Source organism: Oceanobacillus sp. B139/18 (genome assembly GCF_055524595.1).
The window spans coordinates 1,095,757-1,326,442 of the sequence record NZ_JBVFXI010000001.1; the positions used below are offsets into that span (position 1 = coordinate 1,095,757).

Here is a 230,686-nt window from a genome sequence, read left to right on the forward strand (position 1 = left end):
ATCGAGAATAATTAATTGCGGATCATTTAAAAGCGCATTGGCAATCCCCAAACGCTGCTTCATCCCTAGTGAATAAGCAGCAACTTTATCCTTTGCTCTCCGTGTCAGCCCGACGAGTTCTAACACTTCATTTATTTTCTCTTTACCAATACCAGGGATTAAATTGACCATCAGTGACAGGTTCTCATACCCGGAAAGATAATCATAAAAGACAGGATTCTCTACAATCGCTCCGATTTGTGAAATTGCCTGTTTAAAATCTCCCCTTAGATTCAAGCCATTAATGACAACCTCTCCCGAATCAGGAAAAATCAAGCCGGTCAACATTCGGATCGTTGTTGTTTTGCCTTGTCCATTTCTGCCCAGAAATCCATATACATCCCCTTTTTTTATATTAAGATTTAAGTTATCAATGATTGTTTTCCCTTGAAATGATTTCGTCAGTTTATGTGTTTCTAATAATGTTTCAGCAGCCATTTTATTATTTCCTTTCTGTTGTTTTATCGTTATATTATCAAGTATAGATGCCAAAAATAAACTGCCGCATTTGAATTAATAAACAAGAGATAACAAATAGATTACATTGTTAAAACTCCAGCAAAAGAAACCTAACTCAGAATGAATACATCTCCTAGGCAGGGAGTGAAATAGAAAATAATAAACCTTTAATTATTTTTTTGCTATCAAGGAGGGTTGCCCAGAAAACAATAACTCAAAAGACTTTCCCCCAAAAACTACACTGCTATCAGGGTTCATTATCCAATCTAAATATTTGACAAAAAATTTTATTTATGCTATAATTTACTTTTATTATCTTTAATTATATAATAGGGTTCCCTTGGCCAGGGGACCCTTTTTTGCGTTCTAAATATCCTTACAGGAAAGGTGATACGTTATGGATTTATCCGATATGTTGAATTCCATCCAATTATCGCAGAATTCTAATGCAGTGATGGAACTTGTTCGTTTAAATGAGAAAACGAAAGAATGGGGCCTGATTCTGACGCCAGACGATGCAAAAACGCTGGTAGTGTCCAGAAATAAAGTGTTGCGGGATCATGCGAGAGTTGAGCTGAGCATCGGCGTGTTAAAAGAGCTAATTGAGGTATTTTCTACTTCTCCTTATATGGATCAAGAACATTATGTTGATACGCTGAACGAACTTCAAGAGATCTTTTATTATCTTAGGAATGAAACCGAAGATAAGTTTAGCGATGCAAAGCTTATTCAACTGATGAATGAGTTTTATAACGGGTCTTGTGCAGGGTCTATCGAATTGTTAAGAAGTAAAATGGAGGAACTTGCAGAGAATTTCAGAAGAAATATAGCACTTCCCAATTCTTTATTCAAAGGGGATGATTAACGCATGGAATCAGATGACAAATCAGCTCGTTTCCGGCATATTTCTAATAGAATAATTGACCGATCGCGGTTAATACGAAATCAATACACCTTGACCCTGCTGCAAGAAGGTCAGCGGTCAGCTATCATCTCCAGTCAAAAAGCTTACCAGATACAAGCAGAGATGATGCAGGTTCTGCAGCAATTGATTCTGCAGCATACTCAAGGCGAAAGTACATCAGTGACAATGGAAACAGCAGAAGGAATCATGACCTCTCTGCTTTATGCTATCGATGCTTACGCCCTTCAATGTAAGCATCCTGAAGAAGCGCTTGCTCATTTAAATATGAAAAACATAAAAGATATACATTCTAAAGGAGTTGAATTACTACGTCACTATTTTGAAGAGACGAAAAAAATATATCAAGAAGTGAAAAAGATAAAATTAGATGTGCCCGTCGATGCTTACAATACGACTATCGATGAATCATTACCTCTATTTTTGCAGCACTATGATATTATTTTTGAAGCTCAAAATACCATGGCGAGCATTGATTATCCTTTAGCCATAGACGATATGCGGCTCCAAGGCGTTTTCTATATAAAACAATATGTAGAACGTTTACGAATGGAGACAGAATTCTGCCATTTTTTTAGTCATCAGGATGTCATGTATATCTTAATAAATTACGGGAAAATAAGCCGATTTCAATATCAAATTGAATTATTCAATATATTTGAGTTAATGATAAACAATGCTGTTTTTTCACTGCTATCTGGGGGAAAAGCGAACCATGCTCGAATTTCGGAAAATCAATTTGAACAAGTAAACCGGATACTAACTACTTCCCCTCCTGAACAAAGGACGCAGCTGATTCATGAAGCAGTGAATCAATTGCAAAAATCTCTGCAAACGGATCAAGCACTTACAGATTACATCAATTTGTACCGGGATGAATTGATGCAAAGGGTGAATCACGCTGCAAAAATCGGCAGCTTCGAAAAACTTATCATCAGAGAAATAAAAGAAACCGAAAAAACAATGGAATTCAAGTTAAATGAGAATGATCGGATGAGTGATATGGACTTACGCAGCCTGGTAGATCGTGTCTTGGAAATTGACAATATTGAAGAAAAAGTACAACTTATCCGGAATAATTTTGTTTCACTGCATGATTATCTGGATCTTCTCCATGCTGAATGTCTGTTTAATGGTGATTATGAAGCGCTTTTTAAAACTTTTGGAGATATCGAGCTAGCTATTTTAGCCAAAATTGTTTTTTATGAGGAGTTTCGGGAAGGTACTCATGAATTCTCCAATATGGTTGCTGACGGCGTTGAAACAGAGAATGAATGGGAAATGTACTATATTGCGTTCTTGCAGCAATTGGATGAAACGCGAATTAGAGTTATTGGAAACCTTATTTATAAAATCGATTATGAGGATATATCATTTGATTAGACAGGAATCATGGAAATGAGCTAGCCTCAGTAATTCACAGGGGCGGCGTCCGTAAATCTCCCTACTATATAAATTTAATTTTAAAACAGAAGATTTACGGACGCTCCTCCTTGAAAAATCATACTTTTGAAAATAGCCATGAAGATTATTTATGTTTTGATAGTCCGTTCTTGTTTCTAACGAGAAACTGGTTTCCTTAATAACAGCGAATACGCCGCCCAATTCCCATTAAAACCCGCTTCATAAAATCCTGCTTTATCGGCAAGCTTTAAAACCTCTTCTCTCCTCTGAAAATGTGGATCAAATATGGTCTCCGCTACCGTCAGGATACCACCTGGCTTTAAAATATTAAAAATTTCTTCCAAAGCTGCTTGCCGATCTGGTATTTCCCCTAAGACATTGACAAGCAAGACATGATCACAAGGTGATTGCCGCAGTTGACCCAAACCAATTTTTCCCTGCACCAATTCAATATTCTTTAAATTTCTTCTTTGCACTTTTTTTTCTACCCTTTGTAACATTTCATCCTGAATATCTAACGCAGCTATTTTTCCGTTGGAGCCAACACGTTCTGCTGCTGGAATCGTCACCCTCCCGGGTCCGCACCCTAAATCAATCACATGCATTCCCGGCTGTATGCCAGATTGCTCAATAATTTTATTCGCTTTATTCGGTTTGGTAAAGGGATTATCCAGTTCCACCAGCCAACGCAGCCAGAATGGACAAGGAATTTCACGTTTTCGCGAAGCAAACCTCCAGGCATAGAAGATGCTAATGCTCATAGGAACCATTGCGAAAATAATCATTTTAAGAAGCATTTTTGTCCAAAGCCCTCCTCTTGATGTAGGCTACATTTCTATCCGTAACATCTTCCTTGTTACTTTTTCTATCCGGCTATCCATCCCCTGTTGATGCGCTAGTTTCCCTAATCGCAATTCATCAACGATTTGCCCATCTTTCATAAATAAGACCCGTTCACTTTTAGCAGCTACCTTCGCATCATGTGTCACCAGCATAATCGTTGTTCCTTCTTGATTAACCTGAAGGAAGTAGTCCATCATTCCCTCCGCAGTCTTTGAGTTTAAAGCCCCTGTTGGTTCATCTCCAAAAATGATTTTCGGTTCATTGATCAAAGCCCGGCAAATTCCTGCCCTTTGCAGCTGCCCTCCAGAAACCTGGTTCGTCATGCGATATGCCAAATCGCCAATCCCGGTATTTTCTAAAAGCTGCTGTGCTTTCTTCGCCAATTCTTTTGTTTTTCTCTTGCTATCTCGCATAGCTGGAAGTACGATATTATCAATAATTGTTAAATTTTTTAAAAATGTCGGCTGTTGGAAGACAAACCCCATTTGCTGGCGGCGGATATCAGCAAGCTCTAATTCTCCACATGCTGGCAGACGTTGATTATTGAATATTATTTCGCCGCTATCAACAGTGTCCATCCCGCTTAAAGCATAGAGAAGCGTTGATTTTCCCGATCCCGACGGTCCCATAATAGAGATGAATTCGCTTTCGTAAATGGTAATGGATACTCCCTGTAAAACGTTGATTTTTTCTTTCTCTATATCAAAAGATTTATGAATTTGTTGCCCATCCAGTATTTTTCTCATCATTTACTCCTTTATATTTTCTGCAATTGGTATTTTACCAGCTTGATTGGTTCCCAATTTTGTTGCCAATAAAGTAACAATAAGCATAAGGGATGAAAACCCCAAATAGATAAACGGATGACTGATAAAGGCAATCGAATCTACACCAAAGGAAGAAATAGCCATCCCTGCGATTGCTTCCCCAAAGGTATTCGCTAAGATACTGCCTCCTGCTACGCCAATTATCAAAATGAAAATTCCGCGAGCTGCATATTGTTTGGTCAAATCCTGATTCGTAAAACCAATTGCTTTTAACGTGGCAATTGCCGAGCGATCCTTAGTAACCACTAATTTCATAAATAACAAGCTTACTAGACCTGTTATGAACAAAGCCACGATTAAGGCAACATTCGCTGCTGTTTTCATCGAATCCATCGTAGAACCAAATACTTGCTGCTTATGGTGATGCGCATCTGTTACGCTGGCAAATGGCAAAAACTGTGACATTTTTTTAGCAGTAACAGCAGCCTGGTTAGCATGATTAAGCTGGATATAATAGTTTAACCACATCGCTGGAGCGGTTTCATCTGAAAAAGCAGCTTTTGCCGTTTTACCTCCATTTAAAATATTGGAGTATATCCCAGAGACGACAAAGCTTTCCAGACCTTCACCGGTAATGATTTCAATCGTATCACCAGCTTGTTTTCCAAACTCCTCTGCATTCAAAGAGGATAATGCAATTTCATTCGGTGCTTCTGGTGCTTTTCCTGCATTGTATTCGATTGGAAACGCAGCATGATCGCCAAGTTCAACGATTATTTTTTCTTCTGTACCATCCTCTTTTACAGCTCGAAAGGATTTGGAGGTAATCTCAACATACTGGTGAATAGAAGCATCATCATTTAAATAATTTACAATCTGTTGTTTATTCTCCTCCATTTCCTCAGATGGATATATACTAACCATCAGGTCCATTTCTCCAAAGCCAAGATATTTTGTGAAAGATGGTGAAGATACGGTATGGTATGTGTTCCAGGGAACAATTATGATAAAACAAGAAAGCAGTAGAACAATCAGCATTGTTGCATAAAGCTTCTTACGGGATAGTACATCCTTTATCCCTAGAAAAACATTGGTAGACATTAGCTTATTTTGACTGAGTAAGAAGTAATTTTTACGGGCAGTGTTTTCCTCCGGACTGCCCGTACGGATTGCTGATGCAGCAGAGATTTTTCTAAAACGTCTCAACAAGAAATAAATGTAACCAATCACCAGCAGGAAAACAAATATACTTCCAAGTATGGCAAGAAAAATACTCCAGCTATCATATTGGCTTTCCCCCATATACAGCCGGATATTCTCTAATAAAGGGTTACTGAAAATAAAAGATACTAACAGCCCAAGCAAGCTCCCTGCCAAAGCAAGAAATGCATATTTAGCAAGATAGATTTTTTTAATATCAGCCAGCCTCAGACCGATTGCTTTCATCGTACCAATCTCCCGATAATCCTCTTCTATCTGGATTAATAGCGTGAAACGAATACACATAAATGCAATGAGTACGATTAGAAAACTAACCAGCAGGATGATTGCAATCATGATTCCATCAGATAAACCGTTAATTACTTTAAACAAAGTACTTGTCAGTGCCGGGCCATTGGCTTCTAATCCTGCATCGGCATATGCTGTTTCAAATTCATTGGTTTTAGATGTATCATGCAGCTGGAATTCAATTAAATATTCCAGCGTTCCTTTTGATACCAGATCTTGATAATCATTTTCGTGCACTAAAAAACGCTTGGAGGAAGCTAAAGGCGAATTCATTTGCGCATCTCTGAGGAATCCGGCAACTTTAAATGCTTTTCCGGCAATCATTGCTTCATCCCCGATTTGAGCTGTTCCATCTGTCATATAGCCGATGGGAACGTATAGCTCTCCCTCTGCCGGATGGATTGGCCTTCCCTCCAAATCAAGCAGAAAATCAAAGGAAGAACTTTGGGTAGTAAAACCATTGTCCTGAACATTATCAATCAGGTTATTTCCACCTACTTGAATACTAGAATTAGTAATATTTAAAAAATCCAACACCTGATATTTTTTTACATTTTCTTGTTCTTCTGCAAAGTTATTTAAACGCTCCTTATCGATATTCCCATTATGCATTTGCAGGAAGTTTGGCACTTGCGCCTGTTTCGTGAGTGTCTCAATCGAGCCGATAAGGTTCAGGCTTAAAATAGCTGCTAAGCAGACAAGTGCTGTTGCCGCAGAGATAAATAACATCATCGTGATACTAATCAGCTTGTTTCTAAAAAGATCATTGCGTATAACTCGAAAATACATACCCTCTCCTCTATTCTTTTGCCAAGATTTTCAGCAGCTTCTCACTGATTGCTCCTTGTTTTGTTCCGAGCAGTCTTTCTGCGTTAAAAGCAAAAGCTGTCATTTTTAGCAATTGTGCTTCTTTCGATAATTCAATGGTTCCATCATCAAAAACAGTAGAAGCATAGACAAGCAGCATCTCCACACTTTCATAAGGGTAGTTTGTATGAAACAGATTTTCTTCTAATCCATCTTGAATAATACTTGTAAAAATCGGTGTGACTTCTGTAATCAACACCTTCTGGATTTTCTGATGCATCAGGGCGTTTTGCGGTTTATGAATCTGTGTCATCAATTCTTCAGAGACTGTGCTGCTTACGTTTAAAGAAGTAATCGCCATAAGTAACCGTTCAATAACCGGCACTTCTTTTCTCCCGGCAATGGATTGAGCCGTTTCAATCACTTTTTTGTTATAACGGTCAATTATTCCATCCATAATCGCTTCTTTGCTTTCAAAATGATGATACAGCGTTCCTCTGGCAATCCCGATGCTCTTCAAAATGTCCTTCGTGCTTGTTCTGTCATAGCCCTGCTCATTAAACAAAGCTTCAGCCACATCCAAAATTTCATTTTTTCTTTCTTCTGCGTTTTTGGCTCTTTTCATTAATCTCCCTCCTTTCATTTTTAGACCGGCAGTCTGTCGGTAATGTGGTGTAATTAAATTATAAGAAATATACCTCAAATACGCTATTGGTCTCTGGTCTGATTTTTGTATATAGAACGAAATTTATTCAGTAGGAATTTTGTTTCCACTGAATGAACCTAAGAAATTCAGGGAGTTGGCTTACCTGATCTTCCGCTTACATAACCTGCTTTATCTAACACTCTATTTGTTGTTACTCTTCCTTCTGACTCGCTCCACTTTTTTTGGATTCGTATCATCAGCTATTTTCTCACTTACGATATCCTCATAATGTTTTACTTTATTTTCAAGAAAGTTTACTCTATCTTTTGCTTCTTCCAGTTGAGAATACGCTATTTCTTTTAAGTTCAAAAATATTGATAACGCTCCTCTATAGTCGAATCTCCTTGAAGACTCAGTGATACATAGCACTTTATTTCTTTAATGGTCATGCCGCATTCCTTTAAGATTTTTATGCCTTTAAGGCAATTCATTGATTCTTGATTAAACAATCTCTGTTTATTTTTATCTCGAGTTAATGATGGAATTAAACCACAATCCGTGTAATAACGAATGGTATGCTCGCTCATTTCCAGAGTCCTGGCAGCTTCTTTTACAGTGTACATTACCATTTCTCCTTTACAAATAAGCATTGACTTCGTGTTACTCTAACCTGATATAGTAATTATACTTTAAATAATAGAGGGAGGAAATATCGATATGAAGACAAGAAAAATTGGAAATCTAGAGGTATCTCCTATTGGTATGGGATGCATGGGTTTTTCCCATGGGTATGGCAGTGTTCCGGATGAGAGCTATGCCATTGAAGCCATTCGGAAAGCTTATGGCTTAGGCTGTACGTTTTTCGACACAGCAGAAGTCTATGGAAAAGAAATGTTTTACCCAGGGCATAATGAACAATTGTTGGGCAAAGCTGTCGAACCTTTTAGAGACAAGGTTATTCTAGCAACAAAATTTCACTTGGGTGCAGAAGAAGCTGAAGGAGCAGCGGATTTGTATAATCCAATTCGCCGTCACCTGGACGCTTCATAAATACCCGAACGTAGTGCCGATTCCAGGATCCAAAAATCAAGATAGAATAATGGAAAACCTTGGAGCGTGGAATGTGCGTTTAACAGAAGAAGAATTTGAATCCATTGAAAATGCTCTTGAAGCGGTTACTATCTATGGACACAGAGGACATGTAGAATCAGAGCAGGCATCTTTCGGAAATAATTGGAAAGATAAAGAATAATATATATACTGTTATGAGGTGATAAACGAACTTCATTCAATAGGAAAAAAGCAAAAATTCCCGTTGAATGAAGTTTCGTTTTTATCAAGTCTTCTAATTTTTTAATGAGAACTTTCTTTAACTTCTCTATTATTTCCTTTTTAACTGTGTCATTATTGCAAAAAACAGCATATACACCAACACCATAACAGCGATTGCAAAATAGCTTAATTGCAATCCGAAAATATCGGAGGCTGCACCACTGCTTATCGGGCCTAGCATCATTCCTACAGAGTAAGCCGTATTGTAAATAGCAAAGGTAACCCCATATGCTTGAGTTTGGCTTTGCTCAGCAATATCAGCAAGTTCAGGAAGCGTCGGCGCAAGAACTGTTCCCATACTGATGCCAATCAACCCTAATGCCGCAACCTGCAGCCACATCGTTGTCGGCATAACAACAAGCGTCAGTGATACTGCAGTAATTGCTAATCCAATCGTAATTGTTTTAGGATGGCCAATCTTTGTTGAAACACTTCCGACAATTGGTGCTGCAAACGCATAAGCGAGGGAGGGAACCCCAAATAATAAACCGATGATTCCTGGAGATGCATCAAAAACATTTTGCAGATGCATTGGAAATGTCGACTCCAGCACGCTTGGAATGGCAGCTCCGATAACAACTGCTCCAACAACCAAAAGCAAGGTTCGGTTTTTCAATAACTGCCATGCTCCTGATGCGTCTTCTTCCTTTCGATGAGGTTCTTCCTTCAATAGAAATATACGCAGCAAACCATCAATAAGGGCAATCCCCGCAGCTGCAAAGAACGGAAGCATATATCCGCCCAGCTGATAGAGCCAGCCTCCGAATGTCGGACCTAGAAGGGTCCCCATTGCTTGACCCGACAGCGCGATTCCCATGACTTTCCCCCGTTCTTTAGATGGGTAGAAATCGGCTAGAAGCGCAAGCCCTGCTGTCCAGGTGGCTGCTGCTGCAATTCCTTGTAAAATGCGGCAAATAAGCAAGAGCCAAAACGTATTTGCAAATGCAAATAACAGGGTTGCAAGCGTAAGCCCTAAAATTCCCCAAAGCATCGGACCACGTCGTCCAACTTTATCGGAGATTACTCCAAAAACGGGAGTAGCGATTAATAGAGCTGCTGCATAACTGCCGAATAAAATACCGATCGCAGTTTGCGATATGCTTAAAGAATCAGCATAATCTGGCAGTATAGGAACAATCATTCCATACAGCAGCATATCGGTGAATATGGCCAGCGTGACGACAAATAAGGCGCTCTTTTGAGCTTTTTTTAAATTTCGTTTTTGATTCATTTTCTTTCCTACTTTCTGTAGATAGCTTTGTTGTTTTCATCAACTGCATATTCCCTTTTGCAATAGATAAATTTCCTCCCGTCTGCGTTTCATCCTCAAGAGGAAAAAGAAGAATCCGTTTTTACCGCCTCATTAACACTCCGCCTCCACCGATAACTGCAGTAAGACATTGCTGTTGTTATGTTACTGCCGCTACCCATTCTTAAATAATGAATATCGTCTCAATCAACTTTGTATAGTCAACGTTGACTATACAGGTATTTTTTTCTCTCTCCTGTAACAGAGAGAGAATTAGTTATTGCTTTGTTCTAAATAAGCCAATGCTTTCCGTACAAAATCCTGTTGCTGGCTGATAATAGCAAACATATTATCAAAAACCATCTGCACCATGGGAGGAATATTACCGTCCAATGCTGCCTCTTTTTCCTTCCAGCCATCCTGCACACTTTGATATTCTTCCTCCAAAAGAACTTGCTGCTCTTTCAAAGCTTGACGTGCTTCCTCTGCAGGCAGCTTATCAAAAAAAGAAATACCTGCATATAAAGAAGAAGGATATTGAACGGATGAGCTGGTTAACGCCTCACGAATCAAATCTTTAAGGTGTTCTTTTCCTTCTACGGTGATTCGATAGGTAAATTTTTGACGGTGACCAGTTTGTTCCACCTTATCAATCGCAATATACCCATCCTTTTCCAATTTTTTAAGCGCATGATAAATCGAGCCAATTAATACACCGCCCCATCTTTCTGCATCTGTCATCCGCAGTGCCTGTTGAATATCATAGCCGGCCATCGGTTTTGCGTCTAACATGCAGAGCACAAGCAATCTTGTCATTAATGTCACACCCTTTACTTAACGTTGAGTATTATATGATGAATATATTAGAATGTCAAATGCTTACGATACAAATGGATAAAATCGAATCTTTCTCTAGCATGTAAGATTACTCTCTTTTCTGCTTTCTATCCGCCTATTTTAAAGCTGAAAATATCCATCAACACCATTTATACTTAAATGCAACGTCTTCATCAGCTATTTTCACAAAATGAAAAGAACCTATACCTGCTAATGTGAACTAATTAACAGATACAGATTCTTTTTCACATTTGTTTTTATTCATTTTCAAGCGATTCCTGAAGCTTCCTTACTTCTTTAAGTTCCAAACCAGTTAATTCAGATATTTCTTTCTCTGAATAATTCCTATCTAGAAGTTTTTTAACAAACTTTCTTTCCGTATCTTCAATGCCTTTTTCGATGCCTTGTTCAATTCCCTGTTCTATGCCCTGTTCAATTCCTTGCTCTATACCCTGTTCTATACCCTGTTCTATACCTTGTTCTATACCTTGTTCTATACCTCGTTCCAACCCTTTTCTGGTTGCTTTTTCCTCGATTTCTCTGTACAGTCTTCCAAATGTCGGCGTGTCTCTTAACTTTTCCAAACCCATGATTTTTTTCTCCTCCTTTTCATTTTGTGCAATGGGCAACGTTTCATACAGTTGTTCCTGCAGTTCCGATGGAATCAGCATCATATAATCAATGAAATACAATAATGCGACGAGGTAATTTGTGTGGTGCGAATATTTTTCAAATGCCAGGCTGATAAGCTGTTGCTTGTAGCAAAACCTTTTTTCATGATCTTCAGCTTCTCTTCCTTTGTTATTGCTGATATATATTCCTGCAAGCACGGCTAAAGCAAATGGATTATCCGATTTTTTCAGTTCTTCCGTATCTTTCCCGTGAAATCGGTAGGTGTTATAGGCATAGGTTAATTCGGTACCATAAAAAGAGTAATAGAATGTATCTTGATGATCTTTCTGACTGGCATCCGTCAATAGAGCGATGGAATAAATCTGGTGAATTGTTTTCGTTTTGTCGTAAATCCGGTAAAAATATTTAAACATGCGTTCTGCAAATTTTTTTTTCCCGACCGCCTGCACTTCGATATGAATGAAGATATATTTTTCCTCTCCATTTTTCAACTGCACTTTAACAATTTTATCTGAATACTTGGTCCCTTTTTTGGATTTCATCACAAGCTGAAAAAGCTCCAGGTTTTTGAAGTCCACTCCCTGCTCAAAATCAATTTCCGGATACAAATCCGGTGCAAAAAAGGCCATAAATTCTTGAAAAAGTTCTTCAATCAAATTCTTCCAAAGCCCATCATAATCGGGATGATTTACGCGATAACTGTTTGTATTTTCTTTGACTGTGTTTAGCATTATTTTATCACATCTCCAAGTAATAATAAATTTGTTTTCATCATAGCGGTTTTGTATGTGGAAGGCAAAACGGTAAAATAGAATTTCTCCTGCAAAAACTGCCTGCGAAATGGGGATTTGTATGCAATGTTTTTCGTTTTTCAATCATCAAATGACATTCATTTTGGATTTTTAATGTTTTTTTGGACAACTGAAAATGGGGGCTGTCTTTTAGATCAAACGTGCTACGATGGAATAAGCAATGATATATTTTAATAAAGAGAAGGTTGTGCTTACCCCCTTTTCTATTGTAGGCAGCTCAACAGCATCAAATATTAGTATACATTTTTAAACCAGTGATGTTCTTGTGATGATATTGCTTATTGAAAAGACTGGAGGGAAAGAAAATGGAAGAAAATAAGTCCATTGCCAATCGAATCATGGTCATTGGCTGTCCTGGCGCAGGTAAATCGACATTATCCGCTCAAATTGCTCAAATAAGAAATATCCCCTTGGTACATTTAGACAGCATTCAATGGATCGACGATAATACCACCGCCCCTCAAGCAACTTTTGATGCTAAACTAAAAGAAGAAATTCAAAAAAAGGAATGGATTATGGACGGGAATTATGCCAGAACGTTAGCCTTGCGAATGGAATGTGCAGATATGGTTATTTGGTTAGATTTCCCCCGCAGCATCTGTTGCTATCGTATACTCAAGCGCTATGTAAAAAACAAAAGAAAGAAAAATCCGCATGGGAATCCAGATAGGCTGGATTTTTCTTTCCTGCGTTTTGTTTGGAATTATAAGAAAGAAAATGATTCTCAGATAAAGTCATTAAAGATTAAATACCAGGAGCAGCTTCATTTCATTCATATTCATTCTGGGCAAGAGCTCAAAGAATTCATGAAAAAAATTAAAAACCTTCCTTAGCAGGAATATACGTATCGATATGAATATTTTTGAAACGAATCTTCATTCGGGGGCGGGGATTTTTATACAGTAATAAAGAGTGGCTCACTAAGACGTTAGCGAACGCCACTCTTTTAATTAAAGGGGATTGGTCTCAATCCCTATAGATGTAAACACGCCTGATTATTGTTTTACGTCATTTTGGTGCTCACGTGTTTTATAGATGATTTTACGAATACTATCCATCGACAGATTATAGATTTGCTCCAATTCCTCAAATGAATAGCCTTCTTCATATAATCGGTAAATCTCTTCATTTCTCTCAGCCAGGGCAAGACGTGATCCATTCGCTTCTCCCCATCCCGCCCGCCGGTTGGTTTGCTTTGGAATATAAACAAGCTCTCCTTGAATATATTTCTGAAGCTCCTTCAACAAATGAGGTGGAAGCACCTCTTTTCCATTTTTATATGACAAGCTGGAACATCCTTTCTATCAAGATGTATGGTCCGGACATGCATTAATTTTTTATTCATCATTAAAAACTCCTTTCATTTGATTTTATTTTACGTAAGCCTTTTCACTTTTAGTATACATTAGTTTAGGAAAGAAAAGGAGACCGCAACATAAATGCGGCCCCGTCTTTTATGATTCCGCTATGCGGAAATCACCTCATGTTTTGTGATCAATTTCAATCAGCCTCCTTTCCGATATTCTATCGGTCCGACACCCTTATTAACTCATATATTGCCCCTTCTGAACAAGGGGGAAAACGATTATAATTATTTTTTACCTCTTTCTCCGATTCGTCATTCTCTGATTTAAACACTCCGCCGCCCCACGTATATCCCATTTAAAGTTATTATCTGCTACACTATAAGTAAAGATAAATTTCTGATTAGCAGTGCTTTAAATTGGGTAAACATAATAAAATCATTCACAAAGACTGCATTATAATGAATAGAGGGAGCGATGGACACAAATGAATAAATGGATGAAGATAGTTGCTGCCTTGACGATGGCAACCTCAATGAACATGGTACTTACACTCACAGCATTTGCTGAAAATGAAATGAGCGATTTACATATTGAAGTAGAATTGCAGGAGGATGGTTCAGGCGTTGTGACAGAACATCGTCAAATGAATATGGATGAAGGTACCGAGCTTTTCATCAATATGGTCAACCTTGACGAGTCAGAGATACTGGATTTTTCAGTTGAAGGGTTTACAAAAGAGCCCGATTGGGACTCTGATGATTCACGGGAAGAAAAGGCAGGAAAATATGGAACAGTATCTACAGATGATGGAGTTGAATTAGTTTGGGGAATTGGGGAATACGGAGAAAATACGTATACAGTAACCTATACATTATCTGATCTTGTACGTAATTTAGAGGATGGTCAGGCTATGCTCTGGAACTTCGATACCTTCTCCGATATTCCTGCGCAAAATTTGACAGTTGAAATCTCTGGATTTCAACCATTTACACAGGAGAACGTTAATTTCTGGGGATTTGGTTTTGATGGAGATATACAGCTGGAAGGCGATCGTATTGTATGGGAGTCAAATGGTGAAGCCGATGGAGATGTAATTGTTTTAACACAATTTCCGGCTGATTTCTTCCAAGCTGAACGAACAGTAGACATGACCTTATCTGAGCAGCAAGAAGAAGCAATGGATGGGTCAACTTATAATTCAAGTGACAATTCTACGCTAATTGTTATCATCGTTAGCTTAGCCGTTGGTTTTTCTTTATTAATCGGTATTGGAACCTTCTTCTTTGTCCGTAAAACAAATCAAGTAAAAAAAGAAGCCGGCGCGATGAAGCCTATCCATAAACGGATAGCGGAAAATAAAGGAAAAACGTATGCAGCCGTGCCTTTCGATGGAGAAGACTATGCAGGTTTAAGCGCCCTTTTAACGCAGATGAACCTTGGATATTTTGAAGATATCTTCCAAGCTTATCTGCTGAAATGGTCTGTGAATGAGAACATCTCGATGGAAGCAGAAGAAGAAAGCAAGGTGTTTGGAAAAAAATATCGAACGACCCTTACCATCAACGATATGGAAAATGAACGTAATAAACATCCGTTAACCTTTAGTGAGCTTACGAACCAAATAGAAGATGAATCCTATGAGGGAACGTATGAAATGGCGTTGTGGACCATGCTCTTGGATGCTGCAGACAGGAATGGCGTCGTCACAGATAATGCCATCCAGAAATGGGGTAAAGAGCATGCGAAGGAAGTCAGCACTGTTGCCGATTATCTCAAAGACTATTCCGAAGCCTATCTGGAGCAGCAAGGATTGTTCTCTTTTGAAGAAATAAAGGTGTTTGGATTTTTACAATCTATTACGGTATCAAGTAAAGAGGGAGAACAACTAGCGGATCGTTTAATTCAGTTTGATAATTATTTGAAGGAATCAGATATCAATCAATTTTCAAATGCTTCCAAGCCACTTTCCTTGAAAGATATGATGCTATGGAGTGCTTTACTAGGTAAAAGCGATAAAGTGTCTAAAAAACTAGAGGATTTAGTCCCTGAAGATAGATACGAAGAGGACCAGGTATACCTGCAATTCTGGTATGGAACTTACTACACCCGTGCAAGCTGGACCACCGGGTTAGCCAGCGGCGGATTTCATTCCAGCACTTCAGCTGCTACTGCGGCAGGCGGCAGCGGTGGTGCCACCGGCGTCGGGGGCGGCGCTGGAGCAGGCGGAGGCGGAGGCGGCGGTGCCCGCTAACCACGTTCTCAAGCTCCTTTAAATTTGAAATATAAGTTTCTATCACTATAAGAAAAAAAGCTCAATTTACTGTTTGAGCTTTTCTTCTTATAGCTCCTTTCCTTCTATTTTGCATTTTCTTTATCCTCCTCGTCTGAATTTTATAAAGTGAATTTATTAAGAAATTTCACAAGCCTTTCATTTACTTTATCAGATTCACGTCCAAGCCATATTAAGTGCCCCCACGTATCAAGTATACATAATTCAGAATCTCGTATTTGTTGATCCGCATAATAAGCATGCTCTAATGGAACAGAGCTGTCATATTCACTATGCATGATAAGCGTTGGACAGGAAATAGCCTGCAGGTTTTTAGAGGTAATTTCCTTTGTTTGAGATAAATCTATTAAAAATCCATAGCCCGATCGTTGGCGTTTGCTCATTCTTTGGATTTCATCGATATCTTTGTCCAACACGCTGTTTTTTATTTCTTTATATGAAAGATTACTAAAGGTAGGTATCATCTGCTTAAACATAAATTCCGGAAAAATATTACTCATATTGGAAACCAATTTCCATGTTACTTTTTCCATAGCAGGACGAAATAAAATCTGTGCTGCCTTATATATTTTATCTTCTGGTGTCAGCCATTCTTTAGTAACAGCGCTTTGTAAAGTTAATGTTTTAACTCTCTCAGGATAGCGAGTTGCAAAATAAAGACCGCTCGGACCGCCAGCTGAGATAGCAAGCAGATGTACTTTGTCAATTTTCAAGTAATCTAATAACTTTACATAATAATCACTGGCTTTGGATAAATTTTCTCCAATTTCTTTTGACGTCATTCCATATCCTGCTCTTGATGGTGTAATTAGCATGAACCCGCTCTTAACCAGCGGCTTATACCCAAATTCCTCATAGCAGTTAGAGTGCCCGCCATGCATTACGAGAATCGGTGTACCCTCCTTTCCAGTAATTGAATATTCGATTGTTTGACCATTTACAAAATAAGTACCGAGTACTCTTTCCATTAATCCCGCCACACCCTTTCACGTATTAGATAGACAAATTCATTCTTTACACAAATAAACCGTCCGTTAGATATATTTTAAAGCTGTTTTATTACAACCAATCATAACAGAAACAAATGAAACCAGGCAGAATTCTAATTGTTTTTTAAATAAAAATTCCATTCGAGATGAAAATTATATTTGATACATGTAGATAGCAATAAGACAAACTAGCGACTTTTTTGATGGGACAAGTAATCGCTGTCCCACTCCCAGTCAGTTACACTACGATAAATTACCGCTATCACAAGAACACTCCCCATCCCCCAGTGAAATCATACTTTATCAAAACTTTATGTTAACTATATGCGCAGCTTATTTTGCTTTGCTATTCTTTAAATTACCGAAAAGGAGCTGAGTACATGGTACAAGAAAATAATGAGAAACCTATTTTAGAAATTAAAAATCTAAGCAAAAAAATTAGCGGGCAAACCGTAATCGATCATATTCATTTTTCGATTCAAAAAGGAGATATCTACGGATTTCTCGGGCCAAACGGTGCTGGTAAAACAACAACATTACGAATGATTACCCGTTTGATATTCCCTGATTCTGGCGACATATTTATCGACGGGCATTCCATAAAGAATGATTCTGTTTTAGCCCTTTCCAGAGTAGGAAGTATTATCGAAAACCCTGCTTTTTATCTTCATCTCACTGCTAAACAGAATTTAAACCTGAGTGCTAAATTAGCTGCCGTCAACGTGCCAAAAACAAGAATCAATGAAGTTTTATCCATTGTTGATTTAAAAGAAGCTATGGATAACAAGGTGAAAACATTTTCTTTAGGAATGAAGCAGCGTCTGGGAATTGCTAATCCCTTATTGTGCTATCCCAGCTTAATAATACTGGATGAGCCAACGAATGGCGTTGATCCAATGGGCCTTCGGGAAATGAAAACATTAATTAAGCATTTGGCAGAAAAAGAGAAGATTACATTTCTGATTTCCAGCCATATGCTGCGGGAAATGGAGGATTTATGTCATAAAGCAGCATTTATTCAAGGTGGGAAAATCGTCGAAGAAGGAGATATCTCCGAATTGTCAGGAGTCTATCAGGTCACTAATTTAGAAGGTTTATTTTTTGCATGTATAAAGGAGAAGTTAACGTAATGAAGAATATATGGACACTGACCTCATTCGAGTTCAAACGTACGCTGACTTCCAAAATGCTGCTTGTCTATACCCTTATTTTTACGGCAATGTATGTTTTAACAGGCATCCTTTTTCATGTTTATGGTGCGGATTCTACCGTAGTTGCTGGGTATGGCCAATCATTCCCTGTGGAAATGCTTCAATCCAGTTTAACATTTACAGCTGTTTTTATAGCGATTTATGTAGGAGAAGTTCTCATACAGGAACGAAATAATGGTACCATCAAATTTGTTTTATTACGTTCTGTTTCCAGATTTCAATATTATCTTTCAAGAATTTTATCCATCCTTTTATTTTCGCTTCTTTTAACATCCATCATGCTTTTTATTGGTTATGTGGTTGGTATTTCTTTCTTTGGATGGGGAGATACGTTTGTTTTTTACTCCGTGGTTACAAGCGGATGGCACGGTGTAGGTGTTACGCTTTTAGCCGGATTAGCTTTTGGTTTTGCTTATTTCATTTTTGGATTAATCGCGTTATTGCTTTCACAGTTTATTCAGCGGATTTCTACGTTAGCAATGCTGATGGGAATATCTACACTCGTCGGACAATATATCATTATTTATGATCAAGTAAAACAATATGCGATTTATGAACACTTATTATTTTTCCACATTAATCTATTTGAAAAGTCCTTTTCCTATAGTGTCACTAGCTTTGGTGTACTTATCGCTTATCTATTGGTGATTGGAACAGCTGGATATTATCTATTTAAAAAGCAAGATCTGTATGTATAAGGGGGACGTATAGGATGCAACAATTAAAGCACGATGTATTTTATATCATCTATAATCGGAAATATCGGTTATTGATATTACTTACCATTTTATTGACAGCAGGATTAACTATTTACACTGCTGTTAATGTAAAGATAGAAGAAGATATTTTAATCCATTCATTTGAAAACTTTAGACAATTCTTTTGGTTACTCTGTGCTTATTTGATAGCCGATTTGCTTTCAACAGATTATCATTCGCAAACATTTAAAAATATTATTCCGAAATCATCCAACCGCAGCGATTACTATTTATCAAAAATAATGACTGCAACAATATTAGGCGTATTTATTTTATTGACACATGTTATAACAAGTTGGATAGTAATCGGTTCGGCTGCAGCAGGAATGGAATTAAATTACTTCAACATCTTCTATCTTTTCTTGGGAGCTTTTCTTTCTCTTTTCCTATTTTCAGCTCTATTGTCTTTTGTCATTACCCTTTCTGGAAAAGAAACAGTCACTATTGGCACGGGACTAGGACTTGTACTCCTGCAAATATTAGTAGAAGGTTTTGATCCAGCTATTTCAGCACATTTTCCAACGATGTATGTAGTCAGCTTAGACGATCTTATTTCAGAAAGCTTGTTAACGGCATTCATTTCGATTGGCAGCTATGTCATATTCACCCTTTTATTATTTATTGGTACAATAAAGATATTCCGTAAACAAGACCTTTTCATTTAGGAGGTACCGATGAATCAGAAAAAAATACTTATTGTTGAAGATGATACTGATTTAGCAAAAATGATAGAGAATTATTTATCCCGGGAAAATTATGATGCAGTAATTTGCAGACAAGGGGATAAGGCTCTAAGCACCATAAAACAATATCGACCGGATATGATTCTATTAGATTTAATGCTGCCTGAAATGGATGGACTGGAAATATTAAAGCAGATAAGAGCCTTCTCTGTATTACCAGTTATTATTATCAGTGCAAAGGAAGCAGAGGTAGACCGGGTGCTTGGTTTAAAAATCGGGGCAGATGATTACATTACGAAACCATTTTCGATTAAAGAACTTGTTGCACGGGTAGAGGCATTATTCAGGCGCTATGATTATACTGCATCCTCCCCTGTTTCAAGTAACATCATCGCATTTGATGATGTCATGATTGACCGGTCTTCGAGAAATGTAACAAAGGATGGAGCGATTGTTAATCTGACCATGAAAGAATTTGATTTGCTGGTATTCTTAGCACAGTCTCCCAATCAGGCTTTCCGTAAAGAACAGCTCTATGACAATGTTTGGGGAATACATGAATATGGAGATATCAACACCGTTACCATTCATGTACAAAAAATCAGAGAAAAGCTGGGGAACAGCAGATACATCACTACTTTACGCGGAATAGGCTACCGTTTCGACGGTGAAATACAATGAAGCAGCGTATTGTAAAAGAACTTATTTGGATGTGTATCGTTACAGCCTGTTTTCCGCTGCTGATTGCTTTTATGATGGTGCAGTCAAATATTATTTTCATTATTATCCTGATAACGACCCTGCCCTTTTTTCTATTCTCTGTTTGGATGATTGCCTATGTGAGAAAACGAATGATCGCTCCTCTCTCCATTTTGGCTGCGGAAGCTCAAAAAATATCTCAAGGGAATTTATCACATCGAATCTCCTACAAAAAAGACGATGAATTTGGACGCTTTATCACTGCTTTTGATCAGATGAGAAACACATTACATCTGCAAGAGCAGCAGCAGCAAACCTTCGAAAAGGAGCGTAAACATTTTATAGACAGTATTTCCCATGATTTAAAAACACCAATCGCTTCGATTTCTGCTTATATTGAAGCATTACAGGATAATATTGCGGAGAGCCCGGAGGAAGAACAGCGATATTTACAGGTCATTCAAAAAAAGATACATGTATTAAGTGACCTTTCCAATCAATTAAACTTAAGCTATGAAACGCCCGAAACGGTTCATTTGGAAACACAACCGATTAACTGCTATGAATGGGCCATGGACTGGCTGGATAATATTCTTGTAGAATGCCAGACAATGGATAGACATGCCCAATTAGAAAATCATATTGACAGTAAGGATGATTCCAGTATCAGTATCGATGTTTATCAATTGGACCGGGCGCTGCAAAATATTCTAAATAATGCCTATCGACATATGAGAGATTTTCTATTGATTAAAATTAGTGTTGACGCTGCCTATTTTAAAATACACATAGTAAATGATGGAGCCCGTCTAAATAAAACGGATATCGATCGCATTTTTGAACGGTTTTATACGGAAGAAGGGCACAATGCTGAGGGGCATCTTGGGTTAGGTCTTTATATAACAGATACGCTGATTCAAGCAATGGATGGGGGGATAACGGCAGCGTTAAAAGGAGATCAAATCCATTTTGACATAGCATTTCCGATTGGAAGGGTTTAATTTGATTAATAATTATTCCTTTTGTGATATAGAGAAAAGCATTCAAAAGATTTTCTTCTGAATGCTTTCCCTTCTTTATTCCTTTTTATTTAATTCAAGAATAATTTATAACTATAAAACATGGATAACACCTGCTCGCCTGTTAAACAATCTAAATTTGTTATTTGAGCATGCTTCAAGGCCTTGTTAAACTGATTTTTTGTAAATAGCTTTTGATATTCTTTATTTACCCATTTATATACAAAATGTTGATACAAATCTTTGTCCCTGGATTGAATTTCAGATTCTTTTCTTGTAAGTTGAATAAAAACAGAATCAACTTTGGGTTTGGGATGAAAATAATCTCTAGGAATTCTTCTTAAAACCTTTATATCAACCTCAGGAAATATGAATAATCCTAAAGCCCTTCGATAATCTGTCAGCCGCTTCGCAAACCCTTCTTCCACAATCAGAAAGCAGAACTCGGCAGCACTTTCAAATACAATCTTTTTTATTATTTTTGTACTTATATTGTAAGGAATATTTCCGTAAATTTTATACGGCTGATTTCCTTTTGGAAACCTATAATTTAATATATTTGCATGGACAACCTGGACATTTTCAGAACGATTGATAGACTTTTGCGTCATAGATACAAATTTAGGATCTATTTCAACAGCAGTAATAAAATCACATATCTTCACAAGCTCTCTTGTGAAATGACCTCTCCCTGAACCAATTTCAATAACGGTATCCTGTTTATTAATATTTGTTCGAGATAATATCTCATGAATATGCTTTTTCGACGTAATAAAATTTTGACTGTCTTTTGGATTTATTCTGTTCATTATAACCCTCTATCCCATTGGTTATAACAAACTTTATTTACTGTTCATTATAACCATTTTGTATTTTTCTTGGTTTATAATGAACGTTTTTAACAACAGCAATGCTGCAAATCCCCATGCCTGCCCTCCTCTATCAATTTTTTAGAAGAACAGACGCTTATCTACAACTGCAATAGATGTAATTCCCATGGCAATTACCTCCAAATATAATTTTACAGATTGATTATAACAAAAGCTGGCAACGAAAAATAGTCTATCTCTAACATTCAGCTGTCGGCAATATTATCCGTACCTCCAAACCGCCATACCTGCTCTGTTTAATCACTGTCTCTCCCCCATGGGAAGAAATAATCTGTTTCACAATCAAGAGCCCTAACCCATGCCTAAGCTCACCAGAACGATTGCTCTCAAGCATATAGTGCGGTGTATTGTTTAAATGTTGAATTTGTTCCTCTGTTGTACCCTTACCATTATCCTCAACCGAAATAATACATTTACTTTCTCTTATAGCAATAGACAGATAAATGGTACAGCCATCCTCATTATGGTTCATACTGTTTTGAATCAGATTGCTTATCGCTCATTTACATCCTCATCCAAATGAAGCATTCCTTCCTCTGCCAGTTTTACAGCAAGGAATCCTGTTAAGAACTTGCTGATAGAACAAGCATTAAATACCGAATCATCATTCACTTTTCTGTTTCCTCCACCTTCCAGCTGGCCTTTATTTTCCGTTCTGTTGATTTGACCGTTTTCAAGCACTGTTATATTCAAGCTAGGAACATGATAAAATTTCATCCGTTCTTCCAGGTCCATGTTTTTCAGCTCCAAATTATCTCCTCCTAACCTAGTAATTTTAATACCTTTATACTAGAGTTTACATTACATGAGTTGTATTTCGCATTTATTTCATCATTTTAAGGATACTTTTGGAATGTTTTATCATGCCTAGTAATCCAATCCCTTTTTTTGCGTCTTTCGTTAATTTCGCCCCAGCTATGTTTTTAATCTTTTCTTCCGCATTAGAATAATTACCAGCATTAAATATCGGTTGCGGATCATATTCAATTGCTAATTGAATCGCTTTGGTTTCCTCTTCTCCAGCTATTTTCTCCGATAAATACAAAGTCATATCTATCCCTGCCGACACACCCGCAGCAGTAATATATTTTTCTTGCTCCACGATTCGTTCTCTAACAGGAACAGCTCCATACTCACTTAGTAGATTGATTGGCTTCCAACGAGAGGTTACTTTTAACCCAGCGAGCAACCCAGCTGCAGCCAACAGCATGGATCCTGTACAAACAGACGTCGTCCAGCTTGTGGTTTTGTCTACTTCCTTTATCTATTTCAACACTCGATTATTTTTCATCTCTTTCATAAATCCAATTGTTGAACCTGGTATTACTAAAATATCCGCACTTTTCATTTCGCCGATACTATATTTCACATTAATATCAACAAAACCTGAATCTGCTTTTATTTCTCCCCTTTTTTCCGCAACAAAATATACTTCTGTATCGTCCATATTCCTTAAAACCTCATAAGGACCTATGGCATCAAGCATGGTTATGCCATCTTACACGTAAATGATTACTTTCATATTTCCCTCCATTTTTATTAAGACTCTATTCTGAAACATAATTCTTTAGGTTTCTGATTAATACATCAGCTATACATCTAATATTCAGACAGCAAATCTATATCGCAGCTAAAAAAGGATATACTTTTATAAAAAGCATATATCCTTTCATTTATGGTTAAATAACTATTAAAAAAGCAGATCTAATTGCAAATAATAAGATTGGAAACAACTATTTTTGACCATGACTCCAGCGTATCGAAATGTTGTTTCAGTTCGGTTTTTGTCATCCATAGCCCTGTAAGCTCCTCTTCCTCTGACTGAATATCTTTATGATTTAACACGATTTCATAAACAATCCCCAGATGGTCACTATCCACACCATCATTCGATTTGATAATACCTTTCATTTCCAGCTTTTTAACCATTTCTGCTTTTATTCCCGCTTCTTCTTCCAATTCGCGCCAAAGCCCATTCTCAATAGAAAGCTGAATATTTCCAGGCACTGCATCTTTTTCTCCAACGTGCCCTCCTAATAGCCCTTTTCTTCCAGCTAATCTGCTTTCTCCGACATTTGCTCCCCGCAAAATAAAGAAATATTCCCCGTTATACCGGACAATAACATAGGGAATTGGATGGCGTTGACTTGGATGGTACTCTAGTAAACTGCGTTCTGCAATTCTATAATCCATGAGAGGCAAATGCTTTGCTTTGCTGAATCCTAATGGAATTCTTTCTAAATCCGTTTCTTTGAAATATAAAATTTTTTCTTTTGTACTCGGTTTATTCTTTTGTAAAACGTCTGATTTTATCTTATTTAAACGTTCCCATTCCTTCGATTCAACAGGATATTGCGATCGTGCAATTAATATTTCTTCCATACTTTTTTCTCTTAGAGAACTTTCATCACTATCTTGAAATAAAGCATCCTCATTCTCTTTTATAAAAGCGTCCGTTGTTTCTTGTTTTATCATAATATCCCCTTTACCTTCATTACGCCCTACTCTCAGTACGCAAATTATTCCACCAGCTTATTCTGAAATGCATAAATCACAGCCTGAGTCCGATCTTGCACCTCTAACTTTCCTAAGATATTGCTGACATGAACCTTTACCGTTTTTAAAGCAATAAATAATTCATCGGCAATTTCCTGGTTTGCTTTTCCTTTTGTCATTAGCAATAGAATTTCCTTTTCCCGCTCTGTTAATTGCTCATGTAAAACTGTCTCCTGCTTTGTGCGCATACGGTTCATAATTTTCCCGGTGACTTCCGGCTCCAGAATAGACTGCCCTTCGTAGGTGGCACGAATCGCTTTGGCAATTTCACTGGCTTTCGATGTTTTCAACATATAGCTTGTAGCTCCCGCTTCCAATGCAGGATACACTTTCTCGTCATCTAAAAAGCTGGTAACGATTATAATCTTCGCCTCAGGCCAGGATTCAATTATTTTCTTCGTTGCTTCGATTCCGTCCATTTCCTTCATCACAAGGTCCATTAAGATAATATCCGGGCGGAGCTCTAATGCCAGTTCAATTGCGCGGGAGCCGTCATCTGCTTCTGCAACTACCTCAATATCCGGCTGTGAAGAAAGATATGCAGATACGCCGATTCGTACCATTTCATGATCATCGACAAATAAAACGTTAATCATTCGTTGTATCCTCCTTTCTTAAAATAGGCACCTTTACTTCCAAACGCGTACCTTCATTTGGGAGACTGATAATTTTTAATGTGCCGCCAACTTCATAAGCACGTTCATGCATGTTCTGCATTCCGTAAGAGCTTGTTTTGACAGCTTCTGTCTGAAATCCAACCCCGTCGTCCACAACACGCATAATAATGTTTTCATCACGTTCCAGTAATAAAACTTGCAGGTTTTCCGCTTTCGCATGACGCAATGTATTGGAGATAGATTCCTGAAAGATGCGGAACAGCTGATCTTCTACCCCTTTATCAACCTGGAATGCTTCTATTTTTGCATCGATTTCTAGAGGTACTTTTTGGGTTAATTCCTTTAAGAGCCCTTCTACCCCTTCCTGCAATGACTTGCCCTTTAATGCAACTGGACGCAGATGTAAAAGAAGCGCACGCATTTCCAGCTGCGATTGGTGAATCATATTTTCCACCATATTTAACTGTTTATTTAATGCCGGATCCTCCGGCGGTCCTGCCTCATTGATTGCCGACATCAGCATTGAAGCTGCAAAAAGCTGCTGACTCACGGAATCATGCAGTTCCCGGGCTAAGCGGTTTCTTTCCTGTTCCACTACTTCCTGCAGGCTTTGTTCCCGTTCAGTTGCTCTTTCCGTTGCAATCTTTTGTACATGTTCGGTTTGTATCCGCAGTTTTTCTTGGACTTGATTCATCCGTTCCGTAATAGACTCCAGCTCTTTAGGCACATCCTCTGTATCAGGATACCTTTCTCCCTTGATAATGCCCGTAAGCATTTTTTCAATTTTTTTCAAATTACCTTTCCAATAATAACCAATAATAGCCCCAACAATAGAACCAAATGTAATCACAAAAGCCAGCACAGTCAAAAGAAAGGAAACATCACCAATTTTCCCTTCCCATAGCGCGCTCCACCCCGCTGATTCATCTACGGTAAATGTAACAAAGGTTGTAACAATCGCGGCAATAGCCAAAACAAAGCTGCAGGCGATAGACAAGAGAACAAAACGGATAATTGTATTCATACGCGCTTCACCTCAATGTCCCCGGAAAATAAAGAGGTTACAATCTTCACTCTTTGATGTGCCGTATTATAATTTTTTGTTTCATAGTGAAGTGATTTGTTCATTAGCCGCCCGTGATACACTCCAAAAATAGATGCTCTACCAAAGATGGAACTATGATGAATACTGACTTCTACTTCATAAGGCACATAAATCTCAATATTCCCTGCGAGATGCCGGATGGAGATGACCGCTGTATCATAAGGAAGGACCGTATTACTTAAATCAATCACACGGTCTCCATATATCCCATGCATATTGACGTCCTTCCATTGATAAGCCGTTTCCTCCGTCCGAAAATCATCAAAAAATCGTTCATCAAATAAACGATCCACCTGCACAAGGGGTTCTTCCTCTGTCAAACTCGATTTATTAGGCAGCTCCGGCTTCTCCTTGCTGGGTTCTTTCGTTGATTTGATATAATTTAAAATAATAATGGCAATAGCAACGACAATTAAAAACCGTACCGCAAGTAAATTAAAAACATTTAGAACGAAGGATATTGCAGCAATTGCAAATACAATCTTCCACCCAAGGGAATGCAGCCTTTTCCAGCTGAAGTAAACAAAGAAACCGGAAATTAATGCCGATATCAGGGCTCCTCCATGGAAGAAGACAATTTCAAAAACAAGAAGAATGGCGACGGTAATCCATATCCAATTTAGGTTTCTTGTGGGAATCTGCTTGAACATCCTTCCATTCTCCTTTCCTTGATTTCATATGTAAAATATACAGGCGCAAGAACAGCCTGCACCTGTATAAGTATACCATGATTTTTCATTTTCCAGCTATCAATTCTAGTTTATTTCTTTTTCGTCCAGTCTCTTTTCAATCGCAGCAATTTTATTATCGAACGTGCTTTGATAGTAGGCACTGTTTACTCTGTACTCCAGGTTTTCGATATATTGCTCCATTTCTTCAAACTTGGAGAAAGGCTTTTCTGGTGACTCATCCACGACACGATTGATTTGGTGATTTGCTTTGGCTATATTTTCCCGGCCCATCAGCTCCATACGGCGCAGATGCATATCCTTCAGGCGATGCTTCATTTCTTCGTATTTCTGCTCCAAATTTTCCAGCTGCGTGATTGCCTCTTCTCTGGACGCTTTCATGCGATCAGCACGATTTTGATATTCTTCATGCTCTTTTAAAGCAAATTCATGCATTTCCTCTTCCTGCGCACGTTCGGCAATTTGTGCTTGTTTTAAGCGCTTATCTGCAAGATCTTGTGCTTTCATATATTCACGAGCAAATTCTTCCTTCAATTTATACTGACGGTCAATCAGCTTTCTTACTTTTTCTTTTTCCTGTTCACTTTGGCGTAAATAATGGTTTAGTGCTGCAATCGGATTTTTTTGTTCCTTTTTGTCCATCATCGTGTGTAAATCTGCAGAAATAGATTCCTTCATTCGTGTAAAAATATTTGTTGACATCATCAATCTCTCCTTTGAATGTTATTCATTTTATTTATTTAACTCTGCCCACTGTTTTTCAAAATTTGTAAATGGGTCATCCTCTTCCTTTATTTCGTGGACAACAGAGCCTTCCGGTGTGTTCCAATTCTTATAGATAAGGTAAAGTGCATAAGCTGCGGCAACACCTAAAACTGCATAAATGTTAGAGAATGTGATGCTTACAACTATCAATCCCAGGATTACCCATCCTACTTTAGCAGCGGTGGAATCTGTGCTGATAAACTTTTTAAAGCATATATAGAACAGCCATACACTTAATGCAAGTAATACCATCGGGCCAAGATTTGCGAGCAGTATCAGTAATGCAAGAAGCCCTCCAATAAACAACATGAATTTTTTCATTCCGTTTTCCTCCTCTTGTTATTGTATCTTTATCTTACCGGGGATTTTGTTTTCTCGTAATGAGCCTGAGCAATATCTTTGTCTAAGCCTTAAGGTCTATCTCCTTCTAAACCTCCTAAGCAGCACAGTTACAAGCCAACAAGCAACAGCTGCTAAAATGCAAAAATGGAATGATACCTCTTCTGACTGAGATACCATTCCATTTCTATTCTGCCTATTCTGTTTTAAATGTAAGTCCTTTGTTCTCCAGCGCCTTTGTCAGAGCCGGCATCGATGCTGGACCAATGCCATGCAGGGCTAGTATTTCTTTCTTGGTATGAGCTGCCAGCTGTTCTTCTGTTGAGATACCTTCATGGATAAGTGCTTTTCCTGCCGGAGCAGAAAGCGTTGCTAGAAAGCCGCTCTTTGGTTTATTTTCTTTGTCACAAGTCAGACAGCTTTCACAATCTGAACTTTTAAAGAAAACATGTCCATTCTTACATACTTTTCTTTGTTTTTGACTAGTCATCTGATTTCCTCATTTCTTATTTTACATTTTAAAGAATAACATTCTAACCCATTAGTTTACATAATATAATTATGGTTATCTAAAGGCGCTTCTCCATGATTATTTCTCCCTCCGGATCATACGCTCCTGTCCGGGCGAATCCGTGCTTTTTATATAATCGTTCTGCTTGGCTATTTCCCGGCACAAAGCTTAAACGTATGATTTCCACATCATAATGCTCATGGATGTACGCTTCAATTAATGGGATGAACTGATTGGCATAGCCCTGTCCCTGATAGCGGTAATCAATCATAAACCTGTCAAACCAAATACTTCTTTTTTCGTCAGAATAAAATCCGACCATAGCATAGCCGGCGGGTTTCTCACCAGCATAGAGCCCAAGCGATGTGGTCAATTGTTCAATAAAACTCTCTGCTAAACAAAAGGACACAGGCTCGATGAATGCTTTTTGATTTTCAGCTGCTTCTAACCCAGCAATTTCTCGCCAATTTTCCTTATTTACTTTTTTGATATAAAGAGACATCCATATGCACCGCTTTTCATTATTTATTCTTATTATAAGATAGTTCCAGTATATATGAAATCCCCCTGACACGATGTATAATTCCATCATCAGGGGGATAGTATCATTATTGTTATTCAGCTAACGCTTCTCTTACCTCCTCACGAAAATCTTCCTCCGTTACTAATTTATCCGTCAATGCCTGCACCTGCATTGCTGCAACCTCCAGTTCTGACAGATTGAGATCATTTGTAAATAAAATCATCTCAAACCGGTTTCCGTCCTCATCTTCTGCGTAAACGGTCTGATTCAAAACAAAAGCAGTGCTTCCGCCTTTTTGCGCTGTACGTATAATGGAGTCATTCTTTAATTCTAAGCTGAAAATAGCATCCAATTCCTCATAAAAAGCTTCCGAATAATGTTCTTTATTATTTAACATCTTCATGATTTGATGATAATCTTCCGCAGTAGCATGCGTCAGCCGGTCGGACCAAACCTTTTGTATCGACATATCATTAAGCGGGGCAGCGGCTTCCTCTTTTTCCGCTTCGTCTAATGGATTCTCCTGCCATTCTTCAAAAAGGTCAACCGCTATTTGCCGGTAGGCATCATCATCCAAATCACGTAATGCTTCCTCTAATTGACCTTCTTCAATCCCCTTATCCTCTATTACTTTTTTGGAAATGATAATACTTGCTGTTAACGGATAGAGAGGCTCGTGATTGTTCAAATTGAGTTCTTCTATCCGATTGTTTACTTCTTCTAACCCTAATCTTTCAATTAAATAATCGGTATTGGCATTGGAACTGAAATCCATCATACCTCGTGCAATTTGTTCCAGGGAAACGTCGCCTTCCTCGTCTTCCAATGTACTTTTCCAGGCATCATGTGCTCCGCCATCTGTATTCGGAAAATAGTATTTATCTACTTCCTCCATCGCTGCCATTTCAGCAGGATCGATATCCCCTTCTTCCGCCTGGCTGGCAAATTCAATCGCAATGATTATTTTAACAACACTGGCAAGCGGCATAGCTAAATCTGTATTGATCTCTGCTAAGGCCTCATCATTCCAGGTGGCTAGAAAAGCAACCCGGTCCGAATCTTTGTTTTCATTGATAAATTCCATCAAAAGTCCTGTTGCGGGATCCAGATTTTCTTTGTTTTCTTCCAAAGCTTCCTCTTGTTTCATATCATTTGAACCGGCTTCCCGCTCTTCTTTCTTATCATTGGAACAAGCTCCGAGGAAAACCAGAAGACCTACAAACAATAAAGTATAAAATTTCTTCATGAAATCCCGCCCTTTCCGATTAATTTCCAGCCACATCCCGTTTTTTAAAGGTGAGCCATCCTGCTGCCATAAATACGATATAATAAACAAGAAGAACAGCAATGGAAAAACCAAGTGATGTTCCTTCAATTATCGGTGTTCCTTCAAAGATTTCTTGAAGGTTTAGATGTGCGGTCAACAGATATTTCGCAATTTCGTATTGGCTTACCATCATCGTAATAATTGGTGCAGCAATATAAATAACAATACTTGCCGCAATAGCCATGGCACTTCCTTTGAATAAAATTGCAATCATAAAGGATAAGGTTGCCACTATAATTAACGGTACAAGCTGAAAGAGGATATCCTTACCAATGGAAGCAATGATAGAGACTTCCGTATAGCCTGAACCCATATTATCTACAATGGTTGGATTCCAAGCATCCACACCGAAAAAAATAAGTCCGATAAGTAATGATAAAACGATTGTGTAGAGGATTAACACAACTGCAAAAAGTAACACCGTAATATATTTTGACGCTAACACAGTCCCTCTTCCCGCTGGTCGGATAAGTAATAATTTAATCGTGCCCCATTTATACTCATTTGAAATAATTTTAGCGGCAACAACAATAATAAAAATCGTGATAAAACTGATATAGGAGATATTTTCCGCCACGAAAGCCCACATATCATAAGCCGGAACCTCTAACCCCATCGACTGATATGCCTGCATGAGTTCCCCTTGGAAGGTTTGATTTATCATCATGCTTTGATCCACTACAAAGTTTGTAATAAGTGCACTGCCAATAAGGAGAATCGCCAGGATAATATACATTGCCCAGGTAGATTTATAATGATGCAGTTTGATAAATTCATTTTTTATAAGCTGGCTTAAATTACTCAATGACATTCTCTCCAATCAAATCGAAAAATTTATCTTCTAACGTGCCTTTGGCAGCTTGAACCTCATATACATTGATATCATGGATTAATAATTCTTTAAGAATCACTGGGATTTGTTCCCGTTTGACCGCCGTTTTTAAGGTAGTTTCATCCACTGCCTCTACAAATAAAGCATCCTCCTCCAAACGATCTAAATGCGCTTTTGCAGTCTGCGCATTACTTACAGAAATGGCGTACTCTGAAATATCACTGTCCTCTGCCTTTCGGTTCTTCTCTACATCCTCTACAGCGATTAAAGCACCATTTTTTATAACACCGATACGATCACACATCAGTTCAATCTCAGACAATAAATGACTGGATACAATCACACTGACTTTTTCTGTCTCTGCCAAAGTACGAATATATTGGCGGATTTCCTTCATTCCAGAGGGATCCAGTCCATTTGTAGGCTCATCTAAAATGAGAATCGATGGTTTATGTAACAAGGCCTGAGCAATCCCCAGCCGCTGCCGCATTCCGAGAGAATACCCGCCAACCCGGTCATTGACCACTTTTTCAAGTCCAACTAATCGAACAACTTCTTCTATCCGCTCTTTTGTCGTACCTGGAATCATCCGGGCGAACTGTTCTAAATTCTTTCTTCCTGTTAAAAAGGGATACATCTCCGGATTTTCCACGATCGCGCCAACCTCTCTGATGGCTTCACTATAATCCGTTTGGATGCTTTTACCGACAATGTGGATATCCCCTTCTGTCAATTTCATCAAACCGACCATCATCCGGATTGTTGTCGTTTTACCGGCTCCATTCGGCCCGACAAAGCCAAACACCTCCCCTTGTTTTATTTGAAAGCTGACATTTTTAATAATTTCTCTATTCTTGATGCGCTTACTCACATTTTTTAATTCCATTGCAATTTCTGTCAATTCTAGTCCTCCTCTTCCAATCTTTCTTCTTAATCAGGTTATACGAAAGAATGGAATAAAAGTTTCAAATTCACCAATATTTTTAAATACTTCGTTTATTAAGGACAATCGTTCGAAAAAATCTTATGGAATGAAGTTTTATTTTATGAATCTACATTTTCCACGTGAAAATGTGTTAGCTCCTATTAAGTTTGTCTAATCTCTTTTTTCTTCCTTGCGTATATTGAATGAGAAAGGAGGGATAAGCTATGTGCGGTCATCACTCATCCAGAAAAAAATGCGAAGATCCTTGTCGCAACACAAGTCGTCGAGGGGGCGACTATCGTCAAAAAGATCATAAATCCAATCATTGTGACAACAGACATCAAAATCGTCACAGATGTGGAAGCAGGCATGAAAATTATTGTCACTGCCGGAAACATCAAGGAAACGAGCAGCATCACAGATGCGGAAACAAGCATGAAAATGGTTGTTGTAACCGGGACGGTCACAGAAACGATCATCACCGATGTCGTGAATCGAATCATTGCGATAATAACAGGAATAAAAGGAAGTTCTGTTTTTGCTGTAACCATTTCTACTAATTAGAGCTTGCGGACAGATAACCCTCACTTTTTAAAAACAGCCCAAGCTATCAGAGGTAGAAATCTGATAGCTTGGGCTGTTCGTTAGAAAATGGTTCTTTTTTATTTTGGAAAACGCAGCTTATCCCTAATACTTTACTTATCTTTCTTTTTTCATGCTGTCAGGGAGCTTGGACAGCTGCTTACGGAATAAATCAATGAAATTTTTTGTTTTCCAGTACAATCACTTTGGCAGTCATGGAATGGCTCATTTTTTTGGTTTCCTCTACTAATCGGTCAATTTTTTCACAACATTGCTTCGCGCCGGCAACCAGTAAAGGTTCGCCTAAGAAATTAATATTTAACCCTCTTGCTAAGAAGCCACCAACAGACATTACAAATGGTACAGTAGGAGAGGTATTAGAAATAATAACCTTTTCACTTAGCTGATTTCTTTCTTGTAACAAAGCAGCAAACTCTTGTATTGCCGGCACAACATATTTACTATTTCTTCTTCCAATAGTGTATACCGGATTATTGTCTTCATCGATACCATGAAAAATAAGCTTACCGAGGTCATGCTTCGTTAATTTATTAAAATACCTGACGCTTTGTATCTCATCCTTGGTCAGCTTTCGATTTGAAGGTAGTTTTTTTAAATGATAGGCTGCTGCAAGTGAAGTGGTGTGCGTGCCTCCATAATCATTGTATATATAAATCAAATTACTTCTCTCCTTTCCGAAATACCACGTAATCAATTGAAATCTTCATGCTTGCTTTTCTAATTTTGTTCTCTCCGTTTTGAAATACTTTCCTGTTATGGATAATCAAGCTTTATTATTATCTAAATCCAAAAAAGAATACATATTACATACCTAAACAAACATTCGAAAAACAAAATGGCTTATTCTCTGGTCATATAAAAAGAGGATGAACGTATAACCATTCACCCCATTAAATAAATGTATTGATTTGCTTAAGATTTCGTATAATTCAAATTCCATATAACACCGGTGTTTAAAAGATTAAGTGGTGTTCTTGGTTTTTCTTAATGAAAGCATTCCTTCTTTTTGATTACGCAATTGATTTTTAAAGATACATATGGATACAAGCACTTACTTAATCATCCCCATTAGTTATTGAAAAAATTCTCAGTATAAAACGGCTGATCACTTTCATTAAAGTCCACGCCAATCCCTAGATGGCTGAAATCCCGATGTAAAATATTTTCTCGATGCCCCTCCGAATTCAATAATCCCTGATGCGCAAAAACACTGCTGAATTGCCCATATGCAAGGTTCTCCCCTGCACTTAAGAATGAAATATCATCTTCCTTCATCCGGTCAAAAGGAGATTGTCCTTCTAAATTAGTATGGCTGAAAAATTGATTTGCGGCCATATCTGTACTATGCTTTCTCGCTGTTTCTCTTACTGCTTCATCCCATTCTAAAATAGACAGCTCATGCTTTACGCGAGTTGCATTGGTCAAATCAAATAATTGATACTCCAAGCCTTCTTTTAGAGCCTCACTGCCAGGTGTATAAAGGGTGCTTTTGGCAGATTCCATATCCTCATCTATTAACTGAATTGCTGTTACTTCTTCTGATTCATGCAGGTCATAAAAAATGGTTGCGTAGGTTCCATCCATATGATATACATCATATTCGCCTTCGCTTTCAATTTTATAATTAAACCAGCCATTGCGGATTATTTCTTCCGGCTCCCCTAATGTCTCGTTTACAAACGACTTGGAATCTCCCAAGGCAATACCCTGCTGAGAGGATAGTAAATCCTGATTGGTAAAGAGTCCACGCACCATGTCTTGTTCATCATAAGCAACCATCATAAAGTTTTGATAGTTTTCATGATAGGTGAACCATTCCACTCCATACTCATTCTCACTTTGCCGCTTAGCTTCACCATACATTTCTTCCACCTGTCCTCTTGTGTCACCTATCTCTACATTGCCAACGGAGAATGATTGTTCCTCCGGAGTAGTGAGCTCCGGTGTTTCTACTTGTTCATACGAGGTGCCTGTTTCAGAATCAGTAAAGGATTGAAAAAAAGAAGTTGCTTCATCTGCTACTTGACGGAAGTAAAAGTCATTATCTATCGCTTCTGAAACAAAATCGCTTGCAGAGGAAAACGTATCACTGACAGCATCGGGGATGACATCGCGGACCGGGTCTTCCCATAAAGGCCTTGTCCAAATGGCTAACAGTATCATAAACAGCAATAATAATAATCGCTTGAAAATAGCTATCCCAACCTTTTTAAATACTTTAATGCAGCAGAAGGATTACCGCTGCTATTCTATTCTTTACGAAATCAACCTTGGCTAACCCTAAAAAAAATAGCCAGCCCGCTGACTTATATGAATTATACTATCTCCAAATTACTTTCAACAAATCTAAACCTTTTTTATTCAGGAAAACGTCAACGTAAATGAAAAAATCCGCTTCTGTATTTATAACAGAAACGGATTTTCTATTCTTCCTACATCAAGGTCCCAAACCACACTGCAAGGAAAGTTCCAATGTAGTTTCCAATAATATAACCCAGTGTCCCAACAATTAATATCGGACCGACTAATTGCCTCCATCCTTTCGCAATCGCAAACGCGGCTGCAGTAGTTGGTCCGCCGATATTTGCATTGCTTGCCAGCAGGATTTCTTCTAAACTCATCCGGAATAGTTTTCCAAAAATAAGAGACAGCGTTAAATTGATTGCTACAATAATAAATGCAAAAACAAGCAATAATGGTGCCGTTTGAACAATTAACGTGATAGAAGCAGGTATTCCGATTACGACAAAAAAGATGTGAATCAGATACGTCCCTATTTCCTGACTGCCATTTAATCCGGAGAAATAATTTGGAAATACTGCTAAAGCGACAAAGGTAAGCGTCGTTAATACTAAATACTGATCTCCGATAATTCCATTCAACAGGTTATTGAAGAAAGAAGCCTCTTCTCCACTTGGAATAATCCCGGCAAAAAATTCGGCAATTTTTAAGGAAACTATAACTAAAAGAAAAGCTGTTCCAATCGAAAGTGCCATGTCCTTCAAAGAAACTTCTTTCCTTTTCCAGAAGCTTTCTGCCAACGTTTTATCATCATCCGATTGATTCTTTTCTACCTCTTCCACATGCGGCGTCGGGTAACGTTTACGGATAAAATGAAGTGCAGGAATCATCATTAGAATAATAAACAGCAGTGCCATCATTAAATTATCCGCAACAACAGCGGCAGAAATAATTTCCCCCGGGGTCTCGAATTTAGCTGCCATAGCAGCAAAGTTCACGCCTCCTCCAATATAGGAAGCACCGAAAATCCCACTCAATTGGTCTAAAAAAGGTATGTGATTCCGTAAAGTAAAAAATGCAATAATCGTTCCTGCAACTGTGCCAATGGAGCTCAATAGGAAAATGAGCAACAATCTGCTGCTTTCCTTCCATATTTTTTTAAGATTAACGTGAAATAACAAAAGCGGTATTGCTAACGGTACAATAACAGACCATACTGCATCATATACCGGCGATTCTGTGGGAATAATTCCAAAGTTGGATAAAGCCATCGCCCCGACTAATGCAATAATGGCCCCAGTCACCTTGGAAGCCCAGCTGTAGCGTTGTTCTAAAAAAATACTGACAGACGCCCAGATAATGATAATCCCCCAAAGCGTAATGCTATCATCTGCTTGAATCAATGTTTCTTTCATCCACTCCCCGCCCCTTCTCTATTTTCGGTTGTATGTATCATATTTTACCACTTCATTTTAAATATTTGTTAGGTATTGTGGAGTGTTTTTTTGAAATTAACCTATCATGATGCAGAAAAATCCCCATCAAAAAAACCTCTCTAACCATTGTCAGAGAGGTTTTCAACAGGATTATTTCACTTGCTCTAATAACGCTAATTTATGGTTTAACGCTTGCAGCTGCTCATCATTTAATGGAAGCAGCGGCAAGCGAACACCGCCGACATGGACACCATTGCGATTTAATGCTGCTTTTACAGGAGCTGGACTCGGTGCTGCAAACATTTCCTGCATGACCGGCAGAATCCGCTGATGTATGGAAGCAGCTTTTTTCACGGCTCCCTGCTCATATGCAGCAATCATTTCCTGCATTTCATTGCCGATAACATGCCCGGAAACCGAAACAATGCCTATAGCTCCAACTGCAAGAGACGGAAGGGTCAAAGCGTCTTCCCCGCTGTATACAGAAAAGCTTGCATCTGTTTGGGCCGCCATTTCAGTTATCTTATCCATATTGCCGCTTGCATCTTTGATCGCCACAATATTATCAACCGCAGCCAAACGAATAACGGTATCTGCCGCCAGATCAACAGAAGTTCTGCCAGGCACATTATATAGCATGACCGGCAGCTGAACGGAATCAGCCACTGTTTTAAAATGCTCATATAAACCGTCCTGAGAAGGTTTATTATAATAAGGCGTTACAAGCATAATCGCATCCACACCAGTTTTTTCAGCTGCTTGTGATAACGCAATAGACCCTTTCGTCTGATTAGAACCGGTGCCCGCAATTACTGAAATTCTTCCATTTACTTTTTGTACCGTATGTGAAAATAATGCCAGTTTTTCTTCATCTGATAAAGTCGGTGACTCTCCAGTTGTTCCAGCTACCACCAATCCGTCTGAACCATTTTCGATAAGATGCTCGATTAACTGATCTAATGCCCCGTAATCAATTTCCTGCTGTTCGTTAAATGGCGTTACCATCGCCGTAACCACTTTTCCAAAATTCATAACAACACACCCTTTATATAATATCAACATTCTTTGATGAAAAATAGACGGATAGCACCGAAGTAAAGTGCCTTAAAAACTAGAGGGTGGAAAGTAATAAAGATAAGCAGAATCCGTATTATTGTTTGTTCCAACTTTTTCAGGGTCCTTTTCTCTTATCATCATGCATTACTTCAATTATTTCCACAAAATAAAAAGCACCAACGGAGACCGCTGCTGCTTAAACACTTAATGTCCTCTCAGCTGATAGCCCTCCACATAGTTTCCTATATGACAGCACTGGATTTATTCAATACCAGTACCAGTATAATAAGAATAAGGCTTATTATACTTCGGCAAATTCCCCTTTCCATATGCTTCATCGTCAGCCTATTCTGTCTCAGCATATTTACTAATGGTTTTTGCACCTCTACCGTTCACCTATGAATAATGAATTTGTCTGTATTATAGCAAGAATAACAGAGAAACACAATTGAAAAATAGAGGTTTTTTCAAAAGAGCCAAAAAAGCTTTACAGCGTGCGCATCCTCCATGGTGTTAAAAAAACATGATGAAGTTTCTTTACTGGTAAACTATGCAAAATAAAAAAATAGGTGATTCCCCCGCCCCTCTATTCTTCCTCTTGCAGAAAATCCATAGACAGGTATCTTTCTCCGGTATCAGGTGCGATACAAACCACCTTTTGCTCAGGTTCCATGCGCTTGGCAACTTCTGTAGCTGCATAAATAGCAGCCGCTCCTGATGGTCCGACAAACAGGCCTTCCTTTTGGGCAAGCTCTTTTAATAAACTTAATGCCTGCTCATCATTGATTTGAATGATTTCATCATAAACCGATGTGTTTAAGATTTCAGGAACAAAACCCGGGCTGGTTCCCACTAATTTATGCGAACCAGGCTCTCCGCCGGATAGTACGGGAGAACCTTTAGGCTCCACCACAGCAATATGCAAATCCGGAATATAAGATCTTAGCGATTCTCCTGTACCTGTTACAGTTCCTCCTGTACCCGCAGTACAAACAAACGCATCCAATTGATGATTCAAATCATTTAAAATCTCCAGTGCTGTTGTATTACGATGCGCATCTGGATTTGCTATATTTTTAAATTGCTGTGGAATAAAACTGTTTGGTATTTCTTGTTGCAATTCTAATGCTTTTTGAATAGCGCCCGGCATTTTTTCACTGCTTGGTGTTAAAACCACTTTGGCTCCATATGCTTTCAAAAGATTTCGTCTTTCCTGCGTACTATTATCCGGCATTACCAGAATCGCCTGATATCCCTTTGCAGAGGCAGCCATGGCCAATCCGATTCCAGTATTTCCGCTTGTCGGCTCAATAATCGTATCTCCGGCCTTTATCAGTCCTTCCTGCTCAGCAATATGAATCATATGCACTGCAGCCCGGTCCTTCACACTGCCGCTTGGATTAAACATTTCCAGTTTCACATATATCTTTGCAGCATTTTCAGGCTGCAGTTTATTTAGTGTTATCATAGGAGTATCTCCCACGAGCTCTGTAATATTATCCGCTACTCTCATTTTTTATTCTCCTTCCTCATCCTTTAATAAACGTTTATCTACTGAAATATTTGGATTTAACTTCGCCAATTCTTCTACAAAAGCAAGCTTATCCTTGGGCGAAATAGCTATCAGATCATATTTTCCGCTTCGAATCTGGATACGGTCCAATGATAATGCCGGTGCAATTAGCGGCATCTTAGATTGAAGAATCAATTCCATATTTTCTATATAAATCGTTTGCCGGATAGGGCCATAATAAACAATTAACCGATCTCTATCAATTTTATACCCCGTGCGGAACCAGAACCAGAGCAATATACCGCATAACAGCAGCATAATCGCTACATTGATCACCTGGCCCCTGAATAGGGGAATGAGCACCCCGCTAATCACAATAGCCCAGAGAACGATTGCCATCCATTTATCCTTCTTTGATTTAAAATACATTCAATTCCCCCATTCATTCGAACAATATTCCTTCTTTTATTATAGCTTTTGTATGACTTTATACCAAACTTCAGCAATCCGTTTCTGTTATTTTTTTAACAATAAGGAAAACTTATACTGACTCACAATATGTTCTCTAAAAAGAACAAAAATAATTTCAGGCTTTATAGAAAGGAAGATATACTAGAGGTTATGTACATTCTCATCCGAAACAGAGAGTACAGACAAAAGCAAAAAGAGGGGTATTCTCTATACCCAGGGGAGGCACAAAGGATACCCCAGTTTATTCTAAAGATAAATTAAAACGATACAGATGTTTGATCCTTTATAGGTGCCAGTAACCGGTCTACATGCTTCCATTCCAGCTTATCTAATGCTGATGTCACTTTCTCTTCTTTAAAATTCCATTTAGAATCCTCTAAATCACAACTAATCGGAACATCACATTTAATTTCGGCAAGCGTCCGGGATAAATAGAGCATATCCATATCTGTCTGTAATTTATTTTGCACCCCTTTTGGAAGCTTTTCTATATTATTTACTAATTCATCAATGGTTCCGAATTCCTGTAATAATTTCAAGGCTGTTTTTTCTCCGATTCCTTTTACCCCTGGATAATTATCCGAGGAGTCTCCCATTAACCCTTTTAAATCTATAATTTGTGCTGGTGTAAGTGCTTTTTTCTCATAGAAGTTATCTTTATCAAAGACTTCATAGTTCCCCTGACCTTTCCGCATAATAATCACGCGGATATTCTCCTTGACTAATTGCAGCAAATCCTGATCTCCTGACAAAATAAACACATCATTTTCCGGATTATACATATTGGCAAGGGTTCCCATGCAATCATCTGCTTCAAAGTTTTCTAAACCGATATTAGGAATATCAAAGGATTCTACTACTTCTTTTACTAAATCAAACTGCGGAATCAGTTCCACCGGCGGTTCATCCCGATTGGCTTTATAGCCGTTATACATTTCTGTGCGGAAGGTTTTGCTCCCCATGTCCCAGCAGCAAACCACATGAGACGGTTCAAATGTATGAATGGCATCTGTTAAATAGCGTAAAAACTGATAAACTCCGTTTGTCGGAACTCCTTTTGAATTATACATAAAATTTCCGCGGAAAGAAGTGGCGAAGAAGCCCCTAAACAGGAGCGCCATGCCATCTACTAATAAAACTTTTTTTGTTGTCATACTTCATTTCCTTCCTCTCTGTATCCAGTCAGGATAACATCCATCTGTTGTTTCATTTCCATTAAATCATCCATATCCACCTCTACAAACAGACGGTCAATAAATTGCTGATAAAGGACATCCGCTTCATGTACAAGCGTTGTTTTTTCCTGTTCTATTCCTTTATCCCACTGCGCTTGGTAAGAAGACTGAATTAACCTTCCGCCTTCTTCTACAAATGCTTGGATGTCTGATTCAATAATTGTATAAAGCTGTTCTTTGATTTCTTCTTTTTGATTCTGAACAAAGAAGGTTTTCGTATCTTTAAACTTAGCAAATAATTTTTGCAGCTCATTCTGCTTGTTGATCGATAGTTTTATCGTTATATCCGGTGTGTCAAAAGCCGTCATATCCCACTCCGAAATGGAAAAAACCGGATCCAGTTTTTTCGCTTCTTCAATCATTTCTTGCTGATTGATTTTTAACAAGCTTTTTAACAGCTGTTCTATCCGTAAAGAAATCGCTAATAATTCCTGATGCAATTCAGATTCCATGTACTGAACCAGCTGTTCAAATTGCTTTGTGAGCTGTTCCCGTCCTGTTTTTCCAGACTCTGTAATGGTTGTCGGGTTATAAATTTCTTTAAACAGGTCATGAAAACGGATGGTAAAACGTCCATTCAAAAAGTACGTTTGCTTTTCTAATTTCTGATGCCAGCGGTTTTCGGTCGAAGAGATATCCCGTTTTTCTACATGTTGAACAAGTTGCTGATACGCATTCTCTAATGTTTCTTTCCGTTTCTTTTTTGCAGATTGATCCAGTTTTAAGGATTGGATAAATTGGTCCAATGCCTCCCCGGAACGTTCAATATCGCTGATTGCAGCTCTTTTCGCAAGGGCAGTTAAATCATGGTGAATAAAGTCATAGAACCGTGTTTCAAAAGCCTCCATCTGTTCGTTCAAGGTCTTCTGGTCTGTTTTTTCTGCCAAAGAAAGCTTGCTGGAAACTGGGTAAAGACGTGGAAAACGAATTCCCAATTGCGCTAATTGTTCTTTAACATAAGTGGTTACCAGATTTAATTCTGCCAAATTGCTGGCAAGGTCTGCGGCATTGACGATGAAGAACATTTTATCCAGCTCAAATACATCCTTTACACGTCCCAGCTGCATCAGAAAATCTTTATCTGCACGGGATAAAGCATGATTATAGTAGGTCACATATAAAATAGCATCTGCATGCTTAATATATTCAAAGGATACATTGGTATGTCTGGCGTTAATCGAATCTGCACCCGGTGTATCTACAAGCGTAATTCCCTGCCTTGTTACTTCACAATCATAAAAAAGATCCATCGATGCAATATAACACGCTTTTTCTTCATCTGTCACATATGACTCAAAATCATCGAAGGTTATTTTTATCGGAGTGCCAATTGCCGGTTTTGCCTCTTCATAACCTTCCAGCATCGCACGTAAATAAGCCTGATACATTTTTGGCAAACGCGCATCTGTCAGCACGTTCTCTGTTTTCAGCCATGTAATCAGCTCGTCCAGAGAAGCTTCCGGCGGTTCACATTCTTTTGCCAGTGTTTGAATATCGTCGGCCAGCATTTCCTCGGATTTAAAGGTTACTATAACATCCCGGTGCTGATTTTCACTGGTAACCGGACGAATCCGATTGACCGCAGCGGTTGTCGGATTCGGGGAAACCGGCAAGACACGTTCCCCAAGAATGGCATTGGCAAAGGATGATTTTCCGGCACTGAAGGCACCAAATAAAGCAATCGTATAGGAACGCTCTGTCAGAGATATTTTTCGTTTCTTTAAATCCTGCTGGTAGCTTTCGAATCCCGGCAATTGAATCAGCTGCAATACATGATCAATATCACGGACGACATCCTGAGCTGTATTATCATGCCATTCCTTCTCTAAGGCTTCTTGTTCCTCCTCAGGCTCATCTGCCGGTATTTCCTCATTAGATATTTCCAAAGCAGCTGTGCCCTGCTCTGGAATCACTTGGCGGGCTTGCAGCTCCTCCTTCATTTCCGTAATAATTTCTGCCGGCACTTCCGGGTGTTCTTCCGCCTCATCTAAATAGTTGAAATAAGCTGACTCTTCCTTATCAAGCGCCTGATTAGCCTTTCGTTCTGATGCTTTCTTCTGCCATTCCTCCAATGCTTGTTTTAACTCATTTAATTTACTCTCATTTTTATTTTCAAGTTCTTTTTTCACTTCATTAGCCAGCTGTCTCATCTGTTTCTTAAAATATGATTTTAAACTGGCTGCAATTTCATTTGTATAATTTAAAACATAGTCGCCGTTTATCGTAGCACCTTTACGCAAATTATTTTCCAGCAGCTCATCACTTAATGTCCATTCCAGGAAAGAAACTCCTTTCTCCTGATAGGAAGAGTCGAGCTGGTTGCTTTCAATATACTCATACCACTTATCACGAAGCTTCCATTTTAATGTTGTCTCGACATTCTTTTCTAAAGCTTCCATGAAATTTTGTTTTCGTTCTAATTTAGCTTCTTTTGTTTTTTTACTGCTAGTGAATAACCCGCCGACCTTAAAATCAGACTGTACAGATTCTAAATATTCCTTCGCAAGCTCTCTTAAATCAGCTGGCATCAGATAAGCATTTTTCGCAGTCTGATCCACCTCCGTTAAAAAACCGGCTGCTATCTTTTCCGGCTGCTGCTCCAGATTTTCAATTTCGTTTGTTAAGCTTTCTATTTTCTGAGCCAATAATGCTTCATCAACGTCATCCAGGGATGCTTTCTGATTCGACATTTCCCGATGCACCTTTTCTTTATGGTCACGCACAATTTGTCGAATGCTTGCCTCCATCGTCATATACTCATGCTTCGATTGCAGCATATGAAACACTTTATCTTTCAGCTCTGACCACTCATTGTGCGGTGCTTCCGAATTTTTAAGAGATGTGTAGAAAATGGAAGAAGGGTGCAGATTCCATTGATCAAACGTTTGTTTAATTTTTTTATCAAATTCGACAAAAGGCAATTCTGCTTCATTATGCTTGTCTATCTGGTTGATAACAATCATAAATGGCAGTTCATTTTCCTGCATTGCCTGTAAAAATAATAGATTCACTTCGGATTGCACATGGTTATAATCCGTTACATAAATAAGATAATCCGATAAATGAAGTGAAGCTTCTGTCAGCATCCGGTCTACGTCATCTGCAGCATCAATTCCCGGCGTATCTAAAATAGCCGTATCCGGCGGCAAAATGTTATCCCCTGTGCTGATATGCATTTTTTTTATATCATTTTTATTGGTCGCGAACTGCTTGATTTGCTCCAGGTTATACGGTTCGTGATATTCCACCACGTCTCCATTGTGATAAAACACATTGACAGCACCTTCTCCAGATGAGATTTTAACAACATTCGCACTGGTAGGAATCGGGCTGTTCGCTAAAATCTCTTCTCCTAATAAATGATTGATCAAAGAAGACTTCCCGGCAGAAAAATGACCTGTTAAGGTGATAATAAACTCTTGGTTAACGTATTTTTCCAAGATATCAAGCATCTTATCTGCATTTACCTGATCTCCCTTGTTTTTCATTTCATTATAGAGAAACGCAATTTGTTGTTCTGTTACTCTTTTTTCCATATACGTGATCACAAGCCTTTACCCCTTTTTCAACTTATTCATATCTACTTTTAACGTCTATGACGTGTCTTTCTGTCTTTACGAGGTGTGGTTTAAGTACTTTATATAACACCTTCATTATACGCAATATTTGTTTTGATTTCTAGGTGCTAATCAGATTCTGATAAAGTGAAACTGACAAGCCTTCTTTGTTTTTAAAACGGGTGTCTTACAAAAGCCCTTCGATAGGACGAGCAAACACAGTATGCAAACACAACAACATATAAATAACCCCCTGCAAGCAGGAGGTTATCAATCTATTACTTTATCATTTAACAGCATGTTATGATTATTTTATTTTCTAAAATAGCCTTTCCAAAGGGAGATTCCGATGATAATAAGACAAAAAATAAATCCGTAAAGCCATACGGAAAGCATCGGATTAACAAACATCCATACTCACCCCCTCTTTAATTTGCCCGGGCCTGATTTTTTTCTGTTTCCTTCTCTTGTGGTAAAGAAGGATTTTTCAATATTTTTGCTAGAATCGTAATCGTTGCTATACCGATAAAAGTAGCCGCTGCGCCTGCAGACATGGTACTTGGGATAATACCAGTAAAGTAAATAAGAAGGTAGGAAAACAGACCTGCTGCCATCGAGATTTCTGCCGCTCTTGCTGGAGCTTTTTTCTTACTATAGATAGCATGTAATATCGGTCCCATCGTTCCTGCAGCAATACCAGAAATCCCAATCCACATGACATCGCCCATATATGCGGGCGGCCGCAATACAATTAAAAAGGCGATCAACCCTACCAGTGGAACAGCTAGACGGCTGATTTTCAGCGCAATTTTCTGCGCCTTCTCACTGCTTAGCTTGATAATTTTCTTTTTCACGAGGAATTTCAGGAAAATGTCGTTCGCGAACACCGTAGAAATGGAGACGAATATCCCGTCCGTCGTGGACATGGCTGCAGCAAGAATAACGATTCCAAAAAGAGCTACAAAGATTGCCGGAAAGGCCCAAACTACGTACTCCATCAATGCTAAATCAGCGGCTGCAACATTGTCCCCAAGCGCTGTTCTGCTGTATAATCCTCCAAAAAGAACAAGCAAACAAAAGGCTGCGGTAATAACATAGGTTAGAATCATTTTTCCCAGGTCTCTTTCATGCTTTAAGCCAAGCACTTTATTGAATAAATGCGGTGCAGAAGCAAAGGCCCACTGAATAATAATCGCGCCAGATATTGCTCCAAACGAATAGAAATGGAGCGAATCAGGGTTAAATACGCTTACTAAATTCCCATTCTGCACGCTGAGATTATCTGTAATGCCAGTGAAGGTTGCTGTAACACTTCCTTCCCAGAAAATAATAATTCCGGAAATAAATATAGCTAAGCCTGCAATTGCCATCATAACCGCTTGGACAGCATCTGTATAAATATCAGCAAATGCTCCTCCGGCATAAACATACAGAACAACAATGACTGCGATAAATATCAATCCGCTTGTATAAGACATCCCCAAAAGGTATTCAAAAATTCTTGCTCCTGCTACAAACTGAGCTGCTATATAAAAAATGTTAAAAAGTAAAATCAGCCCAGTTCCCACTCTTAAAATATCACTATTATAGAAGTCACCAAGCCAATCCGGCAGGGAAAGGGACTTTTGTTTTGTATTCAGCTTTCTTACTTTTTTAGCTACCATCAGCACTCCTATTGGCCCGCCGCCGATCATCGCCAAAAACAGCCAGAGGTTAGACAATCCCCAGTCATGAGTCCATCCCGGGTAACCCAGAAAAGTTGCTGCACTTAGATAAGTAGCAGCAAAGGACAGGCCCAGTACATAGGGTCCCAGACTTCCGCCGCCTGTAGCGAAATCACTGATGTTTTTCGTTTTTTTAGCACTTATGTAACCAAGGATCAGCATGACAGCTAGAAATATTGCAAAACCGATCCATGTATAAAGCATAATTGTACTCATCTCTGACCTCCTTGCACATACGAGTAAAACAGGAAATGTACTTCTCCGTTATCTCGGCTGAAAGCTGCCAAGCTTTCGCGCAGGATGATTATCGGGTAAATGGGGTGTTCCATTTCCAAACATATTTTCTCTAAGCGTCTTCCCTTCATATTCAGTCCGGTAAATGCCGCGTTTTTGCAATTCAGGAACAACTAAATCCACAAATTCCCGAAATGTATCCGGAGAATAGGTCTGCGCGATATTGAAACCATCCACGTCACCTTCAAATGCCCATTCTTCCATTCGATCTGCAATTTGTTCAGGTGTTCCGATAAATTTCACCGTACCATTGCCGAGTCCATGATTTTTAACAGCTTCCCGCAGTGTCCATTTCTTATTAGGATCTTTTGTATACATATCCAGATTTCCCTGTACTGCTTCTGTCTGTATATCTTCAATATACTGATCCGGATTATATTTTGAAAAATCGATTCCTGTATGGCCGGAAAGGAGAGACGCAGTTCCTTCGTAGCTGACGTGGTCTGTTAAATCTTCATACTTTGCCAGCGCTTCTTCTTCCGTTGACCCAATGATTGGCAAAATCATAGGAAAAACAAATATATCTTGCCGATTTCTGCCCTGTTCCTCTGTTCGTTTCCGAATATCTGCAACATAGGCCTTTAACGCATCCAAGGAATGATTTTTAGTAAAAACCGCCTCTGCATGTTTCGCTGCAAAATCTCTTCCTTTTGGTGAAGCTCCTGCTTGGAATAAAACAGGCGTACGCTGCGGAGAAGGTTCAACCAAATGCGGACCAGGTACATTGAAAAATTCACCTTCATGATTAATCAAACGAACCTTATCCGGCTGTGCAAATGTATCCTTTGCGCCATCATGAACAACAGCATTGTCATCCCAGCTGTGTTCCCAAAGTTTATAAACGACTTCGAGAAATTCATCTGCACGGTCATAGCGCTGTTCCTTAGGAAGACGGCTGGAAAGGCCAAGATTGACTGCCTCGCTTTCTAAATAAGAAGTCACCACATTCCAGGCAACTCTTCCATTCGTTAAATGATCCAGTGTAGATAGCTGCCTTGCGAGTGCGTATGGTTGTGCATATGTAGCAGAAATTGTTGGCGCAAAGCCGAGATTTTCAGTGACAGCCGCCATAGCAGAAATCGGAATCAATGGATCATGAGCCGGAAGCTGTACAGCATGCCGGACAGCTGCTTCATGACTATTTTCATATACACTGTAGGTTCCAAGCACATCAGCAATAAACATGGCATCAAATTTACCGCGTTCCAGGATTTTTGCTGTTTCTATCCAATATGACAGGTCATTATGTTTTGTCCCCTCGTCCTTTTCATGCTTCCATAATCCTGTCGAGTGAGGGGAAGGTGAATTTTGAATAAATCCATTCAGGTGAATTTGTTTTGTCATCGTTTCGATAAGCTCCTTTTCTCATAAATTTTCATCTTGACCGCTTCACCAAAATCTATAATTGACTATCTCTCATTTGATGCAGTCAGCCATTGATTTTGGTATCGGCCCTTACTTCTGAATTGCTGATTACTTAAGATTCATCGAAAGCATTTAAGGCATTCACACTATGTGCCACTGCGGACCCGGCTTTTAAAGCTGCTGCCACAAAAATCGCTTCTGATATTTCCTCTAGGCTGGATCCTGTTTTTTTGGCGTTTTTCGTATGCAGATCAATGCAATACGGGCAGCCTGTGGTATGTGCTGATGCCACCGCGATAAGCTCTTTCTCCTTTTCGGTCAATTTGCCTGCTTTGATAGATTTATGATCAAAAGCAGCAAATGCCTTGAATGTATCCGCATCAATGTCACCAAATTCGGTTAATCTATTAAAATAGGATGCTTTGTACAGCTCGTCTTTTTCCTCTTCATCAAACGCATTTAGCGCATTCACACCATGAGCAACCGCTGAACCAGCCTTTAGAGCTGTTGCAACAAAAATGGCCTCTGTTACTTCCTCTTTATCAGCGTTATTTTTTTTAGCATTCCCCACATGTAAATCAATGCAGTACGGGCACCCCGTAATGTGCGCTACGGCTACCGCAATTAATTCCTTTAATTTAACTGATAATTCACCCTCAGCTAATGCTTTATCGTTAAAAGCAAAAAAAGTTTGAAACGCTTCCGGTGCATATTCTTTTAATTCTGTTATCCGGTTAAAATAAGATTTTTGATATAAACTATCTGTTTTAGTCAATGAAATCTCTCCTCATACATTTAAAATTTTGGTTTGTCATACAGTGAAACTTCAATTAGTGAAGGTTTTTCGACGCACAACTCTTTATAATAGGACGGTTAATCGCAAAAGCTCTTCGATGGGACGAGTAATCGCAGTCCCAGTCCCAGTTTCAGTCCTAGGACATCGTGAACCTGGTCTGTTTCCTTTGCCCACTGATTTGTGCTGCGATAAAATCATACAAATTGTAAATCCATCTCGTTAATTTTCTTACAGCCACCATAATAATTAAACTTTACCTATCTAATTACTCGGTTTTAAGCCATGCTTGCCCCTTTGAAATTATTCCCTCCCTACCCTTGTTTAAAAATGAAAAAACCCCTTTTCCAGGAGAAGAGGGTTTCTTTACACACTGCCTTATCTCTCAAGTGAAAACTTGCTGGAATTAGCACCATTTTACTGCGTTTCCAGTAATGGTTGCTGCGGGATTATAGGACCAGTTCCTCCCCCGGCTCTTGATAAGGAATTACATTATTTAGTTTTTTAAGATTTCTTCATATGTTATCGAATTCTAAAAAATATGTCAAGTGGAAATTTTAATTTAATGAAGCGTTTCTTGATCAAAATCTATTGATAATATTAGCAGATATCTTTTTGCTGTAAGCGGCGACTGGTTGTTTTATCACATGTAATTATATTTTCCTGCTATAGAGTACGATGCTAAATCGATTGAGCAGCTTTTTTCATCGTGTCCTTAAAATTCATCATTTAGTTTACATAATACAATTATGGTGAATTAATGTTTTTTTGTTTTCAGTAAAAACGCTTAGACCACATTCTAGCCTAAGCGTTTCCATTATTTGTTTACACTGGGTAAACCCCATGTTTTCTCTCGGTAAATTGCTTTTTCTTATTCTGATAAATGGTGAAACGTCTTGTCAGCTCGTTCCGAAGATGATCTGGATCAATGATATCATCAATAATCATTTCGGAAGCTAAGCGGTAAATATCAATGTTCTCTTTATAGGCGGCCTGCTTTTCTGCGATATATGCCTCCCTTTCTTCTTCTGGAAGCTGAGCGATTTTATTTGCTTCTACTGCATTCACTGCTGCTTCCGGTCCCATAACAGCAATCTGTGCATTTGGAAAGGCTAAACAGCAATCCGGATCGAAAGCCGGCCCTGACATCGCGTATAGACCAGCTCCATAAGCCTTTCGGACAATAACAGAAATTTTAGGTACCGTTACCTCACTCATTGCAAACAGCATTTTGGCTCCATGGCGAATAATTCCCTGCTTCTCCACTCTTGTTCCAATCATAAATCCTGGTACATCCGTTAAGAACAGCAGCGGAATTTCAAACGCATCACATAATTGGATAAATTTTGTTGCTTTATCTGCTGAATCCGTAAAAAGAACGCCTCCTTTTACACGTGGCTGATTAGCAATGATTCCTATACTTTGACCGTTGATACGGGCCAGCCCAGTAATTAATTCTGGAGCAAACCGCTTTTTTATTTCACAAAAACTGCCTTCATCAATTGTACGGTCAATCAGTTCATACATATCAAAAGCAGCATTTTGATTTTCTGGAATAATTTCGCTGATTGGCTTATCAAAGCTTTTTGGTTCTACAGATGCTGCTTTTTTTGGCTTCTCACGAAAATTAGCAGGAAAATACGTTAAGTACTTCTGTGCAAATTGAATCGCTTCTTCTTCGGTATCTACTAAAACATCGCCTACTCCTGAGGTTGTACAGTGCATCTTTGCTCCGCCCATTTCCTCTAAAGAAACCTTTTCGCCAATGACCTTTTCAGCCATTCGCGGTGAACCTAAATACATCGATGCGTTCCCATCAACCATGACAACAATATCACAAAAGGCCGGAATATAGGCACCGCCGGCAGCGGATGGACCAAACAATAAGCAGATTTGCGGCACTCTTCCTGACAGCTTAATTTGATTATAGAAAATACGTCCCGCTCCTCTTCTTCCCGGGAACATATCTATTTGATCTGTAATTCGGGCACCGGCAGAGTCTACCAGATAAACCATGGGCACCTCCAGCCTCTCAGCCGTCTCTTGAATACGTAAAATTTTCTCCACCGTCCGCTGTCCCCAGCTTCCTGCTTTGACGGTCGAATCATTTGCCATCGCACAAACTGTCTGACCGTTTATTTTTCCTGTTACTGTAACCACGCCGTCTGCCGGCAGGTCTTCATCCATCGCATTGGCAAATAAACCATCCTCAAGTGTCTCATGAGAATCAAAAAGAAGCTGGATTCTTTCTCTAGCAAAAAGCTTGCCCTTTTCAGCATTGCTGTCGTGATACTTTTGTTTTCCTCCCTTTTTTATTTTTTCTATACGCTCCTTAAGTTCTTGATTCACAGGCATATAAGCATTCTCCTTTCCGGCTTTAACTTCCATGGTAATCAGGCTTTCTTTTCTCTTGAAATGCAAGCAATCCTTCTTTTCTGTCCTTTGTCGGTATTAGTTTTACATAAGCTGCATGTTCCAATTGAACCGCTTCATCTATCGAAAGATCCATTCCTTGATTAATCGCTTGTTTAGCCTGCTTCATAGCAATCGGTCCATTTTGGCTTATTTTCCGGGCAATACTTATTGCTTCGTCTTGTAAAAAAGAAGTGGCGACTGACCGCTCAATCAGTCCAATGGCTAATGCATCCTCTGCTGAAATTGTTTTGGCAGTATAAATAAGCAGTTTCGCCTGGCCGATTCCAATTAATCTTGGCAAACGCTGTGTCCCGCCGGCTCCGGGTATAATCGCCAGAGAGGTTTCCGTCAACCCCAGCTTTACATGATTGGCCGCAATGCGCAGGTCACAGGCTAAAGCGATTTCCAGTCCGCCTCCAAAGGCGACGCCATTAATAGCAGCAATTACAGGAACCTCTATTTTTTCTATGGAATCGGCAAGTCTGCTAATTTTCTGTACAGCAGCAACAACTTCCTCCTCATTCATTGCCTTTCGTTCTTTTAAATCTGCTCCGGCACAGAAAGCTTTTTCTCCGCTGGCTGTAATAATCACACAGCGTATAGCACGATCCGTACTGATTTTTTGAATACAATTCTCTAACTCTGTTAGTAACGCGAAAGATAATGCATTGGCTGCTTCCGGCCGATTTAATGTGATAACAGCGATATGATTATCCACTGTTTCTACGTTTACAAGTTGCATAGGCGTTCACTCCAAACTGATTTAGTCAACGATTGCAATCGTATCTCCTTCATTAACAAAATCTCCTTCTTGCACCTTCCATTCCTTCAAAATCCCTTTTCCCTCTGAAGCAATCGGAATTTCCATTTTCATTGACTCTAGAATAACGACATCCTGCCCTTCTTCCACAGCCTCTCCCTGTTGCACTGTAATCTTCCACACATTTCCTGCCATCGATGCTTTAATCTCCATCTTAATTCCCTCCTGTAGTTGGTTGATAATATTTATCTAAAAAGTTTGTTGGTGTATTTCCTTTTTTAAATGCCTCATAGGTGATAATTTCCTGAAGCATCGGTATATTGGTTTTTATCCCTTCTATTTTGAATCGACCAAGCGCTTTTTCCAGCTTATTCCTCGCTTCTGCCCGGTTTTCCCCAAAAACGATCAGTTTTGCAATCATTGGATCATAAAAAGGAGTTACCATATCTCCGGATGCAACAGCACATTCATTACGGACACCTTCTCCTTCAGGCAGTTCCAGTGCTGTGATTTTTCCGGGCGATGGAAAGAATCGAATGGGATCTTCTGCATAAACTCTTATTTCTATCGCATGCCCGTTTCGGGTGATTTCTTCCTGTGTAAAAGACAGTGCCTGCTGATTGGCAATACGAATCTGTTCTTTGACAATATCAATCCCTGTTATTTCTTCTGTGACGGGGTGCTCTACCTGAATACGTGTATTCATTTCCAAAAAATAAAATTGCTCCGATTCATCAACTAAAAATTCAATTGTTCCGGCATTGGTATAATCAATTGCCTCCGCAGCGATAACAGCTGTTTCTCCTAATTTCATGCGAAGTGCTTCAGAAATAGATGGCGATGGGGCTTCTTCTAAGACCTTTTGATTCCGGCGCTGAATAGAGCATTCTCTTTCAAATAAATGAACCGTATGCTGATGACAATCTGCTAAAACCTGTACTTCAATATGCCTGCTGTTTGTTATGTGTTTCTCTAAAAACATTGCTCCATCCCCAAAGAAAGACAAGGCCCGCTTGGAGTTATTTTCAAAAGCTTTTCGCAGTTCATCCGAAGTGTGAACAACCTCCATTCCGATACCTCCACCGCCTGCAGATGCTTTTAACATCACAGGGTAGCCAATTTGCTCAGCAAAAGTGACCGCTTCTTCCAGCGATTCCACCGCACGATCAGTACCGGGAATTACAGGCACCCCCGCTGCTATCATCGCTTTTCGAGCTTCAATTTTACTTCCCATCAGACTTAAAATAGCCGCTTCCGGTCCAATAAAAATAATTCCTTCTTCTTTACAGCGTTCAGCGAATGAAGGGCTTTCACTCAAGAAACCGTAGCCTGGATGAATTGCATCGGCATTTGTTTTTTTGGCCACTTCTATAATTTTATCTAATTGAAGATAGCTTTGCTGCACTTGTGAAGGACCGATAGGATAAGCTTCGTCAGCTTCTTGTTTAAATAAAGCATTCTCATCTGCTTCGGAATAGACAGCTACCGTCCTGATACCTGATTCTTTGCAGCTGCGAAGAATTCTTCTGGCTATCTCACCGCGATTAGCAATCAATACTTTTTGTATCATGATCTTCTCTCCTTCTCTAGCAGCCTAGCTGTCTTGCAATAACCAAGCGTTGGATTTCAGATGTCCCCTCTCCAATTTCCAATAACTTAGCATCCCTGAGCAGCCTTTCTACTTCATATTCACGCATATAACCATAACCGCCATGAATTTGAATCGCCTGATTTGCCGCACGAAATGCCATTTCCGTTGCGTACAATTTTGCGTATGCTGCCTCTTTGGAAAAGCTTCTATTCTGATCCTTTAACCAGGCTGCTTTATAAACCATATTACGAGCAAGCTCAATTTCCATCGCCATATCTGCTAATTTAAATTGGATCGCCTGAAAACTGGAAATGGATTTGCCAAATTGTTTACGATCCTTCGCGTACTGCAAGGAACGGTCTAAAGCCGCCTGACCAATACCGACAGCTAATGACGCAATAGAAATCCTTCCTCCATCTAATGTTTTTAAAAATTGCTGATGGCCTTGATGTTCTGTACCAAGTAAATTTTCTTTGGGAACACGGACATTATCCAAGATGACTTCTGCGGTATCTGACCCGCGCACGCCCATTTTGTCATAATCACTGCGGACAGTCAGCCCTTCAGCATCTGTCGGCACAATGATGGCAGATATTTTATTCTTGTTATTTGCATCCTTTTTCGTGACTGCCGTTACAATAATAAAATCTGCAAAACTGGCATTGGTAATAAAACATTTTTCTCCTTGAATAATATATTCGTCTCCGTCTAATTTAGCAGTAGTTTTTGTCCCCCCGGAATCAGACCCTGCATTCGGTTCTGTTAAACCAAAAGCTCCAAGAGAACGGCCTTCAGCAATTGGTTTTAAAAACCGCTGCTTTTGTTCTTCTGTTCCAAAATAATAAATCGGGCTGGCACCTAAAGAAACTGCAGCGGCATAACTTAAGCCCGTACTTCCGCATCGGCGGCCGATTTCCTCTACAGCGATGGCATAGGAAACGGTGTCACCGCCCGAGCCTCCATAGCTTTCAGGAAATGGAATCCCTAATAAACCAAGCTCTCCCATGTCATGAAAAATATCTTCCGGGAAAGCTGCATTAACATCAATATCGATTGCTCTTGGACGGATGTTTTTTTCAGCAAAGTCAGAAACCATCCGCTGAATCATCTTTTGTTCCTTGGTTAAATCAAAATCCATTCTCGTACCCCCTTTTGACGAATTGAACACGCTTACATTATCATTTTATCAAAAGCTGGGAATTAGGCAAAGGAAAAGATAAAAATCTTTTTCTTGAGCAGCTGCTCTGACTTCTTTATTCAACTAAAATACAAAAATCTCCCTAACAATGTTTTGGCATTGTCAGGGAGTTAATATCATTTTTTTACGATTCTTCATCATTATTTTCAAATGGTTTTTCATACACTGTTTCTTTATATACTTCCATCACTTCACCGGTCTGATCGGCATCAATCATAAACGATCCGTTGCCATAACGATCGGAGGCGGATAACTCCAGCGGATATACCTTCTGTGTATCGCCATTTTTCGTTTTATAGCAAATCATTTCCTGATTATTTACCATAAAGAATCCTTGGATCCGATGCGGTTTTTTCTTTAATTCCTTCAGCATAAGCAATCCGCGCTTCGCCCGGCTTGCTTTTTCAAAGGATTTTAGCTTCATGCGTTTGCTGGCTCCGCGCTGCGTAATGATAAATAAATCTTTTGGTGCTTCCAGATCAAATACTTGTCCATTGACAACAAAATCATCCTCTTTTAAAGAGATCGATTTTACTCCGGCTGCTCTCTGCCCGACAATGGACACTTCTGCTTCTTCATACCATAGACCATAGCCTTTGTTGGTTGCGATAAATATATCTTTCCCGCCATCTGTACGGCTTACATGAACCAGTTCATCATCATTTTTCAGATTTAACGCAATTAACGCCTTACCACGTCGCTGCGCTTCATAAAGCTGAAATTCGCTGCGTTTGACCATGCCATTTCGAGTAAAGAACATTAGAAAGCCGTCTTCTTCTTTAAAATCACGTACAGGTATGACCTTAATAAAATGTTCTTCTTTTTCCAGCGGAACAATATGCGAAATATGCTGTCCCATATCTTTCCAGCGTATATCCGGAAGCTCGTGAACAGAACAAATAATATATCTTCCTTTGTTCGTAAATAACATGATATTATCCGTTGTATTGATTTCCAGGAGACTTATCGGATGATCATCGTCCTTCAGCGGTAAATCCTCACTATTGGAAGCTGCATAGGACCTTAGGCTGGTTCGTTTGACATAACCGTCTCTGGTTACGGAAACTAACACATCCTCACTTGCCACGGTCACCTCAATATTAATTTTCAGTTCTTCCACTTTTTCCTCGATATGGGTGCGGCGGTCATCTGCAAATTTTTTCTTGATTTGTCTTAAATCATTTTTAATGGTTTGCAATAATTTCTTTTCGCTTTCCAAAATAGCAGACAGCTTCTCCATTTGTTTTCTTAATTCGCTAGCTTCTTCCTCAAGCTGAACAATATCCGTATTTGTCAGCCGATAAAGCTGCAAAGTAACAATTGCTTCCGCCTGTGGTTCGGTAAAACCGTATTTAGCCATAATCTGGTTTTTTGCATCCGCCTTATCTTTTGATGCGCGGATGGTGGCAATCAACTCATCTAAAATCGAAATTGCTTTGATTAAGCCTTCGACAATATGTGCTCTCTTTTTCGCCTTATTTAAATCAAATCGGGTTTGATTCGTTACAACCTCGCGCTGATGACTGACATACGCATCTAGAAGCTGCGGCAGGGATAAGAGTGTCGGCGTTTTATCTTTGATAGCAACCATATTGAAATGGTATGTGATCTGCAGGTCTGTGTTTTTATATAAAAAGTTTAAAATACCCTCACTATTTGCATCCTTCTTTAACTCAACAACAATACGGAGGCCTGTCCGGTCTGTTTCATCGCGTACTTCCGCAATGCCCTCGACCTTCCTGTCAATACGGAGCTCGTCCATTTTCTTCACCATTGCTGCTTTGTTCACCTCAAAAGGTACCTCTGTCACAACGATTTGTTCACGGTTCCCTTTTAACGTTTCAATGGCTGCCTTTCCGCGAACGACAACCTTTCCTTTGCCGGTTTCATATGCTTTTTTGATTCCTTCGACCCCTTGAATAATGCCGCCGGTCGGAAAATCAGGTCCTTTCAGCACACGCATTAAATCATCTACACTTGATCCCGGTTTATCGATTCGCATAATCACTGCATCGATTACTTCTCCTAAATTATGAGGAGGAATGTCGGTTGCATAGCCTGCGGAGATTCCTGTAGAACCATTTACTAAGAGATTCGGAAATTTCGCCGGTAAAACAACCGGCTCATCGGTTGTTTCATCAAAGTTAGGAATGTATTCAACTGTCTCTTTGTCAATATCCCGAAGAAGCTCTGACGCAATCGGAGATAATCTTGCTTCTGTATAACGCATTGCTGCAGGGGGATCTCCATCAATACTGCCGTTATTCCCGTGCATTTCTATCAGTCTGTTACGTACCTTCCAGTTTTGGCTTAAGCGGACCATTGCTTCGTATACAGAAGAATCTCCATGTGGATGGTAATTACCGATTACGGTTCCAACCGTTTTAGCAGCTTTTCTAAAATTCTTGTCATGCGTATTTCTCTCTACATGCATGGCATAAAGAATACGCCGCTGTACAGGCTTCAAGCCGTCTCTGGCATCAGGCAGCGCACGATCTTGAATGATATATTTACTGTATCTTCCGAAGCGATCTCCGATAACTTCTTCTAAGGGGAGATCTAAATATTTCTCTGTTTGATCCAAATGGAATCACTCCTTACAATCCGAACTAATCTTCCTTATGAATATTTTCATTTTCTAAAATGGTTGCATCTTCTTCCAAACCAAATTTAACATGACCTTCAATCCATTTACGGCGGGGTTCTACTTTATCCCCCATTAACGTTGTTACTCTCCGTTCTGCACGCGCTATATCATCAATGGATACACGAATAAGGGTACGTGATTCCGGGTTCATCGTTGTTTCCCACAATTGATCCGCATTCATCTCCCCGAGACCTTTATAACGCTGAATATCATAGCCATTTTTTAATTCCTTCACTGCTTTTTGGAGTTCATTTTCATCCCAGGCATAACGTGTTTTTTCTTGTTTTCCCTTTCCTTTTGATACTTTAAACAGCGGCGGGAGAGCAATAAACACTTTTCCCGACTCCACTAAAGAACGCATATATCGATAGAAAAAGGTTAACAACAGCACTTGAATGTGCGCTCCATCGGTATCTGCATCGGTCATAATAATAATTTTATCATATTGGACGTCTTCCAAATTAAAATCTCCGCCGACTCCGGCACCTATCGTATGGATAATCGTTGAAATTTCTTCATTTTTAAAGACATCCTCCAGCTTAGCTTTCTCCGTATTGATAACCTTTCCCCGGAGCGGAAGCACAGCTTGGAATTTACGGTCGCGCCCTTGCTTTGCTGAACCGCCGGCAGAGTCTCCCTCTACAAGATAAAGTTCATTCTTTTTTGGGTTCTTTGATTGTGCCGGGGTCAGCTTTCCGCTAAGCAACGTATCTTTTCGTTTTCGTTTCTTTCCGGTACGTGCTTCCTCACGTGCTTTTCTGGCAGCTTCCCGTGCTTCTTTTGCACGGATAGATTTTTTAATCAGCAAAGAAGAAATCTCTGCATTTTCCTCTAAAAAGTATGTCAGATGTTCAGATACTACGCCATCAACGGCCGAACGGGCTTCTGTTGTTCCCAGCTTGCCTTTTGTCTGCCCTTCAAATTGCAGCTTATTCTCCGGAACACGGACGGACACAATCGCAGTTAATCCTTCCCGGATATCTGTCCCTTCCAAGTTCTTATCTTTTTCTTTTAATAACCCTGCTCTTCTTGCATAATCATTTATGGTACGGGTAATTGCTGTTCTGGCTCCAAATTCATGTGTACCGCCGTCCCTGGTCCGCACATGGTTTACAAAGGAAAGCATATTTTCAGCAAAGCCGTCATTGAACTGAAAAGCAAATTCAACTTCAATTTCCGATTGCTCCCCTTCAAATGAAACAACTGGCTGAAGCACGTCCTTCTCCTCATTAAGCCACTCTACGAAAGATTTTAGGCCTTCAGGATATTCATAAACCTGCTGCTCTCCATTGTGTTCATCCTTCAGTTCAATTTTTAGCCCTTTTAATAAGAAGGCAGACTCCCGTAAACGCTCGGAAATTGTTTCAAAATTAAATACCGTTGTCGAGAAGATAGATGGATCCGGCTTAAAATGAATGCAGGAACCTTTCTTTCTGGAAGGTCCTTTATCCTCTAAGGTCGTTGCCGGATGTCCTCCATTTTCAAAACGCTGCTCATATTTATGACCGTCGCGGTAAGTGGTTACTGTCAGCCATTCCGATAAGGCATTAACAACAGAAGCACCTACCCCGTGCAATCCTCCGCTTGTTTTATAGCTTCCTTGCCCAAACTTTCCGCCTGCATGTAGCACCGTAAATATAACCTCAGTAGTTGGTTTTCCGGTTGCATGCATTCCGATCGGCATACCGCGGCCGCTATCTTCCACAGAAATACTGTCATCTTTATGTATGGTTACCGTAATTTGATTGCCATGACCAGCCAGCGCTTCGTCAACAGCATTATCAACAATTTCATAAACAAGATGATGCAGCCCGCGAATGTCTGTACTTCCAATATACATCCCTGGGCGTTTTCGTACAGCATCCAGTCCTTCCAGCACCTGAATGGAGCTATCAGAGTATTGATATTCTTTCTCCACGAATCATCTTCTCCTTTCAATACTACCTCTATATACATCATAGAACATTCGTTCTTATTAAGCAAACAGAAAATTATCCTGCTTGTAACACGAACACGATGTTCCTGTATTAGCGTTCCTCATAAATGTTTATCCTCGATACGAGTCAGCGATTCAATCAGGACTTACATGATTAAAAGTATAAGGAGCTTCGGAAAAGCAGCTTGCACTTTCAAGAGGCCCTTTTAAAAAATGCCATGCTTTCTAATAAAGTGAAACTTCATTACAATCTTCTAACAGAAAAACAATTTTTGTTGATAAAAATCTGCAGGTTAGAATTAGAGGCAGCTATACTTATATTACGCTTCTTTCAACCCTTGTTCTATCTATATAACATGAAGCATCCTTTCGAGGAAAGTTTATAAACGCTTATCGGTGATAAATAAAACCTTGTTTATACACTATAGAGCAAAATTTGTTTCTCCGTCTAGTCTAAACATGCTTATTCCACATAAAGGGCAAACGCACTATATCCATATTTACATCATTAATATCTTATGGGAAAAATCGCAGAAAAGCAAGATAATCATTTATTTGCATAGAACCACAGCCAATTGTTGAACCCGTTTTTTAGCAATGAGAATATATGTAAAAGTTCTCCGGCAGGACAAGTAACTGCACCAATGCGGGGCAATTTAATGCCGTTTTTTGCTGCAATAACCGTTGCATGATCTCTGTGATAAGCGCATAGTCAGCAGAAGATGCTTTTCACCCGGGCAAGCTGCCGGCTGCATCCGCTGAAACAAAAAGACCGAGCCAGGCTTATCATGCCTGGCTCAGTCTTTAATTGTTTATACACTATTTTAATAAAACTGCGTGTAACACCTTAATGCAAAGGTCCATAACGACTTCAAAATCATGCTCTTTTAAATAATTATAAGCTTCTTCGTTCACAATTCCCTGCTGCGCCCAGAACATCTTACAATTCGTCTGTACAGCATCTTTCGCGACATCAGGCAGATGCTCCGGACGGCGGAAAACATTGATAATATCGATTGGTTCGTCTACCTCTGCCAGGGAGCTGTAGGCTTTTTCTCCAAGAACCTCATCAATGGTTGGATTGACAGGAATAATTTTATATCCTTCCTCCTGCATTCTATGAGCTATTTGATACGAGGTTCTCTCTGGATTAGCAGATAAGCCTACAACCGCAATCGTCTTCGCATTCTCCAGGATTTCTTTTATTCTTTCTTTACTTGGGTTTTCAATGGACATGGTAATTCCTCCTTTAGTTTGTGTTTAGAATCTCTTTTTCCACTTATTCAATAAAACCATTTTCCATCAGGTAATCCCTGGCAACATCTTCTGCAGCTGCATCCTCATAATCCACTTGATAATTCATTTCCTGCATTTCTTCATCCGTAATTTGTCCGCTCAGCTGATTTAATATGTCCTCAATCTCTGGATATTCCTCTAACGTATCTGCTCGCATTAACGGTGCACCCTGATACGGCGGAAATAGATTTTCAGAATCTCCCAAGGATACCAGCCCTAATTCTACCATATAGCTGTCTGTTCCATAGGCATCAATCACATCTACCTCACCGCCCGAAATGGCTCCCTGACGAAGGCCTGGATCCATTGTGTTTACCTCGTTGAAGTCCAGGTTATATACTTCCTGCATCCCGACATAGCCATCATAGCGGTCATTAAACTCGGATGTAAATCCGGCTGTTACCTGGTTTTCAATCGACTTCAAATCAGAGATATCCTCCAGATTGTTTTCTTCCGCAAATTCTTCTGTAACTGCTACTGTATACGTATTATTAAACAACATTGGCTCTAAAAGCTCCAAATTATATGCTTCTTTTATACCGTCTCTGGCTTGTGCATATACTTCCTCTGCTTCATTGGATTCCGCCTGTTCATCAAGCAGCGAAACGATAACCGTCCCTGTGAATTCCGGATAAATGTCAATGCTGCCCTGCTGGAGTGCGTTAAATACCATATCTGTTTTTCCAAGATTCGGTTCTATATCAACAGTGATATCACTTTCTTCCTCAATTAAAATTTTATAGAGATTCATAATAATTTCTGGTTCAGCTCCTAATTTCCCGGCTATCACAATTTCTCCCTTTTGGCTGCTTGGAATCATCAAGGGAATGGCGATGACAAGTACAACAATAACAAGCATCGCAATAAATGCCTGAATACCATATTTTTTAGACAGCTTTTCAAATAAACGCAGAATAAAATCAAGCATAACAGCTAATAAAGCGGCCGGTATCGCACCTAATAATACAAGCGGAATATCGCCGCCCCGGTCCAGACCGAGTAAAATGATATCTCCGAGTCCGCCAGCACCGATTAAAGCTGCGATAGTTGTAGTACCAACGATAAGAACCATGGAGGTGCGAATACCAGCCATAATAACCGGCATCGCAATTGGCAGATCTACTCGCATTAATTGCTTTTTTGTATTCATCCCCATGCCTCTGGCAGCTTCCCGTAAGGCAGGATCTACACCGTCTATCCCTGTGTATGTATTTCTTAGGATTGGCAACAGCCCATAAAGGACTAGGGCAACGATAGCCGGCTGGATACCGATTCCTAAAAACGGGATCAAAAAAGCCAATACAGCAAGACTCGGAATTGTCTGTAGAACTGCGGATGTGCCAATGATAGGCTCGGCAATGCGTGGATATCTGGTCAGTATAATGCCGATTGGCACAGCGATTAAAATCGCAATTCCAAGTGATATCAAAGAAATTTGCAAATGCTCCCAAATCGCCTGAAGAAGCATATCCTGCCGATTCTGGAACACGTTTATAAATTCCTTCATAAAACGCTCGCCCCTTCCTTCTCCTGTTGATAGAAGTATTGAAGCAATTCATCTCTTGTAACAATTCCGATGGTTTTCTGATTGTCATCGACTACCGGAAAATCAATCTGATTTACTGATTGAATTATTGCGTATGCATCCTCTATTGTACTCGTTGCAGGAATTGTCATGACATTTTCCGGCTCCCGGTCATGAGCAGCTGGTACATCATTTTTCATAACTTTCTGAACAGATGTCAGCCAGGCTGATTTTCGATTTCCAATGAATTCCTCCACAAAATCATTTTTAGGGTGTTTCATTAATTGTTCAGGCGAACCGCATTGAACCACACTCCCTTCTTTCATTAAACAGATCCGGTCGCTCATTTTCAATGCCTCGTCCATATCATGGGTAACAAATACAATCGTTTTCTTGATGTCTTTTTGTAATTTATCGATATCCATTTGTAATTGCTCCCGGCTGATTGGATCGAGTGCGCTGAATGGTTCATCCATCAATACGATATCAGGGTCTGCAGCTAATGCCCGGATAACACCGATACGCTGCTGCTGTCCTCCCGAAAGCTCGCTTGGATATCTTTTTTTAAAAATTGATGGATCGAGCCCCACCATATCCAGTAATTCATCTGTTCGTTTCTCTTTTTCTCCTTTTTTCCATTTCAGGAGTTCTGGAACAACTTGTATATTCTCCTGAACAGTCATATGAGGAAATAAAGCAATCTGCTGCAGAACATATCCAATATTCCATCGTAATGCGTCAATGGAATAATCACTTACCGGTTTCTCGTTTATGTATATTGTTCCTGCAGAGGGATCAATCAGACGGTTGATCATTTTCATTGTTGTTGTCTTACCGCAGCCGCTGGGACCGATAAGTGTCATAAATTCCCCTTTTTCGACCGTCAGATTAAACTGGTCGACAGCGGTTGTCCCATCAGGGTATGTTTTTGTAATATCTTTAAATGTAATCATAAGAATAACCTCCTTCATAAAAAGATTCCCGCTTGTGACTATTTAAAAACCTGCTGCTGTATTATTTTTCACTTTAAATCAAGGATAAGGAAAACAATAAATTAGTAAATGGAAAGCTTTGCTGTGTTTTTCTTAAAAATTTTTGTACTTAAACAGATTGGTTCATGCTAAAATAGCCATAGGAACATAGAATAAGAATTTGAAAAAGAGAGTTGGGAACGTATGGATTATATTATTTTCGGGATTATCGCATATCTCTTAGGATCTATTCCATTTGCCTTAATTATCGGCAAGCTTGGTTATAAAATAGATATTCGTGAGCATGGAAGCGGCAACCTTGGAGCCACCAATGCCTTCCGTGTACTTGGAATAAAAGCTGGAAGCATCGTTATCTTAGGCGACATTTTAAAAGGAACGGCTGCTGCTGTATTACCTCAATTATTTCATGCGGATGCCTATCCGTTGATTATAGGTATTATCGCTGTATTAGGTCATACTTATCCGATTTTTGCTAAATTTAAAGGCGGAAAGGCTGTTGCAACATCAGGAGGGATGATACTAGGGATTAATCCTATCCTATTTATTATTATGATTGCAACATTTTTACTGTCATTATATTTATCTAAATATGTTTCCCTTTCCTCTATGATTACGGGAGTTGTGGCCTTTTTCGCGTCGCTGTTTTTCCAAAATACCGGGTTGACTGTCGTTATCCTGATATTAACTGCTTTTGTAGCGTATCGGCATTGGGCCAATATTAAACGGATAATAAACGGAACAGAACCTAAAATAACCTGGATGTAGAAAGCCGATAAATTGAATATTTAAGCCGAATTCAGTATACTAGTGGCTATAATTAAAGATTGTTTGAACATCCTTGAGCTTCTAGTCTAAGCTTTCAGATGTTTATCAGGAAAGGACGTTTTTATGCATCAATTAAACACGATTCCATTAAAAAAACTTCCTTCAAAGGAAGAAAGACATAAATTATTCGGTTCTGTTCCTCCTGGTGAGAAGAAAAAACCGACTGAAAAAAACGAAATGGCTGACCTGCAAAATGTAAAACGTGATTTTCTTTTTGATTTGGATGTTGTCGGTGTTTCTAATGTAAAATACCCTGTCCGTGTCCTAAGCGGACAAGCTCCATTTGAACAAACCACCGTCGGCACGTTCACCTTTTCATCCAGCATCCCTGCGAATAGCAAAGGGACGAATATGAGCCGTTTTATGGAGCTGTTAGAGCAATATCATCAAGGCGGATTTACCGTTTCTATTGATGAATTAAAACAGTTCGCAAAGGATCTGGCCGTGAAATTGGAACAAACAGATGCAACGGTTTCTGTCAGCTTCCCGTGGTTCTATGAGCGGAAAGCACCTCAAACCTATGCTGCTGGTTTAAACCATGCAGAAGCATCTGTTTCCGTACGTTACTCCAAATACGAGGATTATCAAATCACTGTTTCTCTAAACGTACAAATAACAACATTATGCCCATGCTCCAAAGAAATCAGTGAATACAGCGCTCATAACCAACGTGGTAATGTAACCGTGGAAACTGAGCTGGAGCCAAGTTTTTCTAATACAGACGGGGATTGGAAAGGCATTTTATTAGAAGCTGCAGAAAGTAATGCAAGCGCCAGACTTCACCCTATCCTGAAAAGACCGGATGAAAAAATGGTGACAGAAGCAGCTTATGAAAATCCCCGATTTGTAGAGGATATGGTTCGTTTAATTGCTGCCGATCTTTACGAGCTGCCGGCAGTGATGAAGTTCCATGTAGCATGCCGTAATGAAGAATCGATCCATATGCATGATGCAATTGCTTCTGTTACCTATGATAAACGCAACAGACAAGGGTAACGACAAATGAAATATATTTTTATTGGATTGATTCGCTTTTACCAGCTTGCCATCAGTCCTTTTACACCAGCAACCTGCCGTTTCTATCCAACCTGTTCAGCTTATGCATTAGAAGCATTTCAGCGTTTTGGATTTTTTAAAGGTGGAATATTAACTATAAAGCGAATAAGTAAATGTCATCCATTTCACCCAGGCGGCGTAGATTACGTTCCGGAAAAAAAGGAAGAAGACAAAACAGCAGGAAAAGGGAGAGATATAATGGAAATCACCGTATCAGAACAAGCAGCAAAATGGTATAAAGAAGAATTAGATTTACAAAACGAAAAGAATATACGATTCTTCCCAAGATATGGCGGAGTCGGCGGCAGAATTGCCGGTTTTTCCCTCGGTATTAAAGCAGAAGCACCCGAAAATGAATCTGCTTCTACATTGGTAGAAGGCATTCATTTCTTTATCGAAGAATCAGATGATTGGTATTTTGAAGGTGCAGACTTATCTGTTTCTTATGACGAGACACAAAAAGAACCAAAAATTGAATATCCTGAGAACAACTGATTGTAAAAATGATATGCTAAAAACGCAGGCGAAGACATATGTCCGCCTGCGTTTTTTAATTATCTCAACTTTCGCACCTAAGAATAAGCAAATATATCTTGCTATTCCAGGGTAAGCATGTTCTCCATTACCATACTTGCATTTTGGTTAAATATCCGGCTTTTTTGGAATTGGTGATGGTGCATAGCTCCGCTCCGGCCAACCACTCCGCTTTCCGACGTACAAAAGTTTTCGATGGGACGAGTAATCGCCGGCCCAGGACGTCGGAAAGCAAAACGGTCCGCCGCAGCGGTGATATACACTTCACCTTCTATTCTTTATCAAGAGTGTTAGCGAAGGAACAATCAACTTCTGTTTCTATGGAAATGAAGTTATTATTTAATGTGCGAAAGTTGAATAATTATTTAAACCGCTCTAATTGTTCCAGCCGGTTTTCTGATTTTAAAATTTTCCACTGGTATTCCCCGAATAAATCAAAATGGGGATATTTGGGCTTTAAATCAATCCAGGATTCATCCAACTGATATTTTCTTCCCCATGCTTTCAGCTTTTCCAAATCACTGCAACCCACTTTGGTTACTGTATTACAGCCTGGAAAACGGTCATCCAGCCAATAATGAGTAATAAAATCAATCTCTCCGGCACGGACATTCCGCTTCCACTCGTTTAACTCTTCTCTTTTTAATCCAAAAGCCATTCCTATTCCTCTTTCTTTAGAAAACTTGGTTGTCACCAAGCCTTTAGGTGACAACCTTAGTTACACTTATGCAGTAAGAAAGTTTATACTTTCTTAACTGCCAAGCTGGTTTTGATATGCGGCATGCCAATCAGGAAATTTTCTTCGAATAGACAGCGGCCGAAACGTATTTTTATCAACAATCGTATGGGTCGTCGTACCAGTGACAGCTAAATCTCCAGACCCATTCAAAATTTCATAACGATAAACCGTACGCAAGCCGTCATATGCATCAAGCCACGTTCTTACAATAGGTTTTTCACCATAGCGAACTGCGTTTTTATATGAAATCTGGGCATCAATCACTGGCGAAACCACATTTTGCTGTTCCATTCCTTGATGGTAATTAAGCCCCAAGGCTTCTACAAACTTTGTACGCCCGATTTCAAACCAAACAAGATAGTTTGCATGGTAGACGACACCCATCTGATCGGTTTCTTGGTATCTTACTTCTATTGGTGTTTCTGTAACTAACAAACTTTCTTCCTCCTTGCTTCTCTCTCAATCAATCCATTCCTTGAACCATTTCTTCCATAAATTCATAGTCCATCGGTCCGATTCTTCTAGGCTGTTGTATGTTTCCGTCCGTGCCTATAAAATATGTCGTCGGTGCGGCATAGACAACATACGGCTCCGATAACGTATCCTCTCTATCTAAAGGAACCGTAAAGGTATGCTCATGCTCATCGATAAAATCGCCAACATCCGAAAGCTGATTCTCATGCTTCGTCATATTGACAGCAACAACTTCAACTTCATCCTGATAATCCTCATAAAATTCCTGTATTTCAGGCATTTCTTCAATACAAGGCGGGCACCAGGAATACCAGAAGTTTAAAATCACTTTCTTTCCTTGCAAATCAGAAAGTTTGAAAGTCTCTCCTTCTAATGTCTCCAGTTCAAAATCTGGAGCTGGCTCACCAGGCTCTACTCCGGCACTTTCCGCAGGTGCAATCGCAGCTCCCTGACTGGAAGATCCATCGTCTACAAGCACTGCTTCCTCTTCTTCAGCAGCATTGTCCGCAGCTCTGTTCTGAAGCACATTCGCGATAACAATTCCAACAAGCACTAATAATAAAACAAGCGAAAATATCCGTTTATACAATTTGTATCTCCCACCATCCACATTGTTTTCCTACTTCTATCGTAAAGAGAAACTTCACTTTTGTAAAGAATACAGACCTCAATAGGAATGCATAGAAAAAGAGCCTTGCTCTATAAAAAGCAAAGACCCTTTTTCTCTTACAAAGCAGCTGACTGCTTATGCTTTTACTTTTTCACGCAATACCATACGAAGGATACCGCCATGACGATAGTAATCAATTTCTACATCACTGTCGAAACGGGCAACTGCTTTAAATGAAGTTACTTTTCCGTCTTCATCTGTTGCAGTTACATTCACTAAATCGCCTGGTTTAACAGACTCATCTACTTCTACAGCAAATGTTTCTTTACCAGTTAATCCTAAGCTTTCCGCGCTGTCACCTTTTTCAAATTGAAGCGGCAATACGCCCATCATAACAAGGTTAGAACGGTGAATACGCTCGAAGCTTTCAGCAATTACTGTTTTAATTCCTAAAAGGTTGGTACCTTTGGCAGCCCAGTCACGGGATGATCCCATTCCGTAATCTTTTCCGCCGATAACGACAAGACCTGTTCCATCCTGCTGATATTTCATTGCAGCATCATAGATTGCCATGACTTCGCCAGTTGGCCAGTAAGTTGTATAACCGCCCTCTGTACCAGGAGCCAGCAGGTTACGGATACGAATGTTAGCAAATGTACCGCGCATCATGATTTCATGGTTACCGCGGCGAGAACCGTAAGAGTTAAAGTTTCTTGGTGAAACTCCTTTCTCTTGCAAGAATTTACCTGCCGGCATATCTTTTGCGATAGCACCTGCTGGTGAAATATGGTCTGTTGTTACAGAATCGCCAAACAATCCGATAGCACGTAATCCGCTTAGCGGTTCAACTGTTCCAGCTTCCGGAGTCAATCCTTCAAAGAATGGAGGGTTTTGGATGTAAGTAGAATCCTCATCCCATTCAAATAAAGGCTCATCTGTCGTGTCGATTTCATTCCACTTCTCGTTAGATTGGAATACATTTTCATACTCTTTGCGGAAAATTTCAGGTGTAACTACTTTTTCCACTTCTTCTTTAATTTCAGTAAGTGATGGCCAGATATCATTCATGTAAACATCGTTACCATCTTTATCTTTACCAATCGCTTCTTTTACAAGGTCGATATCTGTTGTTCCAGCAAGCGCATATGCTACAACAAGCGGTGGAGATGCAAGGTAGTTTGCTTTTACCAGCGGATGGATACGACCTTCAAAGTTACGGTTACCAGATAATACGGAAGATGCAATTAAATCATTTGCTGCAATCGCTTCTTCAATCTCTTCACGTAAAGGACCGGAATTACCGATACATGTTGTACATCCATAACCTACAAGGTTAAAGCCCAGTTTATCTAAATATGTTTGTAAACCGGCGTCCTCTAAGTAGCGAGTTACCACTTTTGATCCTGGTGCTAAGGAAGTTTTTACGTATTCAGGAACTTCCAGGCCTTTTTCGACAGCTTTTTTAGCAACCAGACCTGCACCTAACATAACATATGGGTTAGATGTGTTTGTACAAGATGTAATTGCTGCAATAGCAAGGCTTCCTGTCTTCATAACAGAAGTTTTTCCATTTGGATGGTTGATTTCAACTTCTTTATCAAATTCAGATTTATCTAATCCGAATCCTTGGTTACCTTCTTTTGCAGTAATTGCTTTATTAAATTCTTTCTTCATGTCAGAAAGCGCGATTAAATCTTGCGGACGTTTTGGTCCGGAAAGGTTCGGCTCTAATTCGGACAAATTGATTTCAATTACTTTTGTATATTCCGGATCAGTACCATCTGCGTCATACCATAAATCATTTTCTTTACAGTATTTTTCAACAACGCTGATTAATTCATCACTGCGTCCAGTCAGCTTCATGTAATCAAGTGTTTCCTGATCAACCGGGAAGAATCCGCAAGTAGCGCCATATTCTGGAGCCATATTTGAAATTGTAGCACGGTCAGCCAATGGCATATCCTTTAGTCCTGGACCAAAGTACTCTACAAATTTGCCAACTACACTTTGTTCACGCAGCACCTGCGTTACCTTTAACGCCAGGTCTGTCGCTGTTGTTCCGTTCGGGAAGGAACCAGTAAATTTGACCCCGATGACTTCCGGTGCAGGGAAATAAGAAGGCTGTCCTAACATGCCTGCTTCTGCTTCGATTCCGCCAACACCCCAGCCAAGGATACCCAGACCGTTAATCATTGTTGTATGGGAATCAGTACCTACAAGTGTATCAGGGAACGTTTCATAAGTTCCATCTTCATTTTCTCGCGCATGTACAACGTCAGCCAGATACTCCAGGTTAACCTGGTGAACGATACCAGTTGCCGGTGGAACTGCACGGTAGTTATTAAACGCTTTTTGTGCCCAGTTCAAGAACTGATAACGCTCTGCATTACGTTCGAATTCCAATTCCATATTTGCACGCAGCGCATCTGGAGTACCATATTGGTCAACCTGTACAGAGTGGTCAATAACCAGATCCACTGGAACTTCCGGATTGATTTTATCCGGCTCTCCTCCAAGATCAACCGTTGCTTTACGGAGGGACGCAAGGTCAACGACTGCAGGTACCCCTGTAAAATCTTGAAGAATAACACGGGAAGGCTTGAATGGAACATCTGCTCCAGTTGCTTTATCCGTTTCCCAATGTGCTAATGATTCAACATGTTCATTTTTGATTTGATGGCCGTCTTGTTGCCTTAATAATGATTCTAAAAGAACACGGACAGAAAAAGGCAAACGATCTACTTTACCTAGCCCCGCTTCTTCCAGCGTCTTTAAACGATAATAATTGTACGTCTTACCGTTTAATTCGAACTGCTTTTTTGCATTGTACGCATTTGTGTTCGACATATTGTGTTACCCCTTTCATTTCCTCTCCTTCTCGCAAATAAATGAGAAGGTATTACTTTTTTTAATCCATACTGCTATTCAACTAAATAGAGCCTTCAATATATATAATATAGGAATCTAGCAAATAAAACAAATAATTATTGTTAAATAGTAGATAGTAAAAAGTTATGCCAAGAGATAAATATTACTTATATAATTACTGAATTATTAATAGTGAAAATAATAGCTGCCTGCAAAAAAGATAGAAATTCTGCGAAATTACAATTATTCTTTCTGATAAAACGCATTAATCAGCTTTTGAAAAAATAATTTCAAATGTGCTTCCTTTATGTTCATTATTATACATATGAAAATCTGCATCATGATTATGGAGGATTTTCTTGGTAATCAGCAACCCTAGCCCTGTACCCGATGTCTTTGTCGTAAAAAATGGCTCTCCAAGCCGATGTAAAATATCCTCAGATAATCCGCAGCCTTCGTCAATAACAGATATAATTATTTTTTGATCTGCTTCTTTTGCTTCTACAATTATTTTTCCAGGCTGTTCCATAGCTTCAATTGCATTTTTAATCAGGTTAATTAAAACTTGTTTAATCTGGGAACGATCACAAAGAACGGATGCATTTGTACTGCTTTGCAGCTGAATTTGAATATCCTTTTGATTTGCCTGGGACTGTAATAATAATTCCACGTCCTGCATCATTTTTGTAACACTTTCTTTAGAACGGTTATCTGTTAAGGGCTTTGAAATAAATAACAATTCCGATGTGATTGACTCAATTTTCTCCACTTCTTCAATCATCACATGAAAGTATTCTTCTTTATGCTGTGCACCAGCCTGAAGCAATTGCAGGAATCCTTTTAATGATGTCAGCGGGTTGCGTATTTCATGAACTAAACTTGCTGCAAGCTGTCCAGCTACATTCATCTTCTCTGAACGTATCATGATATCATCCAGCCTCATATCTTTTGTTTTTCTTTCTAAATAAAGTAAAAACTTTTTTTCGACATCAATATCCTGAAAAACATCATTTAACTCACATGAGAAAGATAAATTCTCCCCTTCTTTGGTCGGAATATCTATTAAAAGCTTTTTATGCTTTATTTCGTTGCCAACAAGTGCTTGTGAAATGATTTTTGAATCTATTTTAACCGGAATATCGCCCAGCTTTTTCCCGACTGCTTCTTTTGGCTCATAGCCAAGAATCTCATATACGGAATCACTTATATATTCTATTTCACTATCTGTATTAATCACGATCACTATTCCTTCTGTTTTTTTACTCAGCCAAGAAATAATGGCCGCTGAAAGCGTTGCATCGGGGTGTAAATTATGACGACTTTCAGAACTTTGCAAGTCATTGGGGTTCTTATTTTTGTGGTTTTTATCCATACCCATGCTCCTTTCAGAAGTTATTAAAAAGTATAATTTCATTCCATTGGGATTTTGCTGCGTTCCCAAGGGAATAAAACGCTAGATTACTCACTCATAAAAAACGATTTTCATTGAACCAATCGAGTTTATACCGGCAATTAGCCCCTAATTACCCTTTCTACATATTTTTTCGTTTTTTGAAGCGAGTGGTTTACTGCCAGTTTAACTGCGATAAATAATATGTATGATTATGACGAAACAATTATGATTACTTGTGTATATTTCTTAATAACTTTATAATGTACAAGTGAGGAATAATAACAAAGGTTAAATTAATGTTACTACAATTTTCTAAAAAAATAAATTGATAGTTGATAATAAATTAGCAATATTCGTAATTTTTTTATGTAAAATTAAGGTGAGGTGTACGATGATATCACTGTTTATTATCCTGTGGGGATGTTTATTAATTGGTCTGATGGCAATCGGTGGGTATTTTATGTTTCGAAAGTTTTTAAAGCGGCTCCCTAAAGAGGATGGGCGTTCCATTATGGATTGGGAGGAATATTATTTCGAAAAAACATTACATAAATGGTCTCAAGCAGAAAAAGATTTCCTGGAAGAGCTGGTTTCTCCTGTTCCCGAACTATTCAGAGATGTCGCCAGACAAAGAATCGCCAGTAAAATTGGAGAGCTTTCTATTCAAAAGGACGAGGAAAGCATTACACGCTCTACATTGATTGAAGGGTATATTTTAGCAACCCCCAAAAGAGACCATAAATTTCTGCGAAAAAAGCTAAAAGAAAAAAATATCGATATCGCACCCTACGAGCCTTTCTTCCAACAATCCAAAGAGGATTATCAGGAAAATTGGGAAGAAAAATACAAGCAGAAAAAATCTTAGTTTAGCGAAAAAGAAGCAAAGTGCAGAAATTTACGCACTTTGCTTCTTTGTTAATTGTACATATTGATAAAGCATTGCTATTCTCCAGGTACCAATCATCCCAAACGCCAGCAAAAAGAACATTCCTGAAGTTTCGCCAACTGAGATGCTTGTACCAATAATCAGTTTTATTATAATTCGGATAACTAATAATCCAATTAAAATAACCGGAAACATTTTTGACGGCTTAACATATATTTCTCCGTCCGAGAATTCTAATTTTGATGTTTTAATTAAAAAGATAGAAAATATTATTCCGACAGTCAGTGCTTCTGCGACTTGAAGCCAGCTTATCTGAAACATGGGGAACAAGAACATCAGTGCTCCCGTACTCATAAAAAATGGCGGTAATATAATCTTTTTTACAGATGCCGGCTTTCTAGAAGCGCGCATACGTACAAATATCATCACAATCGCCATAAATGCAAAGACAGCAGTAGTTGCAATTGCTAAATACATACATAACAACTCTTTTCTTTATACGCTGAAAAAATATCGGCCAAAACGATTTAGGCCGATACTTTTCATCGTTCCATAAAAATAATGTCTTAACCCTGATCTTAAATCATATTATTTCATTTTAAAATCCGGTAAATCCAAATAGATTAGCTAAAAATGCAGTAACCTTCGTCATCCAGTCAAAGAATAATGCGATTCCCATTAAAACCATTACCCAGCCGCCAATTTTCACCATTTTTTTACTGTGTTTCCGAAACCATTTCAATTTACCAATAAAGAAAGCAAGTAATAAGAAAGGAATGGAAAAACCTAAAATATAGCTAATCATCATAACAAGTCCAAGATTAGGATTAGTTGCAGCTAATGAGAATACCACCATTAAAATTGGTCCGGTACATGGTGTCCAGCCTAAAGAAAACGCCATTCCAATAAGGAAAGAACCAAAAAACCCTGCTGGACGATTTTTAAAATGAATTTTACGATCCTTCATAAGAAACTCGAAATTCAATACACCCACAATAACCAAGCCAAAAAAGATAATTAAAATTGCGCCAACCTGTCTGATGGTATCTTGATAGGTCATTAAAAACTCGGATACATATGTCGTCGTAAATCCAATCATTACAAAAATACTTGAAAAACCAATTAAAAAACAGACCGTATGTAATATTGCTTTTCGATCAAGCCGTTTATTATCCTGATTTATTTCATCCATGCTCATCCCGGTAATATAAGAAAGAAACACCGGATACAGCGGAAGAACACAAGGCGAAATAAATGAAAGAAACCCAGCTGCAAAAGCCAAGAAAACATTAATTTCTTCCATATGAAGCCCCCCCTTACTCAATCATTTCTATTCTAACAGAGAAATTAAAAAATAAAAGTCAAATTTATGACAATATCTATACATTTTTATGAAAGGGGCTTTCAAATAATGCAGATATTTCTCCTCGCTTCAATCAAGGAACACCGGCTTCAGCATTCTGGTGAATTCCTTCGTGACGAGTAATTGCAGCAATGCTGTCAGGTTAGTACGACCGCTACGACGGGTTATGGTGAGGCGCATAACCGTCCCCTGGAAAAACACTACACTAGATAGTTTTATTGCTATCTGAGATAAATTGAGAAAATGCATGAACCTGACAACATCGGTAAGCGCTGCCCATCATAAAGCCGGAATCCCTTTATAAGCATCCAGATTGTGCGTAGCTCTACTCCGGACAACCACTCCGCTTTCCGACGTACAAATGTTTTCGATGGGACGAGTAATCGCCGGCCCAGGACGTCGGAAAGCAAAACGGTCCATCGCTTTACACTTCACCTTCTACTCTTTGTCAGGAACGTTATCGAAGGAATAATCAACCCCATTTTCTATGGAAATAAAGTTCCTTTTCAATGTGCAAAAGCTGAGTAAAAATAAACTGAATGGATTAAATATACTCTCGTACATCATAAATTTTTCCGTTTTTAACATTTTCGTCATCCATTAAGATGTCGATTAAAACGCCTCCAATGATGTCTGCTCCCCTTAACAGATTATTCTCTTTTAGAGCGCGGAAGCTGTCTACGTCCTTAAACGCTTCCTGTGAACTGGAACGGATTGTCTCTTGCATTTCTGTATCCATTACACCCGGGCTAAATGCAATAACAGCATGCTCTGTTCCTTCCTGTTCTATTGCTGCCACTTGCGTATACATATTTATACTGGCTTTTGTAGAGCAATATACGCTCCATCCATACTTCGGTTTTTCTGCTGCTCCTGAAGTTATCATCGCTGCCAGAAGCTGGACATGATGTTCCGAAGCTTTTTTTAAGAAATGATTCGTTAAAGCCATTGGTGCAACTGTATTGATTTGAACCTGTTTCATCAAATCATCCATCTCGATATTTTCGGCACGGTCAATTGGATCAACTAAGCCCGCATTATTAATTAAGTATACTTTAGATAACGTTTCGTGAAACAGCATTTCATCCACGCTTTTGCATGCTTTTTGTAGAGAGGCCTGCTCAGATAAATCACATGCTATGAAATGATAAGTCGCATTATTTTGTTTCGCATAGTCATATAACTTGGTATTATCCGTCCTCGAAATTCCTATCACATTTATTCCAGACTCCAAGAATAGCTTAGCAACGGATGCTCCCAGCCCTTTGGAAGCACCTGTAATGATTGCAGTCTCCATAAATTCTGCTCCTCTCTATTTCTAATTATTATTCTATTCCCCATTTTTCTATATTTTGCACATGAAATTTTTGTTGTTTTGCCTTATAAAATTAGAAGCAGAAATCCTCTCTAAAATAAAAAAGATCCCTCTCAACAAGGTCTTACGCATTGAAAGCAGATCTTTTTTACATCCTTCTATTAATTATTTCATTTTCAAGTTAAAGTTCATTCCAATAATAAGCTAATGTTTCCATCCCTTTTTGAAAGCTGTCTACCGGAAAGCTTTCATTTGGAGAATGTAATCTGTCTTCTGGCGTACCAAAACCTAACAGAACAATTGGATATTGATAAGCTGCCTCCAACCATTCAACAACCGGAATGGATCCTCCCATCCTCAGGAAAACCGTTTCTTTTCCAAAAGCCTTGCTGTAACTTTTGGCAGCCTTTTTTATCAAAGGGTGATCTGGCTCTACTTTATAAGCTTTCGCAGAGAGCTTTTCTTTTTCAACATGAACATGTACACCCGACGGTGCAAACTTTTGAACATGATTCACTAATTTTTCTTGAATATCCTGCGGGTCCTGGCCGGGAACCAAACGGCACGTAATTTTAGCAGTTGCTGTAGATGGAATAATTGTTTTTGTCCCATCTCCCTGGTAACCGCCAAATAATCCATTCACTTCCAATGTCGGCCTGCCCATCGTATGTTCTTTTGCTGTATATCCTTTTTCCGATACAGTTTCCGGAATATTTGTTGCTTTTACAAAATCTTCTCCTGGCGCTTTTTCCATCAGTTCTCTCTCTGCTGATGTTAAGTCCTCGACGTCATCATAAAATCCGTCTATTGTAATAACTTCCTTCTCGTCCTTCATCGATGCCAGCAAATGACTCATTGCCATTAATGGGTTTCGGACTGCACCACCGTACATTCCAGAGTGAAGATCATGATCTGGACCGGTTAATGTAATTTCAATTCCTGTAAATCCTTTCAATCCATATAAAATCGTCGGCTGGTTTTTCTCTGCCATCCCGGAATCCGAAATTACGGCAAAGTCAGCTTGGAATTGTTCTTTTTTATCCTGAAGGAGCTCGTAAAGATTTTCACTGCCTATCTCTTCTTCTCCTTCAATACAAACTTTTACATTCATCGGCAATTTTCCTTCTGTTTTTAAGAAAGCTTCAAAAACAGCAAGATGCATAAAAGTTTGTCCTTTATCATCACTTGATCCACGGGCGTAGATTCTTCCATCGCGTACTTCTGCCTGGAAGGGTTCACTGTCCCATAAATCAATCGGATCCACCGGCTGTACATCATAATGACCATAAAGCAAAACAGTCGGTGCTTCTGGTCCTGCTTCTGTATATTCTGCAAAAACGAGCGGATGACCTTTTGTTTCCATTTTCTCTACATTTTCAAATCCCAATTCATTTAAGTATCCTGTTAAAAAGTCAGCCGCACACTGTACATCTTCTTTATGCGCCGGGTCCGTGCTGACACTTGGAATTGCTAAAAAATCATACAGCTTTTGTAATAAAGCTTCCTGATTTTCTTTCAGATAAGCAATTGCTTGTTCACTCATTACTTTTATTCCTCCTTCAGCATTTAAATATTAGCCTTTTCACTGTGTCAAAAAGCTTTCCACTAAACACGATATCTATTCCAAGCACGCAAAATTCAGCAGTCGCATAACAAATATCACCTGTTAGGCAACTGCCATTTTTTTCTAAATTAAAATACTTCATGCCAAGCATCTTTATGCTTCAGCATTTCTTCTGCTATTTCCTTTGCACCTTCTAAGCTGTGGTTAGCTGCCCAGCCGCACTGTACTTCATTACATGCCGGAACTTCTGTTGCTTCTAAAACATCCTTTAGTGTTTTTTCCAGCATATCAAGAACTTCATCGTAATTATCATGATTTATTAAAGAAAGATAAAAACCAGTCTGGCATCCCATCGGACCGATATCTAATACGGCATCTGAATGATTACGAATATTTTCAGCCATTAAATGCTCTATGGAATGTAATCCGTCCATTTCCATATGTGCTTTGTTCGGCTGGGTAAAACGAATATCATATTTATGGACTTTGTCTCCATGTGCTCCTTCTGTTATACCTACAAGGCGTACATAAGGAGCTTTTACTTTTGTATGATCTAAATTAAAACTCTCCACATTCATTTTTTGGGTCATATTGTCCTTCATCCCTTCTCTATTCTATCCTTTAGCAGGAACTGTATCTTTTTCCATCATACATGAAAAAAACGTGTAAGAAAAGTGGAGAGCGCTGATGTATACCAGCTGATACATCCTTCTATGTCAGATTCCGATTAAAAAAATCCAATCCCGCAGTTTTATATAGCTAACGGAATTGGATTTGTACCATGTTATACGGTTGAAAAAACGCGAATCATAAAATGCTTGATATTATTTTGCATCTGGGAAAACGCGGTCAATCATGCCGCCAATTTGATCAAAGAAGCCTTCAACTGGATTTCCATTGTCCATATCGTTGACATATCTGTCAGCTAAATCCAAGAAATCCGGATTGGATGTTACATATACGTTATCAATGGATGAGTCAACAGAACGTACAATATCTGCAATTCGTTCTTTTACATCATCTGTAATCTCCATACTGCCTTCATTATTTTCTTGGTTATTCCTGTTTCCTTCATTATCTATATCCAAGTTGGCTCCTACATAAGCGTTGTTTCTAGTTGTTAATACATAAGCATGATCAATTTCGTCCATTTCATCCGTTATTTTCTCAGCTGCCTCTTTGGACACATTATATTCTGCGTCTGTATTACGGTCAGAAACTCTGTCTATCGTATGGTCACGATTACGGTCCCTTGCATTATCATCGATATGCTGACCTTGATATCGAGTCGGCTCCACATTTCCATCCGAGTTATTCGGATTGGTATCGTCGTTATTCGTATTTTGACAAGCAACTAAGACCATCATAAGAACGGTTAATACCGCAAATAAGCGTAATTTCATTTTCATTCCTCCTTACCTATTTGCCTCTTATTATGGTTAGACAGATAAGGAATTATGCATATGAAAAACGTTAATTTATGGAAAGCTGACCATGAAAGTAGCGGTGATATTTAAGAAATAATGGAGAAGCTATGGAAGAAGCCTTTCACCAATAAGATTGTTTACCGGAATTCCTTCTTGATAAAGGAGTGAAAATGTTGATACCTGATTATGATAAAGCTTTATATTACACCATATGGGGACAGTGGGACAATTTATTCATATTAATGTCACGGACTAATGATGATTTACTCGCTAAAAAAATTGAGCATTTTCTGTATGCCTACCATCATTCTTCCAGTCAAAAATATGTTGATCAATCACACGATACTCTGCTTTATTATTTAGAGCATGCCCTTCAATTCAGCAGTCCATGGATGTATGAATTTGAATAATTTACCGCAATGTAACCAGCTGTAGTTTCACTTTACCGTGCTGAAGAAGCAGATGCCGGTCAAAACTGGAATTCCATCTGCTTTTTACAGCTTTAACCGGTATTCAAATGTCTGTTTGTAGACGGCTGTTAACGAACCCGGTGAAATTTTAATCACGTTTGTACTTCATTGTTCTATAATGATTCATCCTGGCCGCTGTCTTCATCATCAGAAACATCATCTGTTAACTCATTATTCTTTGGTTTTATTGGCGTTTTTTCTTGTTTTATAGAACGGTTAATATCAGACTCTTGTTCACCATAAAAAAAATTAATAATTGCACGATTATTTGCGTCTGTCATATCAAAATGTGCCTGTTCTACATCTACATTATGATTTGCCAATTCTGTAGCCATTACTTCGTTCATTGATTTATTTTCATTTTTTGCTAATTCCCTCACCTCTTCTGGAATAATCAACGTTGCAACATCCCAATCAGGCAAGGTTTCTATGTAAGGATTAATTTGCGAAATGAGCTCTCTCGGGTTTCCATTTTGATTTTCACAGCTCACTCCTACAATCATTCTTCTTTGCTCTGCCAGTCCTCTGTTTTCACTCTCATCAACAATATGCGTTAATACAGAGTGGATGGGCTTGTCTTGAACACTGTTGATTTCCTCCAGCAGCTTATCTGCAGAACCATTCAATGCATTGACGTCTGTAACCATTAATTCATCATTCAATTCTAATTCAATACTGGGATTGATATCAATGGCAACATAAGCATGCGTTTCTGTATCACCCATTCCGTGAAAAAGCGGATATCCAAAAATCAACAGCATCAAAAGTACAATAGCTGATAATCTTACTGCGATAGGCGTCTTATCCCAATACCTTCTCCATCTGGGCTTTCCAGATACAGGTTGAAAAATAACTTCATCCCCTCGTTCCGCATGCTCTGTTAATATAATTCCCTTCTCAAAACTGCCATCCTTCGTAAGCAAAATGGCGTATTTGCGATGGATTTCCATCACAATTCCTTTTTTCATTTTTCCACATCCTTGAGGTAATCCTTAAGGTAGTCCTTAAGATAAGCATATTCACTGCCTAGCACAATAAAAATAGCTAAAATAAACTTGCGATTCCGTTCTAATGTTTTTTTACTTACTTCAACTTTCATTAATAACTTTTTAATTGGCAGCTTTTTTTTACGATAAACATACTCACTTAACTGGTTATCCTGATATAAAATATAAGCTACCTGTACTGCAGATTCCCTGGCGTCCCGATGCTTGGGGGAAGCATTTGTCAACTCCTCCAGTGTAAGCCGGTATGATTTTAGCTTCTCCTTGAATAAAATAATTTCTTCCCGTCTTTTGCTGTTCTCTGCTTCCATTTGGTGTTTTTCTTTTGCGGCAGCAATAACAAGCGGATTTTCCATTTGCTCCTCTTCATTTATTTCATCTAAAGACAGCAGATTCGGGCGTTTTTGATGATAGCGGATATAATCAATCACTTTTCTTTTCACAACAAGCTTTGCAAAGGATAGAAATGAACTGCCTTTATCTGGTTCATAAGAAAATATAGCATCATTAAAAGCCATTAATCCGACACTAAATTCATCATCTTTTTTAGGATCAATATATCGTTTGCAAACTTCTGATACACATTTAGCGATAAATGGCTTATACGTATGAAGCAGTTCATTTTGCAGTACAATATCTCCTTTTTGGATTGCTTCAATTTTTTCTTCAATAGGGGTGTCTGTTAATTGATTGGTCATCATCATTTGTCAGCTCCCCCTAACACTATATCATTCGTTTTTATTTTTATTTTTCCGGGTTTTAAATTTATATTCATCAAATATTTATTTTTATTTATTATTTTCATATCAAATAATCTCCATTTTTATCATTCTTATTAGTTATTGCGGTATCATCGCCCATACCCTTTCTCCTCAAAATTCAAAAGGAAAGCAAATCTGATATGAGGAAAGAGGATGGACAATCATTTCCTGAACCGCTTCTCGTAGGTGAGGATATTCTCCACACGTATCAAAATTTATTTGTCTAATCCGTTTTATTTTTCGTAGCAATAAAATCTAGTTTATTGGTTAAATATATACAGGCCATTCTAGCCTGTACATATAATACTACCCTATATCCAAAATGGTTACTATCACAAATGAATAACATTTCATTTAAATTAATATGACGAAAATCCATATTTTTGTAAAACATCCTCGAAAAATGTTGGAATTTGTAATGAAATGTTTAAATAAGAAATAAATATGTAAAAATGAAAAAGCATTTTCCTTTGTCTATGATGAAAAAAGGAGAAATGCTGGGGTTTGGGATTTAATGAATTTTAAAAAGGATTGCTAATCCAGCATTCGCTGCTGGGATTTTGAATTAAATTCTTTATCGAAAATGCGGAGGAAAATCAAGTGAATTTTTCTGCCTTTAGCAAAACAGGATAAAATAATCGGCATTATTCGATTTTTTTCCCTTTTTTCATATATTTTTATTGAAACATACGCAATTATTGAAATAATTAACATAGTAACTGCGATTACAAGAAGAAAATTTACTACAGAGAATAACGGGAAATCATTACTTTGATAACTAAAATAGGATACGATTGTTATCAAAGTAGCAACTATTATATTTCCAATTAAATATCTTTTTAATGATTTTTCACCCTCTCAAACTTTCAGACTTCTTCACCCTTTTATGTTTCCATTTACATAAAAGGTCAAAATAACTAATACTAAGAGACTAATTGTAAAAAGAAAGATTATCATGTCAATCTGGTCTGCAGTACTTGTTACGAATGCTTTGCTTGTTCTAAAGATAATGGTGAAGGAAAGCAAGAAAATGTTCAACCTCAAGCTGTAAGCTGTGATGCAGATAAGCCTATTGCTAAAATGGGTTATATTACAAATACTCCGTTTGAAGAAATGCAAGATTAAAGAAAACTATCAGGAGATTGGTATGCCGTAGTCACTGCATTTGGCTTCTGCTATACTCGGTGCTGCTTATGCGTATGCCATGGCGAAAACATTAAGCGGTATACTGCTAAAAAATATCTATATAAATTGAAGCAAGAAATTACACTTTTGTTTTCTTATAAAAATGACGAAATAATGATTAAAAACAGTAACTAGCGAAAGAAAAATACGGAGACTCCTGCGGGAGAGCGTAGTGTTTTCCTGCAGCGGTAATTATTAATTTCAATTTGTATAAACATCACATTTGTACTATTTTATTTCGGGTTTCGGGGAATTTAATCTTCATATCTTCCTTTTACCATTTTCGTAAGTAAAGCAGCATCCCAAAAGAACAAAGAAAAGCAAAACGAAGCTATCTGTTAAGACAGAGAAGCCCACAGTCCATCTTAAAGTTACTGCTATCACTATAAAAGTCAAAGAAAGGATAATCTGTTTTAATTTAAAATTCACTGGGGCCACTCCCCTATCTTATGAATCAGCATCTTGCATTGCATGAATCCACTTAGGAATGATTTAAGTGATGAAATACTTCTTCTTTATCTTTAAATGGTGTTACCTGCTCTAAACCTTCCACAGAATCATCCAGATACAAATCTTTTTCAAACCAATCTACCGATGTCACCTGATCTGTCCGATATAAATATAGGTTATTTTCTACATAGCTTTCGTTGCTGTTTACTACAAGATATTGTATCTTTCCTACTTCTGTTAAAATAATATTATCGACGAGTCCAATTTTACCGTCTGTTGCATGTGCTTTAAATTCCATAAACTCTTCTATGCTTCTCAGGTTATCAGTTGCATTTTCAGGTGCAGCTAAATCCGGTTCCGGCGGTACACTGGCATCCTCCAGCTGTCCGTTTCCAGTTGCTACCGGACCGTGATCAGAATCTAACACCGCGTTTTCCTTATAGCTGTTCCACCCGAAATAATCCAATACCACTTCTTGATAGGAAGAAACGAAATCTTTATCTTCAGGCACCTCAGGACTCTCTCGAATCGTTTCCTTATCCCTGTCTACCTTAAGATAACCTTCCTCCAGATTAATTTCTTCCTGTACATGGAAAGGAAGCAGTACTTTCTTACCCGGAAGCCACTTTCTTGTATCGACAACAATAAATCGCAGCTCCCAATCATCATTGAAATATAAATCTTTTACCTTTCCTATTTCTCCATCTGTTGCATGAATAGTTAAATTCGTTAATGTTGAACCTAGAAACATGACAACACCTCCAAAAAGGGTTTATCCTGGAAATCGCCCTTAAACTCCGCTCTAACGCCTCTATTATAAAGAATGAAAATGCATAATACAGACGGAAGATCAGGCGGGCTGAATCCCTGAATCATTTTATTATCTAATACCCTTTCAGCAAGGTGTTAAACAAATCTATTATAATTGTTAATTATTTGTAAAATAACTTATCGGCACATAAAGACCGACACGTCCATGCTCTTCATGATTTAACGTTGCGAAAATAACTCCAATAACATTGCCTTCCTGATTTATAACAGGACTGCCGCTATTCCCCCGGTAAAACGGGGGCCTGGATCATCATGACTTCCTTTTCCCAGCCGGAAAGCTGCAGCGGACCTAATATCGTGCCCTCATTGGCAATTCCGTTAAAAAATAAAGGGTTGCCTATAAAACGGATATCGTCTTCATATTCGACGGGTGCTGTTTCATCTAATGTTAAATAAGGAAGGCCATTCCCCTCAACTTCCACAACTGCTAAATCTATCTCCGGCATTTCTTCCACTACTTCTCCTTGAAATAGGCCTACTTCCGGAAAAGCAACCGTTATCGTCTGCTCATCCTCAATCACATGATAATTTGTTAAAATTGTGCCATCATCGGAGACAGCAAAACCGGTGCCTCTTCCATCATTTGTTTCAATAACCACGACAGCTTCCTTGGATGCTGCTATCTGTTCCTCCTGCGATAACCGGCTGGACGCTTGAAGGAAATCTACAGCAGGAACCGAAATTACTTTCGGGAATAAGGAAAGTACATAAAACGTCATCGCAAAGGCTATCAGGATGGCTAATACTTTCGGAAAACGGCGCTTCGGTTTAGGCTCTTCTTCTGCGCGGGCTCTTTCCCACGCTTCTGCTTTTGCTTGCGTAACCAGCTCCTGCATTTCTTCCTCATCAATATCTTCTATTAAATCTTCGTCCATTGATTTTTTGAACTTGTCATTTTCCTCTTCTTCGTTCAACGTCCGGCCTCCTTTCTCTGCTTAGTGGATCACTTTCATTTTATTTTAATAGAAGGAGCCCTGCTTTTCTATTAAAACAGCGTATCTCCCCTGCAGTTTAGGCGGAGATACGCTTTCTTCTTCCTTACTCAACTTTCGCACATTAAAAACTAACTTCATTTCTATAGAAACAGGGGTTGATCGTGCCTTCGATAACTCCCTTGACAAAAAATAAAAGGTGAAGTGTAAAGCACCACTGCGGCGGACCATTTTGCTTTCCGACGTACAAATGTTTTCGATGGGGTGAGTAATCGCAACCCCAGAACGTTGCGACATTAGTCTGCCTAGGGGCACGCTCTTCAGCTAACTTTTGCCAAGAAGAGCACTTGGCAAAAGTGGATCTTCAGATGGTGCTGATCCCTCAGGAGTCAAAACGGTCCGCCTCCGCTAGTAGGTATTCTATACGTGAAAAACAACTTACCAAACAGAAGTTTGAACCGATAGAACATGTTTTTCATGCTGTATGGTAATGAAGAACATGTTCACCCTGGAATAGCAAGATATATTTGCTTATTCTTAGGTGCGAAAGTTGAGTTACTTATATTAACTAATTATTATACTTAAACACTTACCTTCAAAGAACCTTGCTGCATTTGATACATTTGATAATACGTTCCACGTTCTGCAATCAGAGTATCATGATTCCCCTGTTCGATAAGTCTTCCTTTATCCAGAACAATAATTTGATCAGCCTGCTGGATAGTAGACAAGCGGTGAGCGATAACAAGTGTCGTTCTTCCTTGCTTCAGTACCTCCAGTGCATGCTGAATCAGCAGCTCTGTTTCCGTATCAATATTTGCTGTAGCTTCATCTAAGATAAGAATCGATGGGTCAAAGGCAAGCGCCCGTGCAAAGGAAATTAATTGCCGTTCTCCTAATGAATAGGTAGATCCGTTTTCCGTCACTTCTTCATCATAACCGTTTGGAAGCTTTTCAATGAATCGGTCTGCCCCGACCGCTTTCAAGGCAGCAATCGCTGTTTCTCTCGTTATTTTTTCATCCTGCATCGTGACATTGCTCAAAATCGTACCCGAAAATAGAAATGGATCTTGAAGCACAATCCCCATATGACTGCGAATCTGCTGTCTGGACAAGGAGAATGTATCCATCCCGTCGATGGTAATCCTTCCTTTTTGCGGATCATAAAAACGAAATAATAAATTCATAATCGAGCTTTTGCCAGAGCCTGTATGCCCTACAAAAGCAGCGGTTTGCCCCGCGCCTACATGAAAGGAAATATCTTTCAAGATATAATCGTCCTTTTGATAAGCAAAGGATACATGGTCAAAAGAAATCGTTCCTCTGTATTTATCGATTGCCCGGTTATCCGTTTCTTCCGCAGGCTGGTCTAACAGCTCAAATACACGGCTGCCTGCTACTCTTGCCTGTTCAATTAATGGAAGCTGATTCACGATATCTGTTACTGGCTCAAACAAGCGGTTAATATAATCGACAAAAGCATACAGGACACCAATTGATATCATACTTGCCATATCAAAAGAAGAAGCTCCAAAATACCAGATAAACCCGACAAAGGTGATGTTACGAAATACAGTCACTAAATTATAAGAGGTCAGTGCGCTTAAGCGGATTAATTTCTTTTGGAATGTATAATTGCGATGATTTAATTCTTCAAAATCCGCTTTCATCGCCTTTTCTCTGTTGAAAGCTTGAATAATCGGCATACCTTGAATCGCTTCGTTGATGTTACCGTTAATTTGACTAATCGTTTTTCGGATCACCTGATTATATTTACCGCCAAAATACTTATAAAAACGCATCCAGCCATATAATAATGGAATCACAAGCAAGCAAAGCGCTGCGAGCTGCGGATCCAAAATAAATAAGGCAACAAAGATTCCTGCCATATAAACCAGGCTGGCGACTACAATCGACAGGACGCGCTCATATAAATCGCGAATCGCTTCCGTATCATTGGTGATTCTTGCAACAATGGTTCCCGCCGGCTGGTCGATATAATAATTAATCGGCAGCCGCTCCGTATGCGCAAATAAATCTGTCCGCATCCGCTTGACAATCTGATTTGCAGACTTTTGTAATAAAAAGGTTTGATAAAATTGAAAAACACCTGCAATAATTAATAAAACCATATATAATACCAGCAAACCGATGATTGGTGTCTTCTCCGGCTCGAAGAACGGATATGCTTCTTGAACAGATAACTGTTCCCCTTCCGCTCGAACAATATCATTATTCAAGGTAATCGTCAGCTCTCCATTATTCATCTCCCGTTCTCCTGTCAGAGGAAGCTCACCTTCAAAAACATAATAAGAAATTCCGATTTGTAATAAGGTGTAGGTAGCCCCTGTGGGGGTATCTTCGTTTTCCACGCGGTCCGATCGTTTTAACAGCTGTTCGTTATAAGGAGCTGTTGTATCATCTGCTGTTTCTACAGCTTCCCAATATCCTTCGACACCGAGAATATGATTATCGATGACCCGTTTAGCAATCAATGGTCCAGCTAATTCCAAAGCAACTGCTATCATTAAACAGACAAGACCTAAAATAATCCCTTTTTTATATTTTAAGGCGTATTGAAATAACCGCCTTTCCGTACTCTTCATCTTTCCACCTCCCTAGTCTCCCATCTGCTGCTGAACATATTGCTTGTAATACCATCCTTTTTCCTTCATCAATTGCTCATGGGTACCCTCCTCCGCTATTTCGCCATCCTCTAAAACGATGATATGGTCTGCATGCGTTACAGCAGAGAGGCGATGCGCAGCTATAAATGTTGTTTTATTTTTTCGTTCCTCTTTCAGATGAGCAATAATAGCTGCCTCTGTTTTACCGTCAACTGCTGATAGCGAATCATCTAAAATAAGAATCTCTGGATTTTTAATAAAGGCACGTGCCAAAGCCACACGCTGCTTTTGACCTCCGGATAATGTAATTCCGCTTTCACCGACCTGGGTGTCTAACCCTTCAGGCAGCTGCAGAATGTCACCTGCGAAATACGCCAGCTCAAGTGCCCGGAATATTTCTTCATCGGTCGCAGCTTCTTTGCCAAATTGAATATTTTCCCGAATGGATTTGGAGAACATCATTTGATCCTGAGGAACATACCCTATCCATTCACGAAGCTGCTTTAACGGGAGACTTTCTATTTCCTCTCCAGAAATCACTATCTTTCCTTGTACATCTGGATACTGTCTCAGCAACAATTTAAACAGCGTTGTTTTCCCTGCTCCTGTTTTCCCGACAACTCCAATCGTATCTCCAACCCGCACCTTAAAAGAAACTGCTTTTAAAGCCTTCTCTGCCGTATTTGGATAGGCAAAGGATACGTTATGAAATTGAAGCTCTTTCACCGCTTCAACTTGCTTCAGCTCCCTGACATCCCGCACATCAGGCGGGTAGGATAATGTCTTGTTCACCCGGTCTAAGGAGGCATTTCCCCGCTGGAGGATATTGATTAGCTCACCAACTGCGAACATTGGCCAAATCAGCATCCCCAAGTAGACATTAAAAGTCACTAAATCTCCTAAAGTTAACCTGTTTTCAAAGACAAGCATTGCTCCGTAGCCAATTCCGATTGTGTAAGACAAGCCGACCAGAATTTTCATTGTCGGTTCAAATAACGCATCGATTTGGGCAACTTCCATATTTTTGTCATACACATCTTTTGTCATATTCTCAAACCGTGTTTTTTCCTGTTCTTCCTGGACAAAAGCACGAATTGCACGAACACCGCGAATGGATTCTAAAACACTGTTATTCATTTCCCCAAAAGCATCCTGTGCTTTGGTAAAACGACGATGTATCGCGCTTCCGTAAAAATTCATCATAACAGCCATAATGGGTAATGGAAGCAAAGCTGCAAAAGTCAGTGGCCAGCTGATGGTCAGCCCCATTACCGCAATAATCATCAGCATAAATATACTGGAATCAACCAATGTCAGGACACCAAAACCAGCTGTCAGACTGATTGCTTTTAAATCATTGGTCGATCTTGCCATTAAATCTCCTGTACGGTATTTCCCAAAAAACGTCGGAGACATCGATAAAAAATGATCCATCAGCTTGCTTCGCATCCATCGTTCTAAAATAACCGCTCCGCCAAAAAGCGTATAATCCCATAAAAATGAAATAATATAATGGACAATCAGCAGTACAATGTAACCTGTAATAACTGCCGTCAGAATTTGTACCGTCAATGTTTCAAATTGGATATGGTCGATAATATATCCGACTAATTTTGGAGGAATCAATCCAACTGCACTTGCCAAAATTAAAGCGATAATAGCGAACGTATATCGTTTCCAGTAATGCGCAAAAAACCAGCTTAATTTCTTAAATACGGCAAACATCCTTTCACCTGCTTTCTATACCAAGTTTTGCATTCTAAATTCATTTTCTGTTGAAATCCTCCCCGTAAAACGACCTGGAAGTTTCCTCCCTGCTTCAATTATTAAGAAAACACGTCAATTCCACATAGTAAACGGCAGCCAGGTCGCCTCTCCTTATTCACACCCCATTTTCTGGTTGAAAAATGCATCAAAAAAAGCGCACGCCATCTGTCGGCATACGCTTATAATAATCATCCTGCTTATTCCATTATCAGCCGGCCACACGGAAACCTGCGGCCATACAAACACTTCTCCCTTAAAAAATTAAGAGAAAGCAAACCCGTTTACTGGAGGCCACAAAATTGTATTCTGTTGTATTTGATTTGATTGGTTGATTTGATACTGTAAATTCATCATTTTGTGATTCCCTCCTTTTTTATTTATTTGAAAATTGAATGCCTTTTTATTATATATTCCTACAATTCCCAAGTCAATTGTTTTTTTAATTTTAATAAAATTATATTATTTGAAAGCATTTTTTTATATGTTTCTCACGATTTTTTTCACCCTATTTATTTTCATATAATAAATTCCGTGCTATTATTTTTATTTAAGGGAGATGAAAGATATGAATTTAGATCAACTTTTAGATTTCAACGAAAAATTTGTAGACAGCAAAGATTACGAAGCTTATACAACGGACAAGTTCCCGAATAAACGCATGGTTATTTTTACTTGCATGGACACACGTTTAGTGGAACTGCTTCCCAGAGCACTGAATATCCGGAACGGTGATGTGAAAATGGTGAAAAATGCCGGAGCTATTATCCGGAAGCCATTTGACAGTATTATGAAAAGCTTATTAGTGGCTATTTACAGCTTAAAAGCAGAGGAAGTTGTTGTTATCGGTCATCATGGCTGCGGAATGTCCAATGTAGATACAGAAGCGCTACAACAAACTATGCTTGACCGCGGTATATCGGAAGACACGTTACATACCCTGGAGCATTCTGGTATTAACCTTCATAAAGAATTCCATGGTTTCGAGAAAATTGAGGACTCTGTGACTCAAAGTGTAGGAATTATTCGCAATCACCCGCTTCTTCCTAAGGAAGTGAAGGTTCACGGGCTTGTTATTGACCCGGAAACTGGAAAATTAGACGTCGTTTCCAGAGAAGACTAAAATAATACAAAGAAAGGGCCCGCTCATTTTATGAAGCAGGCCCTTTTTAAACATTAAAAATGCTATTAGCTTATTTCTTTTGAATCGATTGAATAATTTCAATAACTTTATCTCTTGATTCTTCACTCTTATATTTTTTCATTTCATCCAGCATGACTGGCGCAGCTTTTTTTAGTGCAGCCGCTTCTTGAATCAGTTTTTCTGTTGTTAACGTCTCCTCTTCAACAACCTTCGCATATTTCTTTTCTTTAAAAGAATTTGCATTAATAATCTGATCTCCCCTGCTTGCCCCGCGAGAAAGCGGGATTAACAGCATCGGCTTTCGTAAAGCTAAAAATTCAAAAATCGCATTGGAGCCGGCACGGGATACAACAAAATCCGTAGCCGCGAAAATATCTTTTAGTTCCTCATGTACGTATTCAAATTGCGCATATCCTGGAACATGAAGAGCTGAATCTACTTTTCCGCTTCCGCAAATATGAATAATTTCAAAATGCGTCAGTAAATCATCCAACGCCTCACGGATCGTTGAATTAATTTTTTCCGATCCGCCGCTTCCCCCCATAACCAAAAGCACGGGTTTTTCTCCTGAAAGCTGGGCAAATGCTAACCCTGCCTTTTTATCACCTGTAAATAATTCATCCCGAATCACCGCTCCAACATAAGCAGCCTTCTTCTCCGGAAGATATTGCATGGTCTCCGGGAATGTCGCCAATACTTTTTTGGTAAATGGAATAGAAAGCTTATTTGCAAGTCCCGGTGTGAAATCAGATTCGTGAATCACTGAGGGGATGCCTCTTAATTTTGCTGCTGCAACTACCGGGACAGAGACAAATCCGCCTTTTGAAAAAACAACAGATGGCTTTCTTTTTTCTAAAATACGGAAAGCCTGCATCGTTCCCTTTAATACCTTAAACGGATCTTTAAAGTTTTCTTTGGACATATAGCGGCGCAGTTTCCCGGTAGATACCGGATGATAGGTCACGCCTTCTAATTTTTCAATCAAGTTCCGTTCGATTCCTTCATAAGAACCGATATAATCTACTTCATAACCCTGCTCCTGATAATATGGTATAAGTGCTAAATTAACAATAACATGGCCGGCAGTTCCGCCGCCAGTAAATAAAATACGTTTTTTATTTCTTTTTTCCATGGATCAATTCATCCTTTCCCAGATTATTATATCAGCGTATAATGGGCAATGCACCTATTAAATGTAATGAAAAACCGAATTACGAAATGTCAGGAAGATGAATGATGTACGAAACAACGAATCGAAGACAAAAAATCAAACTTTTTATTATCATTATGCTGCCAATCCTTGTGACCCAAGTCAGTATGAATCTGATGAATTTTTTTGATACGGTCATGTCCGGCCAAGCCAGCGCCGTTGATTTAGCAGGGGTTGCAATCGGATCCAGCCTTTGGATACCAATTTTAACAGCTGTAAATGGGATTGTTCTCGCAATAACTCCAATTATCTCTCAACTTATTGGCGCCAAAGAGAAAAAAGATATTCCGCAGGTTATTCAGCAGGGTATTTATTTATCTGTCGGTTTATCCTTCATTATTCTCATTGCCGGTTTTTTTGTTTTAGAACCTGTATTACAGCTGATGAGCCTGGAACCGGATGTACATCATGTGGCGAAATATTATTTAATTTTTCTTGCTGCGGGTATTATGCCATTATTTATTTTTCACACGGTCCGAAGCTTTATGGATGGGCTTGGACAGACGAGAGCTTCTATGATTATTATTTTAATTTCTCTGCCAATCAATGCCTTTTTGAACTATATCTTTATTTTTGGCAAACTGGGAATACCGGCATTTGGCGGCATCGGCGCTGGAATTGCAACGAGTATTACCTATTGGATAGTCAGTATCATTTCTTTATATATGATACATAAGGTTGCTCCATTTACATCGTATCAAGTCTTTCAGGTACGCTTTAAACCACAGATTTCCTATTGGCTCAGTCAATTAAAAATTGGTCTGCCAATCGGAATGGCAATGTTTTTTGAAACAAGTATTTTTTCTGTGGTAACGATGATGATGAGTGTGTATGATACAAATACAATTGCCGCCCACCAGGCAGCAATGAACTTTGCCGGATTATTATACATGCTGCCGTTAAGCGTCGGAATGGCGCTTACTATTGCAGTCGGGTTTGAAATAGGAGCGAAACGTTTTCAGGATGCACGAACCTATACGTATCTTGGAATTACAGGCGGGATGATTATTGCTCTATTTATCGGCATTATTTTGTTTGTATTCGATGATGCCGTTGCAGCGCTATACCATAATAACCCAGAAGTGATTGCCTTAACAAAACAATTTATTCTGTTTGCGATATTTTATCAGCTTGCAGATGCCATCGGCGCTCCTATCCAAGGAGCTTTAAGAGGATATAAGGATGTGAACGTCACCCTTATTCTCGCATTAATTTCTTATTGGCTTATCGGCTTGCCGGTTGGATTTTTATTTGCCAACTATACCAATTTTGATGCCTTTGGCTACTGGATTGGAATTATTGTCGGTTTAAGTGCAGGCGCAATTGCTCTGCTGCTCCGACTATTACACATTCAGCGTAAAGCAAAGCGCGGTTGAAAATGTTTTAATAAGAATTATAAAAAGCACCATGAATCATTTTGATTGATTCATGGTGCTTTGATGTTATTCCTACAAGAATAGTCCAACGATGGTTGCTGAAAGAATAGATACCAGCATAGACCCTGCCAAAAGCTTCATTCCAAATTTAGAAACAATGACAGCTTTGGCATTATCAATCCCTTTTACAGTACCTGCGATAATACCGATAGAAGAGAAGTTAGCAAAGCTTGTTAAGAATACTGTTACAATACCAACTGTTTTTTCAGAAAGCTGATCCAGCAATGGTTGTAATTCCAGCATTGCTACAAATTCATTTGTTACAATTTTTGTACCCATAATCGATCCAGCTTGAACAACTTCACCTGGCGCAATTCCCATTAGTACGCCTAGTGGAGAAATAATATAACCAAGAATTTCCTGCAGGGTAATTCCAGCGAAAACAGCTTGGATAATCCAGTTAACCAGTTCTAATGAGGCAATAAAAGCAATTAACATTGCAGCAACAATCAGTGCAATTTTCCCGCCTTCTAATGCACCATTTCCCATTGCTTCGAAAATACTTTTATCCTGACTGACGTCCGAAATATCCACTTTGTCTTCTTCCTTTGGAACGTTTACAGGGGCAATGATTGAAGCGATCATCAAGCAGCTGAACATATTCAACGGCAAAGCAACCAAAACATATTCTGGAGGCAGCATTTGAATATACGATCCCACGATAGAAGCTGATACAGAACTCATTGCCGAGGCACAGACAATAAATAAACGATTTTCATTTAAATGGTGAAATTGCGAGCGTATTGCAATCAATGCCTCAGATTGACCGAAGAAAACACTATTTACACCATTAAATGATTCAATTCGAGGTAACCCTGTTATTTTGGAAATAACAGCTCCAATATACTTAATAATTATTGGAAGAACTTTTAAATAAGTAAGAACGGAGAGAATGGTTGCAAAAAAGATAATTAAGAGAAGCACATTGAAGAAGAATACGCCGCCCTCTGCCAACTCAAATCCACCTAACACAAATCCAATACCTTCTTGTCCGAACTCAATTAACTTATTGAATAAGTTTGAAATCCACCTGATAATGTCTTCACCAATTGGCGTGGAAAACATAAACCATGTAATAAGCAATTGTATAACTAACATAATACCAATGGCATAGAAGTTGATTCTTTTCTTATCATTCGACATTAAAAATGCTAGGCCGAGTGTAATGATAACTGCCAAAATCCCCAACAAAATGTCCATATTACCGCCTCCTCCACATTATTTCCTGTAAACGCTTTATCATATATAATAAAAAATTTACAGGAAAAGTTTCAAATCTACATATTAAAACAATACAAAACATTGCAATCCCTAAAAAAATAAATGTAATTATTTAATTAAGAACTCCCATTCAATTACTATCATATTAGTAATTGAAAATAATTTCAATGCTTGGAAAAGAGAATTAATAATTAAAAAAATTAGAAATAAATTGTAATATTTAGGATAAATACTCTATTTGTGTCATGTTAAATAAATCATATATAATATTTCCTAATTGCTTAAGAAAATACAACTTCAATTTGTCTGCACCTGTCGAAATTCGGAACTATTTTGGTTTCTTTATGATTCAGCAGAGTTTGAATTAGATATTTACTGAAGAGGCTAATTTTACTTTCTTGACATATAAGAAAAAAACAAGAACACCACTTGATTTTTAAAACTTCGGTGTTCTTGCCAAAAAGATTTCCGATGCGACTCTTTTCGATGGAACGAGTAATCGCATTCCCAGTCCCAGTCCCAACCCCGACCTCAGAACGAGAGCCCTTTCTTACTCTTATAAAAAAAGTCTTGATACGAGCATATCAGCTCATATCAAGACTTTTACATTTTTAACCTTCTAGCAATAAATCATATGGATCTTCAAGCATTTCCTTGATTCGAACTAAGAATTGAACGGCTTCTTTTCCATCTACAATACGGTGATCATAGGATAATGCAATATACATCATCGGACGCACTTCAATGGAATCATCCGGCATAGCGATTGGGCGCTTAATGATGTTATGCATTCCCAAAATACCAACCTGCGGCGCATTTAAAATTGGTGTAGACATCATAGAACCAAATGTACCGCCATTTGTAATTGTAAAGGAACCGCCTTGCAAGTCATTTAAGGACAATTTATTGTCACGTGCTTTCGTACCTAAATCAACGATATCCTGCTCAATTCCTGCAAAGTCCTTGCGATCTGCGTCACGAACAACCGGAACAACAAGACCATCATCTGTAGAAACGGCAATACCGATATCATAGAATTTTTTAATGACTAATTCATTGCCTTGGATTTCTGCATTCAGAAGCGGGAATTCTTTTAATGCTCCTACTACAGCTTTAGCAAAGAAAGACATAAACCCTAGCTTGACACCATTTTTCTCTAGGAATTTATCTTTTCGCTGCTTACGAAGCTCCATTACAGAAGTCATATCTACTTCATTAAATGTAGTTAACATAGCTGTATTATGCTGTACTTCTACAAGGTTTTTAGCAATTGTTTGGCGGCGGCGTGTCATTTTAACACGTTCTACCGGCTTATCAAACTCTGTTTTCTCTGATTTAGGCTCTTCTTTTTTCGCCGGCTTCGATGGCGCAGACTCTTTTTTAGGAGCATTATTATGAGCATTCACATCGTCTGGACGAACTCTGCCAAGCGGATCACGTGTTTGTACTTCACTTAAGTCAATACCCAGTTCGCGAGCGCGTTTTCTTGCTGCAGGAGAAGCAATCACATCACCATTACTTTGTTCAGGTGCAGCTTCCTGCTTATTTTTCTCAGAAGCTTCCTGTTTAGGCTCTTCTTTAGGAGCTTCTTTAGGAGCTTCTTCATTTTTATCAGCTTCTTCTGTCTTACTTTCTTCCTTGCCGGAAGATGCACCCGCTTCGCCATTTTCATCTAATTTGCCGATGATATCTCCTACAGAAACATCCTCGCCCTCATTACTGGTAATTTCAGCGATAACACCAGAAAATTCTGAGTTGACTTCCACGTTTACTTTATCCGTCTCTAACTCTACAATTGCATCGCCTTTCTCTACTTTATCGCCTTCTTTTACAAGCCATTCTGCTATTGTTCCTTCTGTAATAGATTCCGCTAATTCAGGTATTTTAATTTCTTGCACTTTATTTTCCTCCTTCAAATTCGTTCAATGCCTGGTCAATAATATATTGATGCGCTGTTTTATGCACAGTAGGTATGCCTCCAGCTGGTGCTGCACGCTTCGGTCTGCTGATAACGTGTAATTCCTGATCCTCTTCAAGAAGCTCTCTTAAATAATCATCTACAAAATCCCATGAACCCATATTTTTTGGCTCTTCTTGCACCCAGACGATTTCTTTTAAGTTAGGAAGTTTTTGGATTTCTTCTTGAATTGCTTTTTTAGGGAACGGATAGATTTGCTCTACACGTAAGGCGCGAATCCAATCGCAGTTCGCTTCTGCTTCTTCCATTTCCCCTTCAATATCAATCATTATTTTACCGCTTCCCAATAACAGACGTGTCGCTTTTTTCGGATCTGTATCAAAGTATGGTTGTTCACGCAACGTTTTAAATCCACCGGTCGTAAACTCTTCCGCACTGGAAGCCATCTTATAATCTCTGATAAGACTGCTTTTCGGTGTCATCAGAATCAAAGGACGTGCCTCTGGACGGGAACGCATTGCTGCCTGACGACGAAGCAGATGGAATAACTGCGCTGAGGAAGTAACATTCGCTACGATCCAGTTATTCTCTGCAGCCATCTGTAAATAACGTTCTAAGCGGGCACTGGAATGCTCTGGCCCTTGTCCTTCATACCCATGAGGAAGCAGCAATACCATATTTGATTTTTCATCCCATTTCGCTCTCGCTGAAGCAATAAATTGGTCAATAATCACCTGACCCGCATTGGCAAAATCACCGAATTGTGCTTCCCAGATAACAAGTGTGCTTGGAGAATACACACTATAGCCATATTCAAAGCCTAAAACTCCTGTTTCTGATAGCGGACTGTTGCGAACATCAAAGGAGGCTTTGACATCTGACAATCCATGCATCGGACTATATTTTTCACCTGTATTCACATCATGCAGGACAACATGGCGATGCGCAAAGGTTCCTCTTTCTGTATCCTGACCTGTTAATCGAATTGGTGTGCCATCTTTTAATATAGAGGCAAATGCTAACGCTTCCCCGGTTCCCCAGTCAGCTTTGTTTCCTTCTTCTAATGCATCTTCTCTGCGCTTCAGAATTCTTTCGGTTTTCTTAAAGCCTTCAAAACCTTCCGGACGTTTTAGAAGTTCTTTATTGATTCCCTTTAAAGTCTCTAAATCTACTGCAGTTTCAAATTGATCTAATCTATTAGATAATACTTCCGGCATAGACTTCGGCTGCGGCTCACCTATTTCCGTTTCTGTCATGCCCTTGTAAATATCAGACAGTTTTGTATCAATCTCGTTTTTAATTTCGTCAAATCCGCCGGATTCCAATAGGTTTCTTTCTTCCATCGCACGTGCGAACAAGGTAGATACCGATGGATGATTATCGATTTCACTGTACAATTGCGGCTGTGTCGTTCTCGGCTCATCCATTTCATTATGTCCATAACGGCGATAACCTACTAAATCAATTAAAACATCTTTATGGAATTTTTTACGATACTCACAAGCTATTTTCACTGCAGAAATACAAGAAATCGGATCATCTGCACTGACCCGGATAATCGGAATTTCAAAACCTTTAGCCAAATCACTTGCATAGCGTGTAGAGCGTCCGTCTACGCGGTCTGTTGTATAACCAAGCTGGTTATTCGCAATCAGGTGAACAGTTCCGCCTGTTGTATACCCCGGCAATCCGCTTAAATTAAGCGTTTCTGCAACGACACCTTCCCCGATAAAGGCTGCATCCCCATGAATAATCAGCGGCATTGCTTTATTCGTATCTCTAACAGGATAACCGCTTACATCACGTTCATCCTGTGCCGCACGGGCAAATCCTTCCACAACCGGGTTGACAAATTCAAGGTGTGACGGATTATGCGCAAGTGTAATTTTTGTGTTTACTTTACTTCCATGGATAACTTCTTTTTCTGCTCCAAAATGATATTTTACGTCTCCGGTCCAGCCATAGTTAATTGCTTTAGAACCTTCTGACGGCATCAATTCCTTGTCTCTTGTATAATTAAACTCGGAAAAAATCTTATCATATGGCTTTTTCAATACATTCGCAAGCACAGCTAAACGTCCGCGGTGCGCCATTCCCATCATTACATGTTCAATGTTATCTTCGTTTGCATATTTTACGAGATAGTCGATCATCGGAACCATTGACTCTAAGCCTTCGATGGAAAAACGCTTTTGGCCGACAAATGTTTTATGAAGGAATTTTTCAAAACCCTCTACTTCATATAAACGCTTTAAAATATCCTTTCTGTCCTCTTGATCAGGATCAAATCTTGCATTTCCTTCTTCAATCAAATCAAACAGCCAGGTCCGCTCTTCATCATTATTGACATGGTCATACTCAAACGTAATAGTTCCTGTATAGTATTTCTTCAGCAGGTTAATAACATCCAAACCTGTTTGAACATCTTCTTTTTCCCGTTCCCAGATCCAGGAGGCCGGGATTTTTTTCAAATCTTCTTCTGTTAAATTGTAATGCTTTAAATCAAGCATTACGGACGGAGCACTTTTATAGCCGCCAACAGAATAAATATCCGCATCTGTATGACCGTAACGCCGAATAGCCTCAACAAGTTTGATTGCTGAGGTTAATTTCGTCACATCAAAATCTTCTGATATATTCCCATTGGAAGCTGTTTGTTCACTGATAGGAAAGACTACTTCTGCCCCTGTCATCCAAGCAGGCGCTCCATATGCATCAAACAATGCTTTAATAGAAGATTCCACTTGTTCTGGATCTTCTTTGTACAATTCATACTGTTGTTCTAAATACCCCGCATTTGGTCCGTGAAACTGTCCCCAAAATTTTTCTGCAGACTCTTCATTTCCTGGCACGACTGATACCCCCATTGAATTAACTAATCCGTTCGTGAAAACGGTTCAAATTATTAATAATCCTATTGATTTCTTTACACCAACTAATATACATGATTTTTAAGGAGGTTACAAGGAATCAGAACCGATTTATTGGGATAATTCGACATTTTCTATTCTTCCATAAAAATATATCAAAACAGTCCCTTTTTTATATTTTTCTAACAATTAATTCAGTGACTTTTGAACACATATTTTCCGGTAAAAATACATTTAATTAAAATTAATATAGGAATAGTTCACAACCAGTGATTTTTCCGTTATAATAAGGACAAATTAGTAAACAAAACTTCATTCTGTCAGAGCATTTCGATTTCTGCAGATTGGCAGTTACATGCTTCAGGCTTGCAGGCAGTTCTTCATTCTTCTTTCAACAATTTCTATAACAGAAGAGATATGTTTACATACAGCTGCTGCAAGATAAAAGCGTATCCATAACCCAAATGAAAATACAACGCATTTCTTTATGATGTAAAATTGGATACCATCACTACATAAAAGGAGGAATCTTATCATGAAATTAGCATTGATTTTAGGAGTTGCTGTTACATTTATTGTTTCCTGTTTTTCAGCTGGCTACGAAGCAAAACCGGGAGTACCAAAAGAAGATCAGCGTACTTAAGATTTAAAATAACTTTATAGAAATCACTTTATGTACAATCAAAAAAAGATGCCTCCATTTTGCGGAGACATCTTTTTTAATGTAAATCAGGAAACCCCTGCTGTCTTAACGCTTCATAGATAATAATGGAAGCTGTATTGGACAGATTTAATGAACGAACCTCGTCATTCATATGAATTCGCAGGCATTTATCTTCTTTATCTGTCAGCAGTTCCCGCGGGATCCCTGTAGACTCTTTTCCAAATACAAAAAATTGATCCAGCTCCACGGAGGAAAAATCAAAATCAGTATAATATTTGGTTCCAAAGTTCTCTATATAGTAAAAGCTCCCTGCCGGATAGGTTTGATATAATTCATCGATGGAATCATATTCTTTAACATCAACATGCTCCCAGTAATCCAAACCGGCGCGACGCACCATTTTACTGTCTGTTGAAAAGCCAAGCGGACGGATAAGGTGTAACGTCGTCCCGGTCGCTAAACATGTTCTCCCGATATTCCCCGTATTTGCCGGGATTTCTGGTTCAAATAATACTACATGCAAACTCACCATTCATTCTCCTTCAATTGCAAATTCTAAAAGTGGATATCCCTAAAAGCTGGTTCTCTTCTTTCTATCCCAAAATCAATTATACACTAACTTATCTCAATCCGAAAAAACTTATATTCAATTTCCGGAGTCCAGGCAGCCGAGTCCTCATAAGACCAATAACGGTTGCGGCTGTTATCGGTATGCGCATTGACAAGCGGCATATTATCAGCATCTTTAGCTACTACAATCGTTGTATGATTCCATGTACCGTCGCCTTCAAAATCATAGCAAATCACATCTCCGGGATTTAATTCTTCCGGTGTTTGCATCTCGATTCCCCTGATTCCGCGTTCTGAACCGCTTAAATACCATCTGAACGAATGCGCCACAGACCAGCTGAAGCTCCAAGAATCTTTTCCATACCACCAGCCCCGCTCCCGGACCGGCTCCCCCCACATCGGGCCTCCTCCCGCCCGCAGACATTGGGAAATGTAATTCGTGCAATCATCTTCAAAGCGACGATATTCCGGATTATAGCTGTTCCACCAGCGCTCTGCATATTTCACTGCTCCCAGCCGGTTATATTCTATTTCACGATTATTATCCTTGAGGTTTCCTTGTTTTAATACAGGGGGCTGATTACTGCCGTTTTCCGCTGGAGGCTTTTCAATCGATTGATGTCTGATTTCTCTATCCGATTGTTTCACAAGCTGATAAGGGACGACCTGCTCTTCCGTATAAAAAAAATCGCCCTGCTTCATTAAATATACCAAGTGTACCGCATATCGCGTGCTTCTGGTTGTGTCATAGGACTGTTTGCTGAAGACGAGGCCTTTTCCTTTTATCTTCACAATTTGCGCCTTTCGCTTCTTACAAAGTCTCTGCTTCTTACGCCACCAATCTTGGCCCTCCTTGCTGCCCTCGAAAAATTGCTGCCAATATGTTGTAATATCGCCCATAAAAAATCGCCTCCTCATCACAGCTTATGCATAAAGGAGGCGAATTAGGTCTTAGAAACCGCTGGAATGGCCGTGAGTATTTCTTCTACTTTACTGTCATGGCCGACAGCGCATTTTCCATTTCAAATTGTACTTGTTCATGATTCTCTTTTTCCAGGGCTTTAGAGAGCGCTTCTCTCGCAGCATCTGTTCCTATCTTCCCTAATGACCAGGCAGCAGTACCACGAATAACCGGCCGCGGATCGTTTTCCATAACAGCTATTAAATCAGTTTCCGCGGATGCTTCTTTATAATGGCCCAACGCTAAAATAACATTACGCTGAATCGGCTTTTTCCCTCTCCAAAAGCCGGACATATGCCCGAACTTTTCTTTAAACTCCCGATTTGATAAATGAAGCATTGGTTTAAGTCTTGGTTTAACCAATTCTGGCTCTGGCTCTAATTCCTGGTGGAAATGAGAATCTTTATCCCGGTTCCAGGGACATACCTGCTGACACGTATCACATCCGTATAAACGATTTCCTATCTTATTACGGAATTCCTCCGGCAGAAAATCCTTTGTCTGGGTTAAAAACGCAATACAGCGCTGCGCATTCAATTGTCCTCCTTGTACAATAGCACCTGTAGGACAGGCATCTAAACAAATTGTACAATCACCACAGCCGTCCTCTACCGGCGAGTCAGGGATAAACGGAATATTAGTCAGCATTTCTCCCAGATAAACAAACGAGCCATATTCCTTGGTAATAATGGAGGTATTTTTTCCGCTGAAGCCAATGCCGGCTCGTTCAGCTACAGCCCGGTCGCTTAATTCCCCAGTATCTACCATTGACTTGATAACAGCATCCGGCACTTTATCTTTTATATACTCTCCCAGCTTATCCAGCCGTTCCCGCAAGGCAACATGGTAGTCAATCCCCCATGAAGCACGGGCAAAAATGCCGCGTCTGTCTCCTTTTGTCCCTCTCGGTGTTGTTTCCATTCTCGAAGGATAGGCGACGGCAATGGAGATGATAGACTTCGCTTCCGGCAGTAACCGCCTGGGCTCCGTTCTTTCCTCAATACTCCCTTTTTCAAAACCAGATTGGTATTTTAGTTCTTGCTGACGTCTTAACCGTTCTTTCATTTCTGTAAAAATATCAGCCGTTGCAAAACCAATTTTATCGATACCGATTGTTTTCGCGTAGGCCTGGATATCCTTTTTCAGCTCTTCTACTTTCACCATACCGCCTCCCTTCTATTATTTTTTATCCTGATGAACTCGCTTTAAACATCCGGACCGGGATTTCAGTTATGCATCCATGAAAAATCTTGCTCTTCGCATCCGGTTCAATACCGCAGCAATTTCATTTTTCCTTGGTCTGGCTAAATCTCCTGGATGTTTCCCGTTGCTTTTCGTCAAAGTTTCCAATCCTTGATCCATTTTTTTATCAATCTGATCGATCAATGCTGCAAACGAAGAAAAATGCTTCTTTTCATTTCGGTAAAGATATTGGATAATCTCTGCAATCATTCTTGTTTGCGAAGCATCTACCAGCTGTTCCGTATAAGCAAAAGAAATGGGTTCTTTTCCAAATAGAATTTGAAATTGGCCTTTAGCCTGGATTTTAAACCTTTTATCTGTCTGCTTCGGAAATGTAGAAGCAGACAGATGCCGCTTTTCTACGTTCTTGAAATTCGTCTGCTCTACCTTACTATCGGCAATAGGATCTTCTTTTATAATTTCCTGTGCTCTTTGTGTGACATTCTTTGGCTTATATTCCTCCATAAGAATAACCGTATCTGCCACGGCAAAATATTCTCCTGAGCCGCCAGTTACTAAAATAACTGATTTATCTGCTTCATCGACTAATTGTCTGATACGATGTATAAACGGGGTGATTGGTTCATTTTTATGATCAATCAGTTTTTGCATGCGGCTGTCGCGAATCATAAAATTGGTTGCGCTGGTATCCTCGTCAATCAGCAGGGTGTCTGCTCCAATCTCTAAAGCTTCCATCACGTTTGCCGCCTGAGAAGTACTTCCGCTTGCATTACTTGTTGAAAAAGCAGTTGTATCTTTTCCATGCGGAAGGTTAGAAATAAATGGAGAAATATTCACCGATGAGATTTCCCTTCCATCTTCTGCCCGAATTTTGACAGCACTCGGGTCTGTACAGATAAATTCCCGGCCATCTCCCTCGCAATGAGGATAAACGCCGCGTTCGATCGCTTGAAGCAGTGTACTCTTCCCGTGATAACCGCCTCCGGTAATCAAGGTGACTCCCTGCTTGACCGCCATTCCTGTTATTGTTTTGCCATGAGGAAGCTTTAATTCTACCTCATCCTCCTGCGGACTTTGAAAAGCAACCGCACCTTTGGCAGGCAGATTACTTACGCCGCTTTTTCTTGGCAATACAGAGCCATTGGCAATAAAGCTCACCCAATTATTTTCTTTCATTGCTTGCCATATGGCCTCTTGCTGATCAGCTAATTGAACCGCCTGCTGAATCGTTTTATCCTGAATATGAAAAACAGAATGCTCGATGATAGATGGAATTACCTCATCGAATAACTTGATTGCTTCCTTTCCATTAATGGATCGTCCATTAGCCGGCAGACCTGCAGACAGACAAACCGTTAATCCCTGCTCGGAAATACGTACTGCTGTCCGCTCTAATATCTCCTGGCCCGGTCCATCAAAAGCAATCATGCCGCTTTTGCCAGAACCTTTAATAAATGTTTTATTTTGATACACTGCTTTATCAATCACTCTCGCAAACGCATCCTCTACTGCTGTCTGTCGAGATTTTGTTTCCAGCCACTCAGCAGCTATATGCCGTTCCTTCTCTGGAATCCCGATTCTTATTTTAGAAGGGCTGGCAAATGGGTCTCCTTGAACATAGTCGATATAAAGTGTATACCTCGGATACGTGTAGCTTCCCGCAATTTGTTTATATGCTTTGTAGCTTTTTCGGTCAATTTGTAATAAATTATTTTCAAGACGCTTCATCCTGGCTCCTCCATTCTGCTTTATTCTTTATAAACAGGGTACTATACTTAAAGTGCAAGTTCAAAAAGCCCGGTAAATAGGACCAAGAAGTTCAAGGCGACGAGCTATTTCCAAACGGACTTCCACAGGATGTGGTGACTTCTGTGTTGTCCACAGGACGTGGACGGTTTTAACAGAAGTTCCTCTTTGTTTTATAATACGTGAGTAACGGTTTTGGTGGGGCGAGTAATCGCAGTCCCATTGGAAATAGCTTGTCAACGCACTTCCGCAGGATGCGGTGGCTTCTGCGCTGCCCACACGACGTGGGCGTTCTTAGTAGAAGATCCTTTTCCCGACGTGTCATTTTTATTGGATTTTTTGAACTTCCTCTTATAGGTGAGGAAACAAATATTTTACAAAATAAAAACGCAACACTTCGTAGACTAAGTACGAAACACTGCGTTATCACATATGTATGGAGCGGGTGAAGGGAATCGAACCCTCATCATCAGCTTGGAAGGCTGAGGTTTTACCACTAAACTACACCCGCATGATTTATAGTTGTTTTCAACGACAAAATTTATTATAGCAACGTATTCGATAAAAATCAACAATAAATTTAATTTTTTTCATGAAAACTTAACCGAAAATTAATATTTAATGAAAATATACCTAAGAATAATTTATAATACCAGTGCATATACTTCTATAATGCCCAAATGTTTCTCGTATAATCTGTTTACATTCGTCTGGTCGCGTAATAAACTATTATTATGCTTCACGGAGAGGAGAATTTTAAAATGTCAGTATATTCAACTATTCTTACCCAATCGGAATTTGTAGATAAGGATAGTCTCAGCTACCCATTTGAAGAAAGAGGATTACAGTTTGGCGATGGCGTTTATGAAGTGATTCGGATTTATAAAGGAGAGTATTATCTCCTGAAAGAACATGTGGATCGCCTGTACCGTTCTGCCGAAGCCATCAAAATCAAGATCCCTTATCATAAAGAAAAGATGACAGACCTATTACATCAATTAATGGAAAAAAATAATATGAAAAATGATGGAAAGGTGTATATGCAAATCACACGCGGCTCAGCTCCCCGGGATCATGCCTTTCCATATGAAGTCACACCTAATATCTATGCTTACCTTCAGGATCTGCCCAGAAATGAAAAGATTCTGGAGAACGGGGTAAAGACCATCTCACAGCGTGATGTCCGATGGGAAAACTGTTATATCAAAAGCTTAAATCTGCTGCCAAACGTTTTAGCAAAGCAGACAGCAAAAGAAAATAATTGCTATGAAGCCATTCTGCATCGAGATGGCGTGGTAACAGAATGCAGCTCTTCCAATATCTATCTCGTAAAAGACGGAAAAGTATACACGCATCCAGCTACTAATAATATTTTACATGGATGTGTACGAATGGCAGTGGAGCGCTTTTTAAAAGCTGAAAATATTCCGCTGATTGAAGAGGCTTTCCAAATTGAAGATATCCAGCATGCAGATGAAATGTTTTTATCCAGCAGTACATCAGAGGTACTGCCTGTTATTCAGCTCGACAATGTAGTTGTCGGAAATGGTGAACCCGGAAAAATTACCCGTACCCTGCAAAGAGCGTATGAACAGGATGCTAAAATTACTGATAAGTTAATTAAAAATGTGTAATGAAAACTGTCGCCTTGACCATGGGCGGCAGTTTTATTATCCTGATATAAATATCCGGAAACCCTGCTAATGACAGCCTTACATCACATCGACTAGTTAATCATATTACTCTTCCCACTGCGTTCATTTAAATAATGGATTCCTTTTTTAATCGAATATAATTTGCGGTGATATTAAGTTATTTCTTTTATTATCAAGACTCCAACCGTAAAAAATAAGAAGATAAACATATTAGTCATGTATAATATCCTTCTCTTCTTTACTTTTTTCCACAATCACGCCCGATTTCTTAATATTCCAGATGGGAGGTATCATTAAATTTATTCACTACATTCTGCTGAAAACTATTTTGGCTTAAAACAGTTACACCACCTGCTAATGAAGAAAAGTATGCATTAACAATCATCTCTGGTTCAAATTTCAACCACCAGGCTAGTATGTACCCTAATGTTCCTCCGTGTGAAACAATTAAAATGCTTTTCTCATTTTCTAATTCACATATCCTATCCATACAATTGGAAACCCGACTATAAAATTCTCGCCAGGTTTCACCGCTTTGAAATTCCCGATAATCTAGATCAAATTCACTTTTTGCTCTGGGATTTCTATTTGCTCTTGTCCAATCCTTTGTTTTCCCTGCAGCAACACCACTGTTTATTTCACGTAATCCTTTTTCCTGAATAACGTCTAATTTTAATTCTGCTCCAACTATATCTGCTGTTTGGAACGCCCTTAATAGATCAGATGAATACAAGACACAGGCATTTTTCTCCACAGATTCTTTTAATTTTTCTCCAATTTTTTCGCTTGACCCTTTCCTGCTTCAGTTAAAGGAGTATCTGTCCAACCACCCGACATATTATTTAGATGATGTTCCGATTGACAATGCTGTATCAAGATAATATTGCTCATTTTGTCCTCCCCGCTTTTAATTAAATTATACTTAATTCCCAATCTGAGCAGTTTGTTTAATATTGATTTCCCTTATTAACAACAATATCTTTTTATTAAAATCGAAATTCTTGTAAAAGGTATTTAACTACTCTTCCTTTTAGAGATAATTAGTATAGTATTTAACTAACATCCGTCATTTCAGTTCAAATGTTATCTTTTTCATACATCCTCTTTTGAGGATAAAGATAGACTTCCTATGTACCCATCGTCATAACTTCCAAATTAGTTTTATCCTATTCCTGTATATGTATATCTATGACAAGATCGCAACCGAACACGCTCATTTTTTATAGTCTTTAAAATATAAGCAAAATGCTAAAATCACCGACAATTCATTTCCCGATTATTTGATATAAAAGAAAGACTATAACAATCGTTATTACTAGGCTGACTGCTATAATTTTCAAGAAGGATTTCCGTTTTATTTTACTAGGTTGTTCTACTTTCATTGCTTCTTTTTCCACTTGATAAGAAAGCATCTTCGACGGCACCGTATCTGATGCCGTTATTCCAAACAGCTGTCTGTGCTCTGCTATTTCAAACATACGCTCATCTGTTACTGCTCCAAACGCACGTCTGTCCAGTTCCTTCAGCAATTTTGCTCTATCCTTCCGCTTGATTAAGCTTAATAAAAAATTTACTTTTATAATATGAGGAATCTCGTCTATTTGTAAACGCTTGGCTAATAGCTTTCCTGCAACTAAACGTTTTCGAAATGCTTTATATTCTTCTTTATCCGCTAAATAAATTTCTATCGAACTGGTAAATTGATGTTTATATATTTGATACCTTTTAATATCCTGCCATTGAATAAAAATCGCACGTTTTAATGGATGTTTGATAATAAACATATCCTTTGTCAGCGTGAGATACGGTTTTAAATCAACAAGCATTTTAATCGCAAAAAGTGTGGAACCCCCAAAAATCAAGGGAAGGATAGTAAAAATATAACCATCTACCGTATTCCCTTCCTTAAAAGAATAGATACATACCGCCATTCCCAGTATAAAATAAGTAAGAGAGAGAATAAGAGCTAAAAAACTCTTCCCTTTTGATACGTATAAATAAACTTCCTGTGTACCCAACATCATAACCTCCGAATCAATTTCGTATCACTCTATTGATTCTTTATTTTACCATATTTTACTTGATATACATTTAAAAAATATACAAATAAGCTCTATAGCTAATCCCACCTGTACAGTTAATCCTCATTGATTCGCATTCCGAAATAGTTTAAACTAAAATCATATAGAATGAAATTCATTTAAAAATTGAGGAGGAATTACATGTCTGCATCAACAGAAAAAAGACCCGTTACCACAACCGATTTTCAGAATATTAAGGTTCTTAGTGAACCGGAGTTTATTTCAAAAAATAAATATAGTTATGTCATCACCTCTGTGAATGAAGATAAAGACTATGAATCACAGATTTATGTACATAACTTGAAAGATGATTCTCACAAGCAATGGACTACAGACAATCATCGGAATCATACGTTCCGCGTTTCTCCGAATAAGGATAAATCCTTCTTCCTTTCCAGCCGCAGCGGAGCTTCACAGATTTGGCTAATAGCTGTTGACGGCGGGGAAGCAAAACAGATTACTACTTTTCCAAACGGCGTCTCCTCCCCTGTCTGGGCAAACGACGGAAAGTCGATTATATTCTGCTCCTTTCTGGAAAAAGATGATGATATTGCTTCCTTAAAAGAGTTAAGCAACGAAGAAAAAAAGGCAAAACAAAAGGAAGCACAAACAAAACCGCTTATTGTCGACCGTTTAAAGTACAAGTCGGATGCCAGAGGATTCCATGACCAATCCACTGTACAAATCATCCAATATGATATAAACGCAGACAAATTTTATCAGCTTACAACCCAAGAGGCAGATCATCATTTGGTTGACCTTGCACCGAACGGCGAACATCTTGTCTTTGCAGCTAATTTTGAAGAAGATGCGGATGCTTCCCTGGTTTCTGATTTATATTTACTGGAGCTGCAGTCAAAGGAAATAACTAAATTAACAGACAGTAAAGGCAGCTACCACGACGCCAAATTCTCCAGAGACAGTAAAAAAATTATTGCTTGCGGGCATGAGTTTGAATATGCAGGCGCAACGCTCACTAAGCTGTTTCTATACGATGTAGAAAGCAAAGAAAGAAAATTGCTTTCTGGAGATTGGAGCATCCAGCCAGGTGATACAATGGTCGCGGACATGCGTCTTGGCAGCTCGGAAACTGGTCCTGTCTGGTCACATGACAATGCATCCATTTATTTTCTTGGATCAGATGCTGGAGCTGTCAATCTATATGAAACAGATTTAGAAGGAAATTTAAAAACACGTTACAGCGATGATAATCACGTATTCGGCTTTTCTTATCATCCAGAGACAGACAGCTTTATTTTAGGAATCAGCAAACCAAAAGATCCTTGTAATTTTTATAAGCTGGATGCAGATAATACCTTAAAGCAGCTGACAGATGTAAATAAAGCCTTTATTCATGAAGCAGCTTTAAGTGAACCAGAAGAAATCTCCTATACATCAAGCGATGGCTTAGAAATTCAAGGCTGGCTGCTTCGCCCTTACGGCTTTCAGGAGGGAAAGAAATATCCATTTGTTCTGGAGGTTCACGGCGGTCCGCATGCCATGTACGGTCAAACCTTCTTCCATGAACTCCAGCTTCTTGCAGCGAAAGGATATGTTGTCCTTTATACCAATCCGCGCGGCAGCCATGGGTATGGACAGGAATTTGTTAACGGGGTGCGGGAGAACTATGGCAAAGGAGATTATCGCGATCTGATGGAGGCGGTCGATTATTGCTTAGAACAGTATTCCTTCATTGATGAAAACCGTTTGGGTATGACCGGCGGAAGCTACGGCGGGTTTATGACGAACTGGATTGTCGGTCATACGAACCGTTTCAAAGCAGCAGTGACACAACGATCCATTTCCAATTGGTTAAGCTTTTATGGAGTCAGTGATATCGGCTTCTTCTTTACCAAGTGGGAGCACGGCGTGAATTTATTAGAGGATCCAACCGGACTGTGGGATATATCTCCGTTGAAATATGCAGAAAACGTGGAGACACCGCTTCTTATCCTGCATGGTGAAAAAGATTATCGCTGTCCAATCGAACAGGGAGAACAATTGTTTATCACATTAAAGCATTTAAATAAAGAAGTGGAATTCGTCCGTTTCCCGGATGCTAATCATGAATTAAGCCGAAGCGGCAATCCATCTCTGCGTACAGCCCGGCTGGAAAATATCTGTCGCTGGTTTAATAAATATTTGTAAAACGAAGCTTCACTCAACGGAAGTTTTGCAGATGGCTTCTCAGCAATAAGCATAATGTCTATTAAAAAATAGAGGCGACAATTTCTGTCAGCCTCTATTTTTAATTATCCTATGATGATACACTGCCAACTTTTGGCGCGTGATAACCCTCCTGCGTTCGCAATGTCTGTAAATACGTCTGTAAGGATTGAATATCTTCATTCTTCAAGTGCTGGTATTGCCATACGAGCTTTGCCGTTTCCAGACTGGTGAAATACGGAATATTCAGCTGTGTACAAAGCTCTCTCAATTGAAAACCAAATCGTTCTTTATCTCTGCCGACGCTTGGCACATTAATCACATAGGCAGGCGGATCTTGTAAAAACAGCTTTTTGAGGTTAGCTATTTCACGGTTTACCGCAGTAGAAGGAATCTGGTTTTTCTCCAGGTAAGTACTCGTTCCCTGTGTAGCGATTATTTCTGTGTTTCCGGCAATTTCCTGAATAAACGGGATGCTTTCTTCCTTATGGTGATCACTGATCGATACAAACCATTTTTTTGTATCATGCAGCTTGTGCTGGGAAGGAAACACCGCCTTACGAATTGCTTTTTCCAGCGTTATATCCATCCCGATAGCTTCCCCGGTTGATTTCATTTCCGGACCTAAAATATGGTCAACACCTTTTAATTTATTCTTAGAAAAGACAGGTGCTTTCACCGTGTAATATTCCGGCTCCTGGTAAGAAGAGAATTCTTTCATAAAATCCTGCAGAGACTCCCCTAATTGTGCATTGACAGCTAAAGCCACCAGCGGAATCCCTGTTACCTTGCTGACAACCGGAACCGTACGGGAAGATCTAGGGTTTACTTCCAGAACATATACTTCATCTTGGTAAAGAACAAACTGGATATTCATCATCCCGATAATCGGAAGCTCTCTGGCAATCTTTTTAGAGATTTGATAGATTTGCGCTTTTTGCTGATCCGTTAATGTGATAGCCGGGAATACGCTCGTACTGTCTCCTGAATGCACCCCTGCTTTTTCAATATGTTCAAAGATCCCTGGGATAATCACATTTTCTCCATCGCTCACGACATCGACTTCACATTCTAATCCAGGCATATAGGAATCCATTAATAACGGCCAGCATTGATCGTAGGTATCTACCTGTACTCTTTGTACATTGCTGAGTAATTCTTCTTTATTGTAACAGACAAACATCGACTGACCGCCAATCACATAAGATGGACGAATCAGAACAGGATATCCGAGCTGATGGGCTGCTTCCTTCGCTTCATCCACACTATGGACAATTTCGCCATGAATGTGAGCAATATCTAATTGCTCTAAGAAGGTATAAAATTGCTCTCTGTCTTCCATTTTATCCATATTTTCAGGCGCTGTTCCTAAAACAGAGACACCGGCTTCTTTTAACTGATTCATAAGGTTAATAGCTGTCTGTCCGCCAAATTGGACGAGGACGTCTTGAATATTCTCTTTTTCCATGACATTTAATACATCCTCCAGAGCCAATGGTTCAAAATAAAGGCGATCAGCTACTGTATAGTCCGTACTCACCGTTTCCGGGTTATTATTGATCATAATTGCCTCATACCCGGCTTTTTGCAGTGCCTGCACAGCATGCACAGAGCAATAGTCGAATTCAACCCCCTGCCCGATACGGATAGGACCAGAGCCGATAACCAGCGCTTTTTTCTTATCCGATACGGTCTGCACTTGATTGGATCCTGACCAGGTTGAATAAAAATAGGTAGAATGTTTCCCCGACGTTCCCGGGCACGTATCAACAAAACGATAATTAGGCGACAACTCATGATTTTTATAAAATTCACGCAGTACAGCCGGTTCAATATGGAGAAGTTTTGCTAATTGGACATCACTGATATTATACTGTTTTGCCTGCAAGATTTTCTCTTCTGTTATATTCTCCCAGCCGGTTGCTGCCAATTCCTTTTCCAATTGGATGATAGCTGCTATTTTTTCCAGAAAATAAGGCTGGATCAGTGTCCGCTTTGCAATCTCATCTACAGAGAATTGGCGCCATAAGGCTTCACCGATAGCGAAAAGACGTAAATCATTCGGCTCTTCAAGCAATGCTGTCAATGCGTCATCTGACTTTTCTGCAAAGGCTGTCCAGCGGAAGGATTGAATATTCATTTCCAGAGAGCGGACCGCTTTATTTAATGCGCCTTCGAAGGTTTTATCTAAGGACATGACTTCTCCTGTTGCTTTCATTTGTGTTCCAAGCGTACGATCTGCTTCGGAAAATTTATCAAATGGAAAACGCGGGATTTTTACAACGGTATAATCCAAATCCGGTGTAAAATGAAGATAGGTCGCTCCGCTGACGGGATCAACTAATTCATCCAAATGATAGCCGACTGCACATTTTGCTGCCACTCTGGCAATCGGATAGCCTGTTGCTTTCGAAGCCAGTGCAGAAGAACGGCTAACGCGGGGATTTACTTCGATAATACAATATTCATTTGTTTCCGGATGGAAGGCAAATTGAATGTTACAGCCGCCCACCACTTCCAGCGCACGAATTATTTTTATCGACGCGTCACGCAGGATTTTACTTTGTTCAGCAGTTAATGTCTGAGCAGGAGCGACTACAATGGAATCGCCGGTATGCACACCGACAGGATCGACATTCTCCATGTCACAAATAATTTGGCATGCGTCATTCTCATCGCGCATCACTTCATACTCCATCTCTTTCCAGCCTTTAATGCTGCGCTCAACAAGCACCTGCGTAATCGGACTTAGATGGAGCCCCTTTGCCAACAGCTCGCAAAATTCTTCCTTATTATTTGCAAATCCTCCGCCTTCTCCGCCAAGAGTATAAGCTGGACGGAGAATAACCGGATAGCCTATCTTCTCTGCAAACGCCAGGCCATCCTCTATATTTGTCACAATTTGTGATTCAGAAATGGGCTCCTTGATGGAAATCATTAAATCTCTGAATTTTTCTCTGTCCTCTCCCTTTTGTATGGAAGCAATGGAGGTCCCGAGCAGGGTTACATCGTGTTTCTTCAGAATCCCTTTCTCATGAAGCTCTAAGGATAGATTTAACCCTGTCTGCCCGCCTAAGGTTCCAATTAAACCATCCGGCTTTTCCTTTTCAATAATTTTTTCGACGACCTCTACTTCTAACGGTTCTAAATAGACTTGGTCGGCGATGGTTTCATCTGTCATAATGGTCGCAGGGTTGTTATTGATAAGCACAACCTCCAGCCCCTCTTCCTTTAAAGCAAGACAGGCTTGCGTCCCGGCATAATCAAACTCTGCCGCCTGCCCGATAACAATCGGCCCCGATCCTAAAACAAGTACTTTCTTCATCCCTTGATGTATTGGCATATCTTATTCTCCCTTCTCCTCTATGTCTGCTGCAATAGCCGTTATCACTCCGATAAAAGTGAATAACTCTTCTTTCTCTGTTGTTAATGGAGGCAAAATACGCACGACATGCTCTCCTGCTGTTAATACAAGAACCTGTTTTTCTCTTAATTTCTCCACCCAGACCCCTGCTTTATTTTCAACTTCCAGCCCGATAAGAAATCCTTTTCCTCTTACCCCTGTAATAAGTGAATTGGTTTCAGCTATCTTCATTAACCCTTCAACTAACAGGGTGCAGTTTTCCTGTAAATCTTGTAAAAATGCCGGGTCTGCAATTTTCTCTAATGTAGCCAGCCCAGCTGTTGCTGCCAGCGGATTTCCCCCAAAGGTGCTGCCATGGGTTCCTGGTGAAAAACTGTCCGCAGCTTTACTTTTTGCTAGTAATGCTCCAATCGGGAAACCAGAGCCTAATCCTTTAGCCAAGGTGATAGCATCCGGCTCAATATCGTACTGTTCATAGGCAAACAAAGTACCCGTCCTGCCGACCCCAGTCTGAATTTCATCGACCATAAACAGAATATCTGCCTGCTTACAATAGTCATACAGTGCTTTTATCCACTCTGCATCCGCCGGATGAACGCCGCCTTCTCCCTGGACCAGCTCCAGTAAGACGCCCGCTGTTTTATCGGTATCTATTTGCTCCAGCGCTTCCGGCTGATTAAACGGCAAATAAGTAAAACCAGGTGTTAATGGGGTAAAGCCTTTATGGATTTTAGGCTGTGCAGTTGCAGCCATCGTATAACCGGTTCTTCCGTGAAAGGAGTTTGAAAAAGTAACAATCTCTGTTCTTTCCGGCTTCTGTTGGTCCTTTGCATATTTTTTAGCCAATTTGATTGCTGCTTCATTTGCTTCAGCACCGCTGTTACAGAAGAAGGCCTGATCAAAGCAGCTTAACGAAACTAACTTTTCTGCCAATGCTTCCTGCTGGGGAATCTGATACAAATTAGAAACATGCCATAAGTTCTCTAATTGCTCGGATAACTTTCCCTGTACATAATCCGGCACATGGCCTAAACTACATGTTGCAATCCCGGATGTATAGTCCAGGTATTTCACACCCTGGTCATCCCATACATAGCTTCCTTTTCCTTTTACAATAGTAAGCGGCAAACGCTGATAATTTTTCATTAATGCTGATGTTGTCATTGTATTAGACATGCTCAAACTCCTTTTCACTTAAAATCGTCCCTACTTTTTCTCCGTCTAAATATTTCAAAATATCATTAGGTTCTAATCCATTTAAAATAACCGATTCCTCTACGCCGCCCTGCAAGCTTGCCAACGCCGAACGCACCTTGGGAATCATGCCGCCATAAATGACGCCGGAATCAATCAATGCTTCAACATCTTTTTTGGTTAAATGGTGGTGGATTACTTCTTTTTGGTCGATTGTTTCCATCACACCCGGAATATTACTGATCAGAACAAGTTTACAGCCTAATGCCTCTGCTACTGCACCAGCCGCTGTATCGCCGTTAATATTGAAACGGGTTTCTCCCTCGCCTGCTGCAATCGGGGAAATAACAGGAATACCGCCTGCATCCAGAATCATGTCAATCCAGGACGTTTCCACCTTGGTAACCTCTCCGACAAAACCAAGCTTCCCATTTTGAATTTGTTTTGCCTGCAGCAGGTTGCCGTCCACTCCGCTAAGACCAATTGCTTTTCCATTTTGATTTTGAAAGGAACTGACAATCCGTTTATTAATGGTTCCGCTCATTACCATTTGCGCAACTTCTAACACTTCTTCCGTAGTAACCCGAAGCCCATCGACAAATGTACTTTCAATATTCATCTGCTCCAGCGCCTGATTGATTTCCGGACCGCCGCCGTGAACAATAACAGGTTCACAAATCTTTTTTTCTTTCAGCTCGATTAACAGCTCATAAAAAGCCTTTGGCAGCTCCTGCAAAATACTTCCGCCTACTTTAAATACTACTTTTGTCATTAGAACACCTCACGTTCGATAGGATGCGTTGATCTGTACGTAATCATAGGTTAAATCACAGCCCCAGACAGTTGCTTTCTCCACGCCGTCTGTTAACCCGATAAAAAGGTGAACCGTATCTTTAACCAATTCCTCTACACAATTCGGTTCATGGAAGGCAAGCAGCTGCCCTTCCTTAATAATCTGCTCTGATCCAATCGCAAGCGATAACCCCTGTTTATCAAATGCTACGCCGCTTGCACCTAGAGCACTGATGATTCTTCCCCAGTTGGCATCTTCACCATAAATTGCTGTTTTTACCAGACTGGAGCCAATCACTGCTTTCGCCATCTGCGCCGCTTCCTGCTCCGATCTAGCTCCTTCTAAACTTACTTCAACCAGCTTGGTTGCTCCCTCTCCGTCCTTAGCTATCATTTTTGCAAGCTCCCGGCTGACGAATTGCCACGCTTCCATAAATTGATGCCATTCCAGATGCTGTGGATGAAGTGTTTCATTATTCTGCATTCCGTTTGCTAAGATAAGTACCATATCATTCGTACTGCTGTCCCCGTCCACTGTAATACGATTAAAGGACTGATCGGTTATTTGTCTTAATCCCTGCTGGAGACTTTCCGTTTCTACGTTTGCATCGGTTGTAATAAAGGAAAGCATGGTCGCCATATTCGGGTGAATCATACCCGACCCTTTCGCAGCGCCGGCAATGGTGATGACTTTTCCATCTATTTCAACCTCGACAGCAATATGCTTCGTTTTCGTATCCGTTGTTAAAATGGCATGTTCAAAATCAACAGCTGCTTCACTCTCCCCAATACGGGCAATGGCTCCTTTAATAACATCCATTGGAAGCATCTCACCAATGACTCCCGTGGAGGCAACAGCCACTAAGGAAGAGTCAATTCCTATTTTTTTGGCTGTAAGCTGCTGCATTTCTAACGCATCCTGATAGCCCTGTTCACCTGTATACGAATTGGCATTAGCAGAATTGACAACGACTGCCTGCAGCTGGTCGGAATGCTTTAGTGCCTGCTGTGTTACATCCAGTGGGGCTGCCTGAAATGTATTCTGCGTATACACTCCCGCGGCATTTGCTGGTACATCGGAATAAAGCCAGCCGAAATCACGCTTAGATTTCCGCAGCCCTGCGTGTATGCCTCCTGCAGTAAATCCTTTAGGCTGATCAATATGTGCATTTTCTAAAATTTTAAATGACTTCGATAATGTATGTTCCACCTATGATTTTCCTCCTCAAAGTTGTTCTCTTTTAGATTATGGAAATACTGGAATAAACTCCAATCCCATTGTCTCATCCCATCCGTTCATCAGATTAGCATTATGAATTGCCTGGCCAGCCGCTCCTTTTACTAAATTATCAATCGCCGACGCTATCACAATGCTGTTTGTCCGCTCGTCTACATACGCTCCAATATCACAGTAATTACTGCCCGTTACCCCTTTTGTTGCCGGAAAATGACCTTCTGGCAAAATACGGACAAAGGATTTCTCCTGATAGTATTCCTGTAGATAATCTAAAATGGAGGCGGTGGTTTCCTGACTTTTCAAATCTGCATATATTGTGCATAACAGCCCTCTTGTCATTGGAATCAAATGCGTTGTAAAAGAAACCTTTACATCATTATCTGCAAATTGGGATGCATAACGTTCAATCTCCGGGATATGCTGATGCTGACCAATTTTATATGGAACAACATTTTCATTTGCTGAAGAGAAATGGGCTTTTTCACTTAAACCTTTTCCAGCTCCGGAAATCCCTGTTTTCGCATCGATGCGAATACCCTCTGTCTGAATTTTATTCCCATCAATAAGCGGGATTAATGCGGATAAAGCAGCAGTCGGGAAACAGCCCGGGTTAGAAATAATCGACGCTGATTTGATTTCCTCTGTAAAAATATCACTGAGTCCAAATACTGCTTTCTCCAGCACATCTGCAGAAGCAGGCTCTTTTCCATACCATTCCTTATATTCCTCTGAAGTAAGCCGGAAGTCGCCAGATAAATCGATACATTGAACGGAAGTATCCTGGAAAGAAGGAATAATATTTTTAGCGACACCAGCTGGGGCTGCTAAAAATAAAATATCAATCTCTTTTTCTAGCTCCTCGGTATTTAATGCTTCCATCTCTTTCGTAATAATACCGTTTAAATGCGGATAAGTAGCTGATAACTCCTCTCCTGCCTGTGATTGTGATATAATTTTAGTAATCTCGATTTCTTTATGTGATTGGAGAAGCCGGATAAGTTCAATCGCCCCATACCCGGTTCCGCCAATAATTGCTGCTTTCTTCAAAAACGCTCTCTCCCTTGTCTGAAAAATGAATTATTCATTATTATAAATTTTTATGTATGTTTATGCAAGGGAATTTATAAATATTAATGAAATTTCTTCAGATTAATTGTTTACTTGTATAATATATGAATAAAAAAGACACTGATCAAGCTTTATGATCAATGTCTTTTTCTTATCACACATCTTAAATAAATGGAATCCAAACCTTTGTATATCGGAGTTTTTGAAGCATCCTTAAATCAAGTTTCGTAGTATCTCAACTCAGATTCCTGTTATTTTCTCTTGTTTCTAACAGAAAAAAATTTATGCAGTCCTCCTGCATCCTCATTCAGCTTCCCGCACAAACCGTTCCAGAAAGCCATCCAATGTTTCCTTATATAATTCCTCATCTTTCACAAAGGACTCCCCGTGGCTCGCCTCATCCACAAGCAGAAGCTCCTTTTCACTTTTGGTATTTTCATAGAGCTCCTCTGTCATCTCAGTCGGCACAAAGACATCTTCTTTTCCATGAATATATAATATCGGAACTTCCGCTTTTGCAACTTGATCTAAAGCAGAGGCTTCCTTCAGCCCGTAACCGGCGCGCAGCTGTGTTACGAGACTGGTAGATGGGATAAACGGAAAGGAAGGCAAATGGAACATCCGGTCAATTTGGTAAGAGAATAATTCATTGACATCTGTATAAGAAGCATCCGCTACAACGGCTTTCACATTCGGCGGCAGTTCCTCCCCGCTTGCCATCAAAACAGAGGAGCCTCCCATGGAAACGCCATGTAATACAATTTCAGCATCATCACCCACACGTTCCATTACTTTATCAATCCAATCAAGCAAATCTAAACGGTCGTGCCAGCCAAAGCCGATATAATCTCCTTCACTCTCTCCATGTCCGCGCATATCCGCTGTAAAAATGTTATATCCTAAATCCTCATAATAATGCTGTCCGTATAAAGCCATATCTTTTCCGCGCCCTAAATAACCATGAGCAAAAATAACTACTTTGTTCGTAGGCTGTTCTGCTTCCAGATAATATCCTTGTAAATCAAGATTATCATAGGAAGTCTGATGCCAAGTTTCAAACGGCTGTTCATCCGACCAGTCCCGCCAATCACCTTCTAATAAAATATCCAGTGTCTCTGCTTCCACTTCCAGGTCATCATTATCGTTTAAAAAATCTTTTACATTCCTTTCAATGGCGAGGTTATAAAAGAAAATCGCAGCAGCAAAATTTATAATAAGGAGTATCAGCACAACTCCTGAAATAATCCAAATCCATTTCTTCTTTTTCTTCACACCCTGACCCTCTTTTCTATCTAACATTCTAACTACCTATTATACTAGAAATTCCCTGAAGTATATAATCCAAGTTATGGGAGAATGCCAGGAAATTTGTTTAATCGTACATACACAAATAAACGTATAAGGCTTTGTTAGCGCACAAAGCCTTATACGTTTTACACATGCTGTTTGATTAAATATGTCGTCTTTCCATTAAATGAATGCCTAGTCCGGTAAATAAGACAGTCATCAATGTTAAAATACTGATTGGCTGCAGGAGCTCTGTAAAGGAATAACCGTACACTGCTGCTCCCTGAATAATATCTAAACCATATTTGATTGGATTCAAATTTGCTAAAAACAGCAGGACAGGATTGCTGACAATTTCTAACGGCCAAAATGCGCCGCCAATCATGGCTAAACTTACTGTAATAATACTGATCGCTGCATTAAACTGCTCCACATTTTTAACAAGTGCTGTAATCAAAATAGACATAGCAACAATAGCTAAAGCATATGGAATCAGCATCAGTAAAATTTCAATCATTCGATCATTAAAGGTAATTCCCCGCCAGAAATAGAAGAAACTAAAAATAATTATAATTTGCAGATAGCCTTCTATAAAACTGTAAAACAGGTTCGCAATATACATTTCTGATTTCTTAATTGGCGATAAAATCATCCGGTCCCAGACACCCATTCTTTTTTCTGTCAGGATTTTGACTACCCCATACGCGATGGTATAAATAGCGAAAAATAATGCAAAGCCGCCCACACGATGTACATTATCATCATATTGCCAGGATTCCTCTCCTGAAAAGCTGTGTACCGACAAATCAAATGTACCTTCCGAGGCAGCTTCCTGGTAGGATGAAACGACTTGATCGGCTTCCATTCCTTCTGCGTCTGCTGCCTCCCGGATTAATGCCTCTTGCATATCTGTTGTATATACTTCCTGGACCGTCTGTTGGATCAGACCTGCATTCGGAGATTCTACTCCTACTAAAATATCAAAACGATCCACAGATAAGATAACGCCCGTATCTGCATCCCCTTCCCTTAACTCTTCTTGCAATGCTTCTTTATCAACTTCATAAAAACGAAAGGCTTCCTGCTCCTCCAGAGATTGCTGGTAATCACTTGCTCCATCTTCCACATAGACAGGAACTGGAATTCCACCGCCTCCTTCCCCTACATTTAAAGAAGAAATAACCCAGGCAAAGACAATCGACATTCCTGTAAAAAGGAGAAAAGTAAATGGATTACGAATAAACTCCCTTATCCGTGCTAATAATATGCCTTTCATCGTGTGGACCCCCTTTTTGGAAAGCTTATCGCAGCAACTATAATCATCAGAGCACCAAAACCAATCATGTAAATAAGATAATTCGAAATTTCCTCTATGCCGCTTCCCTGGAGTAACTGAATATAAGCACTTAATCCAGAGCCGTTCGGTGTCATATTACCGATACGCTGAATCATTTCCGATAATTCTCCAATCGGGAAAAAGCTCCCTCCGATAAATGCCAAAATAGAAGTAACAACCCCTGAGAAAAAGCCAACAATCGCATCTGATTTAAAACGATAGCTGATAGCCGTTAATAGTACGGTGATTCCACCTACTGCAACAGCATAGGAAAAGGTAGTTAACAAAAATGCCAGCACATCCTGAAATGTGACTTGGAAAACAACATAAGAAAAACCAAAAATAATCAATAGCTGAATAAAGGCAATGATCATACCAGAAATTAGGATACTGAAGAAGTACATCCATCTCGGCATATCACCGACAATAATACGGTCAAACACCTGATCCTGCCTTTCCCTGGTTGCAAAGAAACCAATGGTAGAAGCAACATATAACCCGGTAAAAACTGCCATGGCAACCGTATAATAATCACGAGAGGAAATCGGATCCAGCTGTTCAATCTGTGTCTGCTCGCCAACGTTTGAGGCAGCCTGCATTTCATTCATATCTACATCCAAATCATTTTGCTGCAGAAAGGCCTGCGTAGTCAGATTCTCATCAAATTGCTCCAAAATTTGTGATAAGACAGATGAATAGATTCCATCCTCCTGATTGACATGCAGCGTTAAATCTGGTTTGGCAGTGTCCTGCCCTGAGATAGCCTGCAGCATATCATAGGTGAAATTTTCTGGTACTTCGATTAAACCGGAAAAGGAATCATCCGCCAGCACATCTGCTTTTTCGTCTTCCTGTATAACCTCTAATTCAATCATTTCCTGCAAATCTTCCCCTTGAAAAATATCCTCCCGGAGCATCGTAATCATATGCAGGTCTTCGCTGTCACCAAACGCCTCTGCCGGCGCACCAATTGCTTCCATTTCATTGATAAATCGCTCGACCTGATCCGCTTCATCTTCATGCTCCAGCCAGGCTACTTTTAATTCAAGCTTTGGACTGCCGCTTTCCATAAACCCTGCCAATGCAAAGCTTAAAATAAGAATAAGGATAATCGGCAACCCCAGAAGTAAAAAAATCTGGACAGGATTACGCCATAGCAGGAGCAATTGTTTTTTAACTAGTTGAAATATCATAGCAATCCTCCTCTAATCACGTAATGCTCTTCCGGTTAAGTGCAGGAATACATCCTCCAGCGTTGGGGACTTCACATGCAGCGAGCGTAAAGAAATATCATATTTATCCGTCATCGAAATAATTTCAGAAAACAAATTGACTTCCTTTGGCGTAATTAATGTAATCTCTTTTTCTTCCACATGCACATTTGTCACCGATTCATGGTCCTTCAAACGGGCAATAAATGCTTCACTCCAATGGTCAGCCTGGATTGAAATCGTATTTTCGGAAGAAAGAATCTGCTTGATTTCCTCCTTCGTCCCAGAAGCAATTAAATTCCCCTGATCCATAATATAAATACGGTCACACAGATAATCTACTTCTTCCATGTAATGACTTGTATAGACGACCGTCATTTGATTTTCTTTGTTCAAACGTTTGACAGTCTCCAAAATATAGCTTCTGGATTGCGGGTCGATGCCGACAGTCGGTTCATCCATAATTAAAATTTGAGGGCTGTGGAGCATAGCTACCCCAATATTCAACCGTCTTTTCATCCCTCCGGAAAAAGACTCTACCAGCGCTTTTCGCTTCTCTGTTAAACCAATTTGCTCTAAAATCTCATTCACCCGCTGTTTTAAAGTTGAGCCCTTCAAACGATAAATTCTTCCAAAGAAAAGCAGGTTTTCTTCCGCCGATAACTGCGGATAAAGTGCGATTTCCTGCGGTACAACCCCAATGGCTTTCCGTAATGGAGATGGCTTTTTAATGACAGACTTTTTCAAAAACCGGACGTCTCCCTGTGTCGGCTCAATCAATGTAGAAAGGATAGAAATAGCCGTTGATTTACCAGCTCCGTTCGGACCGAGCAGACCGACGATTTCTCCCTGTTCAATAAACATATTTAATGCCTTTACTGCTTCTATTTTTTTAAAATGCTTTGAAATATCAACTAATTCCAGCATGTTAGCCCCTCCTGTCAAATCTACTTATATTTTATCGTCTTCCCGAGCAAAGCAACACTTTCCTCCGTCACTAATCGGATGGAAAAAAAGTGACTCCAGTCATTTTTTCATCCAACACTTCTTCTTTCCTTGCTTAACACAAAAACAGCAGAACTGATTTTCAGCTCTGCTGTCATTAAGTAATTCATCCTTTTTCATTTTTAAATTGCCTTTGAGACCAAACCAGCGTAATAACGAATACGAGTGCGATGCTGAACAGAAAAATCAAAATTCCCATCTGCTGCTCATAAACCGGGTCAAAAGGCAGAAAACCAATATAGAATTCATCCGGCATTTGCAAATCGACCGGAATACATACGCGTAAGGACTCTAGAAAAACAGCCGGATCCTTGTAGGTTTGATAAATGCCTGAACCTGCTAAAAGACCATAAAAGCAATAGGGTAAGAATGCAGATATTTGAACGGCCGTTGCATACCATCTGACACGATTATTCAGCCAATAATAGAAAAATGCAGCCCAGAAATTCAATGCAGCCAAAAACAGACACATCATAAAGAAATGATTCCAGTACAGCTCTATACGGGCAATATCAAACATAAATGGCAGATGATAACCGTAAAAAAAGACCGTCAGCAGGGTAATAGCTACTGCAGGCTTCCGGAAATAAGCAAGTGCGCTTTGTATCCAGCTGATTTTTTCACTGATCCACGATTTTGGCCTCCATCCAATAACAAGCAAGGGAGCCGCAACAAAAAGTAAACCGACAATTTGATACATATGTGCCTGCAGGGTCAGCCTGCCAATAATATTTAATGGACTTCCCACAGACAAAAATAAGACAACCATGCCGAAGAGAAAAGAGATAATATAAAGCATACCGCTCTTTCCCTTGGAAGGAATCATAAAAAAATAACAAACAATCATAAATGCACAAAACAAAAAGATTCCGCCATTCCACAGGGTTGAAAAATGAAATTCATCTAAAAATATTGCAATCATCTCTTCTTCACCAAACTTTTATTTAAGGTTACTTCTATTTTAAATTATGTAACGGCGGACTTCAGCAGGGAATTCGTACAATTTCTTGACATTCGTTCTTGAAACTTCCTCATTTACGAAATATCATGAGTAACCGCATAAATGGCAAGCTGCGTCCGGTCACGTAAATCAGTCTTTTGCAGAATAACAGAAATATGATTTTTTATCGTTCCTATAGAAAGATACAATTCAGCAGCGATTTCTTTATTCGTTTTTCCCTGTCCAACCTTCTGAATAATTGCTCTTTCCCTTTCTGTTAGCTCAATATTTGCTGCAGCGCTTGTTTTTTTAGATTGCTTTAACAATCTCGGCATTACTTTCGCGGTCACCTCATCATGCAGCACCAAGCCGCCTTTCATCACGCTGTAAACTGCTTCAATAAGCTTTTTGCCGTCAGAGGTTTTCAACAAAAAACCGCTTGCTCCTTCATTCAGTGCTTTCAGTGCATATTCATCGTCATTAAAGGTCGTCAGAATGAGAATAGGCACATCCGGCCACCGCTCTTTGATTTTTCTAGTCGCCTCAATACCGTTCATATCCGGCATCCGGATGTCCATAAAAACAATGTCAACACGATGCGCGCTCATCTTTTCCATCGCCTCGATGCCATTACTTGCTTCACAGCTTATCCGAATTTGCTCATCCTGCTCCAAGATCATACGCAGCCCTTGACGTACGATTTCCTGATCCTCCACAAGCATCACGTGGAACATACATTATCATCTCCTTCCGTCATCAATATCAGCTGGGAATCCTTCCTGATAAAACAAACTTATCAGGTAACTGAAGAATCTCTAATTTCCCATCGAATTCCTCCACACGACTTTGCATATTTGTCAGACCAAATCCTGGTTCATATGCTTTTACTTGATGTATTTTATTACTGATTTCAAAATGGATTGCCTTATCTGCAGATTTACTTAAAGTTACAAAAACCTCACGGCTGTTGGCATGACGCATGGCATTGGTAATCCCTTCCTGAATCACCCGATAAAGAACAACACTTTTAGCATTAGAAATCGGCACGGATAAAACCCCGTTCTTCATCGTGAAATGCACATTCAAATGACTTTCACTTTCCAACTTCCGAATCAGCTGGACGACCGTTGCGATACCTTCCGATTCCTCCACTTTTAAAGCTTTGACAGCATCCCTGGTTTCCTGCAGGCTTCTGTTTGCCAATTCCTTCATCTGTCCAACTTCCAGCTCTGGATATTGAATCGACAGCATCTCTATCTGCATCATTAATGCAGTCAAATGATGTCCGACAGAATCATGCATATCTCTGGCGATACGTGCTCTTTCCTCTGTTTTTGCATTTTTCTCCGCATCCACATGCTGCCGTTTCAGCTGCCTGTAGGAATCATTCAACTCCTCGTATAAACGCTTATAATACTGGTTATGACTCCATTGCTGATGCAGAAGAATGCTTATTGTCAAAATAAAAATGCTTCCAAGAAATAATTCAAGGGAAATCGATGAAAAAAAAGAAAAGAACATACACGCTGCTATTGCTGCAGCTGACAGCGTATAATATGCCAGTGTTTCTACCTGCCTGGCAGCTAACACCAGCAAAAACCATATTAAACTGATAGAAAATAAAACATTTTCCGAGAAAAAGAAACCGGCGCATAGAATAATGATGGTATTGCCTAAGAAAAGATACAGATTCTTCGTTCGAAACGATAAGAGAAAGAAAAAAGCCAGACTCAGTGCAAATAAAAAGAAATGATAAGGGATAAATGTACTGTTAAATAAGAGTAATCCAACCCATAATATTGAAAAAAACAGAAATTGCAGCCAAAATTGTTTCATCCTGTCCCCCTCTGGATTTACGACCTTATATCCTCTAAATAGGTAGTAACTACACGCCAGACTTCTATCTTCTCTTCAAATGTTTTATTATATTTTCCGGGAACAGGGCTTGTAGAAGGAAGCTTTATCACATCGATTTCCTGCTGGAGCGCCGGAGCAATAAACTTATGGAACATTTGATATGCTTTTGTTCCATTACAAGCGATCAGCTGAATAGAAGGATATGCCTTTAAAAGTCCTGCAATATCATTCGGCTCTTCTTCTTCAATATGCATATCCAGACTTCCTTGCCGATAGCAATAGCCGACAGTATCCCATAACGCCAAGTGATGCTTTTTCATTAAATGTAATTTTTCAGAATACGTATCTGCGGCTCTTTCATTTAAAATATGATACATAATCGGCCAGAAATGATTTCTGGGATTTCCATAATATTCTTGTTCTTTTAATGACTTTTTACTTGGCATGGAACCGACAATCAGCACTCTAGGCTGATTACCGATAACCGGCGCAAATGATTGAAGCTTATCCATGATAGCCCTCCCCCTGAACCCTGTTTTTAAAAGATTGTTTAACAAACACATCTTTACAATTCTACACTTTTAATAAACTTAGCCGGATTTCCTCCGTAAACAACGTTTGCAGGAACATCCTTTGTTACGACAGAGCCTGAAGCAATCACTGCATTATCTCCAATCGTTACACCAGGATTAATGATTGCCCCGCCGCCAATCCATACATTATCACCTATGGTTACTGCCTTACCAAATTCTTTTCCGGAGTTACGCTCTACGGGATTGATTGGATGCGTTGCTGTATAAATATGTACACCTGGGGCCAGCATGCAATTGTCACCAATTCGTATCGGGCAAACATCTAACATAACACAGTTAAAGTTTGCATAAAAATTTTCCCCAACATGAATGTTAAAACCATAATCACAATGAAAATCAGGTTCAATAAACAGAGATCCCTCTGTTGAGCCAAATATTTCTTTCAGACAGCTTGTCCGTCTTACCGTATCATCCTCTGTCAGCCCGTTATAATAACGCATCATCTTTCTGACATGCAGCCGGTCCTTTACTAATTCACTATCTCCCGGATTATATATTTCCCCTGCCTGCATCTTCTCTCTTTCTGTTGTCATTACATCTCCTCTTTCATTTTGTTTTTGTCCTGTTTCCGAACACGGTTTTTAACCCATTGAATCATTCTTTTTACTTTGGGGAACAGAAACTCATATAGCCGCTTAAATTCTGCACCAAATAAGACCCAAAAAAGGATATACAGATGCCCTAATAAGAGAAAGACTCCTATACCGCTTCTTCCTCTGGCCTGCTGCCATATATATGCTATTTCATTCATACCCTCTGGACGATTAATGCTATATAGAAAGCCTGCAAGCGGTAATAACAGAGATAAAATAATAGCTAGAACGGCCAACACTTCAAATCGTCTTCTCACCCATTGGATAATACCAATCATCAATGCAGCTGATATAACCAGACCGTAGATAAGGAGCGTGCCGTTTGATAAATCAGTCATCCCGATGACTCCTCCTTCCATTTTTCAAGGAAAACTTGACATTCATTAAAGGAGCGTTGAAATCATATTTTTACTTTCTTAGAATCCCTTATACGCTTCATATCATGTCCAACATACGTTATTCCTTAAATTCTCTATACATTCTTAAAATACATGAAAATATATACTTCGATTTTAGCGTAACCCGGTCTTGAATTCCAGTAATCTTTGAAACAACAATTAAAAAACTGCCACCGAAGTGACAGTTTTAATGCTTATTTAAGATACTTCTTCAGCAAGCTCTCTTGTTCCAGTAACCTGCTTTTCTTTTTTACGCCGCGGTGTCATATTGAAAATTATATTTAATACAATCGCAGTAACACTTCCTGCAACAATGCCGTTGCTGGTTAAAATTTGCAATGAGTTTGGAAGTACATCAAATAATTCCGGCACGACTGTCACACCGAGACCCATTCCAATTGAACAAGCAATAATCATGGAATTCTCCGGCGACTCGGATATTACAGCACCAAGCATTTTTATGCCTTGTGCAACAACCATTCCAAACATCGCTAACATCGCTCCGCCCAGCACAGAGGTCGGAATAATCGTTGTCACGGCAGCAATCTTAGGGACAAATCCCAATACAATCAGCATCACCCCGGTAATCACAATGACACGTCTTTTTTTCACACCTGTCATCTGCATCAAACCGACGTTTTGAGAAAAGGCTGTGTACTGAAATGCGTTAAAGATTCCTCCAAGGAAAATCGCTAATCCCTCTGCACGATATCCTCTGGATAAATCTTTTTCATTTAATTTTTTATCCGTAATATCACCTAATGCAAAATAAACACCTGTTGATTCGACCAGTGACACCATCGCAACTAAAATCATTGTAATAATTGCCGACCATTCAAAGGTCGGTGTCCCAAAGTAAAATGGATGAACCATATGGAAATAAGAAGCCTCTGCAACAGCTGAAAAATCAACTCTTCCCATAAATGCAGCTGCAATCGTTCCTGCACCTAAACCAATCAGGATGGAAATGGATTTTAAAAATCCTGTTGTAAACCGGTACATTAAAATAATAAATAATAATGTTCCAAATCCAAGCGCGATATGCGCAGTTGATCCGAAATCGCCTGCTCCTTCTCCGCCGCCCAGATTATTAATGGCTACAGGAATCAAGGTAATTCCGATAATCGTTACAACGGAACCGGTAACGACTGGCGGAAAAAAGCGAACCAGCTTTCCAAAAAATCCGCTCACGACGACGACAAATAACCCGGATACAATAATCGCACCGTATATCGCCGTGATGCCATACTGTCCGCCGATAGCAATCATAGGAGCAACTGCGGTAAAGGTACACCCTAAGACAACCGGAAGTCCGATACCGATAAATTTGCTGTTTAATACTTGCAGCAGTGTCGCCACGCCGCACATTAAAATATCAATTGCTACCAAGTACGTTAATTGCTCTGTACTCAGTCCGAGAGCATCCCCGACAATCAGCGGAACTAAAATTGCTCCTGCATACATTGCTAATAGGTGCTGGAAACCTAATGCTGCCATTTTCATTGCCTGAGAGCCTCCTCTTTAAAAGCCACCTGATTATTTTCTAAGGAGTCAATAATAGCCAACGATTCTACTTTAATTCCTTTATCACGAAGTGCCTGTCCACCTTCTTGAAAGCCTTTTTCAATGACGATGCCGATACCGGCAACATCCGCCTTTGCCTGCTCTGCAATATCTATTAACCCAAGTGCTGCCTGGCCATTAGCCAGGAAATCATCAATAACCAGCAGGTTGTCGCCCTCTTTAATAAAATCATGGGAAACAGAAACCTTGCTTGTCGTCTGTTTTGTAAATGAATAAACCTCAGCAGTTAAGAGATTATCTGTTAACGTCAACGATTGACGTTTCCTTGCAAATATAACCGGAACACCAAGCTCCAGCCCTGCCATCGTCGCAGGAGCAATGCCTGAAGATTCCAACGTAAGAATTTTAGTTATCTTTTTGTCACGGAATCGATTCGCGAATTCCTTCCCGATTTCCTGCATTAATACAGGATCAACTTGATGATTTAAAAAAGCATCTACTTTTAACACGCTATCTGATAATACTTTTCCTTCTGTTACAATTTTTTCTTTTAGTAAATCCATGAATGATTCCTCCTAAAGTATTAAAAAGCTCGAAAATCTACCATGGAAAAAGTAGATTTTCGAGCTTTTTGTCGAATAATCAAGCAAGCGTGCATTGTTTTCAGACATAATACAAGCTTTTTAATACTTTTCCATAGTCAGTTTATTTACGGTAAACCGGTAGAAACTTGCAGGCCGTATCCCCACGATTATATGAAAAATATTCATTTTTGGGTTGAGTTAAAAAATAAAGAATGCCTATAGTATAGCACGTACAATCACAAAAACAAGCATAAGGGAAAAATTAAAATCTTTCTAATAATTCCGATTAAAAAATGCCTTTCTTATTTATTCTCCCATTCCAAAAATTCCAGCCTGTTTCCAAACGGGTCCTTGATATAGAATCTTCGCGCATTCGGAAGTTTACTGTCTCTTTTTGTCGGAAAGCCGGCATTTTCTAAATAAGTTTGCAACGCGTCGATTCCTGATACACTAAAAGCAGGATGTGCTTTTTTCATAGGGGAAAATGGTTCCTCGATTCCAATATGAAGCGCGATGTCTCCCTTGTTAAACCAGACCCCTCCATTTGCCTTTAGCGACTCCGGTTTTTCTTCTTCTGCAAACCCTAAAATATCACGGTAGAACTTTTTCGCTGTTTCCTCCGAACCCTTTGGTGCAGAAAGCTGAATATGATCTAATTTTTCTAATTGAAATGTCATGTTTGCTCTTCCTCCTTTGGATTGAAAGCTTATATCAAGCATAGCAGGATGAGGCGAGAAGTAAAAATCGTATTTTTGAATCTATTTGTATTTGTTTTACTTATTGGATAAAAGCTGCTAATCTCCCCCAATGAAAAAAATCTCCCTGTATCAGGAGACTTTTATTCAAATTATACACTTGTATATCCGCCGTCAACCAGCAAGCTTGCCCCTGTAATGAAAGAAGCTTCCTCACTTGCCAAGAATAGAACGGCATTCGCTACTTCCTCTGGTTTCCCAAGTCTTCCAATAGGATGAAGTCTTATTAAATCTTGCTTTGCTTCATCTGGCGCATCTTTGAGTAATGGCGTATCAATATAGCCAGGATTGACATTATTGATTCGGATTCCTTTTGCTGCATATTCTGCTGTAGCTGTCTGAGTCAGCAGCTTCACCCCGCCTTTTGCAGCTGCATAGGCGCTGACCCCGGCTTTGCCGACAAAGCCATGGATTGAATCGTTATTTACAATGGCGCCGCCCTTTTCTTGTTTTAACATTTGCTCAATCGCATATTTATTCGTTAGAAATACGCCTGTTAAATTAACGTCGATTACCTTCTGCCAATCCTTTAAAGACAATTCATGCAGGATCGTGCTGTTCCCGATTCCTGCATTTGCAAAAACGATGTCCAGACGGTCATATGCGGCAACTGTTTCCTGTATTAATTTTTGAATATCCACTTCATTAGTCACATCCGTTTGGATAAAAGTTGTCTTCAGTCCCTTATGATTGAGTTCATCTGACAGCTGTCTCCCTTTCTCGGACATATCAGAGAGTACTACCTTGGCACCCTGTTCAGCAAATTTCACTGCAGTTGCTTCTCCAATCCCGCTTGCTGCGCCTGTTACAATCACTACCTTATCATCAAATCGACTTGTCATTTTCAATACATCCTTTCTGTACTTCAGTTCAATTCATTAAATCGTATTGTTTCCAAGTCGGAAAAAGATAACCATTTTTTCCAAACTGATGCTAATGACAATGCAAATTTTCTCTTTCACCTTAATGAAAGAGAGCTTATTTAAAAATATAAAAATCCCGGGAGCGAGGCCGCTGCCGGGATAGGATAATAAATTATGTATACAGGCCACATTTGCCGTACCATGCAATAAAAAGTTTTAAACCACCACTTCGCAAAGTGGGTGTCCGCAGAAACCTTCCTGTCTTCCATTCCTTTATGACGGCTCGACATTTCAATTTCGATGTAAAACTCCCTATTCCAACATTAGAGGTTAAAACTTTTATTGATACGAACAATGTAGCTTGTAGAATTTATCATACGCCTTTTTTCTAAAAAAAGCAATGATAAGGATAGCCTAATTTTTTCTTTTTAAACAGTTAAAAAGTAACCATCTTTTTTGATTTCTGATATCAATTCCTGTGAAATCAAATTCTATTTTTTATAAATACAGCTTCGTTGATCCCCGCCCTGTCTTATTTTTAGAGCCTGTTTTGGGATAGCTTCGGCGTTTGCTGGCTTTTGACGCCAGCCATCTTTCTAAAAAGTGTTCCGCATTCCCATCCTGCTGTGCTTCCAGAGCCTTCATCAAAATAAACGCAGAAGCCTTTGCATCTTCTAAAGCGTGGTGATGAATTAATGGAATATCATGATAATCAGCTACTGTATGCAAGCGGTGATTTTCTAAATGTGGCCATACACGCTGGGATATTTTCACAGTGCATAAGGAAGTAAAGTCAGGATGTCTTAAATCATATTTTAATAGCGATTGACGCAGCACACTCATGTCAAAACTGGCATTATGCGCTACTATAATATGCCCTTCCAGTTTTTCATACAAGGCAGGCCACAGGTCTTCGAAAGTAGGCGCATCCTGCACGTCATCCTCTCTGATACCGTGAATCCGGATATTCATACTGCGAAAATCACTCATCGGGTTGATCAGGGAGTAATACTCGTCCAAAATCTCCTGCTCATCAAAACGGACCACACCTATTGAACAGGCACTGTTTCTTTTTTCATTGGCTGTTTCAAAATCAATTGCTGCAAACTTCATCTGTTATCAGCTCCTAATAGCTTGTAAATCTTTGGCCGGTAGTTCGTAAAAATTCTTCCCTTTTTTAGTCTGCACGTTTATTTTTGACTGTTCCTCTAAATAAATCAATCGTGTCAAGGTCGCCATAAATTGACTGGCAAAGGCAAGACTTTTCATCGGACCATACGCTTTTGTTGTTAATTTAAAAGCAGTCATTTCTTCCTCTTCCATCAGCTCCAATAATTGCTGCAGCCGTTTTTCATGACGTTGGAATATATCTGTTATCCGTTCATTTAGGTCTTCAATGATATCACCATGCCCCGGCAATGCCTGGCGTACCTGATAGCCCTTCAATAGCTCCAGTGCTTCAAAATAAGCTTCCAGCGGATTGTGTTCCTCTCCCATCCATAACCCGATTACCGGGGAAAGATGGTTTAATACATGATCACCAATAATCATGATTTCTGTTTCCGGCTGATAGAAGCAATAATGATCAGGTGCGTGGCCAGGCGTCCATATCGTCTGGTATGACCGGTTTCCGAGTGTTATTTCATCATTATCTTCAAAAAATCCTTTCGGCTCAAATTTATAAATATGGGATTCATCTCTTATTTTTAAAGGAATCGGCGGAGCTCCATGTTTTTTGATTAAACGCTTTATTCGATTTTTACGAGCTTTCGCATCTCTTCCCTTATGCATTTCTTCATAACCGCGTCTGGACACATACACAGGAATTTCATAGATTTCTTGAAACCAGCGAGCTAAGCCGATATGATCCTCATGCGTATGTGTCAGCACAAGCTTTTCAATTTTATACTTACTTAGAACACGCTCCCATAAAGCTTTTGTTTCTGGTGCATGGATTCCTGTATCAATCACGGTATAACCATTGTCGCCTTTGATAAGATAACTGCTTACCTCTCCCATAGCCCCTTTAAACCGGACAACAAGACGGTAAATGTCATCTGTTATTTGCTCTAGCATGTCGAACCTCTCTTTTCTGCATCCTTTATATTGTTATTCTATCGCGATTTCCTGCTTTTGCAAACTGAAAGATACTGACAATTGGCAATGACTTGGTGTCCAGCCTTTAAAGAATAACCAATTACTGGTAGTCTAAATAAGGTGAAAGGAGCGGATAAAATTGAAAAAAGATACATTGAATATTATCTTTGCAATTATCGTTTGCACTACGATTATTACCATTGGGAGTATTTTGGCTATACAAATTAATAACAATCATAAAGCGAACGAGCTGATTATTGAAAAGTGTATGGAGAACTTGCATGAAGAAGAAAGTGTTACATTGGAAAAAGAAGGGCTCTGGTCTCCCGTAGTCTGTGAATAATAATGTTGAAATTCAAATAAAAGCAGTTCATTTTAGCATATTTAATTTAGTGTTCTTCACAAAAGAAAGGGAGCGAAAACCGCTCCCTTCTACATTTATCTCTTATTCCCGAATTTGCCCTTCACCGGAAACAATAAATTTATTCGATGTTAATGCTTTTAAGCCCATTGGCCCTCTCGCATGCAGCTTTTGTGTGCTGATGCCAATTTCTGCACCAAACCCGAATTCAAAGCCATCCGTAAAGCGCGTAGAAGCATTATGGTACACCGTTGTTGCATCTACTTTTTGCTTGAAAGTTTCAGCGTGAGCTGCCGTTTCTGTAATAATTGCTTCTGAATGCTTCGTGCCATACGTATTAATATGATCAATTGCTTCATGCACATTCGCTACGGTTTTCACACTGATTTCTAAACCAAGATACTCCGTTCTCCAGTCTTCCTCTGCCGCCTCTTGAACAAAAGGTATCTTTTCTACAATACGTGCATCGCCATGAACTGTAACGCCCTGTTCCATCAAGGAAGCGATTAAATCATTTCCGTGCTGTTCAAACCAATCTGATTGAATAAGCAGCGATTCAATCGAATTACACACAGATGGTCTCTGCAGCTTCGCATTTAAAGTAATTTCCTTTGCCATCTCCGGATTTGCCGTATCATCAATATAAGCATGGCAGTTTCCGGCACCTGTTTCGATTACTGGAACACGTGACTCTCTGACAACGGTATCAATCAGGTTTTTCCCTCCACGCGGGATAAGCACGTCTAAATATGCGTTTAATCGAAATAGTTCACTTGCGGTTTCTCTGCTTGTATCCTCAATTAATTGAATCGCATCAGGAATAACCGCACTGTCTTCCAATGCTTCATGGATTACCTTGACAATTGCCAAATTGGAATGAATCGCAGATGAGCTGCCTCGTAGGATAATGGCATTTCCTGTTTTAACAGCAAGTGTTGCTGCATCAACAGTGACATTTGGTCTTGCTTCGTAAATCATGCCGACAACGCCGATTGGGACACGTGTATTAATAATCTTTAGGCCATTATCCTTTTCAATCGTTTCAAGTACTTCGCCGATTGGATCAGTTAAATCAATAATTTGCAGAATCGCATCCGCAATGGCAGCAATACGCTGTTGATTTAATTCCACACGGTCAAGCAGTGACGCAGACAAGCCTTTCTCTTTTCCAGCCTGGATATCCAATCGATTGGCTGCAAGAATCGCTTCCTCATTTTTTCTCAAACCATTGGCAATTTTTAATAATGCTTCATTTTTTTCCTTCGTCGTGCATGTTCCAATTTGATAACTGGCTTTTTTAGCAAGCTTTCCTTTTTCGATTACTTCACTCATGATAATTCCCCTTTCATTGTCTCAAATGATACCCACTTGTCACGGTGGATCACCTCAATTGTCGGTACAGCGTGAATATAATCTGATTCACGCAATTTCATAACGGCATCTAATTCTTCGGAGGAACATTTCACCTGTCCTCTCCCTAATAAAGCGGACTTTCCATAAACCTCGACAACGTCCCCTTTTACAAAATAGCCCTCCACCGCCGTAATACCTGGGGAAAGCAAACTGCTGCCATGATACATTAAGGCTTTTTCTGCCCCTTCATCTATAACTACCCGGCCATCTAAATCCGAATGCAGGGAAATCCATTGTTTATTCGCCGGTAAATGCGCTTTTCTTTCACTGTCGATATAGGTGCCGTCGCCCTTCCCATCTAAAATAGCTGCCAGCTTCTCTTTTCCGTAACCCCGTCCAATAAATACCGGAATGCCCACGGAAGATGCCATTTTCGCAGCCATCAGCTTCGACTTCATCCCGCCTGTCCCTACTTTGGAGCCAGTCGCGTCTGTTTGTGCAATCAGCTCTGTGCTGAGCTTCATTAAATGGTCATAGCGTGTTGCGTCCGGATGTCTAGTGGGATTTTTATCATATATGCCATTGATATCAGTTAAAAGAATTAAATGATCCGCATGAATTAAACCGCCTACTAATGCAGAAAGCATATCGTTATCTCCAAACGTAAGCTCGTCAATGGCAATCGTATCATTTTCATTGATAATCGGGATGACCCGCCGCTCCAGCAATTCTTCCATTGTCGCATAAGCATTTCGATATCTCCCCTGATCAGAAAAATCACTTCTGGTCAAAAGGATTTGAGCAGCAGTAATATTGTATTCTTTTAGCTTTTCCATATAGGTCTGAATCAGCAGACCCTGACCGACTGCCGCTGCAGCCTGCTTTCCTTTTTGCGTAACAGGTCTTGAAGAATAGCCCAGCTGCTTAAACCCTGCAGCAATTGCTCCCGAGGAAACCAAAATCACTTCCATATTATTCTGATGAAGCAGCGCGAGGGCATGCACATGATCCTCCAGCTGCTGTTGGTCAATTTCCCCATGCGTATTAGTTAACGAGCTGCTTCCTATTTTAACGACAATACGTTTTGCTGCCATTGTCATCCCACCTCTCACTTTCTAAAAACATTTCAACCAGGCAATAAAAAAACTCCTCCATCCCTTATAAACAGAAGGGACGAAAGAGTTTACTTCCGCGGTACCACCACAACTTAAATACGATTCTTTAACTGCGCCCGCCTGGACAACCGTATTTCACTTATTCCGAGATAACGTTCGGAAGACGCTTATGTTTTGCATAAGACTGATAAAGGCAGGTTCAGTAAATCAACAATGAGGAATCTCACAGCATTGGACAAATGCAATTAAAATTTGCTTCTATCCTCTGATTCCATCTCTGTCATTGTGACGGCTTACTTACTAGTCCTTCCATAACGTTCGATGTATTGATATTAATTATTATCAGATTTTTTCTCGTTGTCAATAGAGAAATGCATTTTATTTCAGGGAATGCGATAACATTGATTCTAAAATATCAGAAAAGTATACTGAAGACAAGCTATTCATTCGATATTAAAAGAAAAAGGAGGAGCTATTCCATGTGCTTAATCACCTTTGCCTATCATGCACATCCAAAATATAAATTCATTTTACTCAGTAACCGGGATGAATTTTTTCATAGACCAACGCTCCCGGCAGCTTTTTGGGATGACATGCCGGATATTCTGGCCGGCAGAGATTTGCTCCAGCTGGGAACCTGGCTGGCCGTTTCCAAGCAGGGGAAATTTGCTGCGGTGACCAATTATCGGGACCCTTCTCTTCCAGCATCTAAGACATTTTCCCGCGGAGAACTCCCGGTAGATTTTTTGTTACAGAATTTTGACGGGGAATTGTTTTTAGAGCACCTTTCAAAAAATCGTCATAACTACGCCGGATATAACATTCTTTTCGGTGACAAGGACACTTTGTATCACTATAATAATGTGTATAATCAGGGTTCTAAGATAAAAGCAGGGGTTCATGGATTAAGCAACGATACGCTAAATACCCCCTGGCCAAAAGTCGAACATTCTAAAAAGGAACTGACGGATTATATTCAGTCACACCCGGAAATGAAAACAGAAGATTTATTACACAGCTTACAAAACAGGACACAAGCTGACAGCGAACTTCTGCCCCAGACAGGGATTCGTGCAGATTTAGAAAAAGCATTGTCTTCCATCTTTATCGAAACACCTGATTATGGCACCCGAGCATCCACTATTGTACTCATCGATCACCATAACAAGCTGACCTTTATTGAAAAAACGTATGATCAGGAGGAATTTCTTCAGCAATATGAATTTTTGACAGAATCTGATTAAAACTGCATACACAGGGAATGTTAAAAAAATAGAGTAAAAAAACACATAATAGAGGAGGTTGACCCATGACCTTATTTGAGGATCCGGCGTATGCCAGCCGAATGCTGACGCTGTTGACATTATCATTTCATATTATTTATGCCACAATCGGTGTCGGTGTTCCTTTAATGATTATGATTGCCCAGTGGATCGGGATTAAAAATAACGATAATCATTACCTGTTGATGGCCAGACGCTGGGCGAAAGGATTTGTTGTTACCGTTGCTGTCGGAGTAGTAACAGGTACGATTATCGGACTTCAATTATCTCTGCTGTGGCCGAGCTTTATGGAATTAGCAGGAAATATTATCGCGATGCCATTATTTATGGAAGTGTTCGCCTTTTTCTTTGAAGCGATTTTCTTAGGAATTTATTTATATACATGGGATCGTTTTGACAATCCGAAAAAACACTTGCTTTTATTGATTCCGGTAGCTGTCGGCGGCGGTATGTCAGCTTATTTTATCACCGTGGTGAATTCATTTATGAACAGCCCGGCAGGCTTTGACATCATAGGCGGAGATTTGGTTAATGCGAATCCGGTTCTGGCCATGTTTACTGTATCCATGCCGACTAAGGTTGCTCATGTGCTGTCTACAGCCTATATGACGATTGCCTTTATGTTCGCTGCGATTGCGGCATTCCGGCTGCTTCAAAAGAAAAATCAGGAGTATCATAAAAAGTCCCTGCATATGGCTATGAAGATTGGTTTAATCTTTGCAATCGCAACAGCTTTGATCGGTGATTTATCCGGTAAATACTTAGCAGAATATCAGCCCGAAAAGCTGGCTGCGGCAGAATGGCATTTTGAGACAAGCACGGAAGCGCCATTAGTGATGTGGGGCGTGTTAGATGAAAATAATGAAGCCAATTATGCCCTGCATATTCCTTATGCCTTGAGTATTCTTGCACATGGCTTCCCGAGTTCAGAAGTAACCGGTCTGGAGGAATTTCCGGCGGAAGAACAGCCTCCGCTCGTCATCCATTATTTCTTTGATACGATGGTCACCATCGGGATGTTTATGATTGCCTTATCTCTGCTTTACTGGTTTGGAATGCGGAGAAAATGGGCGTTCGTTGAAAAAACATGGTACCGCTGGCTGATCGTCGCAGGCGGACCGCTCTCCTTCTTAGCCATTGAAGCCGGCTGGTGGATGGCGGAAGTCGGGCGCCAGCCATGGATTTTAAGAGGGCTGATGACCATTGAGGAAGCTGCTACAACAAGTGATTATGTCGGCTGGATGTTTGTGTTATTTGCCATCCTTTACCTTATTCTGGGTGTCGGAACGGTTGTTGTATTAACGTATATGTTCCGGAAAAACCCGGTTGAAAAAGATTTAGAACGTATGCAAGGTGGTGACGAATCATGATATTAGAAATTATCGGTATTTCCGTACTCTGGTTATTCTTATTTGGTTATATCATTGTTGGATCCATTGATTACGGAGCTGGCTTTTTCAATGCCTACAGCATCGTTACCGGAAAGCAGCATATTCTTTCGAAAATCATTCAGCGTTACCTGTCCCCTGTCTGGGAGGTTACCAATGTATTCTTTGTCTTCTTCTTTGTCGGAATCGTCGGCTTCTTCCCGCAGTCTGCTTACTATTTCGGAACCATTTTACTGATTCCGGGCAGCTTGGCACTGATTTTACTGGCAATACGGGGTTCTTATTATGCATTTGAATCCTACGGAAAACAGGGGCATAAAGGATATGCCATTATGTACGGGCTGTCCGGGTTGCTTATTCCGGCTTCCCTGTCGATTGTTCTGACCATTTCGGAGGGTGGCTTTGTCTTTATGGAGGATGGAAATCCGGTCTTAGATTACAGCGCCCTGTTTTTCAGCCCGTTAACCTGGTCCATTGTTGTTTTAAGTATTGTGGCTGTGCTATATATCTCAGCAGTGTTCTTAACCTGGTATGCAAATGAAACAGGCGATATGGATGCAACAAACTTAATGAGAAAGTACGCATTAGGCTGGTCCATTCCTTTGATTATTGCCGCTTCAGGAATAATTGTCGAGCTTTACTTCCATAACGAAGCTCATTTTGCAAATCTCTTAAGTCTCTGGTGGATGTTTGCCGTTTCCTTTGTGTTATGGATATTGACCGTCATCCTGATTTGGAAGCGCCGAAATTATGGAATAGCATTTTGGCTCCTTACCGGACAATTTGCCTTTGCTTTCTTCGGTTACGGGATAGCCCATTATCCATACCTTTTATACCCTCATATCAGCATTCATGAAGGGTTTACCAATCCGGCAATGGCCATCTCGCTTATCGTTGTCTTTATCTTAGGTATGGCGCTTTTAGTTCCGTCTCTGTATTTATTGTTAAAGCTATTCCTGTTTGATAAAAACTATATTAAAGGAAAGAAGTGATAACATGTTGAACCAATTTCTGATTTTCATCGCTCCTTTCATCGTCCTGATTGCAGCAATTGCTTTAGCATTTGTCGCTGCAGCTAAGGATAGATAATGCACAAATGCCCTCAGCTAACCGATTTTTTAATCGGATTAGCTGAGGGCATTTTTTTGTTCCCCATATAAGCGAAAAATACAAAATATCCGTTTTAGATACGACTGTTTATTGCCGTTACACCAGTTGACTATTTTCCAGCTCCTTCATCGCTTTAAAGTAGCCGTCTTTCTTCCCCATCAGCTCCATATAAGTGCCTTGTTCAACGACTTCTCCGTGGTTCATGACAATAATCTGATCCATCTTTTCCAAGCCTGTTAAACGATGCCTGATGGTTACCACCGTCTGATATTTTGTTGCCTTTTCTATTTCCTCCATTATTTCCTGCTCTGTAATCGCATCTAAAGATGAGGTTGGCTCATCCAGCAGCCAGACAGAAGCATCCCGTAAAAACAGACGGGCAAGTGCCAGACGCTGTTTTTCTCCGCCAGACAGGTTCGTTCCCTTTTCCAATACTTGGTCCTCTAATGAAAAATGGCTTAATTGAACCTTTTCTAATGCTTCCTGGCAGGCTTCTTCCCCCGCCTCTTTATTCGCAAATCGCAGGTTTTCATAAATACTTCCGTAGAAAAAATGATTATGCTGCAGGGATACATTCAATTGTCTCCAAAGACTGTCTGGAGCAATTTTATCAAGCTCTTCCCCATTTACTAAAAGTTGACCGGATTGGATGGGAGCAAAAGTGAGCATCGCCTGCATCAGCGTCGATTTCCCTGAGCCGCTTGGCCCGACAATGGCGATATTTGTTCCCGGCTTGATTTGAAAAGCAGCGAGACGCACAGCCGGCTTCTTTTCAGTAGGATATTGAATGGAAACATCCTTAAAATCAAATTGAATCGGTACATCCGTTTCAATTTCATGAACAGCCTCTTCGGTTTGCGTCTCCTTTTCCCAAACCTCGGTGAGACGTTTAGAGGAAGCTTTGCTTTCTTCTAAATGCGCAGGAAGCACTGCCATCGATGGCGTATCCTCAAACACCGTAATGGCAATCATAAACAGCATCGCTAACAGTGTTCCGGCAAGGTTTCCCTCTGATACATAAAACCCTGCCTGCACGAGAATAATTACTGCAATGAAAAAAGAAAAGAAGATAACAACGGCTTCCCGGATAGCAAGCTGGCGATTTTCTTTCGCCTTTATTTCTTCGTATTGCTTCATATTATTATCGAGCTGCTGTTTTTTTCTTTCCGCCTGTTGAAAGATTGTCAATTCCCGGAACCCGTACAGATAGTCTGTAAATTCCGAGGACAATGCACCTCTTTTTTCCCGCATCGTTACAGCTGTCTTTTTCTGAAACAGATAAAAGATGGATGGGAAAACAACCAGTACGATAATCACACCGCCAATCATTGTCATAGCCACTCCTATGGATAAATACATCGTAAAGAAAATCGTAGCTGTAAAAACAGCTGCCAATACCACCGGCGGATAAAACACACGTAAAAAGAAATGCTGTAAGCTCTCTACATCACCGACGATCCGTGCCAGAATATCCCCGCTTCTGTATTTTTGCAAAAGTCTGCTTGCCAGCGGCTCTATCTGATCATAAACCTTCAGGCGGATATTTTTCAGAATCGTAAAGGTACCGCGATGAGAAAAATAGCGTTCCCCGTATCTGCTGACAGCTGAGGTAATCCCCAGCAGCTTCACACTCGCTACCAGAATCATCAAGGTATAGATCGGCGGTGCAAAAGCGGCTTGTGAAATCAAATAACCGCTTGCTGCAAATAAGGAGACAGCGGTAATCCCCGCTAAAAATCCAAAGAAGATAGAAATCAGAATATCCCTTTTTTCTTTCAACATCATTTTTAAGACCAGACTGATATCCTTCATGCTTCCCGCCCTCCTTGCTGTGTATGGATCATTTTTCGATACATTTCATTGTTTTTGTAAAGTTGTTCATGTGTCCCCTCTCCTGCTATTTCTCCCTGATCCAGCAGAAAGATTTTATCGGCGTTACGGATTGTATGCAGGCGGTGCGCAACGGTAATCATCGTTGTTTGGTTTCTTAAGGTATCTAACGATTTTTGCAAAATATGCTCCGTCTGGATATCGAGACCGGTTGTCGGCTCATCAAAGAATAGAATTTGCGGTTTTTTCAGAAGGGTGCGGGCAATCGCAATCCGCTGCTTCTCTCCTCCCGATAAGCCTCTGCCTCCCTCTCCGATGATTGTATCTAATCCGTCTGGTAAAGCAGTAATCCACTTCCAGATTCCTGCATGCTCCGCAACCTCCTGTATGACTTTATCATGCTGTTCTTCCTGAGAGCCGAGTAATATATTATCCCGTACGGTTCCAGAAAACACATAGGGCTGCTGCGATAAATAACCAATCCGGCCGAACCAATCTGCTTTTTCTACCTTTTCTTGCGCAATACCGTCAATTAGAAAGTTTCCTTCTTTCGCCGGCAGAAAACCAGCTAATACATGCAGCAAGGTTGACTTACCTGCACCGGTTTTACCAATAATGGCAACCTGCTCATACGGTAAAATCCGCATCGAAGCCGGCGCTAATTGAAAGTTTCCCTCTTCATAATGAAAGGAAGCCTGTTCCAGCCTTAATTCGGGTGCTTTATCGGTTTTTAATGAAGCAGTTCCCCAAGAAACTGGAGTCGTCTCTTCATCAAGCACATCCTCCACCCGTGAGGCTGCGCCCATACTTGCGCGTCCGGAATGAAAAGCGGAGCCCAGCTGTTTCAATTGACTGAACAGCTCCGGCGCAAGAAGTAAAACAAAAAAGCCCGTAAAAAAGCTGAGATTTTGAAAAATAATCATCCGGATTGCAATCTCTAAAGCAATCAGACCGATACTCAGCATAGCGATAAATTCCAGCGCTAAGGAGTTTGTAAAGGCAACCTTCAGCACACCCATCGTTGCATCCCGGAAGCTTGTACTATCCTGATCAATTTTATTTCTCTGCTCTTGAGACCGGCCAAATAATTTCACCGTCGGCAGACCCTGTAATGTATCCAGGAACGTTCCTGAAAAAGCTGCTAATTCAGACAGCTGTTCCTTTGATTTATCCTTTGTTTTTATACCAATAATCATCATAAAGACAGGAATAAAGGGAGCGGAAACAAGAATAATCAGTCCGCTTGTCCAATTTTGAATAAAAATAACTAACCAGACAATCAGAACAATGCCGACAGATTGAATAACCTGAGGGAGATACTGACTGAAATAGCCGTCTATTTCATCGATCGTATCCATAAATAAGCTTGTCTTCCGGCCAGACTGTCCTTTATCTGCATCGATCATAGGCTGGCTGGTAAAATGACGGAGCAATTTTTCCCGTATCGAAACCTTCGCAGTCTGAGCCATTTTTATGCCGGAGCCTTTTATCATATATTGAAAAACCGTTCGTACCAAAAGCATGCCAATCAATATAAAAACAGCAGGAAGAATAGATGAAAATGCCGCATTATCCAAAAACAGCTGCTGGATAATCGTTACCACGAGATAGCTCTGCCCTACGATGGCCAGTGCCATAAAAAGGGACGCCACCCCCATCCAAATCATCCTGCTCCGAAAATCTTTTGTAAATTCCTTTAACAACGGATCACCACCCTTAAACACAACATAATCAATTACAATATATCCTCTACTCCATTATACAACAGCATGCTTTTCGCCGCTCACCACACAGTGCGCTGCACCATTTAGAAATGAATATTTTATGAACATCCGCTATTTGTAGAGTTTTTTTAGGAAACACATATATTAACCTATATATAACTATTCCATGAATATAAGACAATAATAAAAAGATTTACAGGAGTGTCCTATCATGTCTAATTTTTTCCTTAACACCCCAACAAATTTTAATGTGAGCGAGAAAAGCCTTGGTGATAAATTACTTTATTATGGCGGAGTGGTTACTACATTAGGAAGTATTATGTCCCTCGTCGGATCAACGATTCTATACAATGAAGATGTAGAAGAGGAAGAAGCAGCTTTTGAAGAAAATTCACCTGTTACGAGCCGCCAGCTGTTAGAAATGCAGCAGCAGCTTGACCTTTTACAGAAAAAAATAGATCGATTAGAGAATCAAGGGCAGTAGATAATTCATTTCCTGTCCCTGATTCACCTTTTTAAAAGTTTATTCTTCTTAACTTAACAGATTCCGTTCTTTTTTCTCCCCCGTCCAGCAAAACGAAAGAAGCGGACAGTTTTCACATAACGGCGTCTTCTTACAATATTGTTTTCCATGCTCCACAATTAATGCGTGAAATTCCTGATGCATTTTTAAGTCATGCGGAAAGAAATTTTCCACTTCAATTTTAAGCGCATGATAGGTTTTGGGAAGCTGATAGCCGATTCGATGAAACAACCGCATCGCATAGTTATCCGCAATAAAACCGGCTTTATCAAAAGCATACAGCATCATCGCATCCGCAGTTTCCTCTCCGATTCCATGGATTGCCAGCAGTTCTTTACGGAGAACAGCTTGATCAACGCTTTGAATCCTCTCTACCTGAAAGTCATATTTTTGAAACCAATGCAGCCAGGCCTTAATTTTCTTCGCTTTCATTCGATAGAAGCCGCTTGGGCGTATTTTTTCGGCAAGCACTGCTTCTTCCATTTGTATTAAACGCTCAGCAGCTGCATCTTTCCCCAGGTTCGCCAGAGCCAACTCGACATTTTTCCAATTTGTCCGCTGAACCAAAATAGCGCTGATCAGCATTTGAAAATCAGAAGCTGCTGGCCACCACCCTTGAGGGCCATAGTAATGAAATAATTTTTGATATAATTCCGTATAGCTTATCTTTTCTGTCATCTGAATCTCCTCTTTTTCCATTAAACGAAAGTTCACTTAGCAGGAGTTTTACGAACGATTCTCCATGATAAAGCTGATTTCTTTTCTAATCACTCTAAACAAGATACACTAGCAATACATTTACGAAAGAAATGGAGAGCAACAATGAAATCTGTTCATGCTGATATTATACAATTCCGTGGAGGCCATTATCAATTCGGACTTTTTCAGGCGGAAAAACTAAAGAATTCACCCATAATCAACCATCGGAAAGCACTGCTCAGCAAACGCTGGAGAAACTTCCTTGTTGATGAAGAAGAAGTAAAAGCAGTATTCAAAGCATTTTCTCCGGCTATTTGGGAAGAAATAAAAGGATTAAGTGATGGATTAGGCATCCCCTGGAATGATGCCATTCGCGAATTCGGCGGTTACTATTATGAATACGGCCGCAGCGGCTGTTCCATTAATACCAAGCAGGATTACCTGGTACGAAATTATGATAATGCCCCCCATTCCTATGAAGGCCGTTATGTTTTATTCGCCCCCTCTGATTCCGGATATGCCAGTGCCGGTCCTTCCATGCAAATCACCGGGCGTACGGACGGAATCAATGAAAAAGGGCTGACGATGGGCTATAATTTCGTCAACCGTAAAAAATCCGGCGATGGCTTTGTCTGCAATATGATCGGCAGACTGCTTTTAGAAAACTGTGCCACTGTGGAAGAAGCCGTTCAATTACTGCGTGAGATCCCGCACCGGAATACCTTCAACTATGTATTATTAGATACAACTGGAAAATCACTCGTTGTGGAGGTTTCCCCCCGCTCTTTCTTTGTCCGGGAAGATAGCAGCTGTACAAACCATTTCAATGCATTAACAGAAGAGAACCGGTACCGTTCAGATGAATCAATGGAACGGCTGGAGAGAATCCTAACAAAGCAGAGGGATATTCATACACCTTATGAAGCGTTTCGTATGTTAAATGATATCGAACAAGGAATCTTTTCTGAAAAATACGGTGCATGGGCAGGGACACTGCATACAGCACTGTACTTGCCAAAAGAACAAGCTGCTTGGTTTGCGTTGGGAGGCAATCGTCAGCCATTTATTTTCTCTTTTCAAAAATGGCTGCAGGGAGAAAAATTACATGCAACGAAGATAAAGGGACAGATTAATGCAACCGATTCGTTTATTAACGTATAGCGGCATCTTGCCTGTCGCATTTCGATGGCTTTACAATTGAGTTAGAAAGGATTATCCTAGCAACAAAGGAAAAGTAATTTTTAGAGAGTCAGCATCATTTAATTTATGAGTATAACTGACTTTAAGGAGGAAAACCAATGACTATGAAAAAAGCATTAACCCTTGCTGGTTCTGACTCTAGCGGCGGAGCCGGGATTGCTGCAGATTTAAAAACCTTTCAGGAGCATAATGTATATGGCATGACCGCTCTGACTTCCATTGTGACAATGAATCCAGAAGGCTGGGGACATGACGTTACACCGATTGATGCGGAAGTCGTTGAAAAACAATTGAACACGATCCTTTCTGTCGGCGTAGATGCAATGAAATCCGGAATGCTGGGATCTGTAGATATTATTAATTTAGGCGCAAAAAAAATTGATGAATACAATATTGAGAAGTATGTTCTTGACCCTGTCATGGTATGTAAAGGGGAAGATGAAGTGCTTCAGCCGGAAAACACAGACGCGATGCGTGAAGAATTATTGCCTCGTTCTCTGGTTGTAACGCCTAATTTGTTTGAAGCAGCGCAATTAGCTCAAATGGCTCCAATTAAGACCATAGAGCAAATGAAGGAAGCTGCTAAAAAAATTCACGCCTTAGGTGCAAAAAATGTTGTCGTTAAAGGCGGAAAACAGCTTGACCACGATAAAGCTGTTGACCTGTTCTATGACGGAACAGACTTTGACTTATTAGAAAGCGAAAAAATAGAAACAAGCTATAACCATGGAGCAGGATGTACTTTCGCTGCGGCAATCACTGCAAACTTAGCTCACGGTGAAAACGTGCACGATGCCGTAAAAGCAGCAAAAACCTTCGTTGCAGCTGCTATTGCTAACGGCTGGAAGCTAAACGAGTATGTTGGTCCTGTGATGCACGGAGCTTACAACAAAACAGACAGCAAAAAAGTAGAAGTATTCAGCGTATAATGAAAAAGACCTTAGAACACCGGATGTTCTAAGGTCTTTTTCATTATATTAAATAGTTAATCCCGATCATGGATAAAGAATGTCAATACCAGCGCAATGATAGAGATTATTCCAGTGACAAGGAAAGAAACATTGACACCATGAACCATCCCTTGGATTCCCTGTTCAGGGATAGATGCTGTAGACATAATGGTAATTGGCAATGCTGTACCGATTGCTCCGGAAACCTGTCTTAAAGTATTGTTCACTGCTGTGCCATGCGAAATATACTTTTCGGGCAATACATTGAGACCTGCTGTTGTAACAGGCATCATCGCCATAGCCACCCCCAGCATTCTCAAGGCATGAATCGTTGCGATAAATATAAAGCTTGTTTCTGTCGTTAACGTGCTTAACATAAAGGTCGTACCGACAATCAGCACTAAACCAATCATTGCCAAATACCTGGCACCGTATCGGTCAAAAAGCCTTCCGGTAATCGGGTTCATTAACCCTTGTATAACAGCACCTGCCAGCAGAGCCAGTCCTGAATGAAAGGCGCTGAATCCTAACATTTGCTGCATATAAAGCGGCAAAATGACAGCAGCTCCGATCATTGTCATAAACGTAACCATACCTAATACCGTAGTAATTGTAAATATCCGATATTTAAATACCCGAAATTCTAAAATAGGTGTTTTCAAATGCATTTGTCTGGTAATAAACCATGCCAGCATAACTCCGCCGATGACTAAGGAACCGATAACCTGATAGCTTAACCAGCCTGCATTTCCAGCGGTGCTGAATCCGTATAGAATACCGCCGAAACCAAGTGTAGATAATAAAATGGATAACTTATCTAATTCAGGAAAGGTTCGTTTCGTCACATTTTTAAGTAAAAAGTAAGCGATAATTATGTTTAAAATAGCAATTGGCAGAACCATGAAGAATAATGTTCTCCAAGGAAAATGCTCTACAATATACCCAGATAGCGTCGGTCCGATGGCGGGTGCGAAGGAAATAACTAAACCGAACATTCCCATTGCACTGCCCCGTTTTTCCTTTGGATAAATTAAAATCAAAATGGTCTGCATCAGCGGCATCATAATTCCGGCACCCGCTGCCTGCAGAACACGCCCCAATAGTAGTGAGAAAAACTCTGGTGCAACGCCACAAACCAGTGTACCTATTGTAAACAAGGACATCGCGGTTAGAAATAAACTTCGCGTCGTAAACGTCCCAATTAAAAAGGCTGTAATCGGGATCATAATCCCATTCACGAGCATAAAAGCAGATTGCAGCCATTGTACTGTATTTGCATCAATATCTAAATCCGCCATCATATGAGGCAATGCCGTTCCTAGTAACGTCTGATTCAGAATAGCTACAAAGGCTCCGGATAATAAAACAATCAGAATGGGCGCCCGGCTAATATTTTTTGTATCTATTGATGATTCATGACTCTCATCCATTTACGACCCTTCTTTCATTAAAAATATATTTTTATTTAGCTATCGGTGAGTCATTATTTTTCATATAGTTATTTCTTTCCCAATTTTGCTTCACTATAAAACGAAACTTTATTCAGCCGGAGCTTTCGGTTCTCCAATTGAATGGTTTCAGTGTGAAAAAAGACAAAACCGGTGACTGTAAAATCACCGGCATAAACTGAAGCTTTATTCAGCGGGAGTTACCCCTGCTGAAATTTAAAAAGAACAAAGGCCGACCCGCAGTTTCACGGGACCGCAATAAAATTAATTCTTTAACGTATCGCACCACTCGATAAAGTTATGAACAACGGAATCAAGAAAATCAATGGTTTGTTCATCCGTCAGATTTCCTTGCTCGTTCATTTTGTTCTGAACGGAACCAATTAATACTTCATTTCCTGGCAGAGTCAATACCCCGACTCCGCGAGAATTTAAAATTTGACGAAGCTGTAGTTGAGCTTTTACTGTACCAAGGGCTCCCATTGAAGCTCCTACTACCATTCCAGGTTTATTTACCATAACTAAATCAACACGGGAGAACCAGTCAATTGCATTTTTTAACATACCCGAAATAGACCCATTGTATTCAGGTGTAGCAAATAAAATAGCGTCACTATCTTTGATACGCTGACGAATTTCTTTTACAATTTCTGGCGGATTTAATTCCTCATCCTGATTATAGAAAGGTAATTTTTCTATCGGCAAAATATCAATTTCTATTTTTTCCTGATAACGGTCCTTCATATATTCAACAAGTTGTTTGTTGTAAGATTCTGCGCGGTTGCTTCCAATCATTGCTGCAATTTTCATTCGTATACCTCCAATATTTCTTCGTTTAAAATGTTATGTTTATCACAAATGCTTGTCGTTTTTTAAACACAATTAATATTATTACCATAATCATTTATCTACCTCAAGATATCTGCTCAAGAAAAACGCCTTTCTAAAACACAAAAAATACTCTTATTAAGAAGCCTTTCACGGGTTATCTTCTTCCCATTGAAAAAGCTTTCTTAATAAGAGTTATTTTACGACATCATGATAACCAGGAGAAGCGCAGGCTCTCCAGCTAATAATATTTCAATTTTTAGAAGAACCAATTACGGTTTCTGCCGCAACCGCAGGAACGTTTTCTTTCGCAGCGGTTCTCAGAACGTTTGCCGCAATGGTCGGAATGATGGTGATTTCCACCCCCGCCATTATTTGAACCACCTACTCTGCGGCAGTTACTTGAATCGTTTACGTCGCTGCCACAATCATAATTTTCAACAACCGTTTCGTTCACATTGGATTCTCTGACTGGATAATAATTTTCATTGCGGACAATTGTGCGATGCACATTTTTAATTTCTGTCGGATGAATGTTTTTTACAGTTTTCACGCTATTAGTAGTACGAACCTCATGCCTTGTTGGATGAACACGTACATCCTCATCCCGGTTCGAATTGCGACAACGGCTACATTGACATTTATCTCGGCTCATTCGGACTCCCTCCTTTCCAATGCATAATACATCTTATGAAAGAAGGCGGTTTTGTCCTACGCAAATAACTATTAATCCGATAAATGTACGTTTTGTCTATATTGCTGGATTGTTACGTTTCATCGTTATAAACTCTATTCCTTTATATCGAAATTGATGTTCTTTAATAAAGTGATTTTTCTCATATAATTGGATTGCTCGTTTATTGAAAGACGCAACGGTAAGCCGAATCGCCTTGCCTCTATGCTCCTGCTCAATAAAATGAAGAATTCTTTTTAAAAATGAATCTCCGTTTCCTTTTCCAGTCAACTGTGGATTCATTCCCAAACCTAAATCAACACAATCTTCTATATAAGCTGCATTTCTATCTCCGGCAGGAACCTTGGCTGAACGGCCAGTGCAAAAGAAACCAATTAACCTGTGAGATGAATCTACCATTGCGTAATAGCCGCCGCCAAGCAATTCTACAATCGCACTAGTCGTTAACACATTATTATAAAAGTCATACGGTTTTTCGTACTTCCAGCAAAGTGCCTCCACTGCATACTTTTGTGTCATCCGAACAATATGTATATCCACTAAGCATCCCCACTTTTCCTGTAACCTTCCTATATTATTTCACATTTTTCATTCGAGGTGAATAAATATCTCATATCATCTGATTATCAAATAAAATAAGATGCACTCCTAATCTGTTATAGAAATAATATGGCTAGGAAAATGAAAGGCCGCAGCTCTCCCCTCTCTGTATAAAATGAAAAAGCTCATCATTAGTTAATGGATATCCCTGCAGGATTTAGTCCGTTACAGCCATTCAATCCGAAATCTCTGATTCCCCTTAATCCATGGAAGCAGCGGTAAATCATTTTCAATTACCTGCCCCAGCACATTTACCCTTTCATCCGCCGGTAAATCGGCTAAGGTGATTTGAATTTCACCCTGGTAACGCAAATATTTTTCATTATCTATCGTTACAGAACCTACAGGACGCTCCGCATTATTTTGAGCCTGAACACCTGATTCTCCAAATTGCGCATAGCTTCTCGATTCAACGGCACGGATACAATCTCTTGCATAATCCGCCCGGTTGGTCATTGCAGCCGCTGCTTTACGGATTATTTCAGAGTCTGCTCGTTTATCAGAAACAGCCCGGATTAGTATTTCATCCTTCTCGATATAGGCCTGAAATTGTTCCAGAGAATCCTCTCCTATTTCAACATCACCAACAACGATTTTATCAGCTTCACCAAATTTTTCTAATTCCAGATATGCAGCAAATGGGGAATACCCGCGGTGCTGTTCCAAGGTTGGCAATTTTTCGTATAGCGGGCCCCGTGATTGCTTATCTCCCGGTATAAAAGCCATTACGGTTAAACCAGCTTCTTTTAATGCCCTATTTTTTTGAATAAAATCTACGGACCCTAACCCGGTTTCCGGACGCGGATAATAATTATGCCATGCTTCTACTGCTTCCATATGGAGACCTTTCGCCCTCAAATGATTTAACGCGTCCACGTCAATGGTACTGGCATTTAATGCAATCCGCATTTCATGTGATAAATCAATGATTGTCTGGTCATCAATACCGTAGTCAATCCTTAGACCGGAGAGTCCCCAGTTTAGTAATTGATCTGCATTCTCCCAGTTAAAGCCTAATGCCTGCAACGAATTTGGTGAAATATCCGCCATGAGTTCCATATCTAATTCACTCGCTGCTTTACCAAGCGCCTGAAGCTGCTCTTTGTATATTGTCTGATCATCCTCCGGAATATGCAAAGAGGTGAAAATGGAATGAAATCCACTTTCCTTCATTTTTCGAATATAGGGAATCTGTTGTTCTATTGGTGTATTCCCTAAATAAACAGAAATTCCTAACATAACTATCCCTCCATCTATTATATTAAGAAGAAACAGGAGGCCGCAGCCTCCTGTTTCTTCTTAAATTCCATCTGCCATACTATCCTTAAAGCCGAACGCATACGTAAATAAGAAACCAAATACATACGAAATAACAAGTCCTAGAAAATAGCTTATATACTGCCCATTTGTTATTAATGGTATCAATGATAAGCCTGAAACGCCAATTCCTGCAGCTGCTGTATTCATCACTGCCTGGAACGCTCCGCCGATGGATGCTCCTAAACAAGCGGTTAAGAACGGTCTTCCAAGCGGCAGTGTCACCCCGTACATTAACGGCTCACCAATCCCTAAAAAGCCAACCGGAGCAGCTCCTTTGATAATATTTTTTAAATGCTTATTTTTGGTTTTTACATAAATCGCAATCGCTGCGCCAACCTGCCCGGCGCCGCCCATCGCTAAAATGGTCAACAGTGCCGTTTCATTAAATGCATTAATCAACTCTAAGTGAATCGGTGTCAAACCGTGATGCAGGCCAACCGTAACCAATGGCAGGAAGAACCCTGCCAGAACGGCCCCTGCTAGAACGCCGCCCGTCTCAATCAAGGCAATCAACCCTTTAGTGATTCCATCGGATAATAAACCTGCTGCCGGCATAATGGCAAATAAGGATACAAATCCAACAACCAGCACGGTAATTAAAGGAGTAAAAATAATATCAACTGCATTCCACATCACTTTACGCACATTTTTCTCAACAACCGTCATCAGCCAGGCAGCAAAGATAACACCAAACAAACCGCCTCTGCCGGGAGTTAATTCCTCTCCAAAAATCGCAATATTTTCAAGCTGCGGGCTAAATAAAATCATTCCTGCTATAGCACCTAATACCGGAGTTCCGCCAAATTCCTTTGAAGTATTCCAGCCTACTAAGATTCCTAAGGAAGCAAAGATAACGCCGCCAAACAAGAGCAATATCTGCATCCAGTTTTGCTCTGGATCCACCCCTGCGTTGACTGCAAAGTTCGCTCCGCCATTAATAACTCCTGATGCTACAAGGCCCGGAATTAAAGGTATAAAAATATTTCCAAGCTTACGTAAAAAGTTTTTAAAGGGGGTCCGGTTCTTTGCTTTCATATTTTGTTTATCCAGTGCTGCTTTTTCTTCAAACGTTAAATCATCCGCATTTGCGTCTTCCCCGATGCCAAATCCAGTCAGCTGGCTCATTTCTGCAGCAACCTTATTGACAGTACCAGGCCCGATTACGATTTGCAGTGTCTCATCTTCAACCACGCCCATTACGCCATCAATCTGTTTTAACCCTGCCAAATCAGCTTTCGAATCATCCTTTAAAGATAAGCGCAGCCGTGTCATACAGTGAGCAATCCGCTGGAGATTACCTTTACCGCCTGCCTGTTCTAAAATTTCCGCGGCCATTCTCTGTTCTTTCTTCATGGTAAACCCTCCCTTTATTTTGTCAGCGCATGTCGAACAAATCCATCCGAATTATTCAATCTATTCACCGCATCATCATAGGAGCATTCCAGCAGTATCATCACAATCGCAACCTTCACCTGGTTGTTTGCCTTTTCAAAATAGGAGGCTGCTGTATCATAGTCGGCTCCAGTGATTTCCATTATGTTTCGTTTAGACCTTTCCAATAATTTTTCATTCGTCGGCTTTAAATCCACCATAAAGTTTTGATAAACCTTGCCAATGCCTACCATTGCTGCAGTCGAAATCATATTTAAAGTCATTTTCTGAGCAGTCCCGGCCTTTAATCTTGTAGAACCAGTCAGCACCTCCGCGTCTGTTTTCAGTTCAATTGCTACAGAAGCATACTGGCTCATGACAGCATCTTTATTACAGGATACGCTGACTGTATTCGCTTTTTTCGAATCAGCATATTGCAAAGCGCCGATAACATACGGTGTACGTCCGCTCGCAGCTATTCCAATTACTGTATCGTTTTCTGAGAGCTGAATGTTTTTAAGGTCAGCAGCGCCGAGCTCCGGATTATCCTCCGCACCTTCTGCGGCTTCGTAAAGCGCTTTCATACCACCCGCAATAACTCCCTGAACCATCTCTGACGGCGTACCAAATGTAGGAACACATTCCACTGCGTCTAAAACGCCTAACCTGCCGCTTGTACCAGCTCCGACATAAATCAGTCTTCCATTTTTCTTAAACGATTCAATCGCATATTTTGAAGCTTTCTCAATTTGCGGCAGCTGCTCCTTGATTGCTGTTAAAACCTGCTCATCTTCTTTATTCATTGTCTCTAAAATTTCCATTGTCGACATCTCATCTAAATGCATCGAATGCTGATTTCGCATTTCTGTTGTTAACTTATCGAGCATATCATCACTCTCCTCTATTCGCTTATAACTCTATTTTAAATGTTTTTGAAATTAAAAGTCAATAAGATTTATATATTTTGTGAAATTAAATTTCATTTTATAATAAAAAAAGAAGCTATCTTCTTAATTTCACAACATAATCTCTAGCTTCTTGATATTCATCCAGCACATTTTCACCGATGATATTAAAAATACTGATATACAAGCTGTCTACCATCGTCAGCTGGGTCATTCTTGAAGTAATACTTCCAATCCGGAAATCCTGCTCTACATTCGGTGTCGCTAATCGAATATCTGCTTCTTTATATAGCGGGGACTTATTCATGTTCGTTATTGCAATAACCTTAGCTCCTTTTTCTTGAGCCAATCGCGCTAAATCTAAAACATCCTTCGTCTTTCCAGACATACTGATGGCTACAAATACATCCTGGCTGTTAAAATGAGGCACCTTTGACAGCATGTAGTGAAAATCTGCATTAAACTCCACTTCATATCCGAGTTTCGTAAATTTATATACCGCATCGAGCGCAGCAATCGATGAGCCGCCTACACCATAAAATATAATCTTACGAGCATTTTTTAGCACGTTGACTGCATCATCCAACTCTTTTTTTTCTAAAGATTCCATCGTCAGCTCGATCGCATTTTTATTCACATGAACGACTTTTTGAAACAATTCATAGGGAGAATCTTTTTTCTGTAAAATAGAAAAGTCAGTGATATAATCATCTGTTACCGCTAACTCCTGTGCCAAGGAAATTTTAAAGGTTTTAAAACTTCCAATTCCGATTGTCTTTGCAAAACGAATAACACTTGCTTCGCTCACATCCGCCTTATTCGCTAATTCTTTCGTCGTCATATTTGGAATAAGCTCTGCATGATGTAAAATATACTTCGAAATCTTTTTCTCAGTTTTAGAAAATTGATGGAGCCGTTCGTTGATTCTAGTTAGTAGTGTTGTCGCCATGTCAACTTCTCCTATTCCAATTCGGTTATGTTCCTTAGTATAGCAAAAATCAGAAGCGTGTTCTAATGATTAATTAGAGGAACGATTTACTTCTAATTCCATTGTACAGGTATGTAACGTGTGCCCGCTGAGGTCTTCGGTGAATTCAGAAATAATCTTGAAACCTCTTGCTTTATAAAACGCCATCCCTTTTGCATTTTCCTTTTCTACATTTAGCTGAATAAACGCAGGTTTCAAATCCTCTATCCCATATTCTAATAACGCTGTTCCCATTCCGTTCCCTTGTGTATCCGGATACAAGTAAATAGCATAAAGCGTACTGATTCCTTTTTCTGATACCCGGCTAAAATTCGCAAACCCTTCTATTCGTTTATCCGACTCCACAACATATAGACTGGAAAGCTCGATACGCTGAAGCATGGTTTGATTACTATATGATTTATTTAAAAATGCATCCTGAATGCTTCTGGGTATAATGCCTTCATATGTATCATGCCAGCTTTGGCAAACAATACGCTGAACAGCACCAATATCTGTCTCTTCTGCCGATCTTACATGGTAATTCATACAGCCCACTCCCTTTGAACAAAATGATGTTTTTATTATAAAGCGAAACTTCATTTAATGATAGTACTGCTCTTCCATTTTAAAACAAAATTATGGTAATATGTTTCATTATCTACTAATAATTCAGAGGTGTATCAAAAAATAAGGAGGGATAGGTATCGAAACGCTAAACCAAAAATACCTGACACGCATCCAGATTTGGGGAATATTTGTCGGAATTATTTTATTTATCTATGGATTGCTTCTATTTTTCACCGGTTTTTCTTCTGCTCTTATTGCTCCTGTTCCGGGGCTTATCCTGATGATATTAGGAAGCTTTTTATTTAAAACGGGAAAGTTTGCGGGAGAACTCAAAAAAGATGCATCAAGAATATATGTATTAGAAAATTTTTTCAAAAATCATCTTTGGTTCCTGCTGCTGACTAGCATATTGGCCAGCTTAATTATTTTGTTTTATCTTATCTTTTTTATTTTTATTACATAGGAGAGAGGGAATTAATATGAAAAAATTATCATTTATCCTGATTCTGACCATTATCCTCTCAGCTTGTGGAACAGACAACCTAGAAGAAAGTTCATTTGACGTGGAAGTAAATTGCAGCTCTATGGAAGCAGGTACAGAAGAAGCGCTGGAGGAAAGAGTTTCTCTTTTTGAAAGGGATACGCATGAACCTTTAAAGGAAAAGCTAAATGAGGATGTATTGGTTTCTAAGGAGAACTTAGAAGAAGAACTCGCAACCGCCGTCTACTCCACCTGTATAAATGAGGAAGAATCGTATAATGACAGCTATGACAAATTATATTTTTCAATGCTGGAATATTTTTATGCTTTCATGATATCGGAAAAAGAGGAATCCCTGACAATAGAGGAAATAAACTACAAAGGACGTTCTTTTAATGATTATGCACTCAATATCGTATTGGATGACGGGCGTCAAGCAAATGTTTTTCGCTTTGATCCTCTTACATATTCCGGTGATGTTTTACAGCGGTTAGACGAAGAAGCCGTTATTGGATCATTGGAAGAATTATATGCTTCTGCCATCAAAGAGGATTTTATCGACAGGGCCTTTTCTGGATTGGAAAATCCGCTGAATGCTGCATTCCACAATATTCCCGACATTCTGGAAGAAAAAGATCTTGAAGAATGGGAGCCAGATCTTGATAAAAACGCAGAAGCATCTGATTTTTGGCATTTATATGCCATTATTATTGATGGAGATATAAAGGAACAAAATCTATTAAGAGAGAAAGAGAACTGGCGGGATATCAAATTATATCCAAGTTGGCGTACGTATCAAATGATAGAAAGGCTCGAGGAAGTTCACGCTATCTCCCCTGACATTCCCTATCCGGAAGGAGCACTCGAGAATGAGGAATGGTTCAAAGCGACGGACTACATGTCAGAGAATATGGAGGAAACCGTTAAAGATAACAAATTGGATAAGGATTTATACGAGATATACCAATATATTCACACAGGGGAAGGATACTTAAGCGATTTGGAGCTTTAGAAAAGATGTTAAATAAAAAACATCACTTTCGGAAAGGAGCATTTTTTTGGAATACTTGCACCCAAAATACTTTAAATGGATTCATATTTTAAGCAAATTTCTCGGTATTATCATCATTCTGTACGGAATTTTCATCATCATTCAGAATTTCCCGTCCATTATCGGGCCTGTTCCCGGGCTCGCATCTATTTTGCTGGGTGTTTATTTGTATAAAAGCGGAATGGAAGCAGGCCGTCTTTTGAGGTCGGACAGAAAAAGCAAGCAGGCTTTGGAAGAAATGTTAAAATACTATGGCTTATTTTTAATGATTAACGGACTGCTGTTTATAGCGGCAATCATTTTATACATTATCTCTATTTGTATATAGGGAATGCCACGCTTACAATAAAAAAATACAAATCAAGTACTTTCAACATGCTTGATTTGTATTTTTTTATATTTCCTTTCTTAAAGCTGATACACTACTTCCAGGCGTGCTTCTATCGATTGATTTCCCGGTTCAATTGGCGTAGACACCATCTTGAATACCTGCGCAGGTCCAACCCCTGGCGAAGCAGTCTGTTCGTTAATCTTTAATGGAACCGTGTTTAAATTAGCGCCAAGCTGTTCAGCTAAGCTTTCTGCCTTCTTCTTTGCATCTGTAAGTGCAAAGCTTAATGCTTCCATATAAAAGTTCTCCGGGTCATTTACCGAAAACTCAATCGAAACAACTTCATTTACGCCATTTTCGGTGACACGATCAATGATTTCTCCAATTCGATCCATATCATCCGTAACTACAGTGATTTCATTTCGAACCTCGTAGCCCTGTAATATCTGATTGCCATCCTGATAGCTATACATCGGTCTTGCAGAAAAGCTGGTAGTTTGAATCTGCTCTCTAGGAACACCAATTTGCTGCAAGGTATCCAGAGCCTGATTCATTCGTCCTGTATTTTCTTTCTGCGCTTCCTCTAAAGAGCTGCTGACGGTGGAAACAACCAATTGAATACGGGCAATACTCGGCGAAACTATAACCGTGCCCACGCCAGTGACCGTGATGGTCCCCTGCTGATTATTTTGTCGCTCATACATTCTATGCCCATAATTAGGTGGTCCATAAGTATAATACATTGCGAACATCCCTCCCTCATACCATCCTATGTTGTATAAGGGCTGTACCATTCAATAATTATCCGGAGAATCCCAGTAATCGGGGTCCTGCATTTGCAGTTCTTCGACAACATCCTCTAAGTCCTGAGGTGTAATCGTAAAAACGGGGTACTCCTTGGACGTCCGATTCACTGCATCATAAAAATAGCGAACGCTGCCGGGATATTCTTCATCCACGAGGAGTAAAGCAGCATCACTTTTATCAATCAGCCATAAATCCTTCGCCCGAAATTGGTACGCCCCCTGATACCCACCTCTATACAGCGGTTTGAAAAAATCGGCTGTCATCATTAATTCTTCATATTTTTCCTTGATCGGGTCCGGCCAACGTTCATCCTGATTTTCAAACGGCGGAAAAACACCTACTTGTACCTCATAGGTTTCTTTTAAATCCATTATCACAGCAGCAGCCCACAGCTCAATACCCATCTGTCCAGAAATAATAATCCATTCTAATCCTTCTTCTATAAAGGTGCGCAGCCTTTTCTCTAAAGCTGCCTTAATAAAAACAATTCTGGGATCATTTTCTTTGAAGATGCCTAATTCCGTCGGCTTATAGCCTGTTACATGTAAAATTTTCACAGTAATATCCTTTCTTCTTTACAAGCTTAAGTTATCTCCTATTTTAACGCAGGAATACTTGATTTGAAAGCTTGTCTCTGTTTAACAAAAAGGCAGTCCGCACTGCCCATTGTTATTTTCACCACATTCCCGGTCTTCTCGGCGGACGAATGCCTGGGTGATTTCTCATTTCTCCCATGTGTCCAGGAGGCATTTGTCCTGGTAAAGCGAACGGCGCAGAAGGGAATGGCGGACGTGGTCCAATTTGCGGTCTGCCCATAAAGGCATTTTTTCCATACGGGTGCGGATGCTGCTTTTTTATACTATGGTGATTTACATACGTTGTATGGACAGGATGAATATGATTAACAACAGATTCGGATGACGTGTGGACATATTGATGCTTTGTCGGATGCACAATGGTCTTTTCATTCGATCGCTGCGGATGAAATCGCTCTTTACCTTGCATCGTTTCTTCCTCCTTTTTGTTCTCTCTTTTTACTATATGTGATAAACGTACAAGTCGAGCAAGACAGATACCCAGATTTATTTTGATTTTTAATAATAGCCGGAAAGCCCGCTCTTTAAGTGATTTCAGAAAAATAATCGGTTAAAAAATTTGTGTATAAGCAGGTTTAGAAACTTTTTTCCTAAAAAGGTTGGCTTTTATCATTGTAGATGCTATAATAAGGATACTTATTTAGATTCGGTAGAAATACAGGATGGGATACATCTTTCGTCTTGAAATTTAACTTTGAACTAAATAGTAATAAACAGTGCAACAATTGCACGTGGAGGTAAAAGAATGAACACAGGTTCTGTAAAATGGTTTAACGCTGAAAAAGGCTTCGGTTTCATCGAAGTTGAAGGTGGAGACGATGTATTCGTACATTTCTCTGCAATCCAAGGCGAAGGTTTCAAAACTTTAGAAGAAGGTCAAACAGTTACTTTCGATATCGAAGAAGGAAACCGCGGACCACAAGCTGCTAACGTTGTTAAAAACTAATAAGCAGATAATCGAAAAAAGCTGATCATCATTGATCAGCTTTTTTTATTTATCATTTTTCTATAGGGAGGATTTAAAACAATGGTTACTTTTTTTATTCCGTAAAGACAGCAAGATTCTCCAATGTGGATTTTAAACCTATATCATGATCCTCCTTTCGTATTCCTTCAGGTACGTTCTCGCAAATGACAGTAACTTTTGTGCCTTCTGAAGCGTCTTCAAAAAGCCATTTTTGAATCATCTCTCCTGAAAATAACGAGTCTCCGGAATCGAAATTGACGGATTGAACGATGCGCTTGTTTGGAACCAGCTCCAAAAACCTGCCTTGCGTTACGTCTGTATTATCTGTAGTTTTACCAGAATGCGCACTATCCATTTCGTACGTAAGAGTTATCCTATAAGTTCCTCCCTGCCTAGGGTCAAATGCATCCACATGACCTGACATTCCTTTTGGCGGCAGCCATGAAATCAGTGCTTCCTGGTTTATAAATGCTTGATAAATGGTTTGTGGGGATGCCATAATCACTCTTGATGCAGTGTCTACCCTTCTTTTTATCGGTTCCTCCTTCATCAAAATCCCTCCTCTTTTTCAGTTTATCAAATCAAAACGCTTAAAATTTCTTATCAATTGCTCAACATCCTTCTACTAGTAAATCGATATCAACAAAATCCCCTCACCAATCAGGCAAGGGGATTTCACTTTTTTATATACCGTTTTAAAATTGCTCTGTTAAAGCTGTCACAATCTGTTTCTTACGGGAAACAACACCTTTTAATAAAGCACGATCATTTTCATCTAAAGTGGCATGGAATGCTTTTTCAACATTAGCTTTTTCTGGTCCTACTGCTAATACTTCGGAATCATTATTTAGAATATCAGTTGCAACAAACAAGAATAAATCCAATCCTTTTTCATTTACAGTTGCCGTGATTTCACTTACTAATTCATCATGAAGCTGATAAATCTCACTGACATCGACTGCATTTACCTGAGCGATTTCTACCTTTGCATCGCCCATTGCAAATTCCTTAGCATCCATGGTAATCAATTCTTTAACCGTTTTATCACTGATATCTGCACCGGCTTTTAACATTTCTAAACCGTATTCTTCCAGGTCCACTCCAGCCTTTTCAGCCAATTCTTGCGCTGCTTTTACATCTTCTTCTGTACACGTCGGTGATTTTAATAATAAAGAATCGGAAACAATAGCGGATAATAATAATCCTGCAATGTGTTTATCTAATTCAATTTGTTTTTCTTTGTACATTTTGTTTAAAATAGTTGCGGTACATCCCACTGGCTCGGCACGGAAATAAAGCGGCTCTTTGGTTTGGAAATTGGATACACGGTGGTGATCGATTACTTCGTGGATAACCGCGTTTTCAATGTTATCAGCACTTTGCTGGAATTCATTATGGTCTACTAAAATAACATCAGCGCCATCTTCTAATTTCTGAACAAGTGCTGGAGCTTCTACTCCAAATTGCTCTAAAGCAAATTTTGTTTCCCCATTTACTTCACCTAAGCGTGCAGGACTTACGTCTTCCCCCAATTTTGTTTTTAAATCAGCGTAAGCTAATGCGGAACAAATAGTATCCGTATCTGGATTTTTATGTCCGAAAATAAGTGTTTTTGACATTTTTGATTTCCTCCCTCGACAAACTTTCCATATATAGATTATCACATTTAATGTCCTATGCTCCAGCCCTAATCTTGTTTCTGTAAAAAAATGCTGGAAATATTATTGATTCCGCCTCAAAATACTGTAAAAATAATCATTATTAGATTATAATTAGTATCATTGGAGGATTGATGAAATGACAAGAAAACAATTTAACTTAACACGTACTGCTTTGCTCACCTTTGCTTCCGAGCTGGATGATAATAGTATCGATGTGCAGGCAGACTATTTTGATACAACGATCCGCTGGCATTTAGGCCACGCGCTCGTAACCATGGAAAAATTCTTATTCCGCTACCCTGTAAAATCAGAAAATATACCAGCTGGCTATGCTGAACTTTTCAGCTCTGGGACAAGCCCAAAGGATTGGACGGAAGAACCGCCCAGTTTAGAAACGTTATTAGAAGCATTAGAGCTGCAACAACAGCGTATTAATGAATTTAATGATTTATTCTGGAAATCGAATGTACAATTTAAAGTTCCATTCGGCAGCGTTGAGACTCAGGGCGATTTGCTGATTATGCTTTCCTTCCGCGAAGCAGAGCTTTTGGGTAAAATCAAAGCCATGTATCAGGTTATTTCAAGGGATAAAAATGAGTAAACCTTATATTATTATTGGCGGCGGCATTTTAGGTTCCAGCACCGCCTATTATCTTTCAAAACAAGGTGCAGAGGTCATTCTGATTGACCGGCACGATGAAGGTCAAGCAACGGACGCAGCAGCAGGAATTATTTGCCCGTGGGTTTCCCAGCGCCGTAACAAAAAGTGGTATCATCTTGCTAAAAATGGCGCCCGGATATATCCATCGCTTATAGCGGATTTAGAAAATCTCGGCGAGAAGGATACCGGTTATAAACAGGTAGGAGCACTCAGCCTCCATACAGACTCCAAAAAAGTAGACGGTATGGAAGAAAGAGCGTATAAACGCCGGGAAGACGCTCCAGAAATCGGTGATATTATCCGTCTGGATGCCGAAGAAACATATCAGCGCTTTCCCATTTTGCAAAAGGATTACCAGGCTGTCTTTATCAGTGGAGCAGCGCGGGTCGATGGAAGAAAATTAGTAAAGGCTTTAAGAAATGCTGCCAAAGCAAATGGGGCTTCCCTTCTATCTGGAGATGCCAAATTATACACAGCTGGTAATACGGTAACCGGTGTGGAGTATAATAATGAGGTCATTGATGCCGAAAAAGTCATTTTGGCGAACGGAGCTTGGATGAAGGAAACCGTAGACCCTTTGGACATCCATCTGGATGTTTCGTTCCAGCGGGCACAAATTATGCATCTGGAAATTCCATGTTTACACACAGCACATTGGCCGGTAGTTATGCCTCCTGGAACGAAATATTTACTCACGCAGGATGACAACCGCTTCGTCATTGGGTCAACTCATGAGGATAAGGTTAATTTTGATTATCGCGTCACCGCAGCAGCCGTACATGAAATTTTAGATCAAGGGCTTGAGATTGCACCAGAGTTAGCAGAAGCAACCATTTTGGAAACCCGGGTCGGCTTTCGCCCGTACACACCCGGTTTCTTGCCGGTTATCGGCGAACTGCCTGCATATTCCAATATTCTTTTAGCAAACGGACTCGGTTCATCCGGACTGACGATGGGCCCTTATCTTGGACAGCAGCTTGCAAAATTAGCTTTACATGAAGAAACAGATATCATTTTAGAGCATTATGATGTATCATCTGCATTAAAGCGTCAGTAATGAAAAGAGGTGGCTCATTTGAAGGGATCTTATGTTGTTCTTATTATTCTTCTTCTGATTCTCCTGACAGGCTTCTTTACCTGGTTATGGCTGCAGAACTTTAATGAGAATCAAGAAAGTATTGCAGCTTTAGTTGATTACTTAGTATAAATATTGGAAAAAGGACCGGTTGAGCCGGTCCTTTTTTTGACACAAGTATATCTATTTTTCTAATACGCACATACGATTTCCCTGCCTCTGCTCTGTATCAAGCCGCTTTCTTTTTAAATCCTTAGGAAACATGGGTTTCCTTTCTTTTCTTATTTTGGTTGTATTCTACCTTTAAAACAAACTCCCCCATTTTTAAATAAGTAGCTTGAAATATCGGACTTTGAATGAATGTAAAAATAAATGTAAAGATAAATACCGGTCCGCCAATAATCCACCCTATAACAAGCACACTGCATTCCGTGATAATCCGGACTCTGCCAATCGGCGCTTTCAATTTATCTGCAAGCGAAAGCATAAAGCCGTCACGCGGGCCGGATCCGACACCTGCCGCATTATACAGTCCTCCGCCAACCCCCATGATACAAATACCAGCTAATATAAATAGAATGTCCACCCACGTATTGGTCGCTTCCGGAAGAATTCCTGTCCAATGATAGAAATCCACAAATGACCCTACAAGAACGGCATTAAAAAAAGTACCTGCCTTTATGTATCTGCGGTCTAAAATAAAACAGACAACCATCAAAATCATGGAAATTATAATATTCCATGTTCCAATTGTAAACCCGACCCTTTCAAACATCGCGACATTTAATACATCCCACGGATGGATGCCTAAATGCTGCATATTAATGGTCAGTGAAATACCGCCGCTGAAAATCATTATTCCCAGCAAAAAAAATAACCATCGAAATGATTTAACCAAAATAAGCTCCCTTCTTTCCAGATGAAATAATTCTTGAGGATATATCCATAATTATAATAAGTATACGCTTTTTGGGAGGAAATAAAAAGAGCAGGTTTACCGATGATTGGAGGAATCATGAAACCAGCTCTCTTCTATAATTATAAAACTTTATTTAAGAAGTCTTTAGTTCGCTCAGACTCTGGATTATTGAAAATGATATCCGGTGTATTTTCTTCCATAATAATACCTTCATCCATAAATAATACTCTATCCGCAACCTCTCTGGCAAATCCCATTTCATGTGTGACCACCACCATTGTCATGCCTTCTTTCGCAAGCTGCTTCATTACCTCCAAAACCTCACCGACAAGCTCCGGATCAAGTGCAGAGGTTGGTTCATCAAAAAGCATCATTTTCGGTTCCATAGCAAGAGCTCTTGCTATCGCTACACGCTGCTGCTGTCCTCCGGATAATTGGGACGGATACTGATCTGCTTTCTCAGCAAGTCCCACCTTTTCTAATAAAGCTTCTCCCCTTTGCCTTGCTTCTTTTGGAGAAAGCTTCCGAACCTTTTGAGGTGCAAGCATCACATTTTGAATCACCGTTTTATGCGGAAACAGATTAAACTGCTGAAAAACCATTCCAACTTCTGTTCGAATCATATTAATATCTGTTGCCCTATCCCTTATATTGTAGCCGTCTACAATCACATCTCCGCTTGTAATTTCCTCTAATAAATTAAGACACCGTAAAAACGTACTCTTACCTGATCCGCTGGGCCCAATCACACACACGACTTCTTTTTCTTCCACTTCACAATGAATTCCTTTTAAAACCTCATTATCTCCAAAACACTTGTGTAAATCCTGCACTGTAATCATCAATACTTCAACCTTCTTTCTATATAACGCAGCAATAAGGACAGACTGAAATTAATTACTAAGTAAAACAAAGCTACTGTTGTATAAATCTCTACTGCGTTAAAATGATTCGATGCTATATATCTGCCCTGGAACATTAATTCTGGAACTAATATAACAGACAATAAGGAGGTATCTTTAATACTGATAATAAATTGATTACCAAGCGGCGGTATCATTCGCTTAAAAGCCTGTGGCCAGATAATATAACGCATTGTCTGGTGTTTATTTAGTCCTAAAGAACGTCCAGCCTCCATTTGCCCTTTATCAATCGAATCAACCGATCCGCGAACGATTTCTGCAATATATGCTCCAGAGTTTATCGCAATAACAACAACTCCGGCAGTAATGGAATCCATATTGTACTGGGTAATAATTGGTAATGCAAAGAAAATCCAAATAGCTTGAACAAGTACCGGTGTGCCTCGAATAACTTCTACATAAATAGATGCAATAATAAAAAAGAATTTATTTTTTGATATCCTGCCTAAACCGAATATAGCGCCTAAAGCAAAACCAATTAATAAGCCAATAATAGAAATTAATAGCGTATAATATAAGCCTTTACCTAACTGCGGTAAAAAATCAATTACCTGTGTAAAATCAAACATTTCCTCACCTCTCTGGTACATAAAATAAGGAGCCGTGCATAAGATTGCCAGCTCCTTATTTTATCCCTGCCAAGTCAACTGCACTAATGGTTCGCTTTTCAATTAAGCATTTGTTGCTTTATTTCTTACTCCGAAGCGCCAAACCATTTATCATAGATCTCATCATATGTTCCGTTTTCATGTAACGTTGCCAATGCATCGTTAATCGCAGCTACTAATTCATCATTTCCTTTTGAAATTGCAATACCATAATCTTCTGCCTGATAAGTATCACCAACTACTTTTAATCCATCACCAGTTGTTGCAATATAGTACTCTACGTTAGGAAGATCATATACGGCTGCATCAGCACTCCCATTTTCAACTGACATATATACTTGATCCAGCTGTTCATAAGTATCAATGGTCTTATCCTCCAGGTTTTCCTCTAAAAATTGTGAACTGGTAGATCCTAACCGGGTTGCAATTGTTTTTCCTTCTAAATCCTCTAAACTATTAATATCCTTATTATCCTCTGGGACAGCAATGGTGATACCGGATTCATAATAAGGATCACTGAAATCCACTGTACCTTTTCGTTCTTCCGTAATACTTATTCCAGCAACAGCAATTTCAAATTGCCCTGTTTGTAAACCTGGAATGATCCCATCGAAATTCGTTGTTTGAATTTCTCCATCAATTTCGAATCCCGCTTCTTCTGCAACTGCAGTAATTAATTCAATATCAAAACCAACTAGCTCCCCATCCTCCATAAATTCAAATGGAACGAAAGAATTATCACTTACAACAGTGTACGAATCATTTAAATCATAATCACCGTTGTCTGCGTCTGCTTCCCCATCATCTCCTGAAGTATCATCTCCACCACCACACGCAGCTAAAACTAGTAATAAAATAAGTGCCAGCATGAAAACCCAAGTTTTCTTTTTACTAAACATCCAAAAATACCCCCTACGAATTAGTTTCATTTATATGGATAAAATAAAGTACCATACATCTAAGTATAACAAAATTCTATTTTTATTAAAAATTCATTATTAACCCATATTTCAGAAAATATATGCAAATTTTGTGATTTCACCTCATCACCCGCTGATTACGTTCTTTAAACTTGGAATTCATCGGAAATCCTTTCTTTTTCATAGGTAAATCCCCAAATTCAGGTTTCTCAAGCAAAAATAACCGGAATCTGTTATACTGTTTTTGAAAGTGAATGATCCGGCAATTTACACAGGAGGAAAGAATCCGTATGGAAGAAAGTATCTCCATTTTGAAATGGAAAGCATTTGTTGAAAATAAACAGAGAAAAAAATTATTAGTGAAGGTAATCTGGAATGATACAGATAAATTAACGCTGCTTATTCCCCCAAACATGAAAGTAAATGCTTTTATTAAGGATGAAAAAGAAGGATTCCTTTTTTATGATATAGAAGGAAAATCAATTTCAGGACCTATTCCGTCCATCCTCCCCAGCAGTGCATTAGAGGACGGACAAATTCTATTAAAAGCAATATCTGATGGAACGGTAACCGCCTATGGAGAAAAAATAAATAAGAATGAAATGAACGCTTTACATTAAAAAATCTCTAGAGATAGAATATCTATCTGCTAGAGATTTTTTGTTAATGATTCGTTTTATCATCATATTTTGACCAGAATGTGGCAAGCACCGGACCAGAAATATTGTGCCAGATGCTAAAGAGCACACTTGGCACAGCAGCTATCGGCGTAGCGGAAAAGAATGTTAATGCTAAGGTGGAGGCAAGTCCAGAGTTCTGCATACCAACCTCAATAGAGACTGCCTTTTGATCTGAAAAGTTCAATTTAAACAGTCTGGCAATCGAAAAACCAAGCAACAATCCTAATAGATTATGCAGCACAACGACACCAAAAATAAGTAATCCAGATGTTGCTACGGCCTCTTTATTTACAGATACAACTGCTGCGGCGACGGCGACGATACCAATCACAGAAACAAGCGGCAGTACAGAAATACTTTTTTCTACTTGTTTACTGAATAATAACCGAATCACAAACCCTAAAATAATTGGAACAAGGACAACCTGTAATATTTGGATAAACATATCCTTAAATGAAACCGGCATCCATTGGTTCGCCAATAGAAGTGTTAATGCCGGGGTCAACACAGGCGCCAATAAAGTGGATACCGTTGTTGCGGATACAGATAAGGCCGTATTCCCTTTCGCTAAGTATGTAATGACATTGGATGCCGTTCCGCCAGGTGAACACCCTACAAGAATAACACCGACTGCAATTTCAGGCGGCAACTGAAAAACAACAGCCAAACCATATGCTAAGAGCGGCATGATAATATATTGTGCAAGTACAGTAATGAATACACTTTTAGGAGCTTTTAATACATCCTTGAAATCTTGAGGTGTAAGTGTCAACCCCATCCCAAACATAATAATTCCTAATAAAATACTTACATGCGGCGCAATCCAAGTAAATCCGCCTGGAAACAGAAAACTGACGATGGCAAATAAAATAACCCATAAAGCAAAGGTATTACCTGCAAAGGCACTGATTCTTTCTAAAATCTTCACTTTCAAATCCTCCTAAAAATACGTTCATTAATGGCTTCTTATCATAAAAATTCAAATAATTCAATCTTCTATCCCCTGAAAGAAAGAACTCAATGGAAGCCACATTGCATTTCTCCTTTTTAGCAAGAAATAAAAGATATTTCTTTATCATACCAAATATCAAATAAATACGTCTAGACCTTTTGTAAAAAATCACTGAATAAAAAGGACAGACCATTTTCATTTACTCTCACACAAGAAAAAATCTTGTCTTCTCTCTCCTTTTGAGTTAGTGATATCGGCTGTTAGTGTGGTGTTCAAAACGATTTAAGAATTGAACAATACCTATAATCATAAATCCATTAAAAAATACCAAAATACTCATTATTTGAATGATTTCGTATTTTTGATAAAGTGATATTTTGCATAAATACATGTCTCTTTTATCTCACTAATGCATAATAAATTACATAGAGCCATCCAAAAACACCATGAATAATAGCCCATAGAATAGATTGATTTACACTCCAAGAGATAGTTATAGCCAATACAGAACCGAACCCAACTCCAGTTTTCACTACGGAATCTTTGCTATTCATATTCTCTCCACCCTTTCATTCCAGATAAATGGATCCTTTGATTGTTCTTTTCCTTTTTTCAGTACTTCATTAACTATTTATTTCAGAATCGTAAGAAAGTATGAACCTTTCCCTTTTTAAGTTATTGAACTATTTTTAGATACAATACAAACCATAAAAATCGACTGCTCTCCTCCAGAATAACGGCTGTTTCTCATATATTTTTTAATTAAAAATCAAGTTCAATCCGCCAAGTGTTGCGAAAATTAAAATCAACAGGGTGAATACCCGCTGCGGAATAAAATTCAGTATTTTTGCTCCGGCAAATGCGCCGGCTAAAATAATCGGCACCATCATCATATTGACAGTGAAAGTATCAAACGTAATCATATCGAGATGAACATAAAAAGGAAATTTAATCAAATTTACTGTCAGAAAGAACCAGGCGCCTGTTCCAATAAATGCTTTTTTCGGCAGCCCTTTTACCAGCAGATAAATAGTCATTATCGCGCCTGCAGCATTTCCGACCATCGTAGTGAATCCTCCAAGAATCCCCATAAAAACTATAAACAATAGCGAGTTCGGAAGCATCTCATTAAAGCGGGCACCCAGCTTTTGCCGAATAAAATTCAATGCAATCATCATTAATACAATGACACCGATAACCGGTTTTAGCTGCGCATCATCAATATTCTGCAAAACAAAGAAGCCCATAATAATCCCAATCAATACCCACGGCACCAGGCTGATTAAATATTTCCATACCACATTCCTTCTATAATATGTAACCGCAAACAAATCACCTGCTAACAGCATCGGCAGCAAAAATCCGACAGAATCTCTCGCTGGAAAGACGAACATAATTAAGGTTACTGCTAAAATAACTAAGTTTGGCAGACCAGATTTAGAACATCCTATCAGCAAAGCACACAGGCCAATCAGCATCCAATCCAGAAATCCGAGCTCTAACATCCTTCTTCTCCTTTATATTCTATTATTCTCGTTCTATGCTTCGTGTGGTTTAAGTAAAAAATAATCTGCGTTAAGCATATAATAATCCGGCTTGTTGAAACAAGTATTACTATTGCTTCTCCTGTTCTAATTAAAAATTATTCTGAATCGGAAAACCTTTCGATACTTAGCTTCTCCCAATATTTTCATAAAAAATCAGATTAACAGAAAAATCTTACTTTAAATCCCCTGTTGACTTATCGGGTTTATGAGGTTAAATTATAGTTATTCATTAAAACTATATGCAGGGAGGAAATTCAATGAAAGTTCCAAAGTACTATTTAATTTTGTTTACCGCACTTATTTTATTTTTAGCAGCATGTAATACGGAAATGGGAGGTGACGAAGAAAGTGAAGCTGCCCCAACCGAAGAAGGTGAACAAGGATTAGATGTTGTAGAAGATACAAAAATTGAAGCAAGTGATCCGGACAGCTCTCCAGAACTAGCACTTAATCGAGGCAATACAGTAGTTGTCGGTCTGCAAGAACCAGGCGGTGTATTTACACCATATTTTAATACAAGCGGTTATGATGGCAATGTACAATCCGTTATGTTCCCTCCCTTGGTTGATATTGATGAAACGGGTGAACCTTACCCTCGTCTAGCTGAAGATTGGGAAATTTCTGATGATGAACTAACTTATACATACCATTTAAGAGATGATTTAAAATTTGATGATGGATCAGATTTTACTGCAGAGGATGTAGCATTTACTATCACGCTTCTTCATGACCCATCCTATCCAGGTTCCACGGATATCACTGAAGCCAATGTAGTCGGCGGACTGGATTACAAAGAAGGCAATGCAGAAGAAATTGAAGGCATAAACGTCATTGATGACCAAACAATCGAATTCCAGCTGGAGGAGCCGAATGCAAGAGCATTAACCATGCTTGGCGGTCAAATTCTCAGCGAAGAATACTATGGTGCTGATTATTCAAAAGGTGATTTAGATTATATTAGTGATTATCATCTAGAACCAGTCGGTGCTGGTCCGTTTAAATTTGAAGCTTATAATCCGGGGGAAGAAATCCGCTTCACTTCTAACGGGCATTACTATAATGGCGAGCCGGAAATAGATACATTTATTTATAGAACCTCTGAAGGAGATTCACAGCAATTCTTCCAAACTGGGGAATTAGATTATAGTACTTTCCCGGCAGATCAGGATAATTTCGAATTATTACAGTCTTTAGGTTATGCAAATATTGACCTTTACACGTCTTCTAATTACAGCTATGTTGCATTTAACCATGAATCTGAAATTTTCCAGGATCCTAATGTCCGTATTGCTTTCAATCTTGGGCTGGACCGTCAAGCGTACATCGATACACGGTTCCAAGGCTATGCTGAATTAGCTAATGTTCCTGTTGCACCTGTTTCCTGGGCTCACACAGATGAGATTGAGGCTTTCCCATATGATCCGGAAGAAGCAAAACGATTGCTGGAAGAAGCAGGCTGGGAAGAAGGATCTGATGGCATTCGTGAAAAAGATGGTGAGAAATTAAGAGTTTATTTCTTTACAACAGATGGAAGCGGCGGAAATGATATTTTTGTCACTTTAGCACAGGAAAACTACCGTGATATTGGAGTTGACCTGCAAATTGAACAAATGGACTTCAATGCATTATTATCTCGCGTAGATAACGGAGACCATGATCTTGTATCTTTCTCCACTACGATGCAGCCAGATCCGCATATTGGTGTAGAGGCATTCCACTCAGAATATAATGACAGCACCTTTCGAGGTTATGATAATCCAGAAGTGGATGAATTGATTGATGCTGCCGTAGCTGTCAGCGATATTGACGAACGCGCAGAAGCTTATCATGAATTATATGCAAAACTGCAAGAGGATCCGCCGATGATCCTGCTTAATTATAATAAAGTATTAGCAGGTACAAATGCACGGGTAGAAGGTTTTGAACCAAATGGCATTCGCGGCATTGCACCAAGCTTGGAGCTTTTGCGAATCGCGGAATAATAAAACCGGAATAAATAGTTAAGCAGTGATTATTCATACAGGTCCAATGATATAAAGCAGTTGATTCCTGTCTTCATCTTAGATAGGAATCTTCTTGCTTTTTTATAGAAATAAAAACTTTTTACATATTGTTTTTTAAAATTTGCAGCCTTATATCAATCATGAGTTAAAAGGAGGGCATCAACATGAACAATTATTTTGTCAAACGGTTGCTTTATTTAATCCCAACGCTGATTGGCGCATCTATTCTTATTTTCTTTTTGTATTCCTTGATTCCAGGTAATTTCATTGATACAGATCCAAATTTAACAGCGGAAAGAAAAGCGGAATTATATGCCCTGTACGGTTTTGACCAGCCTACCATTACCCGCTACTTTATTTGGCTGGGAAATTTATTTCAGGGAGATTTAGGTTACTCCCTTCAATTCCAGCGACCTGTTACGGAAGTTCTTAATGATTACATATGGAGCTCTTTTATCGTTGCTTTTGCATCTTTATTCTTAACATGGGGAATCGCACTTGTTATCGGGGTTATCTCAGCAACGAAACAATATTCTTTTTTTGATTCCTTTGTGACGATTCTTGTTTTCGGAGCAATGGCCATCCCCTCTTTCTTTCTCGGTCTAATCGCTATTAAATTTTTTGCTGTTGACCTAGGCTGGTTTCCTGCCGGCGGTATGACAACTTCAGGAGCGGATTATACTGGTTGGGCCCGTATAAAAGATATCGCAGAGCATATGGTGCTTCCTGTCATTGTTTTGACCATGCTTGGAATTGGCGGCCTGACCAGGTATTTCCGAACAAATATGCTGGAAGTAGTAAAACAGGATTTTGTGCGTACCGCAAGAGCAAAAGGGTTGAAGGAAAAAGTTGTTATTTATAAACACGCATTAAGAAATGCCCTTCTCCCCGCCATCACTTTATTTGCTTTTGAGCTTCCGGCACTATTCAGCGGAGCAATTATCACAGAGCAGATTTTCAACTGGCCGGGAATCGGCGCTATCTATATGCAGGCTTTTTCTGTAAGGGATTACCCTTTATTAATGGGCTTTACCATGTTTATTGCTGTACTAACTGTTATTAGTAATTTAATCGCAGATATTCTATATGGAATTGCTGACCCTCGTGTCAGAGTTAAATAGTAGAGGGGGCGAGCACAATGGCTTATTCAAGTAATGAAATGATTCAATCAGGTCACACTGTTCAAAAATCTTCTTTATGGAAAGAAGTTTTGAAACGTTTTTTAAAAAGAAAAATGGCTATTGCCGGATTACTTATTCTTTTATTAGTGTTTTTATTCAGTTTCGTCGGGCCTTTCTTTTCCCCATATATGACCGCTGGCACTAACTCGCAAGCTATTCACCAGGCCCCTAATTTATCACACTGGCTTGGAACGGATCACTTAGGAAGAGATGTACTTACCAGATTAATGCTGGCCGGCAGAATTTCCTTGACTGTCGGAATCGGGGCAATGTTCCTGGCCGTAACAATTGGCGGCATTCTTGGTATTCTAGCAGGATATTATGGTGGTATTATCGACCAAATTGTAATGCGTATTGCTGATATTTTAATGACTTTACCCGGCCTTCCGCTTCTTTTTATCATGGCTGCTATTATGTCAGAGTGGCAGGTGCCGGCAGAGCAAAGATTATATATTGTTATGATTATGTTAAGTCTGGTAAACTGGCCGAGCCTCGCGCGATTGATCCGCAGCCAGGTTCTCAGTTTAAGAGAAAGAGAGTTTATGGTAGCAACCGAAGTATTGGGGCTGCGTGATAAACGAAAAGTATTAAATCATCTTCTCCCAAACGTCGTTCCTTTATTAATTGTAACGGCTACATTAAGTGTCGGGGGAGCTATTTTAAGCGAATCGGTATTAAGCTTCTTCGGATTGGGTGTTGTCCCGCCGACTGCCTCATGGGGAAACATGATTAATACAGCGAATACGTTAATCGATTTTACCAACAGACCATGGCTTTGGATTCCTCCTGGTGTAGCCATTTTCATTACGGTTATTGCGGTAAATCTATTAGGCGATGGACTGCGCGACTCCATTGATCCAAACATGAAAGGAAGGTAATTACATGGCACAACAAGAACCGCTTTTATCCGTTCATCAGTTAAAAGCACACTTTCAATCAGAAGACGGATTGGTAAAAGCTGTGGATGGAATCAACTTTGACGTTTATCAAGGAGAAACTGTCTGCATCGTCGGAGAATCAGGATGTGGAAAAAGTGTTACAGCCATGTCTATTATGGGGCTGCTTCCCGATACATCAAAGGTAGAAGGAGAAATAAATTTAGCAGGTAAAGATCTCACCAAGCTTTCGAAAGGAAATATGCGCAGAATTCGGGGAAATGAGCTATCTATGATTTTTCAAGAGCCAATGACTTCCCTAAACCCTGTTATGACAATAGGAGAACAAATGACAGAAGTCTTATTAGAGCATCAGGCGATTTCCAAAAAACAAGCAACAAAGAAATCACTTGAACTGATAAAAATGGTTGGTATTGGACGCGGTGAACAAATTATCAAATCCTATCCGCATCAATTGTCGGGGGGCATGCTTCAACGCGTAATGATTGCCATTGCCCTTGCCTGCGACCCGAAGGTGCTTATTGCAGATGAACCGACAACAGCGCTCGATGTCACGATACAAGCACAGGTATTGAATTTATTACAGGATTTAAAGGAAGAAACAAATATGTCCATGCTGCTGATCACACATGATCTTGGTGTCGTAGCTGAAGTAGCAGACAGGGTTGTAGTAATGTATGCCGGTAAAGTAGTTGAGCAAGGCACGGTGGAAGAGATATTTGCTAATCCGAAGCACCCTTACACAAAGGGTTTATTGCAAGCCAAGCCCGTCCTCGGATCGCGAAAGAAAAAACTGTATACCATTCCAGGGCAGGTTCCGAAGCTGGTTGATTTAAAGCCCTCCTGCTACTTTGCTGACCGCTGTGAACACTGCATGAAGATTTGCACACAGCAAACACCCGAGCTAAAAAGCGATGACAGCAGTGAACATAAAGTCGCCTGCTGGCTTTACGAAAATGAGGTGGTACACAAATGACACAGGAATCGCTTATTCAAGTCCATCAGCTCGAGAAAAAATATAAAACAAAAGAAAAAATGTTTAGTAAAAACAATGAGTATATCAAAGCCGTTGATAATGTGACTTTTCATATTAAAGAAGGAGAAACATTTGGACTAGTCGGAGAATCTGGTAGCGGGAAAAGCACCATTGGTAAATCAATTCTGCGCCTTCAAGATATTTCCAATGGAGAAATCAAATATCATGGAAAAAATGTTTTTGAATTAGATAAAAAAGAAATGCGTCACTTGCGTACGAAGATGCAATTTGTCTTTCAAGACCCATTCAGCTCTTTAAATCCGCGGTTACGGATTGGCGATGCCCTTGCAGAGCCTTTACTGGACCACGGCTTAGCAACAAAAAAGAATGTGAAGGAAAAAGTGATGGAAACAATGGAACTATGCGGACTGCCGACGTACCATATCAATAAATATCCGCATGAATTCAGCGGCGGTCAGCGTCAGCGAATCGGCATCGCCCGTGCGATGATTATGAACCCGGAATTTATTGTAGCGGACGAGCCAGTTTCCGCACTAGATGTATCCATACAAGCGCAAATTATTAACCTTTTTCAAGAACTGCAGGAAAAAAGAAACTTATCCTATCTATTTATTTCTCATGATTTAAGTGTGGTAGAGCATCTATGCTCCCGGATAGGTGTACTGTATTTGGGTACCATGATGGAACTGGCCAGCAGGGATCAATTATACGAGAACCCGCAGCATCCTTATACAAAAGCATTGCTGTCTGCGGTTCCTATTCCTGACCCGACCAAACGGCGCGAACGTATTTTGTTGAAAGGAGATTTGCCTAATCCCGCATCTCCCCCTTCCGGATGCAAATTTCATACTCGCTGTCCATTTGCTATGGATATTTGTAAAAATGAAACACCTGTATTCAAGGAAAGAGAGCCAGGGCATTTTGTAGCTTGTCATTTAGTAGATCAAGAGAAAGCAAATACTTAAAAACAAAGGTGTATCCTATTAAACAAGCGGATGCACCTTTGTTTTCATTCTATTGATACCCATCAAATCTATTTAGCTGGAAGCTTTCTAAACTCACTGCCAGTTCCCTATCCGTTAATAACCTGGCTAAGCTTTCCCCAATTCCGCTGGCAAATTTAAAACCATGACCGGAAAATCCGCAGGCAACGACAATATTGGTATGCCCCGGCAAATAATCTATAATAAAATCTTCATCAGGTGTGTTTGTATATGTACACACCCTGCCTTCTTTAAGGTCTATATCCTTCGAGAAATGCTTACGCGCAAAGGCAAGTGTCTCCTGTTTATCTTCAGAATATGTTCCAAACGGAGCCAGCTCTCCCGGGTCCTCTAAAGGATGCCCTGCATCATGTCTGCCAATTTTCAATCCGGCGCTATCGATACTCGGAAAACCATAATATGTACTTTCCTGGTCAACATGTCCCCAGCCCGGAAACGATTCTTCCGTATAATTCGCTACTTCAGCTGCCGTAAACCAGGAAAATGTCTTCCGCACAGGCGTAAGAGGCAGCGAGATATCGAGCAGCTTTGTCACTTGATTGGTACCCTTTCCGGCAGAGATAAGTAGCTTCTTCCCTTTTATTTCGCCATCGGTTAATTTTACTGTAACTTGATCAGCTGTTGTTTCAATTGCTTGAACAGATCTGTTTGTATATAAATCCGCACCATTTTTTTCTGCTAAGATCCGATAGGCGCGAACAGCATTTTCACTGAACAATACGCCCGAATTTCTCTCAAAATAGCCGACAGCGTCAGCATCTAATTGAAATCCCGGCCAGCGATTGTTAATTTCTTCTGCTGTCATGACATCCAGCGGAAGCTGATATTCCTCTGCTGATTTTTGAACGGTCTCCAAAAACACATTTCCTTTTGCACCAAAATTTAGAACACCAGTCTTTAAAAATATGCGTTCCTCCGTTTTCTCATCCAGCTCTTCCCACAGCTTTTGTGCATGTAATGCCAATGGAACATAATTTCCGCCTTCTCCGTAGGCATGACGGATCAGTCTTGTTTCCCCATGATGAGAACCCTCTTCATGCGGAGGGTCATCGGAATCAATAAGCGCCACTGTTTGGCCCGCTTCTGTTAAATAATAGCCTGCCGACATCCCCATGGATCCCGCACCAATAATAATCACATCGTATTCCATTTTGAGCTCCCTCCCTATTCCTCTAGTCAGCAATTCGCTGTATTTTTTCATACAGTTCTGGATGTGTTTTTCGAAGCTTCACCGGTTTCCACGCCTTATTCACCCACATATGTGTTGTTTTTCCCGTGGTGAGTAATTCCCCGTAAGGTTCATCCGCTGTGGCATGATTCAACCCGTTAGCTTTCCAATCTTCTTCCGTTATTCTTCTCGCTTCATATTCAAAAACTAACCGAATCGGGGAATACTGCTCAATACGTGTGAACAATACAACCAAATCATCAAATCTTGCTGAGCTTTTATATACAGCATTCACGTCCAATACCGGTAAAAGCAGCCCCTCTTCTTCAATCGCGTGATAGGACATATCAAAATGCCTCATCCACTCTGTCCGCGCTACCTCAAACCAGGTAATATAGTTCCCGTGATGAACAACCCCCATTTGATCTGTATCCTTGTATTGCACTCGCATTTGGTGCTGATGCCATTCTTGTGCCATTCCTATTTCCTCCTATACGTTTCTCTATCTTACTTATTATGGGCGGTTTAACTTCTCCTCCGCCATTTCCTGCAAACGAAATTTTTGAATTTTTCCAGTGCTTGTCAGCGGCCAATCAAAAGCTGATATAACCCAGACATATCTAGGTATTTTAAAACGTGCTAGCTTATCTGTACACCACTGGACGATTTCCTTTCTCGTAACAGCTTCTCCATCATACACTTCAATAAACGCAGCCCCTATTTCTGTTGTCATCGAATCAGGAACCCCTATCACACCCACTTGTGCAACGGCTGGATGTTCGGAAATAACCGCCTCTACTTCTCTTGGAGCAACCAGCTCTCCGGAAACCTTATACATTTCTTTACTGCGGCCTAAAAGCTGTACATAGCCATTTTCATCTATTCTTCCGACATCGCCGGTACGCAGCCAGCCATCTTTGTCAATAACTGCCGCTGTTTCTTCAGGCTTATTATAGTATCCGCTTGTCACAGATGGACCGCGGACAGTTAATTCCCCAACAGCTCCCGCTTCTAAATCCTTTCCATTTTGCGGATTGATGGTTTTATATTCTGTTGCGTGCCCTTGGAACTCCGAAAGCCCGCTGGAACCCGCTAATTTAGGACGCCCTACTCTTGTCGAAATCATTTCTAAAGAATCCCCCAGTTCTGTTGTCACCCCCGAGGAGCTTACCTCCGTCTGCCCATACCCGGTAATCATTTCCGTCAATCCCAGCGTATCCATGGCTTTTTTCCATACGGGAACGGGAGCAGGTGCAGCCCCGCACCACATCGCAAAAAGCGATGACAAATCAAATTCTGACACCTTTGGATGATTTAATAAGTTTACCAGGGTAGATGGAACACATAAGTAATCATTCGCACGATATTTTTCCATTAATTCCAGTGATTTTAACGGGGATGCTCCAAGCGCAGAAATGAAAGAACCGCCAACAAAAGACATAGCCAGTATCGCTTCTACAATGGCAAAGCAGTGATAAAATGGCAATGGAGCAAATGTAATCCGGCCTTTCTCAATAGCCCGGCTGTAGCATGTACTAAACGCGCAGCGAAGCAGCATATCATGTGTCAGCATAACCCCTTTAGGACTTCCCGTTGAACCAGAAGTGTACATAATAATAGCTGCTTCATCCGGATATAGGGAGGCATTCCAACGCTGTTTCCATTCTGTATCAGAAACCTCCTGGCCTGCGTGCAGGAAATCCTCCCATTTAATAAAGGAATCCAAGATTTCCGTATGTCCATCTGTTTCCATACAGATTACTTTTTCCAGTGAAGCATTATCTTGAAATTCTTTTGTTTGCCATAACGCTGCGACTGTTTGAGCGTGTTGCTTATCCTTCACTGTCTCATGCACAACTAAATGATTCGTATCTGACTGCCGTAATATATAGGTTAATTCCGCTTTCGAAAGCATGGAATTAAGTGGAATGAACACAGAGCCGACCATCGATGAAGCTATCATAAGAGACGGATAGGCTGCATCATTATCCAGTAAAACAGCAAGATGATCGCGCCTTTTCACTCCATTATGTATAAGCGCTTTCGCTATTTCTACAGCATAATCCCATACATTTTGATAGGTGTACGTTACCCCGCTAATATGCATGAAAGCTTGATCCGCATAAGCTTCCACACTTTTTTGAAAATGAGCAGCGATTGTATCCCGATTCCAAACGGGATAACCCTCCAATAACTCCTCTCTTCTCTCATTTACCGTTTTAGCTGTCTTCTGCCCTTGTTGGTTGCCCATGAAAAAGAAAATCCCCCTTAAACTGTCTTTATTTTATGTAAATGCGATTTGTTTTCTATTATATCACTATATATTCCGTAAATTAAATGACAGGTTTTTAGCATAAAAAGAAGCAATACCTTCGTAAAAAAACAGGCATTGCTTCTTTCATGCTATTGTTCCGGTTGAATCGTAATCAAACTGATCTGACTCTGGTTAAGAAATCGTATTGGCAATGCAGAAGTCCCCAGACCGCTGTCAATATACAAATAACGCGCATCACCTAATGAATATACGCCCTTCTGTAATTCAGGCAATAGTCCCTCGTCCGGAGCGACAAGCGCCCCAATAAACGGCAGCCTTACCTGTCCGCCATGGGTATGACCGCTTAACACGATATCCGCATCAACCTCCGGGTATTTCTGAATAACGGCGGGAGCATGAGAAAGTAGAATGGTATATTTATCCGTATCTACGTTGGAAAAAGCCGAAGACATATCTTCATGATTTGTGGATACGTCATTCACGCCAACCATATTAAACAGCTGGCCATCTTTTTCAAATTGTGTATGTTCATTGCTTAGAATGCGTACTCCTCTCTTCTCTAATCCGGCCAAGAAAGCCTCTTTCTCCGGATTTTCATGCTCATGATTGCCAGTGACAAAATAGGTATCCGGGTTTACCTGTACTAAAGCCTCTGCCAGTTCAAAGGCTATCTCCAGTTCTTCTGTTTTCCGGTCAATCAAATCTCCTGTCAGCACAATGATATCCGCATCCAGCTCTCTCGCCTTTTCGAGCACCCTTTCATTATCTTCCCCAAACAACCGGCTATGTACATCCGTTATTTGCAGCACGGATAGCTCTGTACCAGCCTCCAGCTTCACACTGGAAAACTGCTCTCTATTAATCTTAAAAGTGTTTGTATCAAAATATACTTTAATCAGCAATGAAAGCATTGCCAGCAGGAGAACGCTTAATATAATCCCTCTTTTTAAATTGTTTTTGGTTTTCTTAGTTCGTTTCATCTTTTAACCTCTTTATCCATCTATTTTTCAGCAGGGAGCATATAACTGCTCCCTCTACCAAATTTTCCCCATTAAAAAACACCAGCACTTTTATTGTACTAGTGTTTTAGCATTTTAGGAAAACAATTTTTCCAGATAATAAGGCATTTGCTTCCGCCACCAAATCCAATCATGGGAAACATCTTCGCCCCATTCATCAAACCAGGCAGGAATCTGCTTCTCTTCAAACGCTTTTTTCAATGTATAAAATGAAGGCAGTCCATCCTGCTCCCAGTTCCCAAGGCCGGTACAGACAATAATATCGGCTGAACGGTAATGATCGATAAACCAGCCATCATTCTGATTCCAGATATAATCACTCGGTGAATTTTCATAGACAAGCGGGTCATTTCCATAATCTCCGAAAAAGAAGCGTGCATCGTATATACCGCTGAGGGCCACCGTCGTCTGAAAAACATCCGGGTGCCTTAAGAAAAAGTTGAGCGCATGATAAGCCCCCATGCTGCAGCCGGTTGTCATCATTGGATGGAACCAGTTTGTTTTATGTTGAATAAATGGAATTGCTTCTGAAATGACATAACGATCGTACGCCTCATGAGCTAATGCGCGGTCATGCGGCGGCTTGGAATCATGCAGCCAGCTCTCGCTATCCACGCTGGCTAACGCGAAAAATTGCACCTTTCCCGCTTCAATAAATTCCTGACACGCATCAATCATTCCAAAATCATAGTATTCATAATGTGACCCGCCGGATGATGGAAACACAATAATTGGTGTACCGCTGTGTCCATATCTGTTTAATGGCATCTCCCTTCCTAATTCTCCGCTCCAATGGCTTAACTGTTCCATCTGCATTGTCAAATCCCCTGTCTCTATTTTTTTCGTTCATGTACAAAACGAGTAATTTCATTAACCTCTTCTTCCGTATCCGCATTGATTGCATAAAATTGATTTCCCTGCAGATGGGCAAATGCTTCCGGCATACGCTCAGCAAACTTTACCCTGTCTCCGAATTTATCACGGATTGCTTTGGTATTGTTTTGGTATTGATAGGCGTCCCGCTGGGTAACTCCAATACAATATTGATTCGGAACATCCGGCTTCTTAAATCCGCTTCCTGTTACCAAAGAAGCATACTGTGCAAATAAATCAATCGAGTAAGCATAGTTATACATATCAATGGTGTAGCCGCCAGCCAGACGGTTATTATACTCCAGCGCCACGTAATCTCCATTTTCTAATTGGAAAAACTCAATATGAAAAAAACGTTCCTTCATGCCAAAGATTTTCACAATCGCTTTCCCGTATGCTTCAAGCTTCGGATCAATTTCCTTCTGAATAACATAGAATAGATCCAGCTGCCCCTGAACGAGCTCTAATGTCGGCACATTATATGTAAAACTTGTCTGAAAAGCAATATCTCCATTTTGATCCGTCAGGCCATCAAACGTACACAGCTTTCCGCCTTCCACATAAGGCTCCAGGAAATAAACGGTTGTTTCCTGCCATTCCGCTTCAAAATGACGTATATCTTCATCTGAACTCAATTTAAAGGTCGCAGCCGAGCCGACACCACTATCCGGCTTCGCAATTACAGGAAGCCCTAATTTTTCCACAGCTTTCGACAAATCCTCTTTATTTTTTACGACATAGCCCTCTACCACTGGCACACCAGCTTTTTTAAACAGCTTTTTCATTTCCGATTTAAACTTTACCTTTTTCAAGTCAGCTGTTTTATTCCCATACACATTAAATTGTTCACGAAGCTGCGCATCAAGCTCTAACCAGTGTTCATTATTAGACTCAATTCGGTCAATCGGGCCATGCTTAAAAAACAAAAACGCTACAGCACGCTTTACTTCATCAACATTTTCTAAACTATTGACCCGATAATATTCGCTTAACGATTTTTGTAATTCTGAACCTAATTGATCATAAGGCTCTTCCCCAATTCCAAATACTTGAACGCCTGCACTTTTTAAACGATGCGCAAAAGTCTGAAAATTCTTGGGATAATATGGTGAAATTAGGATATAATTCATATTATTTCTCCTTTCGTTACCTAGGTAAAAATCATTAGATTACCTGTTAAAATACCATTTTTTTAATTTAAAATCAATATAATTTTTAGAAAATTGTCAAATAAGATTAGATAATAAAAAAATACTCGAAAGAAACCGCCGTTTCATCCAATTTAATGAAGTTAATCAACCATGAACCAACTCAAACTCACAATGATTTCCGACGGATTCTATCAATTTTTAAACAGCTATCTCTATCACCAATTTGCACCTAAGAATCGAAAACATTCCGGAAGATGCTTTGACCAGGCTTCCTCATTATGCTCCTCATCCGAAAAAATATTTAAATCGATATGGTCGATAGGAATACCGCCTTTGACCAGCTGTTTATAATACTTTAGCGAACAGTCGATATACGCCTGCTTCATATTACCATACATTAATTGCCGGTCCGCGTCGTCACCCTCCTCTGTCCCGACTTGGACATACACACGCTGTTCCGGATCTAACGTTTCTCTTTCCATATAATGGTCAAATGCTTTGTTAGTAATCCAGTTAGCAAGCGAAAAAATCCCCAGGCCGCCGATTTGATCCTTATATTCAATTCCCATAAAAGCAGAAATATTTCCGCCAAGGGAGCTGCCAATCATTGCCGTATGGTATTTATCTGGTTTAGTTCGATAATGTTCATCGATAAAAGGCTTTACTACTGTCATAATAAATTCAGCAAATTCAGCGCCTCTTCCTCCCAATTCAATATCCTCCGGGAGCGGGCTTTCCGTTATTTTCCATGGTGTATATTCATTAATGCGGTCTCTTTCGCCATTATCAATCCCGACAATAATCATTTTGGGCAAATCCGGATTCCGTTTTATTGCCGGAATCACCTTCCATGAATAACCGCTGTAGGCTTCACTGCTGTAAAAAACATTTTGCCCGTCATGCATATACACAACAGGATAATGCCGATCCTTTTCTTTCCCATAATCCTTTGGCAATAATACCCGCACACGACGGTTCTCTTTTTTATAAGCCATTGGCAGCTCGTGGGATTCCAGCTTTAAATAAAAATAGGATTGTCTCATGTATATTCCTCATTCCGTCAAGATTCTTTAAGCGTTTTTAAAATTGCGGTAATAACAAGCTATCATTCCATTTCATTAAATTTCAGAGAGTAATTCTCAATCTCACCCATGGAAGATTCTACTTCACTGATACTGTGCTGATTTTCTTCCAATGATTGTTGAATCTGACTGCTGTTTTGCGAAATACGGGCCATAGATTCCGAAACCTTCCTTAATATTTCTGCTGTTTTCGCTGTTTGTTCACGGACGGATGTTACTTCTTCCTGTGTTTCTCTAATCGCTTCCCGGCTATTTGCAACCTGTTCGTTTGTCTCCAGGATCAAATCGCTTACTTCAGCAACAGCTTTCGCTGATTGCTCCGCAAGTTTACGCACCTCATCCGCTACCACAGCAAAGCCTTTTCCTTGCTCACCAACTCTTGCTGCTTCGATAGACGCATTTAGAGCTAATAAATTTGTCTGCCCCGCAATCGACTCTACAATAGAAATCACCGATTTGATTTTTTCGGCACTGCCTGTTAATTGTTCCAACCTTTCTACGACAAGTGCCATATGCTTATCCAAATGGGACATGCCTGCATTCGTTGTCTGTGTCTGCTCCATCCCCTGCTGTGCTGATTCACTTGTGGCGGCAGCAATTTCTTCCCCTTGCTTGGATATTTGATTGATTCGATTTGCTTGATCTACCATTTTTATCACAGACTGATTCGTTTCCGAAGACAAGAAGCTCAAGTTCTCAGCTGTTTCTCTCATGGAAGTAATCAGGTTTTGATTCTTTTCATCCATCACAGCTCTTTTCTCTTCAATATCTGCTTCATATGCTTCTAAGACGATCTGCTGCTCGAAATTCAACAGCTTATTTACCACCTGTATCGCATACAAAAAGTTTTCTTTGTCCTGATATGTATCTGATACTAGCTTGGATATTTGAAAGAACAGCTCTTGAAAGGAAGCGATATACCATTTAGGCTGCAAACCAATATGTACATGCACCTGGGCAATCCTCCGGCGCTTGTCAATAAATGCTTGATTAATTTCTCCGGAAAACATTTCTATAACGTGTGTTGCCAATGTTTGTTTTAATCGGCTGACCGAACTGTTGTCTTCGATAATATCCATTAACTCTGGAGAAAGTGCCAAATTAGCATAGAAAGCATCGATAATAATATCAATATTTTCTTGAATCACCGGCTTCAATAATCTGGCAACAGCCAAATCCTGCTTTGTTAACCTGGATATTTTCAGCTGTAACGCTAAATCGGTTTGCTGCAGCTTCTCTAAAACCACAGTTACTTCTTTACTGCTTTCCAATAAACTCTCTTCTCTCTCATCTTTACGAAAAATACTTCTCAACCAACTCACTCCTAAAGCTTATTTTGCAAATGCTCATTATTTCTTACCTGCTCAGCAATCAAAATTTTGTTTGTTCTCTATTTCTTAGTAAAAGAAAATTGTATATGTATCTTTATCATGACACTATTATACAGGATGTGCGTGCATCTATGACTGTCTAAATAAAAAACATCTGCTTCAGAAATAAAGTTGATTCAAAAGTCCTATTATAAAATTAAGATTATTTCTTTTATTAAGAAAATAAACAGCGATTATTCCTTATAATCACCAGACCACTCCTGTTTCATCTTTTATCCCCCTTTTAAATAAAATCAAACAAAAAAGGCATCGATTAATCGAAAGCCTTTTTGTTTTAAAATAACATTATTCTTCATACTAAATTATTCCCTTATGCCTTCACCTATCCCTGAGGCTGTTCGGCATATGTTTTTTCAGGATCGTCCTGATTTGCATCAAGCGCTTCTTTAATCGCTTTTCGTAAATCACGTTCTATTGCCCATTGCTCCATCATTTCTGTCTTAGCAATAACCCGTAAAGTTACCGCAGCTGTATCAAACGTTTGGACACCAATTACATTGGGCCCTTCTACGATTTTAGAATTCATTTCTTTCATTTCATCACAGACGGTTTGAATAATGCCAACTGCTTCATCAATATTATCACTATATGGAATGACAATATCCACTAAAGCCTGCATATTCCCGCGGGTGTGGTTGCTTAGGGAGGTAACTTCCCGGTTAGGTACATAGTTTAACGTGCCATCAAAGCCGCGAATTTGCATTGTTCTGAGCCCGACATCTTCTACAACCCCATCATATCCGGCAGCTGTTACATAATCACCAACATCCACCTGCTTCTCCAGCAGTAAGAAAAAGCCTGTAACTACATCACTGACTAATCCTTGCGCACCAAAGCCAATAGCCAGTCCTACCACACCAGCCCCGGCAACTAAACCAGTGGCATTAATATCAAAAATACCAAGAACAACCACTAGCGTAACAAATAGTAAAGCGTAAGAAAACGTACTAATGGTTAAAGACTGCAGCGTTTTCGTTCTGCCTGCCGACATTTTTTTCTTCACTTGTGCTTTGGAAAAGGAATTCCGAATAAATCGCTTTCCAATAGCACGTACAATATAAAATACAATAAGCGTTCCAATCAATTTTAAAAGAATAAATCCAGTATCTAATAGAAGCTGCTCCCAATTTATATTTTCTATCCAATCCATTTCATCTTCTCCTTTACTGCTCTCAATGATTGATGATTATATCAAAAGAGGAATCTAAAGTAAAATAAGACAAAATTCGATGAAATCATTCAATCAACAAAAACAGCATTCGATAAAGTGAAACTTCCTTCAGTGGGGATTTTTCGACGCACAACAGTTCTTCGGTGGGGCGAGTAATCGCAGCCCCAGCCCCAGCCAGTTACACTGCGTTAAATTTCATTTCAACAAATACAAAACATTTAATATGAAGATATCTGTTAAACAGAATCTTAGAAATCTATTCCCTAGCCGCTCAAATCACTTTCTTTTAGATCTTTAAAGACTTTATCGCTTTAGTATGATAAAATACTAATGTGTTAAAAACCTGTTTATTGAAATTTTCTACTGGGGGAATAATCTTGAAAACTATAGCTATCATAGGTAGCTCCGGCGGCAACCTGTACAATTTAGGAGGAAAAAATCCAAGGAAATTATTAGACGAAATTGAAAACCAATGCAGTGCTGCAGATTTTAACATCGCTGCCGTTCAATTTATTGCTTCTGACGTTTCCATGGACCAAGCAAAAGCAAGCTCGAAAACAAGCCTTTTTAGTCTAGATGAAGAAGGGCAAGTTACACAAAGCCCTCCAAATACATTAGAACAAATAAACGAACAAGCAAAACAGACAGACGAGCAGATAGCTGCGCTTATACTTAATCAAACAGTTGATGGGTTAATCGTCATGAGTGCGGATCCAAAGTGCGCCAATCAAAATGTCATTAACGCAGCCATTCAAAGGAACATACCGATCGTCGGAACAGGCGGAACGTCCATGGCAACCATCAGCGCACAAGGTGCGAATGTTATTGCTAAATCAGGAACAACTGGTACAACGAACCGAACGCGAGCAATTTCTTTCACTAGCTCCCTTGCAAAATATTGGGATGTAACATATAAACCAATTATTGGAACCACGAGTAAAATGAATGCGGAAAACAGCGGAAGCATTTGGAAAAATATGAATATCCGCGGTATCATGGTTTCTGCATTGCCTGGTTTTATTGCGATGGCACTTGTTCTTGCGTTAAGTAAGATTCCGATATTCAGTGGTCTAGAAGATATTTTTGATATAATGATTGGAGCACTTCCGATTATTATCGCTGCAATTGCCGCCAAACAAGTGTCTAATTTAGACGAGGTATCAATTGTAGCCGGGGTTGTAGCTGGTGTATTATCCGTTAATGGCGGTATTATTGGCGGTCTCATTGGTGGTATTTTAGCAGGAGTTTTCGTACATTATTTCTTTCAAAAATGCATCAGCTGGAAATTTCCGATGACAACCGTAAATATCGTCACTGGAGGCCTAGCCGGTTTATTCGCAGGGCTGTTAGTCTACTTTTTATTCGCGCCGATCGCATTGTTCATCGGGGATGGAATTAAAATTGCAATCGAGGCAGCCATTGCATATAACCCTATTTTAGCGGGGTTACTAGGCGGTCTGCTTATTTGGCCGGCCATTTTAGGCGGGATATACCATGCAGCTATTTTGCCAATCGTATTATTAGAAATGGAAAAAACAGGCGTAAGCTTCTTAGGAGCCATTGATATGGTTGGTTTAGTTATGGTATCTGCTGGAATCAACTTAGCAAACATCGTTGCTCCGAGGGAGAAAGGAGAAGCAGCTGCTGCAACCCCAGGATTCTTGATCAATATGGGATTCGGAACATTTGTGGAAGCAGCCTATCCGTTCATGTTCTCAAATAAAATCGTATTCGCCGGTGCCATTTTATCTGCCGGAGTCGGCGGTGCCCTAGTCGGCCTGTTCGACGTTCGCGGGACCGCCTACGTTCCAACATTCACCACACCATTTTTATCTGATAATCCATACGGATTTATCATCGCCATGCTTGCAGCTTTTATATTATCTTTTGCGATTACATTGATTGCAAATAAGAGAAAAAAAGTGGATATTGTAGATAAGGGCGTAAATGCTTAACAATTGAAAGCAAACAGTATAGTTAGAACGATGACTAGAAGGGAAATCAAACACATTACGAAAATAAAAGACCGATCCGAAGAGCTGGAAATATTTCCAGCTCTTCGGATCGGTTTAGTTACCAACTGTATTTTAAATCAACTCTTATAAAGGCATGGTATACCCTGTTGAAATCGTGCTGCTATACTACATGAAATTACGACTACAAATGGAATATACAGCACTTTTCTTTTTTTAATAATGAATCCCTTTATCCAGCCATTTTGCAGCAGCTTCAAACATTCCCTCCGCTAAGGTTGGATGCGGAAAAATCATATCCTCCAACTCTTCTACCGTCCCTTCTAAGTACATGAAAGAAGTTGCCTGACTGATCATTTCCGTCACATGGGCGCCAGCAAGCACCACACCGAGGATTTCACCATACTTTTCTTCGGAGATAATTTTCATAAATCCGCTGTTTTCGGCAGAAGCTATTCCTTTTCCATTAGCGGCTAAGTCTACTTTTTGAGCTTTCACCTGATAGCCCGCTGCTTTCGCCTGCTCTTCTGTCATCCCAACACTTGCAATCTCAGGAAATGTATAAATACAGCGTGGCATAATGAAATCTTTTGGATGTGTTTCACCTAAAATATGACTGACTGCACGAATTCCTTCTTCACTCGCTGCATGTGCAAGCTGGTATCCGCCAATTAAGTCTCCGATAGCATAAATCCCTTTTACATTGGTCTGCATCGATTTATCCACTTTGACAAATTTGCCTTCATAGTTAATAGAAAGGTCATTCAATCCGGTCAAATTAGGTTCGCGTCCCACAGAAACAAGGACACTATCTGTTTCCAGACTCGTTTCTTTTCCGTCCTTTTCTAATTTGACCACCGTTTTCTTATCCTTCTTCAATTCCAGCACCTTTGCACTGGTATGCATGCCTATCCCTTTTCTTTTCAGCTCATTTGCTAGATAATCAGCTGCTTCCTTGTCTTCTGCAGGAATGATACGATCTGCCATTTCCACAATTTCTACTTTCGTTCCTAAGCTTTGAAAAATGCAGGCGATTTCCAATCCAATGACCCCGCCGCCGACAATAACTAAATGCTCCGGGACCTCTTCTATATCGAATATCGTATCACTTGTATAATAAGGAACTTCATTAAGCCCCGGAAGGTTAGGAACAAAAGGCTTGGAGCCGTTTGCCAGAATAATAGATTCCGCTTCCAGCTTTTCTGTTTTCTCTCCGGTATCAACCGTAATTATTTTTTGATTATCCACTGTTCCATAACCAGAATATAGCTTTATTTTATTCGCTTTTAATAGACTGTTAATCCCGTTTTGTAGCTGCTGAATAACCTGATTCTTTCTATTAATCATTGTTTTTAATTCCAATGAATATGAATCAACCTGGATTCCAAACTTTTTCGCATCTTTTATTTGATTGATCACTTCTGCATTTTTTAATAATGTTTTAGAAGGAATACAGCCACGATTTAAACAAGTTCCACCCAGGTCTCTTCCTTCTACCAGCGCAACAGACAAGCCCAGCTTTGCAGCTCGGATTGCCGATACATATCCTCCGGGACCGCCGCCAACTATCGCTACATCAAATTTTGTCATTTACTCCGCCCCTTAAACTAATAAACTGTATGGATTTTCAAGATTCGCCTTCAAGTCCGTTAAGAATGCTGCAGCTGGTGCACCATCAATTGCACGGTGATCAAAGGACAGACTAAGCACCATCATTGGACGAGCTGTCAGTTCTCCATCTACAACAACAGGCTTTTCAACAATTCTTCCAACACCTAAAATCGCTGTTTCCGGTCCATTAATAATAGGAGTGAAGGCATCAATGGCATACATTCCCAAGTTACTGATGGTAAAGGTACTTCCGCGCATTTCATCCGGTTTTAGTTTATTTTCTCTTGCCTTCTTGCCCAGTTCTTTACTAGTTTGAGTTAACGCAGCCAGACCTTTTTGATTTACATTTTTAATAGAAGGCACAATCAATCCATTATCTACAGCAACTGCCAGTCCGATATTGACTTCATTGTTCATCACAATTTCATCACCAATTAAAGAGGCATTTAATTTTGGATGCTTCATAAGTGCATTGGCAGTTGCTTTTATAATCACTTCGGTAAAGGATAACCGGTATCCCGTATCTTTTTCAATCACAGGAAGCAATGATTTACGCAGGTCAATAACATTCGTCATATCCACGTCGCTTGTCAAGGTTACATGCGGGATGGATTGAACGCTTTGTACCATTTTGTCAGCAACCGCTTTACGAAGTCCTTTGAGCTTTATACGTTCTGCTGGCTCAGATTCCGTTTCTTTTGAAATTTCATCTGCTTTTTCCAGATAAGAAAGTACATCCTGCTTTTCAATTTTTCCGCGCGCCCCTGTACCCGTAATTTGATTTAAATCAATTCCATGGTCAGCTGCTATTTTCTCTGCCAACGGCGTCACAGCTATCACACCTGCGACAAGAGCTGCTTCGACATCCTGTTGATGTACCCTTCCATTTGGACCAGAGCCGGAAATAGCGGATAAGGAAAGATCATTCTCGCGGGAAATTCGTCTGGCAGCAGGAGTCGCTCTGACTTTTCCGTCCTTATTTTCTTCTTGATCAGAATCGGTACTAACTGTTTGCTCCTGTCCCTCAGCAGATGCTTCTTCCTGGACATTTTCTACTGATTCAGATTCTTCGGAAGCTGCCGGCGGATTATCAGGAACTTTTTCTCCTGCTTCTCCTATATAACCAATACAAGCATTTACTTCGACCTCATCATCCACTTTAAAATATTTCTTTAGCAGTATGCCCTCTTCATATGACTCAACTTCAATATTGATTTTATCCGTCATAATTTCGAATAGGGGCTCCCCCATTTCAACAGAATCTCCCTCTTCTTTAAACCATTGAAGCAGGGTGCCCACTTCCATCGTACTGCTTAGCTTAGGCATAAATATTTCTTTAGCCACCTGAATCCCTCCTTTCTATGCTTTATTTAATGTTTCCTTCACTGCCTGGATAATATCTGGAACCTGCGGCACATGCATTTTCTCTAATTCCGGGTTATATGGAATCGGCGAAGAGGCACCGCCCAATCGTTTAATCGGCGCATCTAAATAATCAAATGCTTCACTCTCTGCAATCATACTGGCAATCTCTGCACCGTAACCGCCTCTTTTTACCGCTTCATGGACAACAACTAAACGAGATGTTTTGGAAACAGATTGAATAATTGTTTCTGTATCCAGCGGTACTATTGTGCGCGGATCAACAACTTCTGCACTGATGCCTTCCTTCTCCAGCTCCTCAGCCGCTTCTAAAGCACGGTGTACCATAATAGCTGTTGCTACGATTGTTACATCTGTTCCTTCCCGCTTAATATCTGCCTTTCCCAGCGGGATGCTGTATTGCTCTTCCGGTACGTCCCCTTTTGTTTTATAAAGTAATTTATGCTCATAAAAAATCACCGGATTATCATCATCCATCGCTGCTTTTAATAGTCCTTTTACATCATGCGCTGTAGAAGGCTGAACAACTTTCAAACCAGGAACATGAGCCACCCAAGCCTCTAAACTTTGCGAATGCTGTGCAGCTGCTCCTGTACCTGATCCGCTTGGCGTACGTAAAACCATCGGAACTTTTCCTTTTCCGCCATACATATAACGAATCTTCGCGGCCTGATTCACCATTTGATCCATCGAAATCGTAATAAAATCAGAGAACTGCAGCTCTAAAATCGGGCGCATCCCAGTCAACGCTGCACCAACTGCCGCACCGGCAATCCCAGATTCGCTGATTGGCGTATTTCGTATCCGCTCCGGACCAAATTCTTCAATCATTCCCCGGGTAACTCCAAAAGCTCCTCCATATACCCCTATATCTTCACCAAGAATAAAAACATCTTCATTTTTACGCATCTCTTGGCTCATTGCTTCACGAACTGCTTCTAAATATGTTAATTCTCTCATTTTCTTTCCTCCTTTGAACATCCACTTTAAGCAAATACATCCGTTAATAAATCACCCTTCGTAGGCATCGGGCCCTCTTCAGCAAAAGCAACTGCGTCTTCAATTTCTTTTAAAGCATCTTTTCGCAGTGATTCCGCCTGTTCTTCCGTGATAATAGATTCACTGATTAACAGTTCCTTAAGTCGTTTGATTGGATCTTTTTCTTTCCATTCTGTTTCTTCATCACGGGTACGATACTTTTTAGCATCACTTTTCGAGTGACCCTTCCAACGATAGGTTTTTGCTTCAATTAAGGTTGGTCCTTCCCCGTTTTTAGCACGCTCAAGCGCATCATTTGTGACATTCATCATTTCAATAAGGTCATTTCCGTCAGCTACCACTCCAGGGATGCCATAGGATTTTGCTCTTGTTGCAATATCCTCTATCTTCACCATTTCCTTCACAGGGCCAGACATGCCGTATTGGTTGTTTTCGCAAACAAAGATAACTGGCAAATTCCAAACTGCAGCAAGGTTCACTGCTTCATGAAAACTTCCTTCATTCGTAGCGCCATCCCCAAAAAAGCAGACAGTTACATAATTTAACTTTTTCATCGATGCTGTTAATGCCGAGCCGACAGCTAATGGAATCCCCCCGCCAACGATACCGTTTGCACCAAGATTACCCATTTCTACATCTGCAATATGCATGGATCCGCCTTTTCCCTTACAATAGCCTGTTGTTCTGCCGAATAACTCTGCCATCATTTTATCCGGCGTAGCTCCTTTAGCGATGCAATGACCATGCCCGCGATGCGTGCTGGTAATTTTATCTTCTTTCTCTAGTAAAGCGCATACGCCTGCAGCGCTTGCTTCTTGTCCTACTGCTAAGTGCGTTGTTCCATGGATTTTACCTTTTGCAAAGAATTGATCTACTTTCTCTTCGAAAAAACGGATTGTCCACATTTGTTTATAGAGCTCTACCAGTTTTTCATTTGTAATCTTATCTGGAACGTTTAATTTTGACATAAATTTCATCCTTTCCTTTTGTTCTTGTTAGGCACAAATGTAAAAATGTGTGTAAATGAATATGCCTTGCTAAAGCGCAAAACACATCCTGATTAACCCCAGTTTATTAAAACTCTCTATCTTGAATAGAACGAAGCTTCCAAATAGTAGATTCTTCTGTTTGTTCTACGGCATCATAGGTAATAATCTCACCTTTTTTAATATCTTTCTTCAATACAACATTTCTATCAACCAACCCTAGCGGAAGAGCTTTTTGTTCTTTAGCTTCTTCAGCTTTTAAAATATGTCCATAAACGGTATAGCCGCCGATATAATCCAGATGCTCCCCTTCCTTCAAATCTTTTTTAGCTACTGTAACCGTTTCTGCCTGTAATCCATAATAAGGAGCAATCGTTGCCTCATGATCAATATATGCTTTAGCAATGGATAATGGCGTTTCTAAACTAGTTAAATGATATGGACGATATAACACATAATTTGGTCCATCTCCCATTTTTAAATATTGCATTTCTGCATTAACTTCTTCTTTATCAGAAGCAATGATGGCAAATACGCCTGGTGCGATTCCGTTGATAAACTCTACAATTCTTTTTCCATTTACCTCTCCGCCTTTGTCCTTTTCAAGAAAGACTTTTGGCAATTCTTGAACAGAGGCTTCAAAACCGTGCATTCCGGGCTTATCTGGTGAAAATCCAGTTGCATTTGCAACAGCATTCATCTCAACCATTGTTTTTGTTCCATCTTGGAAGGATGCAAGCATTTTAGGGGATGACCCTTTTTCTTTAGCCTCTGCTTCCGCCGTTGTCGGATTCGCTTCTAAATTTAACGGATTATTTTTCCCTTTTCCGAGTGCTACAATTTCAAATCCCATCGCATCCGCAAAATCATATAATTCCATAATTGCTCCAGGCTCATCCCCTGCAGATCCTGTATATACGACGCCGGCAGAATCCGCCATTTTTTTGAGCAGCGGTCCGACCGTAACATCCGCTTCAACATTTAACATAATAATATGTTTATTATTTAAAATAGAATCCCAGGCAATTTCTGCTCCTACATTTGGAATACCCGTAGCATCTACTACAACGTCTACTTCAGGGAGAGAGGTTACAAGTTTCATATCTTTTGTAGCAACTACTTTATCTTCCTGAACCGCTTTAGACGCTGCCTCTTTATCATTTGTTTCTTGAATACTGGCAGCATCGATTCCAGCATGTTTATAAGCATTTGTCACATTCTCTACTGCTAAATCGGAAGTAATTACTACCCGCATCCCTTTCATACCCTCAATTTGTGAAATCATCCCTCTTCCCATTTGTCCGGCGCCTACAAGACCAACTTTGATATAAGATCCTTCGTTTTGTAATTTTTCAAGTTTTCTATTTAAATTTAACATGGAAACGCACTCCTTCTATGACTAATTTATAATCTGTGAAATGAAATTGTAGAACCTGTCTCTATATGAGGAATTTCTTTTTTTTCCAGATAAACCGTACCCGGCATATCATATTCCGTTTCACCTTCAAAATTAAATGTGGCATGGCCTAGCTGTGACAACGTTTCATTTGCTTTATCTCCAACATGAAGGATACGGAAAAGTTCACCGTTGATTATCATGTTATCGCCAGACTTAATGTCTTGATGAAATGCGCCATCGTGAATAACAGCAATCGTTTTCAAATCTTCTGGCACGGTATTATTAAATAAAATCAATATACCTTCCTCTTTCATCAGCTCTACATCTTCCCCAACTTCAGTTACATTTAAATCTAATTGTAATTGACTCATCTAAATCACCCTTCAACGCACAAAATTTTCTGTAAGAATTTCTAATAATCTTTATTTTATAAATCTACTATACATGACATCTCACCTTTTTACAAATGTTATACATATTTACATTTGTAAAAAATCTCGAGTTAATTAACTGTAAAGTCCAAAACTAGCAAGATAAGCAATAACTACTGCTATTGGTCCAGTAATTAATCTAGAGAATAATACTGCCGGAACTCCAACCTCAACCGTTTCTGCTTCTGCTTCCCCAAGCGTTAATCCAACTGGCACAAAATCTGTACCAACTTGCGGATTAATAGCAAACAATGCCGGTAATGCCATTTGTGGAGGTATATTACCATTTGCGATTTCCACACCAATGAGTACTCCGACAACCTGAGCAATTACTGCGCCCGGTGCGAGTAATGGAGATATTACTGGAATGGCAGCGATAAATGACAGGATTAGCATTCCAATAAGACTTGTTGCTAACGGAGCAACTAAATTAGCAATCATATCACCGATTCCTGTAAATGTGATGATACCCATTAATGCGCTTACAAAAGCCATAAACGGCAAGATATTTTTAATAACCGTTTCAATTGTATCTCGTCCTGATTGGAAGAAGACACTTACGACATTCCCCACTTTATTTCCCAGGATCTCAATAAATCTCATTATCGGATTCTTTTTCTTTCCATTACCGTTCTTAGATTCAGCTACTTTTGATTTTGCTTCTTCTTTTACCTGTTGGGCAACCTTTTTATCCATTAAATCTGGTGCATCATCATTCTCAACTTTTGCCGTTGTAACTGCTTCTCCAGATGCATCCACACTTTCAAATTGACTTTGACTCTCTACTCCGGATACGAAATTACCTTCATTAATAAACTTCATTAATGGCCCGGATGGCGAATTACTAAATGTGTTAATTGTCTTTACTCCCATTCGCGGATATACCCCGCTTCTCGCCGTTCCACCGCAATTAATAACTGCCGCTGCTATTTCTTCTTTCGGTACAGACTTTTCAAAACCATCTATCGCAATAGCTCCCGTTTGTTCTGCTAAAGCTTGTGCAACTTCATGGATTCCCCCGCCAGTTACAGAAATAATATATTTTTGTTCTTCACTAGGCTGAATTACTAATGGACCACCCCATCCAGAAGGTCCTTTATGAACTTTTACCGCTTTAAATTCACTCACTCTCTATCCCTCCCATAATTGTTCAACTATTACGCTGCGCTGTCTTGCTTATTTTTTAACATACGGGCTGTAATCATCTCTGTTACAACTCCTCTAATCAACATAACGACAATTCCGACCAACAGAAATCTTAAAGCTAACGGCCCTAATGATAAACCCAGTTCTGTAATTCCAGCTGCTACTCCCATATATACAAATAATTCTGCCGGGTTTGCATGTGGGAAAAGCCCGGTTATTGGATGGACAAATGAAACAGCTGAATCATAGAAAGCTGGTTTCTGTCTCTCCGGTAAAAAACGTCCAAATGTATAGCACATTGGATTAGTAAGGAAAAAAACGGCTAAAAACGGAAAAACAGTATATCGTAAAACAAAATATTTTGTACACTTTTGTGCAAAACTATTTACTCTGTCTTCCCCAATAAATTTGATTAAAGCATTTACTGCTGTAATTAATACAACGAGCATTGGAATAATACCCGTTACTAGCCCCATGAAAGTTTCTCCGCCTTCTTCAAACATTCCAATAAATCCTTCTGCAATACTGATTAAGAAATCCATGCTGCTTTCTCCCCTTTCTTCTCAAACTCTTTTTCAATCATTTTGACTGCTCCTTGAACGGCATTTTTCTCTTTAGCATCGAGAATCTCCATATTTTCAACTTCAAATAAATCCTTGCCGATTAATTCTTTTCTATCTTTAAAGCGAGCAAAAACGGTAATCCCTTTCATTATTTTTGCTTCAACTACCTGCAAATTTTCATCAGATACTAATAAAACCAACGCCCCTGTTCCAAACCTTTTTTTAAAATAACCTGTTCCTAAAAAACCTGACTTTCGATTGGTAAAGCTCTTTATGTTTGAACGATAATGCTTTACTTGCAGTTGTGTCATTAGAAACTGTACTCCCCACACAAAGGCAAAAATTAAAATGAAAGTTCCCCACATAACTTATCCCCCTCTTATATTTACAAATGTAATATTAATTTACGTTTGTAAATAGAATAATAAAACGCTTTCAAAACTTTGTCAACATTTATTTGTATTTTTTTAAAAGTTTCTCTGCGGTATCACTATCAATAACTAATGTAGTGATAAAGTTATTTTCAAGTGCGACATGCAACGGGAATAATTTGTAATCTCCTCTTACAATTGTAATTACTTCTGAAATATTTTTAATATCTTCCAACTTAACTCCTACTGTGCGATTATTTAATGGGTGGTCAACGAGTTCACCATCTTTATTAAAGAAATTTGAATTGATATCACCAATGGCCCCAGCATTCAAAAGACTTTGCTGATCTTCTTCCAATAAATACCCCATTTCTGTCATCGTGTTTTGTATTCCTGGATTCCCAATACCTACGATCGCTATATCAACTTGTTTTCCTTTAGTAAGAACTTCTTTCACATCTTTAGAACGTACAATATGATTCCTTAACTCTTCACTTTCGACAACTGCTGGAGCATACAGATAGGAAGAAGTTGAATTTAACTTCTGAGCAAGCTCAAAAAGCAGTGAATTGGTATGGTAACCAATATAGTTCTGTCCAATACCGCCAATCAGCGGAATAAGATGAACGGGTTTATTTGCTTGATATTGAAAAGCTTCGACAACTGCATATACAGAAGTTCCCCATGAAATACCAATTGTATTTATTTGATCCAGTTTTTTTTCAATATATCTCGCTGTCACTACCCCAAGTTTGCGCATAATTAATTCTGGGCCGCTATGTGCGGATTCAATCACAATTGCTTCTTTCAGATTATATTTTTGCTCCAGTTCTCTCTCTAGTTGAACCGTATGTACAGTACTATCCTTCAAGTATATTTCAACTATTTGTTTTTCTTTTGCCTGCTTCAGAAGTTTAGAGACAATTGGCCTGGATTTGTTAATTTTTTTTGCAATTTCCGTTTGTGTCCAACCTTCTAAATAATACAGTTTGACTACTTTTGTCATTAATCTTCTTTCTTCAATATTCATAATTTCAACCCCCTTACAAATGTAACACGATTATATCATATTTCTTCAGATTTTATGCAAACGCATTCAAATTTGAAGAAATTTCACTGTGCTGAAATTTTGCGGACACTTATTCTTTACAAAGAAGCAAAACACCATTTTGCAGCTCTTTATCCTTGGTGTATTGATGTATAACTACAGCTATTTTCCAATTGTGTGAATCATCTCGCCATTATAAACAAACATGAATAAAGGTTTTTAACCATCTAGATTATTGACTTGTTACTCCCCAAATTATATACTCATTATAAAATTACAAAATTTTCGTTTTTGAACATTTGTAAAATATAGGAGGATTCGACATGTCTCATAATCATTCTTTTTCTACACTTCATCGTGACAGCACCCTTCACCAATTAGAAGAACAACAATTTGATTTATTGATTATTGGCGGAGGAATCACAGGAAGCGGAATTGCCCTAGATGCTATCACAAGAGGACTAAAAGTAGCTTTAATAGAACGTTATGACTTCGCATCAGGAACAAGCAGCCGCTCAGGAAAATTAATCCATGGAGGTTTAAAATATTTACAGAACTTTGATTTTCCTGTTGTAAAAGAAACTGGATCAGAACGCGATATTGTTTATAATAATGCCCTTCATCTCGTTTACCCGATTACTATGAATTTTCCTTTGATAAAAAAAGAGTCTTATAATTTAGTAACTTTAAAAGCCGGACTCACCCTTTATGACAAACTTGCCGGTGTAAAAAAAGAGGAACGCCATAGCCTATACGGAAAAAAGAAAACGCTTCAAAACGAACCCCTTTTTAACAAAAAGATCGTTCAAGGAAGCGGATGTTATATTGAATATAGAACAGACGACAGCCGTTTAACACTGGAAGTAGCAAAAACAGCACAAGAAAAAGGCGCTGTAATTTTAAATTATGCCGAAATGACCGAATTCCTAAAAGATGAAAATAACATGGTTAAAGGAATCGTAGGAAGAGACCACTGTGCTAACCAGACATTCACTGTTTATGCTAAACACATTGTAAATGCTGCTGGCCCCTGGGTTGATGAAGTTCGTAAGAAGGATGAGAAAATAACCGGGAAGCATATGGTTCTTGCGAAAGGAATTCATATTGTATTTCCTTATGATAAATTACCAGTGAAATCCTCTGTTTATTTTCAACATAACGGAAGAATGATAGCCGTTATTCCAGTAGGAAACCGTACGTATGTCGGTTCAACAGAATCACTGTACAATAAAGATATGGATGATATACATGTGCATCTTAGCGAAGTTCAATATTTATTAGGCTGCTTAAAGGATATGTTTCCAAATGTAAAATTACAGGTTCAGGATATATCATCCAGTTGGGCAGGAATTCGGCCGCTTATTGGCGAGAGCGGAAAAAAACCTTCCGAATTATCTCGTCATGATGAAATTTTCGAATCAAATTCTGGTGTTGTTACCATTGCTGGCGGAAAATTGACTGGTTATCGTAAAATGGCAGATCGCATTCTAACTTATATCGATAAAAAACACAAATTAAATCTTCCTACAACTAAAACAGCAAATTTAAAACTATCCGGATCACAATTTAACAATATTAAAGAACTTTATGAGTATGCGGATCGGATTCATGGACGATATAGTCATTTAGAAATTTCACAGCAGAACATCACTAACTATGTATTGCGTTATGGATCAAACACTGAAAAATTACTGCAGACAATAGATAGCTATAACGGGCAGCAACTAAAACACGTACACAGGAACATTTTAGGAGAACTTCGTTATACAATCGAGCATGAAATGGTTTCAACATTAACTGATTTCTATGATCGTCGTACAAGCTATTTATTATTTGATTTAGAGCTTGTTAAAGAAACATTAGAAATAGTTACTAAAGAGATGGCTGATATTCTTCAGTGGAACGACGCCGTTAAAGAACAAGAAATCCGTCAAATGCAATACCAAATCAAAAAAGCACTCCATTTCAAAGAAGATTAGGGGGAATCAAATATGATGCAGGCAGTCGCATTAACTGGTAAAGAAAAGCTCGAATATCAGGAAAAGGAGATTCCTGATATCGATGGCCATGAAATATTATTAAAGGTTCATGCCACTGGAGTTTGCGGGTCCGATTTACGAATCTTCCAAAACGGGGACAGCCGGGTAAGTTTTCCTAGAATTATCGGACATGAAATAGCAGGAGAAATCATCCAAAAAGGAAAATATGTTTCATCATTTCAATTAGGAGACCGCGTCACACTTTGGGCACATCTCCCTTGTGGCGAATGCTACTATTGCCAAAAAAATGACAGCCACTTTTGTGTAAAAGGAGAATCTATTGGCTACCAAATCGATGGCGGCTTTGCTCAATATATGGTGCTGCCGCGAAACTTTATTGAATATGGATCTATCCAGCGCATTGCAGATACTACATCATATGAATTAGCGAGCCTTTCTGAACCATTCGCCTGTGTGCTTAGCGGGCTGACTGAAGTAAAGATCAATGCCGGTGATGCAGTCGTTGTCTATGGAGCAGGCGCAATTGGGTGTATGTATATTGCTGCAGCTAAAAAAATGGGCGCCGGGAAAGTTATTGCTGTACAGCGTTCCAAAGCAAGGCAAGAGCTTGCTAAGCAAATCGGCGCTGATATAGTTATCGACCCAACTAAGGATAATACATTGCAAACCATTCTTGATGCATCAGGTGGATTAGGTGCTGATGTTGCCATTGTAACTGCTCCCTCTGCTTATGTTCAAAATGAGGCTTTGGAAATTGTACGAAAAAAAGGAAGAGTATTATATTTCTCAGGAAATAAGAAGGTTACTGAAACTTCAATTAATACAAATCATTTTATCTATAAACAATTAACTGTTGTTGGTACACACGGAGCTCCGCGTGATTTACATGTAGAAGCAGTGAAATGGATTGATGAAGAACTAATTGATTTCACTCCATTTGTCACAGATATATTCTCTTTGCAGAATACAAAAAAAGCGTTTCAAACCGCTCTTGATAAAAACGGTTTGAAATGCGTAGTAACCCCTTGGAAATAATAAAAATTTTAAACGACCCAATTATCTATTTCTGATAATTGGGTCGTTTCTTATATATAGCTTTCAACCAATTCCTGTGCCGTTCGATCATCAATAATTAATACGTCTAAATATTTACCTTGTAATGCCGATTCTAGACTTTCTAATTTATATGAACCTTCCACTATCCCAATAACTTCGGGTATCTGTTTAATTTCATTTAAGTCTAAACCGATAACACGATCGTTTAAGGGATGATTTAATTCTTTTCCAATCGCATCATAAAATCTTGAACTGATATCTCCTACCGCTCCCGCTTTACGTAAAGATGCGAGGTCTTTTTGGTTTAGATATCCTATTTTTTCCATTGTTGAGCTTTTAAACGGATTCCCAAGACCAACAACCGCCATATCAACATTCCTTGCTTGCTCTAAAACATGAGAAATATCCTTTGACTCAACTAACCTTTCTTTTAAATCAATAGATTCTACCATCGCTGGAGCATATAAATAAGAGCAGCTTGAATTCATTTTTTGTGATAGATGGAAAACTAATTGGTTGGAATGTAAATGAACATACTCGCTTCCCATTCCTCCAATAATTGGAACAATATGTGTGTCCTTTTTATATTTATAAGGGTACTCTTCTACGAAAGATAATAGCGTTGTTCCCCAAGAAAGCCCTAAGCTTTTTACATCCGTTAAGTGATTCGCTATATAAGAAGCAGCTGATTTTCCCAGCTGGCGTTTTATCATCTCAGGAGCAAAGCCCGCTGTGGATACCACAATAACTTCTTTCAAATCAAATTTTTTCATAATAGCGTTTTCCAACTCCACGCTATGTAACGTTTCATCTTTAATATAAATTTCTACAATACCCTCTTTTTTGGCATTATTTAACAATTTTGAGATGATAGGACGTGAAACATTTTGCTTTTTTGCAATTTTTGCTTGTGTCCATCCTTCATAGTAATATAATTGCGCAATTTTAACCATTAAACGCCGTTCTTCCCAACTTAGCATAACATCCGCTCTCTTCACAGTTTATAAATACTAATTATTAAACTTCCTTTATTCTTTATATTAATCATAGAATCTATACAGTATAAAGTCAAATATGCCTAATGCTTTCCTAATTTAAGGTTTAGATATTTGAAAAGCGCTATAAACCCAAAAATAGGTTTATAGCGCTCCCTTGGAAGTTTCAAGAAAAATCCTTCTGTTCTTTCAACAACACGGAAATACCTTCTGCTCCATCTTCTACTTTCCAATTAGGGGAAAGAATCTGCTTTAACTCACTCAGAGCTGGTTCATCCAAATTCAAATCAATTACCCCTGCTTGCTGTTTTTGATAATCCTTTCCATCCTCTTTCCCAAATTTCAAACTCAATAATCTCTCCAAACCGCCAACCGTTACAAATTTAACAGCATAACCATCATGAATTACTTTTTCAAAAGCTGCTAAATCCTTTTCCGCTAATGCAATCAGCTGTTCAAAATCAAATTTTTCATTTATTTGCTTCCACCCTGATACATCTTTAGCTTTTACACCTGCTATTATTTCTTCATTTGTTATTCCGTTTACGCGCATTGTTTCAATCATATACGCTTCCATTAAAGATATCTTTGGCCGAGTCATGCTTAAATTCCTTTCTGCTGAAACTTTCCTGCATTTTTTTATTCTACAATAAATAATGATTAATGATTGCTGCAAATGCTTTTTCCGTATTCACCAATGCCCGTTCATCAATATCAAATCGAGGATGATGATGCGGGTAATGTGTGGCTACATCTTCGTTTCTAGAACCAACCCGGAAATAGGTCCCCGGCTTTGCTTCTAAAAAGTAGGAGAAGTCCTCTGCCCCCATAGCCGGAGAAAATTCTACTACATTCTCATGCTCAAAAGCTTTCTTGAATAAATCTCTGGCAAGGTCTGTTTCTTCTAGATGGTTGAATAATGCAGGATATCCTCTTAAGTAGTCCAGTTCATAAGCCGCATGAAATGCACTGGTGATTCCATCTAATATCGAACGAATTTCCGTTTCTACTTTATCACGTACTTCTGGATCGAAGCTGCGCACCGTTCCCTCAATACGTGCTGTATCAGGAATGACATTAAATGCGTTCCCTGCCTGAAAAACACCAATTGTCACCACAGCTGATTTTAACGGATCAATTTGCCGGCTGACTATTTTTTGCAAAGCCTCGACAATGCTCGTTCCTATTACCAGTGAATCCGTAGTATCATGCGGCCGGGCGCCATGACCGCCATGTCCTTTAATATCAATGGCAAACTTATCTACTGCCGCCATTTGATAGCCCGCTCCTACACCAACTTTCCCGATTGGTATGTCTGATGCAAGATGAGCTCCAAATACATAATCTACATCATCTAAAATTCCTTCTTCTATCATGAACTTCGCTCCGCCAGGCGGTGTTTCTTCTGCTGGCTGGAATACAAAAACAATGCTTCCTTTCAGATTTTCCTTATATCGGCTTACTACTTTTGCCACGCCTAATAAAGCTGCTGTATGCCCATCATGACCACAAGCATGCATCACACCGGGATTAGTAGATTTATAAGCGGTTTCTTTTTCATCCTCAATTGGCAGCGCATCAAAATCTGCTCTTAAAGCAATCTTTTTGCCAGGCTGTGTTCCTTCCAAGACACTTATTAAACCATGCCCTCCGATATTTTTTTGAACATCTAAACCAAAGCTTTTTAATTTTTCTTCTATGTATTTTGCTGTTTTCTCCTCTTTAAAGGATAATTCTGGATGCTGGTGCATATACCTTCTCCAGTCCTTTACTTCTTCAAAGTTTGCATCAAATTCTTTAAATATGGAATGTATTATTTTATTATCTACTGTGCTCACTGTTTAATCTCCGCCCATCTCAATAGTATATATGACTTACCTAACACATGTTCAGAAATAAATTCTGAATTTTATATAAGTCTACCTATTTTATCCCGAGTTGTCAACTAGGGTTTGTAAAGTTAAAAATTCAGAAGTTGTACTAAAACAAGATACAACTCCTGATTATAATCTACTCTAAATTAGCATGACGTTCTTTCATTGTTTCATAGCTTACCTGATACTGTTCCTTCCATTCAAGAACGATTGCATCAAATAATAACCAGCTTGCTTGTTCAAATAAAGATCCCATTGGCTGAAGAGTGGTTACCTCGGAATCTTTATTTACTGCTTTTACAATAATCTTTTTACCCGCTATTTTACCTAAACGGGAATTCTGATTAGTTGTAACCAGAACAACCTTTGCTCCTTGCTTCTTTGCTTTTTCGGCATGTGTAACCAGACTTTCTGTTTCACCAGAACCTGAGCTAACCACTAAGACATCACCTTCTTGAATACTAGGGCTGGAAATATCCCCTACAACATGAACAGATTTCCCTAAATGAAGCAACCGATTTCCAAATGAACGAATCGCTAAGCCAGAGCGCCCAGCTCCTGTTATAAAAATACATTTACTTTTATAAAGTATTTCAATGATTTCAGATGTATCATTGAAATCAATTTCTGGTATACTTTGATTGATTTCATTTAGAATTTCCTGCATATATACTGATGTTTTTGTCATTCTAATACACGCTCACCTTCTGGATACATAATTACTTTTCCAAAGGTCTCCGATTTCTCTGCAAATTTTTCAAATATCTCTGGTCCCTCTTTTAGATTCACACGGTGTGTAATCATTGTTTCCGTATTTAAACGCTTATTATTCATAAAGTGAACGGTTGTATGCCATTCTTTCCCTGGAAACGGAGCAGAAACACAGCTCCAAGAACCCCAAACAGTCAATTCACTGCGAAGAATTTTCTCAAAGTAAAAGCGTTCCATTGAAATATCTGAATAAGGGATTCCTAGGAAAAGAACGCCGCCACCTTTTTTCGCATAGCCAAATACAGTAGCTGCGGTAATTGGACTTCCTGCCGCTTCAACAACAATATCTGCATTCATGCCATCTGTATATTCACTAACTTTATCTAATACATTTTCATGTAGAGAGTTAATTGTATAATCAGCACCTAACAATTTTGCTGTCTCCAGCTTTTGATCATCAATATCAATGGCAATCACTTTTTTTGCACCGAATATTTTCGCCCATTGTACAGCAAATAATCCAATTGTTCCTCCAGCTCCTGTAATTACTACATCATCACCTGCTGTCAGTTTTGTTTGATAGTACCCGTGCAAGACAACAGTTGAAGGTTCTACCATTGCTGCTGCATCAAAGTCTAATTCTTTTGGTACTTTTACTACATTTTGGGAAGGCAATGTGATATATTCTGCAAACCCGCCCGGCTCTAGAGAACCAATCGCCTGTAATGAGTCTGCGCGGGCCGGGTAACCAGCTTTATAATAATAATCATCCTCATCAATCAATGCGGGACAGCCTGCAACATGATCGCCAACTTGCACATCGGTGACATTTTCTCCGACCTCTTCAACCACTCCTGAAAATTCATGACCCCAGATTTGTCCAGGACTATGTGGTTCCAATTTTGTATATCTTGACGTATCTGATCCGCATATACCACATGCTTTAACTTGAACCAAAACATCGTTTTTTGATTTAATAGCGGGTTTCTCTGCTTCTTCAAAACGGATATCTCTATTTCCGCAAAGCTTCAATGCTTTCATTGTTCTTTCAACTCCCTTCCTTCTTCCAATTGTTTTAACACGGAGAAGTTTTGTTGGTTGTCAACAAATAGATAAGATCCAATAACGATGATTGATGCTCCTGCATCAATACACTTTTTGGCTGTAGAAGCATTTACAGATCCATCTACTTCAATCTCAATATTTCGAGAACCGATCAATTCGTTTACTTCTTTGATTCTATCAATCGTTTCTTCTATAAATTTCTGATTTGAGCGCCCAGGATTGATAGACATTAAAAGAACATAATCTATTGTGTTTAACAATGGCTTAATGAGAGATGTGTCGGTTCCTGGATTAAGCACAACGCCTGCTTTCCTACCGCCTTTTTTTATTTCTTCAAGGACAAAGTGAATATGTGGTGTTGATTCTATATGAACAGATATCATTTCTGCTCCCATCTCTATTAATTCAGCTATTTTCTGCTCAGGATTTTTTACCATGAGATGCACATCTAACTCCATATTTACGGCTTGTTTTACTTGTTTAATCTGCTCGGTTCCAAATGCGATATGAGGAACGAATTGACCATCCATCATGTCCACATGCAGTTTTTTAAACCCTTCCGTCTCTAAATCTTTACATGTTTGCTGCAGATTCATAATATCTGCAGCAAACAAGGAAGGTAAAATTTCAGGCATGATTCTACATCCTTTCTTTAACTAAATTTTAAATCGTACTAAACCAGTAAATAAGCAGGTTCCAAAGTGTAGAGAAAGTTACATCTGTACCTAATCCTTCTAACCCAACACCTGCACTATTCAACATTTCTGTTGCTCCTGGAGCTACAAACCCAGCTAAATAAAATGTAATAATACAAAATACTACTGTAGATGTAATCGATCGGAATAGATTTCCTTTACTTGCCATAGCACACATAACAGAAATGTATGTGACAGACATGAGCAGACCAATAGGGAAAAATTGTACGCCTGGTAAAATAATTGCGAATAGCATGACTAATGGAATAGAAATAACGGTTGTTGTAATCGTTGTTGGATCTCCTAAGCCTAAAGCAATATCCATTCCAACATTTAATTTTGAATCTTTCCCCATTTTCTTTACCATAAAGTCTTTGGCAGCTTTTCCGATTGGTGATAATCCATCCATCATCACACCAACCATTTTAGGCATTAACACCATAACTCCGGCAATTCCAATAGCCATCGTAATAACTTCTGGAAGCGAACGCTTCGTAATTATGCCTAGGATCAAACCGACAATAAATCCAATAATAGCAGGGTCTCCAATGACCCCTAATTTTCGGTTCAATTTATCTAAAGAAAGATTCCATTTGTTTACTCCTGGGATAAAATCAATTATTTTATTTACGGCCCAAGCAATCGGATACCCCCAAGCCGAATAAATAATCGTTGTATTTGTTGTCCCTTCTAAACCAAAATACTTCTGCCATTTCGGAGCAATCCAATCGCCCACAAAGAGCGCAATAATTGACATTAGCAAGGTCACAAGCAGCCCCATCCAAAAACTCCCAAAAAGGAAGTAAACTAAAGCACCTGGAATTAAGAAATGCATATAATTCCATATATCTACGTTTAATGTTTTCGTCCACTTCAATCGAACAAGCAATAAGTTGGCTAATAACCCCAACGGAATGGACAGTGCTGCAAAAGGAGCAACCCATGAAGCTGCACCAACTGCTGGCCACCCAATATCAGCAATGGTAAAACCTGATCCAAGGTCCGCATAGTAACTTACTGCGGGCTCTAAAGAAGTGTTTAATAAATCAACTATCAATGTCAGTCCTAAGAAACCGATACCTACCAATAGCCCTGATTTAACGGCATTCCCAATTTTCATCCGGAATACAATTCCCAGAACTGTTATAATAATTGGTAATATAGCTGTGGCACCCATTTCGGTAATCGTTCTGACAATATTATATAAAGTCTCCATATTGTCTACCGTCCTTGTCTATAGTGATTTTAATAGCTCTGCTAATTGTGCTTTTAAAACATCCTCATTTATCCCTGTTACAAATCCCATTATATTCAAATGAGGTTTTTCGTCAGTTTCGTAATTGTTTGTTGTTAACACAATATCTACTTGATCAATTACATTCGGCAATTCTGTCATACTCGTTTTGATAATCTTATAGTCAGAGATATTTTCTTCCTCCAGCACTTCCTTCACTGCATCAGCAGCAATTGTTGATGTTGCAATCCCGCTTCCACACGCTACAGCAATATTGATTTTTGACATATTAAATTCCTCCTAGTTTTTTATATTAAAGCTTTTAATTCTTTTCCGGCTTTTATTTGTTCCATAGTTTCTTTATTTTGAATGGTTTCCATAAGTTGACGCAAAGCAGTTAAATGAAGGTCACTGCTCCCAAACCCCAAAATAAACAACGTATCGACTGTTAACGTTTTTTCTGGATTGTCCATCCGACTCATAACAATTGGTTTTTTCAACGTGACCACAGAAATAAAATCTTTTTTCACAAATTCAGCACCGCCGTGAGGGATTGCTGCGGTATATCCTTCTAACTGCAAACCTGTCGGATAATCCTTCTCTCTTATTAGTAATGCTTCTTCAAATTCTTCACCGGCAAAGTCCAACTTCACCAGTTTTTCGCTAACTGTGGCAAGGACATCTTTGAAACTTTCACATTCTAAATTCTTAAATACTAGATTGCTTTGTAAATATTCTTTTAACACATCTTCACCCTTCCAACTTTTCGAATTATTCTAAAGAGTAACGCCGTAGCAACTCTGCTATTTCCTTTTCACTCCGAGCTGTAATCAACTGATTTAACCGCTCTTCATCTTTTACAATCGCAGTTAATTGGCTTAAAGCACGTAAATGCTCCTTATTATCCCAGGAAGCAAGGACAACAAATAGATGAATAGAAAATCCGAATAGATCGACAGGTTCCTCTAAACGCAGCAGGCTCATCCCTGTTTCATTTACTCCGTCCGCTGAATTAGCATGGGGTAACGCTAAACGTTTGGACAGAACAACATATGGACCATAACGATTCATATTTTCAATCATTTTATTTACATAGTTTTCATTAATGAATTGATTCTTCACTAATGGATTTGATGCAACTTTAACCGCTTCTTTCCAATCTTTTACTGCATGCTGAAACTGAATTCGGCTTGAAGGAATCAACTCGCATAGAAATGGTTTTCTTTCCATTCCAATCGCCAAAGGAACTTGTAAATATTTTTTAAATTCTTCTTTTAACCCTTCTTCATCATGAACTTCCGCATAGTGCTTCACAATATTCAACACCGCATCTACTGAATGCGAATTTCCAGGTTTATATTCTTCAGACAATCGATTTATTTTCTTTAACAACAATTCCTTATCCTTATTATCTAAAATTGGATTCACCACCAAGACAGGAATTTCATCCTCCACAAGTGGGACAGTTGAAACAATAAAATCCACTGACTTCGTAAATTGCTGATAATCTCTTAAGGATTTCGTTGCAACAATGTCCACGTCCGTTAATAAACCTTCTAATTGAGACTCCAAAATTTTTGAAGTTCCTATTCCACTTGTACAAACAATTAAAATCCGTAATCGATTTTGATTGAGAACAATCCCTTCTCGTCTTAACCACCCTCCAAAATGCATTGCGATAAAAGCGATTTCATTCTCTTTAACCGATTTTTGAACAAATTTTTCAAAGTGATGAATTACCATTTTTGTCAAATGGTAAACTTCAGGATAATTTTTCATAACAGATGTATGCAGTTTTGTATCAATATTTATATCGTACTTTAATCGGTAATAAGCTGGTTTCAAATGAACTATTAAGTTTTGAATCATTTTTTCCTTCTCTGTAAATTCAATAGCAGCATATAATTGAAAATCAACTATCATCGCTTTGATTACTTCATGTAATTTATTCACTTCATTTCTTTCATCATATGAAGGAATCTCATAATTTACTTTGGCACTTAATAAATACCTAGTAAGAAAATAAATTTCTGTTTTTGGAATAAAAAATTGATATTGTCCTTTCAGCTTTTGGCATAAATTATTTACTCCCTTAAATGCTTCTGTCGAACTAATGACACTTTCTTCAATCGGATCAATATCTACATATTTTCCTTTTTCCATTCTTTTTGTAAATAAATAAATCCATATTACTAAATCCGCAAAAACATCATCGGTAAATTCTAAATACTGACTTGCTTCATAAGCATGCAAAGTTTTTCTAATTTGATGCAACCGAGTTATATCAAATAACCGGTATGCCTGTACCTTATTCGATCCTCCTTCCTTTTTTTCGGTTTCATTAAGGATGCTATACCATCCATTTAGCGGAATAATGAAAGGGAGATAATAAAATAATGCATTTCTGACCTGCGCTTCATCCCCAAGGGGAACATATCCTTCATAGCGCTCAGATATAATTTTAATATGAAACGTTTTCAATTCTTGTTTTAATTTTTTAACATCTTCAAGAATTGTATTTCTGCTTACTACAAAGAGTTTTTGATAGTCCTCAAGGTACATGGGCGTATCATATGTTGTCATATAAAGATAAATCCATGCTTTCCTTTCATTAGGAGCATACTCGTAATATGAGTAATCAGAAGCGCCTATTTCAGATTTCAGCTGTTCTTTTACCGTGATGTCTAAAAATAACCCTTTCTCACGTATCTGCCCTATTTCTTTATACCCGTTTGCTTTTAACCAATCATTCGTTTTAGTTAAGTCGTTATAAATCGTACGACGAGATACATTGAAGCTGTCTGCAAGTTCATCTATCGCCAGATAACCTTCCGAATGAATTAATTGATTCAGCATTGCTAAAATCCTTTGATTCAACGCATAACACCACCTAAAAACATAATAAGATGTTTTGTATTATGTTCTATTTGAATTATAAATAAAACAAACAGTTAAAATAAGACCAAATTATTTCCAAAGCTATTTGCAAAGTTGTACCGACATTACATAAATCCAAAATATGTTACTTTATCATCATGTAATTTCTTTTTACATACAAAAAAGATACCGAAACAGCATCTTAAAAGTTTCCGGTACCTTGTTAGAAAATTATTTATACATTTTATACCAATCCGCCTTCTCCATATGAACAAAAGGAATATCTGTATCTACCATTCCTGTAACTTCAGAAACAGGGAAATCATTCCCCTTCAGCCATGATGCAAAATCAAATTTCACCGGCTGCTGATCACCGCCAAGAGCAATCCATGCTTCTAATTTCGATGGGAAATACGCAGAAGTATGTATCGTTCCTGCCCACTGTCCGTATAATTTAGAAAACACACCATTTTCTGTTCCATTTAACAGCTGAAAAGCTTCTTTCCCGCGAAGAGAATGAGGTGAGTTACTTTCCATAATTTCCAGACGTCTTATCGAATCCTTCAGATAATGACGATTTTCCTCCTTCATCAGTTGAAAATGATTCGTGCACGCCTCTCCAGTCCTTACCTCTACATTTCTTGGAGAAGCCTCCACAATCGTTGATTCCGAATGATCTTTATCAAACAATACATAACTAAATGATCCCCGATGCGGAATTTGTTTTAGCAACGAAACAGCTTCTTCGATATTAGCGCATGTTTCTAAAATCATTCTTCCAATCATATGACAGACAAATCCATCTTTCGGGCGTTTACGATGCATAAAGGTATATCCCATTGCTAACCCCTTTTCGTTCATTCCATCACAACGTCCCGTTACTTTCTGCGTAACTCCTATAGCTGCGTATCCTGTATCCGTCGGTTGGAATACGGAATAAAAGCCATCGTATGTTTTCGGATGATAATCATAATTTCTGATCATATAATCTGCTCCTGTTATAATGGAACATCCGGAACGGTTCACTTTTACCCGATACCCTCCAAATTCAAGCAGTACTCTCTCCATCGGCCATTCAAGCGCATCACCAAAACCTGATAATTCCTCCCATATTGCCGGTGCTATTTCTTGAAAAATCCTTTTTGTTTCTTTGATATCAATAGAAAATAAAGGCGTTCTTACCTTCCATTGATTTTCACGATTCTTTACTAAAATATGATTTTTTAATAAAGTACCTTGATGATAACCAAATTCATAATGTGTTCCCCGAAATTGAACAACACTTGACGATATTTTTTTCAAACAAATTCCTCCTTACAGCAGCTGCTCATAATCTGAAGCTTTATTCAATTTAGCGTTCTTTGTCTTTTCAAGCGGTGTTAGACTGTGTTTATTCACTCTATCAAGACCGTGTCAATACCACAAACCTAAAGATTTTTGGTTCAAACGGACCTTATAACGGAGATTAAATTAAGATTATTCCCCATTAATAAAGCGATTACTATATATACGCTAAGTGTACAAAGAATAAGTTAGAAAAGAAATGATTCTGCTTATTTCATGATGATCCAGGTTAGTTCTATCCGCTTAAAAAGCCCGGCTTCTGTTACTCGATGTTGATAATATTCTCAAGTTCCTTTTCCAAAAAAAATTCCATGTAATTCCTTATATATGGTTAACCTATTTTTCATGAATACACAAATAATAGTAATGTGTCTACACCGACTTTGCAGCAAAGAATATATTGGTTGAGAACACTGCTTTTGTAGATATTTTTACGCAGATGATTCGATTTGAAATAGCTATCTTTTATGAAAGGAGAATCATAATGTCCCAACCGAATATCCCAAACATTACACCTAATATAACTTTAACAAGGGACGATGCAATCAATTTACTATTAGCTTCCATTGCTATGGAAGAACTAGGGCTTTCACATATTATTAATGCGGAGGGCGAAAAAATACAATATGCTTTAGGTACCCTCCCTGGCCTGACAACACCTGCAACATTACCTGAAATATTGGAAGTAAATGAAGCAGTTCAAGATATGCTTGCGACAGCTATGAAAAAAGAATTATTATTGGATAATAAATTAAAGCAAGTAACTAGCATTATTCCTGACGGGGACTTGGGGCCAACAGGGCCAACGGGACCTACTGGCGCGGACGGCGCTACCGGACCTACGGGACCTACTGGCGCAGATGGGGCCACTGGACCTACGGGACCTACTGGCGCGGACGGCGCTATCGGACCTACTGGTGCTACTGGCGCAGATGGGGCCACTGGACCTACGGGACCTACTGGCGCGGACGGCGCTATCGGACCTACGGGGCCTACCGGTGCGGACGGTGCTACCGGACCTATTGGGCCTACTGGCGCGGATGGCGCTACTGGACCTACGGGACCTACTGGCGCGGACGGCGCTATCGGACCTACGGGGCCTACTGGCGCAGATGGGGCCACTGGACCTACGGGACCTACTGGCGCGGACGGCGCTATCGGACCTACGGGGCCTACTGGCGCGGACGGCGCTATCGGACCTACGGGGCCTACCGGTGCGGACGGTGCTACCGGACCTACAGGGCCTACTGGCGCGGACGGCGCTACCGGACCTACGGGGCCTACAGGAGCCACTGGCGCAACTGGTGCTACAGGTGCAACTGGGCCAGCATTTGCGGAAAACGGATTTTCTGCCACCCAAGCAACACAGACTGTAACGGGATCAGACCAAATAGTCAGTTGGTCTACAATAACACCTGGTTCTTACGCTAGCCCTAATTTTGCTGCTTTAGATGGAATTTACACAGCTCCCGAAACAGGCCGTTATTCTATCAGTGCAACAATAAACTATCAAACGACTGCTGCTCTTACCATTAACCTTGGAGCAGGAATAAACCCAGCTTTCGAAGTTCAACGTATTACGCCAAACCCTGCAACATTGGTAACAGGCTTATTCCCTATATTGAACGTAAACATTGCACTTCTCCTCACCTTAAGAGCTGTATTAGGTAACGGGACAGTAACGCTAGCCAGAGAAGTTGAACTTACTGCCGGCGACCAGATTGGTCTATTCTATGTAGCTGATGGGTTAACTATCGGCATAGACTTAGGTGGTGGCGATCAGCAAGGCATCTATTGGTCTATCAATCAGATTGCATAATCTATCTAATCTGGAGTGCATACGCACTCCAGATTTCTTTATTATGATCTTTGAAAACGCCCAGCTATGCTGGGGTTCCAGAGAACTTCTAGTGTAGTATCAAAAAAAGCCTCACTTCATGATAAGATAAGGTAGGCTTCCCGACCACCAATTCTCACTATAGAAGGAGGCACGTCCAATGAAGGACAAGAATAGCTTAGCACATACGCAGTGGAGATGTAGGTACTATATTAAATTTTTTTTAAATACTACTGGAAAAGCAGTAATGAGGTAATTACGACAGGTACAAATAAGAAAAATAGAAAAAGCTAAATACAACAATATAAAGATCTCCATAGTTTAACTCTTATGACTAATATCTTCAAAAAATTATGTGTAAGCCGTGGTGTGATTTGTATATATCACACCACGGCTTACACATAGTTGTAAAAGAAATTTATTTACCTTGTTCAACACCATCTGTCATCACTGATACTAGTATAGTTTATTCATTTTCATATTCAATAGAATTATCTTCGAATATGCCTTCTGTGAATATATCGTGCATCCAAAATTCATTTGCATGTTCAACGATTGCATTCATTGACATATTATCTGAATCTTGCTCATTCATTATTTCGTATCCTTCTTCATCAATCACTGCTTCGTAAACCTTTATTACGTCTCCATCTATAGGGGCATTAGCTACAAAATGAACTTCATTTACCCCGCTTACGGAAAACTCATAGAACTTGTTGTGTACCAAATCTAATAGGATTGAGTGCAGAAGTATCAAACCTTTAGTTTCGTCTTTAAAATTATCATTGAGTGTGATTTCTACATCTATCTTGTTTTGGCTGGCTTTTTCTCCGGTACTAACTTTTTCAGCTTTATCAATATTATCGACTAATAATTCTTGTCCGAAATCAGCATCCATGTATTCAATAAAAGCTTTTAAATAATCGGATGCAGCATTGTCCCGGGCATCCTCCCTAGCGTTTTCCCCATAATCTTTGGGCAAAAGACTTTTCTCTTTCTCGTTTTCAGCTTCTAATGATTCGTCAGAGCTCATTTCCTCATTTGTTTGATCTGATTCCCCTTCTTCACCAGAATTTGTTTCTGAACATGCAGACATAATTAATACTGATATGAAAGTTAACAAAAATAAGAAAAATTTTTTCATTACCAATTTCCCCCTTAAATTTATATCTCCAAGCATAATATCATACACTTATTTACATTGAAACAGGCACCGTTTTTTATTACTTACTTTTTCTATTATCAACTCTTCATCTTTTTTGAATCTTTTCTATGAACTTCATAGAACAAATAATTTAACCATCCGTTTATAAGGGGTTTTTTCCCAGTAATCACAAACAAATATTTCATTTAGAAAACCGTTATCAAACACGTCATCTTATAATTATTTCAAATGAATAAAAGCTGCTCGCCCCCTTTTAAGACAAGCATTCAAAAGCGTCCAATCCCGTTACATTTAACCATAGACCATTACCCATTTATGGAACGACCTAAATGATACATTCATACGATAATTGTACGCTGATAGATAAATGTCTAAAGATAAGGAGGAACTGATTTGTCGCAAGCAAATATCCCAAACATTACACCTGAAATTTCCATTGATCGGGATGATGTCATTAATTTATTATTAGCTTCTATTGCTTTGGAAGAACTCGGTCTAGCGCACATCATCAATGCAGAAGGCGAAAAAATCCAATACGCGTTAGGCACTTTACCCACTTCTCCGGAAGCAATTTTGGAATTAGATGACTTGATTGATATAAATGAAAGTGTCCAATCAACATTGGAAACGGTATTAAAGAAAGAGTTATTACTGCAAACGAAACTTAAAAATATTATCGATATCATTGAATAAAAGAAGTACCAGCTTCTTAAAAGGAAGCTGTTATAAATCAATTGTTTACTATTCATTTAAAGATTGAATATGTTTTCTATATTAGAAAGTCAACATACAGGGGGGACCCGATTTATTTGATTATCCCCTGAGAATAACAGGAGGAAGACCTATGTCCATGCCAAACATTCCAAACATCACCCCTATTGTCTCACTAAATCGCTGTGAAACCATCGATTTATTACTATCTTCCATCGCTTTGGAAGAAATAGGGTTATCTCATATTTTGAATGCAGAAGGCGAAAAGCTTCAGGCATTTTTAAAAAACCCGCATCATTGTTTACAGGATTATTTAAAAATGAACGACAGCGTCAATAAAACATTGCGTACAATCGTTAAATCGCAAATGCTTCTTCAATTCAAACTGGAAGATGTTGCCGCCCTCGATGAAGACTGTGACTGTAAATGCAAAGATAAAAAATCGAAATCCAAACATCGGGGCTGTAAGAACAATTTCTATGAAGAACTAGGCTACCAGCCTTCAACGGATTGTGACTGCGAGTATTGCAGAGAAAACAAACCTTGCTCTGATAAATAAAAAAGGAGGCAGAGCATAATGCATGAGGATTTAACATTAGAAGAAAAATGGGGTGAATGGGAATTAAACTATGTAACCTATACACACATTTTTTTATATTTTCTTACAGAATATTTTTATGACTATTTTTTTTATGATAAAAAAGTAACTATTACAGAGGAAGAACAAATGGAAAAAAAACTCCTGGTTTCCCTTTCCTCTCTCGAAAAACTTCATTATCTTTTCTTCCAGCAAAAAGAAGTGCTTGAAGAGCTTAATTATTACCCCGAGGAATCTTTATTTGAGCATGAAGATAGTTTAAAAGAGTACTTCAAAGAAGATATTCACGAGCAGATACTTGAATTAAAAAGACAAATCCAACAGCACCCTTTTTCCTTAGATACGTATAAAAAGCACTGTTTAGAAAGCTTAAATCTATTATTAAGCTATTACCCGAGGATTACAATTATCAATAGCTCTTCTCCCCAGCGGCCTTGGCTGTCACAGCGAGTGCGTGATGAAGATTTCTTAGAATCAACTTAACCAATCAGGAGGAAATCACGTGGAAACAGAACCAACGATTACCTTATGTATGATTGTCAAAAATGAAGGGGCGTTTCTTGAAAAATGTTTATCCAGCGTCCAGGGCTTTGTGGATGAAATGATTATTATTGATACCGGTTCTGCCGATGACTCCATCGATATTGCTCATAAATATCATGCGAAGGTCTTTAATTATGAATGGGATGACCATTTTGCCAATGCAAGAAATGAAGGAATAGCAAAAGCGGCAAATGATTGGATCTTGTGGATAGACGCGGATGAATGTTTAGATATACTGGATCCGGAAGCCATTAAGAAAACACTGACCAATATAGAAGCAAATATGCTTTCCCTGCCAATAACAAATTTTACCGGCGAGCGCGTGGAATCTGAGGATCTTACATCCTATATCCATTACCAGCCCCGTCTATTTCGCAATCATCAAGGTATACAATTCATTAATCGTATCCACGAAACCTTAACTGCCGAACCAGAGAAGATGACAACAGATATACTAAATCTGCCTATTCTTCATTACGGCTATATTCATGAAGTTGCCGAAAAGAAAGATAAATCAGCCCGCAATAAAAGAATTCTGAAATTAGAAGCCGCGAAAGAAACACACAGCCCATGGATCGAATACCACCTCGCCAGTGAATATTATCGTGACAACGCATATAATCAGGCGTTTGAATATGTCAATCAATCTATTTTCAAATTTTTAACAGCAGGTCAAAAACCGCCTTCAATTCTTTACAAGCTGAAGTATGACATATTAATTCAAACCAATAGTATTGACCAGGCATTATCAGGTATTGAGAAAGCCCTTCTCCTGTATCCGGATTACGTCGATTTGCATTTTTACAAAGGACTTATTCTATTTCAACAAACAGATTATCAAAGTGCCAAAGCATGTTTTGAAAAATGTCTGGATCTAGGTGAAAATCATCCGAACTATTTAATTTTAAAAGGGGTCGGGAGCTTTCGGGCAGAACATTATAAAAGCATTTGCACGGAGAAATTAAACACTTCAGATGAGAAATAGGAGGCAGAAAATGAAACATGTTTTGTATATTGGGTGGATTGGATATAATAATTTAGGCGATGAATTAATGTTTGAATGCTTTAAAGAACAATTTTATCAGCTTGGGGATGACTACAGGCTTGATCTTGTAAATAATGAAAAACGCTACCTCGACAATGCCTCACTTCAAGCTTATGATTTAATCGTACTTGGCGGAGGCTCTATCTTAAGCGGTGCCAATCATCCGATTCAGTCTTATATTATTGATGCCTTGTATCAAGCTTTGCAATTAAATACAAAAGTAATGATTTGGGGATCAGGAATTGATTGGGTTCCTAAATCGTATCTAACAGATGGTCAAAACATTGATTTTCTTAAAACGAATGGATGGAAGTCATTTCATGAAAAGCTAAATACGGTCTTCCGTGAAAGCTCCTGGAGTGGTGTCAGAGGTCCTTTAACAAAGCAACTTCTGGAGCAGGCAGGGGTAAAAAAAGACGTTGTCATCAGCGGTGATCCAGCCTTTCTACTGCAACATGGAACAGATAAAAATCCGTTTCCAGCTCCATTTCATCCAGATGATAAAGTGATTGGTGTAAATTGGGGCACTTCCTTCCATAATATCTATGGCAGAAATGAAATCACTTTAGAAGACCAGTTTGCAGACGCTTTAAATCAGCTGATTGCTGACGGTTATAAAATTTACTTTTATATCATGTGGCATGCTGATTTAGAACATACCAAACGTTTAGCTGCTAAATTAAGTGATAAAGCTTCTTGGCAGATAGATGATACCGTTTATCCTGCAGCATCTGTCCTATCTTTAATGACACATTTTGATTTCACCATTAATTTTAAATTACATGCGAATTACCTGTCCCTTGCCGCAGGGGTTCCATTTATCGCTTTGGGCTACCGCTTCAAAATATTTGATTTTGTCCGTTCTGTCCAATTAGAGGAAATGGCTATCGCAACGGATGATGCAAATCTCGTTTCTCAAATTATTTCGCTGGAGAAAAAAATTTCCAAGAACCGTTCTGATATCATAGAAACGATGGATAAACAACGGCAGGCTTACCGTTTAAAGCTGATAGAGCCCTTTGAGCAAGGCTTATATATTTAAGAGGATGCGGTGATAATGAAAAAAGTAAAACTATTATTTATGACGCGCGATGATCAATCATATACTGTTCCTGCATCATATTTCTTTATTCAGGAGCTTCAAAAAATAACGGATTTATATGTATCTCATCAATCTGGCGATATCGGGAAAATTATTGATTCTATCCCTTTTGAACCGGATTTTATCTATTTTAATGATTATCTTGAAAATGGCTCGCCAATTGTAACTGGCCTTAAAGATTTGCATTTGCCTTTTGCAGTCGGGTTACACGATTTACATTTTCAAAAGCCTCTAAGAAAAGCAATGATTGAAAAAGAAAATATTCAGCATGTGTTCACGTTTTATCGTGATAAATTCAAGCAGTGGTACCCTGAATTTGCCTCACGCATGCACTGGCTTCCACATCACGCACATGCTGCCATCTATCAAGACTATCAATTGGAAAAAGATAAGAATATTCTATTAACCGGTTCGGTTCTGGAAGATTTTTATCCGCTTCGCGCCACCATACAGATGCGGCTTAAAAATAGACCTGAATTTATCCACTACCCTCATCCGGGCTATCGAAAGATTCAGGAAGGTGAAAAAGATGTTTTTGTCGGGGAAAATTATGCTAAAGTGCTGAATCGTTCCAAAATCGTTTTGACCTGCGACTCTGTATTCAAATACCCTTTAATGAAATATTTCGAAATCACTGCCTGCAATGCGCTGCTGTTAGCCAGTTATTCCAAGGAATTAAGTGATTTAGGTTTTATACCCGGCGTGAACTTTGTCGCAATCGACGAACTCTGCTTTGAAGAGAAAATCGATTATTACCTGAATCATGATGAAGAAAGAAAACAAATCGCCTATAACGGAATGATGTTGACAAAAGAACGGCATACCACCAAAAAGCGTGCCAGAGAATTTTTAACAGAGATAGAATCTATTTTAAAGTAAACCTCCTTCCAAACAAAACCAGAACACAAATGATTAAAGGATAAATTTGCTGAGTAAAAGACTCTCGATTTATCCTGTATTCTCTTTTTACAGACAAGCCCTTATTCTCTATCCGCTCCCTGCTTATTTCTTACATAAAACCTTCCATAACAGGTTAAATATACATCCTCTTTCTTCAATCAGACATATCTTATTAAAGCAAAAGAAATCTTTATCCTAAACAAAAGGCAGGTCGAATGAGTTATGGAGCAAAGAAAGCTCTTAATGTGTTATGGAAAAACATCCTTTACTCCCGGGCGATACTTGGAGGATGCTTTTCGAAATATCGGATTGAAAGTAGATGTATATACATCATTGATCGACTTTTCTAAAATTGCTCTGGAGGAATACATGGCTGTTTTATTCGTGGAAAGTCCTTCTGTACCTTCCGTCAGAGTAAAGCAGATAAACCTTGTGAATATTCCGAGGGTTTTTTGGATTCATCACGGAGAAAACCGGCTCACTACCAATAAAACGCTGGCTCAGCGTTATCAGCCGGACCTTATATTAATGGCGCATTCGTTACATTTAGCAGACCATTTTGCTGCACCGGTCAAATTTTTCCCATTTGCAATGGCAAAGGATTTTTTTAATGATGTTACACCGCTTCAAAATAGACTCGTTGATATTACATCGGTCGGTACATTAGATCCTGTCTTATATCAAAAACGGATACGAGCTGTTAAAAAAATAAAAGAAACGTTCCATGAAGCTTATCGATTATCCTTCCATAAACGGGTTTTCTTACATGATTTAGCGAAAACGTATGGTCAATCAAAGCTCGTCATCAACCATGCAGCGGATACCATAAAGAGCCTGAATATGCGTATTTTTGAAGGAATTGGCTGCGGTTCTCTCATGCTGACTGATAAAGTTCCTAAACTGGATACATTGCTTGAAGACGGAAAGCATTTCGTTCTCTTTGATTCCCATCAGGATCTTCTGGAAAAAATCGAATATTATTTAACCCATGTCGATGAAGCACAAATCATTGCCTCTTCCGGCTATCAACATCTCCTAAAATACCATACCTACGAGCATCGCGCTAAAATGTTACTAAACTGGATTGAAACAGGATGAACAGCTATCATGGCAAGCAAACTGCCGGTTCACGAATAAATCAAGTGAGCCGGCAGTTTTTTGATATTTTCATAAAGAATGTTACAACGTTTATAATACCTTTTCGGTAAATATTTTTTCAATCTGTGTACCATATAATTTTTGCTTTTTCCCGTATTCATTCATTATTTTATCTGCTTCTTGCATGGTTTCATCTGCCAGCTTCACCAGTTTTTTATCAAGCTGTTCCTCGCTGGTTGACAGCACCAGATGCTCTAATCCTATTGAGGAGAAGAAATCAAACACCTTAAACCGATAACCCAAAGCCACAGCAGGCACCCCGGCAGACAGAGAAAGTATATTTGGATGAAGCTTAAAATTCATCGTTACAGAACAAACGGACAGCTTCTTCATCAACTCCTGCTCCGTATATCGTTTCTTTTCGAACAATACATTTTCCGGACTTTCTATTAATTTATCCAACCGTTGACATGCAGGAAAATCCTCTGTCCATACCGCGTAGATAAATATTTTATACCCTTTAGCTATCCAATGCTTTGCTGCTACTGCCAACTGTTTTTCGACCTCTTTCTCCTTATTGCCATATAAATTGTTCATTGTTGTTCCCCAATTGATGCCAATCCACTTTTCATTTTTAACAGCAGCATGATTCCATTCTAATAATAATCCAGGGTCTCCGATAACTGGCACATCAGATACACCGGTTAATGTTTCCAGAACCTTCTTCGTATAAGGTCCCCTGACACCGGCAAAATCGGCATGCAAAAGCACTTCTTTCAACTGCGCTATCTCTTCTCCCTTAAACCGTTGGATTGCCGGAACCTTATTACCTTCCTGCATCGCATGCAGTACAGATTCTGGAATACGGTCGATGCCGCTCCCCCAAATACATACCTTCTTTTTCATTTTTATTGCTCGATACAAAAGCTTGATATAGGTCGGTGCAATTAAAGAACCCCCTCCTAAAACAATGGTATCATAACGCTCTAAGTGCTGAATGTTCACGCCTGGCAGAGAGGGCACAATTGTTATTTGTCCGGATGCAAGGTATCTCTCTGCCCTATCACGAAATAGGTTCCATAATAGATCGTCTCCCAGATTCCGATAGCCAATCCAGCCAATGTATAATACTCTTTTGCTCATGGTGCACACACCTTTTTTTAGATTTCACACCACCCATTTCGTATTATTTCTTTCTCTGCTTTCTTAAATTTATTTTTGTTTTTTAACTGTGCTTTTCCTTATATTCCCTAAAGAACTTCTCATTATATAACACTTGGCTATCATTTGGCCGGTAGTATTTTGCTTTTTGATTATGCACTTCCGCTAATTCCTTCTCCCCTATCTGCCAATAACAGACACAAAGCTGGAGATGCGGATACCAGGTCGCATAGCTTTGCTGCTGAAATCCTTGATGATCATCTGTATCGACTTCTATCGCAAGCCGGTACCAGATAATTGCTTTTCGGAATAAATTCCGCCCCTTATATAAATCACCAATTCGGCAGGAGACCTCAGGCCTCGGAACATCATAGGTAATAGAGAGCACCAGTGCCTCAATTTCTTTTTCTGCATTTCCTAACATCCGGTAACACGCAGCCATATTGATACAGGCGCGAATCTCATCTTCCACCCAGCCTTTTTTTGTTGCTAAAAACTCCCGATAATAAATAACCGATTTCTGATACAACCCATGATCTTTTAACTCATTTGCATAATAAAATAAATCTCTGGGGCTAAATGCTTCTCCTCTTTCTAATCTTTTTTCATAAATTTTTAAATTACGGCCATTTACCGTATTCGCATCGGATTTATCCGTCTTACGATGAGTCACCGCGATATCGGATGAAATGATATTTCCATATACCTCTAAATATTCATGAACCGGACCGATCCATTTGAAATTCCGTTCACGTTTTACCAGACGATTCCTTCGATAACTAAAGGTCGGATTGCCAAACTCATCAAAGGCAATATGATACAGCATCGAAACAGCATCCACGGATTCATCCAGCTCTTCCTTCAGCTTTTTAAATTTTATCTGTTCGGCTTCCTGCAACACATCATCTGCATCCAGCCATAAAATATAAGGTGAGGCTGCTTGCTTGAAGGCAAAGTTTCTGGCAGCTGAAAAGTCATCGATCCACTTAAAATCAATGACTTTATCTGTGTACTCTCTTGCGATTTCTTTCGTTTTGTCTGTTGAACCGGTATCGACAATGATGATTTCCTCGCAGAGGTTATTTACACTGTCCAGACATTGCCGCAGCACCTCTTCTTCATTTTTTACAATCATACAAAGGCTTACTTTTATCATATATATCTACACCACCAATACACAAGATATAATAATATATGTTGAGAAGCTGTTATCGGAAACGGAGAATAAAAAAATGGTTGTATAAACCTTTTTCAATTACATATTCATTTGAAAAGGATACCATGAAGACCCCATTGATTACTTACAGGGGATAAAATCAGATTAGCTTCATATATATATAATGAAACTTTATTCAGCGGGTGTTTTGCGTTTCCCCACTGAAGGATTAGTTGAGTGATTCAAGGAGACAGCGTCCGTTATCTCCCGCCTAAATAAATTTATTCTTACGCTTTATTTGGAAGCGGGAGCTTTACAGACGATTCTCCGTGATAAATAGAAATATCGTAAAAGAACGGGGGATTCCGATTGAAGGATATCACTGCGATTCTCATTCTTTATTCTGATGCAGCAGCAATTCATAAAGCATTAGTATCTTTAAAAAGGATTGAATCCAGATTACATTCTGTGATGGTTCTCCATGAACAGAACGTGTCTTTAGCAGGAATACTAGATTTCACTCCTATCAAGCAAATCCAATCGATTATATGCAAAGAGAATGATCCCGGGAAAACATTGAATGATGTGATTCAAAAAATCACCAATCCCTATGTATTATTTCTGTATGATACAGATTACCTTTCTCCAGCTATACAAGCTGATTCCCTTCATCTTTCCCAATCAGAGTCATTTTTAACAACTGGCTTTCGGAATCGAAACCGTGTGATTCATCGGCCATTACTAGTGTCTGCTCCTTTTCTTAAAAACCAGCCATTTCTATTAAACACCCAGCTGCCGTTTAAGGAGGCTCTCTTGCCAGCCTGGCTTACTGATAAATCAAGTTTAAAAAGACGCTATGAAGAAGGTCTGGTGCTGCAGTCAAGAAGAAGCAATTCAACCAGCACATTAGAAAAACAAAAATTCATAGAGAAGTACCAGCTGAATAAAATCCAAACAGCAAATCCAAGTCTATCTGTCATCCTTTCCAATTATAATATGGAAAATCATGCAGAAACTGCAGTTGTCTCCTGCCTGCTTCAAAATGAATTGCCGGAACAGATACTAATTATGGATGACGGCTCAACAGACAATTCCTATCACCGGCTCAAACGATGGCACGACGGACAGCTGGTGAAGCTTTTTGAAAAAAAGAACGAGGGAAAAGCTGTCGCTCTCAACCATTTATTACCTCACGTGACATCCGATTTCATCTTAGAACTTGATGCAGATGATTGGCTGGATCCGGACGCTGTTTCCAATATAAAAAAACGTCTGGCAAATCTCTCTGAAAATGTATCCGTATTATATGGAAATCTTCGAAAGTGGAAGCAGCTGGCGGGAGATATTCTTTTTAAAGGAACAGCAAAGGGAAGGCATATCCATGGAAGAGCTGACCTTCTTTCCTATCGATTTCCTCTCGGACCAAGGATATACCGCACTTCTGCTTTAAAAAGAATTGGAGGATTTCCTGTGATAACATTTAAAGAAGGAAAGCTTTTTGAGGATGTGAGCGTATTAAATCAATTGATTCAGAGCGACCGTTTTCAGTATCATGATTTTACAGTATATAATGTACGGGAGCATAAGGAAAGCATAACCAGAACCAGCCGTTCAGACTGGAATGAATTTTTGAGATTGCTGAAATAACAATGCCTTTAAAAATGCAGGTGCTTCTCTGAGCGCCTGCATTTTTAAAATATTCCTTACTAATCTATCCCTTCCTCCTTCAAAATCTCAGCTATTTTTTTCACATCCACCACGAGGTTTTTGATAACTTCATGCTCTGTGGAGACGGGGTTGGCATTCCTGCATTTCAAAAAATGATAATCCAAATCCAGGTATTGTCCAATTTTTATAAATTCGTCTGATGTAGCTGTAAATAATTGAATGATTTTTGTCCGCGGTTGACAAAACATGAGATTTGCAAGTCCGGCACCGTTTGGGCTTATAATTACGTCGGCCGAGGAAAAAAGAGCAATTTGCTCCTCTACCGTCAACGTACTCAATACAATTTTTTTAAATCCTTTTCTGGTCAAAAGCTCCAAAAGCTTTCCTTCATTGGCAACCTTTCTCCACGAAGCATCCTCCCGGCTGATATAGATTCGCTTTTCGGGATTTGCGGAGCGATAGGAATCCTTCTTCAATAATGCGCTCCGGAGGAATTCAATTGTCCATTTCACACAAGTTCCTGCATTGAATGGCACAGATGGCAAAATCAGCTGTTCTGCTTGCACATGCATTCCCGGTGTAAGCTGTAAGATTTTTTCCTCTGGGATGCCAAGCAGTTTAATCGTCTCCCGTTGAAACGGTAACGTCAGAGGAGGTAGAACATATTTATCTATCTTAAATCCGCTGAGCTGCAATAAATGATAGCGTCCCAGCGTATCATGCAGCCAATGCCAGTAATTGGCATGCCCGGCCCAAGCCAATACCCCCAGCGTTCCCTCATAAGGAGAAACCGAAGGAATGGAATTAACTGCAATTTTATCAAAATAATTCCAATATAAATGGAAAACCATATCGTGAAAATATGTGTGATCAGGCGCCAGTGCATAAACCATGCCCTCTCCTTTATCGCACATCCACACACTCCCGTTCTCTATCTTTGAAACATAGGCTTTCTCAAACCTATGTTTCTCTCCAAACGTTGGCGGCTTTACCCAGTCGACCCATTCCGGCGAATCTCCTTTTGGAAGCGTATATGTTACCGTTTCGTCTGTATAGAATTCCTTATAAACTTCATGTATATCTGCTTTTGGTGTTATTTTTTCCAGCCAATCCTTTGTATGAATAGATAAATCTACCATATATACATCCCCTCTTTTTCAATTAACAATCTTGCCTATGCCCTATTTTTTCACATTTCGCAGCGTACTCCATAATATGTAGAAAAGTATTTAAAAGTGTTGAACAATCGTCCAGCTATCACCAATTGGACCATTGCGCGGGTAATAGAAACAGGAGGAATATAAACATGATTAACGTAACCGTAACCGGTGCAGGAGGATTTATTGGCAAGAATCTGGTTGATAGATTACAGAGGGTAAAAGGTGTTTCTCTCAGGCAATATCATCACGGGGACGACCTGTCACTGCTGCACGAGTATTTAAACGAATCGGATATTATCTATCATTTGGCAGGAGTGAACAGGCCCCCAAACAGCGATGCGTTTGCTAGTGTTAATAGAGGACTTACAGAATCCATTGTCAACTATTTAAAAAAACATCATAAAACACCGAAAATCATTTTTACCTCATCCATTCAAGCAGAAGGGAATACACCTTATGGTTTGAGTAAAAAAGCTGCAGAAGAAGTGCTTCAAAATTATCATATAGAGACTGGTGCAGATGTGTGCATTTACCGTTTGCCAGGCGTCTTCGGCAAGTGGTGCAGGCCGCATTATAATTCGGTAGTCGCTACCTTCTGCCATGAAATTTCCCATGATAAAGAGATTGAAATCCATGACGCTGACAAAAAGATTGACCTCGTATATATTGATGATGTCATAGACAGTTTTATAGATTGTCTTGATCAGAAAAAGCCGGAAAAGAAGTTATATTATGATATCGATCAGACCTTCCAAACAACCGTAGGAGAACTGGCCGAAAAGCTTTACCAAATAAAGAATGTACGAGAATCGCTGATTATCCCGGACCTGTCAGATCAATTTACGAAATACCTTTACACGACTTATCTGTCTTATTTAGAAGCGGATAACTTAGCCTATGCATTACCTGTCCATCGGGACGAACGAGGAAGCTTAGTTGAATTAATCAAATCAAACCAGGCCGGGCAGGTTTTTATATCCACATCACGTCAGGGTGTTGTAAGAGGAAACCATTATCACCATACAAAAGTAGAAAAATTTTGTGTTATTAAAGGAGCGGCACGCATTAAATTAAGGAAGATAGATTCGGATAAACAAATCACCTATCAGGTTACAGATCAAAATATCGAAATAGTAGACATCCCTCCAGGGTACACCCATTCCATTGAAAACATAACGGAGGAAGAAATAATTGTTTTGTTTTGGGCCAATGAAATATTTGATCCGGAGAACCCGGATACAATCTCATTAGATGTTCAGCCGAATAAAACGGATGAACAGAAAGGATGATAACCTCATGTCAACGAATCAAACATATATATGTCATAAAGACGATATTTGTCTTGTAGCCTATCCAAAGTCGGGAAATAACTTCTTATTATTTCTCGTCGCCACATTATTATATCGAAAAAAAATGGACTGGGCCACGAAAGGAGAGATGATTCAGAATGTAGCAAGCGAACCAATCGAAAATCTCCCTTCCCCGCATCTTGTATGGAGCCATGACAGTTATGACCCATCCTATCCTCAAGTAATTTACCTGGTAAGGGATCCAAGGGATGTTGTTATTTCCTATTATCATCATTTCCAGAAATATCATGGAGAAAGCCGTGACTTTGATGCTTTTTTTGCTGCTTTTATGAAGGGCGATATTGTGCCCGGAATGTGGGACACGCAGATAGAAAGCTGGCTCGATAATCAGGAGAAGGTCAAAAAAGGTTTTCTGCTTGTGAAATATGAAAATCTTCTTGCAGACGCGGCGAAAGAAGCAAAAAGAATAATAAACTTTTTACACTTAGACAGAACCGAACAAGAAATCAATGAAGCAGTCCATTGGGCTTCTTTCGATAATATGAAGGCATTGGAAGAAAAACAAAAAGAACATATAAATGGTTCTTCGCAATTTACCAATCCTGCGCTGCCTTTTGTAAGAGAAGGCAAGGCAAATAAATGGAAATCGGTTTTAAGCCAAGAACAGCAGCAGCAAATCAATAAAGCTTTTTATAAGACCTTATCAAGACTAGGGTATAAATAACACGAAACTTCATCCAGTGGGAATTTTACGGTCGGTTCTCTATGATAAAACGCTAAATCAAGACGTCTTCTAAATCTAGAAGGCGTTTTTACTTCAGGAAGGGGTGATGAACCAATGCTAAATCTATTATTGATTGCGGCCGATACTTCTCGCTTTACGAATAATAATTATGCTGATTTGGAGCAGGAATTAGCAAAAGTGACAAATTTAATGGTGTATCGAAAATCTGGTCCGATAAAAAAAATATTGCGTAAAGTATCTGACAAACCGGATTTTATTTTAATTATAAATGATGTAGGGAAAACATTTGCCCCTGTTGTTACAGGCTTAGCCGATATCGACACGCCTGTAGGTCTGATGGTAAATGATGCGCATCGTTTTGTGGAACAAAGAAGAAGGTTTATAGCGCGTAATCAAATCAAGACATTCTTTGTCATATGCCGGCATAATTTTTACCAGCATTACCCTCACCAAAAACAGCATCAGGTATTTTTTCTCCCCCAATTCGTGAATACCTCCATCTTTAAAGACTATGGCAATGTGAAAACAATCGATTTGATGATGCTGGGTGAAATAGCCTTCCCGCAGATCTACCCGTTGAGAGATAAGATATTACAGCATTATCAAGACAGTTCTCATTTTCATCATCGTCCTCATCCCGGATGGCGAGATTTTACAAGCGAACAGGCGGAGCAATCATTAATTGGCGAAAATTATGCCAGAACCATCAATCAGGCGAAATTGTTTTTTGCCTGCGGCTCCGTACGTCAGGTTGTGACTTTTAAATATTTTGAGGTACCAGCGTGCCGCACCTTGTTAATGGCACCGGCCTTACCAGAGCTTGAGGAGATTGGCTTGATACCAGGAAAGCATTTTGTGGATATAAACGAGGAAAATTTTCCGGAAAAAGCAGCATACTATCTGCAACATCCGAAAGAACGGGAACAAATAACCGAAGCTGGCTGGCGCTTTGTTCAAAATCATCATTCAACTGCTCATCGGGCAAAACAATTATCCCGGCAGATAAGGAGCATATTATAAGGACTTACGTTAGCTTTTATTTTAAAAACCCATCAAAAAAATAGTGAGTCTTCCTTTACAGGAGAGCTCACTATTTTTCATTTTTTTCTGGGGGCTGTCCCAGGTCCATCCCTAAAATTAGTGTTTTTGAATATGTTCCATTCCTTTTGTACCTCTTTACAGATTGTTGTATTAAAAAAAAGCTTACACTGTAATAACATTTGCCTTGATAAGAATTTGTTCAATTTCACTGAATGACATTAATTCATCATCCGATTGGTATCGGGTGAAGCCAGCCTTTGGTAAGCCGTCATACCTTTTCTTCACCTCTTCGGAAGCATTGTCTGGCAAAATAACATAGTAATTTTCATCATATTTATAAGCATTCCGGGATTCCGAATTTGACACTAATACCTCATGAATTTTCTCACCTGGCCGAATGCCGATTTCCTTCATGTGAATTGCTTTCTCAGCAAAGTGTTTTTCCAGAACACCAATTAAATCGACAATCTCACATGCTTTCATTTTCATAACAAATATTTCCCCGCCAACGGCTTTTTCGGAAGCATATATCAGTAAATCAATGGCTTGCGAAACCGTCAGGAAAAAACGCGTCATTTCTCTGGATGTAAGCGGCACGGAATGATACTTGACAATCTGTTCTTTAAAAAACGGAATCGCACTGCCATTTGTCCCAATAACATTGCCTCCGCGGATACAGACAAAGCGCGTATGATTGCTTAATTGGTCAGCCTGAATGATTAATTTTTCCCCGATTGCTTTTGTCAGTCCATAAAAGTTAACTGGTTCCACTGCTTTATCTGTGGAAACGTCAATGACTTTCTTCACCTTTTGGTTTAAACTTGCTTTGATGATATTCTCCGTTCCGTTTACATTGGTTTTTAACGCTTCTAAAGGCTGTTCTTCACATATTGGTACATGCTTTAGTGCGGAAAGATGGAATAGATAGTCCACATTTTTTGCTGCTTCGTTTACCGCTTCAAAATCTCTTACATCTCCAATCACAAATTTTAAGCAAGGATTATCCAGGAATTCTCTTTTCATTTTCACCTGAGCAAATTCATTACGGGAAAAAATCCTTATTTCCTTCGGTTGAAAGGAAAGCAGCTTTTTGACTAGTTCATGTCCCCAGGAACCGGTTCCTCCGGTAATCAATATCGTTGTATTTTGAAACACATTTAAACACTCCTCCAGGAATAATGCCTATTATTTTTATCATCAGGATAATAGATATATTCGAACACCACTGATGATTTCGATGACAGGAATTTCCCTAAAACAGGTTTCAACGTTCGTTTATTCCCTGCTTAGTAACTGGCATCATTACATTCAAATAGGTTCTAAATCAATTTATGAAAAAACTAGTAGACTGTACATGATAGACGTTTAAATAAAGATAAAAGAGGCAGCTGCTGCGGGTCCAAATTTGCTGTCTATATAATTAGAGCCTTTCATTAGATGATGACCATTTGCATATGACGAACCATCCTATTAAAATGCTGGAAGATTAGCGAGGTTAAGCAGCTAGATTAACAAGACTATTAGATTGTTTAGAAGACCGCTGATTTCCGGTGATATATCCAGCGTGATTTTTTATTTACATGAATCACTGATGAGGTATCCTTTCATTCTCAAATAGGAAATGATTGTCTGCACCGATTCCTCTACACTCTCTACATCCGTATTCACTGTAATTTCCGGCTTCCCCGGAGCTTCATAAGGTGCATCGATTCCAGTAAACCCTTTAAGCTTACCAGCGCGTACTTTTTTATAAAGTCCTTTGGGATCACGTGATTTACATGTTTCGATACTTGCATCTACAAATACCTCAATAAATTCCCCCTGTTCCATCAGGTTACGTACCTCATCACGATCTGCGCGATACGGTGAAATAAATGCTGTCAATACAAGCAATCCGGCATCTGCCATCAGCTTGGATACTTCCCCGATGCGGCGGATGTTTTCTTTACGATCGTCCGGACCAAAGCCAAGGTCTTTATTCAACCCATGGCGAATGTTATCTCCGTCCAAATGATAAGTCCGGACGCCTAAGTGATGCAATTCTTTTTCCAGTTCAACTGAAATAGTCGATTTGCCGGAACCGGATAGCCCGGTGAACCATATGACAGCACTTTTATGGTTATTCAAATTTCTCCGATGTTCTTTTGTTACTTTCGAATGATGCCATTTTATATTTTCTGATTCAGGCATAAATAATTCCTCCTAAAACCATTGTTGATAAATAATCAAAACAGACGTCACCATAACAATTAGACTTAGCGGAAGTCCTGCTTTTACGTAATCTGTAAACGTATATCCGCCAGGGCCATATACAATCAAATTTGTTTGATAACCGATTGGTGTAACAAAACTTGCTGAGGCAGCTATCGCTATAAGAACAGCTATCCCCGTTGGATCGACATGAAGTGTATGAGCCATTTCCATTCCAATCGGAAACATGATAACAGCCGCTGTGCTATTGCTTACCATTTCTGTAAACAAATTCGTCAAGAAATAGATCATAAATAAAATAATCAGCAGCCCCAAAGGCTTCCCAACATCCAATAAGACATCTGCAATCCATTCTGCCAGCCCCGTTTTTCTCATCGCTGCACCAATACCGAATGAACTGGCAATCAACAGTAAAACATTGAAATGAACATATTTTTTAGCCTCTTGAGGGGTAATAATTCTCGCAGCCAAAAAAACCAATACGGCTACTGCCATTGCTTTAAACATACTGAGCCACCCAAGTGTCACTGTCCCAATCATCCCCAGCAGCATGATAATGGAAAACCAGCCTTTTTTCGTACTCAGTTTCAGAACTGCTGATGTATCCAACGAAGATACAACAAAAAAATCATTCGACCGCTGGTATTTTTCAACAAAATCCGTTCCAGTCAAAAATAACAAGGAATCTCCGGGCTTTAATACGATATCCCCGATTTTGCTCTTAATCCGTTCATTATTCCGATGTACTGCAATGACCCCTGCATCATACCGTGAACGAAACTGTGACTGTTTAATGGACTTGGATAAAAGGGATGACTGATCTGACACAACGGCTTCCACTAAATTGATTGTTCCATCCCTCAAATCATCAAGATCAATATTCGTCCCTGTTTCCAGCTCCAAGCCTTTTATCTTTTGCAAGTCAGCAATGGTTGAAATCAAACCGGTAAAAATCAGGCGGTCCCCTACTTGAATAACCGTTGTTGACCTGACCGGTGAAATCCGTTCCTTCCCGCGGATAATCTCAATCAGATAAAGCCCTTCTAAATCTCGCAGGCCGGCTTGCTCCACACGCTTGCCAGGATTCCCGAAAGCTTCTGTTACCTTCATTTCCGCAATATATTCCTTCGGTTCTTCCTTCAGTCTCTGGCTGAAGCCTTTGTTATCCGGCAGCAATTTATATCCGATTGAAAATAAATAAATGAGCCCGACCAATGTGACTGGAATACCAACGGCTGCTAAGGTAAATAACGAAAACCCCTCCAGCCCAAAATCTAGCAGC

213 protein-coding genes, 1 tRNA gene, 1 other RNA gene, 5 pseudogenes and 3 riboswitches (2 of these 223 running past the window's edge) are annotated in these 230,686 nt (G+C 39.4%); of the genes and pseudogenes, 57 read left to right on the forward strand and 163 right to left on the reverse strand.

The window, feature by feature from the left end; all coding sequences use genetic code 11:
• A protein-coding gene (locus ACZSMY_RS05345) for an ABC transporter ATP-binding protein (protein ID WP_042533900.1) crosses the window boundary here: on the reverse strand, positions 1-477 show its 5' portion. It extends 258 nt beyond the left edge of the window; only the first 477 of its 735 coding nucleotides appear in the window; its start codon is at positions 475-477; its stop codon lies off the left edge, out of view.
• 418 nt (positions 478-895) lie between these two features.
• On the opposite strand from ACZSMY_RS05345, the gene ACZSMY_RS05350 reads away from it, so the two are divergent.
• On the forward strand, positions 896-1,363 hold the full coding sequence (locus tag ACZSMY_RS05350) for a DUF6323 family protein (protein ID WP_042533897.1): 468 nt from the start codon (positions 896-898) through the stop codon (positions 1,361-1,363).
• Between the two features lie 3 nt (positions 1,364-1,366).
• Positions 1,367-2,803, forward strand: coding sequence for a DUF6179 domain-containing protein (locus tag ACZSMY_RS05355; RefSeq protein WP_465147530.1), 1,437 nt, complete (start codon positions 1,367-1,369; stop codon positions 2,801-2,803).
• Between the two features lie 176 nt (positions 2,804-2,979).
• Here the strand turns inward: ACZSMY_RS05355 and ACZSMY_RS05360 are convergent, their stop codons facing one another.
• From ACZSMY_RS05360 to ACZSMY_RS05385, 6 genes are all read right to left on the reverse strand, one after another.
• A complete protein-coding gene (locus ACZSMY_RS05360) occupies positions 2,980-3,621 on the reverse strand; it encodes a class I SAM-dependent methyltransferase (protein WP_256706234.1) in 642 nt (213 codons plus the stop codon).
• Between the two features lie 30 nt (positions 3,622-3,651).
• On the reverse strand, positions 3,652-4,413 hold the full coding sequence (locus ACZSMY_RS05365; protein WP_256706312.1) for an ABC transporter ATP-binding protein: 762 nt from the start codon (positions 4,411-4,413) through the stop codon (positions 3,652-3,654).
• Positions 4,414-4,416: 3 nt separating this feature from the next.
• Complete coding sequence (locus ACZSMY_RS05370) at positions 4,417-6,732, reverse strand: ABC transporter permease (protein ID WP_465147531.1); 2,316 nt, start codon at positions 6,730-6,732, stop codon at positions 4,417-4,419.
• A 10-nt stretch (positions 6,733-6,742) separates the two neighbouring features.
• The gene (locus ACZSMY_RS05375; protein WP_042533890.1) at positions 6,743-7,375 is read right to left on the reverse strand and encodes a TetR/AcrR family transcriptional regulator; all 633 of its coding nucleotides are present in this window, start codon (positions 7,373-7,375) and stop codon (positions 6,743-6,745) included.
• A 222-nt stretch (positions 7,376-7,597) separates the two neighbouring features.
• Positions 7,598-7,765, reverse strand: coding sequence for a hypothetical protein (locus ACZSMY_RS05380; protein ID WP_465147532.1), 168 nt, complete (start codon positions 7,763-7,765; stop codon positions 7,598-7,600).
• A complete protein-coding gene (locus ACZSMY_RS05385) occupies positions 7,762-8,019 on the reverse strand; it encodes a MerR family transcriptional regulator (RefSeq protein ID WP_226894673.1) in 258 nt (85 codons plus the stop codon). Before ACZSMY_RS05385 ends, ACZSMY_RS05380 begins: the two co-directional genes overlap by 4 nt.
• A 94-nt stretch (positions 8,020-8,113) precedes the next feature.
• Between ACZSMY_RS05385 and ACZSMY_RS05390 the strand changes: the two genes are divergently transcribed.
• From ACZSMY_RS05390 to ACZSMY_RS05400, 3 genes and pseudogenes are all read left to right on the forward strand, one after another.
• Positions 8,114-8,446, forward strand: coding sequence for an aldo/keto reductase (locus ACZSMY_RS05390; RefSeq protein WP_226894672.1), 333 nt, complete (start codon positions 8,114-8,116; stop codon positions 8,444-8,446).
• Positions 8,415-8,504 (forward strand): annotated as a pseudogene (locus ACZSMY_RS05395) (hypothetical protein); the annotation flags it as partial. The gene ACZSMY_RS05390 and the pseudogene ACZSMY_RS05395, both read left to right, overlap by 32 nt.
• Positions 8,505-8,519: 15 nt before the next feature.
• Positions 8,520-8,648, forward strand: coding sequence for a hypothetical protein (locus ACZSMY_RS05400; RefSeq protein ID WP_264299281.1), 129 nt, complete (start codon positions 8,520-8,522; stop codon positions 8,646-8,648).
• A gap of 129 nt (positions 8,649-8,777) precedes the next feature.
• Here the strand turns inward: ACZSMY_RS05400 and ACZSMY_RS05405 are convergent, their stop codons facing one another.
• From ACZSMY_RS05405 to ACZSMY_RS05415, 3 genes are all read right to left on the reverse strand, one after another.
• Positions 8,778-9,959 carry an MFS transporter gene (locus tag ACZSMY_RS05405; protein WP_193062086.1) on the reverse strand — a complete coding sequence of 394 codons (1,182 nt, stop codon included), beginning with the start codon at positions 9,957-9,959 and terminating at the stop codon, positions 8,778-8,780.
• A 291-nt stretch (positions 9,960-10,250) separates the two neighbouring features.
• Positions 10,251-10,793 carry a PadR family transcriptional regulator gene (locus ACZSMY_RS05410; protein WP_042533884.1) on the reverse strand — a complete coding sequence of 181 codons (543 nt, stop codon included), beginning with the start codon at positions 10,791-10,793 and terminating at the stop codon, positions 10,251-10,253.
• A 278-nt stretch (positions 10,794-11,071) separates the two neighbouring features.
• Complete coding sequence (locus ACZSMY_RS05415; RefSeq protein WP_465147533.1) at positions 11,072-12,178, reverse strand: Rpn family recombination-promoting nuclease/putative transposase; 1,107 nt, start codon at positions 12,176-12,178, stop codon at positions 11,072-11,074.
• Positions 12,179-12,564: 386 nt separating this feature from the next.
• On the opposite strand from ACZSMY_RS05415, the gene ACZSMY_RS05420 reads away from it, so the two are divergent.
• Positions 12,565-13,092, forward strand: a complete 528-nt coding sequence (locus ACZSMY_RS05420) for a P-loop NTPase family protein (RefSeq protein WP_465147534.1) — start codon at positions 12,565-12,567, stop codon at positions 13,090-13,092.
• 162 nt (positions 13,093-13,254) lie between these two features.
• On the opposite strand, the gene ACZSMY_RS05425 is transcribed toward ACZSMY_RS05420, so the two are convergent.
• Positions 13,255-13,545, reverse strand: coding sequence for a CD3324 family protein (locus tag ACZSMY_RS05425; protein ID WP_193062083.1), 291 nt, complete (start codon positions 13,543-13,545; stop codon positions 13,255-13,257).
• 505 nt (positions 13,546-14,050) lie between these two features.
• On the opposite strand from ACZSMY_RS05425, the gene ACZSMY_RS05430 reads away from it, so the two are divergent.
• Positions 14,051-15,817 (forward strand): DUF2207 domain-containing protein, encoded by a 1,767-nt coding sequence (locus tag ACZSMY_RS05430; RefSeq protein ID WP_465147535.1) that lies wholly within the window; start codon positions 14,051-14,053, stop codon positions 15,815-15,817.
• A 140-nt stretch (positions 15,818-15,957) separates the two neighbouring features.
• On the opposite strand, the gene ACZSMY_RS05435 is transcribed toward ACZSMY_RS05430, so the two are convergent.
• Complete coding sequence (locus tag ACZSMY_RS05435; RefSeq protein WP_193062081.1) at positions 15,958-16,824, reverse strand: alpha/beta fold hydrolase; 867 nt, start codon at positions 16,822-16,824, stop codon at positions 15,958-15,960.
• A gap of 401 nt (positions 16,825-17,225) precedes the next feature.
• Between ACZSMY_RS05435 and ACZSMY_RS05440 the strand changes: the two genes are divergently transcribed.
• Genes ACZSMY_RS05440 through ACZSMY_RS05460 form a run of 5 tightly spaced genes read left to right on the forward strand, consistent with a single transcriptional unit; the run spans position 17,226 to position 21,197 of the window.
• Positions 17,226-17,975 (forward strand): ABC transporter ATP-binding protein, encoded by a 750-nt coding sequence (locus tag ACZSMY_RS05440; RefSeq protein WP_465147536.1) that lies wholly within the window; start codon positions 17,226-17,228, stop codon positions 17,973-17,975.
• Positions 17,975-18,754, forward strand: a complete 780-nt coding sequence (locus ACZSMY_RS05445; protein WP_042533871.1) for an ABC-2 transporter permease — start codon at positions 17,975-17,977, stop codon at positions 18,752-18,754. The genes ACZSMY_RS05440 and ACZSMY_RS05445 overlap by 1 nt, the downstream gene beginning before the upstream one ends.
• 14 nt (positions 18,755-18,768) lie before the next feature.
• The gene (locus ACZSMY_RS05450) at positions 18,769-19,479 is read left to right on the forward strand and encodes a hypothetical protein (protein WP_042533870.1); all 711 of its coding nucleotides are present in this window, start codon (positions 18,769-18,771) and stop codon (positions 19,477-19,479) included.
• Between the two features lie 9 nt (positions 19,480-19,488).
• Positions 19,489-20,178 (forward strand): response regulator transcription factor, encoded by a 690-nt coding sequence (locus ACZSMY_RS05455; protein ID WP_042533868.1) that lies wholly within the window; start codon positions 19,489-19,491, stop codon positions 20,176-20,178.
• Entirely contained in the window at positions 20,175-21,197 is a 1,023-nt protein-coding gene (locus tag ACZSMY_RS05460) for a HAMP domain-containing sensor histidine kinase (protein ID WP_465147537.1), read from the forward strand. The genes ACZSMY_RS05455 and ACZSMY_RS05460 overlap by 4 nt, the downstream gene beginning before the upstream one ends.
• Positions 21,198-21,286: 89 nt before the next feature.
• On the opposite strand, the gene erm is transcribed toward ACZSMY_RS05460, so the two are convergent.
• The 15 genes and pseudogenes from erm to ACZSMY_RS05535 all read right to left on the reverse strand — a co-directional run bounded on the left by erm (position 21,287) and on the right by ACZSMY_RS05535 (position 32,270).
• Positions 21,287-22,024, reverse strand: coding sequence for a 23S ribosomal RNA methyltransferase Erm (erm, locus tag ACZSMY_RS05465; RefSeq protein ID WP_193062079.1), 738 nt, complete (start codon positions 22,022-22,024; stop codon positions 21,287-21,289).
• 259 nt (positions 22,025-22,283) lie between these two features.
• Complete coding sequence (locus ACZSMY_RS05470) at positions 22,284-22,577, reverse strand: sensor histidine kinase (protein ID WP_042533863.1); 294 nt, start codon at positions 22,575-22,577, stop codon at positions 22,284-22,286.
• Between the two features lie 20 nt (positions 22,578-22,597).
• Complete coding sequence (locus ACZSMY_RS05475) at positions 22,598-22,855, reverse strand: serine hydrolase (protein ID WP_042533861.1); 258 nt, start codon at positions 22,853-22,855, stop codon at positions 22,598-22,600.
• A 73-nt stretch (positions 22,856-22,928) separates the two neighbouring features.
• Positions 22,929-23,591 (reverse strand): annotated as a pseudogene (locus tag ACZSMY_RS05480) (DJ-1/PfpI family protein).
• A gap of 218 nt (positions 23,592-23,809) precedes the next feature.
• Positions 23,810-24,580, reverse strand: a complete 771-nt coding sequence (locus ACZSMY_RS05485) for an NUDIX domain-containing protein (RefSeq protein ID WP_052485056.1) — start codon at positions 24,578-24,580, stop codon at positions 23,810-23,812.
• Between the two features lie 44 nt (positions 24,581-24,624).
• Positions 24,625-25,257, reverse strand: coding sequence for a response regulator transcription factor (locus tag ACZSMY_RS05490; RefSeq protein WP_042533859.1), 633 nt, complete (start codon positions 25,255-25,257; stop codon positions 24,625-24,627).
• On the reverse strand, positions 25,250-26,302 hold the full coding sequence (locus ACZSMY_RS05495; RefSeq protein ID WP_193062078.1) for a sensor histidine kinase: 1,053 nt from the start codon (positions 26,300-26,302) through the stop codon (positions 25,250-25,252). Before ACZSMY_RS05495 ends, ACZSMY_RS05490 begins: the two co-directional genes overlap by 8 nt.
• Positions 26,299-27,033, reverse strand: coding sequence for a cell wall-active antibiotics response protein LiaF (liaF, locus tag ACZSMY_RS05500; protein ID WP_042533856.1), 735 nt, complete (start codon positions 27,031-27,033; stop codon positions 26,299-26,301). The genes ACZSMY_RS05495 and liaF overlap by 4 nt, the downstream gene beginning before the upstream one ends.
• Before the next feature lie 105 nt (positions 27,034-27,138).
• Positions 27,139-27,774 (reverse strand): PspA/IM30 family protein, encoded by a 636-nt coding sequence (locus ACZSMY_RS05505; protein WP_042533854.1) that lies wholly within the window; start codon positions 27,772-27,774, stop codon positions 27,139-27,141.
• 30 nt (positions 27,775-27,804) lie between these two features.
• On the reverse strand, positions 27,805-28,158 hold the full coding sequence (locus ACZSMY_RS05510; protein WP_455725850.1) for a lmo0954 family membrane protein: 354 nt from the start codon (positions 28,156-28,158) through the stop codon (positions 27,805-27,807).
• Positions 28,159-28,372: 214 nt separating this feature from the next.
• Positions 28,373-28,666: a helix-hairpin-helix domain-containing protein gene (locus ACZSMY_RS05515; RefSeq protein ID WP_465147538.1), complete on the reverse strand. Its 294-nt coding sequence runs from the start codon at positions 28,664-28,666 to the stop codon at positions 28,373-28,375.
• 79 nt (positions 28,667-28,745) lie between these two features.
• Entirely contained in the window at positions 28,746-29,189 is a 444-nt protein-coding gene (locus ACZSMY_RS05520; RefSeq protein ID WP_212929558.1) for a GNAT family N-acetyltransferase, read from the reverse strand.
• Positions 29,190-29,301: 112 nt separating this feature from the next.
• The gene (locus ACZSMY_RS05525) at positions 29,302-30,456 is read right to left on the reverse strand and encodes a serine hydrolase (RefSeq protein ID WP_455725851.1); all 1,155 of its coding nucleotides are present in this window, start codon (positions 30,454-30,456) and stop codon (positions 29,302-29,304) included.
• A gap of 19 nt (positions 30,457-30,475) precedes the next feature.
• Positions 30,476-31,342, reverse strand: a complete 867-nt coding sequence (locus ACZSMY_RS05530) for an ABC transporter permease (protein WP_042533845.1) — start codon at positions 31,340-31,342, stop codon at positions 30,476-30,478.
• Entirely contained in the window at positions 31,335-32,270 is a 936-nt protein-coding gene (locus ACZSMY_RS05535) for an ABC transporter ATP-binding protein (RefSeq protein WP_465147539.1), read from the reverse strand. Before ACZSMY_RS05535 ends, ACZSMY_RS05530 begins: the two co-directional genes overlap by 8 nt.
• A 393-nt stretch (positions 32,271-32,663) precedes the next feature.
• Between ACZSMY_RS05535 and ACZSMY_RS05540 the strand changes: the two genes are divergently transcribed.
• Positions 32,664-32,858 (forward strand): hypothetical protein, encoded by a 195-nt coding sequence (locus ACZSMY_RS05540; protein WP_341172930.1) that lies wholly within the window; start codon positions 32,664-32,666, stop codon positions 32,856-32,858.
• A 190-nt stretch (positions 32,859-33,048) separates the two neighbouring features.
• Here the strand turns inward: ACZSMY_RS05540 and ACZSMY_RS05545 are convergent, their stop codons facing one another.
• The 21 genes from ACZSMY_RS05545 to ACZSMY_RS05645 form a co-directional block, all read right to left on the reverse strand.
• Complete coding sequence (locus ACZSMY_RS05545; protein WP_042533839.1) at positions 33,049-33,555, reverse strand: DUF3189 family protein; 507 nt, start codon at positions 33,553-33,555, stop codon at positions 33,049-33,051.
• 410 nt (positions 33,556-33,965) lie between these two features.
• Complete coding sequence (locus tag ACZSMY_RS05550; RefSeq protein ID WP_465147630.1) at positions 33,966-35,060, reverse strand: CAP domain-containing protein; 1,095 nt, start codon at positions 35,058-35,060, stop codon at positions 33,966-33,968.
• Positions 35,061-35,329: 269 nt separating this feature from the next.
• On the reverse strand, positions 35,330-36,553 hold the full coding sequence (locus ACZSMY_RS05555) for a DUF819 family protein (protein WP_465147540.1): 1,224 nt from the start codon (positions 36,551-36,553) through the stop codon (positions 35,330-35,332).
• Between the two features lie 171 nt (positions 36,554-36,724).
• Positions 36,725-37,606, reverse strand: a complete 882-nt coding sequence (gene dapA / locus ACZSMY_RS05560) for a 4-hydroxy-tetrahydrodipicolinate synthase (RefSeq protein WP_042533835.1) — start codon at positions 37,604-37,606, stop codon at positions 36,725-36,727.
• Positions 37,607-37,845: 239 nt separating this feature from the next.
• Positions 37,846-38,026, reverse strand: a riboswitch (Lysine riboswitch).
• Positions 38,027-38,216: 190 nt separating this feature from the next.
• Positions 38,217-39,143, reverse strand: a complete 927-nt coding sequence (cysK, locus tag ACZSMY_RS05565; protein WP_042533833.1) for a cysteine synthase A — start codon at positions 39,141-39,143, stop codon at positions 38,217-38,219.
• A gap of 3 nt (positions 39,144-39,146) precedes the next feature.
• On the reverse strand, positions 39,147-39,572 hold the full coding sequence (locus ACZSMY_RS05570; protein WP_042533832.1) for a PH domain-containing protein: 426 nt from the start codon (positions 39,570-39,572) through the stop codon (positions 39,147-39,149).
• 299 nt (positions 39,573-39,871) lie between these two features.
• Positions 39,872-40,768, reverse strand: a complete 897-nt coding sequence (locus tag ACZSMY_RS05575; RefSeq protein ID WP_042533831.1) for a 5'-3' exonuclease — start codon at positions 40,766-40,768, stop codon at positions 39,872-39,874.
• Positions 40,765-44,397: a dynamin family protein gene (locus ACZSMY_RS05580; protein WP_465147541.1), complete on the reverse strand. Its 3,633-nt coding sequence runs from the start codon at positions 44,395-44,397 to the stop codon at positions 40,765-40,767. The genes ACZSMY_RS05575 and ACZSMY_RS05580 overlap by 4 nt, the downstream gene beginning before the upstream one ends.
• A 437-nt stretch (positions 44,398-44,834) precedes the next feature.
• On the reverse strand, positions 44,835-46,346 hold the full coding sequence (locus tag ACZSMY_RS05585; protein WP_042533829.1) for a sodium:solute symporter family protein: 1,512 nt from the start codon (positions 46,344-46,346) through the stop codon (positions 44,835-44,837).
• Between the two features lie 48 nt (positions 46,347-46,394).
• Positions 46,395-47,768, reverse strand: coding sequence for an LLM class flavin-dependent oxidoreductase (locus ACZSMY_RS05590; RefSeq protein WP_042533827.1), 1,374 nt, complete (start codon positions 47,766-47,768; stop codon positions 46,395-46,397).
• Between the two features lie 133 nt (positions 47,769-47,901).
• A complete protein-coding gene (locus ACZSMY_RS05595) occupies positions 47,902-48,570 on the reverse strand; it encodes a carboxymuconolactone decarboxylase family protein (protein WP_139089122.1) in 669 nt (222 codons plus the stop codon).
• Between the two features lie 387 nt (positions 48,571-48,957).
• Positions 48,958-49,068: riboswitch (SAM riboswitch) on the reverse strand.
• 339 nt (positions 49,069-49,407) lie between these two features.
• A complete protein-coding gene (locus ACZSMY_RS05600; protein WP_042536216.1) occupies positions 49,408-50,937 on the reverse strand; it encodes an acyl-CoA carboxylase subunit beta in 1,530 nt (509 codons plus the stop codon).
• Positions 50,938-50,959: 22 nt separating this feature from the next.
• Positions 50,960-51,739 (reverse strand): enoyl-CoA hydratase, encoded by a 780-nt coding sequence (locus ACZSMY_RS05605; RefSeq protein WP_042533823.1) that lies wholly within the window; start codon positions 51,737-51,739, stop codon positions 50,960-50,962.
• Between the two features lie 21 nt (positions 51,740-51,760).
• Positions 51,761-51,970, reverse strand: a complete 210-nt coding sequence (locus tag ACZSMY_RS05610) for an acetyl-CoA carboxylase biotin carboxyl carrier protein subunit (RefSeq protein WP_042533822.1) — start codon at positions 51,968-51,970, stop codon at positions 51,761-51,763.
• A 1-nt stretch (position 51,971) separates the two neighbouring features.
• Positions 51,972-53,327, reverse strand: a complete 1,356-nt coding sequence (locus ACZSMY_RS05615; protein WP_042533820.1) for an acetyl-CoA carboxylase biotin carboxylase subunit — start codon at positions 53,325-53,327, stop codon at positions 51,972-51,974.
• A gap of 16 nt (positions 53,328-53,343) precedes the next feature.
• Complete coding sequence (locus tag ACZSMY_RS05620) at positions 53,344-54,486, reverse strand: acyl-CoA dehydrogenase family protein (RefSeq protein ID WP_042533818.1); 1,143 nt, start codon at positions 54,484-54,486, stop codon at positions 53,344-53,346.
• A gap of 184 nt (positions 54,487-54,670) precedes the next feature.
• Positions 54,671-57,130 (reverse strand): DNA topoisomerase IV subunit A, encoded by a 2,460-nt coding sequence (gene parC, locus ACZSMY_RS05625; protein WP_042533816.1) that lies wholly within the window; start codon positions 57,128-57,130, stop codon positions 54,671-54,673.
• Positions 57,131-57,155: 25 nt separating this feature from the next.
• On the reverse strand, positions 57,156-59,111 hold the full coding sequence (gene parE, locus ACZSMY_RS05630; RefSeq protein ID WP_042533814.1) for a DNA topoisomerase IV subunit B: 1,956 nt from the start codon (positions 59,109-59,111) through the stop codon (positions 57,156-57,158).
• An 837-nt stretch (positions 59,112-59,948) separates the two neighbouring features.
• Entirely contained in the window at positions 59,949-60,365 is a 417-nt protein-coding gene (locus tag ACZSMY_RS05635; RefSeq protein ID WP_084612960.1) for a CoA-binding protein, read from the reverse strand.
• Positions 60,366-60,408: 43 nt separating this feature from the next.
• Positions 60,409-61,932: an ABC transporter permease/substrate-binding protein gene (locus ACZSMY_RS05640; RefSeq protein ID WP_042533812.1), complete on the reverse strand. Its 1,524-nt coding sequence runs from the start codon at positions 61,930-61,932 to the stop codon at positions 60,409-60,411.
• On the reverse strand, positions 61,929-62,903 hold the full coding sequence (locus ACZSMY_RS05645) for an ABC transporter ATP-binding protein (protein WP_042533810.1): 975 nt from the start codon (positions 62,901-62,903) through the stop codon (positions 61,929-61,931). The genes ACZSMY_RS05640 and ACZSMY_RS05645 overlap by 4 nt, the downstream gene beginning before the upstream one ends.
• A 222-nt stretch (positions 62,904-63,125) precedes the next feature.
• Here ACZSMY_RS05645 and plsY point away from each other — a divergent pair, with 222 nt between their 5' ends.
• The 3 genes and pseudogenes from plsY to yidD form a co-directional block, all read left to right on the forward strand.
• The gene (gene plsY / locus ACZSMY_RS05650) at positions 63,126-63,707 is read left to right on the forward strand and encodes a glycerol-3-phosphate 1-O-acyltransferase PlsY (RefSeq protein WP_042533808.1); all 582 of its coding nucleotides are present in this window, start codon (positions 63,126-63,128) and stop codon (positions 63,705-63,707) included.
• A 123-nt stretch (positions 63,708-63,830) separates the two neighbouring features.
• A complete protein-coding gene (gene folE2 / locus ACZSMY_RS05655; RefSeq protein WP_042533806.1) occupies positions 63,831-64,763 on the forward strand; it encodes a GTP cyclohydrolase FolE2 in 933 nt (310 codons plus the stop codon).
• 6 nt (positions 64,764-64,769) lie between these two features.
• Positions 64,770-64,991 (forward strand): annotated as a pseudogene (yidD, locus tag ACZSMY_RS05660) (membrane protein insertion efficiency factor YidD); the annotation flags it as partial.
• 428 nt (positions 64,992-65,419) lie between these two features.
• Here yidD and ACZSMY_RS05665 read toward each other — a convergent pair.
• The 6 genes from ACZSMY_RS05665 to ACZSMY_RS05690 all read right to left on the reverse strand — a co-directional run bounded on the left by ACZSMY_RS05665 (position 65,420) and on the right by ACZSMY_RS05690 (position 71,420).
• Positions 65,420-65,620 (reverse strand): hypothetical protein, encoded by a 201-nt coding sequence (locus ACZSMY_RS05665; protein WP_193062062.1) that lies wholly within the window; start codon positions 65,618-65,620, stop codon positions 65,420-65,422.
• 98 nt (positions 65,621-65,718) lie between these two features.
• A complete protein-coding gene (locus tag ACZSMY_RS05670; RefSeq protein ID WP_193062061.1) occupies positions 65,719-66,015 on the reverse strand; it encodes a hypothetical protein in 297 nt (98 codons plus the stop codon).
• Between the two features lie 93 nt (positions 66,016-66,108).
• Complete coding sequence (locus ACZSMY_RS05675) at positions 66,109-66,531, reverse strand: acyl-CoA thioesterase (protein WP_193062060.1); 423 nt, start codon at positions 66,529-66,531, stop codon at positions 66,109-66,111.
• A gap of 28 nt (positions 66,532-66,559) precedes the next feature.
• Positions 66,560-67,159: a TlpA family protein disulfide reductase gene (locus ACZSMY_RS05680; RefSeq protein ID WP_042533799.1), complete on the reverse strand. Its 600-nt coding sequence runs from the start codon at positions 67,157-67,159 to the stop codon at positions 66,560-66,562.
• Positions 67,160-67,315: 156 nt separating this feature from the next.
• A complete protein-coding gene (gene acnA / locus ACZSMY_RS05685) occupies positions 67,316-70,027 on the reverse strand; it encodes an aconitate hydratase AcnA (protein ID WP_465147542.1) in 2,712 nt (903 codons plus the stop codon).
• A 286-nt stretch (positions 70,028-70,313) separates the two neighbouring features.
• A complete protein-coding gene (locus tag ACZSMY_RS05690) occupies positions 70,314-71,420 on the reverse strand; it encodes an ATP-binding protein (protein ID WP_193062059.1) in 1,107 nt (368 codons plus the stop codon).
• 412 nt (positions 71,421-71,832) lie between these two features.
• Here ACZSMY_RS05690 and ACZSMY_RS05695 point away from each other — a divergent pair, with 412 nt between their 5' ends.
• Entirely contained in the window at positions 71,833-72,306 is a 474-nt protein-coding gene (locus ACZSMY_RS05695; protein WP_042533793.1) for a DUF2621 family protein, read from the forward strand.
• A gap of 30 nt (positions 72,307-72,336) precedes the next feature.
• Here ACZSMY_RS05695 and ACZSMY_RS05700 read toward each other — a convergent pair whose 3' ends face one another.
• The 6 genes from ACZSMY_RS05700 to ACZSMY_RS05725 form a co-directional block, all read right to left on the reverse strand.
• Positions 72,337-72,804: a CcdC family protein gene (locus ACZSMY_RS05700; protein WP_193062057.1), complete on the reverse strand. Its 468-nt coding sequence runs from the start codon at positions 72,802-72,804 to the stop codon at positions 72,337-72,339.
• Positions 72,805-72,925: 121 nt separating this feature from the next.
• The gene (locus ACZSMY_RS05705) at positions 72,926-73,630 is read right to left on the reverse strand and encodes a cytochrome c biogenesis CcdA family protein (protein ID WP_042533789.1); all 705 of its coding nucleotides are present in this window, start codon (positions 73,628-73,630) and stop codon (positions 72,926-72,928) included.
• 604 nt (positions 73,631-74,234) lie between these two features.
• On the reverse strand, positions 74,235-74,987 hold the full coding sequence (locus ACZSMY_RS05710) for a (S)-benzoin forming benzil reductase (protein WP_193062056.1): 753 nt from the start codon (positions 74,985-74,987) through the stop codon (positions 74,235-74,237).
• Positions 74,988-75,186: 199 nt separating this feature from the next.
• The gene (locus ACZSMY_RS05715; RefSeq protein WP_465147543.1) at positions 75,187-76,548 is read right to left on the reverse strand and encodes a dipeptidase; all 1,362 of its coding nucleotides are present in this window, start codon (positions 76,546-76,548) and stop codon (positions 75,187-75,189) included.
• A 149-nt stretch (positions 76,549-76,697) separates the two neighbouring features.
• On the reverse strand, positions 76,698-77,159 hold the full coding sequence (locus ACZSMY_RS05720; RefSeq protein WP_042533784.1) for an S-ribosylhomocysteine lyase: 462 nt from the start codon (positions 77,157-77,159) through the stop codon (positions 76,698-76,700).
• A 234-nt stretch (positions 77,160-77,393) separates the two neighbouring features.
• Complete coding sequence (locus ACZSMY_RS05725) at positions 77,394-77,972, reverse strand: YhcN/YlaJ family sporulation lipoprotein (protein ID WP_042533783.1); 579 nt, start codon at positions 77,970-77,972, stop codon at positions 77,394-77,396.
• 194 nt (positions 77,973-78,166) lie between these two features.
• Between ACZSMY_RS05725 and ACZSMY_RS05730 the strand changes: the two genes are divergently transcribed.
• Positions 78,167-78,406: a YhdB family protein gene (locus ACZSMY_RS05730; RefSeq protein WP_042533781.1), complete on the forward strand. Its 240-nt coding sequence runs from the start codon at positions 78,167-78,169 to the stop codon at positions 78,404-78,406.
• Between the two features lie 173 nt (positions 78,407-78,579).
• Here ACZSMY_RS05730 and ACZSMY_RS05735 read toward each other — a convergent pair whose 3' ends face one another.
• From ACZSMY_RS05735 to ACZSMY_RS05765, 7 genes are all read right to left on the reverse strand, one after another.
• Entirely contained in the window at positions 78,580-79,434 is an 855-nt protein-coding gene (locus ACZSMY_RS05735) for an anti-sigma factor domain-containing protein (RefSeq protein WP_212929139.1), read from the reverse strand.
• Complete coding sequence (sigI, locus tag ACZSMY_RS05740) at positions 79,431-80,171, reverse strand: RNA polymerase sigma factor SigI (RefSeq protein ID WP_193062365.1); 741 nt, start codon at positions 80,169-80,171, stop codon at positions 79,431-79,433. Before sigI ends, ACZSMY_RS05735 begins: the two co-directional genes overlap by 4 nt.
• A 1,726-nt stretch (positions 80,172-81,897) precedes the next feature.
• Positions 81,898-82,617 carry a PRC-barrel domain-containing protein gene (locus tag ACZSMY_RS05745; protein ID WP_193062051.1) on the reverse strand — a complete coding sequence of 240 codons (720 nt, stop codon included), beginning with the start codon at positions 82,615-82,617 and terminating at the stop codon, positions 81,898-81,900.
• 177 nt (positions 82,618-82,794) lie between these two features.
• On the reverse strand, positions 82,795-82,902 hold the full coding sequence (locus tag ACZSMY_RS05750; protein ID WP_465147631.1) for a hypothetical protein: 108 nt from the start codon (positions 82,900-82,902) through the stop codon (positions 82,795-82,797).
• 13 nt (positions 82,903-82,915) lie between these two features.
• A complete protein-coding gene (locus ACZSMY_RS05755; RefSeq protein ID WP_465147544.1) occupies positions 82,916-83,611 on the reverse strand; it encodes a S1 family peptidase in 696 nt (231 codons plus the stop codon).
• 599 nt (positions 83,612-84,210) lie between these two features.
• On the reverse strand, positions 84,211-86,235 hold the full coding sequence (locus ACZSMY_RS05760) for an ABC transporter ATP-binding protein (RefSeq protein WP_368901626.1): 2,025 nt from the start codon (positions 86,233-86,235) through the stop codon (positions 84,211-84,213).
• Between the two features lie 12 nt (positions 86,236-86,247).
• Positions 86,248-87,981, reverse strand: a complete 1,734-nt coding sequence (locus ACZSMY_RS05765; RefSeq protein ID WP_368901625.1) for an ABC transporter ATP-binding protein — start codon at positions 87,979-87,981, stop codon at positions 86,248-86,250.
• A gap of 607 nt (positions 87,982-88,588) precedes the next feature.
• Here ACZSMY_RS05765 and ACZSMY_RS05770 point away from each other — a divergent pair.
• Positions 88,589-89,143, forward strand: coding sequence for a beta-class carbonic anhydrase (locus ACZSMY_RS05770; protein WP_042533770.1), 555 nt, complete (start codon positions 88,589-88,591; stop codon positions 89,141-89,143).
• 70 nt (positions 89,144-89,213) lie between these two features.
• Here the strand turns inward: ACZSMY_RS05770 and ACZSMY_RS05775 are convergent, their stop codons facing one another.
• Positions 89,214-90,296 (reverse strand): undecaprenyldiphospho-muramoylpentapeptide beta-N-acetylglucosaminyltransferase, encoded by a 1,083-nt coding sequence (locus ACZSMY_RS05775; protein ID WP_465147545.1) that lies wholly within the window; start codon positions 90,294-90,296, stop codon positions 89,214-89,216.
• Positions 90,297-90,400: 104 nt separating this feature from the next.
• Between ACZSMY_RS05775 and ACZSMY_RS05780 the strand changes: the two genes are divergently transcribed.
• Positions 90,401-91,750: an MATE family efflux transporter gene (locus tag ACZSMY_RS05780; RefSeq protein ID WP_193062361.1), complete on the forward strand. Its 1,350-nt coding sequence runs from the start codon at positions 90,401-90,403 to the stop codon at positions 91,748-91,750.
• Positions 91,751-91,822: 72 nt separating this feature from the next.
• On the opposite strand, the gene ACZSMY_RS05785 is transcribed toward ACZSMY_RS05780, so the two are convergent.
• The 8 genes from ACZSMY_RS05785 to ACZSMY_RS05820 all read right to left on the reverse strand — a co-directional run bounded on the left by ACZSMY_RS05785 (position 91,823) and on the right by ACZSMY_RS05820 (position 103,474).
• Positions 91,823-93,010, reverse strand: coding sequence for a NupC/NupG family nucleoside CNT transporter (locus tag ACZSMY_RS05785; RefSeq protein WP_193062047.1), 1,188 nt, complete (start codon positions 93,008-93,010; stop codon positions 91,823-91,825).
• 632 nt (positions 93,011-93,642) lie between these two features.
• Positions 93,643-94,929, reverse strand: coding sequence for a 2-oxoglutarate dehydrogenase complex dihydrolipoyllysine-residue succinyltransferase (gene odhB / locus ACZSMY_RS05790; RefSeq protein ID WP_465147546.1), 1,287 nt, complete (start codon positions 94,927-94,929; stop codon positions 93,643-93,645).
• A 1-nt stretch (position 94,930) separates the two neighbouring features.
• On the reverse strand, positions 94,931-97,801 hold the full coding sequence (locus ACZSMY_RS05795) for a 2-oxoglutarate dehydrogenase E1 component (RefSeq protein WP_139089118.1): 2,871 nt from the start codon (positions 97,799-97,801) through the stop codon (positions 94,931-94,933).
• Positions 97,802-98,538: 737 nt separating this feature from the next.
• Positions 98,539-99,012: a tRNA (cytidine(34)-2'-O)-methyltransferase gene (locus ACZSMY_RS05800; RefSeq protein ID WP_042533758.1), complete on the reverse strand. Its 474-nt coding sequence runs from the start codon at positions 99,010-99,012 to the stop codon at positions 98,539-98,541.
• A gap of 86 nt (positions 99,013-99,098) precedes the next feature.
• Positions 99,099-99,953 carry an amidase domain-containing protein gene (locus tag ACZSMY_RS05805; RefSeq protein WP_042533756.1) on the reverse strand — a complete coding sequence of 285 codons (855 nt, stop codon included), beginning with the start codon at positions 99,951-99,953 and terminating at the stop codon, positions 99,099-99,101.
• Positions 99,954-100,038: 85 nt separating this feature from the next.
• Positions 100,039-101,175, reverse strand: a complete 1,137-nt coding sequence (gene queG, locus ACZSMY_RS05810) for a tRNA epoxyqueuosine(34) reductase QueG (RefSeq protein ID WP_042533755.1) — start codon at positions 101,173-101,175, stop codon at positions 100,039-100,041.
• Between the two features lie 69 nt (positions 101,176-101,244).
• Positions 101,245-102,945: an ABC-ATPase domain-containing protein gene (locus ACZSMY_RS05815; RefSeq protein ID WP_212929143.1), complete on the reverse strand. Its 1,701-nt coding sequence runs from the start codon at positions 102,943-102,945 to the stop codon at positions 101,245-101,247.
• A 455-nt stretch (positions 102,946-103,400) separates the two neighbouring features.
• A tRNA-Gly gene (locus ACZSMY_RS05820) sits at positions 103,401-103,474 on the reverse strand.
• 250 nt (positions 103,475-103,724) lie between these two features.
• Here ACZSMY_RS05820 and dat point away from each other — a divergent pair.
• Positions 103,725-104,597, forward strand: a complete 873-nt coding sequence (dat, locus tag ACZSMY_RS05825) for a D-amino-acid transaminase (RefSeq protein WP_042533752.1) — start codon at positions 103,725-103,727, stop codon at positions 104,595-104,597.
• A 289-nt stretch (positions 104,598-104,886) separates the two neighbouring features.
• Here dat and ACZSMY_RS05830 read toward each other — a convergent pair.
• Positions 104,887-105,509, reverse strand: a pseudogene (locus tag ACZSMY_RS05830) (histidine phosphatase family protein).
• Between the two features lie 374 nt (positions 105,510-105,883).
• A complete protein-coding gene (locus ACZSMY_RS05835) occupies positions 105,884-106,642 on the reverse strand; it encodes an STM3941 family protein (protein ID WP_465147547.1) in 759 nt (252 codons plus the stop codon).
• 198 nt (positions 106,643-106,840) lie between these two features.
• Here ACZSMY_RS05835 and ACZSMY_RS05840 point away from each other — a divergent pair, with 198 nt between their 5' ends.
• A complete protein-coding gene (locus ACZSMY_RS05840) occupies positions 106,841-108,847 on the forward strand; it encodes a S9 family peptidase (protein ID WP_193062041.1) in 2,007 nt (668 codons plus the stop codon).
• Between the two features lie 109 nt (positions 108,848-108,956).
• Here ACZSMY_RS05840 and carB read toward each other — a convergent pair whose 3' ends face one another.
• The 22 genes from carB to ACZSMY_RS05950 all read right to left on the reverse strand — a co-directional run bounded on the left by carB (position 108,957) and on the right by ACZSMY_RS05950 (position 131,542).
• A complete protein-coding gene (carB, locus tag ACZSMY_RS05845; RefSeq protein WP_256706212.1) occupies positions 108,957-112,208 on the reverse strand; it encodes a carbamoyl-phosphate synthase (glutamine-hydrolyzing) large subunit in 3,252 nt (1,083 codons plus the stop codon).
• Positions 112,209-112,211: 3 nt separating this feature from the next.
• Complete coding sequence (locus ACZSMY_RS05850; protein ID WP_256706211.1) at positions 112,212-113,405, reverse strand: aspartate aminotransferase family protein; 1,194 nt, start codon at positions 113,403-113,405, stop codon at positions 112,212-112,214.
• A complete protein-coding gene (gene argB, locus ACZSMY_RS05855; RefSeq protein WP_256706210.1) occupies positions 113,398-114,195 on the reverse strand; it encodes an acetylglutamate kinase in 798 nt (265 codons plus the stop codon). The genes ACZSMY_RS05850 and argB overlap by 8 nt, the downstream gene beginning before the upstream one ends.
• 9 nt (positions 114,196-114,204) lie before the next feature.
• The gene (gene argJ, locus ACZSMY_RS05860) at positions 114,205-115,425 is read right to left on the reverse strand and encodes a bifunctional ornithine acetyltransferase/N-acetylglutamate synthase (RefSeq protein ID WP_465147548.1); all 1,221 of its coding nucleotides are present in this window, start codon (positions 115,423-115,425) and stop codon (positions 114,205-114,207) included.
• 36 nt (positions 115,426-115,461) lie between these two features.
• The gene (argC, locus tag ACZSMY_RS05865) at positions 115,462-116,499 is read right to left on the reverse strand and encodes an N-acetyl-gamma-glutamyl-phosphate reductase (protein ID WP_042533738.1); all 1,038 of its coding nucleotides are present in this window, start codon (positions 116,497-116,499) and stop codon (positions 115,462-115,464) included.
• Positions 116,500-116,823: 324 nt separating this feature from the next.
• Positions 116,824-117,792, reverse strand: coding sequence for an alpha/beta hydrolase (locus ACZSMY_RS05870; protein ID WP_042536207.1), 969 nt, complete (start codon positions 117,790-117,792; stop codon positions 116,824-116,826).
• 178 nt (positions 117,793-117,970) lie between these two features.
• Positions 117,971-119,083, reverse strand: coding sequence for an ABC transporter permease (locus ACZSMY_RS05875; RefSeq protein ID WP_193062034.1), 1,113 nt, complete (start codon positions 119,081-119,083; stop codon positions 117,971-117,973).
• Entirely contained in the window at positions 119,080-120,336 is a 1,257-nt protein-coding gene (locus tag ACZSMY_RS05880; RefSeq protein WP_256706209.1) for an ABC transporter permease, read from the reverse strand. Before ACZSMY_RS05880 ends, ACZSMY_RS05875 begins: the two co-directional genes overlap by 4 nt.
• A 12-nt stretch (positions 120,337-120,348) precedes the next feature.
• On the reverse strand, positions 120,349-121,281 hold the full coding sequence (locus ACZSMY_RS05885; protein WP_042533733.1) for an ABC transporter ATP-binding protein: 933 nt from the start codon (positions 121,279-121,281) through the stop codon (positions 120,349-120,351).
• Positions 121,282-121,465: 184 nt separating this feature from the next.
• Positions 121,466-122,281, reverse strand: coding sequence for a cytochrome c oxidase assembly protein (locus ACZSMY_RS05890; protein WP_256706208.1), 816 nt, complete (start codon positions 122,279-122,281; stop codon positions 121,466-121,468).
• A gap of 113 nt (positions 122,282-122,394) precedes the next feature.
• The gene (locus ACZSMY_RS05895) at positions 122,395-123,033 is read right to left on the reverse strand and encodes a response regulator transcription factor (RefSeq protein ID WP_193062030.1); all 639 of its coding nucleotides are present in this window, start codon (positions 123,031-123,033) and stop codon (positions 122,395-122,397) included.
• Positions 123,034-123,061: 28 nt separating this feature from the next.
• Complete coding sequence (locus ACZSMY_RS05900) at positions 123,062-124,135, reverse strand: sensor histidine kinase (protein ID WP_193062029.1); 1,074 nt, start codon at positions 124,133-124,135, stop codon at positions 123,062-123,064.
• A 17-nt stretch (positions 124,136-124,152) separates the two neighbouring features.
• Positions 124,153-124,668: a DNA-deoxyinosine glycosylase gene (locus ACZSMY_RS05905; RefSeq protein WP_193062028.1), complete on the reverse strand. Its 516-nt coding sequence runs from the start codon at positions 124,666-124,668 to the stop codon at positions 124,153-124,155.
• Between the two features lie 53 nt (positions 124,669-124,721).
• Complete coding sequence (locus ACZSMY_RS05910; protein ID WP_256706206.1) at positions 124,722-125,282, reverse strand: maltose acetyltransferase domain-containing protein; 561 nt, start codon at positions 125,280-125,282, stop codon at positions 124,722-124,724.
• Entirely contained in the window at positions 125,282-125,680 is a 399-nt protein-coding gene (locus ACZSMY_RS05915) for a hypothetical protein (RefSeq protein ID WP_042533726.1), read from the reverse strand. Before ACZSMY_RS05915 ends, ACZSMY_RS05910 begins: the two co-directional genes overlap by 1 nt.
• Positions 125,681-125,938: 258 nt before the next feature.
• The gene (locus ACZSMY_RS05920) at positions 125,939-127,243 is read right to left on the reverse strand and encodes a nucleobase:cation symporter-2 family protein (RefSeq protein WP_042533724.1); all 1,305 of its coding nucleotides are present in this window, start codon (positions 127,241-127,243) and stop codon (positions 125,939-125,941) included.
• Positions 127,240-127,827, reverse strand: a complete 588-nt coding sequence (locus tag ACZSMY_RS05925) for a xanthine phosphoribosyltransferase (RefSeq protein WP_042533723.1) — start codon at positions 127,825-127,827, stop codon at positions 127,240-127,242. Before ACZSMY_RS05925 ends, ACZSMY_RS05920 begins: the two co-directional genes overlap by 4 nt.
• A gap of 114 nt (positions 127,828-127,941) precedes the next feature.
• Positions 127,942-128,043: riboswitch (purine riboswitch) on the reverse strand.
• A 107-nt stretch (positions 128,044-128,150) separates the two neighbouring features.
• A complete protein-coding gene (locus tag ACZSMY_RS05930; RefSeq protein WP_042533722.1) occupies positions 128,151-128,525 on the reverse strand; it encodes a VOC family protein in 375 nt (124 codons plus the stop codon).
• A 170-nt stretch (positions 128,526-128,695) separates the two neighbouring features.
• Positions 128,696-129,445, reverse strand: a complete 750-nt coding sequence (locus ACZSMY_RS05935) for an SDR family NAD(P)-dependent oxidoreductase (RefSeq protein ID WP_368901619.1) — start codon at positions 129,443-129,445, stop codon at positions 128,696-128,698.
• 199 nt (positions 129,446-129,644) lie between these two features.
• A non-coding RNA gene (ssrS, locus tag ACZSMY_RS05940) (6S RNA) lies at positions 129,645-129,832 on the reverse strand.
• A 132-nt stretch (positions 129,833-129,964) separates the two neighbouring features.
• On the reverse strand, positions 129,965-130,579 hold the full coding sequence (locus tag ACZSMY_RS05945) for a 3'-5' exonuclease (RefSeq protein WP_042533719.1): 615 nt from the start codon (positions 130,577-130,579) through the stop codon (positions 129,965-129,967).
• Between the two features lie 6 nt (positions 130,580-130,585).
• Positions 130,586-131,542 (reverse strand): MBL fold metallo-hydrolase, encoded by a 957-nt coding sequence (locus ACZSMY_RS05950; RefSeq protein WP_465147549.1) that lies wholly within the window; start codon positions 131,540-131,542, stop codon positions 130,586-130,588.
• 160 nt (positions 131,543-131,702) lie between these two features.
• On the opposite strand from ACZSMY_RS05950, the gene ACZSMY_RS05955 reads away from it, so the two are divergent.
• Positions 131,703-131,906 carry a hypothetical protein gene (locus tag ACZSMY_RS05955; protein WP_368901617.1) on the forward strand — a complete coding sequence of 68 codons (204 nt, stop codon included), beginning with the start codon at positions 131,703-131,705 and terminating at the stop codon, positions 131,904-131,906.
• Between the two features lie 102 nt (positions 131,907-132,008).
• Here ACZSMY_RS05955 and ACZSMY_RS05960 read toward each other — a convergent pair whose 3' ends face one another.
• Both ACZSMY_RS05960 and proB read right to left on the reverse strand, forming a co-directional pair.
• On the reverse strand, positions 132,009-133,256 hold the full coding sequence (locus tag ACZSMY_RS05960; protein ID WP_368901616.1) for a glutamate-5-semialdehyde dehydrogenase: 1,248 nt from the start codon (positions 133,254-133,256) through the stop codon (positions 132,009-132,011).
• Positions 133,253-134,371 carry a glutamate 5-kinase gene (proB, locus tag ACZSMY_RS05965; RefSeq protein WP_042533711.1) on the reverse strand — a complete coding sequence of 373 codons (1,119 nt, stop codon included), beginning with the start codon at positions 134,369-134,371 and terminating at the stop codon, positions 133,253-133,255. Before proB ends, ACZSMY_RS05960 begins: the two co-directional genes overlap by 4 nt.
• 500 nt (positions 134,372-134,871) lie before the next feature.
• On the opposite strand from proB, the gene ACZSMY_RS05970 reads away from it, so the two are divergent.
• The 4 genes from ACZSMY_RS05970 to cydS all read left to right on the forward strand — a co-directional run bounded on the left by ACZSMY_RS05970 (position 134,872) and on the right by cydS (position 138,152).
• A complete protein-coding gene (locus ACZSMY_RS05970) occupies positions 134,872-135,636 on the forward strand; it encodes an NRDE family protein (RefSeq protein ID WP_289584604.1) in 765 nt (254 codons plus the stop codon).
• 65 nt (positions 135,637-135,701) lie between these two features.
• The gene (locus ACZSMY_RS05975; RefSeq protein ID WP_042533707.1) at positions 135,702-137,045 is read left to right on the forward strand and encodes a cytochrome ubiquinol oxidase subunit I; all 1,344 of its coding nucleotides are present in this window, start codon (positions 135,702-135,704) and stop codon (positions 137,043-137,045) included.
• Entirely contained in the window at positions 137,042-138,055 is a 1,014-nt protein-coding gene (locus ACZSMY_RS05980; protein WP_193062024.1) for a cytochrome d ubiquinol oxidase subunit II, read from the forward strand. Before ACZSMY_RS05975 ends, ACZSMY_RS05980 begins: the two co-directional genes overlap by 4 nt.
• Positions 138,056-138,059: 4 nt before the next feature.
• A complete protein-coding gene (gene cydS / locus ACZSMY_RS05985; protein ID WP_374705745.1) occupies positions 138,060-138,152 on the forward strand; it encodes a cytochrome bd oxidase small subunit CydS family protein in 93 nt (30 codons plus the stop codon).
• A 117-nt stretch (positions 138,153-138,269) separates the two neighbouring features.
• On the opposite strand, the gene cydC is transcribed toward cydS, so the two are convergent.
• Together cydC and cydD are read right to left on the reverse strand one after the other, a co-directional pair.
• A complete protein-coding gene (gene cydC, locus ACZSMY_RS05990; protein WP_465147550.1) occupies positions 138,270-139,985 on the reverse strand; it encodes a thiol reductant ABC exporter subunit CydC in 1,716 nt (571 codons plus the stop codon).
• A complete protein-coding gene (cydD, locus tag ACZSMY_RS05995; protein ID WP_052485054.1) occupies positions 139,982-141,706 on the reverse strand; it encodes a thiol reductant ABC exporter subunit CydD in 1,725 nt (574 codons plus the stop codon). Before cydD ends, cydC begins: the two co-directional genes overlap by 4 nt.
• Before the next feature lie 232 nt (positions 141,707-141,938).
• Here cydD and ACZSMY_RS06000 point away from each other — a divergent pair, with 232 nt between their 5' ends.
• On the forward strand, positions 141,939-142,211 hold the full coding sequence (locus ACZSMY_RS06000; protein ID WP_042533701.1) for a hypothetical protein: 273 nt from the start codon (positions 141,939-141,941) through the stop codon (positions 142,209-142,211).
• 48 nt (positions 142,212-142,259) lie between these two features.
• Here the strand turns inward: ACZSMY_RS06000 and ACZSMY_RS06005 are convergent, their stop codons facing one another.
• Entirely contained in the window at positions 142,260-142,928 is a 669-nt protein-coding gene (locus ACZSMY_RS06005) for an endonuclease III domain-containing protein (protein WP_042533699.1), read from the reverse strand.
• Positions 142,929-143,072: 144 nt separating this feature from the next.
• Here ACZSMY_RS06005 and ACZSMY_RS06010 point away from each other — a divergent pair, with 144 nt between their 5' ends.
• Positions 143,073-144,110 (forward strand): C45 family autoproteolytic acyltransferase/hydolase, encoded by a 1,038-nt coding sequence (locus tag ACZSMY_RS06010; protein WP_042533697.1) that lies wholly within the window; start codon positions 143,073-143,075, stop codon positions 144,108-144,110.
• A gap of 137 nt (positions 144,111-144,247) precedes the next feature.
• Positions 144,248-145,078: a pyridoxine/pyridoxal/pyridoxamine kinase gene (pdxK, locus tag ACZSMY_RS06015; protein ID WP_193062019.1), complete on the forward strand. Its 831-nt coding sequence runs from the start codon at positions 144,248-144,250 to the stop codon at positions 145,076-145,078.
• Between the two features lie 56 nt (positions 145,079-145,134).
• Here the strand turns inward: pdxK and ACZSMY_RS06020 are convergent, their stop codons facing one another.
• The 9 genes and pseudogenes from ACZSMY_RS06020 to ACZSMY_RS06060 form a co-directional block, all read right to left on the reverse strand.
• Complete coding sequence (locus ACZSMY_RS06020; protein WP_042533693.1) at positions 145,135-146,529, reverse strand: DHA2 family efflux MFS transporter permease subunit; 1,395 nt, start codon at positions 146,527-146,529, stop codon at positions 145,135-145,137.
• 282 nt (positions 146,530-146,811) lie between these two features.
• Positions 146,812-147,357, reverse strand: a complete 546-nt coding sequence (locus tag ACZSMY_RS06025) for an NADPH-dependent FMN reductase (RefSeq protein ID WP_042533691.1) — start codon at positions 147,355-147,357, stop codon at positions 146,812-146,814.
• Between the two features lie 445 nt (positions 147,358-147,802).
• Positions 147,803-148,030: pseudogene (locus tag ACZSMY_RS06030) on the reverse strand (CotD family spore coat protein); the annotation flags it as partial.
• 96 nt (positions 148,031-148,126) lie between these two features.
• On the reverse strand, positions 148,127-148,609 hold the full coding sequence (locus tag ACZSMY_RS06035) for a GNAT family N-acetyltransferase (RefSeq protein ID WP_042533689.1): 483 nt from the start codon (positions 148,607-148,609) through the stop codon (positions 148,127-148,129).
• A 225-nt stretch (positions 148,610-148,834) separates the two neighbouring features.
• Positions 148,835-149,908, reverse strand: a complete 1,074-nt coding sequence (locus ACZSMY_RS06040; protein ID WP_289584608.1) for a DUF871 domain-containing protein — start codon at positions 149,906-149,908, stop codon at positions 148,835-148,837.
• Between the two features lie 60 nt (positions 149,909-149,968).
• Positions 149,969-151,342, reverse strand: a complete 1,374-nt coding sequence (locus tag ACZSMY_RS06045) for a PTS transporter subunit EIIC (RefSeq protein ID WP_042533685.1) — start codon at positions 151,340-151,342, stop codon at positions 149,969-149,971.
• 14 nt (positions 151,343-151,356) lie between these two features.
• Complete coding sequence (gene murQ / locus ACZSMY_RS06050) at positions 151,357-152,247, reverse strand: N-acetylmuramic acid 6-phosphate etherase (RefSeq protein WP_042533683.1); 891 nt, start codon at positions 152,245-152,247, stop codon at positions 151,357-151,359.
• A 115-nt stretch (positions 152,248-152,362) separates the two neighbouring features.
• The gene (locus ACZSMY_RS06055) at positions 152,363-153,214 is read right to left on the reverse strand and encodes a MurR/RpiR family transcriptional regulator (RefSeq protein ID WP_042533681.1); all 852 of its coding nucleotides are present in this window, start codon (positions 153,212-153,214) and stop codon (positions 152,363-152,365) included.
• A gap of 69 nt (positions 153,215-153,283) precedes the next feature.
• Positions 153,284-153,781: an N-acetyltransferase family protein gene (locus ACZSMY_RS06060; protein WP_465147551.1), complete on the reverse strand. Its 498-nt coding sequence runs from the start codon at positions 153,779-153,781 to the stop codon at positions 153,284-153,286.
• Between the two features lie 500 nt (positions 153,782-154,281).
• Between ACZSMY_RS06060 and ACZSMY_RS06065 the strand changes: the two genes are divergently transcribed.
• Both ACZSMY_RS06065 and ACZSMY_RS06070 read left to right on the forward strand, forming a co-directional pair.
• The gene (locus tag ACZSMY_RS06065; protein WP_465147552.1) at positions 154,282-155,295 is read left to right on the forward strand and encodes a hypothetical protein; all 1,014 of its coding nucleotides are present in this window, start codon (positions 154,282-154,284) and stop codon (positions 155,293-155,295) included.
• A 46-nt stretch (positions 155,296-155,341) separates the two neighbouring features.
• Positions 155,342-155,662, forward strand: coding sequence for a DUF5362 family protein (locus ACZSMY_RS06070; protein ID WP_042533677.1), 321 nt, complete (start codon positions 155,342-155,344; stop codon positions 155,660-155,662).
• A gap of 80 nt (positions 155,663-155,742) precedes the next feature.
• Here ACZSMY_RS06070 and ACZSMY_RS06075 read toward each other — a convergent pair whose 3' ends face one another.
• The 3 genes from ACZSMY_RS06075 to ACZSMY_RS06085 all read right to left on the reverse strand — a co-directional run bounded on the left by ACZSMY_RS06075 (position 155,743) and on the right by ACZSMY_RS06085 (position 157,477).
• Complete coding sequence (locus ACZSMY_RS06075) at positions 155,743-156,408, reverse strand: SIMPL domain-containing protein (protein ID WP_042533676.1); 666 nt, start codon at positions 156,406-156,408, stop codon at positions 155,743-155,745.
• A 51-nt stretch (positions 156,409-156,459) separates the two neighbouring features.
• Positions 156,460-157,029, reverse strand: coding sequence for an SLOG family protein (locus tag ACZSMY_RS06080; protein ID WP_042533674.1), 570 nt, complete (start codon positions 157,027-157,029; stop codon positions 156,460-156,462).
• A 118-nt stretch (positions 157,030-157,147) separates the two neighbouring features.
• Positions 157,148-157,477 carry a CotD family spore coat protein gene (locus tag ACZSMY_RS06085; protein ID WP_052485053.1) on the reverse strand — a complete coding sequence of 110 codons (330 nt, stop codon included), beginning with the start codon at positions 157,475-157,477 and terminating at the stop codon, positions 157,148-157,150.
• Positions 157,478-157,813: 336 nt separating this feature from the next.
• Between ACZSMY_RS06085 and ACZSMY_RS06090 the strand changes: the two genes are divergently transcribed.
• Positions 157,814-158,014 carry a cold-shock protein gene (locus tag ACZSMY_RS06090; protein WP_040982314.1) on the forward strand — a complete coding sequence of 67 codons (201 nt, stop codon included), beginning with the start codon at positions 157,814-157,816 and terminating at the stop codon, positions 158,012-158,014.
• 94 nt (positions 158,015-158,108) lie between these two features.
• Here the strand turns inward: ACZSMY_RS06090 and ACZSMY_RS06095 are convergent, their stop codons facing one another.
• Positions 158,109-158,585, reverse strand: a complete 477-nt coding sequence (locus ACZSMY_RS06095) for an SRPBCC family protein (protein ID WP_042533672.1) — start codon at positions 158,583-158,585, stop codon at positions 158,109-158,111.
• A gap of 145 nt (positions 158,586-158,730) precedes the next feature.
• Positions 158,731-159,654: a manganese-dependent inorganic pyrophosphatase gene (locus ACZSMY_RS06100; RefSeq protein ID WP_256706189.1), complete on the reverse strand. Its 924-nt coding sequence runs from the start codon at positions 159,652-159,654 to the stop codon at positions 158,731-158,733.
• Between the two features lie 178 nt (positions 159,655-159,832).
• Here ACZSMY_RS06100 and ACZSMY_RS06105 point away from each other — a divergent pair, with 178 nt between their 5' ends.
• The 3 genes from ACZSMY_RS06105 to ACZSMY_RS06115 are packed head-to-tail and all read left to right on the forward strand — an operon-like array spanning position 159,833 to position 161,564.
• Entirely contained in the window at positions 159,833-160,297 is a 465-nt protein-coding gene (locus ACZSMY_RS06105; RefSeq protein WP_256706188.1) for a DinB family protein, read from the forward strand.
• Positions 160,290-161,414, forward strand: a complete 1,125-nt coding sequence (locus ACZSMY_RS06110; RefSeq protein WP_042533669.1) for an NAD(P)/FAD-dependent oxidoreductase — start codon at positions 160,290-160,292, stop codon at positions 161,412-161,414. Before ACZSMY_RS06105 ends, ACZSMY_RS06110 begins: the two co-directional genes overlap by 8 nt.
• Before the next feature lie 18 nt (positions 161,415-161,432).
• On the forward strand, positions 161,433-161,564 hold the full coding sequence (locus ACZSMY_RS06115) for a hypothetical protein (RefSeq protein ID WP_256706186.1): 132 nt from the start codon (positions 161,433-161,435) through the stop codon (positions 161,562-161,564).
• A gap of 121 nt (positions 161,565-161,685) precedes the next feature.
• On the opposite strand, the gene ACZSMY_RS06120 is transcribed toward ACZSMY_RS06115, so the two are convergent.
• The 4 genes from ACZSMY_RS06120 to ACZSMY_RS06135 form a co-directional block, all read right to left on the reverse strand.
• Complete coding sequence (locus ACZSMY_RS06120; protein WP_465147553.1) at positions 161,686-162,330, reverse strand: YczE/YyaS/YitT family protein; 645 nt, start codon at positions 162,328-162,330, stop codon at positions 161,686-161,688.
• 140 nt (positions 162,331-162,470) lie between these two features.
• Complete coding sequence (locus ACZSMY_RS06125) at positions 162,471-163,193, reverse strand: amino acid ABC transporter ATP-binding protein (protein ID WP_256706309.1); 723 nt, start codon at positions 163,191-163,193, stop codon at positions 162,471-162,473.
• A complete protein-coding gene (locus ACZSMY_RS06130; RefSeq protein ID WP_175297054.1) occupies positions 163,193-163,843 on the reverse strand; it encodes an amino acid ABC transporter permease in 651 nt (216 codons plus the stop codon). Before ACZSMY_RS06130 ends, ACZSMY_RS06125 begins: the two co-directional genes overlap by 1 nt.
• Before the next feature lie 125 nt (positions 163,844-163,968).
• Positions 163,969-164,781 (reverse strand): transporter substrate-binding domain-containing protein, encoded by an 813-nt coding sequence (locus tag ACZSMY_RS06135; protein WP_465147554.1) that lies wholly within the window; start codon positions 164,779-164,781, stop codon positions 163,969-163,971.
• A gap of 311 nt (positions 164,782-165,092) precedes the next feature.
• Here ACZSMY_RS06135 and ACZSMY_RS06140 point away from each other — a divergent pair, with 311 nt between their 5' ends.
• A complete protein-coding gene (locus ACZSMY_RS06140; RefSeq protein ID WP_042533662.1) occupies positions 165,093-165,422 on the forward strand; it encodes a hypothetical protein in 330 nt (109 codons plus the stop codon).
• 43 nt (positions 165,423-165,465) lie between these two features.
• On the opposite strand, the gene ACZSMY_RS06145 is transcribed toward ACZSMY_RS06140, so the two are convergent.
• The 3 genes from ACZSMY_RS06145 to ACZSMY_RS06155 form a co-directional block, all read right to left on the reverse strand.
• Complete coding sequence (locus ACZSMY_RS06145) at positions 165,466-166,410, reverse strand: bile acid:sodium symporter family protein (protein ID WP_042533661.1); 945 nt, start codon at positions 166,408-166,410, stop codon at positions 165,466-165,468.
• 422 nt (positions 166,411-166,832) lie between these two features.
• Entirely contained in the window at positions 166,833-166,988 is a 156-nt protein-coding gene (locus ACZSMY_RS06150; protein ID WP_175297053.1) for a hypothetical protein, read from the reverse strand.
• Between the two features lie 204 nt (positions 166,989-167,192).
• Complete coding sequence (locus ACZSMY_RS06155; RefSeq protein WP_256706184.1) at positions 167,193-167,939, reverse strand: sulfite exporter TauE/SafE family protein; 747 nt, start codon at positions 167,937-167,939, stop codon at positions 167,193-167,195.
• Between the two features lie 299 nt (positions 167,940-168,238).
• On the opposite strand from ACZSMY_RS06155, the gene ACZSMY_RS06160 reads away from it, so the two are divergent.
• From ACZSMY_RS06160 to ACZSMY_RS06180, 5 genes are all read left to right on the forward strand, one after another.
• Positions 168,239-169,963, forward strand: a complete 1,725-nt coding sequence (locus ACZSMY_RS06160) for an ABC transporter substrate-binding protein (protein WP_226894660.1) — start codon at positions 168,239-168,241, stop codon at positions 169,961-169,963.
• 185 nt (positions 169,964-170,148) lie between these two features.
• Positions 170,149-171,105 carry an ABC transporter permease gene (locus ACZSMY_RS06165; RefSeq protein WP_042533658.1) on the forward strand — a complete coding sequence of 319 codons (957 nt, stop codon included), beginning with the start codon at positions 170,149-170,151 and terminating at the stop codon, positions 171,103-171,105.
• Between the two features lie 17 nt (positions 171,106-171,122).
• Positions 171,123-172,043 (forward strand): oligopeptide ABC transporter permease, encoded by a 921-nt coding sequence (gene opp4C / locus ACZSMY_RS06170; RefSeq protein WP_042533657.1) that lies wholly within the window; start codon positions 171,123-171,125, stop codon positions 172,041-172,043.
• A 4-nt stretch (positions 172,044-172,047) separates the two neighbouring features.
• Positions 172,048-173,037 carry an ABC transporter ATP-binding protein gene (locus tag ACZSMY_RS06175; RefSeq protein ID WP_256706181.1) on the forward strand — a complete coding sequence of 330 codons (990 nt, stop codon included), beginning with the start codon at positions 172,048-172,050 and terminating at the stop codon, positions 173,035-173,037.
• Complete coding sequence (locus tag ACZSMY_RS06180) at positions 173,034-174,023, forward strand: ABC transporter ATP-binding protein (protein ID WP_042533655.1); 990 nt, start codon at positions 173,034-173,036, stop codon at positions 174,021-174,023. The genes ACZSMY_RS06175 and ACZSMY_RS06180 overlap by 4 nt, the downstream gene beginning before the upstream one ends.
• A gap of 49 nt (positions 174,024-174,072) precedes the next feature.
• Here the strand turns inward: ACZSMY_RS06180 and solA are convergent, their stop codons facing one another.
• From solA to ACZSMY_RS06225, 9 genes are all read right to left on the reverse strand, one after another.
• A complete protein-coding gene (solA, locus tag ACZSMY_RS06185; protein ID WP_042533654.1) occupies positions 174,073-175,212 on the reverse strand; it encodes an N-methyl-L-tryptophan oxidase in 1,140 nt (379 codons plus the stop codon).
• A gap of 22 nt (positions 175,213-175,234) precedes the next feature.
• Positions 175,235-175,708, reverse strand: a complete 474-nt coding sequence (locus ACZSMY_RS06190; RefSeq protein WP_042533653.1) for an acyl-CoA thioesterase — start codon at positions 175,706-175,708, stop codon at positions 175,235-175,237.
• 36 nt (positions 175,709-175,744) lie between these two features.
• A complete protein-coding gene (locus tag ACZSMY_RS06195; protein ID WP_465147555.1) occupies positions 175,745-177,481 on the reverse strand; it encodes a class I adenylate-forming enzyme family protein in 1,737 nt (578 codons plus the stop codon).
• Between the two features lie 152 nt (positions 177,482-177,633).
• Entirely contained in the window at positions 177,634-178,485 is an 852-nt protein-coding gene (locus ACZSMY_RS06200) for a metallophosphoesterase (protein WP_256706177.1), read from the reverse strand.
• Between the two features lie 114 nt (positions 178,486-178,599).
• Complete coding sequence (locus ACZSMY_RS06205) at positions 178,600-179,340, reverse strand: esterase family protein (protein WP_465147556.1); 741 nt, start codon at positions 179,338-179,340, stop codon at positions 178,600-178,602.
• 17 nt (positions 179,341-179,357) lie between these two features.
• Positions 179,358-180,527 (reverse strand): ATP-grasp domain-containing protein, encoded by a 1,170-nt coding sequence (locus tag ACZSMY_RS06210; protein ID WP_193062008.1) that lies wholly within the window; start codon positions 180,525-180,527, stop codon positions 179,358-179,360.
• Between the two features lie 236 nt (positions 180,528-180,763).
• Positions 180,764-181,591 carry an alpha/beta hydrolase gene (locus tag ACZSMY_RS06215; RefSeq protein ID WP_042533648.1) on the reverse strand — a complete coding sequence of 276 codons (828 nt, stop codon included), beginning with the start codon at positions 181,589-181,591 and terminating at the stop codon, positions 180,764-180,766.
• 62 nt (positions 181,592-181,653) lie between these two features.
• Complete coding sequence (locus tag ACZSMY_RS06220; RefSeq protein WP_052485051.1) at positions 181,654-182,943, reverse strand: globin-coupled sensor protein; 1,290 nt, start codon at positions 182,941-182,943, stop codon at positions 181,654-181,656.
• Positions 182,944-183,343: 400 nt separating this feature from the next.
• Entirely contained in the window at positions 183,344-184,171 is an 828-nt protein-coding gene (locus ACZSMY_RS06225) for a mechanosensitive ion channel family protein (protein ID WP_193062005.1), read from the reverse strand.
• A gap of 398 nt (positions 184,172-184,569) precedes the next feature.
• Between ACZSMY_RS06225 and ACZSMY_RS06230 the strand changes: the two genes are divergently transcribed.
• A complete protein-coding gene (locus tag ACZSMY_RS06230) occupies positions 184,570-186,147 on the forward strand; it encodes a PTS sugar transporter (protein ID WP_193062004.1) in 1,578 nt (525 codons plus the stop codon).
• Between the two features lie 234 nt (positions 186,148-186,381).
• Here the strand turns inward: ACZSMY_RS06230 and lpdA are convergent, their stop codons facing one another.
• The 10 genes from lpdA to ACZSMY_RS06280 form a co-directional block, all read right to left on the reverse strand.
• Positions 186,382-187,755: a dihydrolipoyl dehydrogenase gene (gene lpdA, locus ACZSMY_RS06235; protein ID WP_042533645.1), complete on the reverse strand. Its 1,374-nt coding sequence runs from the start codon at positions 187,753-187,755 to the stop codon at positions 186,382-186,384.
• 12 nt (positions 187,756-187,767) lie between these two features.
• On the reverse strand, positions 187,768-189,120 hold the full coding sequence (locus ACZSMY_RS06240) for a dihydrolipoamide acetyltransferase family protein (protein ID WP_042533644.1): 1,353 nt from the start codon (positions 189,118-189,120) through the stop codon (positions 187,768-187,770).
• 15 nt (positions 189,121-189,135) lie between these two features.
• Positions 189,136-190,119 carry an alpha-ketoacid dehydrogenase subunit beta gene (locus tag ACZSMY_RS06245; protein ID WP_465147557.1) on the reverse strand — a complete coding sequence of 328 codons (984 nt, stop codon included), beginning with the start codon at positions 190,117-190,119 and terminating at the stop codon, positions 189,136-189,138.
• Between the two features lie 26 nt (positions 190,120-190,145).
• Positions 190,146-191,126, reverse strand: a complete 981-nt coding sequence (locus ACZSMY_RS06250) for a thiamine pyrophosphate-dependent dehydrogenase E1 component subunit alpha (protein WP_042533642.1) — start codon at positions 191,124-191,126, stop codon at positions 190,146-190,148.
• 106 nt (positions 191,127-191,232) lie between these two features.
• Complete coding sequence (locus tag ACZSMY_RS06255; protein ID WP_193062002.1) at positions 191,233-192,522, reverse strand: NAD(P)H-dependent oxidoreductase; 1,290 nt, start codon at positions 192,520-192,522, stop codon at positions 191,233-191,235.
• 26 nt (positions 192,523-192,548) lie between these two features.
• Positions 192,549-192,914, reverse strand: coding sequence for a PTS glucitol/sorbitol transporter subunit IIA (locus tag ACZSMY_RS06260; RefSeq protein WP_042533640.1), 366 nt, complete (start codon positions 192,912-192,914; stop codon positions 192,549-192,551).
• A gap of 135 nt (positions 192,915-193,049) precedes the next feature.
• Positions 193,050-194,102 carry a PTS glucitol/sorbitol transporter subunit IIB gene (srlE, locus tag ACZSMY_RS06265; RefSeq protein ID WP_042533639.1) on the reverse strand — a complete coding sequence of 351 codons (1,053 nt, stop codon included), beginning with the start codon at positions 194,100-194,102 and terminating at the stop codon, positions 193,050-193,052.
• Between the two features lie 29 nt (positions 194,103-194,131).
• A complete protein-coding gene (gene srlA, locus ACZSMY_RS06270) occupies positions 194,132-194,662 on the reverse strand; it encodes a PTS glucitol/sorbitol transporter subunit IIC (protein WP_042533638.1) in 531 nt (176 codons plus the stop codon).
• Entirely contained in the window at positions 194,650-195,048 is a 399-nt protein-coding gene (locus ACZSMY_RS06275) for a transcriptional regulator GutM (RefSeq protein ID WP_052485050.1), read from the reverse strand. The genes srlA and ACZSMY_RS06275 overlap by 13 nt, the downstream gene beginning before the upstream one ends.
• Before the next feature lie 88 nt (positions 195,049-195,136).
• Positions 195,137-196,084 carry a sugar-binding transcriptional regulator gene (locus tag ACZSMY_RS06280; protein WP_052485049.1) on the reverse strand — a complete coding sequence of 316 codons (948 nt, stop codon included), beginning with the start codon at positions 196,082-196,084 and terminating at the stop codon, positions 195,137-195,139.
• Between the two features lie 341 nt (positions 196,085-196,425).
• Between ACZSMY_RS06280 and ACZSMY_RS06285 the strand changes: the two genes are divergently transcribed.
• Both ACZSMY_RS06285 and ACZSMY_RS06290 read left to right on the forward strand, forming a co-directional pair.
• Positions 196,426-198,081 (forward strand): glycerol-3-phosphate dehydrogenase/oxidase, encoded by a 1,656-nt coding sequence (locus tag ACZSMY_RS06285; protein WP_465147558.1) that lies wholly within the window; start codon positions 196,426-196,428, stop codon positions 198,079-198,081.
• Positions 198,082-198,093: 12 nt separating this feature from the next.
• Positions 198,094-199,137, forward strand: a complete 1,044-nt coding sequence (locus ACZSMY_RS06290; protein WP_465147559.1) for an alcohol dehydrogenase catalytic domain-containing protein — start codon at positions 198,094-198,096, stop codon at positions 199,135-199,137.
• Positions 199,138-199,187: 50 nt separating this feature from the next.
• Here ACZSMY_RS06290 and ACZSMY_RS06295 read toward each other — a convergent pair whose 3' ends face one another.
• The 11 genes from ACZSMY_RS06295 to ACZSMY_RS06345 all read right to left on the reverse strand — a co-directional run bounded on the left by ACZSMY_RS06295 (position 199,188) and on the right by ACZSMY_RS06345 (position 209,911).
• A complete protein-coding gene (locus ACZSMY_RS06295) occupies positions 199,188-200,138 on the reverse strand; it encodes a sugar-binding transcriptional regulator (RefSeq protein ID WP_212929110.1) in 951 nt (316 codons plus the stop codon).
• A 181-nt stretch (positions 200,139-200,319) separates the two neighbouring features.
• Positions 200,320-200,754 (reverse strand): hypothetical protein, encoded by a 435-nt coding sequence (locus ACZSMY_RS06300; RefSeq protein WP_455725880.1) that lies wholly within the window; start codon positions 200,752-200,754, stop codon positions 200,320-200,322.
• 43 nt (positions 200,755-200,797) lie between these two features.
• On the reverse strand, positions 200,798-201,970 hold the full coding sequence (locus ACZSMY_RS06305) for a M20 metallopeptidase family protein (protein WP_042536191.1): 1,173 nt from the start codon (positions 201,968-201,970) through the stop codon (positions 200,798-200,800).
• Between the two features lie 193 nt (positions 201,971-202,163).
• Positions 202,164-202,715 (reverse strand): 6-phospho-3-hexuloisomerase, encoded by a 552-nt coding sequence (gene hxlB / locus ACZSMY_RS06310; RefSeq protein WP_465147560.1) that lies wholly within the window; start codon positions 202,713-202,715, stop codon positions 202,164-202,166.
• Positions 202,712-203,779 carry a galactitol-1-phosphate 5-dehydrogenase gene (locus ACZSMY_RS06315; protein WP_465147561.1) on the reverse strand — a complete coding sequence of 356 codons (1,068 nt, stop codon included), beginning with the start codon at positions 203,777-203,779 and terminating at the stop codon, positions 202,712-202,714. The genes hxlB and ACZSMY_RS06315 overlap by 4 nt, the downstream gene beginning before the upstream one ends.
• The gene (rpe, locus tag ACZSMY_RS06320; RefSeq protein ID WP_465147562.1) at positions 203,776-204,438 is read right to left on the reverse strand and encodes a ribulose-phosphate 3-epimerase; all 663 of its coding nucleotides are present in this window, start codon (positions 204,436-204,438) and stop codon (positions 203,776-203,778) included. Before rpe ends, ACZSMY_RS06315 begins: the two co-directional genes overlap by 4 nt.
• 28 nt (positions 204,439-204,466) lie before the next feature.
• Positions 204,467-205,714 carry a PTS transporter subunit IIC gene (locus ACZSMY_RS06325; protein WP_465147563.1) on the reverse strand — a complete coding sequence of 416 codons (1,248 nt, stop codon included), beginning with the start codon at positions 205,712-205,714 and terminating at the stop codon, positions 204,467-204,469.
• A gap of 18 nt (positions 205,715-205,732) precedes the next feature.
• Positions 205,733-206,020: a PTS sugar transporter subunit IIB gene (locus ACZSMY_RS06330; RefSeq protein WP_465147564.1), complete on the reverse strand. Its 288-nt coding sequence runs from the start codon at positions 206,018-206,020 to the stop codon at positions 205,733-205,735.
• A 20-nt stretch (positions 206,021-206,040) separates the two neighbouring features.
• Positions 206,041-206,478, reverse strand: a complete 438-nt coding sequence (locus tag ACZSMY_RS06335; protein WP_465147565.1) for a PTS sugar transporter subunit IIA — start codon at positions 206,476-206,478, stop codon at positions 206,041-206,043.
• Between the two features lie 25 nt (positions 206,479-206,503).
• A complete protein-coding gene (locus ACZSMY_RS06340) occupies positions 206,504-208,609 on the reverse strand; it encodes a BglG family transcription antiterminator (protein WP_465147566.1) in 2,106 nt (701 codons plus the stop codon).
• 231 nt (positions 208,610-208,840) lie between these two features.
• Positions 208,841-209,911, reverse strand: a complete 1,071-nt coding sequence (locus tag ACZSMY_RS06345; protein ID WP_465147567.1) for a C45 family autoproteolytic acyltransferase/hydolase — start codon at positions 209,909-209,911, stop codon at positions 208,841-208,843.
• Between the two features lie 526 nt (positions 209,912-210,437).
• Here ACZSMY_RS06345 and ACZSMY_RS06350 point away from each other — a divergent pair.
• Positions 210,438-211,772, forward strand: a complete 1,335-nt coding sequence (locus tag ACZSMY_RS06350) for a BclA C-terminal domain-containing protein (RefSeq protein WP_465147568.1) — start codon at positions 210,438-210,440, stop codon at positions 211,770-211,772.
• 484 nt (positions 211,773-212,256) lie between these two features.
• On the opposite strand, the gene ACZSMY_RS06355 is transcribed toward ACZSMY_RS06350, so the two are convergent.
• Entirely contained in the window at positions 212,257-212,934 is a 678-nt protein-coding gene (locus tag ACZSMY_RS06355; protein WP_465147569.1) for a hypothetical protein, read from the reverse strand.
• Positions 212,935-213,348: 414 nt separating this feature from the next.
• Between ACZSMY_RS06355 and ACZSMY_RS06360 the strand changes: the two genes are divergently transcribed.
• The 7 genes from ACZSMY_RS06360 (at position 213,349) to ACZSMY_RS06390 (ending at position 218,952) form a co-directional block, all read left to right on the forward strand.
• Positions 213,349-213,648: an alpha-helical endospore appendage domain-containing protein gene (locus tag ACZSMY_RS06360; protein ID WP_339184569.1), complete on the forward strand. Its 300-nt coding sequence runs from the start codon at positions 213,349-213,351 to the stop codon at positions 213,646-213,648.
• 151 nt (positions 213,649-213,799) lie between these two features.
• Positions 213,800-214,225: an alpha-helical endospore appendage domain-containing protein gene (locus ACZSMY_RS06365; protein WP_368901567.1), complete on the forward strand. Its 426-nt coding sequence runs from the start codon at positions 213,800-213,802 to the stop codon at positions 214,223-214,225.
• Positions 214,226-214,243: 18 nt separating this feature from the next.
• Positions 214,244-214,747 (forward strand): hypothetical protein, encoded by a 504-nt coding sequence (locus ACZSMY_RS06370; protein ID WP_465147570.1) that lies wholly within the window; start codon positions 214,244-214,246, stop codon positions 214,745-214,747.
• Between the two features lie 19 nt (positions 214,748-214,766).
• Complete coding sequence (locus ACZSMY_RS06375) at positions 214,767-215,792, forward strand: glycosyltransferase (RefSeq protein ID WP_465147571.1); 1,026 nt, start codon at positions 214,767-214,769, stop codon at positions 215,790-215,792.
• A 10-nt stretch (positions 215,793-215,802) separates the two neighbouring features.
• On the forward strand, positions 215,803-216,894 hold the full coding sequence (locus tag ACZSMY_RS06380) for a polysaccharide pyruvyl transferase family protein (RefSeq protein WP_465147572.1): 1,092 nt from the start codon (positions 215,803-215,805) through the stop codon (positions 216,892-216,894).
• Between the two features lie 15 nt (positions 216,895-216,909).
• The gene (locus ACZSMY_RS06385) at positions 216,910-217,833 is read left to right on the forward strand and encodes a glycosyltransferase family protein (protein ID WP_368901571.1); all 924 of its coding nucleotides are present in this window, start codon (positions 216,910-216,912) and stop codon (positions 217,831-217,833) included.
• 243 nt (positions 217,834-218,076) lie between these two features.
• The gene (locus tag ACZSMY_RS06390; protein WP_465147573.1) at positions 218,077-218,952 is read left to right on the forward strand and encodes a glycosyltransferase family protein; all 876 of its coding nucleotides are present in this window, start codon (positions 218,077-218,079) and stop codon (positions 218,950-218,952) included.
• A gap of 90 nt (positions 218,953-219,042) precedes the next feature.
• Here the strand turns inward: ACZSMY_RS06390 and ACZSMY_RS06395 are convergent, their stop codons facing one another.
• Positions 219,043-220,095 (reverse strand): polysaccharide pyruvyl transferase family protein, encoded by a 1,053-nt coding sequence (locus ACZSMY_RS06395; RefSeq protein ID WP_465147574.1) that lies wholly within the window; start codon positions 220,093-220,095, stop codon positions 219,043-219,045.
• A gap of 82 nt (positions 220,096-220,177) precedes the next feature.
• Positions 220,178-221,269: a glycosyltransferase gene (locus ACZSMY_RS06400; RefSeq protein ID WP_368901574.1), complete on the reverse strand. Its 1,092-nt coding sequence runs from the start codon at positions 221,267-221,269 to the stop codon at positions 220,178-220,180.
• 369 nt (positions 221,270-221,638) lie between these two features.
• Between ACZSMY_RS06400 and ACZSMY_RS06405 the strand changes: the two genes are divergently transcribed.
• Positions 221,639-222,916 (forward strand): glycosyltransferase family 2 protein, encoded by a 1,278-nt coding sequence (locus tag ACZSMY_RS06405; protein ID WP_193064065.1) that lies wholly within the window; start codon positions 221,639-221,641, stop codon positions 222,914-222,916.
• Positions 222,917-222,975: 59 nt separating this feature from the next.
• On the opposite strand, the gene ACZSMY_RS06410 is transcribed toward ACZSMY_RS06405, so the two are convergent.
• Positions 222,976-224,076 (reverse strand): glycosyltransferase family 61 protein, encoded by a 1,101-nt coding sequence (locus tag ACZSMY_RS06410; RefSeq protein ID WP_193064066.1) that lies wholly within the window; start codon positions 224,074-224,076, stop codon positions 222,976-222,978.
• A gap of 167 nt (positions 224,077-224,243) precedes the next feature.
• Here ACZSMY_RS06410 and ACZSMY_RS06415 point away from each other — a divergent pair, with 167 nt between their 5' ends.
• From ACZSMY_RS06415 to ACZSMY_RS06425, 3 genes are all read left to right on the forward strand, one after another.
• Complete coding sequence (locus tag ACZSMY_RS06415) at positions 224,244-225,386, forward strand: polysaccharide biosynthesis C-terminal domain-containing protein (protein WP_193064067.1); 1,143 nt, start codon at positions 224,244-224,246, stop codon at positions 225,384-225,386.
• Between the two features lie 7 nt (positions 225,387-225,393).
• Positions 225,394-226,131 carry a sulfotransferase domain-containing protein gene (locus ACZSMY_RS06420; protein WP_256706166.1) on the forward strand — a complete coding sequence of 246 codons (738 nt, stop codon included), beginning with the start codon at positions 225,394-225,396 and terminating at the stop codon, positions 226,129-226,131.
• Between the two features lie 114 nt (positions 226,132-226,245).
• Positions 226,246-227,172, forward strand: coding sequence for a glycosyltransferase (locus tag ACZSMY_RS06425; RefSeq protein ID WP_256706165.1), 927 nt, complete (start codon positions 226,246-226,248; stop codon positions 227,170-227,172).
• Between the two features lie 183 nt (positions 227,173-227,355).
• Here the strand turns inward: ACZSMY_RS06425 and ACZSMY_RS06430 are convergent, their stop codons facing one another.
• The 3 genes from ACZSMY_RS06430 to ACZSMY_RS06440 form a co-directional block, all read right to left on the reverse strand.
• Positions 227,356-228,348 carry a polysaccharide biosynthesis protein gene (locus ACZSMY_RS06430; RefSeq protein WP_193064070.1) on the reverse strand — a complete coding sequence of 331 codons (993 nt, stop codon included), beginning with the start codon at positions 228,346-228,348 and terminating at the stop codon, positions 227,356-227,358.
• Positions 228,349-228,765: 417 nt separating this feature from the next.
• A complete protein-coding gene (cysC, locus tag ACZSMY_RS06435) occupies positions 228,766-229,383 on the reverse strand; it encodes an adenylyl-sulfate kinase (protein ID WP_465147575.1) in 618 nt (205 codons plus the stop codon).
• A 12-nt stretch (positions 229,384-229,395) separates the two neighbouring features.
• A protein-coding gene (locus ACZSMY_RS06440) for an SLC13 family permease (RefSeq protein WP_256706164.1) crosses the window boundary here: on the reverse strand, positions 229,396-230,686 show its 3' portion. It continues 488 nt past the right edge of the window; only the last 1,291 of its 1,779 coding nucleotides appear in the window; its start codon lies off the right edge, out of view; its stop codon occupies positions 229,396-229,398.

Excerpts from the sequence above, each read along its gene's own strand:
- solA (WP_042533654.1), bottom strand. The coding sequence starts at position 175,212 with ATGGAATACGATGTGATTATTATTGGTGCGGGATCCATGGGGATGTCG.
- srlA (WP_042533638.1), bottom strand. The coding sequence starts at position 194,662 with ATGGATTTCTTAATCAGTATTGCAGAAGGATTTATTGGAATGTTTGAA.
- hxlB (WP_465147560.1), bottom strand. The coding sequence starts at position 202,715 with ATGACAAAAACATCAGTATATATGCAGGAAATTCTAAATGAAATCAAT.
- ACZSMY_RS06350 (WP_465147568.1), top strand. The coding sequence starts at position 210,438 with ATGTCCCAACCGAATATCCCAAACATTACACCTAATATAACTTTAACA.
- ACZSMY_RS05550 (WP_465147630.1), bottom strand. The coding sequence starts at position 35,060 with ATGATACTGTTAGCCATTTGGACAAGGCCTTTATGGGAAGACCCGGTC.
- ACZSMY_RS05460 (WP_465147537.1), top strand. The coding sequence starts at position 20,175 with ATGAAGCAGCGTATTGTAAAAGAACTTATTTGGATGTGTATCGTTACA.
- ACZSMY_RS06255 (WP_193062002.1), bottom strand. The coding sequence starts at position 192,522 with ATGTTAAATTTAAATAGAAAACTTGAAAAATTACAAAACGAAGGATCT.
- cydC (WP_465147550.1), bottom strand. The coding sequence starts at position 139,985 with ATGAAGGATATCAGTCTGGTCTTAAAAATGATGTTGAAAGAAAAAAGG.
- ACZSMY_RS05925 (WP_042533723.1), bottom strand. The coding sequence starts at position 127,827 with ATGGATTTACTAAAAGAAAAAATTGTAACAGAAGGAAAAGTATTATCA.
- ACZSMY_RS05485 (WP_052485056.1), bottom strand. The coding sequence starts at position 24,580 with ATGATAAAACAAGAAACAACGGACGCTTTTATAAAAGAGAATGAGGAT.
- ACZSMY_RS06225 (WP_193062005.1), bottom strand. The coding sequence starts at position 184,171 with ATGGATTGGATAGAAAATATAAATTGGGAGCAGCTTCTATTAGATACT.
- ACZSMY_RS06045 (WP_042533685.1), bottom strand. The coding sequence starts at position 151,342 with ATGAAGAAAGAACAGAGAATGGCCGCGGAAATTTTAGAACAGGCAGGC.
- ACZSMY_RS05570 (WP_042533832.1), bottom strand. The coding sequence starts at position 39,572 with ATGTATTTTAAATCAAAGAAGGATAAATGGATGGCAATCGTTCTCTGG.
- ACZSMY_RS06425 (WP_256706165.1), top strand. The coding sequence starts at position 226,246 with ATGCTAAATCTATTATTGATTGCGGCCGATACTTCTCGCTTTACGAAT.
- ACZSMY_RS05370 (WP_465147531.1), bottom strand. The coding sequence starts at position 6,732 with ATGTATTTTCGAGTTATACGCAATGATCTTTTTAGAAACAAGCTGATT.
- ACZSMY_RS05385 (WP_226894673.1), bottom strand. The coding sequence starts at position 8,019 with ATGTACACTGTAAAAGAAGCTGCCAGGACTCTGGAAATGAGCGAGCAT.
- ACZSMY_RS06085 (WP_052485053.1), bottom strand. The coding sequence starts at position 157,477 with ATGCAAGGTAAAGAGCGATTTCATCCGCAGCGATCGAATGAAAAGACC.
- ACZSMY_RS05415 (WP_465147533.1), bottom strand. The coding sequence starts at position 12,178 with ATGCTAAACACAGTCAAAGAAAATACAAACAGTTATCGCGTAAATCAT.
- ACZSMY_RS06190 (WP_042533653.1), bottom strand. The coding sequence starts at position 175,708 with ATGGCACAAGAATGGCATCAGCACCAAATGCGAGTGCAATACAAGGAT.
- ACZSMY_RS05945 (WP_042533719.1), bottom strand. The coding sequence starts at position 130,579 with ATGAAGTTTGCAGCAATTGATTTTGAAACAGCCAATGAAAAAAGAAAC.
- ACZSMY_RS06415 (WP_193064067.1), top strand. The coding sequence starts at position 224,244 with ATGATTAACGTAACCGTAACCGGTGCAGGAGGATTTATTGGCAAGAAT.
- sigI (WP_193062365.1), bottom strand. The coding sequence starts at position 80,171 with ATGATGACCAATCAATTAACAGACACCCCTATTGAAGAAAAAATTGAA.
- ACZSMY_RS06175 (WP_256706181.1), top strand. The coding sequence starts at position 172,048 with ATGGCACAACAAGAACCGCTTTTATCCGTTCATCAGTTAAAAGCACAC.
- ACZSMY_RS05730 (WP_042533781.1), top strand. The coding sequence starts at position 78,167 with ATGTTGATACCTGATTATGATAAAGCTTTATATTACACCATATGGGGA.
- ACZSMY_RS05765 (WP_368901625.1), bottom strand. The coding sequence starts at position 87,981 with ATGTTTGCCGTATTTAAGAAATTAAGCTGGTTTTTTGCGCATTACTGG.
- ACZSMY_RS05620 (WP_042533818.1), bottom strand. The coding sequence starts at position 54,486 with ATGGATTTTGATTTAACCAAGGAACAAAAGATGATTCAGCGGATGGTT.
- ACZSMY_RS06100 (WP_256706189.1), bottom strand. The coding sequence starts at position 159,654 with ATGTCAAAAACACTTATTTTCGGACATAAAAATCCAGATACGGATACT.
- ACZSMY_RS06090 (WP_040982314.1), top strand. The coding sequence starts at position 157,814 with ATGAACACAGGTTCTGTAAAATGGTTTAACGCTGAAAAAGGCTTCGGT.
- erm (WP_193062079.1), bottom strand. The coding sequence starts at position 22,024 with ATGAACAGAATAAATCCAAAAGACAGTCAAAATTTTATTACGTCGAAA.
- ACZSMY_RS05640 (WP_042533812.1), bottom strand. The coding sequence starts at position 61,932 with ATGAAGGAATTTATAAACGTGTTCCAGAATCGGCAGGATATGCTTCTT.
- ACZSMY_RS05540 (WP_341172930.1), top strand. The coding sequence starts at position 32,664 with ATGAAAATTATTGTCACTGCCGGAAACATCAAGGAAACGAGCAGCATC.
- ACZSMY_RS06330 (WP_465147564.1), bottom strand. The coding sequence starts at position 206,020 with ATGTCAAAAATCAATATTGCTGTAGCGTGTGGAAGCGGGATTGCAACA.
- ACZSMY_RS05930 (WP_042533722.1), bottom strand. The coding sequence starts at position 128,525 with ATGACATTTCAATTAGAAAAATTAGATCATATTCAGCTTTCTGCACCA.
- cydS (WP_374705745.1), top strand. The coding sequence starts at position 138,060 with ATGTTGAACCAATTTCTGATTTTCATCGCTCCTTTCATCGTCCTGATT.
- ACZSMY_RS05785 (WP_193062047.1), bottom strand. The coding sequence starts at position 93,010 with ATGGACATTTTGTTGGGGATTTTGGCAGTTATCATTACACTCGGCCTA.
- ACZSMY_RS05900 (WP_193062029.1), bottom strand. The coding sequence starts at position 124,135 with ATGAAACAATTTTGGCTGCAATTTCTGTTTTTTTCAATATTATGGGTT.
- ACZSMY_RS06155 (WP_256706184.1), bottom strand. The coding sequence starts at position 167,939 with ATGTTAGAGCTCGGATTTCTGGATTGGATGCTGATTGGCCTGTGTGCT.
- ACZSMY_RS06095 (WP_042533672.1), bottom strand. The coding sequence starts at position 158,585 with ATGAAGGAGGAACCGATAAAAAGAAGGGTAGACACTGCATCAAGAGTG.
- ACZSMY_RS05420 (WP_465147534.1), top strand. The coding sequence starts at position 12,565 with ATGGAAGAAAATAAGTCCATTGCCAATCGAATCATGGTCATTGGCTGT.
- ACZSMY_RS06195 (WP_465147555.1), bottom strand. The coding sequence starts at position 177,481 with ATGGGCAACCAACAAGGGCAGAAGACAGCTAAAACGGTAAATGAGAGA.
- ACZSMY_RS05390 (WP_226894672.1), top strand. The coding sequence starts at position 8,114 with ATGAAGACAAGAAAAATTGGAAATCTAGAGGTATCTCCTATTGGTATG.
- ACZSMY_RS05700 (WP_193062057.1), bottom strand. The coding sequence starts at position 72,804 with ATGTATTTAGCAATTGCAACTACTGCTGTCTTTGCATTTATGGCGATT.
- ACZSMY_RS06385 (WP_368901571.1), top strand. The coding sequence starts at position 216,910 with ATGAAAAAAGTAAAACTATTATTTATGACGCGCGATGATCAATCATAT.
- ACZSMY_RS06295 (WP_212929110.1), bottom strand. The coding sequence starts at position 200,138 with ATGCTAAGTTGGGAAGAACGGCGTTTAATGGTTAAAATTGCGCAATTA.
- cysC (WP_465147575.1), bottom strand. The coding sequence starts at position 229,383 with ATGCCTGAATCAGAAAATATAAAATGGCATCATTCGAAAGTAACAAAA.
- ACZSMY_RS05525 (WP_455725851.1), bottom strand. The coding sequence starts at position 30,456 with ATGAAGAAATTTTATACTTTATTGTTTGTAGGTCTTCTGGTTTTCCTC.
- ACZSMY_RS05775 (WP_465147545.1), bottom strand. The coding sequence starts at position 90,296 with ATGGAAAAAAGAAATAAAAAACGTATTTTATTTACTGGCGGCGGAACT.
- ACZSMY_RS06260 (WP_042533640.1), bottom strand. The coding sequence starts at position 192,914 with ATGAGTCAATTACAATTAGATTTAAATGTAACTGAAGTTGGGGAAGAT.
- ACZSMY_RS06205 (WP_465147556.1), bottom strand. The coding sequence starts at position 179,340 with ATGCAGATGGAACAGTTAAGCCATTGGAGCGGAGAATTAGGAAGGGAG.
- ACZSMY_RS05915 (WP_042533726.1), bottom strand. The coding sequence starts at position 125,680 with ATGACTGATTTATCAAACGGCACGCTCCTTATCTACGGTCTGGTTATA.
- ACZSMY_RS06065 (WP_465147552.1), top strand. The coding sequence starts at position 154,282 with ATGAAAAAATTATCATTTATCCTGATTCTGACCATTATCCTCTCAGCT.
- ACZSMY_RS06105 (WP_256706188.1), top strand. The coding sequence starts at position 159,833 with ATGACAAGAAAACAATTTAACTTAACACGTACTGCTTTGCTCACCTTT.
- ACZSMY_RS05590 (WP_042533827.1), bottom strand. The coding sequence starts at position 47,768 with ATGACAAAACAAATTCACCTGAATGGATTTATTCAAAATTCACCTTCC.
- pdxK (WP_193062019.1), top strand. The coding sequence starts at position 144,248 with ATGACTATGAAAAAAGCATTAACCCTTGCTGGTTCTGACTCTAGCGGC.
- ACZSMY_RS05970 (WP_289584604.1), top strand. The coding sequence starts at position 134,872 with ATGTGCTTAATCACCTTTGCCTATCATGCACATCCAAAATATAAATTC.
- ACZSMY_RS06365 (WP_368901567.1), top strand. The coding sequence starts at position 213,800 with ATGTCCATGCCAAACATTCCAAACATCACCCCTATTGTCTCACTAAAT.
- ACZSMY_RS06075 (WP_042533676.1), bottom strand. The coding sequence starts at position 156,408 with ATGTATTATACTTATGGACCACCTAATTATGGGCATAGAATGTATGAG.
- lpdA (WP_042533645.1), bottom strand. The coding sequence starts at position 187,755 with ATGACAAAATTTGATGTAGCGATAGTTGGCGGCGGTCCCGGAGGATAT.
- ACZSMY_RS06275 (WP_052485050.1), bottom strand. The coding sequence starts at position 195,048 with ATGTGGGGAACTTTCATTTTAATTTTTGCCTTTGTGTGGGGAGTACAG.
- ACZSMY_RS06315 (WP_465147561.1), bottom strand. The coding sequence starts at position 203,779 with ATGAAAGCATTGAAGCTTTGCGGAAATAGAGATATCCGTTTTGAAGAA.
- ACZSMY_RS06000 (WP_042533701.1), top strand. The coding sequence starts at position 141,939 with ATGTCTAATTTTTTCCTTAACACCCCAACAAATTTTAATGTGAGCGAG.
- ACZSMY_RS06200 (WP_256706177.1), bottom strand. The coding sequence starts at position 178,485 with ATGAAACGAACTAAGAAAACCAAAAACAATTTAAAAAGAGGGATTATA.
- ACZSMY_RS05805 (WP_042533756.1), bottom strand. The coding sequence starts at position 99,953 with ATGGGCGATATTACAACATATTGGCAGCAATTTTTCGAGGGCAGCAAG.
- ACZSMY_RS05645 (WP_042533810.1), bottom strand. The coding sequence starts at position 62,903 with ATGATTACATTTAAAGATATTACAAAAACATACCCTGATGGGACAACC.
- plsY (WP_042533808.1), top strand. The coding sequence starts at position 63,126 with ATGGATTATATTATTTTCGGGATTATCGCATATCTCTTAGGATCTATT.
- ACZSMY_RS06125 (WP_256706309.1), bottom strand. The coding sequence starts at position 163,193 with ATGATTACAGTGCAGGATTTACACAAGTGTTTTGGAGATAATGAGGTT.
- ACZSMY_RS06160 (WP_226894660.1), top strand. The coding sequence starts at position 168,239 with ATGAAAGTTCCAAAGTACTATTTAATTTTGTTTACCGCACTTATTTTA.
- ACZSMY_RS06140 (WP_042533662.1), top strand. The coding sequence starts at position 165,093 with ATGGAAGAAAGTATCTCCATTTTGAAATGGAAAGCATTTGTTGAAAAT.
- ACZSMY_RS05470 (WP_042533863.1), bottom strand. The coding sequence starts at position 22,577 with ATGAACCATAATGAGGATGGCTGTACCATTTATCTGTCTATTGCTATA.
- ACZSMY_RS05600 (WP_042536216.1), bottom strand. The coding sequence starts at position 50,937 with ATGCCTGTGAATCAAGAACTTAAGGAGCGTATAGAAAAAATAAAAAAG.
- ACZSMY_RS05610 (WP_042533822.1), bottom strand. The coding sequence starts at position 51,970 with ATGGAGATTAAAGCATCGATGGCAGGAAATGTGTGGAAGATTACAGTG.
- ACZSMY_RS06325 (WP_465147563.1), bottom strand. The coding sequence starts at position 205,714 with ATGGAGACTTTATATAATATTGTCAGAACGATTACCGAAATGGGTGCC.
- ACZSMY_RS05780 (WP_193062361.1), top strand. The coding sequence starts at position 90,401 with ATGTACGAAACAACGAATCGAAGACAAAAAATCAAACTTTTTATTATC.
- ACZSMY_RS05555 (WP_465147540.1), bottom strand. The coding sequence starts at position 36,553 with ATGAAAGAAACATTGATTCAAGCAGATGATAGCATTACGCTTTGGGGG.
- ACZSMY_RS05760 (WP_368901626.1), bottom strand. The coding sequence starts at position 86,235 with ATGAAGAGTACGGAAAGGCGGTTATTTCAATACGCCTTAAAATATAAA.
- ACZSMY_RS06040 (WP_289584608.1), bottom strand. The coding sequence starts at position 149,908 with ATGTTAGGAATTTCTGTTTATTTAGGGAATACACCAATAGAACAACAG.
- ACZSMY_RS05635 (WP_084612960.1), bottom strand. The coding sequence starts at position 60,365 with ATGTCCATTGAAAACCCAAGTAAAGAAAGAATAAAAGAAATCCTGGAG.
- ACZSMY_RS06130 (WP_175297054.1), bottom strand. The coding sequence starts at position 163,843 with ATGTTTGATTTTACACAGGTAATTGATTTTTTACCGCAGTTAGGTAAA.
- ACZSMY_RS05875 (WP_193062034.1), bottom strand. The coding sequence starts at position 119,083 with ATGAAAGGCATATTATTAGCACGGATAAGGGAGTTTATTCGTAATCCA.
- ACZSMY_RS06395 (WP_465147574.1), bottom strand. The coding sequence starts at position 220,095 with ATGAGCAAAAGAGTATTATACATTGGCTGGATTGGCTATCGGAATCTG.
- ACZSMY_RS05365 (WP_256706312.1), bottom strand. The coding sequence starts at position 4,413 with ATGAGAAAAATACTGGATGGGCAACAAATTCATAAATCTTTTGATATA.
- cysK (WP_042533833.1), bottom strand. The coding sequence starts at position 39,143 with ATGAGAGTAGCGGATAATATTACAGAGCTCGTGGGAGATACTCCTATG.
- ACZSMY_RS06290 (WP_465147559.1), top strand. The coding sequence starts at position 198,094 with ATGATGCAGGCAGTCGCATTAACTGGTAAAGAAAAGCTCGAATATCAG.
- ACZSMY_RS06280 (WP_052485049.1), bottom strand. The coding sequence starts at position 196,084 with ATGAATATTGAAGAAAGAAGATTAATGACAAAAGTAGTCAAACTGTAT.
- ACZSMY_RS05745 (WP_193062051.1), bottom strand. The coding sequence starts at position 82,617 with ATGTTTCTAGGTTCAACATTAACGAATTTAACTATTCATGCAACAGAT.
- rpe (WP_465147562.1), bottom strand. The coding sequence starts at position 204,438 with ATGCCTGAAATTTTACCTTCCTTGTTTGCTGCAGATATTATGAATCTG.
- ACZSMY_RS05850 (WP_256706211.1), bottom strand. The coding sequence starts at position 113,405 with ATGTCTAATACAATGACAACATCAGCATTAATGAAAAATTATCAGCGT.
- ACZSMY_RS05815 (WP_212929143.1), bottom strand. The coding sequence starts at position 102,945 with ATGAAGCGTCTTGAAAATAATTTATTACAAATTGACCGAAAAAGCTAC.
- ACZSMY_RS05905 (WP_193062028.1), bottom strand. The coding sequence starts at position 124,668 with ATGGATAAGCTTCAATCATTTGCGCCGGTTATCGGTAATCAGCCTAGA.
- ACZSMY_RS06355 (WP_465147569.1), bottom strand. The coding sequence starts at position 212,934 with ATGAAAAAATTTTTCTTATTTTTGTTAACTTTCATATCAGTATTAATT.
- ACZSMY_RS05690 (WP_193062059.1), bottom strand. The coding sequence starts at position 71,420 with ATGGATAAAAACCACAAAAATAAGAACCCCAATGACTTGCAAAGTTCT.
- ACZSMY_RS05375 (WP_042533890.1), bottom strand. The coding sequence starts at position 7,375 with ATGAAAAGAGCCAAAAACGCAGAAGAAAGAAAAAATGAAATTTTGGAT.
- ACZSMY_RS06150 (WP_175297053.1), bottom strand. The coding sequence starts at position 166,988 with ATGAATAGCAAAGATTCCGTAGTGAAAACTGGAGTTGGGTTCGGTTCT.
- dapA (WP_042533835.1), bottom strand. The coding sequence starts at position 37,606 with ATGAATTTTGGAAAAGTGGTTACGGCGATGGTAACGCCATTTAACGAA.
- ACZSMY_RS06245 (WP_465147557.1), bottom strand. The coding sequence starts at position 190,119 with ATGAGAGAATTAACATATTTAGAAGCAGTTCGTGAAGCAATGAGCCAA.
- ACZSMY_RS06380 (WP_465147572.1), top strand. The coding sequence starts at position 215,803 with ATGAAACATGTTTTGTATATTGGGTGGATTGGATATAATAATTTAGGC.
- ACZSMY_RS05890 (WP_256706208.1), bottom strand. The coding sequence starts at position 122,281 with ATGATTGCAATATTTTTAGATGAATTTCATTTTTCAACCCTGTGGAAT.
- ACZSMY_RS05355 (WP_465147530.1), top strand. The coding sequence starts at position 1,367 with ATGGAATCAGATGACAAATCAGCTCGTTTCCGGCATATTTCTAATAGA.
- ACZSMY_RS05770 (WP_042533770.1), top strand. The coding sequence starts at position 88,589 with ATGAATTTAGATCAACTTTTAGATTTCAACGAAAAATTTGTAGACAGC.
- ACZSMY_RS05410 (WP_042533884.1), bottom strand. The coding sequence starts at position 10,793 with ATGACAAGATTGCTTGTGCTCTGCATGTTAGACGCAAAACCGATGGCC.
- ACZSMY_RS06005 (WP_042533699.1), bottom strand. The coding sequence starts at position 142,928 with ATGACAGAAAAGATAAGCTATACGGAATTATATCAAAAATTATTTCAT.
- ACZSMY_RS05495 (WP_193062078.1), bottom strand. The coding sequence starts at position 26,302 with ATGAATACAATTATCCGTTTTGTTCTCTTGTCTATCGCCTGCAGCTTT.
- ACZSMY_RS06215 (WP_042533648.1), bottom strand. The coding sequence starts at position 181,591 with ATGAGACAATCCTATTTTTATTTAAAGCTGGAATCCCACGAGCTGCCA.
- ACZSMY_RS05720 (WP_042533784.1), bottom strand. The coding sequence starts at position 77,159 with ATGACCCAAAAAATGAATGTGGAGAGTTTTAATTTAGATCATACAAAA.
- ACZSMY_RS05835 (WP_465147547.1), bottom strand. The coding sequence starts at position 106,642 with ATGATGTTGGGTACACAGGAAGTTTATTTATACGTATCAAAAGGGAAG.
- ACZSMY_RS05710 (WP_193062056.1), bottom strand. The coding sequence starts at position 74,987 with ATGGAGACTGCAATCATTACAGGTGCTTCCAAAGGGCTGGGAGCATCC.
- dat (WP_042533752.1), top strand. The coding sequence starts at position 103,725 with ATGTCAGTATATTCAACTATTCTTACCCAATCGGAATTTGTAGATAAG.
- ACZSMY_RS06180 (WP_042533655.1), top strand. The coding sequence starts at position 173,034 with ATGACACAGGAATCGCTTATTCAAGTCCATCAGCTCGAGAAAAAATAT.
- proB (WP_042533711.1), bottom strand. The coding sequence starts at position 134,371 with ATGGCAGCAAAACGTATTGTCGTTAAAATAGGAAGCAGCTCGTTAACT.
- ACZSMY_RS05605 (WP_042533823.1), bottom strand. The coding sequence starts at position 51,739 with ATGCAACTTGTAAACGTAGAAACAGTGGATAATCATATCGCTGTTATC.
- liaF (WP_042533856.1), bottom strand. The coding sequence starts at position 27,033 with ATGTTCAAGCAGATTCCCACAAGAAACCTAAATTGGATATGGATTACC.
- ACZSMY_RS05520 (WP_212929558.1), bottom strand. The coding sequence starts at position 29,189 with ATGTCTCTTTATATCAAAAAAGTAAATAAGGAAAATTGGCGAGAAATT.
- ACZSMY_RS05360 (WP_256706234.1), bottom strand. The coding sequence starts at position 3,621 with ATGCTTCTTAAAATGATTATTTTCGCAATGGTTCCTATGAGCATTAGC.
- ACZSMY_RS05670 (WP_193062061.1), bottom strand. The coding sequence starts at position 66,015 with ATGGCTTTTGGATTAAAAAGAGAAGAGTTAAACGAGTGGAAGCGGAAT.
- ACZSMY_RS05910 (WP_256706206.1), bottom strand. The coding sequence starts at position 125,282 with ATGACAACAGAAAGAGAGAAGATGCAGGCAGGGGAAATATATAATCCG.
- ACZSMY_RS05840 (WP_193062041.1), top strand. The coding sequence starts at position 106,841 with ATGTCTGCATCAACAGAAAAAAGACCCGTTACCACAACCGATTTTCAG.
- ACZSMY_RS06300 (WP_455725880.1), bottom strand. The coding sequence starts at position 200,754 with ATGACTCGGCCAAAGATATCTTTAATGGAAGCGTATATGATTGAAACA.
- ACZSMY_RS05455 (WP_042533868.1), top strand. The coding sequence starts at position 19,489 with ATGAATCAGAAAAAAATACTTATTGTTGAAGATGATACTGATTTAGCA.
- ACZSMY_RS05515 (WP_465147538.1), bottom strand. The coding sequence starts at position 28,666 with ATGACTAGTCAAAAACAAAGAAAAGTATGTAAGAATGGACATGTTTTC.
- ACZSMY_RS06110 (WP_042533669.1), top strand. The coding sequence starts at position 160,290 with ATGAGTAAACCTTATATTATTATTGGCGGCGGCATTTTAGGTTCCAGC.
- folE2 (WP_042533806.1), top strand. The coding sequence starts at position 63,831 with ATGCATCAATTAAACACGATTCCATTAAAAAAACTTCCTTCAAAGGAA.
- ACZSMY_RS05510 (WP_455725850.1), bottom strand. The coding sequence starts at position 28,158 with ATGAAAAAATTCATGTTGTTTATTGGAGGGCTTCTTGCATTACTGATA.
- ACZSMY_RS06210 (WP_193062008.1), bottom strand. The coding sequence starts at position 180,527 with ATGAATTATATCCTAATTTCACCATATTATCCCAAGAATTTTCAGACT.
- ACZSMY_RS06025 (WP_042533691.1), bottom strand. The coding sequence starts at position 147,357 with ATGAAAATTGCAGCAATGATTGGAAGCAACCGCGCAGAATCTTACAAC.
- ACZSMY_RS05980 (WP_193062024.1), top strand. The coding sequence starts at position 137,042 with ATGATATTAGAAATTATCGGTATTTCCGTACTCTGGTTATTCTTATTT.
- ACZSMY_RS05735 (WP_212929139.1), bottom strand. The coding sequence starts at position 79,434 with ATGAAAAAAGGAATTGTGATGGAAATCCATCGCAAATACGCCATTTTG.
- ACZSMY_RS05440 (WP_465147536.1), top strand. The coding sequence starts at position 17,226 with ATGGTACAAGAAAATAATGAGAAACCTATTTTAGAAATTAAAAATCTA.
- ACZSMY_RS05350 (WP_042533897.1), top strand. The coding sequence starts at position 896 with ATGGATTTATCCGATATGTTGAATTCCATCCAATTATCGCAGAATTCT.
- ACZSMY_RS05885 (WP_042533733.1), bottom strand. The coding sequence starts at position 121,281 with ATGCTGGAATTAGTTGATATTTCAAAGCATTTTAAAAAAATAGAAGCA.
- murQ (WP_042533683.1), bottom strand. The coding sequence starts at position 152,247 with ATGCTCGATAAGTTAACAACAGAAATGCGAAATCAGCATTCGATGCAT.
- ACZSMY_RS05430 (WP_465147535.1), top strand. The coding sequence starts at position 14,051 with ATGAATAAATGGATGAAGATAGTTGCTGCCTTGACGATGGCAACCTCA.
- ACZSMY_RS05880 (WP_256706209.1), bottom strand. The coding sequence starts at position 120,336 with ATGATATTTCAACTAGTTAAAAAACAATTGCTCCTGCTATGGCGTAAT.
- carB (WP_256706212.1), bottom strand. The coding sequence starts at position 112,208 with ATGCCAATACATCAAGGGATGAAGAAAGTACTTGTTTTAGGATCGGGG.
- ACZSMY_RS05575 (WP_042533831.1), bottom strand. The coding sequence starts at position 40,768 with ATGACAACAAAAAAAGTTTTATTAGTAGATGGCATGGCGCTCCTGTTT.
- ACZSMY_RS06420 (WP_256706166.1), top strand. The coding sequence starts at position 225,394 with ATGTCAACGAATCAAACATATATATGTCATAAAGACGATATTTGTCTT.
- ACZSMY_RS06370 (WP_465147570.1), top strand. The coding sequence starts at position 214,244 with ATGCATGAGGATTTAACATTAGAAGAAAAATGGGGTGAATGGGAATTA.
- ACZSMY_RS06400 (WP_368901574.1), bottom strand. The coding sequence starts at position 221,269 with ATGATAAAAGTAAGCCTTTGTATGATTGTAAAAAATGAAGAAGAGGTG.
- acnA (WP_465147542.1), bottom strand. The coding sequence starts at position 70,027 with ATGTCGAACACAAATGCGTACAATGCAAAAAAGCAGTTCGAATTAAAC.
- ACZSMY_RS05725 (WP_042533783.1), bottom strand. The coding sequence starts at position 77,972 with ATGAAATTACGCTTATTTGCGGTATTAACCGTTCTTATGATGGTCTTA.
- ACZSMY_RS05585 (WP_042533829.1), bottom strand. The coding sequence starts at position 46,346 with ATGAGTACAATTATGCTTTATACATGGATCGGTTTTGCAATATTTCTA.
- ACZSMY_RS06010 (WP_042533697.1), top strand. The coding sequence starts at position 143,073 with ATGAAATCTGTTCATGCTGATATTATACAATTCCGTGGAGGCCATTAT.
- ACZSMY_RS05405 (WP_193062086.1), bottom strand. The coding sequence starts at position 9,959 with ATGAATCAAAAACGAAATTTAAAAAAAGCTCAAAAGAGCGCCTTATTT.
- ACZSMY_RS06410 (WP_193064066.1), bottom strand. The coding sequence starts at position 224,076 with ATGGTAGATTTATCTATTCATACAAAGGATTGGCTGGAAAAAATAACA.
- ACZSMY_RS05715 (WP_465147543.1), bottom strand. The coding sequence starts at position 76,548 with ATGAGTGAACAAGCAATTGCTTATCTGAAAGAAAATCAGGAAGCTTTA.
- ACZSMY_RS06055 (WP_042533681.1), bottom strand. The coding sequence starts at position 153,214 with ATGGCGACAACACTACTAACTAGAATCAACGAACGGCTCCATCAATTT.
- ACZSMY_RS05445 (WP_042533871.1), top strand. The coding sequence starts at position 17,975 with ATGAAGAATATATGGACACTGACCTCATTCGAGTTCAAACGTACGCTG.
- ACZSMY_RS06165 (WP_042533658.1), top strand. The coding sequence starts at position 170,149 with ATGAACAATTATTTTGTCAAACGGTTGCTTTATTTAATCCCAACGCTG.
- ACZSMY_RS05705 (WP_042533789.1), bottom strand. The coding sequence starts at position 73,630 with ATGGAAGAAATTAATGTTTTCTTGGCTTTTGCAGCTGGGTTTCTTTCA.
- ACZSMY_RS05435 (WP_193062081.1), bottom strand. The coding sequence starts at position 16,824 with ATGGAAAGAGTACTCGGTACTTATTTTGTAAATGGTCAAACAATCGAA.
- ACZSMY_RS06250 (WP_042533642.1), bottom strand. The coding sequence starts at position 191,126 with ATGTCAAAATTAAACGTTCCAGATAAGATTACAAATGAAAAACTGGTA.
- ACZSMY_RS05935 (WP_368901619.1), bottom strand. The coding sequence starts at position 129,445 with ATGACAAGTCGATTTGATGATAAGGTAGTGATTGTAACAGGCGCAGCA.
- ACZSMY_RS05975 (WP_042533707.1), top strand. The coding sequence starts at position 135,702 with ATGACCTTATTTGAGGATCCGGCGTATGCCAGCCGAATGCTGACGCTG.
- ACZSMY_RS05695 (WP_042533793.1), top strand. The coding sequence starts at position 71,833 with ATGATATCACTGTTTATTATCCTGTGGGGATGTTTATTAATTGGTCTG.
- ACZSMY_RS05950 (WP_465147549.1), bottom strand. The coding sequence starts at position 131,542 with ATGCTAGAGCAAATAACAGATGACATTTACCGTCTTGTTGTCCGGTTT.
- ACZSMY_RS06390 (WP_465147573.1), top strand. The coding sequence starts at position 218,077 with ATGGAGCAAAGAAAGCTCTTAATGTGTTATGGAAAAACATCCTTTACT.
- ACZSMY_RS05490 (WP_042533859.1), bottom strand. The coding sequence starts at position 25,257 with ATGATTAACGTTTTATTTGTCGATGATCATGAAATGGTACGAATCGGC.
- ACZSMY_RS06135 (WP_465147554.1), bottom strand. The coding sequence starts at position 164,781 with ATGTTTAGTAAAAAGAAAACTTGGGTTTTCATGCTGGCACTTATTTTA.
- ACZSMY_RS05895 (WP_193062030.1), bottom strand. The coding sequence starts at position 123,033 with ATGTTCCACGTGATGCTTGTGGAGGATCAGGAAATCGTACGTCAAGGG.
- argB (WP_256706210.1), bottom strand. The coding sequence starts at position 114,195 with ATGACAAAAGTAGTATTTAAAGTAGGCGGAAGTATTTTGCAGGAGCTG.
- ACZSMY_RS05505 (WP_042533854.1), bottom strand. The coding sequence starts at position 27,774 with ATGTCAACAAATATTTTTACACGAATGAAGGAATCTATTTCTGCAGAT.
- ACZSMY_RS05960 (WP_368901616.1), bottom strand. The coding sequence starts at position 133,256 with ATGAGTGAAGTAATCGAAAAAGGAAAGCTTGCTAAAAAAGCCAGTTAT.
- ACZSMY_RS06285 (WP_465147558.1), top strand. The coding sequence starts at position 196,426 with ATGTCTCATAATCATTCTTTTTCTACACTTCATCGTGACAGCACCCTT.
- ACZSMY_RS06020 (WP_042533693.1), bottom strand. The coding sequence starts at position 146,529 with ATGGATGAGAGTCATGAATCATCAATAGATACAAAAAATATTAGCCGG.
- opp4C (WP_042533657.1), top strand. The coding sequence starts at position 171,123 with ATGGCTTATTCAAGTAATGAAATGATTCAATCAGGTCACACTGTTCAA.
- ACZSMY_RS05615 (WP_042533820.1), bottom strand. The coding sequence starts at position 53,327 with ATGATACAAAAAGTATTGATTGCTAATCGCGGTGAGATAGCCAGAAGA.
- ACZSMY_RS06060 (WP_465147551.1), bottom strand. The coding sequence starts at position 153,781 with ATGAATTACCATGTAAGATCGGCAGAAGAGACAGATATTGGTGCTGTT.
- ACZSMY_RS05450 (WP_042533870.1), top strand. The coding sequence starts at position 18,769 with ATGCAACAATTAAAGCACGATGTATTTTATATCATCTATAATCGGAAA.
- ACZSMY_RS05920 (WP_042533724.1), bottom strand. The coding sequence starts at position 127,243 with ATGAAAATGGCAGCATTAGGTTTCCAGCACCTATTAGCAATGTATGCA.